The sequence below is a fragment of the Luedemannella helvata genome, from assembly GCF_039528415.1.
GTDB classification, from domain to species: Bacteria; Actinomycetota; Actinomycetes; order Mycobacteriales; family Micromonosporaceae; genus Luedemannella; species Luedemannella helvata.
On record NZ_BAAALS010000010.1, the window covers coordinates 1 to 191,086 of the forward strand.

Below are 191,086 nucleotides of genomic sequence, written 5' to 3' on the forward strand. Positions count from 1 at the left end.
GACGGCGGTGGCGGTCTCTCACCTCCACACGATCAATCAGCGCCTCACGGCGCACGCGCTCGACCACCCATCGACGTTTGACGACGCTGAATCCCTTGACCTGCGGGTCTTTGGTGACGACTTCGACGTCGACGCCGAGTGTGGCGCCGTGTTCGACGACGGTGTTCTTGAAGCCGGCATCGACCCAGGTCTTGGTGGCCGTGGGGTGGCTGGTGGTGGCCTGGTCGAGCAGGTGGGTGCCGACCTGGTTGTCGCTGGCGCTGGCCGCGGTGACGACGACCGCGAGGAGCAGGCCGAGGGTGTCGGTGATGATGCCACGCTTGCGGCCGATGATCTTCTTGCCGGCGTCGGTGCCCTGGGTGGTGAGTGGGACGTTGGTGGAGGTCTTAACGCTTTGGGTGTCCATGATGGACGCAGTGGGTTCGATCTGGCGGCCGTGGTGGTCGCGGACCAGGCCGGTGAGCTGGTAGTTGAGCTCAGTGAAGATTCCTTCTTTGGTCCAGGCGGCGAAGTAGCCGTAGACGGTGCGGTAGGGCGGGAAGTCGTGTGGCAGGTAGCGCCAGGCGATGCCGGTGCGGTTGACGTAGAGGATCGCGTTGAAGATCTCCCGCAGGTCGTGGGTCGGGGCGCGGCCGCTGACACCGGCGTCGGTGCGGGCCTGCCGCCAGGCGATCAGCCGGGCTGCGATCAGGGCCCAGCGCGCGTCGGACAGGTCGGACGGGTAGGGGCGACGATCGGTCATGACACCGGCTTACGGTGACAACCACCCGGTTCAACCGGAGGACCCCAGGAGACCACGCCCACCGTCGCGACAGACGGCCCACCACCACACTCACCCACCAGCCGCATCGACGAATCACGATGACGACTGCGGTGAAAAGCCGAGTTCAGCTCACGCGCGATGATCGAGGTTAGTGGGAGGTTTCAGCAGTTTGTCGGCTAAACGAGGGTGTCAACGTCGCCAGCGAGACAAGGAGGTTTACCGTAATGGGTGCGTGTTCTGGCACGCCCAGCGATCTGCAAGCCTACAAAGGAATTTCTACATCCCCTTCGCATCCAAGGATGATCGACACGATGAAGAAGCGATTGCAGTCAGACAAGAGGCAAACAGCCCTTGATGCTGGATTGATTATCGGGCTGTGCACGGCATTGCCAGTTCTCGCGCTTGCTTTGCTTGGCAATCGCTGGCCAGAGGCTCTATTTCAGGCAAGCCTCGGGGATAGCCAGATCCTTATTGGGTGCCTTGGAGCCATCATAGGAGCGTTGGTATACCGAGTCGCAAGAGGAATCCGTCCCGATAGACTTGCCGCCTCGCTGCAAATCGTCACGGCGCTCGTTCTGACTAGTGCTAGCTACGCGGTCGTGCAAGGCGTCGCCGTCTACCGGTCCACCGCTCCCGGCAGAGAAGCCCGTGAGACAGCATCTTCATGGCAGCCGTTACTATCGCTTGACTTCAACCATCCTGTGTCATTGCCGAGTAAGGAAATCAGCGACTTCGGCACTGGAGCTGCCACACAGTCGGAAGGCCATCTAGATCTCAGCCTGGCCACTAAACGCGACTATACCTACTGGTACCCCGAAAGTGGCACACCGGCTGTCCGCGATTTCCACCTGGAAGCGACCATCACCCACGCGCAGGGCTCAGAGGATAGCTACTGCGGATTGCTATTTGGATGGCGCGACAATGAACATTGGTACGCGGTCAAACTCGGCCGTACGAACTTCGAGGTTACTCGCAATCCGGGCAGCTTGCCTCATGAACCGTTGGATGGCATTCGCGAACTCAAAGAGTTGAGTGCTGATACGCCAAATAGAGTAGCGATACTGGCCCTCGCTGGCAGGGTGACAGTGTATATTAACGACCGTCAAGTTGCACTACTTGATGGTATAGACACTTTCGGCCAGATAAGGCTGGCAGGCCAAGCGGCGCATTTAGCACAGCCTTTGCGGTGTAGTTTTGATGACGTGCGGCTCCGCGGTGTGCCCGTTGCTTAGAGGAGTCTGATTCACGTAGTTTGTGAGTAATGACGATTTAGGTGTCTCGCCACGTTGGGGTGATTTCGTCGGTGAGGCGTTTGGCGAGGTTGTCGATCATCGCGATCGTGATCATGCTGGCGGAGTTGTCGGGTCGGGTCTCGTAGTCGCGCACGAGGCGGCGGTGGTGCATGAGCCAGCCCAGCGTCCTCTCCACAACCCAGCGGCGTTTGACGACAGAAAACCCTTTGATGGCAGGGTCTTTGGTGACGACTTCAACGTCGATGCCAAGTGTGGCACCGTGTTCGACGACAGTGTTCTTGAAGCCCGCGTCGACCCATGTCTTGGCGAGGGTGGGATGGTGCTTGGTGGCCTCATTGAGCAGTTCGGTGCCGATGACGTTGTCGCTGACGCTGGCGGCGGTGACGATGACGGCCAGCAACAGTCCCAAGGTGTCAGTGATGATCCCTCGCTTACGTCCCACCACTTTCTTGCCCGCATCAATACCCTGTGTCGAGAGTGGAGCGTTAGTGGAGGTCTTGATACTTTGTGTGTCCATAATGGATGCCGTAGGAGTGATTTGGCGACCATGGTGGTCACGGACCAGGCCGGTGAGCTGATAGTTCAGCTCGGCGAAGATGCCTTCCTTGGTCCAGGCGGCGAAGTTGCCGTAGACGGTGCGGTAAGGCGGGAAGTCGTGGGGCAGGTAGCGCCAGGCGATGCCGGTGCGGTTGACGTAGAGGATCGCGTTGAAGATCTCGCGTAGGTCATGGGTGGGAACGCGGCCGCCGACGCCGGCGTCCGTGCGGGCCTGGCGCCAGGCGGTCAGTCGAGGGCTGATGAGTGCCCAGCGGGCGTCGGACAGGTCGGAGGGGTACGCGCTGCGGTTCGACATGACACCTGCGTACGGTGTCGGCGGAGCGGTCCGTCGGACACTGAGTCCGTCGTTTCGTGATGAAAGTGAATCAGACACGATCGGCCGATGAGATGCCTCGTATCCGCCCAGATCCCAACCGGGGTAGGACTACCTATTGCCGGCATTCCAGGCGTTCACCACGATGATCGTCGATACATCAACCGGGCTTATGCCTCTTAACCAGAATCAAACGTCCAGTCAGGTACCAGTTCGACCCCTGATGGCGTCGACGCGGCGCGGCGCCGGCGAAACGTGGTAGCACGGGCCGTGTGGATGCGAACCATGAGCTGCGGAGCGGGGTGCCGGGCGTGGCCGACTACCGGCGGGCACCGGCCACGGCGTACCTCTCGCTCATCGCGGACGGCGAGGCGCACCGGCTCTACCGCCGGTACGGATTCACCGACACCGCACCCGCCTCCATCGGCATGTACCGGCCACGAGACTGGTTGCGATAACGGCTCAGAAACGGCTAGGAGCCGTTGACCATGCCGACGTAGGGTGTCCGGGCACCCTGTAAGCCCCTGGTACGGACCGTGGAGGCCCGTTTTGTCTGTCTCGCACGGCCATTGGCGTGCGCCTGTCGTCCTGGCGTACGTCGCTTTCGTTTTTGTCGGGATCAGCGCCGGCGTCGGCACCGTGCTGCTGCCCGCGCAGATCGCTGACTATCAGGTCGACATGGCCACGATCGGCCTCACCTTCTTCACGTTCGCGGCCGGGTTCTTCCTCGCCGGGGCGACCAGTGGCGCGTTGATGCACCGCCTCGGCACCCGGCTCGCGCTCGTCGTGGGCGGCGGCGCGTTCGTGGCGGCGGCGCTGCTGTCGGCGGCGCGGCCGGCGTTCTGGGTGTTCTTCGCCCTGCAGGTGCTCGCCGGGTACGGCACCGGCGTGCTGGAGACCGTGCTCAACGCCTATCTCGCGACCCTTCCCTCGGCGACCATGCTGATCAACCGGCTGCACGGCTTCTTCGGCGTCGGCGCGCTGGTCGGTCCGCCGCTGGCAGCGTGGATCCTGCACGGCCTGGGCCGGTCGTGGACGGCCGTGTGGCTGCTGCTCGGGGTCATCTGCCTCGCGCTCACGGTCGGGTTCCTGCTCGTCTATCCGCGGACGAACGGGGCGGCCAGCCCGACGACGAGCACGCAGAAGCAGCGGCTGCTCGGCCCGGTGCTCCGCTCGCCGGCGGTCCTGCTGGCCGGCGCGTTCCTCGGCGTGTACGTGGGCCTCGAACTCGGCGTGGGCAACTGGGGCTTCACGTACGCGGTCGGCGAGCACGGACTGGGCGACCTCGCCGCCGGCTGGATCATCAGCGGGTACTGGTTCGGCCTCACCCTCGGCCGCTTCGTGATCAGCCCGGTGGCCACCCGGCTCGGCTGGACGACCGCCCGGATGACGTTCGCCTGCCTGGGCGGCGTGATCGTCAGCTCCGCCCTCGTGTGGGTGGCGCCCCTGCCGGCGCTCGCGGGTGCCGGGTTCATCGCGCTCGGGTTCTTCCTCGGTCCGCTGTTCCCGACCGCCATCGCGGTGATGCCCGAGGTGACCGAGGAGCGTCTGGTGCCGACCGCGATCGGCATCCTCAACGGGGTCTCCCTGGTCGGCGGCGCCGCGCTGCCGTGGGTGGCGGGCGCGATCGCGCAGGGCATCGGCCTGTGGACCCTCATGCCGTACGCCCTGGCCCTCGGCCTGCTGCAGCTGGTGATCTGGTGGCTGCTCGCCGCCCGGATGCGCCGGCCCGCGGCTGTGACCGCGACCGCCGACTGACCTACCGGCCGAGGAGGAAGTCGACGACCGCGCCGGGGAAGGCGCCGGTGAGCGCCGGTACGTGCCGGCCACCCGCGATGGACCACAACTCCACGCGGGTGCCGGCGCGGCAGCCGGTCCGGTACGTCGTCACGGTGGTCTCGGCGCCGGGCAGCGACGAGTCGAGGTCCATCGGCGCGCCGGAGGCGGCCGCGTCGCCGCAGCCGTTGTACCCCCGCCAGGCGGCGAGCCCGGCCTCGGCCGACGGGTACGGCTGCGAGCCGTTCGCGCCGCCCGTGAAGGCGATCGTCTCGTCGGCGGTGCCGTGGATCTGCAGGACACTGACCGGCCGGCTCGGCGTGCACAGGGCCGGATCGTTGACCATCGCGCCGGCGAGCGACACGATCGCGGTGATCTCCGCCGCGTGGTCGCAGGCCATCCGGTAGGCCATGAAGCCGCCGTTGGAGTGGCCGACGAAGTACACCCGCTGCGGGTCGACCGCGTACGCGGCCTTGATGGCCTGCACCAGGCGGTACAGGTATCCGGAGTCGTCCACGTCACGGCCGTAGAACGCGCAGCACGCGTCCGTCGCGTTCCAGAACCGGTCGCCCCGCGAGTCCTTCGTACCGTCGGGCATCGCGTACAGGAAGCCCCGCCGGTCCGACTGCGCGGTCAGCTTGAAGTAGCTCTCCGCCTCGGCCGCGTTGGACGTGAACCCGTGCAGCAGCACCACGAGCGGCACCTTCGTGCCCGCCGCGTACGTGGTCGGGACGTGCAACTGGAACGGCCGGTCGGCAAGGCCGACGGTGATCGTCGAACCGGGTGCTCCGGTCGGCGTGGCCGGTGTGGGCGTCGCTGGTGTCGAGCCGCACGCGACCAGGCACAGCACCAGCAACGGGGCGAACAGCCGGCCCATTCTCATCACGACACCCATCGTGCCGGACGCGTCGCCCATGGCCAATGTCAGGGCCTTCCCGCGGATGCCTGCGCTACCAACATCCGGTCGAAGTGATCGAGAGTAAAAGATGGGTCGATCCGGTCCGGGGCGAGTCCGGGACTGTGTCCGTCTACGCTTTCGGGGTGCTGTCAGCGAAGCCGCTTCTGGCGCTGGTCGATCGTAGTGCTGTGCGAGCGCATTGCCAGCGTGAACAGTTTTGCCATCCTGGCAGCTCGGCCGGCAACGCCCGAAGAGATCAAACTATGGATGGAGGGCACGTCGTGACCGTTCATCGAGACCCAAGGAATATGAGCCGCGACGAGTTGGTGGCCTATTTCAACGCTGGCGGTGACATCTCCGAGCTCCTGCGGGATGCGACGCCCGGTCCGGACCTCGGTTCCGCGCCGTCGCCGGAGGCAATCCCGATGATTGTCACCGGCGTACGCCTGCCATCCGACGTTGTCCGGAAGTTGGACCACCTTGCCGGCAATGATCGGGGTGGGCGATCCGGCGTGATCCGCCAAGCGATCGACGAGTTCCTGGAAAGGCACGCGGGCGAAGCCGCGTAGATCAGGCGAGGCCGGCGTCGTGGGCCAGCAGCGCCACCTGGGTGCGGTTGTCGAGGTCCAGCTTGGTCAGGATGTGCGAGACGTGGGACTTCACCGTGGCCAGCGTCATGTTCAACGCCCCGGCTATCTCGGTGTTGCTGCGGCCCTGTGCGATGGCGACCGCGACGTCGCGTTCGCGAGGACTCAGCGCGGCGAGGGCTGCCCTGGCGCGCGCGTGGGCGCCGGCGTGAACGCGGGCCCGGTCCATCAGGCGACGGGTGACCCGGGGCGACAGGATCGGCTCGCCGGCCGCGACCTGGCGCACCGCCTCCGCGATCCGGGCCGGAGGGGTGTCCTTGAGCAGGAAGCCGCTCGCCCCGGCGCGGAGCGCGTACAGGATGTTCTCGTCCGTGTCGAACGTGGTGAGCACGATGACCTCGGGCGGGCGCTGACGCGCCCGCAGGCGGCGGGTCGCGGTGAGGCCGTCGACGCGCGGCATGCGCAGATCCATGAGTACGACGTCCGGCGCGTGCGCGTCGGCCATGGCGGGGACCTCGTCCCCGTCGGCCGCCTCGCCGACCACGGTGATGCCCGGGGCGCCGTCGAGCATCATGGTGAGCCCGGCGCGCACGAGCGCGTCGTCGTCGACGACGAGCACCCGTACCGGCGGGGTCATGCCGGCCATGGTAGCGACGCGTGCAGCCGGAACTCGCCGGCGACGGCCTGATGGTCGAGCCGCCCGCCGGCCAGGCGCACCCGTTCGGTGAGCCCGACCAGGCCGGCCCCGCCGGACCAGCCGCGCGGCTCCGCCCCCACCGGGTTGCGGATGTCTATCTCCAGGCCCGCGCCGGGCCGGCCGCGCAGCGTCACCCGGACCGGCTGGCCGGCGGCGTGTTTGCGGGCGTTCGTCAGGCCCTCCTGGACAACCCGGTAGGCCGTACGCGCCAGCGCGGGTGGCGCCTCGGCCGGCTCGTCCACCGCCTCGTGCAGCTGGACCCGGGTGCCGGCGTCGCGCGACTCCGCGACCAGCCGTGGGATATCGGCGAGTACCGGCGGCGGGTGGACGCCCTCGCCGTCGGCCGGATCGTCGTCGCGGAGCAGCGAGATCACGTCCCGCAGCTCCTCCAGCGCCTGGTGCACCCCGTCCCGGACGACGCCGGCGGCCCGTGACAGCTGCTCGGGCGCCGAATCCGGCCGGTACTCCATCGCGCCGGCGAACGTGGCCAGCAGCGACAGGCGGTGGGCGAGGACGTCGTGCATCTCCCGGGCGATCCTGCGCCGTTCCAGCATGCGCGCCTCGGCCACCCGGCGGCCCTGTTCGGCCTCGGCACGGCGGGCCCGCTCGCGCAACGAACAGATCAGGGCCGCCCGTGCCCGGGCCCACGCACCCCACCCGAGCAGCCCGCCGTACCCGATCGTGACCAGCGCCAGCCACCACACGTACGACATGCCGCCGCTGGGTCGCCAGGCGCCCTGCACCGCATGCGCGGCGACGCCGGCCGCCGCGACCGCGATGGCCACCGGAAAGCGCCGGCGCCGCGCCACCTGCAGCGCGCCGATCGTGGCCGGCGGGCTGGCCGCCGGTGACAGCGCGGCCAGCACGGACAGCACCGCTGTGGCGGCCACCGGCCGCCACAGCACCAGCGGCGCCAACAGCCAGCTCAGCGCGCCGGCCGCGAGGTCGAGGGCCAACAGCGGGCCGGCCGGGCGGCCGCGCCACCAGCCGAGCATCGTCGCCGCGATCAACATCCCCGCCACGCACAGGATGATCACGACGGCGGCACGGGGTGGGTGGTCGCCGTCGTCAGCCCACCTGTTCACCCGGCGAGGCTAGCCGGGCGGCGGCGGACGCCGACACCATCCAAAGTTGGTGGGCGGGCCCGCCAAGGAAGGCTCGGGCGACGCCTGCGGTCGGATGTGGTCACGCGGTCCTGACCGCGACGCTCGTCGGCATGACGAACGACATCGGACACACCCGTACCAGAACAGCGCGGCGCACCGGCCGCGCGATCACCGTCGCCGCCGCGGTGGCCGGTTCGCTCCTCCTGTGGGTCATTGAAGTCCCCTGGCTCGGCCTCGACCTCGCCGTCCGCCAGGGCGACACCGTCCAGCGCGTCGGCCCGGCCGCGGTGACGGCCGCCGCGCTGGTCGCCGGCCTGGCCGCCTGGGCGCTGCTCGCGGTGCTGGAGCGCACCGTGCGCCGCCCCGTCCTGACGTACCGGATCATCGCGTCGATCGTGCTGGTCCTGTCGCTGGCCGGACCGCTGGGCAGCGGCGTCGACACGCCGAGCCGGTTGGCCCTGGCCGGCATGCACCTGACGGTCGGCATCGCGGCCATCGTCGGCTTGCCCGCCCGGCGCGACTGCTGACGGGTAAGGAGGCGAGGACGCGCGACCCGCTCAGCGGGTACGCCCGAGGGCTGCGCTGAGCTGGTCGACGTGATGCGCGACCGGGCCGACCGTGAGCATGCCGCTGCCGGCCCCGGCCAGCTCGCCTGCGGCCGGCGCGAGTTCGGTGCGGGCACGCGTCATCGCCGTCCGGTCGCCCAGGGCGATCGCGGCCTGGGCGGTGAGGCACCACAGGGCCTCAAACAGCAGGTCACGCGGCGGTTCGGGGGTCCGGCGCAGCGCCGCGGCGGCGTCGGCCGGGCGGTCCTGGCCGAGCAGGACGAGCGGGCGTGCCCAGGGCGCGTAGGGGCCCCAGTCGATGTCGTCGCCGAAGCCGGCCGGGTCGCCGTGCCACACCCGCAGGCACAGCAGGGCCAGCGGTAGGAGGCCCCGTTCGACGCCGGGCATGCCGGCGCCGGCGAGCTGTGCCGCCGCGTCGCGGTAGGCGGCCTCCGCCGCCGGTCGCGACGACCCGGTCGCGGCGAGTCGCAGGGCGCGGTACCACCGGGTGAACACGCCGACCAGCGGGCGGTCGTGCCGCTCGGCGATCCGGTCGGCCTCCGCGGCGTGGTGGTCGGCCGTGACGAAGTCGGCGAGCGCGCCGCGGGCCTGCAACCGGATGAGATGACCGAGGATCTCGAAGGTCGCCAGGCCGTGCCGGGCGCAGAGGGCGACCAGCTCGGCGCCGATCCCGTCGCGCTCGGCGGCCAGGCCCGCGCGGTGGAAGGTCTGCATGAACACGCCGTTGAGGGCGAAGGCCAGCAGGGCCGGGTCGCCCAGGCGGCGCGCGATCCGCTCCGCCTCCCGCGCCGCCTCGGGCCCGCGCGCCCCGCGTGTGCCGCGCGCTTCCACCGCGATGGTGGCCAGCAGCCGGGCCCGGGTGGCCTCGGACGCGCCGGGGCGCAGGGCGGCCAGGGCCCGCTCGGCCGCCGCCACGATCCGCGCCGCCTGCGCCGGGTCGTCCGAGCGCGTCCAGATCGCGGGTACGTCGTAGCCGCCGATCACCCGGGCGGTGAGGTCGGGGTCGCCCAGCTGCTCGGCCGCGGCGATGGCCGCGATCCGCTGCTCGCGTGCCGCCTCGAGGCCACCCGCGCCGGTCACCGCGAGACCGCGCAGCAGGCCGACCGTCGACTCCAGCCGGGCCCCGGACCGCGCCGCCACCGTACGGTCGTACGCCGCCGCGGTCTCCGCCCAGACCCGTTGCGCTTCCGAACCGGGACCGTCCCCGGCCCGATCGGCCTGGCGGAGGATGTCGGTCTCCAGGCGACGCAGCGCCGGGCCCGGATCGACGCCGAGCTGTTCCAGCAGGAGGCTGCGGGCCCGGCGCAGTACCGCGAGCGCGTCGCCCTGGCGTCCGGCTTGGTACAGGGCAAGGGCCAGCAGCCGCCACGCCTCCTCCCGCCACGGATGCTCGGCCACGTGGGCGTCGAGATCCGGTACGGCGTCGGCGGCACGCCCGACCGCCAGGTGTGCCCCGGCCCGCTGCTCGATGGCGTTGAGCCGGAGCTGTTCGAGGCGGGAACGCTCGGCGCGCGCCCACGGCTCGTCGTCGAAGTCGGCGAACGCCGGCCCGCGCCACCAGTTCAGGGCACGATCGAGCTGGTCGAGTGCCTCGTGCGGCGGCGCGGTGGACGCGGCGGCGACCGCGTCCTCGAACCGCCAGGCGTCGACCGTGTCCGGCGCCGGCCGCAGCGCGTAGCCGGGCCCCTCGGTGACCAGCAACCGGGCCGGCGCACGCGGTGGACGCTGTGGCTCCAGCGCGCGCCGCAACGCCGCCACGAACGTACGGACGGCGCTCACCGCCCCCGCTGGGGGCTCCTGCCACAGGTCATCGACGAGGCGACCGACCGGTACGACCCGGCCGCGCGCCACGATGAGGCGAGCCAGCACGGCGCGGTGCTTCGGCCCTCTCAGGTCGACCGGCGCGCCGGCATCGTCCCAGGCGACCACCGACCCGAGCACACCGAACCTGACCCGCACCGATCGAACCGCCCTTCCGTACCGTGACTCACGGTAACGCGCTCATCGGTTGCTCATCCGCGCCCGCGAGGCTGGAGGCGTCCACCGACGAGAAGAGGACCACCATGACGCAGGCCATTCCCGGGTTCGACTACCAGCGCGTACCGGTCGCCGACGGCGTGACGCTGAACGTGGCGGTCGCAGGCGCCGGCAGCCCGATCGTGCTGTTGCACGGCTTCCCGCAGACCCACCTCATGTGGCGGCACGTCGCCGTCGACCTGGCCGCCGACCACACCGTGATCTGCCCCGACCTGCGCGGCTACGGCGCCAGCGACAAACCCGCCGCCCGCGACGCGGACACGTACTCCAAGCGGACCATGGCCGCCGACATCGTCACCCTGGCCGGCAGGCTCGGCCACGACCGCTTCGCGCTGGCCGGACACGACCGCGGCGCCCTCGTGGCCATCCGCGCCGGCCTCGACCATCCCGCCGCGGTCACCCACCTCGCCAGCCTCGACGTCCTGCCGACCCTGGACATGTGGGACGTCCTGCACGGGTCCTCCGCCGCGGTCGCCTTCCACCTGTACCTGATGGCCCAGCCGCCCGGCCTGCCCGAAAAGATGATCAGTGCCAGCGCGGACGCCTTCTTCGGCTACTTCCTCGACATGTGGGCGCAGGACCCACGGGTCATTCCCGCGGATGTGCGGGCGGAGTACCTGAGGGCCTCCCGCGAGGCGGTCCCGTCCATCGTCGCGGACTACCGCGCCTCGGCCGGGATCGACATCGAACACGACCGGGCCGACCGGGCCGCCGGGAACCGGCTGCCCATGCCGGTCACCGTCGTCCAGCAGGACTGGGGAGCCGCGCTCGGCTTCGACGCGGCCGCGCTGTGGCGCCCCTGGGCCGCGGACCTGGAGCACCGGACCACGTCGGCCGGGCACTTCATGGCCGAGGAATCACCCGACGAGATCATCAAGCTCCTGCGCTCCCTGCTCGCGCGTCCGCACCAGGGGTAGCGTCAGCCGAGGCGCTCGCCGTTGACGGTCACCCGGGTCAGGCGCAGGTCGGTGACGTCGCGGGCGACGGCGGGGGAGCGCGCCGCGTCGATCACGATGCCGGTGAGCGTGACCGTGCCGATCGGGCCGCGCGGGTAGCCGGCCAGCCGCCACGGCGCGTCCGTGCTCGCCACCCGCCAGTCGCGCAGGTGGATGCCGTCGACCCCGGGCGGGAACGACCCGGCGTCGCCCTCCTCGTACGCGAAGTCGATCTCCAGGACCTGGTCGCGGACCCGGCCCACGGTCACGTCCGTGACGTGAACGTCGCGGATGAACCCGCCCCGCACCGAGTTGGTCTTGAAGCGCGCGCACGTCCACAGGTTGGGGCTGTCCATCCGCAGGTTCGACGCGTACACGTGCTCGACGCCGCCGCTCATCTCGCTGCCGATGGTCACCCCGCCGTGCCCGTCGGCGAACGTACAGTCCGAGATGACGATGTTGCGGCACGGGACGGCCAGGCGGCGGCCGTCGGCGTTGCGGCCCGCCTTGATGGCGACGCAGTCGTCGCCCGTGTCGAAGTGGCAGTCCTCGATGACCACCCCGTCGCAGGACTCCGGGTTGCAGCCGTCGTTGTTGTGCCCGTGCGAGCGCGCGGTCACCCCGGTCACGGTGACGTTGCGGCACAACACCGGGTGGACCTGCCAGAACGGCGAGTTGATCAGCGTTACGCCGGAGATCAAAACATTCTCACACCGGTACGGCTGAACGAACGACGGCGGCAGGTGGTACCCGTCGCCGAACACCCGCCGCGCCGGCGGCACGCCCTCGTCGACCAGCCGCTCAAGCAGCGCGAAGTCGGCCGGCTCCAGCGGCTTCCAGGCCCACCAGTGCGCGTCGTCGGCCCGCCCGTCGAGCGTCCCGCCGCCGGTCAGCGCGATGTCGCGCTCGCCGTAGGCGTACACGAAGGGGGAGTATCCCATCAGTTCGACGCCCTGCCAGCGGGTCGGCACCTCCGGCAGGTACGCGGCCGGCTCGCGCCTGAAGCGCACTGTCGCGCCGGCCGACACGTGCAGGTCCACCCCGGAGCGCAGCCGGATCGGGCCGGTCAGGTAGTCGCCGGGCGGCACGACGACCCGCCCGCCGCCGGCGGCGTGGCAGGCGTCGATGGCCTCCCGGAACGCGTCCGTGTGGTCCCCGCCGCCGCCCGCCAGCCGGAACTCGCGGTCCGGGAAGGTCGGCGGGCGCACCATCGCCCGCACCGCCGCCGCGCCGTCGATCGCCGTAGCCGTCACGACACACCACCGTACGGGAATGCGCTTTCTCGCGGGTACCGGGCCGGCTCCGACCACGGGCTGTGACGGCGTACCGCGTGGTTTGTATTCTTGGCGCACGTCGAGAAGGAGGTATGTGGAGGATGGAAACGCTCGAATTCCAGGCGGAGGCCCGGCAGCTGCTGCAGCTGGTGATCCATTCCCTGTATTCGAACAAGGACATCTTCCTGCGGGAATTGATCTCCAACGCGGCCGACGCGTTGGACAAGCTGCGCCTGGCGGCCTACCAGGACAAGGACCTGGAGGCCGACCTGTCCGACCCGCGCATCGAGCTGGCCGTCGACAAGGACGCGCGCACGCTCACCGTGCGCGACAACGGCATCGGCATGACGCGCGACGAGGTCGTCGGGCTCATCGGCACGATCGCCCGCTCCGGCACGGCCGAGCTGCTGGCCAAGCTCCGCGAGACGAAGGACGCGGCCGCCTCCAAGGAACTGATCGGGCAGTTCGGCGTCGGCTTCTACTCCAGCTTCATGGTCGCCGACACGGTGACGCTGGTGACCCGGCGCGCCGGCACCGCCGAGGGCACCCGGTGGGAGTCCGACGGCGAGGGGACGTACACGATCGACGACGCCCCCGACGCGCCCGTGGGGACGGCCGTCACCCTGCACCTCAAGCCGGCCGACGCCGACGACAAGCTGTTCGACTACGCCGACGAGTGGAAGATCCGCGAGATCGTCAAGCGGTACTCGGACTTCATCCCCTGGCGCATCACCCTCGCCGGCGGCGACGGCGAGCCGCTCAACTCCATGAAGGCGCTCTGGGCCCGGTCCAAGAACGACATCAAGCCCGAGGAGTACGCCGAGTTCTACAAGCACCTCAGCCACGACTGGACCGACCCGCTCGAGGTCGTCCACATGCGCGGTGAGGGCACCTTCGAATACGACGCGCTGCTGTTCATCCCCGAGCGCGCGCCGTTCGACCTGTTCCGCGCCGACGGCAAGCGCGGCGTGCAGCTCTACGTCAAGCGCGTGTTCATCATGGACGACTGCGAGGCGCTCACCCCCGACTACCTGCGCTTCCTGCGCGGCGTCGTCGACGCGGCCGACCTGTCGCTCAACGTCTCGCGCGAGATCCTGCAACAGGACCGCCAGATCCAGGCGATCCGCAAGCGCCTGGTCCGCCAGGTGCTGCAGACCATCGGCGCCCTGGAACCTGACAAGTACCGCACGTTCTGGGACCAGTTCGGGCGCGTCATCAAGGAGGGGCTGCTCAGCGACGCCGACAACCGCGAGGCCATCCTCGGCATCGCGTCGTTCGCGACGACCCACGACCCGTCCGCGCTCACCAAGCTCAGCGACTACGTGTCGCGGATGAAGGACGGCCAGACCGACATCTACGTCATGACGGGCGAGTCCCGCACGACGATCGAGAACTCGCCGCACCTGGAGGCGTTCAAAGCCAAGGGGTACGAGGTCCTGCTGCTCACCGACCCGGTCGACGAGGTGTGGCTGGACATCGTGGGCACGTTCGACGGCCACAAGCTGCAGTCGATCGCCAAGGGCGCCGTCGACCTGTCCTCGGCCGAGGACGCCCCGGAACGCGAGGAGCAGGCCAAGGACTTCGCCCCGCTGCTGGCCTGGGTCCAGTCCTCGCTCGACGAGGAGGTCAAGGAGGTACGGCTGTCCACCCGGCTCACCACCTCCCCGGCCTGCCTCGTGACGGACGCCAACGACATCACGCCCGCGCTGGCGAAGATGTACGCGGCCATGGGCCAGGAACTGCCCCCCACCAAGCGGATCCTGGAGCTCAACGCCGACCACCCGCTGGTCGCCGGCCTGCGCGAGGCGCACGGGGCCCGACCCGACGACGCGTCGCTGGGGGAGACCGTCGAGCTGCTCTACGGGACCGCGGTGCTCGCCGAGGGCGGCGACCTGCGCGACCCGGCCCGCTTCGCCCGCCTCCTGGCCGACCGCCTCGAACGCACCCTCTGACCCGGGCGTCGCGCCCCCCGGCGGGCGGATACTGCCGCGTACGGCTGTCCGGCGCGTCCAGCGGGCTAGCCGGGGTGGACGCCCTCGGTGAGGTAGTCGTACATGCCGGAGATGCGCAGGACGTCGAGCACGGAGCCCTCGGGATTGGCCACCCGGAACCCGACGCCGGCCGCCTCGGCCTGGTGGTAGCCGCTGGCGAACTCGCGCAGCCCGGTGGAGTCCAGGAAGGTCACCTTCGTGAGGTCGAGGGTGATGTCGCGGGCGTGGGCCACCGCCTTCGTGATCGCCTCGCTCAGGACCTGGACGTTCGACAGGTCGATGTAGCCGGCCAGCGCGAGCACCACGCCGGAGCCCGGCGTTGGTTGGGCGTCGATCGTCAGGCCGGCGGGCGTGCTGTCGGGGTCCATGATGCCGTCCTTCCCATCGTCGAGCGCATCGGCTTGCCCGATTGTATGGCGTCCCCGAACCACCACCACACGACGTACCGGAGAGGGCGCTCAGCGGAAGTCATCCCGGCGACGTACATTAAGCACCGATGAACCCCGAGGCGACTGCGCGGCAACCGGTGATCCACCGGGAACTCGCGCTGGAAACACTCGCGACCCTGCGGACGCTCGCCACCGACGCCGCGAGGGCCGCCGGGGTCGGGTCCGAGCGGGCCGGGCACTTCGCCGTGGCGGTCGACGAGGCCATGACGAACGCGATCCGCTACGCCGGCGGCGGCCGGGTGTCGATCACCGTGGTGCCGGGCGAGTCCGTCGAGGTCGAGGTGAGCGACGACGGGCCGGGCATCCCGCCGGAGACCCCCAGGGACCTGCCCCCGCCGGACGCGGTGAGCGGCCGGGGACTGTGGCTCATGCGCAACCTCTGCGACCAGCTGGACATCGACACCGGCCCGAGTGGCACGATCGCCCGACTGGTCATCCTGGTCAGCCCGACTGAGGCCGGCTGAGCGCGAGCACGGCGACGTCGTCGACCGCCTGCTCGTCGCCGATCATGGCGGCCATGACCGCCGCGCACACCGCCTCTGCCGGCCCGGCGCTCACGGCCGTGCGCAACCGGCTCACGCTGTGGCTGAGCGGCTGGGTCCGGCGCTCGATCAGGCCGTCGGTGTAGAACAGCATGATCTCCCCGGGGACGAGCGGGACGTCGCTCGACCGACGCGGCGAGCCCATGCGTACGCCCAAGGGAAGGTCGGGCCGCACCTCCATCACCCGTGCCGGCTGGCCCGGCTCGGCCACGATGGGCGGCGGGTGGCCGGCGACCGACAGCCGCATGGTGGCGAGGCCGGGCTGGATCACGGCGTACACGGCCGTGGCCATGGCACCCGGCTCGAACACCCCGACCTTGCGGTCGAGGCGGGACAGGACGTCAGCCGGGTCGTCGGACTCCAGCGCGTACGCGCGCAGCGCGCTGCGGATGCGGCCCATCACGACGGCGGCGCGCAGGCCGTGCCCGGCCACGTCGCCGATGACCACCCCGACATGCCCGGAGGGCAGCGAGAACACGTCGTACCAGTCGCCACCCACGCCCTCCCGGGCGCCCGGGACATACCGCGTCGCGACCTCCAGGCCGGCCATGTCGATGTGCCGGGCCGGCAGCAGCGAACGCTGCAGTGCCACCGTGGTGGCCCGGTCGAGCTGCGCCAGCTGGGTCCGGATGGCCCGTGCCACGCCCTCGGCGGACGCCTGTAGGAGCCGGATCTCGCCCGCCGTGAACCGCCGCGGCCTGAGCGAGCCGACATGCAGCACGCCCAGCAGCTGGCCGGCATAGATCATCGGCACGCCCAGGATCGACCGGATGCCCCGATTGATCAGCAACGGGTTGAGCACGCTCTTCGCGTCGACCTTCGTCAACTGCACGGGCGCCCGGGTGCCCGCGACCCGGCCGGCGAAGCCCTTGCCCACCGGCAGTCGCACCCCCTGAGCGACCTCCTCCTCCAGCCCCAGCGACGCCGTGGCCACCAGCTCCCGCCCGTACGGGTCGAGGAGCAGCACCGTCACCGTGTCGACGCGCAGCGCATCCCGGATGTCGCCGAGCTGCGCCTGCACGAGCTCCTCCACGTCCAGGTGTGGTGGTGGCTCGACAGTTGCCGCTCGGTCGTGTGAGGTCACACCGGAATCCTAGACATCGCCACCAGCCCGCATGACCACCCGGCCGTTCGCGGGGACCACCTCACGCAGCGCGTCAGTCGGGCGCCCGGTCGCGGGCGCGGCGCAGCCGCCGGGTCGCGGTGGTCAGGGCCCGCTGGGCGGCCTGCCGCCGGGCCCGCAGCCGGTTCAGCTCCTCCTGCGCGGCGATCTTGCGTTCGCGCAGGTCGGCGAGGTCGCGCTCCAGCTCGTCCAGCCGCTGCCGCGCCCGGTCCTCCGCACCGGCCGCCGCGTCGTAGTCCGCACGGGCCCGCTCCTCCTCGTCGCCCGCCGCCCGCAGCTCCGCCGCCGCGGCCCTATGCCGCTCCCGTTCGGCCTTGTCCCGCGCCGCGCTGTCGGCCTTGTCCCGCGCCGCGCTGTCGGCCTTGTCCCGCGCCGCGCCTTCGGCCTTGACCCGCGCCGCGCCTTCGGCCTTGACCCGCGCGGGCGGCCGGGGTCGCTCGTCGCCTCGGCCCGCCCGCTGCGGCGCCGCCGCGGCCGCCTCGGCGGCGGAGAACACCCAGGCGTCGTCCGGCTCCCCGAAGCCCGCGTAGGACGTCGTACGGACCAGCCGCCCCGCGCGCACCAACTCGGCGGTCTCAACATCGGACAGTACGGCGTTGAGCGTGGCGGTCACCTCGTCCCAGGGCAGCGGCGCGTCGCCGCCCGGCCGGGCCTCCGCCACCAGCTGCCGCGACCGCGTCACCAGGTCCGCGACGACCGCCCGCCGCCGCGCCGACAACTGGCGAAGATCGTCGCCGCGCAGGTCGCGCTGGGCGGCCCGCAGCTCGTCGGCGACCGCGTACAGGGCCGCCAGCTCGTCGGGGGCGTGCCAGGCGAGCAGGTTGACCAGCCACGCCCCGACCGTGGGCTTGCGCAGCTTGCCGACCGCCGTGGCGAGGCCGCGGTCGCCGGCGGCGCGGGCGGCGGCGACGGCCGCGTCCCGGCCGGCCACGAACCGCTCCGGCGGGCCCGCGTACAGCTCGCGCAGGACATTTTCCGCGATGTCGGCCACCCCGCCATGATGCCCGCCCAGGGCCGGTCGTGGGGTGTGGGTCGTGACCGGCGCCCGTTAGGCTGCGCCTCCATGAGTGCCGTCCTGTGCTGCGCCGACCCGCTCGCCCCCGGGCGGGTGGACCCGCACTTCGCCGCGCAGGCGGCCGCCGTGCGCGAGGCCGGGGGCACGGTCGCGCTCATCGACCACGACGCGCTGCTGGCCGGCGACGCGGCCGGGGCGGTCCGCCGGGTGCCCCGCGACCTGGGGGGCGCCTGGTACCGGGGGTGGATGATCCCGACCGCGCGCTACGGCGAGCTGTGCGCGGCCCTGGCCGCCCGCGGCGTACCCATGAATGTCCCTGTCGACGACTACCGGGCGGCGCACGAGCTGCCGGGTTGGCACGGCGCGTTCGCGGGGCTCACGCCGGAGAGTGTGTGGACGCCGTGGCGGCCCCGCGAGGTGCCGGATCCGGGCACGGTCGCGCGGCTGGTCGCCCCGCTCGGCGGCGGGCCCGCGGTCGTCAAGGACTACGTCAAATCCCGCAAGTACGAGTGGGACGAGGCGTGTTACGTGCCGGACCTGTCCGACGTGGCAGCCGCCACGCGGGTCGTGGCACGGATGGTCGAGCTGCAGGGCGATGACCTGGCGGGCGGGATCGTGGTGCGCCGCTTCGAGCGGCTCGCCCGCGCCGAGGCGCGCGTGTGGTGGCTGGACGGGGCGGCCGTGCTCACCACCGCGCACCCGGACACGCCCGCCGTGGCCGTGGCGCCCGATCTGACCGGCGTCGCGGCGGCGGTCGCCCGGCTGGGCCGCCGGTTCGTGACCACCGACCTGGCGCTGCGCGACGACGGCGCCTGGCGGGTCGTCGAGGTCGGCGACGCCCAGGTCAGCGACCTGCCGTCCGGCGTCGACCCCGCCCCGCTGCTCGGCCGGTTGCCCTGATGGCCGTCGACGGTCGCGACGCGGCGCCCGAGGCGGCCGACATCGAGCTGAGCGCCGGCGGCGACGAGATGGACGCGGCGCCGTGGCGCCCGCGTCACCGGTGGACACTGTGGGTGGCCGGGGCCGCGCTGCTGCTCGCCGTCGTGGGACTTTCGGTGTACCGGCTGGTGCTGTGCCCGGCGGGGGACCGGTGCGGGCGCGCCGAGCTGTCGACGGCCGGCGCGCGGGTCGCCGCGGCCGCCGCGGTGACGATCGAGGCCGGCCAGGCCCGGTTGGTGCCCATCGCCTGCGCGGTGGGCCCACAGCCGCCCGCGCCGGCCACCCCGCCCCCGTACCAGGACGTGCGCCTGACCTTCTACAACGCCACGGCGGGGCCGGTCCACGTGCTCTACCTGTGGTACGACCCGATCGACGGGCTCTTCCGCGCCTTCGAGGCGGCCGAACTCGGTCCCGGCCAGCGCACCACGCAGCCGGTCGGCAGCCAGGCGTACTGGCTCGTCAACGACGCGGCGGGCGGCTGCCTCGCGTACTTCGCGGCGCCGCCGAGCGGCCACGGCGCCGCCGTCGTCGTTTCGTGATCGTGTCATTGCACACGCTGAGACAGCATGGGGTTGCGCGGCGTGGCCGGTGAGCGCGAGGATCGGGACCATGGCGAGTACGCCGCACGACCCGGGGCCTGACCCGTTGCAGGCGCTCGCCGCGTTCGCGCAGCTGGGCACGGAGCCCGCGCACACGGACGTCGACAAGGTCATGCGCGCCCTCGTCGAGCACGACGGCTGGTACGTGCCGGCCGCCCTGGCCACCCGGCTGTGGCCGCGCGCCGCGGACGCCCGCGTCGACCTGCGCGGCGACCCGGGCGCCGGGGGAGAACTGCACGTCTTCACCGACCGCGAGGCGGTCATGCGTGCCCAGCGCTCCACGCACGGCAGCTACGCCGGCGGGGTGCCCGGGGCGCGTCTGTTCGCCGCGTTGGGCGCCCCGCACACCGCGCTGTGGGTCAACCCGGCCTCGCCGCGCGAGCACCAGTGGTGGGTCTCCGCGGGGGCGTACGACGTGGCGCACAGCTGGGCCGGGGCGGTGCGCATCGAGCGCACCCTGGCCGCCCTGGCGCCCAGCGACCCGCCGCCGGTGCAGGCGCTGCGCGGCTACCCCGGCTACCAGGTCCTGCACTCGCACGAGACCGGCGAGCCGGTGCTCGTCGACCTGCCCGGCCTGGCCGGCCCGGCCGTGCTGGCGTTCATCGCGCCCGACCGGGTCACCGGGTTCCTCGATCGGCTCGGGCCGCCCCGTGAGGACGCCAAACTCGTCACCCTCGACGGCGCCACCGCGTTCGCGCTGGTGCGTGACACGTCCGCGGCCGCGTTCGTGCTCAACCCGGGTTCGTCGCAGCCGTTCGCGTTGGCGCGCGCCGACATCGAGGCGGTCGCCGCCCCGCCGACGGAGACCATCGCGCCGCGCTCACCCGTACTCGCTGAGGTTCTTCCCGACCGGCCGACCTGGGCCGCGCGACCGACGGGCGAGGTGACCCGCGTCGGCTGAGCCGACCGTTCAGGCCGGCGCCGACGGTTCAGGCCAGGCGGGTGATCTCCACGGTGACGCCCAGGTGCGTGGCCGGCGCGCCGTGGTAGACGCCTTTGAGGGGCGTCACGTCCGCGTAGTCGCGCCCCCGGGCCACGACCACGTGCCGGTGCCCGGCGGGTACGGCGTTGGTGGGGTCGTAGCCGTACCACTCGCCGCACCACCACTCGACCCACGCGTGCGACTGGCCCTCGATGGTCTCGCCGACCGACCCCTGGCGCTTGGGGTAGAGATACCCCGACACGTAGCGCGCCGGGATGCCGTGCGCGCGCAACAGGCCCACCGTCAGGTGGGCCAGGTCCTGGCAGACCCCCTTGCGCAGTGCCCACGCCTCCTGGGCGCCGGTCTGCACACCCGTGGAGCCGGGCACGTACGCGACCGTGTCGTGCACCCACTCGGCCGTACGCAGGGCCGCCCGGGTGGGCTCGGCCCGCATCAGGTCGTCGACCTGGCCGGCCAGTTCGTCGTCGACCTCGGTGAGCCGGGTGGGTGTGAGCAGCTCGGCGTACAGGTCACGGGCGTCCCCGCCGCGCAGCGCCGACCACGGCGCCTCCGGCGGCAGGGTCTCCGATACGGCCGTCTCCACGAGGCTCGTCGCGGTGACCTTGAGCTGCTGGTGGCCGCGTTGCAAGTCGAACGACGTGACCTGGGTGCCCCAGTAGTCGCGGTAGCGCCATGTCGTCGCCGCCGGGTGGGTCTCCACGTGGCTGTAGAGGGTGTTCTGTCCGGGCAGGCTCATGGGCGTCATCCGCGCCTCGTTGTAGGACGCGTGGGCCGTCCCGTCATAGGTGAAGCCCGTGACGTGCCTGATCCGCAGCCGCCAACTCACGCTTGTCACACCCCCTCGTGGGCCCACGTCACCGCGGTCGTCTGCTCGAAGTAGCGGGCCGTGACCGCGGCGCTGGCCGTCGCGCACGCGCGCTGCAGCGAGCGCAGGTGCGCCGGCAGCTCCTCCAGCAGCGTCGCGGTGTCCGCGTACTCCAGGCGGGTGCGCATCTGGCCGATGGGCCGGCGGGCCGCGTCGGCCATGCCGGCACGCTCCGTGGCCGGCGCCAGCGCCCGCAGGCATTCCTCGGCCGTGGTCAGCGCGTGCAGGGCCGAGCGCGGGAACAACCGGTCCAGCAGCAGGAACTCCGCGACCCGCTGCGGCACGACCTGGCCACCGTGGGTACGCAGGAAGCTCTCGTCCGCGCCGCAGGCGCGCAGCACCGTGCGCCACTCCGGCGCGTGCTCCGGCGTGAGCGCCTGGATCGACAGCAGCCGCGAGGTCATGTCGACCCGTTCGAGGCTGCGGCCGAGGATGAGGAACCGCCAGCCGTCGTCGCGGCTCATGGTCGATTCGGCCAGGCCGGCGAGCACGGCCGCGCGCTCGCGGACGAAGCCGAGGAACAGGTTGGGACCCAGCCGTTCGGCGGTCTTGCGGCGGGCCGGCAGCGCGTGCCAGGTGATGTTGAGGCACTCCCACATCTCGGCCGAGATGGTCTCGCGGGCGCCCCGCGCGTTGTCCCGTGCCTGGGCGAGCGCGCCCGTGATCGAGCTGGGGTTGGCCTGGTCGAAGCCGAGCAACTCCATCACGTCGCCGGCGGCCAGCCGGGAGCCGCTCGGTGCCCCGGTGCCGAGGATGGCCAGCAGCGCCCGGCAGGCGCCGTCCTCGTCGGCCCACGGGTCCTCCAACAGGCGGCCCAGGAACGCGTCGAGGATGCGGGCGGTGTCATCCGCGCGCTCGATGTAGCGGCCGATCCAGAACAGCGACTCGGCGATTCGGCTGAGCATGCCGGTCCTCATTGTTGCTGGCCCTCCATCTGGCTGGCCGGCCCCGCGTCGCGGAGGCTGACGTCGTGGGGGATCACGTCCACCGCGTACGCCGGGACGGGGCGTACCGTCAGCGGCGCCTGCTCGTCGGCGAGCACCCACGTGTCCTTCGACCCGCCGCCCTGGCTGGAGTTGACCACGAGCGCCCCCTCGGGCAGCGCCACCCGGGTCAGGCCGCCGGGCAGCAGCCACACGTCGTTGCCGTCGTTGATGGCGAACGGGCGCAGGTCGATGTGTCGGGGCGCGACGCCCTGGTCGACGAGCGTGGGGGACGTCGACAGGGCCACCGGGCGCTGCGCGATCCAGCCGCGCGGGTCCGCGACGATCGCCTCCCGCACCTGGGCCAGCTCGCGCTCGTCGGCCCTGGGCCCGATGACGATGCCCTTGCCGCCCGCCCCGTCGACGGGCTTGAGCACGTACGTGTCGAGCTTGTCGAGCACGTGCGCCACGATGTCGTCGCTGTCGAGCCGGTGCGTCTCGACGTTGGCCAGCAGCGGCTCCTCGTGCAGGTAGTACCGGATCAGGTCCGGCACGTACGTGTAGAGCAGCTTGTCGTCGGCGACACCGTTGCCGATCGCGTTGGCGAGGGTGACGTTGCCGGCCCGGGCCGCGTTCACGATGCCCGGGATGCCGATGACCGAGTCCGGCCGGAAGTGCAGCGGGTCGAGGAAGTCGTCGTCGACCCGGCGGTAGATGACGTGCACCGGGCGCTCGCCCTGGGTGGTGCGCATCCGCACGACGTTGTTGCTGCACACCAGGTCGCGACCCTCGACCAGCTCGACGCCCATGAGCCGGGCGAGCAGCGCGTGCTCGAAGTACGCGGCGTTGTATACGCCCGGGGTGAGCACGACGACGCACGGGTCGGTGACGCCCTCGGGAGCGGCGGCGCGCAGCGCGTGCAGCAGCCGGGCCGGGTAGTCGTCGACCGGCAGGACCCGCGCCTCGGCGAAGAGGCTGGGCAGGGTCTGGGTCATGGCCCGCCGGTTCTCGATGACGTAGGACACCCCGGACGGGATGCGCAGGTTGTCCTCGAGGACGCGGAAGTGGCCCTCCTCGTCGCGGATGAGGTCGACCCCGCTGATGTGCACCCGCACGCCGTTGGCCGGCTCGATGCCGACGGCTTCGCGGGCGAAATGGGCGCTCGTCGTGATGAGCCGGCGCGGCACCACGCCGTCCGTGAACACCTCGCCGGGCCCGTACACGTCGGCGAGGAAACGTTCGAGGGCGACGACCCGCTGCCGGACGGCGCGGGTGACCAGGTCCCACTCGGCGGCGCTGATGATGCGGGGAATGAGGTCGAGGGGGAACGGGCGCTCCTCGCCCGCGTACGCAAAGGTCACGCCCCGGTCGGTGAAGACCCGGGCGAGCTGGTCGGCGCGGACGCGAAGGTCCGTGCCGGACAGCGGCTGCAGCGTGGAGAACAGCGAGCGGTACGCCGGACGCGGGTCGCCGGGGGACGCGAACATCTCGTCCCAGGCCTCCGCCATCGAGTACGCATCGAAGACGTCTGCCATGCGCCGAGCGTAGGCGTGGATCGTTTCTGCCGCATTACGACTGTGAGGCGGCGGGGACCGCTCCGTCGCTGGTCAGCGTGCGGCCCCGGCGCCTCGGGCGCCGGGGCCGCATCGATGATCTATCGAGTGGATCAGATCTTGCCGATCACGAGCTTGGCAACCTCGGTGGAGGTCTTCTTCGGATCCTTCACGTTGGTCTTGTTGGCGTTCTGCAGCATGACCGAGATGCCGGTCTGACCCTTGCGGACCACGAGCGTGCTCATCGCGTCGGCCCAGGCCGCCGCGTCGCCGAGCCCGGTGACCTTCTGCGGGTTCTGCATGTTGGCCGTCTTCTCCATGTCGACGTAGGTGGTGTCGAAGCCGCCACCCTTGAAGACGCCGACGATGACGGTCAGGTTGTACGTCTCCGACCGGTACGGGCAGAACTGCTCGCCCTGCTTCTCCTGACCGCTGGCGGCCTGGAGGGCGATGTCCTTGAGCCCGGTCGCCTTCTGGACCTGCTTGTCGGTGAGCAGCGCGGAGCAGTCGGCGTCCTTCACCGGGGGCGCCGCGGCAGCGTCTCCGTTGCCGCTGCCGGCCGCGGCTCCGCCGCCCTGGCCACCGCCGTTGCCCGGGTCCGGCGCGGCGCCGCTGCAGCCCGCCAACAGGGCGGTGAGCGCCACCGGGATGAGCGCCACCGGCGTCCACCGGGTGATGTGCCGTCTCATAGGGAGAGACCTCTCTCGTTGGGTTGCGTGGGCCGCGAGCGCCGAGCGCGGCCGGGGGACGAACGTGGCCATCTTGGCCCACGGTGTGGGCCGGGCCATAACATCGGGGCAGCTAAGTCCCTCGATGGAGCTTGCCATACGCCGCGATGTGGCTGCGCTTCGAGGGGTCCGGTCCCGCCGGGCCACTCCCCGAGCGGCTGTGACGAGGTGAAACTTTCGGCTGACCGCCCTCACACGACCGGCGGATGCACGATGGACGTTTGGTGGTCCACCCCCTGCTCCCCGCCTCGCGCCGCTTGCGCGCCTCCGCGACGCCCGCCGGCCGCCTCGTTAACAATCTGTAGTGGCCGCCCACGCTCCGGCACACCACCCCCGTCCCTTTGCTCTGCTTACCTATACGCATCGGTTACCCACCGCGACCGCGCTGCTGCGACCGCGATTTCGTCACCCGCAGGTCGCGACCCGCTTCCTCTGAGTAAGCAGAGCAAAGGGCGGGGGAGGGTGGGGCGTCGGCGGGCGCCGCGACTACTCGCCGTGATCCCGGCCCACCATTCACGCTCCGTTACGGAGCCACGTGGATCATCTCCAGTAGGTAAACCCTCTCAGCTAAAGCGGCGAAACGGATCAAATCGCGCCGCCGAACGCTCGACCATGACCCTGTGGGTGGGTACGTTGCGGAGCAACATCACGATCGGGGAGGCCTGATGCGGCGCATGTTTCTCAACGGCACGGCGATGTCGGGGCAGAAGGATCATGGGGCCGTCGCGGGGGCCACGTTCCTGGGGCCGGCCCGCACCGCGCCGCACTACCGGTTCTTCGCCGTGCGCGACGAGTTTCCGGGGCTTTTCCCGGTCGCGAGCGGTGGGCTGAGTATCGTCGGCGAGCTTTACGAGCTGTCCGAGGAGATGCTCTACGAATCGCTGATGCCCCAGGAGCCGCGCGAGCTGGAGCTCGGCGCGATCGAGTTGGACAACGGCGACATCGTCAACGCCATGATCCTGCAGCCGGAGCGGCTGACCCCCGGGGACAAGGTCGTCGACATCGCCGACCTGGGCGGCTTCCGGGCCTACCAGGCGCATCTCGCCGCCAACGCGAGCCGCGACGAACGGCTGGGCCTCGCGTGACGATACCGGCCGTCGACGGGGCGCGGCTGCTCGCCCGCCTCGATGAGCTGGCCACATACAGCGCCACGCCGGCTCCCGGCGTGACCCGCCTCGCGTACTCCGCCGAGGACATCGCCGCGCGCGAGCTGGTGGCGGGCTGGATGCGTGAGGCCGGGCTGACGCCGCAGGTCGACGAGGCCGGCAACCTCCTCGGTCGCCGCCCGGGTGGCGGTGCGGCGACCGTCCTCGCTATCGGCAGCCACCTGGACACGGTCGTCGACGCCGGCCCGCTGGACGGCGCCTACGGCGTCGTGGCCGCCGTCGAGGTGGCCGCGGCGCTGCGCGCGGCCGGCGTTCAACTGCGCCACGACCTCGCGGTGATCGCGTTCAGCAACGAGGAGGGCGCCCGCGGCACGCCCGGCATGGTCGGCTCCCTCGCCCTCACCGGGCAGCTGCGCCCCGCCGACCTGGACATCCCCGACGACGAGGGGGTCGCGCTGCGCGACCGGATCGCCGGCGCCGGTGGCGACCCCGACCGCATCCGGGCCGCCGCCTGGCCCGCCGGCCGGCTCGCCGGCTTCATCGAGCTGCACGTCGAGCAGGGGCCGGTGCTCGACGACGCGGGCCTGCGGGCCGGCGTCGTCACGGCCGTCACCGGCCGGGCCACCGTTGACGTGACCATCGAGGGCGCGGCCAACCACGCCGGCACCACCCCCATGGGCCGCCGCGCGGACGCGGCCGTCGCCGCCGCCCGCATCGTGCTCGCCGTACGCGAGCTCGCAGGCGCGGACGGCGTGCGGGTGGCCACCGCGGGGCATGTCGAGCTGGCCCCCAACGTTCGCAACGTCGTGCCCGGCCGGGCGACCGTCGGCGTCGACCTGCGTGACACCGACGACGACCGGGTGGTCGCGGCGGTCGCCCGGCTGCGGGCCGCGGCGGCCAGGGTCGCGGGGCAGACGGGTACGCGCATCGACGTCGCCGTGCGCTCCCGCGTGGTCGCCGCGCCGGCCGCTCCCTGGCTGGCCGGCTGCGTGCGCACCGCCGTCGCCGAGCTGGGCCTGCCCTGCGTCGACCTGCCCAGCGGCGCCGGCCACGACGCGCAGATCATGGCGGCGCTCGGGCCGATCGCCATGGCGTTCGTTCCCAGCCTCGCCGGCGTCAGCCACGCGCCCGGCGAGGCGACCCGCCCGGAGGACCTCGTCGCCGGCGCGGACGTGCTGTGCCGCGCCCTGGTTCACGCCGACACTCGGGAGGCATCATGACCGCCGCACCGCCCACCGCGACAGTGCTCACGGACGCCGTCGACACCGACGGAGTCCTCACGGAGGAGGCCCTGTCGCTGGTCGCCACGCTGCAACGCACGTACGGGCACGCGCGCTCCGTGCTCCTGACCCGGCGCTCGGAACGCGCGGCGGCGTACGCCGCCGGTACCCGCCCCGGCCTCGACCCCGCCACCGCGCACATCCGCGACGGCGACTGGAGCGTCCCGCCGGCCCCGCGCGACCTCACCGACCGGCGTTGCGAGATCACCGGGCCCGCCGACCGGAAGATGATGATCTCGGCACTGAACTCGGGCGCGAGGGTATTCCTCTGCGACCTTGAGGACGCGCTGGCGCCGACCTGGGCCAACATCGTCGACGGGCACCGCAACCTTCGCGACTGGGCGGCCGGCACGCTGACGTTCACCCGCCCGGACGGCACGGTGGACACCGTCGGCGCGGACCCCGCCACGATCGTCGTACGCCCGCGCGGCCTGCACCTGAATGAGTCCCGCGTGGCCGTCGACGGTGCGCCCGTGGCGGCCGGGCTGTTCGACATCACGGTCGCCGCCGTGCTCGCCGGTCGGGAGCGCCAGGCGGCCGGGTCGGCCCTCTACCTGTACCTGCCGAAGATCGAGTCACATCACGAGGCCCAGTGGTGGGACGCGCTCATCGGCGACGTCGAGCGCCGGGTGGGGCTCGCGCCGCGCAGCGTCCGGGTCACCGTCCTCATCGAGACGATCACCGCGGCGTACGAGATGGAGGAGATCCTCTTCGCGCTGCGTGAGCGGATCACCGGCCTGAACGCGGGCCGCTGGGACTACATCTTCTCCGTCATCAAGAAGTTCGGCACCGATCCCGCGCACGTGCTGCCCGACCGGCAGAAGGTCACCATGACGGTGCCGTTCCTCGCCGCGTACGCCCAGCGCCTCGTCGCCGTCGCGCACCGGCGCGGCGCGCACGCGATCGGCGGGATGGCCGCGCTGATCCCCAGCCGGCGCGACGCGGAGGCCAACGCGCGCGCCTTCGCGGCCGTACGCGCCGACAAGGAGCGCGAGGCCGGCCTCGGCTACGACGGCACCTGGGTGGCCCACCCGGATCTGGTGCCGGTGGCGACGGAGGTGTTCGACGCGGCGCTGGGCGACGCGCCCAACCAGCTCGCTGCCAGGCCTGAGCCGGCCGCGCCCGTCGAGGCGCTGCTGGACACGACCGTCGAGGGCGCCACCGTCACGGCGGCCGGCGTGGCCGGGAATGTGAGCGTGGCGCTGCGCTACCTCGCCGCGTGGCTGGGCGGCCTGGGCGCGGTCGGCGTCGACGGGCTCATGGAGGACCTCGCGACCGCCGAGATCAGCCGCAGCCAACTCTGGCAGTGGATCCACCACGGCGTCGCGCTGCCCGACGGCACCGTGGTCACGGCCGACCTGGTCGAGGGCCTGATCGGCGCCGAGGTGGACCGGCTCGTGGCGGACGGCGGGGACGCCGACCTGCTGGACGCCGCGGCCGATGCGCTGCGGCGCGGCGCGCTGCGGCCCGTACTCCCGGATTTTGTCGTGGGGGACGTGGCGTGACCGGGTACCCGCGCGATCTCGTCGGCTACGGGGCGACGCCGCCCGACCCGGCCTGGCCCGGCGGGGCCCGCATCGCGGTGCAGTTCGTCCTCAACTACGAGGAGGGGGCGGAGAACAACGTCCTCGACGGCGACCCGGCGAGCGAGACGTTCCTGTCCGAGATCGTGGGCGCGCAGGCGTTCCCAGACCGGCACATGAGCATGGAAACCCTGTACGAGTACGGGTCGAGAGCGGGCGTGTGGCGGGTGCTGCGGGCGTTCGCGCGCCGCGACCTGCCGCTGACGGTGTTCGGGGTGGCCCGGGCGCTGCAACGCAACCCGGCCGTGGTGCGCGCGTTCCAGGCGGCCGGGCACGAGATCGCCTGCCACGGACTGCGCTGGATCTCCTACCAGCAGGTCGACGAGGCGACCGAGCGGGCCCACCTGGCCGAGGCGGTCGCGGTCATGCGGGAGGTGACGGGCGAGGCGCCGCTCGGCTGGTACACCGGGCGGGACTCCCCACGCACCCGCCAACTCGTCGTCGAGCACGGCGGGTTCCTCTACGACGCGGACTCCTACGCCGACGACCTGCCGTACTGGGTGCCGGTCGGCGGCACGTCGCACCTCGTCGTGCCGTACACCCTGGACACAAATGACATGCGGTTCGCCACCCCGCAGGGGTTCAATTCGGGGGACCAGTTCTTCGCGTACCTGCGCGACGCCTTCGACGTGCTGTACCGGGAGGGTGTCGACGGCGCGCCGAAGATGCTGTCGGTCGGGCTGCACTGCCGCATCGTCGGCCGGCCCGCCCGGGTGGCGGCGCTGGAGCGCTTCCTCGACCACGTCACCGCTCACGACGGCGTGTGGGTGGCGCGGCGGGTGGACATCGCGCGGCACTGGGCCGCCACGCACCCGCCCCGGTGACCCCCGACACATAATGAAACGAGACGGTTCCGTATCGCTAGTTCTTGGGCGTACGCTGACCCAGGAATACGGAGACGTACCGTTTCGAAACCCTGGGGGAAGTGGCATGCAGCCACACACCGACACGGGACACCCGCGCCGCTGGGCCATCTTGGGCGTCCTGGTCATCAGCTTGCTTGTCGTCGTGCTCGACAACACCGTGCTCAACGTGGCTCTCAAGGCCATCGCCGACCCGGCCCACGGCCTGGGCGCGACCCAGAGCCAGCTCGAATGGGCCATCAACTCCTACACGCTGGTCTTCGCCGGCCTGCTGTTCACCTGGGGCGTCCTCGGCGACCGCGCCGGGCGCAAGCGCATCCTGCTGCTCGGCATGGTGCTGTTCGGCCTGGCCTCGCTGATCTCCGCGTACGCCCAGACGCCGACCCAGCTCATCTGGGCGCGGGCGCTCATGGGCATCGGCGGCGCGGCCGTCATGCCGTCCACGCTGTCGATCATCTCCAACGTCTTCGACCCGCGCGAGCGCGCCAAGGCGATCGGCATGTGGGCCGGGGCCGTCGGCCTCGCCGTGGCGATCGGCCCGGTCGTCGGCGGCTTCCTGCTGGAGCACTTCTGGTGGGGCTCGGTCTTCCTCATCAACGTGCCGATCGTGCTGGCCGGCCTCGTACTGATCACCCTCCTGGTGCCCGAGTCGCGCGACCCGAAGCCCGGGCGCATCGACCTGGTCGGCGTCGTGCTGTCCATCGCCGGCCTCGTCGCCTTCGTCTACGGCATCATCGACGGCGGCGAGCACGGCTTCGGCCGGTTCCAGTCCTGGGGCCCGATCGTGGCCGGCGTGCTCATCCTCGCCGGGTTCGTCGCGTTCGAGCTGCGCAGCGACCACCCGTCGCTGGACGTGCGGCTGTTCCGTAACCCGCGCTTCTCCGCCGCCGTCGGTTCCGTGGGTCTGGTCTTCTTCGCGGCCATGGGCACCATGTTCTTCCTGGCCTTCTACCTGCAGCTGGTGCGCGGGTTCACGGCGCTGGAGGCCGGCCTCATGATGACCCCGTTCGCCGTCGCCCAGCTCGTGTTCGCCCCGCGCAGCGCCGCGATGGTGCGCAGGTTCGGGCCGAAGCTCGTCTGCGCCGTGGGCCTCGCACTCGTGACGCTGACCCTGACCGTGTACCTGTTCGTCACCGCGACCACGCCGGTCTGGGTGCTGCTCTTGCTCGCGTTCGTCCAGGGCGTGGGCATGGCGAACGTGATGCCCCCGGCCACCGAGTCCGTCATGTCGTCCCTGCCGCGCGAGAAGGCGGGCGTGGGTTCGGCCGTCAGCAACACGATCCGCCAGATCGGCGGCGCGCTCGGCGTGGCCGTGCTCGGCTCCCTGCTCGCCGCCGTGTACCGCGACGAGATCTCCGGCGCCGTCGACGCGCTGCCGGCCGGCGCCCGCGACGCGGCCGCGGAGTCCATCACCGGGGCGTACGGGGTGGCCGCGCAGGCCGGTCCCGCCGGGGCTCAGCTCATCGAGGCGGCGAACTCCTCGTTCGTCACCGCGATGCACTGGGCGGCGGGCGGCTCGGCGATCGTGGGCCTCATCGGCATCGGCGTCGTGCTCGCCTGGCTGCCGCGTCACTCGGCGCCGCACGCCCCGCGCACGGCCACGCCCGAGCCGAGGGAACTGGCCGAGGTCGGCTGACCTCTAGCACAATGGCGGAGATGAGTACCGTGACGAGCACTGCGCGGACCGACGGGGCCCAGCCGACCGATGACCGGAAGGCGCCCGGACGACCGCGCAGTGCTCGCGCGGACGAGGCCATCACCGAGGCGATGCTCGACCTGCTGGCCGAGGGCAGCTCGTTCGAGGCGCTGACCATCGAGGCGGTCGCGGCCCGGGCCGGGGTCGGCAAGGCGACGATCTACCGGCGCTGGCCCAACAAGGAGTCCATGCTGGTCGACGCGATCGCCCGGCTCAAGGGCGACCCGCCCGTACCGCCCGGCACGTCGCTGCGCGAGGACCTGGTCACGATGTTGCGCCCGGTGGGCGCCCTCCGATCGACCCGGGCGGGCCAGATCATGCCCTGCCTGATTCCGGAACTGCGGCGCAGCCCCGAGCTGCAGGCCGTGTTCCAGCGTGCGATGGAGCCCCGCCGCGAGGCGCTGCGCAAGGTGCTCCGTTACTGGATCGAGCGCGGCGAGTTGCGGTCCGACGTCGATATCGAGTTGATGCAGGCGATGCTCGCCGGCCCGTTGCTGGCCAAGAACGTGCTGTTCTGGAACCCCGACCTCCCGCGCGAGGGCCTGCCCGAGCGGCTCGTGGACGCCGTCCTCGCCGGCATCGGGGTCCGCTGACTCAGCCTGCCGTCCGGTGCGGTGGCGCGAAGACCACCAGCATCGACAGGTCGGCGCTGACGTCGACGAAGTGGTGGGTCTCCCCGGCGGGTACGTAGATGACGTCGCCGACGCCGACGCGCGCGGAACCGGTGTCAGCCCAGATGGTGGCGGCGCCGGCGGTCACCACGTAGATCTCATCCTCGTCATGGGTGCTCTGGTCGTCGTGACCGCGACGGGCAATGGAGTACGTCCCGACGGAGATGCCGGGCGCACGCAGCTGCTCGGTGTACCGGGTCGGCGCGGGCGCCGCCGGCGCCTCGTAGATGCCTGCGTGCTCGATGATCCTCATAGTCCAGGCTATCTCGGGCGTGTCGCCACGCGGCAGCCGCGACCTGTGCGGTAGCGTCTCGAACGCACGTTCGTGGACTGGTCCCGGGGAGGGTGTGCTCGTGCGGGTGCTCGGCGTCGATCCGGGTCTGACCAGATGCGGCGTGGGCGTCGTGGAGGGCGAGCCCGGCCGGGTCTGCCGCCTCGTGACGGTCGAGGTGGTGCGCACCGAGCCGGACGAGGACCTGTCCCTGCGCCTGCTCGCTCTCGACGAGCGGCTGACCGCCCTGATCGCCGAGCACCAGCCGCACAGCGTCGCCGTCGAGCGGGTCTTCGCGCAGCACAACGTGCGCACGGTCATGGGCACCGCCCAGGCCGGGGCGGTGGCCATCCTCGCGGCCGCCCGGGCCGGGCTGCCGGTGCAGACCTACACTCCCAGCGAGGTGAAGGCCGCCGTGACCGGTTCGGGGCAGGCCGACAAGGCACAGGTGACCACGATGGTGACCCGCCTGCTGCGGCTGCCCGCGCCGCCGCGGCCGGCCGACGCGGCGGACGCGTTGGCGCTGGCCATCTGCCACGTGTGGCGCGGCGGCACCCAGGCGAAGATCAGGGCGGCGAGGCTGCGGACCGTGGGAGGTTCTCGATGATCGCGAGCGTACGGGGCCGGGTGGCGTCCCTCGCGCCGGACGGCGCCGTGATCGAGGTCGGCGGCGTGGGCCTCGCGGTCGCGTGCACGCCGGCGACCCTGGCCGCCCTGCGCCTCGGCGAGGACGCCCGCCTGGCCACGAGCCTGGTCGTGCGCGAGGACTCGCTGACCCTCTACGGCTTCGCCGACGACGACGCCAAGCAGCTGTTCGAGCTGCTGCAGACCGCCAGCGGCGTGGGCCCCCGGCTCGCGCAGGCGGTGCTGGCCGTGCACGCTCCCGACGTCGTACGCCGGGCGATCGTGTCCGGCGACGTCACCACGCTCACCCGCGTGCCCGGCATCGGCAAGAAGGGCGCGGAGCGCCTCATCCTGGAGCTGCGTGACCGTGTCGGCCCGGTCGGCTCGGGCGACGCCACCGCCCCGGGCGTGGTGGCCGGCGTCGCGTGGAGCGACCAGGTGCGCCAGGCGCTGGTCGGGCTCGGCTGGACGGCCGGCCAGGCCGACCAGGCGGTCGGCGCGGTCGCCGCCGAGCTGGACGGCCAGCCCGCCCCGGCCGTGCCGGTGCTGCTCAAGCGCGCGATCCAGCTGCTCGGGCGGGTGCGGTGACGGCCCCGGAGGCGGACGGTCTCGTCTCGGCGTACGCGGCGCCCGAGGAGTCCGACGCCGAGGCCACCCTGCGCCCGAAGCGGCTGTCCGAGTTCATCGCCCAGCACCGGGTGCGCGAGCAGCTGGAGCTGCTCCTGCACGGTGCCATGCGGCGCGGCTCGCCGCCCGACCACATCCTGCTGTCCGGCTCGCCCGGTCTCGGCAAGACGACCCTCGCCATGATCGTGTCGGCCGAGCTGGGGGTGGGCCTGCGGCTGACCAGCGGTCCGGCCATCGAGCGCTCCGGCGACCTCGCCGCCATCCTGACCAGCCTCAGCCACGGCGACGTGCTGTTCATCGACGAGATCCACCGCATGGCCCGCCCGGCGGAGGAGCTGCTCTACAGCGCCATGGAGGACTTCCGGGTCGACGTGGTCGTCGGCAAGGGCCCGGGCGCGACCGCCATCCCGCTCGATGTCGAGCCGTTCACGCTGGTCGGCGCGACCACGCGGGCCGGCCTGCTCACCGGGCCGATGCGGGACCGGTTCGGCTTCGTCGGCCACCTCGACTTCTATGAGCCGGCCGAGCTGGAGGTGCTGCTGCACCGCTCGGCGCGCATCCTCGGCGTCCAGGTCACCCCTGAGGGTGCGACGGAGATCGCCGGTCGGTCGCGCGGTACGCCCCGGATCGCCAACCGGCTGCTGCGCCGGGTACGCGACTTCGCCGAGGTCCGGGCCGACGGGGTGGTGGACGCCACGGTGGCCAAGGCCGCCCTGCGCGTGTACGACGTCGACGATCTGGGTCTGGACCGTCTCGACCGTGCCGTGCTGGTCGCGCTCGTCGACTCGTTCGGCGGGGGTCCGGTGGGCCTGTCGACGCTGGCCGTCGCGGTGGGTGAGCAACCTGACACCGTGGAGGAGGTCTGCGAGCCGTTCCTCGTGCGGGCGGGCCTGCTGGCCCGCACACCGCGTGGCCGGGTCGCCACCGCGGGTGCCTGGCGGCACCTGGGTCGTAAACCACCGGCTACAGTTAGTAGCGGCCCTGCGGCGCCGGATCTGTTCTCGTCCGAGCCGTGACCACGGTGGCGGTTGTCGGGAAGCTGTGACGCGTGCCGCCTGTGGTGGCGCCGGCCACACCGACTACAGTACGTCGGTCTGGCATGACATAAGAAACCGACATGACGGCCGATCGGCCTATCGTGCCGGTATGTGACGGAAGGTCAACATGATTGAGGCAGCGAACGAGCAGGCCGGCAGCGGTCTGTTCCAGTTTCTCCCTCTTATCCTGATTATCGCGGCGGTCTACTTCCTGCTGATCCGCCCGCAGAGCAAGCGCAAGCGTGAGCAGCAGCAGATGCAGTCGTCGATCGGTCCCGGCGACGAGATCGTGACGATCGGCGGACTGTACGGTACGGTGACCGCGATCGATGACGAGACCGTCACTCTGGAAATTTCGCCCGGCGTGACGGCCCGGTACGCCCGCGGCGCGATCGCCCGCGTGGTGACCCCTCGACCCGCCGAAGAGACCCCTGCCGACGAGGCAAACGCCGACGCGGCCAAGGTCATCGACGAGGGCTGAGCCCACCGGCCCGCCCTCGGCGGCGGGTCGTTTTCGCCCCGGGTCCGGTGCGCCGGACCCACCGACCGCCACCGGGTGGCCTTGGCTTGCCGGGCCGCCCGGTGATACTGGATAACCGCGCGTCGGCCCAACCCCGGCCGGCGGCGGGAACTCCCCAGGCCGCGTCGTAGCGGCGGCGGGGAGACGTGGACACAGGGAGAACAGCAGGTGGCACCACCACAAGGGCAGCAGATGCGCCCCTCGCGGTATCTGGCCGTCCTCGCGGCCATCTTCGTCATCCTCGCCTCGCTGGTGTTCTTCACCGGCAAGGGGAGCATCTCGGAGAAGCTTGAGCCGCGGCTAGGTCTCGATCTTGTCGGGGGCACCACCGTCACCCTGACCGCCACGAACCTGGAGGGCGGCGGCGCGCCGAAGGCCGACCAGATGGAAGAGGCCCGCCGGATCATCGAGAGCCGCGTCAACGGCCTCGGCGTCGCGGAGGCCGAGGTGGTCGTCGAGGGCGACAACCACATCGTCATCAGCATCCCCGGCGAGAACCGCGACGACGTGAAGCAGGTGGGCACCCCAGCCCAGCTGCGCTTCCGCAAGGTCCTCAACGTGGCGGCCGACACGAGCGCCTCCCTGGACGCGACCGCGAGCGCCACCCCGAGCGCCTCGGCCACGCCGCAGGCCTCCGGCAGCGCCGCGCCGTCCGCCTCGCCGAGCGCGACGACGGCCCCGGCCACGAGCGCCGCCGCGTCGCCCGCCACGGCGACCCCCAGCCCGACGGAGACGCTCACCGGCACGCTGGCCGAGCGCCGCGCCGCCGTCGTGAAGAAGCTCGGCGCCGCCTACACGGCCGCGGAGAGCATCACCTCGGCGGACCAGGCCACGACCGACGAGATGAAGGCGACGCTGAAGCCGTTCACCACGCTCTCGGCGGACGAGGCCGGCGCACTGCCGGCCGAGATGCAGTTCAACCTGCCGCAGATCAGCTGCGAGCAGCTCAACAACCGCACCCCCGGCTCGATCGACACGGCTGACCAGACCGCGGTCGCCTGCGACGAGACCGGCGGCTACAAGTACTACCTGGACGTGGCGAAGGTGCTCGGCACCGACGTCTCGGACGCCTCGGCCAACATCAACCCGGAAACCGGGCAGTGGCAGGTCGACCTCAAGTTCAAGGGCGCCGGTCAGAACAACTGGACCAACCTGACGAAGGAAGCCTTCAACAACACGGACGCCAAGTGCGCCCAGGGCTCCCTGGACGAGAACGGCCGCTGCGCGGTGGCCGTGGTCCTGGACAACAAGGTCGTCTCCGCGCCGGCCATCCAGGCGGTCATCAGCGGCGACGCGACCATCAGCGGCGGCAGCATCAACCGCGAGGGCGCCCGGCTGCTGGCCAACCAGCTGCGCTACGGCGCCCTGCCGCTGACCTTCCAGTCCAGCGAGGCCAGCACGATCACGGCGACGCTCGGTGCCGAGTACCTGCGGGCCGGTCTGCTGGCCATGGGCGTCGGCATGGGCCTGGTCATCATCTACGCCTTCTTCTACTACCGCCTGCTCGGCTCGGTCATCTTCCTGAGCCTGGTGCTGTCCGGCGCGCTCACCTACGGCGCGCTGATCCTGCTGGGTCGCAGCATCGGCTTCACGGTGACCCTGGCCGGTATAGCGGGCTTCATCGTCTCGCTCGGTGTGGCGGCGGACTCGTTCGTCATCTACTTCGAACGACTGAAAGACGAGATCCGTGAGGGACGCAGCCCGCGCAGCGCGGTCGGCCGGGCCTGGATCCGGGCGCGGCGCACGATCATCACCGCGAACATGGTGACGATCCTGGCCGCGGTCACGCTGTACATCTTCGGCGTCGGCTCGGTGAAGGGCTTCGCCTTCGCGCTGGGCACGGCCACCGCGCTGGACCTGCTGATCGTGTTCCTCTTCCGGCACCCGATCATGACCATGCTCGCCCGCACCCCGGCGTTCCTGTCGCCGCGGGTCAGTGGCCTGGGCCGCGTGCTGCACCACGCGGACAAGCCGCCGGCGACCCCGACGACGCGCGTGAAGGAGGCGTGAGATGAGCAATCTCGCGACCCGCCTCTACAACGGTGAGGCCGGCATCGATGTCGTCGGCCGCCGCAAGATCTGGTACAGCATCGCCGCGGTCATCGTGGTGGTGGCCGCGCTGAGCTTCGCCTTCAAGGGCTTCAAGCTCGGCATCGACTTCGAGGGCGGCAACAGCTTCCAGGTGCCGGTCTCGGTCGGCAGCCTGGAGGAGGCCCGCGGCGCGGTCGCGGACGCCGGCGCGGAGGTCGTCACGGCGCAGCAGGTGGGCACCGGCGGCAACGCCACCTATCTGATCAAGACGGCGGACCTCGAGGCCGACAAGGCCCAGGAGGTCAAGGAGGCCATCGCCGCCGAGCTCGGCCTGACGCCCGAGCAGGTCAGCGACAACCGGGTCAGCGCCTCGTGGGGCGCGCAGATCCTCCAGCAGGCGCTCATCGGCGTCCTGATCTTCCTGGTGCTCGTGGTCGTGTACCTCATCGCGGTCTTCCGCGAGTGGCGCATGGCGTTCGCCGCCATCGCCGCGCTGGTGCAGAACCTGCTCCTGACGGCCGCGATCTACATCCTGATCGGGTTCGAGGTGAGCCCGTCGACCGTCATCGGCTTCCTGACGATCCTCGGTTTCGCGCTCTACGACGTCGTCGTCGTGTTCGACAAGGTCCGTGAGAACACCCGGGGCATCACCGGCAAGCCCGATCAGACGTACGGCGAGGCCGCCAACCTGGCCGTCAACCAGACGATCATGCGGTCGATCAACACCGCGGTCGTGGCCCTGCTGCCCGTGGGTGGCCTGCTCTTCATCGGCGCGGGCCTGCTCAAGGCCGGCACCCTGAAGGACCTCGGCCTGGTGCTCTTCGTCGGTATGCTCGCCGCCGTCTACTCGTCGATCTTCTTCGCGACGCCCGTGCTGGTCGACCTCAAGGAGCGCGAGCCGCGCTTCAAGGCGCACAAGCAGCGGGTACTGGCGCGGCGCGCGGCCGGCGCGTCGGCGGCCAAGGCGAAGGTGGCCCGCACCGCGGACACCGACGAGGAGGCCCCGGCCACGCCGACCGTGGCGGCCCCCGGCGTCCTCGCCAGTGCCAGCCCGCGGCCGGGTGCCCGTCCGGGGCAGCGCAAGCGGCCGGGCGGAGCCAAGCCGGGCTCCAAGGCGGGCGGCGCCAAGCGGCGCTGAGTTGGTGGTCGCGGCCATCCCGCGGAGAAAGCGCTCCTCCGGATGGCTCGCGACGGCCACCCCCCTGGCATTATCGAGGCGTCCACACCGCGTAGCCGCGCGGTGCGGGCGCCTCGATCGTTTTCTGGTGTGGTGGGAGGAATCGGCATGGCAGAGGTCGACGCCGGCGTGACGGCGCCCCCGGCCCGGGGGGACGGCGGGCCGGAGGTCGCCGCTCTGGTGGCGAGCCGGATCGTGGACGTGCCCGACTTCCCGCAGCCCGGCATCGTCTTCAAGGACCTCACCCCGCTGTTCGCCGACGGCGACGCGTTCCGCGAGATCATCGACGCGACCGTGGCGCACTACGGGGCCGGGTCGTTCGACGTGGTGGCCGGCATCGAGGCGCGCGGGTTCGTGATGGCCGCCGCCCTGGCGTACGCGGCCGGGGTGGGCGTCGTGCCCGTCCGCAAGGCCGGCAAGCTGCCCCGGGCCACCCACACGGCCCAGTACGCCCTGGAGTACGGCTCGGCGGCCCTGCAGGTGCACACGGACGCCTTCGTCCCCGGCCAGCGGGTCCTGGTCGTCGACGACGTGCTCGCCACGGGTGGCACCGCCGAGGCCACCCTGGGGCTCGTGGAGCGGGCCGGCGGGGTCGTCGCGGGCCTCACCGTGCTCCTGGAGCTGGAATTCCTCGGCGGGCGGGCCCGACTGGCGGCCCACGAGCCGCACGCGCTGCTGCGCGTGTGACCCCCGTTCTGGCCGTGATCCAGGCGACATTGACCGGTCCCGGAGGAAACTGGGGGTTGTGACCAGAGCCGACGCCGCCGATCACGGGTACGATGGCCTTTCCGACAGCGGTCCGACAGGTGAGGAGCGGCCGGTGCCCGGCGATATCGCCCCTCCGGTGGAGGGTCTGGTTCGAGCCGTCGACGAGACGCCGCAGACCCACGAGTCCGACGAGGGACCTTGGAGCCTCGTGCGTGACGACGAGCCCCACGAGGGCCAGGAACTGACACTGCGCGAGGACGAGAACAAGCTCGGTCCGGCCGAGGGCCCGCGCCCGGCCAACGGGTCCGACGGCGTCGACGGCGAGCCCACCTCGGGCGGGTTCGGCCTGGCCAGCGCCCCGACCGGCCGGCGCATGCGCGCCCGGCTGGCCCGGTTCAACGCACCGTGGCAGGGCCAGCAGGTCCCCGAGGTGCTTGAGCCGCTCATCGCGACCCACCGGGGCGCCCACCCGAAGGCGGACATCCGGCTGCTGCAGCGCGCCTACGACGCGGCGTTCGCCTGGCACGTGGGGCAGTTCCGCAAGTCCGGCGACCCGTACATCACGCACCCGCTCGCGGTCGCGACCATCCTGGCCAACCTGGGCATGGACACCACGACCCTGGTGGCCGCGCTGCTGCACGACACCATCGAGGACACCGACTACACCCTCGAGCAGATGCGCGCCGACTTCGGCGGCGAGGTCGCGCTGCTCGTGGACGGCGTGACCAAGCTCGACAAGGTCAAGCTGGGCGACGCGGCGAAGGCCGAGACGATCCGCAAGATGGTCGTGGCGATGGCGCGCGACCCGCGGGTGCTCGTGATCAAGCTGGCGGACCGCCTGCACAACATGCGTACCCTGGCATTCCTGCCGCAGCCCAAGCGCGAGCAGAAGGCCCGGGAGACCCTGGAGATCCTCGCTCCGCTGGCCCATCGGCTGGGCATGAACACCATCAAGTGGGAGCTGGAGGATCTCTCGTTCGCCGCCCTCTACCCCAAGCGGCACGAGGAGATCAACCGGCTGGTCAGCGAGCACGCGCCGCAGCGTGACGCGCTGCTCGGCACGGTCACCAACCGGGTCGCGATCGACCTCAAATCGGCCAAGATCAAGGCCGAGGTGACCGGCCGGCCCAAGCACCTCTACTCGATCTATCAGAAAATGATCGCGCGCGGGCGCGACTTCACGGAGATCTACGACCTCATCGGGGTGCGGATCCTCGTCGACACGGTGCGCGACTGCTACGCGGCGCTCGGTGTGATCCACGCGAACTGGCAGCCGGTGCCGGGTCGCTTCAAGGACTACATCGCGATGCCCAAGTTCAACATGTACCAGTCGCTGCACACGACGGTCATCGGCCCGACCGGCAAGCCGGTCGAGATGCAGATCCGCACCTACGCGATGCACCGCACGGCGGAGTACGGCATCGCGGCGCACTGGAAGTACAAGGAGAAGAAGGACGCCACGGTCGTCGGCCCGCCGGCGCACATCGACGAGATGACGTGGCTGCGCCAGCTGCTCGACTGGCAGCGCGAGGCCAGCGACCCGAGCGACTTCCTCGACTCGCTGCGCTTCGACCTGTCGGCGCAGGAGGTCTACGTCTTCACGCCGAAGGGCGGGGTCATCGCCCTGCCCAAGGACTCCACCCCGGTCGACTTCGCGTACGCGGTGCACACCGAGGTCGGCCACAAGTGCATCGGCGCGAAGGTCAACAACAAGCTGGTGCCGCTGGAGAGCCGCCTGTCCAACGGCGACGTGGTCGAGATCTTCACGTCCAAGTCGGAGACGGCCGGCCCGTCGCAGGACTGGCTCGGCTTCGTGCAGAGCCCGCGCGCCCGCACGAAGATCCGGCAGTACTTCAACAAGGAACGTCGCGACATCGCGATCGAGGCGGGCAAGGACTTCATCGTCAAGGCCATGCGCAAGCAGGGCCTGCCGCTCCAGCGCATGCTCACGTCCGACTCGCTCATGACGATCGCCCGCGAGCTGCATCTGGCCGACGTCGCGTCGCTCTACGCCGCGATCGGGGAGAACCAGGTCTCCGCCCAGGCGATCGTGAGCCGTCTCGTGGCGAGCTTCGGCGGCGTCGAGGGCGCCACCGAGGACATCGCGGAGACGGCCGTCCCGACCCGCCGCGCGCTCACCAAGCCGCGCACGGCCGCCCATGACCCGGGCGTCGTCGTGGAGGGCACCTCGGACGTCTGGATCAAGCTGGCCAAGTGCTGCACCCCGGTGCCGGGCGACGCCATCTTCGGCTTCATCACCCGCACCGGCGGGGTGAGCGTGCACCGGGAGGACTGCACCAACGCCGACGAGCTGCGCCGCCAGCCCGAGCGCCTGGTCGCGGTCAACTGGAAGCCCACGGCCGCGTCCATGTTCCTGGTGGCCATCCAGGTCGAGGCCCTCGACCGGCACAAGCTGCTCGCCGACGTCACCCGGGTGCTGTCGGACGAGCGGGTCAACATCCTGTCCGCGCACGTGGCGACCACGCGCGACCGGGTGGCGGTGAGCCGGTTCAGCTTCGAGATGGCCGACACCAAGCACCTGGGCCACCTGCTGGCCGCGGTCCGCAAGGTCGACGGCGTGTACGACGCGTACCGGGTCACCTCCGGCACCTGACCGGGGCGTGTCCTGTCCGATCGGTGGTGATCGGCTGCGAAAGCGTAAGGGCCGGCCCCGCCAACGGGGCCGGCCCTCTTCGCGTCGGCGTCAGGACGTCGGGGTCGCCGCCGTCGCGGGGGAGACCGTCACCGTCTTGAAGGTGATCTTCTTCTTGGGGTGGCCACCACCCGCCATCTGAGCGAAGGCGCCGTCGTCGCCGGCCGCGCCGACGCTCTTGATGATGTCCATGCCGGCGGTCACGCGGCCCACGACCGTGTAGTTGGCCGGCAGCTCGTTCTGGCCGTAGATGAAGAAGAACTGGCTGCCGTTGGTGTCCGTGATGCCCTGCTCGGCGTTGTCGGCGTTGGCCATGGCCACGTCGCCCTCCGTGTACGAGGGACGCTTCTCCGTGGGCAGGTTCTCGTTGGCGAACCGGTACGCCGGGCCGCCCGTGCCGTCGCCGGTCGGGTCGCCGCACTGCAGGGCGCTGATCTGGGTGACCAGGCGGTGGCAGCTCGTGCCGTCGTAGTACTTCTTGCTCGCCAGGTGGGCGATGCTGGCCGAGGTGCACGGCGTCTTCGACAGGTCCATCTCGAACGCGATCTTGCCCAGGTTGGTGTCGAGCGTGACCGTCTGCGTGCCGACCGCGGGGACGCTCGTCGCCGGGGTGCCGACGTCCTTGATGCCGGCGGGCATCGACGGCTTCGGGGTGGCCGCCGGGTCGACCAGCGGGTTCCACACGCAGTCGGCCGTGCTCGGCGCCGCGCTCGCCGTGGGGCTCGCCGCGGTCTTCGGGTCGTCACCGCCGGCGGTCGCCACGATGGTCCACACGAGCACCACGGTGAGCAGCACACCGCCGGCCACGAGGCCGATCTGGGTGCGTTGGCGGCGCTTGAGACGGGCCGCCTCGGCCCGCTCGACCATCTCCCGTTCCAGCTTCGCCCGCGCGGCGGCGCGCTGACGGTCGCGTACCGAACTCAACGTAAAGCTCCTAACGGTGTGGGCTACTGAGCGCTCGCTGTGGCGGTCGCGCTGGGTTCCGGGGAGGCACTGGCGCCGGGCAGGTCGCCGACGGTCAGCTTAGTGATCGTGACGTTGGTCTTGGGGGCGCCGTCGGTCGTGGCCTTGCCCTCGCCGTCGAGAGCGCCCTCCTTGGCCACCTTCTCGATCACGTCGAGGCCCTTGGTGACCTTGCCGAAGATCGAGTAGCTCGGCGGCAGCGGCGAGCCGTCCTTGTAGAAGATCAGGAACTGGCTGCCGTTGGTGCCGGGGTTGGCCAACGCGAGGGTGCCCGCCGGGTAGTAGTGCGTGGCGGCGGGGGAGGCCGACGGCGACGCCTCGGCCGAGGCCGGCACGTTCTCGTCGATGAACGTGTACGACGGGCCGCCCGTGCCCTTACCGATCGGGTCGCCGCACTGCAGCACGAAGTCCGTCGTGCTGAGCCGGTGACAGGTCGAGTTGTCGAAGAAGTTCTTGCCGGCGAGGAACGCGAAACTCTCGGCCGAGCACGGCGCCGCCGCGAGGTCCAGCGTCGCGTCGATCTGCCCCACATTGGTGTTGATCGTCATCGTCCGGGTGCCCTCCTTCGCCGAGGGCGAGAGGGGCGGATTGCCCGTGTCCCGGACGCCGATCGTGTCGTCGGGGGTGCGCAGGGTCCACGCGCAATCGCCGGCCACGACGGTCGGGAGGTTCTGGTCCGGGTCGGAGTCGAAGCCACCGGCCAGCCACACCGTGCCGAAGGTGACCAGGAGCAACGCGACGACGGCGCCCACGCCGGCCTGGACCTGCCGCTTGCGCCGCAGCTTGGTCGCCCGGCGCGCCATGCGGCGCTCGATCCTGGCGCGGGCCAGCTTGCGCTGGCGGTCTCTGCTGGAAGCCACGAGTGCTCCCTCCCGGAAGGTGCGTTGGGACGGTATCCGTCGGGTGACATACCACGTGCCGTACGCCACACCGCGCCAGAGTGTACGGGTATGGACCGCTGTCGCGGTGAGCGAGGCGGACGGTTCGTGACCGAACCCCCAGCTAGGCTTCACAGGGGGTGTCACCCGCCCCACCGATCCTGCCGCATCCACCTGAAAGGTAGCTGAGAACGTGTTCGTGGCCGTCGTGCCTGCCCAGGCCTTCGGGACCAACTGCTACGTGCTGGCGCCCGCCGCCGGTGAGCAGTGCGTGGTCGTGGACCCGGGCATCGGCATCACCCGCCAGCTCGACGACGTGCTCGCCGAGCACCGGTTGCAGCCGGTCGCGGTGCTGCTGACCCACGGGCACGTGGACCACACCTTCTCGGTGGCGCCCGTCTGCGGCGCCCGCGGCATCCCGGCGTATGTGCACCCCGACGACCGTGAACTGCTCGACGACCCGGCCAAGGGCTTCTCCGCCGACATGATCAACCTGTTCGGCGGCCGGCTGCCGTACACCGCGCCGGACGACGTCAAACCCCTCGGGGACGGCGAAACGATCACTCTCGCCGGCCTGGAAGTTACAGTCGACCACGCCCCGGGCCATACCGGCGGGTCGGTGATGTTCCGCCTCCCCGGCGCCGAGGGCGAGTCGCTCCTGTCGGGCGATGTCCTCTTCGCGGGGTCCATCGGACGCACCGACCTGCCGGGCGGGGACCTGACGGCGATGCTGCGCAGCCTGCGCGACAAGGTGCTGCCGCTGCCCGACGCCACGCGGGTCCTGCCCGGCCACGGACCGTCGACGACCATCGGGCGCGAGCGCCAGGCAAACCCGTACCTGCGGGAGGTCACGCGGCAGCTCGCCCCACCGACCAAGGGCCTTTGAAGAATGAACACCATGGAGTACGGGCGATGAGCGCCCGCCCCACGCCGCTGAGCGGTTTCCCCGAGTGGCTGCCCGCGCAGCGGATGATCGAACAGCGTTTCCTCGACCGCATCCGGACGGTCTTCGAGCTCTATGGGTACGCCCCGCTGGAGACCCGCGCGGTCGAACCGCTCGACCAGTTGCTCCGCAAGGGCGAGACGGACAAGGAGGTGTACGTGCTGCGCCGGCTGCAGGCCGACGCGGACGACGCCTCGGACGCCGCCCTGGGCCTGCACTTCGACCTCACGGTGCCGTTCGCCCGGTTCGTGCTGGAGAACGCCGGCAAGCTGCACTTCCCGTTCAAGCGGTACCAGATCCAGAAGGCGTGGCGCGGCGAGCGCCCGCAGGAGGGCCGCTACCGGGAGTTCACCCAGGCCGACATCGACGTCGTCGACCGTGACACGCTCGGCTTCCACCACGAGGTGGAGATGCCGCTCGTGGTGGCCGACGCGCTGAGCGGCCTGCCGATCCCGCCGGTGCGCATCCAGGTGAACAACCGCAAGGTGTGCGAGGGCTTCTACCGGGGCCTCGGCCTGTCGGACCCGGACGCGGCGCTGCGCGCGGTCGACAAGCTCGACAAGATCGGGCCGGCGAAGGTGGCCGCGTTGCTCGCCGAGACGACCGGCGCCACGGACGCCCAGGCCGAGGCGTGCCTGGCGCTGGCCGCGATCTCGGCTGAGGACGCGTCGTTCGCCGACGCGGTGCGCGCCCTGGGGGTGAGCGACCCGCTGCTCGACGAGGGCCTTGAGGAGCTTGTCCGGGTCGTGGAGGCCGCGCGTGAGCACGCGCCCGGCCTCCTGATCGCCGACCTGAAGATCGCCCGGGGCCTCGACTACTACACGGGCACGGTGTACGAGACCGTCCTGCGCGGCTACGAGGGCCTCTCGATCAGCTCGGGTGGCCGCTACGACAACCTCGCCTCGTCGGGCACGGACCGGTTCCCCGGCGTGGGCATCTCCATCGGCGTCACCCGCATCATGGGCCTGCTGCTCGGCAAGGGCGCGCTCGGCATCTCCCGTTCGGTGCCGACCTGCGTGCTCGTGGCGCTGCCGGCCGAACAGCGCCGCGCCGACTGCGACCGGGTCGCCGCCGCCCTGCGCAAGCGGGGCATCGCCACGGAGGTCTCGCCGACCGCCGCGAAGTACGGCAAGCAGATCCGCTACGCGGAGCGGCGGGGCATCCCGTTCGTGTGGTTCCCCGGCGAGGACGGTCACGAGGTGAAGGACATCCGGTCGGGGGAGCAGGGCGCGGCGAGCCCCGACACGTGGTCGCCGCCGGAGCCTGACCTGCGACCGGTCATCCACGAGGGCTGACAAGCCACGGACCGGTAACGGAAAGCCACGTTCAAACCCGGCGGCAGAACCACTGTCGCCGGGTTTTTCGCGTGCGCGTACTGGCGGGATTTTGTCTCCGGGTTACGAGGGTCCGAAGAGGACTGCGTGGTCCGGCGGTCGTCCGCGGCTGAATCGCATCGCGCCCTACCGATGTCAGAACTGTGCCATCTTCGTCGCGATCTCGTTCGTGATGACAGGACTTTGACATCGTCGTCCGGCGATGTTCCGCACGTTTACAGGGTGCGCGCAGCTCAACCGGGCCGCTGGTTACAGACTTGGAACGGTCGAGAAATGTCAGAGCAATGACGCACAGCCAATCTTCTCTCACCTGTAGCGGCCGGCTGTACCTCGCCGGCGACACGGGGCGGGGCCGCTCGGGATGCCAGCGGCCCTGGACACGCACATCCGCACGATCACCGTGCCGAGACACCGGCGTCACGGTCCTTATAGGAACGGAGTTCTACTTATGTCCAGCACCAGCAAGCGGCTGCGCGCGCTTGTGGCCGCGGGCGCCATCGGGACGACCGTGGCCCTCGTGCTCGCAGGCTGTGGCGCCCGCGCCGGCGACGACACGTCGAGCGCCAAGACGCCCGCAGCCAGCTGCGTCGACACCTCTGGCGACACCATCAAGCTCGGCTTCCTCAACTCCCTCACCGGCGGCATGGCGATCTCCGAGAAGACCGTCTCCAACGTGCTGCACATGGCCGCTGACGAGATCAACGCCGCCGGCGGCATCATGGGTAAGAAGATCCAGTACATCCAGGAGGACGGCGCGACCGACTGGCCGACCTTCGCGGAGAAGACCCGCAAGCTGCTCACCCAGGACTGCGCCGCCGCGATCTTCGGCGGCTGGACCTCGTCCTCCCGTAAGGCCGTCAAGCCGGTCGTCGAGGAGCTCAACGGGCTCTTCTTCTACCCGGTGCAGTACGAGGGCCTCGAGGCGTCGCCGAACATCTACTACACCGGCGCGACCACCAACCAGCAGATCATCCCGGCGATGGACTTCCTCGCCTCCAAGGGCGTGAAGAAGCTGTTCCTCGCCGGCAGCGACTACGTCTTCCCGCGCACCGCGAACGCGATCATCAAGCTCTACGCGGCCAAGCTCGGCATCCAGATCGTCGGTGAGGAGTACGTGCCTCTCGACAAGGACGACTGGACCACCCAGGTGGCGAAGATCGTGGCGGCCAAGCCCGACTTCATCTTCAACACCATCAACGGCTCGTCGAACGTCGGCTTCATCAAGGCGTACTACGACGCCGGCCTCAAGGCGGACACGACGCCGATCATCTCGGTGTCGATCGCCGAGGAGGAGGCGCCGGCCATGGGCCACGAGGTCACCGGCCACTACGCGTCCTGGAACTACTTCCAGTCGCTGAAGACGCCCACCAACCCGAAGTTCATCGAGAGCTGGAAGGCCTACCCCAACAACAGCGGTGTCACCTCCGACCCGATGGAGGCCGCGTACATCTCGCTGTACCTGTACAAGGCCCTCGTCGAGGCGGCCGGCTCGTTCGACGTCGACAAGGTGAACGCCGCGGCGAAGGCGAACACCATCACGTTCGACGCGCCGGAGGGCAAGGTCACGCTCAACGGCAACAACCACCACATCTCCAAGCCGGCCCACATCGGCCGGATCAACGCTCAGAACCAGTTCGACATCGTCTGGGCCTCCGACAAGTTCATCGAGCCGGACCCGTACCTCGAGGGCTACGACTGGTTCCCGGCCGACGTCCGCAAGCAGCTCGTGGACGCGGCGGGCTGATCGCCCCCTCGCATCACGCGGGGTTGCGTGTCGCCTGCGGCACGCAACCCCGCACAGCCGAACCCCCTTACCGTTCAACCCCCGCACAGAGAGCGAGAGCACGTGGACGCACTGATCCCACCGCTGCTGAACGGCAGCGCACAGGGTGCGCTGCTTCTGCTCGCCGCGCTCGGCCTCTCGCTCACGTTCGGCCAGATGGGCGTGATCAATATGGCCCACGGCGAGTTCCTCATGGTTGGCGCCTTCACCGCCTACCTCGTCCAGCAGGTCATCACATCGAGCGACCTGTCGATCCCGGTCGCGCTGCCGGTCGCGTTCGTCGTCGCCGGCCTCCTCGGTCTCCTGCTGGAGGTCGGCATCATCCAGTGGATGTACCGCCGGCCCCTCGACACCCTGCTCGTCACGGTCGGGGTCAGCCTGATCCTGCAGCAGGCGGCACTGCAGATCTTCCCGTCCCAGGGCGTCCCGGTGGAGAAGCCCCGCTGGCTCGACGGGCAGGTGAACATCCTCGGCTACAGCTGGCCGCTGCGGCAGGTGTTCACCATCCTGCTCGCGGCCGTCTGCGTGGCCGCGCTCGCGGCCTGGCTCAAGTACTCCTCGTTCGGCCGCCGCATCCGGGCGACCGTGCAGAACCGGGACCTCGCCGAGACCGCGGGCATCGCCACGCGCACCGTCGACCGGCTGACCTTCTTCGTCGGGTCCGGTCTGGCCGGGGTCGCCGGGGTGGCCGCGTCGCTCATCGGCGGCACGAACTCCCAGATGGGCGTCCAGTACATCATCCCGGCCTTCCTCGTCGTCGCCGCCGGCGGCATCGGCCAGCTCAAGGGCACGATCATCGCCGCGTGGGCGGTGGGCGTCGCGCTGTCGTACTTCGCCTACTGGACGACCGGCAGCTTCGCGCAGGTGCTCGCCTTCATCCTCGTGATCGTCTTCCTGCAGCTGCGCCCGCAGGGCCTGTTCACGGTGCGAACCAGGAGTCTGGTATGACCAAGTCGAAGCCATGGCTTTCCCTCGGTGGCATCGGGGTGTTCGCCGTCCTGCTGCTGGGGGTGGCTCCCCTCGTGCTCACCGATCACTGGCTCAACAACCTCGGCAAGTACTGCTGCTGGGCGATCGTCGCCGTCGGCATCGGCCTGGCCTGGGGCCGCGGCGGGATGCTCGTGATGGGGCAGGGGGTGTTCTTCGCCCTCGGCGCGTACGCCATGGCCATGCACCTCACGCTGGAGACCGCCGGTGACCGGACCCCGACGTTCATGGTGCTCTACGACCCGCTCGCGCCGCTGCCGGCGTTCTGGGAGCCGTTCCGCAGCCCGGTGGTGACCCTGCTGGCGATCGTGGTGCTCCCGGTGGTCCTGGCGGGCATCCTCGGTTTCGCGTTGTTCAAGCGCCGGGTGAAGGGCGCGTACTTCGCGATCCTGACGCAGGCGCTCGCCGTGGCGCTGGCCACCCTGGTCAGCTCCACGATCCGCGAGACCGGCGGTGACACCGGGCTCAGCTCCTTCAAGTACTTCTTCGGCTTCCTGCTGAACGACCCGGCGAACAAGGCGATGGTCTTCCTCATCACGGCCGCGCTGCTCATCGTGTGCCTGCTCGTGGTGTGGCAGCTCTACCGCAGCCGCTTCGGTGAGCTGCTGGTCGCCACCCGCGACGCCGAGGAGCGCGTGCGTTTCCTCGGCTACGACCCGGCCAACATCAAGCTGGTCGCCTTCGTCGTCTCCGCGCTGATGGCGAGCATCGGCGGAGCGATGTTCGTGCCCATCGTCGGCATCATCACCCCGGCCGAGATCGGCGCCGCCGCCTCGATCCTCATGATCGCGGGCGTCGCCCTCGGCGGCCGCGCCTCGCTCTTCGGCCCGGCGCTCGGTGCGATGGCGGTCGGCTGGGGGCAGTCGAGCCTCGGCTCGACCTGGCCCGAGGGCTGGACCTACATCCTCGGTCTGCTGTTCATCGTCGTCATCCTCGTCCTGCCGAAGGGCCTGTCGTCGCTGCCCGCGAGGTTCGCGGCAGCGCGCCGGCGCCCGGGCGAACAGCGCGCCGCCGCGCCGGCGGCCGCCCCGGAACTCGCGGAGGTGAAAGCATGACCGACGACTCGCTCATCGTCACGGACCTGCGGGTCGAGTTCTCGGGCTTCGTCGCGGTCGACGGCGTGTCCTTCGACGCGCACCCCGGCGAGGTCCGGTTCCTCATCGGCCCGAACGGCGCGGGCAAGACGACCTGCATCGACGCCATCACGGGGCTGTCGGCGGCCACCGGATCGGCGAGGCTCGGCGACCGGGAGTTGCTGGGCAGGCCGGTACACAGGATTGTCCGCCTCGGGGTGGGCCGCACGTTCCAGACCGCGAGCGTCTTCGAGGAGCTCTCGGTGCTGCAGAACCTCGACATCGCGGCCGGACTCCACCGCCGCTCGATCTCGCTGCTGCGGGCCCGGCGTGGCGTCGAGGCGTCGATCGAGCAGGCGTTGGAGGAGACCGGACTCGCCGACGAACTCACCACGCCGGCCGGCATCCTGTCGCACGGCCAGAAGCAGTGGCTGGAGATCGCGATGCTGCTCGTGCAGGACGCGCGGGTACTGCTGCTCGACGAGCCCGTCGCCGGCATGAGCCACGACGAGCGCACCGCGACCGGCGAGCTCTTGCAGCGCATCGCCGCGAAGCGCACCGTGCTCGTGGTCGAGCACGACATGGACTTCATGCGCCGCTTCGCCACCCGAGTGACGGTGCTGCACCAGGGCAAGGTGCTCTCGCAGGGCACGGTGGCCGAGGTGCAGGCCGACCCCCAGGTGCAGCAGGTCTACCTCGGCACCGCGGGAGCCGCGACCACGGCCGCCATGTCGGTCGTACCTGACGTTCCCATCGGGACGCAGGACAGGACGGAGGACTGACCATGCTCGAACTCACCGACATCGACGCCGGCTACGGGCGCACCCAGGTGCTGCACGGCGTGACGGTGCCGACCGGGAAGGTTGTGGCCGTGCTCGGCCACAACGGCGCTGGCAAGACGACCCTGCTGCGCCTGGCGATCGGCCTCATCAAGCCGACGCGGGGGCGCGTGGTGTTCGACGGCGAGGACATCACGTCGCTTGCCCCCAGCAAGCGCGTCGCTCGCGGCATGGCGTACGTGCCGCAGGGTCAGCAGGCGTTCGGCCAGCTGACGACGCTCGAGAATCTGCAGCTCGTCGCCGACGGGCGCCGGGGCGGCAAGGCGCTCATCGACGCGCAGCTGGCGCGCTTCCCCGCGCTGGAGAAGTTCGCCACCCGAAAGGCCGGCCTGCTCTCGGGCGGGCAGCGCCAGCAGCTCGCGATCGCCCGCGCCCTCATCACCGAACCGAAGCTGCTGATTCTCGACGAGCCGACGGAGGGCATCCAGCCCACCATCGTCGCCGAGATCGAGCACACCATCGTGCAGCTGGCCGAGGAGGGCATCAACGTGCTGCTGGTCGAGCAGCACATCGGCTTCGCCCTCCAGGCCGCCGAGCGCTACGTCGTGCTCGCCTCCGGCTTCGTCACACAGACCGGCGACGGGGGTTCCGCAGCCGCCTCCACCGTGCGGGCCGCCATGGCCATCTGAGTCGACATGACGCGCGCCCGCAGCCCGCAATGCCGTGGAAACAATCGACAGGGAGGATGCCCACGCCAGGTGCCTTAGGGGATGCCATTGTGTCGACAGACAACGCGCGCGCGGCCGCGGACGACAGCCTCGAGGACTATGCCTTCCGCTATGTTCCGCGCACCTTCCGGCGCTGGAGCGCGGCCTCCGTCGGCGCGACCGCACTGGGGTCCATCGCGTTCCTCGCGGATTTCTCGATCGGCGCGAGCGTCGGCATCGACCACGGCACCGCCAACGCCGTGCTCGGCATTGTGTTCGCGTCGGTCATCATCCTCATCGTGGGCGTGCCCGTCGCCTACTACGCGGCCCGCTACAACCTCGACCTCGACCTCATAGCCCGCGGTTCGGGATTCGGCTACTACGGCTCGATCATCACGACCGTGGTCTTCGCAGGATTCACCTGCATCTTCTTCGCCCTGGAGGGCGCCATCATGGCACAAGGGCTGCAGGTGGCGACGCAGATGCCGCTGTGGCTCGGTTATCTGATCTCGACCGTCGTCGTGATCCCGATCGTCATCTACGGCATGCGCGCGCTGGAGCGCCTACAGTTCTGGACCACGCCCCTGTGGCTCGCCCTCGCGCTCCTGCCGTTGCTGTGGATCCTCTTCTCCGATCCCGAGGCGGTGCAGGCCTTCACGTCGTTCACCGGCAACTCCGACGGCTCGGTCAGCTTCGGTGCCGTCGTGTCGAGTGCGGCCGTGTGCTTCGCGCTCACCCCGCAGCTGGCGGAGCAGATCGACTACATCCGCGCCATGCCGCCGCGCATGCCGGCGAATGCCCGTTCGTGGTGGACGTCGTTCGCGTTCGCCGGTCCGGGCTGGGTCGTCTTCAGCGGTACCAAGCAGGTGATCGGGGTGTTTCTCGCCGTCTACCTGCTGGTGAAGGTCGAACCCACCCTCGGGCATCAGGCGACCGAACCGGTGAAGCAGTTCGTCGGGATGTACCAGACCCTCATCCCCGACTGGCTCGCGATCATTCTCGCCCTCGTGCTCATCGTGGTCGCGCAGATCAAGATCAATGTGACCAACGCGTACTCGGGCTCGCTCGCGTGGTCGAACGTCTTCACCCGGGTGGCGAAGCACTATCCGGGCCGCACGATCTTCGTCCTGTTCAATCTCGTGATCGCGTACGTGCTCATGATGATGGACGTCTTCACCCTCATCTCCTTCGTGCTGAGCCTCTACGCGAACGTCGTCATGGCGTGGCTGGTGACGATCGCCACCGACATCGCGATCAACAAGTGGCTGCTGCGCATCTCGCCGCGCTACCCCGAGTTCCGACGCGGCATGCTGCACGACTGGAACCCGGTGGGGCTCGTGTCAGTCGGGCTCGCCACGGTGCTGTCCCTGCTCGCCTTCTCCGGGCTGTTCGGGGCCGCCGTCAAGCCGTTCTCGGTGCTCATCGCGATCGGCGTCGCGATCGTCGCCACGCCGGGCATGGCGGTGGCCACGCGGGGGCGCTACTACCTGCGCCGCCGCTCCGACGGCATCGATTCCCCCATGTTCGACGACGACGGCAATCCTTCGGGCGAGCGGCTCCGGTGCCACGTCACCGGGTATATGTTCGAGCGGCCGGATATGCTGGCCTCGGCCGAGCGGGGACCGCACGGCGAGATGCAGTACGTCTCGTCGCTGGCGCTCACGCTCGACGACTCCGATCGCTACGTGCTTCCGCCGGAGGTCACCGGGCCCCCGCGCTGGGTGACCGCCCGAGGGAGGGGGACCTGATGGAGGAGTCGGTCGACACCGCGACGGCGATTCTCGCGAGCGCTGCGGTGCTTCTGCGCGAGCACACGTTCGACGACATCTCCTACCGTGCCCTCGCCGACAAGGTCGGCATCTCGGAGCGCACGATCTACCGCCAGTACCCCACGCGCGCGCACCTGCTCGCGGCACTCTCGAACTGGATCGAGCAGGCCTACTTCCCGCTCCCACCGTTCGTGACCATGTCCGATTTCCGGGCCGCCGTGCACGAGCGGTTCCGCGCCTTCGACGCGGCGCCCGCGTACGCGTACGTCGGCGCCCGGGCGTCCGCGATCTCGCCGACGCTCGACACCGAGCCGGCCTACATCACGCGTGCGATCGAGGCGATGCTCGACGTGGCGGCGCCGACGCTCAACCGACGGGATCGGCGGCGGGTCGCGGCATCGCTGCGCTACTTCTCATCGGCGATGTTCTGGGCGCGCCTGCGCACGAGCTTCGACCTGGATGCGGTCGAGATCTGCGACGCGTTCGACCGCGCCGTGGACGCCGTGTTCGCCAAGCTGCCCGACGCGACGTGGGCGCAGCCGTGACCGGGTCGAAGCCCGTCCCGGCGTTGAGCGGCACGCAGGCGGCGATCCTCGCCGCCTACGCCGAACTGATCGAGGAGGTCGGCAGCGACGACGTATCGTACCGGCTCATCGCGCGCCGGGCCGGCATCGCCGAGCGCACGGTCTTCCGCAACTATCCCACCCGCGTCGACCTGCTGCTGGCGACCGCGGCGTGGATCGAGGCAACGGTGTTCGCCCGCGAGGAGTCGCACTCGATCTTCGACATCCCCCTCGCGATCCGCGACGCGATGCAGCGCTACGACCTGCGCCCGGAACTCGCGCACGTCGTCGCGGAGACGGCGATGCGCGGCGTGAGCGGCGCGGCGCCGTCTCCGGGCCGGGCCCAGCTCGAGCGGCTGCTCGATGCCGAGGTGCCCTCCCTCGACCCGGCGGAGCGCAGGGCGGTCATCGCGGCGTTGTCGCACCTCGACTCCGCCGGGACCTGGGTGACGTTCCGCCGCGAGTTCGGTATGGACCGGCGCGACATCGCCGACGCCGCCGCGTGGGCGGCGGAGGCGGTGCTCGACAGCATCCGCGACCGCGTCGTCGTTGGTTAAGCGACCGTCGTCAGCAGCCGGCCGGTGACCCGCTCCGCCGCGATGGGCCCGACACGCGCGGGTCCAGGGAGCTCCCGCGGTGGTCACCGAACCAGACAGCCTCAGTCCGGGCAGTCGGGGAGTACGTCCGCGATCCGTGCCGCGTCCGCGGCGTCGTACGGGACCGGCGGCGCCTGTCCCGCGGCGAGCAGTTCCCGATGACGGGACGCCAGCTGCTTGAGGTTGGTCGCCACAACGACTGCCGGGTCGATCGCTTCCGGCGGGCGCCGCCGACCACGCCCCCACCGCACCCGACCCAGGTAGCCGGGCTCCTCGGTGGTGGTGTCACGCCGGCCGGGCAGGTTGCCGGGGGGCATGGGGACGGCCCATTCGCCTGGGATCGAGCCCCGATACACCGGCGTTCCCCAGAAGTGGATGACGTAGCCGCGACCGGGCATGTCGTTGCTGTCCATGAGCCGCACCGGTGGGAGGTGTAGCCCGCCCTCCGCCTGCAACTCACCTCGGATCCGGGCGATTTCGCTGAGTGCGGTGCCGCCCAGGTCCGGGTCGAACGGGCCGAGCACGTCATCGCCGATGATGATCCGCACCGGGTCGCTGCGGTTGGCGGCGGCTTCCGCCTGTAGTTGCCACGTCGCGGCGATCTCGGTGTCTCCTGCCTCGGCGGCAAGGGCCGCCAGGTCGGCAAGGACCTGTTGCTCCACCCCTGTCGCGCGAGACTTGCGGGCCAGCGCCAGGGCGGTGAGCAGGATCGGCTCGGGGTCCGCGCCGCGTTTCGTCTGGATGGCCGCCAGCTCACGCAGAAGCAACGCGATGGATTCGTCGTCGTCGGCGTCCTGGTAGCGCAGGATGCCCGCGCGTAGCCGACAGGCGGCCTCGTGCAGGTTGTTGCCGGCTTCGGCGACTTTCGCCAGTAGGCGATATGTCAACCCTTGCCCGGATAGATCCTCCAGGTCGGTGTGCAGCGCGAGCGCTTCAACCAGGCTGGGCTCGGCTTCGGCGTGCTGGTCGGCCTCGATGAGGAGGGAACCCAGCCGCACCAGGGTGCTGGCCGCCCCCGCGCGGTCGTCGGTTTGTGGCGAGCGCTGCAGATCGAGCAACCGACCCAGGATCGCGGCGAAATCGTCGGGTGCGCTGTCGAGGTCGTACGCCGTCTCGACGAAGGCTTGCCAGGCTCGGATCTCAACCTCTGCCGCGTCGGCGGCACGGGCCAGCGCGGCCGCCTGCCGTGCCTTGCTCAGCGCGGCATGCGTCTCGCCGGCCGCCTGGTCGGTTTGCATGTCGGACAGCAGTGCCTCTATCTGGCCCAGGGGAGAGCTGCCCTGTGCGAGCAGCTCGTTCGCGGCGGCGACCGCGCGCCGAGCCTCGGCCTGGTTGCCCTGCTGGCGGAAGATGTTGCTCATCCGGGTGAGCAGCTCGGCAGCGCGGACCGTGTCGCCGATCTCCAGCACGGTGTCGACCGCCTGCTGGTACTGGTCTATCGCTTCGGGGAGCTGGTTTCGCAGGAAGGCGACCTCACCGTCGAGCATGCAGTTGATCGCTTCAACACGCTTGGACGGGAGCAACTGGTTGGCGCGGTGGGCCCGATCCAGGAACTCGGCGGCCCGGTCCGCGTCCTGCTGTAGCAGCCAGCCGGCCGCCATCTCCTGCAACGCCACTGCCTGGTGCAGGATCTGGCCGTTGCGCTCGTAAATGTCCAGTGCAACGGCCATCGCCTGCGCCGCCTCCTCCGGAGAGGCGAATCGGATCATGAGGTCCGTGGCGCGGTACAGGACGACGTTGGCGTACTCCTGGCCGTTGTCGGGGAGCTGTCGAGCGATCTCCGCAGCCTCGTCGAGCATCCGTTCCGCGTCGGCTCTGGCCTGGGGACCATGCTTACGGAGAAGCATGCGAGCGGTCTGGCGTAGGCACCGGGCCAATATGTCCGGTCGGCTCTCCTGCCTGGCGAGTTCCAACGCCTCCAGCGCGTCCGCGGTTGCCGCGGGCACGTTCCGGTTCTCCTGAAAGTAGGAGCGGTCGACCAGAATGGTCGCCCGGTCGATGTCGTTGTCCGTTGGACACAGCTGGATTGCCTGCTGGTAATAGAGCTCGCCCTTGTCGGCGTGGCCCAGCTCCGCCTCGGCGGAGGCCAGCACCAGGTACAGAAGGTGATGCGGATATGCGGTGACAACCGCCGAAGCGACTTCGATCGCCTCGGTGGTCTGGTACTGCGAGAGGGCGAGCATGCTGAGCGCCACGGCCGCCGGCACGATAAGGTCGGCTCGTTGGGACACGTTCGCCAGGCGGTATACCTCGGCCAGGATCGACCGGTTCGGTTTGGTGTGGTCGACGTGCCCGGCCAGCACTTCGGCGGCGGCGGCGTGCTTCGCCCGCTGCGAATCCGCATCGGTGTCGCGTAGCCGGGCCTGGAGGAGTGGCGGCACCAGATACCGCGGCTGGCCCTCGTGCTCGAGCAACTCCAGCAGGCTGAGACCCTCAAGGTCGGCGCACCGCCGCTCGGTCTCCGCGAGGGAGTCGCCGGCCAACGTGGCCAGCACTACTGCCGGCACGTGCAACTGGTACGGGGTGGCGACCTTCAGCAGCCGTTGGCTCGCTGGATCGCGGCTGTCGAGCAACAGGTCTGCGGCGATCTCCACATCCAGGAAGTCGTCGCGGCACGCGCGCAGCTTCTCGCGCACGGCGGCGTCGTCCAGCGCCAGGTTGCGCTGGGCGATCGCGAGGAGGAAGGTCAGCGCACGTGGATTTCTGCCGGCCAGCTCGCGCACGCGACGGAGGGTCCGGTCCGTGAGATCGCGACTCGCCGACTCCCTTGTGATCATCTTGTCGAGGTCGTACGGCTCGGGTGCCCGCAGTTGGAAGACATCGAGGAAGCGCAGGCAGTCCAGGTCTGGGCGGTACCGGCTGGTTATCAGGATACGGTGACCACGGTTGACCGCATGGATCGCGAGCACCAGCGCGGTCAGGGTATCGGCGGCGTCCGTGGCCAGCAGTGGCTCACCGTCGCGAAAGGCGATCTTGTGCCGGTTCTCCTTCGTCACGTGTTCTGGATGGGCCCGATAGTTGATTTCGAACTCGTCGATCACGAACAGAAATGCACCGGACACTCGCTCGAGCAGCAGCTGGAGCAGCCGTCGCGGTGGATGGCCCGCCCTGCGGATCTCGTCGAGTTGCACGGCCGGATGTGGGTGGTCGCCAATTGCGGCCAGAAGCGAAGCCATGGTGAGGTAGCGGCCGGCAAGACCGACCGTCCAGGCGAAGTCCCTGGGACGGTTGTCCCGGAGCAGGCCGAGCACCCGGCCGACGAGGGCGGTCTTGCCGATGCCACCGAACCCGTGGATGAGCATGCCGACTTTTTCGCCACCCGACGATTGATCGAGCGCTCGCAGCGCGCGCTGCGCCTCTCGGCGGCGTCCGATGAACTTGCTGGGGTCGGGCACCGGGATGCCCACCGCCCAGGTGCCGGCCCCGGGCAGCGAGGAGACGTCCGGCATCTCGTCGGGGGCGGCGCTGACCAACGGTCCGGTGAGCCGGCCGGCGGTGGTGAGCCGGGCGAACATACGCAACAGATGCCAGTGCGTCACGCCTCGGCCGATGAGCGCGCGGTACGTGTCGGCCAGCGCCTCGGCGGGAGAAAGACCGCGGTGCAGCGCGCCGTAGAGGGCCGCGGCCGCCGTGCTTGCCGCAGCGTCGGACACCGGCCGGCCCCAGCCGATGACAACAGGCGTGGTGATTCTCCTCGCCAGCTCTGCCGAAAGAGACGGCACGGCGCCGGCATCAGCGTCTTCTGCGGTGCGGCAACCGGAGAGGAACAGCACTGCGGGCGGCCGGAACTGCAGGGCGCCGGCCAGATCTTCCGCGCTTGCGTAGTACCGCTGACCCGCCACCGTTTCGGTGATGAAGCGTGGTCCACCTATGGTGTGGCTCGCATGCCCGGTCAGGTGCACGACGTCGAAGGTGCCCTCCGGGTACGACTCGACCATTCGGCGGAACTCGGCGAGGTTTCCACTCGACTCAGGCTGGATCCGTGCTGCCGGCCGGTCCCGTGTGGCAGCGCGGATGCTCGCTTCTTCAAGTTCGTAGTCCAGGGGGACCGGCACGTCGTCCGGAGCGCAGCCCATGAACAGCAGGCGCAAGGCCGAGTTCCGTGGGGTTCGGGCCCGGGCCTGGCCGCGTACCCACCGTACCGGTACTACTGGAAAGGGCGCCGCGACCAGGAAAGACCGCCCATCGTGCAGCAGTTCCCACGGCAGGTGGGTCAGGCGATGGCTCATCTTCAGCGCCAGGACCAGTACGGTCCATGAGCCTTCGGTGCGTTCGATGTAGCTGGATAGGAGCCGGCGTGGCCGGTCGAGAAAGGCGAAGAGCTTCTGGCCGAGACTTTCCAGCCAGGCCAGCCGTTCGTCTGGGTCCTCCGGCAACGGGGCGTAGTAGTCAACCTCGGCCCGGTTGAGCATCTCGCCGAGCTCGCTCAGCGGAATCTCGATCGGCTCGTGCAGCGGAATGTCCCGGTCGCGGATGGTCAGTCGTACGACGTCGACGTCGACCTGATCCAGGTCAATATGGAGTACCTGCTCCACCGTCAGGCCGGCCGGTCCGGACGGGATGGGTCAGCCAGCAGCTTGGCGATCTCCGCCGCAGACATGGGATCGAGGAGAATCCGCCGATTGTCGATATTGATAATGACTTTCTCGATCGCCTTCTCTTGGCCCGGACGACCGCGCGCCTTCCATCGCTCGCGCCATTTCACGATCTGGTCAGCGATGGTGACCGCGCTGCCGGCGACGCCGGCGATCGTCGCGATCACCGTCACCGTCTCCATGATTTTCTCCGGCTCGGCGGATTTCTGGATCCGCCAGTCCAGGACCAATCCATCGATGGTGGCAAGTTCCCGGGTGGCCTCCACGGCCTCAACGCCCTCGACCAGTAACTGCGTTGTCATAAGCCCCCTTCGGTCCCGAGCTCCTTTGTATCAGCCGCGCCGAACGGATCGACATCATGGAATCGGTTGAACGACCACGCGTTTTGGCGACAGCCAACCCGACGTTCGACGGCAAGGTCCGTGGCGGGCGAAGGGGAGTTGGCGCGTGAGGCGGCGCGTTCCGGCGAGCGGGCCGGCCAGCGCGTCGCTCAGTGGCATCGCCGCGAACGACGTGAGGCGATCCCAGGGAGGCCACACGGGCCGGGACCTACTTGTCCAGCTGCTGCGGCAGGCAAGGTGCTGGTCTACACGATCGTCGTCAGTACCCGCCCGGTGACCAGGTCCACGGCGATGGTGCCCTTGAGCCGGGAGTCCAGGGACACGTCGCGGTGGTCGCCGAGTACATACAGCCGGCCATCCGGCACCGTCACCGGAGCGCATCCGGTGTCGGGCCCGTCCGGCGTGCCGAAGGTTCGCGTGCCTGCCGGCAGGTACGGCTCGTCGACAGGCGTTCCGTTGCGGATCAGCTGACCGTCGGCGCAGGAGATCGTATCGCCCGGCAGGCCCACGACCCGGGTGATGGACTCCCGCTCCCGACCGGGGCGGTCCGGGTCGGTGACGGCGATGACGTCGCCGTGGTCCAGGCCGGTGAGCCGGAAACCGATCCGGTCGACCAGCACACGGTCGGCGATGCTGAGCGTCGGTTCCATGGAGCCGGACGGGACGTAGCCGACGGACAACGCACACTGGTCGATCATCACCATGACCCCGAGGGTGACCAACACCGTGCCCAGCACCTGGACAACCGGGCGAAGCGGGCGGGGGAGGGCCGCGATCAGGCGGGCGTCCGGCAGGTGGCGGGCGCGATCACGCCAGACCGTCCACGCGCCGCTGGCCGCCCAGCGCAACGCCTGCCGACCCCCGTCGACCTCGTCCAGCTCGCGCAGCATGCCCTCGCCCCAGTCGGTGCCACGGGCGGCGCGCCCGCGCGCCGCCCAGGTCAGGACCAGCCGGGCCAGCCGGTAGGCGGCGGTCTCATCGCGTGCCGCGGTCATGTCGCGGTCCTCGGGGTCGTGGCCGGCCGCACGCGCTTCGTCGGCGCGGGCGCGGCCCCGGCGACGCGGTCGCGGGCGAGCGCCGTGCCGTCGGGGGTGAGGCGGTAGGCGTGGCGGGGCGGGCGCCCGGGGACGGTGGGCTGCTCCCAACGCGTGGTGAGCAGCTCGCGCTCGGCCAGCCGCATGAGGATGGGGTAGAGGGTGCCCGACGGCAGGCCGGTGCGCTTGCTCAGCGCGTACCCGTAGTGCCAGCTCTCGGGGTCCTCCAGCAGTGCCGCGAAGACGCGCAGCGTCTGCGGCGAGGTGTCGGGACGTCTCGGCATGACCGAAACTCTACATATAAAGACTTAGAGTGGTCAATGGTCGGGGATAGACGGCGTTGGCTGTCACCGGTACCGTGAGAGCGCTCTCTTGGCGTTGATCAATTCGTACCCAAAGGAGATACGGATGCCGCCCACCCCTGACCGCGCTCCCATGCTGAGCCGTCGACGCCTGCTCGCGGCCGCGGCGTTGAGCGCGGTCGCACCGGCCGTGGCGGCGGCATCGCCCGCCACGGCGGCCCCGGCGCACGGAGCCGGCCGGCTTGTCGACAAGGGCCTGAGCCAGCCCGTCGACCGGGCCTTCGGCTACCTCGACACCGTCATGGACGCCTACGCCGGCGGCGCCACCCCGCGGCTGCTGCAGAGCTACAACAACGAGTCCGGCCTGATGACGACCGCGTTCGTGTACGACAACGCGCTGGCCGTCATCGCCTACCTGTCCCGGCCGACCGCCGCGAACGTCGCCCGGGCGAAGGTCATCGGCGACACGTTCCTGTGGATCCAGGGCAACGACGAGGCGTACACCGACGGGCGGATCCGGCAGGCGTACGCGGCCGGGCCGATGCTGTTCTACGGCTGGTGGCCGTACTTCCCGGGGCTGGTGCGCGAGGACGGCAGGGCCGCATTCCTGTGGCCGTACGGGTTCAGCGGCTCGGCCGTCGGCGACGTCGCGTGGGTCGCGCTGTCGCTGACCCACCTGTACGCGCACACCCGCGAGCGCAGGTACCTCGACGGGGCGGTCGCGATGGGGGAGTGGATCACCGCGACGAGCACCTCCCCGTACGCGTACGGCGGCTACCTCGGCGGGCTGCAGGCCGACGGGGTCACCCCGCAGCGGTGGTGCTCGACGGAGCACAACATCGACGTGTACGCCCTGTTCACCCTGCTGGCACGGTACACAAAGGACCGTCGCTGGACGGGTCGCGCCAAGGTCGCGGGCGACTTCGTCCGCGCGATGTACCACAAGCGCGGCGGCTACTACTGGACCGGCACCCTCGGCGCCAACCCGGCCGACGACCCGAACCTCATCAACACCGCGATCCTGCCGGAGGACGTCAACACCTGGGCCTACCTGAGCCTCAAGGAGAAGCCGGGCGCGATCGACTGGACGGCCCGCAACCTGGCGGTGACGGACACCCCGTCGGCGCCCAACTCGCAGCTGCCGCCCGGCGTGACGGTCTCCGGGGTGACGTTCAGCGACATGAGCAAGACGTTGACCGGCCCGGTGCCCAACGGCACCGGCGACAACAACCCGTCGGCGGTGTGGCTGGAGGGCAACGGTCACCTGGCCGCCGCGCTCGTGGCGCGGGACGGTCACGGCGACCGCAAGCGTGCCGTGGAGTACCTGCGCCAGGTCGTCGTGGCGCAACGCGCGCTGGGCGGCGGGCAGACGGTCGGCCTGACCTCGGATCCGGAGGGCGGGCGGCTGTCCGACCCGGGCGGGGGCGGCACCTGGACGGGCCAGCCGCTGCCGGCGGGTGGCGGCGTGGTGTCGGCGAGCAGCGCGTTCGACACGGGCTTCGGGTTCGGCTACTTCCAGCGCCAGCACGTCGGCGCGACGAGCTGGTTCCTCATCGCGGCGACCGGCACCAACCCGTACCGCATCTGATCCGCTTGTCGTGGAGCGTCCGCCGGCCGATGCTCCACGACACAACACTATCCTAGGATGGTTAGGGGGTGTGACCTGGACCCGGCCAGCCGGCCGCCATGAGCGCTGCCCGTACGGTGGCGGCAACCATCTCCGGCCGGTCACGGACGATGTGGGCGGGAAAGCGGTACGGGCGGTGAGGCGCCGCCGTCGTGCCCGTGGAGCGCGCTCCAGCGCGTCGAGCAGGTCGTCGAGGCGGATCAACTGCTGCTGGAAGCAGGCCGCGACGATGGCCATGGCCTCCCGGTCGGTGCGCGCCCACGATGCCGCGTCGACGATGGATCGTGGCGCTCTGGTGCGCGGCGGCCGGCCGCGATAGACATCACGCATGGTGAGGGCCGCCGTTCGGCGCACCAGCACACCCTTCGGTGGACGGGTGTCGCGCCGCTCGGCCGGTAGCAGAAGGAACAGGGCGGGTGCGGTGAACCCACGCAGGCCGTGCGCCTGCAACGCGGTCAGCCCGGCCAGTGGCGCGGGGGCTCCGTCGCCGACGGCCAGTGAGGCGACCCACAGGCGCTGTGTCTGCGTCAGCTCGCCGCTGTGCGTGACGAGGATGCCGCGGTATGCGCGTTGCCAACGACGCGAACGCAGCCTCGCGGCGATCGCGTGGCGGCTCATGAAGCGCAACGCCTGCCTGACGGCGAGCACCCCATCCTGCCGTTCACGTAGCTCTTCAAACTCGTCCACGCGGGCGATCCTGCGCCGTCGCTCCACGAAAGACGTGCCGTCTCACCACCTCTGTGGACAACACCCACCCCTGTGGATGACGCCACTGCGGTGGACGACACCCCCCAGTGGAGACGCCCACCTCTGTAGAGACGCGCAGACCCTTCGAGATCTTGGCATAGAAAGCCGCCTATAGTCGGCCTTTCATGCCAAGATCTCAAAAAGGAGTGGCGGGTTACAGCTCACAAAGAGGGGTTACCTCGTTGCCTGGGTGGCTAGGAGTTCGGCCAGCTCAGCGGGCTTGGTGATCATGGGCCAGTGGCCGGAGGCCAGGTCGACGAGTTCCAGGTGCTTGGCCCGGGACAACTCCGGGACGTCGCCGGCGTCGATCCAGGCGCGGGCCTGAGCGGGCGAGAATTCGGGGCAGATGACCACCGCCGGGACGTCGGAGCGGCGTTCGTCCGTCAGCCGGACGACGCCGTTGGCGACCCCCTCGGGTACGGGGATCGCGTGGGAGGCGATGGTGCGCCGGGCCTGTTCGTCGAGGTCGGCGGAGTCGGCGCCCTCGAACGGGCCCCAGCCCGGGAAGGGCATCGCGCCGTCTTTGATCTCGAAGAAGCTGGCGTAGGTCTCGCCGTCGTTGGCGGGGAAGCCGCCGATCAGTACGGTCTTCGCCACGCGGTCGGCGCGCGCGTCGGCGGCCACCCAGGCCAGGGTGGCGGCGGCGGAGTGGCCCACCACCATGGGCCTGCCCGCCGTCGAGTCCACGGCGGCGAGTACCGCCGCGACCTGGTCGTCGAGCGTGGTGGAGGTCGAGGCCGGCAGGGTGACCGGGATGGGGCGGTGGCCGAGCGTGTCCAGCGTGGAGGAGACGTCGTCCCAGACGGAGCCGTCGAGCCACAGGCCGGCGATGAGCACTATGTCCATGCGCCCCACGCTAGGGCTAATTCCGGACGATCTACTGCCGGTTCGTTAGCCTGTCGGCGTGCCCAGCGACATCAGCCCCACCGCCCGGGCCCTGCGTACCCTGGAGATCCTGCAGGCCCGCCCCGGCACCACGGCCGACCAGCTCGCCGAGCGGCTCGGCGTCACGGAGCGCGCGGCGCGCCGGTACGTCGGGATCCTGCGGGAGGCCGGCATCGCGGTCGATTCGGCGCGGGGCCCGCACGGCGGGTACCGGCTGCGCCGCGGTGCGAAGCTGCCGCCGATCGTCTTCACCCAGGGCGAGGCGCTCGGGCTGGTGATGGCGGTGCTGGACGGTCAGCCGGCCGCCGTGGACGGCGACGACGTGGTGGGTGCCGCGCTCGGCAAGGTGATCCAGGCGCTGCCCGAGGGGGTGGGGCGGCAGGCGGCCGCGCTGCGCGCGTACGCGGCCGCGGCGCCCGACCGGTACTCGGCGCGTCCGGACCCGGAGGTCACCAGCGCGCTGGTCGCCGCCGTCGCGGCCCGGCGCCGCGTCGCCCTCACGTACCGGAGCGTGGCCGGCAGCGAGTGGCAGGCGGAGGTGGACCCGTGGGCGGTCGTCGTCCGGTACGGGCGCTGGTATCTGCTGTGTCACTCCCACCGCGCGGACGCCATCCGGACGTACCGGGTCGATCGGGTCCGGGCGGTCGGGCAGACGGCGCACGGTTTCGAGCCGCCGGAGGGCCTCGATCCCGTGGCCGTGCTGGAGGAGAACCTGGGCACCGGGTGGGAGTTCACCACGCGGGTGGTGTTCGACGCACCGCTGGCGGACGTGGCGCCGTGGGTCCGGCCGCCGATGGGCCGCCTCACGGCGTGGGGCGACGGCTGCGTGCTCGTCGGCAGCACGGGCAACCCCCGCATGTACGCGCAGGAGTGGCTTCCCGCCGTGCCCTTCGCCTTCCGGGTGGAGGGCGGGCCGGAGTTGCGCGCGGCGGTCGCCGCCCTGGCCGCCCGCCTGACGGCCGCCGTCGCCGACACGTGACCGCCGGGCAGGGGCAGGGTGTTACCGGGCCGCGAGGTGCTTGCGGTGGTACGTGCGGACCAGGTCCTCGATCGTCGAGCGGAGCTCGATGAACCTGGGGGTCCGCTTCACGGTGAGGTCGCGGTCGTCCGGGAGGTCGACGGTGACGTCCGAGGCGATCCGGCCGGGGTCGCTGGCCAGGACGACGACGCGCTGGCCCAGGAAGACGGCCTCCTCGACGTCGTGCGTGACGATGATGATCGTCTTGCCGGTGTCGGCCCAGATGCGGCGCACCAGGACCTGCATGTCCTCCTTGGTCTGCACGTCCAGGGCGCCGAACGGCTCGTCGAGGAGCAGCACGTCCGGCTCGCAGGCCAGGGCCCGGGCGATCGCGACCCGCTGGCGCTGACCGCCGGACAGCTGCTTGGGCAGGGCGCGCGCGAGGTGCGACAGGCCGGTCTCGGCGAGCCAGTACGCGACCCGTTCGCGACGCTCGGCGCGCGGGAGGCGGCGCAGCAGTTCCAGGCCGAACCCGACGTTGCGTTCCACCGTGCGCCAGGGGTAGACGGCGCCGCTCTGCACGACGCAGCCACGGTCGGGGCCCGGGCCGGTGATCTCGGCGCCGTCCAGGGTCAGTGACCCGCTCGTCGGCCGCAACAGGCCCGCGATGAGCGACAGGAGCGTCGACTTGCCGGAGCCGCTCGCCCCCACGATGGCGAGCAGTTGCCCGCGCGGCACCGTCAGGTCGATCTGTTCGAGGGCGGTCACCGGGCCGAACGCCATGCCGACGCCGGCGAGCGTGAGGGAACCACGGGCGCTCACGTCCACCTCCCGACCACGTCGCGCGTGATCCGCAGCGTGATGTCGATGGTCACGCCGATGAGGGCGATGACCACGAGTACGGCGAAGATCTGGTCGACCTGGGCGAACCGCTGGAACCGGATGATCCGGTACCCGAGCCCGGTCTCGGCGGCGACCAGCTCGGCGACGACGACGTAGCTGACGGCCGCGGCCGCGTTGACCCGGATGGCGTCGATGATGCCGGGCAGCGAATGCGGGATGATCACCTTGCGGACGACCTCGCCGACGCGCGCGCCCAGGGTGTACGACACGTCGATGAGCGGGAGGGGCACCTGTCGCACGACGTCGGCGGTCATGAGCGTGTTGAAGAAGACCGTGGCGATGAAGATGAGCGTCATCTTCGGCTCCTCGCCCAGCCCGAGCCAGATGAGCAGCAGCGGGATGAAGGCGCTCGCCGGCAGGTACCGCAGCAGCCCGATGAGCGGCTCGAACAGCGATTGGGCGCTGCGGAACGTGCCCATGAGCATGCCCAACGGCACCGACACCGCGATGGCGGCACCGAACCCGGCGAGGACCCGCGACATGGTGGCCCACACGTCGGTGCCCAGCTGCCCCGAGCGTCCCATGGCCATGAGGGCGTCCCACGTGTCCAGCGGCGTGGGCAGGTACTGCGCGGGCTCGACGCCGCCGCTGGCCGCCACCGCCCACCAGGCGGCGACCGGCGCCACGATCGAGGCCGTCGCCAACAGCCACCGGGTACGCCGCGGCAGTGGGGTTCGCGGGCGCAGGAGGGCCGGCACCGGCCGGGCCGCACGGCGCCGTGGCAGCGCCGTCCAGCCCGGCCGGGCGGGTGCCTCGGAGGTCACCGTGCTCACCCCGTGGCCGCCTTGACGAAGGTGTCGTTGAACAGACCGTCCAGTGACGGCTTCGTCGGCGCGAGGCCGGTGTCGACGAGGAACTGCGCGATCTGCCCCGCCTGGTAGTCCAGGTTCGCCGGGGTGTTGCCGGGCGTGAACGCCGCCAGGTTCTGCTCCCGCGTGAAGATGGACGTGCCCGCGTCGTACTCCTTGTACTCGGCGTCGGTCACGCCGCCCTTCTTCGCCATGATGGCGATGGCCTCGTCCCTGTTCGCGGCGATCCACGCCACGGTGTCGAACCAGGTGTTGACGACCGCCTGCACGGCCGCCGGGTGCTCCTTGACGAAGTCGGCGGTGAACACGAGGTGGTCGGGGATGGCGCCGGGGAAGTCCTTCGAGGTGGCGATCGCCTTGCTGCCGGGCAGGGCCAGCGCGGTGGTCGTGAACGGCGCGAACGCGCCGACCGCGTCGACCTGACCGCTGGCGAACGCGGCCGCCGCGGCGTCGGTGAGCAGCGGCTTGAGCGTGATGTCCTTTTCGGTCAGGCCGGCGCTCTTGAGCGCGAGCAGCAGCAGGTAGTGGTCGACGGTGTACTGCTCGACCGCGACCGTCTTGCCCTTGAGGTCGGCGACCGTGTTGATGCCCGGCTTGGCGATGATCTGGTCGTTGCCGGACGAGTTGTCGTTGACCAGCACGATCGTCTGCTTGGCGCCGCCCGACAGCGAGCCGATGGTGTCGTTGAGCGTCTGGCTGTTCGCGTCGACCTTGCCCGTGGCCAGGGCGGAGAGGCTGTCGGTGTAGCTGTCGAAGTACTTCAGGTCGACCTTGACGTTGTGCTTGGCGAACAGGCCCTTCTCCTGCGCCACCTGCCACGGGAACCAGCCCGGCCAGGCGCTGAACGCCAGGGTCACGGTCACGTCGTCGCCGCCGCCCGCGGCGGGGGTGTCGACGACGGGGTCCTCGCCGCACGCGGCGAGCAGCAGCACCGCGCTCGCGGCGGCGATGGCACGGCCAAGAAAGGAACGCTTCATATCCGGTCTCCTATGCGTCATGCCCGGCGCTTCGGCAGGTGGCCGGCGCGCACCAGGCAGCCGAGGGTGTCGCAGATGACACGCGTGGCGATCAGGGACGTGATCTCAGCGTTGTCGTAGGGAGGGGAGCACTCGACGACCTCGATGCCGGCGAGTGGCTTGGCGTCCGCGATGATCTGGATGAACTTGAGGACCTCGCGGGGAAGGAACCCGCCGGGCTCCGGCCAGCCGGTGCCCGGGACGAAGGCGGCGTCGAGGCAGTCGACGTCGAAGGAGAGCCACACGGCGTCGGCGCCGTCCCAGGCGACCTCGAGGGCGCGCTCGGCGGCCGCCTCGATGCCCATCTCGACGCAGTCGGTGACCGTCATGATCGTGGTACCGCGTTCGCGGCCGACCTTCACGCCCGGCCGGGGGGCCTGCCAACCGCCGATGCCGATCTGCACCAGGTTCTTCGGCGGTACGTTCGGGATGTCCGTGGCGTGGAACCAGGGCGTGGTGTGCATCCGCTCGTCGAGGTCGGTCTCCTGGGTGTCGACGTGCCGGTCGAAGTGGATGATGCCCAGGTTGCCGGTCATGTGCTGGGCGACGCCGCGCACCGTGGGGTAGCCGATCGAGTGGTCGCCGCCCAGCACGACCGGGAACGCGCCCGACTCGTACACGTGGGCCACGGCCTTGGAGATCTGGTCGAACGTCTTCTCGATGTTCGCGGGGATGGTGAAGATGTCCCCGAGGTCCGCGATGGTGATCGACTCGCGCAGGTCAACACCCAGTTCGAAGGAGTACGGCCCGTAGAGCGCGGAAATCTTGCGGATGCCCTGCGGCCCGAACCGGGTGCCCGAGCGGTACGTCGTCCCGCCGTCGAACGGGGCGCCGAGCACGGCCACGTCGTATTCGCCGCAGCGGCGCACGTCCTCCAGGTAGGGGGCCTTGAGGAAGGTGTTGATGCCCGCGAAGTGCGGCAGCTCGCCGCGGGAGAACGTGGGGATGCGCTTGTCGACGATGGAATCGGCGCCGGGCAGCCCGTACTCGAGGCCGCGGGCGATCTCCTCGTCCCACTTCGTCGTGGGCAGTTCCGCCTCGCGCTCGACGGCGTAGCGGGCCTCCGGGCCGTACTTGTCGTGCAGCCCGTGCGGGTTGTCCTGGTGCGGGTGGTGGTGATGATGGAAGCCCATCGGGCCCTCCCGGGTGGACGGCCTGGCCGGAACAACAGCCAGGTCTGGCTGTCTCCCGGGTTTTTGTCCCGCCGTGGAGTGGCCGACCGTTCGGACACCTGCGCCTCTCGGACCAGACCCGCATGCCGCGACGGAACCCTAGGCGCGCCCCACCAGGTGGTGAGTCGTCCAGTAGTAGACCCCTGATCCGTTTCGACCCACGCCACTAATTGTTACGACCGTGTATCCGCAGCCTCACCGGCTCGACGTGCTCAGCGGCGAACGCCGTATATCAGGGCGGTGACGCAGCCGATGATGGCGACGGCCCCGCCCACGAGCCAGGCGATCCAGGTCGACGTGGCGACCCCGTTCTCGCCGTTGAGCCCGACCAGCGCCGCGATGATGCCGACGACGGCGGTGAGCGTGACGTACCAGCCGACCATTGCGAGCGACCCGATCAGCGCGGGGCGCGCCGCGTTGCGGCTGCCCGGGCGGAACAGGTACCGGTTCACCGTGGCGGACAGTCCGGTCACCAGCGCGATGACCAGCAGCATCTCGTTGTTCGCGGGGGCGCCTGCCCGACCGGCTGGCCAGGTTCGCGCCGGCCTGAGGTCGTCGGACCCGGTCCCTCGCTGGAACTTGCCGCACTGCCCGAGATGCTCGACTACCACCCGGGGCGGCGCGAGCTGTTCGGTCCCGGCCGCACCGTCGCGCTTCACGCCACCGACGCCCCGCATGTCGTTCGGCTGACCGGCGGCAGTTGCGTCCGGCCGGCGCCGCCGTCATCATGGTTCACATGATCGCTCACAACAGGAAGGGCGTGTTCGCCCTCGCGCGTTGATCGCGCCCGCGCGGCGTAGTACCGCCGCCGTCCGACCCCTCGTCGAGCACTGGTCGCGCGCCGTGGAGATCCGCCAGGAATGGCTGGCCCACGGGCTGTCCACCGAACCGGCCGACCGAACCGCCGCGCAGGGTTGCATCACCCGCCTCTACGCGCGAGTCTCGCGCCCCCGACCCCGCTTCGTCTGGGTCGACTCACCCCGTTCGGCGTTGCCCCTGGTGGCCGGCCTGCCCACGCACGAGGCGCTGCACTCGTGGGTACGCGACCGGCGCCCGCCCGGCAAGCCGCCCGTCATGAGTGACCTGCTCGCCGCGCTGTCGCGGCTGCGCGGCTCGCTCGAGGAAACCCTCGTCCATCCCGACCTGCTGCCGGCACCGCCGCCGGCCGCCAAGCCACAACCGAAGTCGGACAAGGCCAGGAAGCCCGACTGGGCGACCCTCACGCCGACCGACGCGCTGGTCGCGGGCGCCCCGCTGCGTGAGGTGCTGCGCATCAGCGTCTGGCACGCGTTACGGACCAGTCTCGCCGACGGCATCTATCTGCCGGTGCGCGCGGCCCTGCCGACGGACGGGCCCGTCCCGTCCGCGTTCTACGGCCAGCAGGACGCGTACTGGGTCGCCTTCTACGACGCGCTGCGTCGCCTGGGCCTCACCCGCTACGGCCGCGCCGACGACGCGCAGCTGGACGACTGGGCCATCCTGGCCCGAACCTGCGGCTGGTGGTGGCCCGGCGAGGACGTGTGCGTGATCGTCGAGCGGCCCGCCGCCTTCCGCGGCAATGCGTTCGTCGAGTACCGCGACGGCTGGCGTCCAGACCTCCGCGACCGCGGCCTGGTCCTGGCCGCCTGAGAAGGTGGTGCGGGAGGGCGTTCGCGCTCTCCCGCACCGCTGCGGCAGGGCAACAGGCGGGGCGCTCGCCTGATCAGTTGCCGGCGCTCTCGTAGCGGCGTAGGCCCCTCCGGAACACCCACCAGGCCGCCACCACGCAGTAGACGGCCACGATCGGGGTGAGTAGCCCGAGTTTGGCCTGATCACCCCGGTCCAGCAGGACCGCGACCGGGAAGAAGCTCACGAAGGCGAACGGCACGACCACGCCGATGAAGAGCCGGACGCCGAGGGCGTAGATGGTGATCGGGTAGCGGGCCAGGTCGCCGACCTGGTGCAGGGCGTAGCCGAACACGCTGACCGGGCCGGCGATCCAGAACGACCCGGAGTTTGTGCCCAGCGAGATCGCGGTCTTGATCACGATGGCGCTGATCAGCAGGAGGACGCCGAGCGCGACGGTGCCCAACGACCACTCGATACGGCTGTTCGCCACGCCCAGGCCCAGCAGGACGCCGCCCACCACGAGGTTGCCGGCCCCGTGCAGGCCGACGTCGCTGCCCATCACCTGCAACGCCACCGGATAGGGCCGCACCAGCAGGTAGTCGAGTTCGCCGAGGTTGATGCGCCGGGCCAGGCGCCAGGTGCCCTCGAAGAACAGCGACCCGACGCCCTCGCCGATGCTCACCATCGCGTAGACGGTGACGACCTCCCAGAATGCCCAACCGTGCAGCTCGGGGATCTTCGCGAAGATGGCGCCGAGGAACACCACACCGATGACCTGGGTCAGCGCCGCCGCCCCGATCATGATCCAGAAGTCGGCCTCGTACTGCAGGGCCGCCCGCAGGTGGGCGCCGAGCAACCGCCGGTAGAGCCGTACCGTCCGTCGCATCTCAACCCCCGTGGATCGTCACGCGCTTGATGGCGTGCCGGAAGATCAGCCGCGCGAGCAGCCACAGCACGACCACCCAGCCGAACTGGGTGGCGATCATGACGAGCGCCTCGGTGCCGCGCAGCTGTCCGATGTAGACCAGCGACGGTGTGGCGGCCATGCTGGCGAACGGCAGCACGGCGGCGGTGCTCTGCAACCACTGCGGAAAGAACACCAGCGGCACCAGCGCGCCCGAGAACAGGCTGACGATCACCAGTCGCGCCCAGTGCACGCCGAGATAGTTCTGGGTGTAGAAACACGCCAGGGCCGACAGGTACACGATGAGGAATCTCAACGGGAGCACGGCCAGCAGGCTGAGCACGAACAGCGACCCGCCCGACCAACCGGGACCGGGCACCGGCCCCGTGAACGCGATCACCCCGGCGCACACGACGAGCGCCATCGCGATCTCCGTCCAGGCGCCGCCGACCACCTCGGCGAACCGGGCTCCCTGATAGTCGACCGGCTTGGTCAGGTCGATGGCCACCATGCCGTCCTGGATCCGCCCGGCCATCCGCCAGTCCGCCGCCTGCGACACCAGCGCCCCGCACAAGAACCCGACCAGCAGGTACGCCTTCATGTGCGGCCAGTCGAACCCCTCCAGGGTGCGTCCGGACCCCAGCATCACGCCCCAGATCGCCAGCATCGCGAACAGCTGGAACATCAGCGCGAAAAGGCTGAGGACGAAATTCAACCGGTACGCCAGCACCGCGCGCGCCTGCATCTTCGCCAGCGTGACGTACTTCCTCACGGCCGCTCACCGGCCAGCCCCAGGTCACCGGCGTAGACGCGGCGGATCACGTCCTCGATGGCCGGCTCGTCGAGCCGGAAGTCCGCCACCTCGCCGGCCGCCAGCAGCGCCGACATCACCTGGGCGGCCGTGTGGGTGAACCGGTCGAAGCGAATCGTGAACGACTGCTGGCCGCCCTCGATCTCGGCGCCCGGCAGTAGTTCGGCGAGCCGCTCGGGCGCCACCGGGGCCGTGAAGTCGACATGCAGCCGGCGCTCGCGGGCGAAGCTGTCCTTCACGTGGGCGATGCTGCCGTCGAAGATGATCCGGCCCTCGTCGATGATGACGATGCGCTGGCACACGTCCTCGATGTCGCCAAGGTCGTGGGTGGTCAGCATGAGGGTGGTCCCGTCGGCGCACAACCCGCGCAGGAACGCCCGCACCCGGTCCTTCACCGCGATGTCCAACCCGATGGTCGGCTCGTCGAGGTAGACCACGCGCGGGCGGTGCAGCAGGGCGGCCGCCAGGTCGGCGCGCATGCGCTGGCCCAGCGACAGCTTGCGGGCCACCAGCGGCAGCAGTTCGCCGATGCCCAACACGTCGTCGAACTGCTCCAGGCGCTGGCGGTAGTCGGCCTCGCCGACGTCGTACAGGTCGCGCAGCAGGGCCAGCGACTCGCGTACGGGCAGGTCCCACCACAGCTGGGTGCGCTGGCCGAACAGCACCCCGATGTTGCGGGCGTTGGCCGTGCGGTCCCGGTGCGGCACCACCCCGGCGACCCGCACGTCCCCGGCGCTCGGCACGAGGATGCCGGTGAGCAGCTAGACGGTCGTGCTCTTGCCCGCTCCGTTTGGTCCCACGTAGGCGACCGCCTCACCTTCGGCGACCGTCAGGTCGACATGGTCGACGGCCACGTGGTCGGTGAAGCGGCGGGTGAACAGATGAGCGAGCGAGCCACCGAGGCCCTCCCGTTTGTCCGGGCGGCGGAACGTCTTCGTCAGGCCAGTCGCTTCGATGATCGGCACGAGTGGATCTTATGGTCCGACCGTGTGGCCTCGACGTGGTATCCCGCTGGTTGGTCGCGTCCGGCTCATTATCCCTTGTGGACATGTTGTTCTCGGGTGGTCGGGTCGGCCGTGGACACCGTGCCGTGCGAGACCGCGTCGGCTTAACTTGGAGCCATGTCGTTCTTCACTGACGCACGGCGGTTCGGGCGAGCGGTGCTGTGCCTGGCCGTCGTGGCCACGCTCGCCGCGTGCCGCCATGACCGACCCGCCGGGTCGTCACCCGACACGGAACCCGAGGACTCGGGGGCGCGGTACCGACTCGTCGACAACGTGTGTCGGCGCGCCGATCTCGGTCGGCTCACCGTCCGGTACCCCGTCGTGTCACACGATGAGCCCGTCACCGACGTGGACGTCAGCAACTGCCAGGTGACGCTGCGGACCACCAAGGAGTCGACCGACAGCGTGACCGTGACCATCTCCGCGCACGTGGCCCGCACCCCGTCGATCGCCGCGACGGCGTTCAGCCTCGCGTCCGGCCTCGACAGTACGGGCGACTGCGTGGCCGTCGACGCGCTCGGCACGGTCGCCCGCAGGTGCGATGTCCCCGATGCCCGCTCGAAGCTCCACGTGTACGACGGAGACCTCTACCTGCGGGTGGACTGGTTCCCGACACTCGAGCTCACCGCCGAGATGACCCTGCTCGCCCGCGACGCGCTGACCGTGCTGCGCGCGTCCTGACCGGTGCCGCTCGTCTTGCGGGTGCCTGCGAGGATGTGTCGCATGGCAGCGACCAAACTGATCGAACTCGATCCCGGCAAATACTCCCTGCTCCTCGATGCCGGGAGCACCCAGGTGGACGACATCGTCGCGGACCTGGGACACGAGCCCAACGGGTACTTCTGGGCGGGTGTCGCCCGACGGCTCGTGGCCACCGAGGTTCAGCACCTCGACGGGCGCTTCGGCTACGACCCGGAGGCGGGCATGTTCTGCGCGTACGGCACCGACCGCGAGGCGCTCGCCGAGTTGGGCGGGCTGCTCGACGCGGTCGCGTCCGACGGCGAGCGGATCCGTGCGATCGTCGCCGAGGCCGAAGCCGAGGGGTTCGACTTCGACGACTGAGCCAGCCGGCGGCCGGACGGCAATGGCGAGACCACCCGTCCGGCCGGCGCCGCGCTCAGGCCGGTCAGTGGTCGAGGTCGGCGGCGAGCGAGGCGGGGGCGCGCATCCGCCACGCGTCCGTGACGAGTTCCGCGAGGCGGTCGACGTCCACCTGCGCCAGTCGCACCATGACGAGGGGCATCCCGTCGTAGGCGGGCGTGGTGAAGAACAGGTCCGGCTCGCCGAGCAGCAGGGCCTGCTTCTCCGCCTCGTCGCCGACGTACAACACCGCGATGTCGGTGCGGATGACCCGCGGCTTGCCCGGCCGGCGCTCCGGGTACGACCAGACGAACCCGTGGTTGCCGACCCGGAAGTCGAAACCGTCGCTGTCGATCTCCGTCACGTGGGGCAGACCGAGCGCCAGCTTGCGTACGTCGTCCGCGTCAGCCACCGAGACCCCTCACAAACCCACCTCCCGCACCCACAGGCTAACCACCGACCCGGTGTAGATCTTCGGGGCGTTGGGTCGCCATAGCGACCGCGGGCCCCGAAGATTCATTCGCGGCCCCTCATCCGACGGGGCGAACCTCGATCACGCGGGTCGTGGGGGCGGCCTGGCCGGCCTGATCGCGGGCGGCGAGGCGGTCCGGGTCGGCCAGGAAGGAGTCAACGCCGGACCGGTCCGCGAACCGGATCACGTGCACCTCCGTGGCCCCGTCCGTGCCGCGCAGGCGCTGTTCGACGGCGCCGCCGTGGCGGCCCAGCAGCGCCAGCACCGCGTCCTCGTAGCGCTGCCCCGCCTCGGCGTGGCCGGGCACGAACTCCACCACCGCGACGAGGAGAAGCTCACCGGACGGCTCGTCATGGGTCACCGTGCGACCCTAGCCCAACCCTGCCGGGTGTCGGTCAGCCGAACAGGTCGTCAATCGACGTAGCGGTGACCGCCCGCCGGATCCAATCGTCGAGCTGCGCCAGATCTGTGGTGGTCACGATCCGTTCCCGGTCCGCGTCGGTGACCTCGATGCCCCGGGTGGCGAGGACCGCGAGCACAGCTTCCGCGCGTCCCTCCGCCTTGCCCTCCGCCTTGCCCTCCGCCTTGCCCTCCGCCTTGCCTTCCGCCTTGCCTTCGGCTTCGCCGGCGCTGAAGTACCGGCGCGCGAAATCGCTTTCGAACCGGTGCGGCGTGGTCGTCATGAGCGCCTCCAGATGGTCGCGTGCGGCCGCCGGCAGCACTGCGAGGACGATGTCAGCATACAAGTTGGCTCGGACGCTATCGACCGTTGCCAGCCCCGCCAACAGGGCTTCGAACAGGGGTTTCTGGTCCGGGCCGCCGTCGCCGTGGGCGATCGCCGACAGTACGGCGACCTCGGGGAAGCGCCGTGCGGCCGCCGGGTCGGTCACCACGGGCACCTGACGCGGCCCGAGCACCGTCGGGGTCAGCACGAAGCCCGGGTCGCTCACCACGATGGGCGTGGCGCACCATTCGGCCACGACCGGTGTGGGACAGACGACGAGCAGCACGACCTGGCAGCCCAGCCGGGCGTAGAGGGTCGCCACGTAGGCGGGCCAGCTGCGTCGCTTGCGTGGGTCAGGGCGGAGCTGAACCTCGACCACGACGGCCAGCACGATGGTGTCGTCCTCCGTCAGCGTGACGACGAGGTCGGCCCGGTACTCGGTGGGGACAACATCGGTGAGGTCGCTTGGCGAGACACGGGCCTGCTGGAAGGTGGGCACGTGGACGCGCAGCCCGGCGAGCAGCTCTGGCACGAGCGTGGGCTGCTCGCGGAACATCTCGACGAGGATCTCGTGTAGGCGCGAGGGCATGGCGGAGAAGGTATCGACGGATAGCGACGAGATCGAGGGGCCCGGGGAGCGTTCACCCGATGGGGTGATGTGCCGTGGCGAGAGCCACGTCCCGCGTGGCGCGCGGGTCCAGGGCCGTGAGGTCCGCGCGGACGGTGGCCGGCTGCGGGGCGACGCTCGTGACCAGTACGGCCGGCCCGGCGAGCGGGGCGCGTGCCGCCCGGTCGCCGCGCACGGCGGCGCGCGGACCGCCGCCGTCGGCCCAGGCCGGGTCGACCACGACCAGCGTGCCGGTCGCGCGCGCCCCGCTCAGCACGGCGGCACCCGCCCAGCCGGGGTACGACGGGCCGACGGCGACCTGGTGGTGCAGCAGGGGGCGGCCGGCGTAGCGGACCACCGTCGTCACGGACGCGTCGCCGGGCTCCTCGCCGTGCCGCCCGCACACCAGCTCGTCGCGCCAGCGCAGCGACGCGCCCGCCGCAAGAGAGATCCGGGTCAGCGTCTCGTGGTGACAGCGGGCCGCGGCGATCAGCGGCTCCGGCAGCCACTCCAGCCGGCCGCCGGACGCCACTGTCGCGCGTACCACGGTGTGTGAGGGTGAGCCGGCGCGGTCCGGCAGCGCGATGGAAGCGGCGACCGACCGGACACAGAGCGCCGCCCCCGGCCCGACGACGATGTCGACCGTGAGGTCGTCGCCGCCGAGGGGGCCGGCCGCGCCGCCGACCAGGTGTACGGTCGCCGGCTCCCCGGGTCCGGGCCGCGGCCCGGTGCGGCGCGGCAACAGCGGAACCTCACCGGACAGTACGGCCAGCCGCGTGCCGCCCGCGCCGTCGGCGACCGCCTCGATGCGGGCGGCGGCGCGCACCTAGCGGTCCTTGAGCAGGCCGCGGATCCAGTCGGCGACGTCCGTGGCGCCGGGGTCGCGGACCAGCGACGTGAAGATGGTCGGCGAGTCGCCCCGGCGGGCGGCCGCGTCGCGCTCCATGACGGCCAGGTCGGCGCCCACCAGCGGGGCCAGGTCGACCTTGTTGATGACCAGCAGGTCGGAGCTGGTCACGCCCGGGCCCCCCTTGCGGGGAACCTTGTCGCCGCCGGCCACGTCGATGACGAAGATCTGCTCGTCGATGAGGCCCTTGCTGAACGTGGCCGTGAGGTTGTCGCCGCCGCTCTCGACGAGCACGAGGTCGAGCGGCCCGAGCGCGGCCTCCAGTTCCTCGACGGCGTCGAGGTTGGCGGCGATGTCGTCGCGGATCGCGGTGTGCGGGCAGCAGCCGGTCTCCACGGCGCGTACCCGCTCGGCGGGCAGGACGCCGTTGCGCAGCAGGAAGTCGGCGTCCTCGGTGGTGTAGATGTCGTTGGTCACGACCGCGAGGTTCAGCTCCTGCGACAGGGTGCGGCACAGGGCGGCGACCAGTGCGGTCTTGCCGGAGCCGACCGGGCCACCGATGCCGATGCGCAGCGCGCGGGCTCCGGTGGGCAGCGCCGGGTGCGGGTCGACGCCCGGGTCGGGGTGGGTGTGGGGGACCTCGTCGGGGCCGTGCTCGTGGTCGTGCGGGTGATCAGGATGCAAAGAGACGCACCTCCCAGCTGGCGTGGACCTCGGCGCCGATATCCAGCAACGGTGCTGAGGCGGCGGGCAGGTTTTCCGGATCTTGTTTGGCGTAGGCGGCGGCCCGGTCGGCGACGCGGTCGCAGTCGACCGCCAGGGCGGCCAGCAGCGCGTGCACCCGGTAGGGGTCCAGGCCCAGCAGGCGCACGGCGGCGCTGGCGGGGCCGCTGATCGTGCCGTAGGCGGCGGTCGTCGCCGCGTGTGACGGGTCCAGGCCGGCGGCGGCCGTGATGACGCCGAGGGCGATCGGCTGGTGCGGGCCGGTGGCCGGCCAGGAGACCGCTGGCAGCGGCCACATCGCCCGGCCCGCCCGCAGTAGCGCCCGGCCCTGCTGGCGCGACGCCTTGCGCTGCGCGGGCGAGGGCGTGCGCGCGTCCAGTTCGGCGTCGAGCACGTCGAGGCGCGCGAGGGCGCCAGGGCCGGTCAGTAGCGCCGCGCTCGCGCAGGCCGCGGCCGCGAAGGCGGCCGTGACCAGGCCCGCCGTGGCCAGGCGGCCACGGAGGAAACCGTCCAGGTCGGCCAGGTCGGCGACCCGGGCCGCGGCCACCGCCGGCTCCAGCCCGCCGGAGTGCGCGTGCGCGCCGCTGGGCAGCCGTCCGTCGGCGAGCACGAGCAGGGTGGTGAGCATGGTCAGAAGAGGAAGTACCGCTGGGCCATCGGCAGCTCGGTGACCGGCGACGGCTCGATGACCTCGCCGTCGATGCGGACCGTGAACGTGTCAGGGTCCACCTCGATGGACGGCATGGCGTCGTTGCCCGGCATGTCCGCCTTCCCGCGCTGGCGCACGTCAGCCGTGGGAGACAGGCGCCGGCGGAGGTCGACCCGGGACGCGAGGCCGTCCTCGATCGCGGCCGGCGCGACGAAGGCGAGGCTGGTGACCGAGGGTGCCACGCCGTACGCGCCGAACATCGGGCGGGGCAGGATCGGCTGCGGCGTCGGGATGGACGCGTTCGCGTCGCCCATCTGCGCCCACGCGATCATGCCGCCCTTCACGACGACGGCCGGCCGTACGCCGAAGAACGCCGGGTCCCACAGCACCAGGTCGGCGAGCTTGCCCGCCTCGACGGAGCCCACCTCGCCCTCGATGCCGTGGGTAATGGCGGGACAGATCGTGTACTTCGCGACGTAGCGCTTCGCGCGCGTGTTGTCCGCCGCGCCGTCGCCCGGCAGCGCGCCGACCTTCGCCTTCATCACGTGGGCGGTCTGCCAGGTGCGGCTGACCACCTCGGACACCCGGCCCATGGCCTGCGAGTCCGACCCGATGATCGAGATGGCGCCCAGGTCGTGCAGGTAGTCCTCGGCGGCCATCGTGGACGGGCGGATGCGGCTCTCCGCGAACGCCAGGTCCTCGGCCACCGCCGGGTTCAGGTGGTGGCACACCATGAGCATGTCCAGGTGCTCGGCCAGGGTGTTGCCCGTGTACGGGCGGGTCGGGTTCGTCGAGGACGGCAGCACGTTCGGATGCGACGCGACCGTGATGATGTCGGGCGCGTGCCCGCCGCCGGCGCCCTCGGTGTGGTAGGCGTGGATGGCCCGGCCGGCGATCGCCTCCAGCGTGGACTGCACGTACCCGGCCTCGTTGAGCGTGTCCGTGTGGATGTTGACCTGCACGCCGGACGCGTCGGCCACCCGCAGGCACGCGTCGATCGCGGCCGGCGTCGTGCCCCAGTCCTCGTGCAGCTTGAACCCGCCCGCCCCGCCGCGCAGCTGCTCCCACATGGCCTCCTCGGAGACCGTGTTGCCCTTGCCGAGCAGCAGCACGTTCACCGGGAACGGGTCCATCGCCTCCAGCATCCGGGCCAGGTGCCAGGAGCCGGGCGTCACCGTGGTGGCCTTCGTGCCCTCGGCCGGGCCGGTGCCGCCGCCGATGAGCGTGGTGATGCCGCCGCCGAGCGCCTCGTCCACGATCTGCGGGCAGATCAGGTGCACGTGGCAGTCGATCGCGCCGGCCGTCAGGATCTTCCCGTTGCCCGAGATGATCTCGGTGTTGGGGCCGATGACCAGGTCGGGGTGCACGCCGTCCATCGTGTCGGGGTTGCCGGCCTTACCGATCGCGACGATGCGCCCGTCGCGGATGCCCACGTCGGCCTTCACGATGCCCCAGTAGTCCAGGATCACCGCGCCGGTGATGACCGTGTCCGGGGTGCCCTCCGCGCGGGTGGCCCGCGCCTGGCCCATCGACTCGCGGATCACCTTGCCGCCGCCGAACACCGCCTCGTCGCCGCCGGCGCAGTCGTCGCGCTCGACCTCGATCAGTAGGTTCGTGTCCGCGAGCCGGATCCGGTCACCGGTCGTCGGGCCGTACAGGGCGGCGTAGCGCGCGCGGTCCAACGTACTCACGACGTACTCCCGGAATCGAGCGGACCGGCAACCGCGCCGCGCAGGCCGGCCACGACGCGGGCCCCCGCCAGCGCGACCAGGGTGACCTCGCGGGGGATGCCCGGCTCGAACCGCACGGACGTGCCGGCCGGGATCGCGAGGCGGTGCCCGCGCGCGGCCGCGCGGTCGAACTCCAGCGCCGGGTTGGCCTCGGCGAAGTGGTAGTGCGAGCCGACCTGGACCGGCCGGTCGCCCGTGTTCGCCACGGTCATCGTGATGACGGCCCGACCGTCGTTAATGGTCACCGGGCCGTCGCCGAAGAGGATCTCGCCGGGGATCATGCGATCGGCCCGTGGACGGTGACCAGCTTCGTACCGTCGGGGAACGTGGCCTCCACCTGCACCTCCGGCAGCATCTCGGGAACCCCCTCGAGCACGTCGTCGCGGGTGAGCACGTGCCGGCCGGCCTCCATCAGCTCGACCACCGTGCGCCCGTCGCGCGCGCCCTCCAGCAGGAACGCCGTGATGATGGCGACGGCCTCCGGGTAGTTGAGCTTCAGGCCCCGGGCGCGCCGCTTCTCGGCGACGTCGGCCGCCACGTGGATGAGCAGGCGTTCCTGCTCGTGCTTGCTGAGAAACACGCGCAGATCGTGGCACGATGATGTTGCCGCGACGTTACCGATGTGAGGAAGCTACGACGCCTCGATGACGTGACCCGTGACGATGGCATGACCGGTGGGCAGGTCGCAGGTCACCTGCAGGCGCAGTTTCTCGGCTCCCTCAAGCGCGCCGGTGACCGTGGGCGTGGTCTCGCCCTTCGCGACGACCGCGCCCAGCGTCCGGTAGGTGGAGGTGCCGTCGCGCTCGCGCCACACCCCAACCGCCGTCAGCGAGGCACGCAGCTTCGGATCCTTGGGGAAGTACGCCCGCAGGGTGGCCGTCAGGTCCAGGTAACGGCCACTGAGCAGCAGGGTGACCGTGCGGACCTTGTCGTTGGACTGGTTACTCGGGCACGCGATGACCAGGGCGCCCTCAAGGCCCGGCTTCCCGGCGAGCGCACGGGGCAGCGTGGTGAGTTCGCCGGCCTCCCTCGGCAGCGTACTGAGGGCCGTGCCGGTGGGCGCGGCATCCGTCGCGGTCGCCGTGGCGGGCGCGGAGGCGGCCGCGTTCGAGGTCGCGGCAGAACCAGGGAGTACGGCGGGAGTGCCCGTGGCGGCCGCGTTGCCGGTGCCCGGGTTGTCGCCGCCGCCCTCGCGCGGGAGAAGCCACTGCCCCAGCGCGACGAGCAGGCCCAGGACGGGGATGACGATGCCGGCCACCGTCGCGATGGTGGCAAGCGACGGGCGGCGGCCGGGCGCGGGTGTGGCCGCCGGGTGGTCTGGATGGGACACGAGGGCTACCTGATTCAGTGCGGAGCGGTCAGCGGATGTCCCATCATGGGCGATGCTTGCCCGCTCGTCACGTCCCTGCCTGTGTGACGGATAGGTGATAGCTCGCCAGGCTCGCGCTTCGGGATACTCGCACGCCGTTTGGAGCGCGTGAACGGTCCGAAGCGGACTGTCGGCGTGCGACTGTCCGCTTCGGAGTATTTTGGAGGTGCGCGTTGACCGCGCCGAACCCGCACGACCCGCCCACGTCCGGCGTGCCCACCCCGGGCCGTGCGTCGGTGCCACCGACCGCCGCGTCCCCGTCGTACGGGCCGCCGCCGACCGTCACCGGGCCAGCCGCGCCCACGTCGCCGCCGGCGATGACGACATCGCCCACCCAGCCGTCCGCCCCGGTCGGTCCGACGCCGCCGGTCGGGCCGGGCCGTCCCGCCGCAGCGGCCGCGCTGCCGGGCCGGCGGGGCCCGGCGGCGACGATCGCGATCGTGATCTCCCTGCTCGCCCTCGTCGTCTCGGCGGCCACGGCGCTGCTGGCGTTGCGGGCGCTGGACCGGGCCAGTGACGCCCAACAGACCGCTACTGCCGCCGGCGGGCAGGAGGGCGCCGGCGGGCCGCAGCCCACGGCGGGCCCACCCGGTGACAGTGCCGGGACGCAGCCGTCTGCCGCGCCCACCTCCGCCGCCGACGGGCCGGCCTCGACCGTGCCTCCGACCCTCGGTCAGGGCACGGTGTACCAGCCCAAGTACACCAACGAGACACTGACCCTCAGCATGCCCACAAGCTGCCGGTCCATGTATGTGGACCTGCACGAGCCGCGGGCCAACGCCGCGGCGGACATCTCGGAGTTGTCGCTCTACAACTGTGGCGGCGCACCGAGTTTCCGGATCACGGACGGCGTGACGGCGAGCATGGCGGGTACCCCCGCCATGGAACCGGCGGAGTGCAGCGACAAGATCCGCACCGTGCCGCTCGGCAATGAGCAGAAGATCCCGGTCCGCCAGGCGATCGTGCTGTGCGTCATCACGTCGTTCGCGGACTCGAAGTCCCGTGGCGAGGACTGGCGACTGGTCCGCGTGGAGATCTCTGGCGTCGGGAATGACACCGTGACGCTGAAGGCCGACTCCTGGATCATCCCCGGCTGATCACGCCTGCGTTCAGGTTCGATCGTGGGACGGGAACGCCATCACGACGTTCCCGTCCCACGCTCCAGCGAAGGTCGGTCGTCAGCCCGGTGCGCCGGCGCGGGCCTGGATGGTCTCGATGGCCTGGGCCAGGTCCGCTTCCGAGGAGTCCGTCTCGTGCTCCTGGTGCAGGTGGATGGTGACCAGCGAGCCGCCGTCCACACCGTCGACCTGCATCCAGCCGTGGTACGGGCCGGTCTTCGAGCCCCATTCGATGCGCCGCTCGTCGCTGTCGACATGGAACCAGGCGTCGGCCTCCTTGTGGTCGCCGCCGACCTCGGCCTCCACGTGCACGTCGTCGCCGGCGGCGGGCTCGGCGGAGGTCATGTGCGGGAAGTACTCCGGCAGGTGGTGCACGTCGGCGAGGTAGGCGAAGAGCTGGTCGGGCGGCGCGGTCACCGTGCCGGACTGCTCGTACTCGGGCATGATCATCTCCTCACGTCAGCCTCAACCTTCAGTCCTACCCGGTTTGACCGGGTTTTACGCGGACATCCGGGCCGCCGACACCCGGATCGGGCGGCCCGCGTCCGGCGCCGAGGCGTCGGTGAAAGAATGCCGGGGCACGCCACGAACGAGGAGACGACCGTGATCCGTACCCACCACGCCGGCAGCCTGCGCGCCTCGGACGCCGGCCAGACGGTGACGCTCGCCGGCTGGGTGGCCCGCCGCCGCGACCACGGCGGGGTGACCTTCATCGATCTGCGGGACGCCTCCGGGATCGTCCAGATCGTGTTCCGGAACGAGGCGGACGCGCACGCGCTGCGCAACGAGTACTGCGTGAAGGTGACCGGCCAGGTGGACCGTCGCCCGGCGGGCAACGAGAACCCCGAGCTGCCGACCGGCGAGATCGAGGTGACGGTCACGGAGCTGGTCGTCCTGTCGGAGTCCGCGCCGCTGCCGCTGCCCGTCGACGATTACATCGAGGCCGGCGACGACCTGCGCCTGAAGTACCGCTACCTCGACCTGCGCCGCTCCGGCCCGGCGAAGGCGCTCAAGCTGCGCTCCCGGGCCAACCAGATCGCCCGCGAGGTGCTGCACGCCCGCGACTTCAACGAGATCGAGACCCCGACGTTGACCCGGTCGACCCCGGAGGGCGCGCGCGACTTCCTCGTGCCGGTGCGCCTGCAGCCGGGCACCTGGTACGCCCTGCCGCAGTCGCCGCAGCTGTTCAAGCAGCTGCTGATGGTCGCCGGCCTGGAGCGGTACTACCAGATCGCGCGCTGCTACCGCGACGAGGACTTCCGGGCCGACCGCCAGCCGGAGTTCACCCAGCTCGACATCGAGATGTCGTTCGTGACCCAGGACGACGTGATCGAGCTGGGCGAGGCGCTCGTGGCGGCCCTGTGGGGCGAGCTGGCCGGCCACGAGGTGCAGTTGCCGATCCCGCGCATCACCTGGCACGACGCGATGGCCCGGTACGGCTCGGACAAGCCCGACCTGCGCTACGGCGTGGAGCTGACGGAGCTGACCGACTACCTGCGCGGCACCGAGTTCCGGGTCTTCTCCGCCGCGATCATGGCGGGCGGCTACGTCGGCGCGGTCGTCATGCCGGGCGGCGCCGCGCAGACCCGCAAGGAACTCGACGGCTGGCAGGACTGGGCCAAGGCCCGGGGGGCGAAGGGCCTGGCCTATGTCGTGCTCGACGCCGAGACCGGCGAGGCGCGCGGCCCGGTCGCCAAGAACCTGTCCGAGGAGCATTTGGCCGGCCTCGCCGACGCGGTCGGCGCCAAGCCCGGCGACGCGGTGTTCTTCGCGGCGAGCACCGACCGGCGCGAGGCGCAGGAGCTGCTCGGCGCGGCCCGCATCGAGATCGCCAAGCGGGCGAACCTGATCGACGAGAGCGCCTGGGCGTTCTGCTGGGTCGTCGACGCGCCCATGTTCGAGCCCGACGACGCGGGCGGTTGGACGGCCGTGCACCACCCGTTCACCTCGCCCAACGACGAGTGGCTCGACCGGTTCGAGACCGCACCCGGCGACGCGCTGGCCTACGCGTACGACATCGTCTGCAACGGCAACGAGATCGGCGGCGGCAGCGTCCGTATCCACCGCGGCGACGTGCAGCGGCGCGTGTTCGACCTGCTCGGCATCTCGCCGGAGGAGGCCGCCGACAAGTTCGGCTTCCTGCTGGAGGCGTTCAAGTACGGCCCGCCGCCGCACGCCGGCATCGCCCTGGGCTGGGACCGCGTGTGCATGCTGCTCGCGGGCGCCGACTCGATCCGCGAGGTCATCTCGTTCCCGAAGACCCGAGGCGGGTTCGACCCGCTGACGAGCGCCCCCACGCCGATCACCGCCCAGCAGCGGCTGGAGGCGGGCGTGGACGCCAAGCCGAAGGCGCCGGCCCCGGCGGCCGGGACGGCGGGCGCGGCCGCGCCGGTCGAGCACAGCTCGTGACCGTCCTCGTCGTCGGCGCCTCCGGGCACCTCGGCGGCGAGGTCAGCCGCCGCTACGTCGCCGCGGGCGAGAGCGTCGTCGGCACGTACCACAGCGGTGTTCGAGACGTTGACGGCGTGGACTGGCAACGCCTCGACCTGCGCGACGGCGCCGCGGTGGCCGAGCTGATCGGGCGGGTGCGGCCCAAGGTCGTGATCTCCACCGCGTACGTGTACGGCGACTGGTGGGTCAGCGCCGACGGGGCCGCGCTCGTGGCGGTCGCGTCGGCGCGGGCCGGCGCCCGGCTGGTGCACCTGTCCAGCGACGTGGTGCACGGCGGGCGGCCCGAGCCGTACCTCGACCACGAGGCGCCGACACCGGTCGGCCTGTACGGCGCGTCAAAGGCGGCGGCCGAGACGGCGGTACGGGCGATCGACCCGTCGGCCGTGCTCGTACGCACCTCGCTGATCATCGGCGACGAGTCGTCGAAGCAGGTCAAGCTCTGCCTGGACATGATCAACCGGAGGGTGCCCGGCGCGCTGTTCCGCGACGAGATCCGCTGCCCGCTCGCCGTCGAGGACCTGGCCGGCGCGGTCGTGGAACTGGCCGCCTCGGACGTGGCCGGCACGCTCAACGTGTCCGGGCCCGACGCGGTGAGCCGGCCGGAGCTGGCCCAGTTGGTCGCGGACCACTACGGGCTCGACGCCTCGGACATGCCGATCGGCACGATCGCCGAGTCCGGCCTGCACCGGGCGGCCGAGATCCGCCTCGACAACGCTCGCGCGACGGCGCTGCTGTCCACCCGCCTGCGCGGCGTGCGGGAGCTGTTCGCTCGGCGCCTGCGCTAGGGCCGCCGCCCTCCGTACATTGTGGAGCCTGCGGGCCGCCCAACCGCCGCCTCGGATTGAAGTGGGTCCCTCATGGGTACGAGTGTGTCGTCCTTCACTTATCCCCCAGGAGGCTCACATGTTCGCCGTGATCGCCGCGGTGATCTTCGCCGTCGAGCTGATTCTCATGCTTGCCAAAGAGGACCTCGGTCCCGTTCTCACCATGAACTTCCTTACCACCCTGGCCTTCCTGTGCATCGCGCTGCACCTGGCGGGCGCGGGCACCTGGGGTTCCCGGTACCGCAGCTACCGGGGCCGCCGGCCCGGACCCGGCTGAGCCCTTCGCAACCAGGCCCCGCAATCGGCCCGGTCGGTCGCGTTCGTCGCGGACGGCCGGGCCGATCGCCGTGCTCCACGGCCGCGCGCCGCTGTCGGTCACAGCCGGTAGTCTTCGCGCAATGGACCCGGACGGCCTGTTCACGCTTGAGCCCCCGCCCGGCCCCGCGCCGGAGCGGGGCGCCGGCGCGGCCGCCATGACCGTGCCCGCGCCCGACGCCCCGCTCGCGGTCCGCATGCGCCCCCGCGACCTCGACGAGCTGGTCGGCCAGGGCCACCTGCTGGCGCCGGGCGCGCCGCTGCGACGACTGGTCGCCGGCGGCACGCTGACCTCGGTGATCCTCTGGGGGCCGCCCGGCACCGGCAAGACCACGATCGCGCACCTCGTCGCCAGCTCCAGCGACCGCCGCTTCGCCGCCCTGTCGGCGCTCTCGGCCGGCGTCAAGGACGTGCGCGCCGTGATCGACGAGGCGCGCCGGGTGCGCCGCACCGGCGGGCGGGCCACCATCCTGTTCATCGACGAGGTGCACCGCTTCAGCAAGACCCAGCAGGACTCGCTGCTCGCCGCCGTCGAGGACGGCACGGTCACCCTGCTCGCCGCGACCACGGAGAACCCGTACTTCTCGATCATCTCGCCGCTGCTGTCACGCTGCGTGCTGCTCACCATCAAGCCGCTCACCGACGACGACGTGCGCGCCCTGGTGCGCCGCGCGCTCGACGACCCCCGCGGCCTGGGTGGGGCGGTCACCCTCGCGCCCGAGGCAGAAGATCATCTGGTACGCCTGGCCGGCGGCGACGTCCGCAAGGCCCTCACCGCCCTGGAGGCGGCCGGGGCCGGGGCCCAGGCGGCCGGGCGGGCCGAGGTCGACCTGGCCATCGCCGAGGCGGCCGTGGACACCGCGGCGCTGCGCTACGACCGCGACGGCGACGCGCACTACGACATCGTGAGCGCGTTCATCAAGAGCATGCGCGGCTCCGACGTCGACGCGGCCGTGCACTACCTGGCCCGGATGATCGTCGCGGGAGAGGATCCGCGCTTCATCGCCCGCCGGATGGTGATCTTCGCGAGCGAGGACGTGGGCCTGGCCGACCCGACCGCGCTGCTGGCCGCGAACGCCGCCGCCCAGGCGGTGGAGTACGTGGGCCTGCCCGAGGCGCGCATCAACCTGGCGCAGGCCGTGATCCACCTGGCCACGGCCCCCAAGTCGAACGCCGTCATCCTGGCCGTCGACGAGGCCATGGCCGACGTGCGGGCCGGGCGGGCGGGGCCCGTGCCCACCCACCTGCGCGACGCCCACTATGCGGGCGCCCGCGGGCTGGGGCACGGGGCGGGATACCGCTATCCGCACGATGACCCGCGCGGCGTGCTGACCCAGCGGTACGCGCCGGATGACGTGGCGGGCCGGGAGTACTACCGTCCAACCGGGCACGGCGCCGAGCGCGCGCTGCGCGAGCGCGTGACCCGACTGCGTACGGTGGTGCGCGGCGAAGGAGACCAGGACGTCAGGGAGGAGCGGCGGTGACGCAGGAACCGGGCGGTCGGCGGGGCCGATGGGGTCGCGGCGGCGGTCGTCCCGAGGAGGGGCCCAGCCAGGAGGAACTCGGCTGGCTCGCGGACCTGCGCGACGCCAAGGAGCAGGGCGGCGACCTCGCCGGCGGCGAGGGACCGGGCGGCCCGACCAGCGCCGGAGGGTCGGGCGGCCCGACCAGATCCGGCGGGCGGCGGGCCCGGTCGACCGACGAGCGCCCGTCGACCGAGGACTCCGGCGCGACCAGCGACCATGTCGGCAAGCGCCGCCGCGTCACCGGCGCGCAACCGGCGCCGCGCGTGGCGCCCGAGCCGCCGGCCGCGCCCCCGTTCGGGTCGCCCGGCGCGTCGACATCCTTCGGGCCCACGGCGCCGTTCGGCAGCCCGGCCGCGCCCGCCACATCCGGCCCCCCGGCCACCGGGAGCGGGCGGTTCGGTCGGCGCCCGCGCGGCACGGACGAATCGACGTACGACTCGGGCGAGCGCCCGCGCGGCACCGGCGAGCGTGCCCGGCCGCCCGCGCGGGGCACCGGCGAGACGCCAGCCGTCGGGCAGCCGCCGCGCCCCGCCGGGTCCGGCCAGCCCGCCGCGCGGCCACCCATCAGCCGCGACTCGCCCGCATGGCACGAGTTCACCGGTGAGACTCCCCGGGTCGGCGGCGCCCCCGCGCACCGGCCGGGCGAGACGTGGGGCGGCAGCGAGCCGCGCACGGGGGACGCGTGGGGCGGCGGCGAGCCGCGTACGGGGGACCTGTGGGGCGGCCCGGATCCGCACGGCACCAGCGGTGCGCGCTCCGGCGCCCGCTCGCCCGCCGACGACGAGACGGCCATCCGCCCGCCGATCGTGAGCTCCGCCGACACGATGGAGGTGTCGCGCGTCCACGAGCCGCGCACCGGCGACGTGACCGGAGGCGGTCCTGGTCCGCTGACCGCGTCCCGCCCCGGCGGGCGCCCGCCGGTCATGCCCGGCCCGGTCACGCCGCCCACCGGCCGCCCACCCGCGCCGGGTCCGGGCGCGCCGGGTGGTCTGCCCGGCCCGGGCGGGCCTGGCGGCCTCGGCGGACCGGGCGCGCCCGGTGACGCCGGCGGTCTTCGCGGGCCGGGTGGAGGTGGACCTGGCGGCCCGGGTCCGGGGGGTCGAGGCTCCGGCGGTCCAGGCGTTGGCGGGCCTGCCGGTCCCGGTGTCGGCGGACCCGGCGGTCCGGGCGGCGGGCCCGGCGGTCCCGGCGGCCCCGGCGGGTCGGTGCGGCCGAGCGGCGGCCGGCCGGCTGGCGCGCCGGGCGAGGAGCGGGTCAACCGGGCGGTGGTGCGTCAGGTCGCGCGCAAGGCGCAGCGGGTCCGCGCCGCCGCGATCGCGGCGATGGCGCTGATCCTGCTGGGCGCGCCGGTGGTCTACCTGTGGGCCACCACGGTCAGCCGCGACCCGGTGATGACGTCGCTCGACGCGCTCGACCTCCCGGACTGGGCCGCGAGCAACCCCGCTGACTTCATGAGCGGCAGTCGCTGGTGCATCAAGGAGTGCCGCTTCCGCGACCGCACGTGGCAGTCGGCCCGTGGGCCGGACGACACGCAGCTGGCCTACGTGGCCGCGCTGACCGACCAGGGTTGGCGCCCCCGTACGGGCGACTGCCCCACCTACGACGACGGCATCGCCTCCTGCTGGCACCGCGACGAGTACGTGCTGGATCTGTGGATCCGGGCGCCCATCTGCGCGCCCACGCGCCCGGCGGCCGGCGAGCCGACCAAGGGTACGCAGACCAAGGCGCCCGCCACGGACAGCGCCGGGGAGGCCTGCCCGGGCTCGCTGGCTACCGTGAAGGTGTACAACGCGCTCAGCTACCGTCCCGGCGGCGAGGGCTGAGGCGAGGGCGACCCGCGACACCGGTCGGCGTTTGTGGCCGCCCGTCGCGGTCGTGGCGATGGCGGGCGGTAGTGTCGTGCGGTGCGCGAGTACGCGCATGTGTTTTGTTTGGTGCGCCGTCCACGGGTGTGACGGGGCCGTCTCACGGGAAAGGGGTTCGGCGTGTCCGGTGGAGAGATTGCGGCCCTTATCGCGGCCGGTGCCTTTGTCATGCTCGTCCTCTTGCTCGCCGTTCCGATCCTGCGGCTGCGCCGCACGATCGACGCCGCGACCCGAGCCCTCAACGATCTGGCTGACCAGACCGGCCCACTGCTGGGCAAGGTCAACACAACGGTCGACAACGTCAACACGGCCCTGACCCAGGTGCACACCTCGCTCGACGGGGTGAATGTGCAGCTCGGCCGCCTCGACGCGGTGGGCCGCAACGTGCAGCAGGTCAGCGCCAACGTGGCCAACCTCGCCACGGTGGTGACCGCCGCGGCGGCGAATCCCCTGGTCAAGGTGGCGTCGCTCGGCTACGGCCTGCGCCGCGCCTCGCAGCGACGTAAGGACGCCGAAGAGGAGGCCCAGGTGCGCGCCAGCCTCAAGGCTCAGCGCCGCGCCGCCCGCAAGGGCAAGGGGCTGTTCTCGTGAAGCGCCTGCTCTGGCTCGGCATCGGCGTGGCGGTGGGCGTCCTCGTCGTGCGGAAGGTGAGTCAGGTGGCCCAGCGCTACTCGCCGAGCGGCATCGCCGAGTCCGCGCGGGATTCCGCTACCGGTGTGCTCGACTCGGTGCGAGACTTCGTAGCCGACGTGCGCGACGGCATGGCCGAGCGTGAGGCCCAACTGCACGCCGCGTTCGACCAGGGGATCACGTTCGAGGACGTGCCCGGCTACGACGATGAGTACCACTACCGCGACGAGGAGCACGACCGACGATGAGGACCGCGGAGATCAAGCGCAGGTTCCTGGCCCATTTCGAGGCGGCGGACCACACCGTGGTGCCGAGCGCTCCGTTGCCGGCCATCGAGGATCCGAACCTGCTCTTCATCAACGCCGGCATGGTTCAGTTCGTGCCGTACTTCCTCGGTCAGCGCACCCCGCCGTTCCCGCGCGCGGTCAGTGTGCAGAAGTGCATCCGCACGCCGGACATCGACGAGGTCGGCAAGACCAGCCGGCACGGCACGTTCTTCCAGATGAACGGCAACTTCTCGTTCGGCGACTACTTCAAGGCGGGGGCGATCCCGCTGGCGTGGGAGCTGTCCACGAAGCCGGTGTCCGAGGGGGGTTTCGGCCTGGATCCGGAGCGGATCTGGGCGACCGTCTACCTCGACGACGACGAGGCGATCGAGATCTGGAAGAAGACCGGACTGCCGGCCGAGCGCATCGTGCGCCGGGGCAAGAAGGACAACTTCTGGTCGATGGGCATCCCCGGCCCGGCGGGCCCGTGCTCCGAGCTGTACTACGACCGGGGCCCCTCCTACGGCCCCGAGGGCGGCCCGGAGGTCGACGAGGACCGGTACCTGGAGTTCTGGAACCTGGTCTTCATGCAGTACGAGATCACCGACGTGACGTCGAAGGAAGACTTCACGATCGTCGGTGACCTGCCCAAGCAGAACATCGACACCGGCATGGGCCTGGAGCGCATCGCGTCGATCCTGCAGGGCGTGGACAACCTGTACGAGATCGACGAGGTCCGCCCGATCCTGACCCGCGCGGCGGAGATGACCGGCAAGCGCTACGGCGCGCACTCCGGTCAGGTGGCGTCGGAGTCGCACCCCGACGACGTGCGGCTGCGCGTCATCGCCGACCACGTGCGCACGGCGCTCATGCTCATCGGTGACGGCGTGACCCCGTCCAACGAGGGCCGCGGCTACGTGCTGCGCCGCATCGTGCGCCGGGCGATCCGGTCGATCCGGCTGCTCGGCTGGCAGGAGCCGGCCCTGCCGCACCTGCTGCCGATCGCCCGCGACTGCATGTCACCGTCGTACCCGGAGCTGGCCGACGACTTCGAGCGCATCTCCTCCTACGCGTACGCCGAGGAGGACGCCTTCCTGCAGACCCTGCGGGCGGGCACGACGATCCTCGACACCGCGATCGCCGAGACCCGCAGGTCCGGCGGCAAGGCGCTGGCCGGCGACAAGGCGTTCAAGCTGCACGACACGTACGGGTTCCCGATCGACCTCACGTTGGAGATCGCGGCCGAGCAGGGCCTCGACGTCGACACCGAGGGCTTCCGCCGGCTCATGGCCCAGCAGCGCCTGCAGGCCAAGGCGGACGCGCAGGCCCGCAAGACCGGCCACGCGGACCTGTCGGCGTACCGGACGGTGCTCGACGAGTACGGCCCGGTGACCTTCACGGGGTACCAGGAGATCTCGCGCGAGTCGACCGTGCGCGCGCTCGTCGGCGGCACCGGCGGGCTGCCGGCCGTGGGCGAGGGCGACGAGGTCGAGCTGATCCTGGACGCGACCCCGTTCTACGCGGAGGGCGGCGGCCAGCAGCCCGACTACGGTGTGATCACGGTCGGTGGGGGGCAGGTCGAGGTCTTCGACGTCCAGCAGCCCGTGCCGGGCCTCATCGTGCACCGGGGCCGCGTCCTGCGCGGCGAGGTCCGCGCGGGCGAGACCGGGTACGCCGAGATCGACGTGACCCGCCGCCGGGCGATCTCGCGGGCGCACACGGCGACCCACCTGGTCCACACGGCGATCCGCAACTTCCTGGGCGAGACGGCGACGCAGGCCGGTTCGCTGAACGCGCCGGGCCGGCTGCGGTTCGACTTCAACACCCCGGGCGCGGTCCCGGCGAGCGTGCTCGCCGAGGTCGAGGGCCAGGTCAACGAGGTCCTCATGACCGACCTCGAGGTGCGCGCGTTCATCACCTCCCAGGAGGAGGCGCGCCGCATCGGCGCGATGGCGCTCTTCGGCGAGAAGTACGGCGACGAGGTGCGCGTCGTGGAGGTCGGCGACTACGCCCGCGAGCTGTGCGGCGGCACCCACGCGCCGCGCTCGGGCCAGCTGGGCCTGGTGAAGATCCTGCACGAGGCGTCGATCGGCTCGGGCGTGCGCCGCGTCGAGGCGCTCGTCGGCATGGACGCGTTCCACCATCTGGCGAAGGAGCACCTGCTCGTCTCGCGCCTGGCGGAGCTGTACAAGGTGCCCAACGAGCAGGTCGCCGACCGGGTGGAGCAGACGGTCTCCGCGCTGCGCGACGCGGAGAAGGAGCTGGAGAAGCTGCGCGCCCAGCTGCTGCTGGGCAACGCGGGCGGGCTCGCGGCGGCGGCGCGCGACCTCAACGGCGTGGCGTACGTGGGAGCCGAGGCGCCGGAGGGCACCTCCGCCAACGACGTGCGCACGCTCGCCCAGGAGGTGCGCGGCAAGCTGGCCGGCCGCCCGGCCGTGGTGGCGGTGGCGAGCCGCGCCAACGGCAAGGCGTCGCTGGTCGTCGCGGTGAACCCGGCCGCCAAGGACCGCGGCCTCGGCGCGGGCGACCTGGTGAAGGGCGCGCTGCAGGGGCGCGGCGGCGGCAGCGCCGACCTGGCCCAGGGCGGCGGCGTGCCGGCCGATCAGGCCCCGGCGCTGCTGGCGGCTGTCGAGCGGCTCGTGACGGGCGCTTCCTGACCGCCGGGAAGGTGATCTCAGGCTCGGAGTGGGCGGCCGCTAGGCTGGGCCGGAGCGGTCGTCCCGCGCGGTGTCCCACCGCCCGGCCGCGGTCGAGGTGAGGATGTGGTGACCGCGCAGGCGGACGGCTGGCGACGGGGAGTTCGCATCGGCGTCGACGTCGGCGCCGCCCGGGTCGGCGTCGCTCGCTGCGATCCCGACGGCATCCTCGCCACCCCGGTGGCGACCCTCGCCCGCGACCCCGGTCCGGCGCCCGGCAGGCCGGGCAGTCCAGACGCGTATATCTTTCGCGATATGGCACAAATCGCAGAGTACGTGCGGGAGTACGAAGCGGTTGAGGTCGTCGTCGGACTGCCGGTCACCTTGGCCGGTGCCGAGGGAATCGCGGCCCAGCACGCCCGGACATATGCCCAGGTCTTGGGCAAGTTGATCGCCCCTGTCCCAGTTCACCTGGCCGACGAGCGGATGTCGACGGTTGCGGCGACCCGTAGGCTGTCCGAACGTGGGGTAAGGGGAAAGCGCCAACGCGCGGTCGTCGATCAGGTGGCCGCGGTGGAGATCCTGCAACAGTGGGTGGATAAGCGGAGGCGGACATGATTGACGATCTCGATCTGGCCTGGGAGGAGCAGTACGATCCCAGGCGCCAGAAGGGGCGTCAGCAAGGCCGGCCGACCGGGCCGCAGCGCCGGGGCGCCAGCGGCGGACGCGGCGGGCCGCCGCGCCGCAAGCGCCGCAAGGAGCGCGGCGGCAAGCGCCGCTCGTTCTTCGCCCTGCTCATGTCCGTGGTCCTGCTCGCCGCACTCGGCGGCGGGGTCTACTGGGGCGTGGGCAAGGTGCAGGAGTTCTTCGACGCGCCGGACTACTCGGCGACGGGCACCGAAGAGGTGACCGTCGAGATCAAGGCGGGCACGGTCACCGACACCGCCAACGCCCTGTACGCGGCCGGCGTCGTCAAGAGCGCCAAGGCGTACATCAAGGCGGTCGACGACGACCCGCGTGGCGTCAACGTCCAGCCCGGTTTCTACAAGCTGTACAAGCAGATGCCCGCCAAGGCGGCGCTGGCGCTGTTGCTCGACCCCGCGAAGAACCGTGTCGTCAACGGGGTCACGATCCCTGAGGGCATGATGACCCTCGACATCTACGCCAAGCTCGCCAAGGAACTCGACATTCCGGAGAAGGACTTCATCGCGGCCGGCAAGAAGCCCAAGGACCTCGGCGTGCCGGACTGGTGGTTCAAGCGCGCGGACGGCAAGAAGTCCGCCACGACCGTCGAGGGCTTCCTCTACCCGGCGACGTACGAGTTCCCGCCGAACGTCACCGCCAAGGAAGCCCTGAGCATGATGGTGGACCAGTTCCTGGACGTGACCGGCGACATGAACTTCGCCGACACGGTGCAGTCCAACCTCAGCATCTCGCCGTACGAGGCGCTCATCGCCGCGTCGATCGCCCAGGCGGAGGCCTCCCGCAAGGAGGACTTCGGCAAGGTCACCCGGGTCATCTACAACCGGGCGTACAAGGGCGACTTCGCGTGCTCCTGCCTGGGCATGGACACGACGGTCAACTACTACCTGCGCCTGCAGGGCAAGGCCGGCGCGAAGTCGGAGCACCTCACCAGGGACCAGATCAACGACCCGAAGAACCCGTACAACACGCACACCAAGCCGGGCCTGCCGCTCGGCCCGATCGGCAGCCCGGGCAAGGACACCCTGCGGGCCGCGATGGAGCCCACCAAGGGCCCGTGGACCTACTTCGTGACCGTCGACACGAAGACGGGTGAGACCCTGTTCGCCACGACCCTGGACGAGCACAACAGGAACATCCAGAAGGCCTGCGACAACGGGATTCCGCTCTGCTGAGGGGTGCCCACTAGGCTGGCGGCGTGACCGTGACCCATCGCGCCGGGGTGCTCGGCAAGCCGATCGCCCACTCGTTGTCGCCCGTGATCCACAACGCGGGCTACGCCGCCGCCGGCCTGACCGGCTGGCACTACGCGGCGCACGAGGTCGCCGAGGATGAGCTGGCGGCGTTCGTGGCCGCGGCGGGCCCCGAGTGGGCGGGCATGTCGCTGACCATGCCGCTCAAGGAAGTGGCGCTCGCGGTGGCCGACGAGGTCGGCCCGCTCGCCGCCGCGATCGGTGCCGCCAACACCCTGGTACGCCGGACCGCGGGCGGTTGGCGGGCGGAGAACACGGACGCGCCCGGCATGGTGGCCGCCCTGCGCGCGGCCGGCGCGCCGACCGCCGACCACGACGCGATCCCCGGCGCGGGCGGCACCGGCACCGCTGCTGGCCGGGAGGCGATCCTGAGCGCGGGCGGCACCGGCACCGCTGGTGGCCGGGTGGCGATTCTGGGCGCGGGCGGCACCGCTCGCGCCGCCGTGGCGGCGGCTCGCGAGCTGGGTGCCGCCGAGGTCACCGCGCACGCCCGCCGCCCGGAGGCGGTCGCCGACCTGGAGGCGCTCGGCAAGGAGCTGGGCGTCGCCGTGGTGGGCGCCCCGTGGCCCACGGCCGAGGACACTCTGGGCGTGGGCGAGGCCGACGCCGTGATCTCCACCGTGCCCAAGGGCGTGGCCGACCCGCTGGCGCCCGCCATCCGTTGGGGCGCGGGTACGGTGCTCTTCGACGCCATCTACGACCCGTGGCCCACCCCGCTCGCGGCCGCCGCCCAGGCCGCCGGCGTGCGGATCGTGTCCGGCCTGGACCTGCTGCTCGCGCAGGCGGTCGGCCAGTTCGAGCTGTTCACCGGCGTCACCGCCCCGGTAGCGGCGATGGGCGAGGCGCTTTTCGCGGCGGCCGCGCGCCGCTGACGGCCCGCTGCTCACGCGCGCGGGTTGTGGATCCTTTGACCGGTATAGCAACCTAATGAATCCAAGATCTCGCGATCCGAGCGGGTGGGTGTGGCGGGGCGTCGCGTCGGGCAGTATCGGCGGCATGGCACCGGAGTCTCTGCGCGACGCGGCCCGCCGGCAGGAACCCTTGCGTGACGCTGCCTCCGGGGCGCCGCCCGGTGAGCCGCTGGTCGGTGAGGTCGTCGGCCCGCCGGAGCCGCCGGGGCGGGTCACGCTGCCGCCGTGGCTGGCCCGGCTCTTTGAACGCGAGCGTCCGGTGCCGCCGACCCCGGCCAGCCGAGGGCTGCGCGCCCTGCTGCTCGTCACCGCCGCGACCGTCGTGATCGTCGAGGTGGTCAACCTCGCCTACGCCGCCGAGGCGGGCTGGACGCTGTTCGTCCGCAGCTTCTGGGCGTTGCTGCGGGTGATCGGCTTCCTGGCCCTCATGCGCGCCGTGCGGTACGGGCGCCTCGCGTCGCGTCCCTTCGGCCTCATCCTCGCGGTCACGACGGTCTTCGCGGTCGCCCGGCTCGCCGAACCCCGTACGGGCGACTTTCTGCCGCCCGTACCCGTGTTGGTGTCGTTCTTCGTGCTCCTGGCGGAGTGCGCGCTCATCGTGTGGCTGCTCTACAGGTCCGACGCCGTGCACCAGCACCTGACCGGGCGGCAGGTGCGCCGGCACATCCCCGCCTGGGTGCTCACCGTGCGGGTGGCGGCCGTGACGTATGCGGCCCTGCTGAGCGTGCCGCTGTTCGTGGCCGTGGGCGAGGCGTTCACCGACGAGCGCCGGCAGTCGGCCGCCGTGACGCTCGCGGTGCTCGTGGCCTGGTTCGTGCTCACGATCGTGAGCGGGTACATCGCGGCCGTCGCGTCGTATTTCGTGCTACGCGGACACACATGGGCGCGATGGGTCGTCGGGATCGTGAGCGTGGTCGTGCTCGCGACCCAGCCCTTGTTCTGCTTCGTCCTGTTGGGCGTCGACGGCCTGATCCGCGACGGCATCCCATTGATCGTGACGGCTGGCCTGGGGCTTGTCGCGCTCGCCCGGTCGAGGGGCCAGGCGACCTGGTACGACCCGAACGTGACAGACTGACCGCGGTAACTGTTGCGGAAGGTGGAGTCGTGCTGCGCTGGTTGACCGCGGGAGAGTCACACGGTCCTGCCCTGGTGGCCATGTTGGAGGGGGTGCCGGCCGGCGTCTCGGTCACGAGCGCCGAGATCGGGCACGAGTTGGCCCGCCGTCGCCTCGGCTACGGCCGGGGCGCTCGCATGGCGTTCGAGCAGGACGTCGTGGAGATCATCGGCGGCATCCGGCACGGGCTCACACTGGGCAGCCCGGTGGCGATCCGGGTGGGCAACTCCGAGTGGCCCAAGTGGGAGACCGTCATGGCGGCCGACCCGGTCGACCCCGAGCTGCTCGCCGCCCAGGCCCGCAACGCGCCGCTGACCCGCCCCCGGCCGGGCCACGCCGACCTCGCCGGCATGCAGAAGTACGGCCACACGGACGCCCGGCCGATCCTGGAGCGCGCCAGCGCCCGCGAGACGGCCGCCCGCGTCGCCGTCGGTACGGTCGCGAAGGCCCTGGTCAAGCAGGCCATCGGCATCGACATCGTGTCCCACGTGATCGAGCTGGGCTCGGTCGCGGCCAAGCCGGGCCTGCTGCCGCGGCCCGAGGACGCCGAGCGCATCGACGCCGACCCGCTGCGCTGCCTCGACCCCGAGGCCAGCGAGCGCATGGTCGCCGAGGTGGACGCCGCGAAGAAGGACGCCGACACCCTCGGCGGCATCGTCGAGGTGCTCGCCTACGGCGTGCCGCCGGGCCTGGGCAGCCACGTGCAGTGGGACCGCAAGCTCGACGCCCGGCTGGCAGCGGCGCTCTGCTCGATCCAGGCCATCAAGGGCGTGGAGATCGGCGACGCCTTCACGCAGGCCCGCTCGCGCGGCTCGCAGGCGCACGACGAGATCATCCCCACCGCGTCCGGCGTGCGCCGGGTGACCGACCGGGCCGGCGGCCTGGAGGGCGGCATCACCACGGGCGAGCCGCTGCGGGTGCGCGCGGCCATGAAGCCGATCTCCTCGCTCAACCGGGCGCTGTCCACCGTGGACGTCGTGACGGGCGAGGTGGCCACCGCCATCAACCAGCGCTCCGACGTGTGCGCCGTGCCGGCCGCGGCCATCGTCGCCGAGGCGATGGTGGCGCTCGTGCTCGCCGAGGCCGTGCTGGAGAAGTTCGGCGGCGACTCCGTCGCCGAGATCCGCCGCAACCTCGACGGGTACCTCGACAACCTGGTGATCCGATGACCAGGCCGGTGGCGGTCCTGGTCGGGCCGCCCGGGGCGGGCAAGACCACCGTGGGGGAACTGCTCGCCAAGCACTGGAACGTCGGCTTCCGCGACACGGACGCCGACATCGAGGCGAACGCGGGCAAGCCGATCCCGGACATCTTCGTCGACGAGGGCGAGGAGCATTTCCGGGCCCTGGAGCGCGCGGCCGTCGCCAGCGCCCTGACGGAGTTCGACGGCGTCCTGGCGCTGGGCGGCGGGGCGGTGCTCGCCGAGGAGACCCGCGCGCTGCTGCGCGGGCACCGGGTGGTCTACCTCAGCGTGGAGCTGTCCGACGCGGTCAGTCGGGTAGGGCTGGGCGCCGGCCGGCCGCTGCTCACGATCAACCCGCGCGCCACCCTCAAGTACCTGCTGGAACAGCGCCGGCCGCTCTATCAGGAGGTCGCGACGCTGACGGTGGTGACGGACGGCCGCACCCCCGAGGCGATCGCGGACGAGATCGTCGCGGCTCAGTGAATCTTGTCGCCGCTCGCTGAGCGAATCTTGGGGGCGTTCCCCACCTATGAGTGGCCTTTGCCCCCAAGATTGACGGCGCGCGCTCAGGGGCGGGCGAAGACCGACAGGCTGGACCACTGTTCGTACCCGCGGGGGCGCTCCTGGTCCGGCAACGCCCGGAGCTGGGCCAGGACGGGCTCGACGGTGGCCTGCCACTGCGCGTCGTCGAGGTGCCACAGGTAGGCCCACGTGCGCGTCTCGATTTCGGCCGTCGTCGCGCGGGGCGACTTCGCCGTCTGGTGCCGGCTCGTGTCGCCCTGGTGCAACGTGATCAGGCCGGCCTCGTGCGCGGCCGCCGCGACGGTCTCCTGTGAGTCGGGCCGCGCCTCGCGCAGCGGGGCGAACAGCGCATCGACCGGACCGTCGAGGTCGGTCGGCGTGCTCCGCGGGGCGTCGTGGACAGCGATGACCCGGCCACCCGGGCGCAGCACGCGGGCCGCCTCGGCGAACGCGGGTCCGACGCCGCCGACGAGGTGCAGCACCCACACGAACAGCACGGCGTCGGCGCACGCGTCCGCGAGCGGCAGGGCATGCGCGTCGCCGAGCGCCACGCGCGGCCCGATACGGTCGACCGCCCGCGCGGCCATGTGCGGCGACAGGTCAACGCCGAACACGTCGACGCCCCGGTGGCGCAGCGCCGCCGCGACCAGGCCGGTGCCGACGCCGACCTCCACGACCCGCCCCGCCGGCAGCCACGCCGCGACGTCGTTGGCGCGAACCGCGCCGCGGGCCTCGCCGCCCCGGGTCTCGTCGTAGCGCTCGGCGATGGGGTCGAACGACACTGCGCCGCGCGCGGCGGCGGTGCGGGCGTCAGCCATGCGGCCCAGACTAGCCACGTCCGCGCGCGCGAGGGGGCCGTGCGGTCCGGGTCAGGCGCCGCGCGGGGCGTACATGATCACGGCCACGCCGACGAGGCAGATGGCGGCGCCGATGACGTCGTAGCGGTCGGGCCGGAACTTGTCGACGACCATGCCCCAGGCCAGCGACCCGGCGACGAACACGCCGCCGTACGCGGCCAGGATCCGGCCGAAGTTCGGGTCGGGCTGGAAGGTGGCCACGAAGCCGTACGCGCCGAGCGCCACCACCCCCGCCGCGACGAACCACAGTCCGCGGTGCTCGCGCCAGCCCTGCCAGACCAGCCACGCCCCGCCGATCTCGAACAGGGCGGCCAACGCGAACAGTGCCACGGACCTCGTGATCGTCATGGCGGTGAGGCTACCGGCTGCGGCCGCTACGCTGGCCGGCATGGATCCGCTCGTGCTGACGCATTGGGAGAGCGGGCGTTTGGACGCGCGGCCCGTCGTGCTGCTGCACGGACTGACGAGCACGGGCGAGACGTGGGACGAGGTCGCTGCGGGCCTCTCCGACCGTGCCCAGGTCGTCGTCGTGGACCAGCGCGGCCACGGCGCGAGTCCCTGGCCCGGGGAGTACGGTTTCGCGCTCATGCGCGACGACCTGCTTCGTACGCTGGCGACGCTGGACCTCCTCGACCGGCGGCCCGTGCTGGTCGGCCACTCGATGGGCGGCGTTGTCGCCTACCTCGCGGCGCAGGCACGCCCGGACGCGTTCGCCGCCCTCGTGCTGGAGGACCCCGTGCCGCCCGTGCCGCTACCGCGCGACCCCGGCGAGCGCCCCGACGGGCCGCTGCCGTACGACTGGGACGTGGTCCCGGCGATCTTCGACGACATCATGGCGCCCGACCCGCGCTGGCTGGCCGACCTGGGCACCGTGCCGTGCCCGGTGCTCGTGGTCGGCGGCGACCACAGCCACATCCCGCAGCGCCTGCTCGTGGCCATGGCCGAGCGGTTCCCGCGCGGGCGCTACCTGGCCCTGGACACCGACCACAGCGTGCACGCCAACCGGCCGGGGGAGTTCGTGGCGGCGGTGCGCGCGGTGCTGGACGAGCACGACCTGTGACCGCGTAGGCTCATCGTCGATGAACGAGAAGACCACGATCGCGATCGGCGGCCCGCAGCCCTACGACGTCCTGGTGGGTCGCGACCTCCTGCCGGCCCTGCCCGGCCTGGTGAAGGGTGCCGCCCAGGTTGCCGTGCTGCACGCCGCGCCGCTGGCGCCGCTGGCCGCGAAGGTCGCCGACACGCTGCGCGCCGCGGGCATGTCCCCGCTGCCGGTCGAGGTGCCCGACGCGGAGGCCGGCAAAGGCCTCGACGTGGCCGGGCGCTGCTGGGACGCGCTCGGTGGGGCCAACTTCACCCGTACGGACGCGGTCGTGGGCGTCGGCGGCGGGGCCGTGACCGACCTGGCCGGGTTCGTGGCCGCCTGCTGGCTGCGCGGCGTGCGCTGGGTGCCCGTGTCCACCTCGCTGCTCGGTATGGTCGACGCGGCGGTCGGGGGCAAGACCGGCATCAACACGGCCGCTGGCAAGAACCTGGTGGGGGCGTTCCACCCGCCCTCGGGCGTACTCTGTGATTTGTCCACCCTGGACAGTTTGCCCCGCGCGGACCTGGTGGCCGGCCTCGGCGAGGTGGTCAAGTGCGGGTTCATCGCCGACCCGGCGATCCTCGACCTCATCGAGGGCGACCCGGCCGGCGCCGCCGACCCGGCCAGCCCGGTGCTGCGCGAGCTGGTCGAGCGGTCGGTCCGGGTCAAGGCCCGGGTGGTGGCGGAGGACCTCACCGAGGCCGGCCTGCGCGAGATCCTCAACTACGGCCACACGCTCGCCCACGCGATCGAGAAGGTCGAGTCGTACGGGTGGCGCCACGGCCACGCCGTCTCCGTCGGCCTGATCTTCGCGGGCGAGCTGTCGCGCCGGTCCGGGCTGATCGACGACGCGGTCGCCGACCGCCACCGCTCGGTGCTGGAGCTGCTCGACCTGCCGGTGAGCTACCGGGCCGACGCCTGGCCCGACCTGCTCGCCACGATGCGCGTCGACAAGAAGGCGCGCGGCGCCACGCTACGGTTCGTGGTGCTCGACGGCCTCGGGTCCACCCGGATCCTGGAGGGCCCGAGCGACGACCTGCTCGCCGAGGTCTACGCGTCGGCGGTGGCCCGATGAAGGTGTACGTGCTCAACGGCCCCAACCTGGGCCGCCTCGGCACCCGGCAGACGGACATCTACGGCCTGACCTCGTACGCGGACCTGGCCGAGATGTGCGTACGCGTCGGCAAGGAGAACGGCCTCGACGTCGAGGTGCGCCAGACCGACGCCGAGCACGAGATGATCGGCTGGCTGCACGCGGCGGCGGACGAGCGTGCGGCCGTGGTGCTCAACCCGGCCGCGTGGACGCACTACTCGATCGCCGTGCGCGACGCGTGCGCCATGCTCAACGGCCCGCTCATCGAGGTGCACCTGTCGAACATCCACACCCGTGAGGAGTTCCGCCACCACTCCGTGGTCTCGGCCGTCGCCACCGGGGTGATCGCGGGCCTCGGCGTCGACGGGTACCGGCTGGCGCTGCTGCACCTCGCCGCACGGTAGACTTTCCGGGTTGTGCCACGCGTCGTTCGCGGGGCAAACTCCCCAATCTGACAGGAAAGAGACACACACCGGCATGGCCACGACGAATGACCTCAAGAACGGCCTGGTTCTCAACCTCGACGGCGAGCTGTGGGCCGTGGTCGAGTTCCAGCACGTGAAGCCGGGCAAAGGTGGGGCCTTCGTGCGGACCACGCTGAAGAACGTCCTCTCCGGCAAGGTGGTCGACCGCACCTTCAACGCGGGCACCAAGGTCGACACGGCGACCGTGGACAAGCGGACGATGCAGTTCCTCTACGTGGACGGCGAGGACTACATCTTCATGGACCTGGACACCTACGACCAGATCCACGTGCCCGGCGCGACCGTCGGCGAGAACGCCAACTACCTGCTGCCCGAGGCGCAGGCCGTGGTCGCCACCCACGAGGGTGTTCCGCTGTACGTCGAGCTGCCCACCTCCGTCGTGCTGGAGATCACCTACACCGAGCCCGGCCTGCAGGGCGACCGGTCGACCGGCGGCAACAAGCCGGCCACCGTGGAGACGGGCGCCACCGTCATGGTGCCGCTGTTCATCTCCAACGGCGAGAAGATCAAGGTCGACACCCGTGACGGCCGCTACCTGGGTCGCGCCTGACCTGATGTCGCAGCCGACGACGTTCAATCCTTCCCGGCGCAAGTCCCGCCGGCGTGCCCTGGACGTGCTCTACCAGGCCGACCTGCGGGACATGTCGCCGCGACAGGTGCTCAACGACACCCTCGCCCGGATGGGCGCCGACCGTCCCGACCACATGGACTACGCGGTCACGATCGTCGACGGGGTCGCCGACCACGCCGTACGCATCGATGAGCTGATCTCCAGTTACGCCGAGGGCTGGACGCTGGAGCGCATGCCGGTCGTGGACCGCAACCTGTGCCGCATCGCGGTCTTCGAGCTCCTCTACAACGACGAGGTCGACGACGCGGTCGCGATCAGCGAGGCGGTGGAGCTGGCCCGTGAACTGTCGACGGACGATTCCCCCCGCTTCGTCAACGGCCTCCTGGGCCGCATAGCGGAGTTCGCCACCCCGTAACCCGCCCTCGCGCTCCCGCTCCCGCACAGATTGCCCTTACGTCCCGAACTCCGTCAGGAATTCCCTCGGTGTGACGCCCCCACATGCGGACGTTTGGGCGGTTCCGCGTGTTATTTGACCGGGTTATTCCACGCGGAATCGCCCAAACGTCGACGCGACCCCGACGACCGGGCGCGATGTGGGGCGGGCGGGAACGGCGGGACCCGGCGAGCGGCGCGGGGCAGGCCGCGGGTTACAGGTCGCGGGCGCGGGTGATGGCGCGGAGGGCCTTGTTGACCTCTACCTCGTTGTGGCGGTAGACCCGGAAACGGCGGCCTCCGGCGTCGATGATCCAGAGGTCGTGGTCGCGGTGCTCGAAGTGGTAGGTGAGCAGGTCGAGACCGATGCCCCAGACGAACAGTGCGACCAGGACCACTATGGCGATGATCACCGTGGTCCAGTGTTCGGTCAGCCAGTCGCGCCAGATGAACCATGAGGCGCCGGCGGCCAGGGCGACCAGTAGGGCGACGAACGCCGGCCAGCGGCGGGCGGGGGCCGGGGGGCGGGTCACCCACACGTCGCGGATGGCCGGGACGGGGATCCGGATGCGGCCGCAGCGCACCCACTCCTCGGTGACCTGTAGGCCGCCGGCGTCGAAGAAGGTGCGCATGCCGCGCGTCAGGAGTTGAACAGCGCCCGCGGGTCGGAAACGAGCACGCCGTGCTCGGTGAGGCGCTCGACCAGGCCGGAGGGCGACTGGTCGTAGACGATCGCGAGCGCCCGCAGGTCGTCGGCGCGGATCGACAGGACCCGGCCGTTGTAGTCGCCGCGCTGCTGCTGGATCGCGCGCGCGTACTTGGCGACGTAGGCCAGCTCCTCGTGCGTCTGGTCGTAGAGCTTCTCGAGGTCGAGCACGATCTTGCCGGCGGGCTCGAAGGGCGTACCGGCGCCCTCGGGCAGGAGCTCCGCCACTGGTACGCGGTAGAAGTCCGCCAGTTCGGCGAGGCGGGAGACGGTCACCGCCCGGTCGCCCCGCTCGTACGACCCGACGACGACGGCCTTCCAGCGGCCCGCGGACTTCTCCTCGACACCCTGCAGCGAAAGTCCCTGCTGCTGGCGGATCGAACGAAGTCGGGCACCGAGGGACTTTGCGTACTCAGAGGGCATCGGACACTCCCACGTCACAGTCCTGGGGGTTCTCCCCAGCGATCGCTACGGAGCGTGACGGTACGTGCGTTGGGCCGAGCGGTCAAGTACTCCTGCCCAGCGGCTTCGTTGATCAGGGGCGTTGCTAGGATCATTATCGGCCGCACGGCCCACGGTGGGCACCACGACCGTGAAACCCTGTTCGACGTCCTTTAACGACCCGTCCCGTGAGGCGGGAAAGGAGGTCCGTTTTGGCGCACCCTGAAACCGCCGGTAAGACGATCATTTCGAGTTCGGATTTCGCTCGGGTGGTCGACCGGCTGGCTCACCAGATTCTGGAAAAGACCGACGGCGCCCGCGACACCATCCTGCTGGGCGTCCCGACGCGCGGCGTCCCGCTCGCCCGCCGCCTCGCCGGCCGGGTACGCGCCTTTGAGGGCGTCGAGGTCCCGGTCGGCAGCCTTGATGTCACCCTCTACCGCGACGACCTACGCCTACGCGGCGCCCGCGCGGTCGGGCCGACCGAACTGCCGCCCGGCGGCATCGACGGCCACCGGGTCATCCTCGTCGACGACGTGCTCTTCTCCGGCCGTACGGTCCGCGCGGCGCTCGACGCCCTGTCGGACCTGGGCCGCCCACGTGTGGTGCAGCTCGCCGTGCTGGTCGACCGCGGCCACCGCGAGCTGCCGATCCGCGCCGACTACGTGGGCAAGAACCTGCCGACCTCGCTCGACGAGAAGGTGCGGGTGCGCCTCGCGGAGACCGACGGCGCTGACGAGATCACCATCGAGTCCGGGGAGGTCAGGGCGTGATCAGGCACCTGTTGTCGGTGAGTGACCTCGACCGGGACACCGCGACGGCGGTGCTCGACACCGCCACCCGGATGGCGGACACCGCCGGGCGCGAGGTGAAGAAGCTGCCGACGCTGCGCGGCCGTACGGTCGTCAACCTCTTCTACGAGGACTCGACCCGCACCCGGATCTCCTTCGAGGCGGCCGCCAAGCGCCTGTCCGCCGACGTCATCAACTTCTCCGCCAAGGGGTCCAGCGTCTCGAAGGGGGAGAGCCTCAAGGACACGGCGCTGACCCTGCAGGCGATGGGCGCCGACGCGGTCGTCATCCGCCACTCGGCCTCCGGCGCGCCGCACCGCCTCGCCGGCTGGATCGACGGCACGGTCATCAACGCGGGGGACGGTACCCACGAGCACCCCACGCAGGCGCTGCTCGACGCGTACTCGATGCGCGCGCGGCTGGGCCGCGTCGCGGGCCTCAAGGTCGCGATCGTGGGTGACGTGCTGCACAGTCGGGTCGCCCGCTCCAACGTGCACCTGCTGCACACGTTGGGCGCGCATGTCACCCTGGTCGCCCCGCCCACCCTGCTGCCGGTCGGCGTGGACGCCTGGCCGGCCGACGTGAGCTTCGACCTCGACGCGGTGCTGCCGTCCTCGGATGTCGTGATGATGCTGCGGGTGCAGCGCGAGCGGATGACGGACTCGTACTTCCCGTCCGAGCGCGAGTACGCCCGCCGCTACGGCCTCGACGCGGTGCGCGCCCGGGCCCTGCCCGACCACGCGATCGTCATGCATCCCGGCCCGATGAACCGGGGCATGGAGATCGCGCCCGAAGTGGCCGACTCGGCCCGCTCGACCATCGTTGAACAGGTCGCCAACGGCGTCTCCGTGCGCATGGCGGTGCTCTACCTCATGCTCGGAGGGCTGGCATGACGACGTACCTCATCAAGGGCGCCCGCCTCGCGGGCGGCAACCGGACCGACCTGCTGCTGCGCGACGGCGTCATCGTCGAGGCCGCCGAGAAGATCAGCGGGAGCGGTGCGGAGGTCATCGACGCCGACGGGCTGCTCGCCCTGCCCGGCCTGGTCGACCTGCACACCCACCTGCGCGAGCCCGGTCGCGAGGACGCGGAGACGGTCGAGACCGGCTCGCGGGCCGCCGCGCTGGGCGGGTACACGGCCGTGTGCGCCATGGCGAACACCTCGCCGGTCGCCGACACGGCGGGCGTGGTCGAGCAGGTGTGGCGGCTGGGCCGCGACGCGGGCCTGGTCGACGTGCAGCCGATCGGCGCGGTCACGGTCGGCCTGGCCGGCGAGCACCTGGCCGAGCTGGGCGCGATGGCCGAGTCGGCCGCCGCCGTGCGGATCTTCTCCGACGACGGGCACTGCGTGCACGACCCGCGCCTGATGCGCCGCGCGCTGGAGTACGTGCGGGCCTTCGACGGGGTGATCGCCCAGCACGCGGAGGAGCCCCGGCTCACCCAGGGCGCCCAGATGCACGAGGGGGTCGAGTCGGCCCGGCTCGGCATGACCGGCTGGCCGGCGGTCGCCGAGGAGGCGATCATCGCCCGGGACGTGCTGCTGGCCGAGCACGTCGGCGCCCGGCTGCACATCTGCCACGTGTCCACGGCCGGCAGCGTGGAGATCCTGCGCTGGGCCAAGAAGCGCGGCATCCGGGTAACGGCCGAGGTGACCCCGCACCACCTGCTGCTGACCGACGAGAAGGCCGGCGGCTACGACCCGGTGTTCAAGGTCAACCCCCCACTTCGTACGAACGCCGACGTCGCCGCCCTGCGCCAGGGCCTCGCCGACGGCACGATCGACATCGTCGCGACCGACCACGCCCCGCACGCCCTGCAGGACAAGGAGTGCGAGTGGGCGTACGCGCGCCCCGGCATGGTCGGGCTGGAGACCGCCCTGTCCGTGGTGGTCGCCACGATGCTGGAGACCGGCCTCATGGACTGGTCCGGCCTGGTCGACCGCATGTCGGTCGCCCCGGCCCGCATCGCCGGCCTGGCCGAGCACGGCCGCGACCTCGTCGCCGGCGCGCCGGCGAACCTCACGCTTGTCGACCCGGCCGCGCGATGGGGCGTGGACCCGGCGGCGCTCGCCAGCCGCAGCCGCAACACCCCCTACGCCGGGCTCACCCTGCCCAGCCGGGTGGTGTGGACGTTCCTGCGCGGCGTACCCACGGTGCACGAAGGAAAGGCGGTCCGGTGACACGCAGCGAGGCGATTGCAGTCCTGGAGGACGGCCGAACGTTTCACGGTGAGGCGTACGGCGCGGAGGGCGAGACGTTCGGCGAGGCGGTGTTCTCCACCGCGATGACCGGCTACCAGGAGACCCTCACCGACCCGTCGTACCACCGGCAGGTGGTGATCCAGACCGCGCCGCACATCGGCAACACCGGAGTGAACCGCGAGGACGACGAGTCCCGCCGCATCTGGGTGGCCGGTTACGTGGTGCGCGACCCGTCGCGGACCGCGTCGAACTGGCGCGCCACGGGCGGGTTGGAGGCCCGGCTCGCGGCCGAGGGTGTCGTCGGCATCAGCGGGGTGGACACCCGCGCGCTGACCCGGCACCTGCGCGAGCGCGGCGCCATGCGGATCGGCATCTCCACTGTGGAACGCGACCCGCAGGAGCTGCTGCTGCGGGTACGCAGCGCGCCGAAGATGCTGGGCGCGAACCTGTCGGCCGAGGTCACCACGCCCGAGAAGTACACGGTCGCGGCCGAGGGCGAGCACCGGTACACGGTCGCCGCGCTCGACCTCGGCATCAAGCACAACGTGCCGCGACGGCTCGCGGCCCGGGGCGTGACCACCCACGTGCTGCCGGCCACGTCGAGCCTCGACGACCTGCTGGGCACGGGCGCGGACGCGGTGTTCTTCTCGCCCGGCCCCGGCGACCCGGCCACGGCCGACCACGCCGTGGGGCTGGCCCGCGAGGTGATGCGCCGCCGCGTGCCGCTGTTCGGCATCTGCTTCGGCAGCCAGATCCTGGGCCGGGCGTTGGGTTTCGGGACCTACAAGCTCGGGTACGGCCACCGCGGCATCAACCAGCCCGTGATGGACAAGGCGACCGGCAAGGTGGAGGTCACCTCGCACAACCACGGCTTCGCGGTCGACGCACCGATCGGGCAGCGCATCGCCACGGAGGAGTTCGGCGAGGTCGAGGTCTCCCACGTGTGCCTCAACGACAACGTGGTGGAGGGACTGCGGGCGTTCGACGTCCCGGCCTTCACCGTGCAGTACCACCCGGAGGCGGCAGCGGGGCCGCACGACGCGGATTACCTGTTCGACCGCTTCGTGGAACTGATCGAAGGAGAGCCCGCGCATGCCTAAGCGGCCCGATCTCAAGCACGTGATGGTGATCGGTTCCGGCCCGATCGTCATCGGCCAGGCCTGCGAGTTCGACTATTCGGGCACGCAGGCGTGCCGGGTGCTGCGCGCCGAGGGTCTGCGCGTGTCGCTGGTGAACTCCAACCCGGCGACCATCATGACCGACCCGGAGTTCGCCGACGCCACCTACGTCGAGCCGATCACGCCCGAGTTCGTCGAGCTGGTCATCGCCCGGGAGCGCCCGGACGCGCTGCTGCCCACGCTGGGCGGCCAGACGGCCCTGAACACGGCCGTCGCCCTGCACGAGGCGGGGGTGCTCGACAAGTACGGGGTGGAGCTCATCGGCGCGAACATCGACGCCATCCGCCGGGGCGAGGACCGCCAGCTGTTCAAGGAAATCGTCGCCCGGGCCGGCGAGAAGCTCGGCATCGAGGGCGACCTGGTGCCCCGCTCGCGGGTGTGCCACTCGATGGACGAGGTCCGCGAGACGGTCGCCGAGCTGGGCCTGCCGGTCGTCATCCGGCCGTCGTTCACCATGGGCGGCCTCGGCTCCGGCATGGCGCACACCGACGAGCAGCTCGAACGGCTCGCGGGTGGCGGCCTGGCCGCGTCCCCCGTGCACGAGGTGCTCATCGAGGAGAGCGTGCTCGGCTGGAAGGAGTACGAGCTCGAACTGATGCGCGACCACCACGACAACGTGGTCGTGGTCTGCTCGATCGAGAACGTCGACCCGATGGGCGTGCACACCGGCGACTCGGTCACCGTGGCGCCGGCCATGACGCTCACCGACGTCGAGTACCAGCGCCTGCGCGACCTGGGCATCGCCGTGCTGCGCGAGGTGGGCGTGGACACGGGCGGCTGCAACATCCAGTTCGCGATCCATCCGGACAACGGCCGGCTGGTCGTCATCGAGATGAACCCCCGGGTGTCGCGGTCGTCCGCGCTGGCGTCCAAGGCCACCGGCTTCCCGATCGCGAAGATCGCGGCGAAGCTCGCCATCGGGTACACGCTCGACGAGATCCCGAACGACATCACGCTCAAGACGCCGGCCGCCTTCGAGCCGACGCTCGACTACGTCGTGGTGAAGATCCCGCGCTTCGCGTTCGAGAAGTTCCCGGGCGCCGACGCCGAGCTGACCACGACGATGAAGTCCGTCGGCGAGGCGATGAGCCTGGGCCGCAACTTCGCCGAGGCGCTCAACAAGGCGATGCGCTCGATGGAGACGAAGGCGGCCGGGTTCTGGACGACGCCGGACCCGGCCGACGCGACGGTCGAGAACACGCTGGAGGCGCTCCGGACGCCGCACGACGGGCGGCTCTACACCGCCGAGCGGGCCCTGCGCCTGGGCGCGAGCGTGGCCGACGTGTGCGCGGCGGGCGGGTACGACCCGTGGTTCATCGACCAGGTCGCCGGGCTCGTGGAGCTGCGCGCGGAGATCGTCGCGGCGCCCGTACTCGATGAGGTTCTGTTCCGGAAGGCGAAGCGGGCCGGGCTGTCGGACCGCCAGCTGGCCGCGCTGCGGCCCGAACTGGCCGGCGAGGACGGCGTGCGCGCGCTGCGCCACCGGCTGGGGCTGCGGCCGGTCTTCAAGACCGTGGACACCTGCGCGGCCGAGTTCGCGGCCTCGACGCCCTACCACTACTCGACCTACGACGAGGAGACCGAGGTCGCGCCGTCGGACCGGCCCAAGGTGCTGATCCTGGGCTCCGGGCCCAACCGCATCGGGCAGGGCATCGAGTTCGACTACTCGTGCGTGCACGCCGTGCAGGCTCTCAGGGCGGCCGAGTTCGAGACCGTCATGGTCAACTGCAATCCGGAGACCGTGTCGACCGACTATGACACGGCCGACCGGCTCTACTTCGAGCCGCTGACGTTCGAGGACGTGCTGGAGGTCTGGCACGCCGAGCACGACAGCGGCGTCGCGGCCGGGGGACCGGGCGTCGTCGGCGTGATCGTGCAGCTGGGCGGGCAGACCCCGCTGGGCCTCGCGCAGCGGCTCAAGGACGCCGGCGTGCCGATCGTGGGCACGTCGCCGGAGTCGATCCACCTGGCCGAGGACCGGGGGGCGTTCGGCGAGGTGCTCGCCGAGGCCGGGCTGCGCGCCCCCGCGCACGGCACGGCCACCAGCTTCGACGAGGCGAAGGCCATCGCCGACGAGATCGGCTACCCGGTGCTCGTGCGCCCGTCGTACGTACTGGGCGGGCGCGGCATGGAGATCGTCTACGACGACGCGACGCTGCGGGGCTACATCGAGCGGGCCACGGAGATCTCGCCGGAGCACCCGGTGCTGGTCGACCGGTTCCTCGACGACGCCATCGAGATCGACGTGGACGCGCTGGTCGACGCGACCGGCGAGGTGTACCTCGGCGGCATCATGGAGCACATCGAGGAGGCCGGCATCCACTCCGGCGACTCGGCGTGCGCCCTGCCGCCCATCACCCTGGCCTCGGCCGATGTCGAGAAGGTGCGCGTGTACACGGAGGCGATCGCCCGCGGGGTGGGCGTGCGCGGCCTGCTCAACGTCCAGTACGCCCTCAAGGACGAGCAGCTGTACGTCCTGGAGGCCAACCCGCGCGCGTCGCGCACGGTGCCGTTCGTGTCGAAGGCGACGGCCGTACCGCTGGCCAAGGCGGCGGCCCGGATCATGCTCGGCGCGACGATCGAGTCGCTGCGCGGGGAGGGCCTGCTGCCGCCGGCCGGCGACGGCGGGGAGCCACCGCCGGTCGCGCCGATCGCCGTCAAGGAGGCGGTGCTGCCGTTCAAGCGGTTCCGTACCCCCGGCGGCAAGGGCGTGGACTCCCTGCTCGGCCCGGAGATGAAGTCGACCGGGGAGGTCATGGGCATCGACACCGCGTTCGGGCGGGCGTTCGCCAAGTCCCAGGCCGCCGCGTACGGCTCGCTGCCGACGTCCGGCAAGGTCTTCGTCACGGTCGCCAACCGGGACAAGCGCGCCATGGTCTTCCCGATCAAGCGGCTGGCCGACCTCGGCTTCGAGATCGCCGCGACCGTCGGCACGGCCACGGTGCTGCGCCGCCACGGCGTCGACTGCGAGATCGTGCCCAAGCACTACGAGGGCCCGGAGAGCGGCCGCGACGCGGTCACGCTCATCAACGACGGCGACGTGGCGCTGGTCATCAACACGCCGCAGGGCAGCGGCGCCCGCCAGGACGGGTACGAGATCCGCAGCGCCGCCGTGGGCCGTGACATCCCGTGCGTGACCACCGTGCCGGGTGCCTCGGCGGCCGTGATGGGCATCGAGGCCCTGATCCGCGGCGAGATGCGGGTGGCACCGCTGCAGGAGCTGCACGCCGTTCTGCGCGCCGCGGGGCGCGGCGCCGACCAGTAGGGCGCGCGGGGTCGTGGGCTTCTACGAAAGGGCCGCCAGGCCGGTCCTGTTCCGTCTGGGCGGCGGGGATGCCGAGACGGCGCACGAGTGGACCCTGCGCCGTCTGGCGGCCCTGTCGGGCCGTCCGGCGGTGCTGGCGGCCCTGCGCCGCCGGTACGCCGTGGCCGCCCCGCGCACCGTGTTCGGGGTGCGGTTCCCCAACCCGGTCGGACTGGCCGCCGGCGTGGACAAGAACGGCGTGGCGCTGCCCGGCTGGCCCGCGCTCGGCTTCGGCTTCGTCGAGGTCGGCACGGTCACGCGGCACGCCCAGCCGGGCAACGACCGGCCCCGCCTGTTCCGCCTGCCGGCCAGCGAGGCGGTCATCAACCGGATGGGCTTCAACAACGAGGGCGCCGCCGCGCTCGCGGACCGGCTCGCCGGGTTGACCCTTCCGCTGCGCGGGGCGGGCGGCCGGCCCGTGCCGCTGGGGGTGAGCCTCGGCAAGTCGAAGGTCACCCCGCTGGACGAGGCGGCCGGCGACTACGTGGCGTCGCTGAAGGCCCTACGCGGCTTCGCCGACTACGTGGCCGTCAACGTCAGCTCGCCCAACACGCCTGGCCTGCGGTCGTTGCAGGACCGCTCGCAGCTCGCCGAGATCCTCGCCGAGCTGGCGGCCAACGCCCACGGGGTGCCGATCCTCGTGAAGATCGCCCCGGATCTCACCGAACCGGCCATCGCCGAGGTGCTCGAGGTCTGTGTGGAGCACGGGATCGCGGGCGTGATCGCCACGAACACGACCCTGGGCCGCGACGGGTTGGCGCCCTCCGACGCCGCCACGGCCGCCGAGGCGGGCGGGCTGTCCGGGCGCCCGCTGACCGCCCGGGCGCGCGAAGTGGTCTCTTTCGTGCGCCGGGAGAGCCAGCTGCCTGTCATCGGCGTGGGCGGCGTCCTCGACGCGGACGACGCGGCCCGGCTGTTCGACGCGGGCGCGAGCCTCGTGCAGCTCTACACCGGCTTCATCTATCGCGGGCCGGCACTGGTCCGTGCCATCGCCCGAGCGGCCCGTGACGCCGCCGTGGGCAACAAGACCCTGGAGGACGCGACATGACGCACCAGGCACCTGTGCCCCCTTCGGAGAAGGAAAGTTTCGGCGAACGGCTGCAAAAGGCGCTCTCGGCCCGCGGGCCGCTGTGTGTGGGCATCGATCCGCACGCGAGCCTGCTGCTGCGCTGGGGTCTGCCGGACTCCGTGGACGGGTTGCGCAGCTTCGCCGACACGGTGGTGTCGGCGCTGGCCGACCGGGTGGCGGTGATGAAGCCGCAATCGGCGTTTTTCGAGCGTTTCGGGGCGGCCGGCGTGTCCGTTCTGGAGTCAACTATCCGACAGGCCCGACAGGCGGGCACGATCGTGATTCTTGATGCCAAGCGGGGCGATATCGGCTCCACCGTCCAAGCCTATGCACAGGCCTATCTGAGCCCCACGAGCCCGATCGCGGCGGACGCCGTCACCGTCAGCCCGTACCTGGGATTCGGTTCGCTCGCGCCCGTCATCGACGAGGCGGAGGCGCACGGCGGCGGCGTGTTCGTGCTGGCCCTCACGAGCAACCCGGAGGGTCCGTCCGTCCAGCATGCGCGCACGTCAGACGGCCGGACGGTGGCTCAGACGATCATCGACGAGGCGGCGGCGTGCAACGCCAAGGCGCCCGTTCTGGGGTCCGTCGGGCTCGTCGTGGGGGCGACGGTGGGTGACACCGGGCACGACCTGAGCGCCCTCAACGGGCCGGTTCTCGTGCCCGGGCTGGGGGCCCAGGGCGGCGCCGCGGACGACATGCGCGGCCTCTTCAGGGACCTCCGCGGGGTCGTCGTCCCGTCGTACTCGAGGGAAGTTCTTTCCCACGGACCGGGCAAAAGTGGCCTGCGTGATGCGGCGGACAGGGCCCTTTCTGCGTGCCAAAAAGCACTATTTTGACCCGATTTGGAAGGTCGGGCAACGCGACACGCTGGGTGGATTACGCGTTGTGACATTGCCAAACGGTCCTTTGCGCACTAGTTTTTCGCAGCGCTGGAACCCCCAGTGCACAACAAGGGACCTGAGGAGACGCTGGTGCCGCTTCCCACCCTGAGCCCGGAGCAGCGCGCCGCCGCGCTGGAGAAGGCTGCGGAGATTCGCAAGGCCCGCGCTGAGCTCAAGGAGCAGCTCAAGCAGGGCAAGACCACGCTCACGGCCGTGCTCGACCGGGCGGAGTCCGATGATGTTGTCGGCAAGCTCAAGGTTTCGGCCGTGCTGCAGGCCATGCCGGGCATCGGCAAGGTTCGCGCAACGCAGATCATGGAGAAGCTGAAGATCGCGGAGAGCCGCCGCCTGCGCGGCCTCGGCGACCAGCAGCGCAAGGCCCTGCTTGCGGAGTTCGCCGGCGGCCGCTGACGTCGGACGGCGCGGCCCGGGTTAAATCTCCGTGGCCGCGCCACCGAAACGTCGGTCATCCGGTAGAAAGTAAGCAGTGGACACAGACGACGCGCGCCCCGGGCCGGCTCGGCTCACCGTGTTCTCCGGCCCCTCGGGGGTCGGCAAGGACAGTGTGATCGAGCTGGTTCGGGCGCGCGCGCCGTGGGTCTGGCTGTCGGTCTCGCTCACCACGCGGCGCATGCGCCCGGGCGAGATCGACGGGGTGCACTACCACTTCGTGACGCGGGCCGACTTCGAGCGCCACGTCCGCGAGGGCTCGCTTCTCGAATGGGCCGAGTTCGCCGGCAACCTCTACGGCACCCCCCGTGGTCCGGTGCTGGCCCGGCTGGAGAACGGCGAGCCCGTCCTCCTCAAGATCGATCTTCAGGGCGCGCGTCAGGTCAAGAACACCATGCCGTCCGCGCAGTTCGTGTTCCTCGCCCCGCCGAGCTTCGCCGAACTCAAGCGCCGCCTTATCGGGCGCGGCACGGACGACGCCGAGACGATCCGTCACCGGCTGCGCCACGCCGAGGAGGAGATGGCCGCCGAGCCCGAGTTCGACACGACGATCGTCAACGACTTCGTCGAGCGTGCGGCGGACGAGTTGCTAGGATTGCTCGGTTCGCGCGTCGTCGTGAGCTGAGCCGCGCCGCTTTCTCTCGATTCGAGGTTTTCTTACCGTGTCCGGAACCCTGCCCAATCCCGAGGGCATCACCAACCCGCCGATCGACGAGCTGCTGGACAAGACGTCCTCGAAGTACTCGCTGGTGATCTTCGCGGCCAAGCGGGCCCGCCAGATCAACGCCTACTACAGCCAACTCGGCGAGGGCCTGCTCGAGTACGTCGGGCCGCTCGTGGAGACCACCCCGCAGGAGAAGCCGCTCTCGATCGCCCTGCGCGAGATCAACGGCAACCTGCTCACGGCCGAGCCGACGAACGAGGCCTGACCGCACGGTGACCGCACGCGTCGTCCTGGGCGTCGGCGGCGGCATCGCCGCCTACAAGGCCTGCGAGCTCCTGCGACTGTTCACCGAGTCAGGTCACGCCGTGCGGGTCGTGCCGACCGCGGCCGCCCTGCGTTTCGTCGGTGAGCCGACCTGGGCGGCGCTGTCCGGCCAGCCGGTGGCCACGGAGGTCTGGCAGGACGTGCACGCGGTGCCGCACGTCGCGATCGGGCAGGGGGCCGACCTCGTGGTCGTCGCCCCCGCCACGGCCGACCTGCTCGCCAAGGCCGCCCACGGGCTGGCCGACGACCTGCTCACGAACACGCTGCTCACGGCGCGCTGCCCGGTGCTGCTGGCGCCCGCGATGCATACCGAAATGTGGGAACACCCCGCGACTGTGGCCAACGTCGCCACCCTGCGCTCGCGGGGCGTCATCGTGCTCGAGCCGGCGTCGGGCCGGCTCACCGGCACCGACACCGGCAAGGGCCGGCTGCCCGACCCCGAGGAGATCTTCGCGGCGGGCCGCCGGCTGCTCACCCGCGGCGCCGGCGGCGCGGACCTCGCCGGCCGGCACGTGGTCGTCACGGCCGGCGGCACCCGCGAGCCGCTCGACCCGGTGCGCTTTCTCGGCAACCGGTCCTCCGGAAAACAGGGGTACGCGTTCGCGCGTACGGCCGCCGCGCGCGGTGCCCGGGTCACCCTGGTGGCCGCCAACAGCGTCCTGCCCGACCCGGCCGGCGTCACCGTGGTCCGGGTGGGCACCACCGAGGAGCTGCGGGTGGCCACCCTGGCAGCCGCGGCCGACGCCGACGCCGTTGTCATGGCCGCCGCCCCCAGCGACTTCCGCCCCGCGGCGTACTCCGACCAGAAGATCAAGAAGGTCGCGGGCGGTGAGGCTCCCGTGATCGAACTGGTCACCAATCCCGACATCGCGGCTGAGATCGGCGCCGCGAAACGGTCCGGACAAGTTCTGGTCGCCTTCGCGGCCGAGACGCATGACGCGATGACACACGGAGCGCGTAAGTTGGCCGACAAGCGGGCCGACCTCATCGTGATCAATGAGGTGGGTCCGGGGCGCGCGTTCGGTACGGACAGCAACGCCGCTGTGGTGCTCGGCGCCGACGGTGCCCGCGTGGACCTGGCCGAGCAGCCCAAGGAGGACCTGGCCGACGCCGTCTGGGACCTGGTCAGCGCGCGTCTCAGCTCGCAGGACTGAGCGCGTCCAAACCCTCATCACGCAGCCCTGACCGTTACACTCAGCCAAACACTGACGACCCGAGGAGCACTGTGGCACGTCGCCTTTTCACGTCCGAGTCGGTCACGGAGGGCCACCCGGACAAGATTGCCGACCAGATCAGTGACGGTGTCCTGGACGCGTTGCTCGCGCAGGACCCGCGCAGCCGCGTCGCGTGCGAGACGCTCATCACGACCGGCCAGGTGCACGTCGCCGGTGAGGTCACCACGACCGCGTACGCGGACATCGCCGCCATCGTGCGCGACACCATCCTGCGTATCGGTTACGACTCCTCCAAGAAGGGCTTCGACGGCGCGTCCTGCGGCGTCAGCGTGTCCATCGGCGCCCAGTCGCCCGACATCGCCCAGGGCGTCGACTCCGCCATCGAGCTGCGCTCCGGCGAGTCGGGCAGCGCGCTCGACTCCCAGGGCGCCGGCGACCAGGGCATGATGTTCGGCTTCGCCTGCTCCGAGACGCCTGAGCTCATGCCGCTGCCGATCGCGCTCGCTCACCGCCTCGCGCGCCGGCTGTCGGCCGTGCGCAAGGACGGCACGATTCCTTACCTGCGCCCGGACGGCAAGACCCAGGTCACGGTGGAGTACGACGGGCTGCGCCCGGTCCGCCTGAACACGGTCGTGGTCTCGTCGCAGCACGCGGCTGACATCTCGCTCGACTCGCTGCTGACCCCGGACGTGCGCGAGCACGTCATCGAGCCGGAGCTGGAGAGCCTCGGTCTCGACACCGAGGGCTACCGGCTGCTGGTCAACCCGACCGGCCGGTTCGAGATCGGCGGCCCCATGGGCGACGCCGGCCTGACCGGACGCAAGATCATCGTTGACACCTACGGCGGCTACGCCCGTCACGGCGGCGGCGCGTTCTCCGGCAAGGATCCGTCCAAGGTGGACCGCTCGGCCGCCTACGCCATGCGCTGGGTCGCCAAGAACGTCGTGGCCGCGGGGCTCGCCGAGCGCTGCGAGGCCCAGGTGGCGTACGCGATCGGCAAGGCCCACCCGGTGAGCCTGTTCGTCGAGACGTTCGGCACGGAGTCCGTCCCGGTCGAGCGGATCGAGAAGGCCATCAAGGAGGTCTTCGACCTGCGCCCGGCCGCGATCATCCGCGACCTCGACCTGCTCCGCCCGATCTACCAGCCGACGGCGGCCTACGGTCACTTCGGCCGCGAGCTGCCGGACTTCACCTGGGAGCGCACGGACCGCGTCGCCGACCTCAAGTCGGCCGCGGCCGTCTGAGCACGCGTCCGTCCGTCGAGGGGCGCCGACCACCCGGTCGGCGGCCCTCGACGCGTTGCCGCCCACTGTCGCGGCCAGGTGATAGGACTGCGGCGTGACTCCTTCGACGACCGCGCTGCACGTGGACGACATTTCCGAAATGTCCCCCATGTCAGGTGCGCCGTCCGAGATCTTGGGACCAACGGGTCGCTATAGCGACGCCTTAGTCCCAAGATCTAGTTTGTCGCCCGCTGTTTCCGCGGGTGTTACGGGGTCGCCGGCCGCCGTTACTAGATCTTGGGGGCTAAGGGCACCTATAGGTGCTGTTTGCCCCCAAGATCCACCGACGCCGCCCGGCGGTGGTGCGTATGAGTAAGCAGAGCACGGAGGCCGCCGGAAAGCTGGCCGTGGCGCGGGTCGCCGTCGACGTGCCGCTCGCGCACCTCGACCGGGCGTTCGACTATCTCGTCCCGGCGACCGTCGACGATGCCGCGCAGCCCGGATGCCGGGTGCGGGTGCGCTTCGCGGGACAGTTGCGTGACGGGTTCCTGCTGGAGCGCGTCGAGAGCTCCGCGCACGGGGGACGGCTGACGTTCCTCGACAAGGTCATCTCGCCCGAGAGGGTCCTGAGTCAGGAGGTCGCCCGGCTCGCGCGCGCGGTCGCCGACCGCTACGCCGGCACGCTCGCCGACGTGTTGCGGTTGGCCGTACCCCCGAGGCATGCGCGCGTGGAGTCACAGCCGGCGGCCGCCGACGGCGAGCGCGCACCCACACGCGAGGCGACGCCGCCCATACGCGAGGCGCCGCCCACACGCGAGGCGACGACCGGCTGGGGTGCCTATCCGGCCGGGGCGGCGTTCCTGCGGGCGCTCACGCACGGGAAGGGGCCGCGGGCCGTGTGGGGGGCGCTGCCCGGGGAGGACTGGCCGCGCCGGCTGGCGGAAGCGGCCGCCGCGACCCTGGCCGGCGGCCGGGGCAGTGTCCTGGTCGTGCCGGACGCCCGCGACCTGACCCGGCTCGACGACGCGCTCGCCGATGTCCTGGGCCCGGACAACCACGTCACGCTCCAGGCGTCGCTCGGCCCCGCGGAGCGCTACCGCCGCTTCCTGCGGGCGAGCCGCGGACACGTCAGGGTCGTCGCCGGGACCAGGGCGGCCGCGTTCGCGCCCGTCCACGACCTGGGGCTCGTGGCGATCTGGGACGACGGCGACGACCTGCACGCGGAGCCACGCGCGCCCTACCCGCACGCCCGCGAGGTGCTGCTCACCCGGGCACAGCTGGGCGGGGCCGGCGCGCTGGTCGCCGCGACCGCCCGCAGCGCGGAGGCACAGCAGCTCATCGAGTCCGGGTGGGCGCGGGAGGTGGTCGCCGACCGGGCCACCGTGCGCGACCGCGCCCCGGCGGTCGCCCCGTGCGGTGACGACGTGGACCGCGAGCGCGACCCCGGCGCCGCGTCGGCCCGGCTGCCGAGCCTGGCCTGGCGCACGGCCCGCGACGCCCTCGCGGGCGGCGCGCCCGTCCTCATTCAGGTGCCCCGGCGCGGCTACGTGCCGTCCGTGGCCTGCGCGAACTGCCGCGCGCCCGCCCGCTGCCGGCATTGCGCCGGGCCGCTGGAGCTGCGCTCCTCGCATGCCGTCGCGGCGTGCCGCTGGTGTGGACGCCCGGCCGCGGACCACGCCTGCCCGCACTGCGGCGCCCGGGGGCTGCGGGCGGCCGTCGTGGGCGCCCGGCGTACCGCGGACGAGTTGGGCCGTGCCTTCCCCGATGTGCCCGTGCGCACGTCGGGCCGCGACGGCGTCCTCGATACGGTCGACGCGACGCCCGCCCTGGTGGTCGCCACCCCGGGCGCCGAGCCGGTCGCCGCGGGTGGGTACGGGGCCGTGCTGCTGCTCGACACCTGGGCCCTGCTGACCCGTGCCGACCTGCGGGCCGGTGAGGAGGCCCTGCGCCGCTGGCTGACCGCCGCGACCCTGGCCCGGCCGGCCCGCGCCGGCGGCCGGGTGGTCATCGTGGCCGACGGCGCCCTCGTGCCCGTACAGGCGCTGCTGCGGTGGGACCCGGCCACGTTCGCGGCCCGGGAACTGGCCGAGCGGCGCGAACTCGGTTTCCCGCCGGCCGCCCGGCTGGCCAGCCTCACCGGGTCGCCGGCGGCCGTGGCCGAGCTGGTGGGGCTGGCGCAGCTGCCCGCGGGAGCCGAGCTGCTGGGGCCGGTACCGATCCGTGACGCGGAGCGCCTGCTGGTACGGGTACCCAGCCGGGGCGCCGGCCGCGCCCTGGCGTCCGCACTGCACCAGGCGGCCGGGGTACGTTCGGCGCGCAAGGCGGCCGAGGCGGTCCGCATCCAGGTGGACCCGGCCGAACTCTGGTAGCCGGGAACATTCCGTAGACTTGTGGCGTCGATCGTGATTCGTACCGCGAGGGGGCCCCTTGACCATCCAGCCGATCCGCCTGTTCGGCGATCCCGTGCTGCGCACCCCGGCGGACCCGGTGACCACCTTCGACAAGGAGTTGCGCAAGCTCGTCCGTGACCTGACGGAGACGATGCTCGACGAGGCGGGCGCCGGTCTGGCCGCCCCTCAGCTGGGCGTCGGTCTGCGCGTGTTCGCCTTCGACGTGGACGACGTGGTCGGTCACCTGATCAACCCGGTGCTGAGCTTCCCCAACGAGGAGGAGCAGGACGGCCCCGAGGGCTGCCTGTCCATGCCGGGCATCTACATCGACACCGTGCGCCGCCAGAAAGTGATCGCCAAGGGGGTCAACGAGTACGGCGACCCCATCCAGATCGTGGGCACCGGCCTGATGTCGCGCTGCATCCAGCACGAGACCGACCACCTCGACGGCGTGCTGTTCCTCGACCGGCTCGACGCCAAGCGCCGCAAAGAGGCGATGAAGCAGATCCGCCAGGCCGACTGGTACAACCCGGACACCCCGCCCACCGTCAAACTCAGCCCGCATGCGGGCGGGATCTTCGGGCGCTGAGCGTGCGCCTTGTCTTCGCGGGCACCCCCGAGGTCGCCCTGCCCAGCCTGGACGCCATCGCCGCGTCCGACCACGAGATCGTCGCCGTGGTCACCCGCCCCGACGCCCCGGCCGGCCGCGGGCGGCGCCTCGTGCGCTCGCCCGCCGGGGCGTGGGCCGACGAGCGGGGCATCGAGGTGCTCACCCCGGCCCGCCCGCGCGAGGAGGACTTCCTGGCGCGCCTGGCCGAACTGGCCCCCGACTGCGTACCCGTTGTCGCCTACGGCGCGCTCGTTCCGCAGGTGGCGCTGGACATCCCCCGGCACGGCTGGATCAACCTGCACTTCTCGCTGCTGCCGGCGTGGCGCGGCGCGGCGCCCGTTCAGCACGCGGTGCTGCACGGCGACGAGCTGACGGGCGCGTCGGTGTTCCAGCTGGAGGCCGGCCTGGACACCGGCCCGGTCTTCGGCACGCTCACCGAGACCGTGCGCCCCAGGGACACGTCCGGCGACCTGCTGGGCCGGCTCGCGGTCGCGGGCGGCGGCCTGTTGGTCGCCGTCCTCGACGCGATCGCCGCCGGCACCGCCCGGGCGGTGCCCCAGCCGGCGGACGGCATCTCGCTCGCGCCGAAGGTGACCGTCGAGGACGCCCAGGTGCGCTGGGACGACCCGGCCTTCGCCGTGGACCGTCGCGTGCGCGCCTGCACCCCGGCACCCGGCGCGTGGACGACCTTCCGGGGCGAGCGGGTCAAGCTCGGTCCGGTCACCCCCGTCCCGGACGGCCCGGCCCTCAAGCCCGGCGACCTGCTCGCGGAGCGCAACCGGGTGCTGGCCGGCACGGCCACCCACCCGGTCGCCCTGGGCGAGGTGCGCGCGGCGGGCAAGAAGGCGATGTCCGCGTCGGACTGGACCCGTGGCGCCCGTCTCGGTGACGGGGAGCGTTTCGAGACTATGGGTACGCCGTGACGCGCGCGGTGCGCCGTCCCGCCCAGGACATCGCCCGGTGGGCCGCCTACGAGGCGGTCGCGGCCGTGCAGCGCGACGACGCGTACGCGAACCTGGTGTTGCCCAAGGTGCTGCGCGAGGAGCGCCTGTACGGCCGCGACGCCGCGTTCGCCACCGAGCTGACGTACGGCACCCTGCGCCAGCTCGGTCAGCTCGACGCCGTGATCGAGGCGGCGGCCGGCCGGGAGGTGGGGCGCATCGACCCGCCCGCCCGTGACGCGCTGCGCCTCGGGGCGTACCAGATCCTGCACACGCGGGTGCCGGCGCACGCCGCGGTGTCGGCCACCGTGGACCTCGTGCGACGCGTCACTCCCGGCGCGGCCGGCTTCGCCAACGCCGTGCTGCGCAAGATCACTACCAAGGAGCTGCCGGCCTGGCTCGACGAACTCGCGCCCGCGCGCGAGACCGACCCGGTCGCGCACCTGTCGGTCGTCGACGCGCATCCACAGTGGATAGTGCGGGCGTTCCGGGAGGCCCTCGGCGGTGACCTCCACGAGACCGAGGCGCTGCTCATCGCCGACAACGAGCGGCCGGAGGTGCACCTGTGCGCCCGTCCGGGCCGCGCCGACGCGGCCGACCTCGCCGACGAGGTGGGCGGGGCGCCGGGCGCCTTCTCCCCGTACGCGGTCTACCTGCCGGCCGGCTCGCCCGGCGAGCTGAGCGCCATCATCGACGGTCGCGCCCACGTGCAGGACGAGGGCTCGCAGCTGGTCGCCCTGGCCCTGGCCGACGTCCCCGTCGACGGCGGCGACGCCCGGTGGCTCGACCTGTGCGCGGGCCCCGGCGGCAAGGCCGCGCTGCTCGGCGGACTGGCCGAACAGCGCGACGCGCGGCTGACCGCCGTCGAGGTGGCACCCCACCGCGCCGACCTGGTACGCAACGCCGTGCGCGGCATGCCCGTACGGGTCCTGTGCGTCGACGGCCGCGAGGTGGGCGCCTCCGACGACCTGCCCGAGGCCGGCTTCGACCGCGTGCTCGTCGACGCGCCGTGCTCCGGGCTGGGCAGCCTGCGGCGGCGTCCCGAGTCCCGGTGGCGTCGCCAGCCCACCGACCTGCCGCCGCTGACCCGGCTGCAACGCGAACTGCTCGGAGCGGCGATACGCGCGGTGCGCCCGGGCGGTGTCGTGGCGTACGTGACCTGCTCGCCGCACCTGGTGGAAACTCAGGTCTCGGTGACCGAGGCGGTGCGCCGCTCGGGCATCGCCGTGGACCTGGTGGACGCCCGCCCGTTCCTGCCCGGCGTCCCCGGCCTGGGCACGGGTCCGACGGTCCAGCTGTGGCCACACCGCCACGGTACGGACGCCATGTTCCTGGCCCTCCTCCGCCGCACCGCCTGACCCCACTCTGCCCGTCCCCTCCCCGCCCCCGTCACGCGCCGACGTCACGCGCCGACGTCACGCGCCGGCGTCCCGCGCCGACGTTTGGGTGATTCCGCGTGTTATTCCGACCCGGTTTGGCACGCGAAACCACCCAAACGTCGGCCGGAGCCGGAGCCGGAGCCGGAGCCGGAGCCGGGGCCGGGGCGGGCGGGGCGGGGAGCGGGAGGGGTGGGGTTATGCGGGTGGGCTGATCGCGTGGAGCCATTCCTCGGCCAGGAGGGCGTCGCCGGCGGGGGTGAGGTGCACGCCGTCGGTGGTCCACGGGTACGGGCCCACGTCGGCGGCCGCGCGGGCGAACAGGCCGTCGGCCGGCACCAGTGCGGCGCCGAAGTCGGCCGCGAGCCGGCGGGTGACCGCGATGCGCGGGTCGAGGTCGGCACGCCAGGCGTGCTGGGCGTCCGTGACCGGCAGCAGGAACGGCTCGATCAGCACGAAGCTCGCCGTCCGCACCTCGCGCGCGGCGGTCAGGACGGCCCGGTAGTCGCGTTCGTAGTCCTCAATGGACGTTACCTCGCCAGAGTCGAAGCGCCGCCACGTGTCATTGATGCCGATCATCACGGACACGACGGCGGGGTTCACGTCGAGACAGTCCTCCGTCCAACGCTCACGGAGGTCGCGGACGCGGTCACCGCCGATGCCCCGGTTGACGAACCGGACGCCGAGTCGGGGGTGCCGGGCGCTGAACCGCGCCGCCGCGATGAGGGCGTACCCGTGCCCCAGGTCGTGGGGGTTGGCCCGGTCGCGGCCGGCGTCGGTGATGCTGTCGCCGATGAACAGGACGGTCGCGCCGGGTGGGATGGTGATCGTCACGTGGCTAGGGTAGGACACGGATTTCGACCACAGGGGGAGACGAATGACGATCAGGAGTGCGTACCTGCAGGCGGCCCGGTCGGCGGCGCAGTTGCTGGCCGACCCGGCGGTCGCCGCGGCGTGGGAGCAGCCCAGCGCGCTGGCGGAGTTCCGGGTCAGCGGCCTCGCCGGTCACCTCGGCCGGCAGGTGTCGCGGGTGGTGGAGCTGACGGCCGCCGGTCCGGCCACGCAGACGCCGATCGGCCTGTTGGACCACTTCGAACGGTCGGCCTGGGTCGGCGCCACGGTTGACTCGCCCACCAGTGTCGGCGTGCGCGAGTCCGGGGAGAAGGACGCCGCGGCCGGCCCGGCCGCGCTGGCGGACACCATCGCGGCGCACGTGACCGCCTTGGCGGACACGTTCGCCACCCTGCCGGACGATCTCGTCGTGAGCCTGCCGTGGGCCGGGTGGGCGCTCACGTTCGACGACTTCCTGGTCACCCGGCTGCTGGAGATCGCGGTGCACAACGACGACCTCGCCGTGAGCGTCGGCGTCGACGCGCCGGCCCAGCCCGAGGAGGTTCTCGAGCCTGTCTTCGCGTTGTTGACGCGGCTCGCGGTCCGCCAGCACGGCGCGACGGCCGTGTTGCGCGCACTCAGCCGTGCCGAGCGCGCGCCGGCCACGATCGCCGCCATCTGAACGCCGAACGGCCCCGGTGGACAGTCCACCGGGGCCGTTCGCGTGCGTCAGGCCTTGACGCAGGCAAGCGTCGGGACGCTGTTGGTGCCGTTCCAGCTACCGAGGAAACCGAAGGTCGTGCTCGTGCCGGCCGCGAGCGCGCCGTTCCACGACAGGTTCCTCACGCTCACGGACGAGCCGCTCGTGGTGAGCGTGCCGTTCCACAGCTGGCTGATTGTCTGGCCGTTGGCGTAGGACCAGTTGACCGTCCAGCCGGTGATCGCCGCGCTGCCCGCGGTGACGGTCACCTCGCCCTGGAAGCCGCCCTGCCAGGAGTTGGTCACCGTGTATGCGGCGGTGCAGCCGCCGACGGACGTCGTCACGACGGCCGACGTGGGCGGTCGGGTGGTCACGACGGCCGAGGTGGGCGGTCGGGTGGTCACGACGGCGGAGGTGGGCGGTCGGGTGGTCACGACGGCCGAGGTGGGCGGCCGGGTGGTCACCACGGCGCTGGTCGGCGGTCGGGTGGTCACGGCGGCCGAGGTCGGCGGTCGGGTCGTCACCGCCGGGGACGTCACCACGGCGCTGGTCGGCGCCGCCGTGGTCGGCCCGACCGTGGTACCGGTGCCGGACCTGGCCGCGAAGTTCGCCGCGTGCTGCTTGAACACGGTGTGCTCGGGGCAGCCGAAGCCGCTGTCGAAGCCGCCGCACGAGGCGGAGCCCGGGAACCACCAGAACGCGTCCGCGTCGCCGCCGCTCGCCTCCATTTCGGCGTAGATCTGCGCCCACCACTCGGTCTTGTTGTCGTGGACGTTCCACTCGCCGAGGAAGAACGGCTTGCCGACCACGTTGTGCGAGTCGTCGATCCAGCGCTTGACCAGCGCGCGTGCCTTGGCGTAGTCGAGGCCCGCCCAGCCCTCGGTGGGGTACATGTGGGCCGAGGTGAAGTCGATGTACGGGGACTGGTGGATGTACACGAACGGGTTGCCGGCGTCGCCGCCGTACCCGTACGACGTCTGCTGGCCCTCCATGCCCGTACCGAGAAGGTGGTTGGGGTCGAGGCTCTTGACGAGCGCGCCCATCTCGTCCACCCACGCGCGCAGGGTCGTGCCGGTGGTGTTCTCGTTCGGGGTGGCGTCCTGGTAGCGCGGCTCGTTCATGAGTTCCCACGCCATGACCGTCGGGTCATTGATCCACTTGACGCCGGTGAAGAAGTTGGTGCGGCCCAGGGCGTACCGCACGTAGTTCTTGTACTGGTCGAAGCAGCCGGGGCACTGGCTCTTGTTGAAGAAGCGCCAGCGGTTGGCCTGCCCGGTGCCCAGGCCCTCCCAGGACAGCCGCTTGTCGATGCCGCCGTAGGCCTCCCAGTAGTTCTCGAACACGGGGATGAGGCGGATGGAGTGGTCGCGGGCCGACTTCATGATGTAGTCGTAGAGGATGAACTGCTCCTCGGTGTAGACGCCCTCGGCGGCCTCGGAGCCCATCCAGTCCTCATGGCTGAACATCCACAGGCGCAGCACCTGTACGCCGTCGGTCCTGAGCTTGTCGAAGTGCCCGTCGATGCGGACCTTGTCGACGTACTGCTCGCCGGGCAGCCAGTCGTAGCCGTAGGTGAACAGATCGTACGTGTTGGCGCCGGCGAAGTAGGCCGGCTTGCCGTCGACGCAGAAGCGGATGCCGCACCGGGTGACAAAGCTGTCCCGGGGATCCGCGGCCTGTGCCGTGGTGGCGACGATGACGGCCGTTGCCGCCGCGACCAGCGCGGCTATGGCGGCGAACGCGGCGACCACGGGTCGCCGAGGGGACGGACGCACGGATGCTCCTCAACGAAGGACAAGCGCATTTATCAATGGAAGCGCTCCCAGAGCTTAAGCGGTAAAGTTCGCTCACGTAAAGGATCCGTTGCGGGCCTACGGAGTTGGTGCGTCCACCCCATATTCTGTGCGGCATGACGCGCGTGCTGGTGGTTCCCGGCTATCAGAATTCAGGTCCCGGCCATTGGCAGACCCTGTGGGAACAGGAGAATCCGGACTACATCCGCGTCGAGCAGGACGACTGGGAGCACCCGACCTGCGACGCGTGGGTCTCCCGCCTCGACGAGGCGGTCAACGCGAGCGAGGAGGAGGTCGTCCTCGTGGCGCACAGCCTCGGGGCGATCACGGTGGTGCGGTGGGCCGCCGCGCACGTCGGCCCGGTGCGCGCGGCGCTCCTCGTCGCCCCGGCCGACGTGGAGAACCTGCCGGACTACCCGTTCGAGTCGTTCACGCCCGTACCGCTGGCGCCGTTGCCGTTCGAGGCGTTCGTGGTCGGCAGCATCACCGACCCGTACGTGAGCATCGAGCGGGCGCGGGCGTTCGCCGGCGCGTGGCGGGCGGTGTTCATCGACGCGGGCGACGCCGGTCACATCAATGTGGACAGTGGTCACGGCCCGTGGGACCAGGGGGAGTTGCTGCTGGCCGGTCTGCTGCCGGGCACCCCCGGCTCCGACGACCCTACGGTGGTCATCGCCTGACATATAGGCAGGTCAATGTTGATCGGCAGACTGACCGAAGCGGCGTCGCAGTGACTACACTGTCGCGGTGACCGATCCATCGCACAGCGTCGCGCCGGACGACGTGATCCTCGCGCCCAGCCTCCTCGCAGCCGACTTCTCCCGCCTCGGTGAGCAGGCCAGGGGCGTGGAGGCGGACGCCGACTGGCTGCATGTCGACGTGATGGACTACCACTTCGTGCCGAACCTGACGATCGGCCTGCCCGTGGTGCGCAGCCTGCGGCCGGCGACGAGCCTGCCGCTCGACTGCCACCTGATGATCGCCGACCCCCGCCGCTGGGCGGTCGACTACGCCGAGGCCGGCGCGCGAAACGTGAGCTTCCACGTCGAGGCGTGCGACGACCCGGTGGCGCTGGCCAAGGACCTGCGGGCGGCCGGCGCGCTGGCCGGCCTGGCGATAGACCGGGACACGCCGGTGGAGCCCTACCTGCCGCTGCTGGAGAACTTCGACACCCTGCTGATCATGACGATCAAGGCCGGATTCGGTGGCCAGGAGTTCCTCCCGCACCTGCTGGACAAGGTGCGCACGGCCCGCCGTCACGCCAGCTCCGGGCACCTGAGCCTGCGCATCGAGGTGGACGGTGGCATCGCCGACGACACGATCGCGGCGGCGGCCGAGGCGGGGGCCGACGCCTTCGTGGCCGGCACGGCCGTCTTCGGCGCCGACGACCCGGCCGAGGCGGTCCGCCGCCTGCGCCGCCACGCCCGTGACGCACAGGGGAGCGCACCGGTTACGGACATTTCGTGAGCGAGCGTCGGCGAGCGAACCATCAGCTCAGGTCGAGGTCACGCCGGCGCCGGAGCGAAGCGGAGGTGCCGGCGTGACCCAGCCGCCCCCCAGGCAGCGGATCCTCGTCGTCGATGACGACGTGGACATCGCCCGGTTCGTCGAGATGAACCTCCGCATGGAGGGCTTCGACGTCGTGGTCGCCCATGACGGGATCGCCGCACTGGAGGAGGTCGCGGAGCGCCGGCCCGACCTCGTCCTGCTCGACGTCGCCATGCCGCGCCTGGACGGCGTCGAGGTCACCAAGCGGCTGCGTGCCGACGCGATGACCTCGGCCATCCCGGTGATCATGCTGACCGCCAAAGGCCTCACGGTCGACAAGGTGGTGGGCCTGACGGCCGGCGCCGACGACTACATCGTCAAGCCGTTCGACACGCTGGAGCTGGTCGCGCGCGTGCAGACCACCTTGCGGCGCAACCGGGAGTTCCGCGAGGTGTCGCCGCTGACCGGCCTGCCCGGCAACGCGCGCATCCAGCAGGAGATCGCCGACCGGCTGCGCAGCGGCGCCGACTTCGCGGTCTGCCACGTCGACATCGACGGATTCAAGGCCGTCAACGACGTGTACGGGTTCGGCCGCGGTGACGAGTTCATCGCCACCCTGGCCCGCAAGCTGCACCGGGCGGTGGTCGCGGCCGGCCTGCCGCCGGTGTTTCTCGGCCACATCGGCGGCGACGACTTCGTCGTCGTCTGCGCGCCGGAGCAGGTGCGCCCGCTGACGGAGCGGGCCGTGCGCGAGTTCGAGGACGAGGCGGACACCCTGTACGACGCGGAGGACCGCGCCCGGGGCTACCTGCGCGTGAAGAGCCGCCAGAACAACGAGCTGCATGACGTCGGGCTGGTCACGGTCTCGATCGGGGTCGCCCTGTCGGCGCAGCGCGACTACACCGACCCGCGCGAGGTGATCGCCGTGGCCAACGAGATGAAGACCGTGGCCAAGAACCAGCCGGGCTCGTTCGTCGCGTACGACCGGCGCAAGACCAAGCAGGAGCCCGGCACCGGATCGCCGCGCCGGTCAGGTCCCGTCTGAGCCGCTATGTGCCCTGGTAGGGCCGCCACGCCGGATGTGACCTGTATCGCGCAGCTATCCGACCGGCCGTTACTCGTGGCACACTCGGGTGATACCCACCAGCGCGCTGGCGGGACTCGGTGAGATTCCGAACCGGCGGTGATCCGGGGCTAGCGGCCCGGTAAGCCCGCGACCCGGTGGCAGCCAGCCGCCGGTGGATCCGGTGTGAACCCGGAGCCGACGGTTGGCCCGACGCGGTGACCCGCGCCTGGCCAGACAGTCCGGATGGGAGACAGCGCGCGGGACGAAACGCCTGCCGTGGCATCGGCGCCCGGCCTGGCGGCGGTGTGCCGTGCGCCGACCCGACGCCGCACCCGTGACCTCCCGCCCGATGTCCTCCAGCCCTGCCCGCGCGCCAGGACGCGCGTTGTGCGCAGAAGGGCGTGGACATGGCCAGCGACGCCGAAGACAGGGCGATGCGATGGGCGATCGCGCTCGCCTCCCGAAGCATCGGCGCCACCAGTCCCAACCCCATCGTCGGCTGCGTGATCCTCGACGCCGCCGGCCAGAGCGTCGGCGAGGGCTTCCACGCCTATGCCGGCGGGCCGCACGCCGAGATCCGCGCGCTCGCCGAGGCGGGCGTGCGCGCCAAGGGCGGCACCGCCGTTGTCACGCTGGAGCCCTGTAACCACACCGGCCGCACCGGCCCCTGTACCCAGGCCCTGATCGCGGCGGGGGTGACCCGGGTCGTCGTGGCGGTCCCCGACCCCAACCCGACCGCCGCCGGCGGCGCGGCGACCCTGCGGGCCGCGGGCGTCGACGTGGAGGTCGGCCTGCGCGGCGACGAGGCGGCCGCCGGCAACCGGGCCTGGCTCGTCTCGACCCGCCGCGCCGCGGCCGGTGACCCGCGCCCGTACGTGATCTGGAAGCTCGCCGCCTCGCTGGACGGCCGCTCGGCCGCGGCCGACGGCAGCAGCCAGTGGATCACCTCGCCGGCGGCCCGTTCGGACGTCCACATCCTGCGGAGCAGCTGCGATGCGATCATGGCCGGTGTGGGGACCGTGCTGGCCGACGACCCGCAGCTCACCGTCCGGGACCCGGCGACCGGCGCCCCGGCCACCCGCCAGCCGTTGCGCGTCGTCGTCGACTCCCAGGGGCGTACCCCCACGGACGCCCATGTGCGCGACAGCGCCGCGCGGACCTGGGTCGCGACGGCCGCCGAGGTCGGGACCGGTCCCGACGGACGCGTGGACCTCGCGGCCCTGTGCACGGAGCTGTTCAACCGGGGCCACCGGCGGGTGCTGCTGGAGGGCGGCCCCCGGCTGTCCGGCGCGTTCCTCGCGGCGGGCCTGGTCGACGAGGTCGTCGCCTACGTGGCGCCCAAGCTGCTCGGCGACGGGCCGACCGCCGTCCTGGACGCGGGCGTGACCACGATCGACGACGCGATCGGCCTGGAGATCACCGACGTGGCCCGCATCGGCCCGGACCTGCGCATCACCGCTGTCCCGACGACCGCACCCAAGGGGGAGTGACGTGTTCACCGGCATCATCGAGGAGCTCGGTACGGTCACGGCCATCGAGCCGGCCGGCGACTCCGCCCGGCTGGCCGTGCGCGGGCCGCTCGTCACCAGCGACGCCGCGCACGGCGACTCCATCAGCGTCAACGGCGTCTGCCTCACGGTCGTCGACGTGACCGACGGTACGTTCACGGCCGACGTCATGCGCGAGACCCTCGACCGGTCCTCGCTGGGCGCGCTGGCCCCCGGCGACCGGGTGAACCTGGAGCGGGCCGCGACGCTGTCCACCCGGCTGGGCGGTCATCTGGTGCAGGGGCATGTGGACGGGGTCGCCACGATCGCCGAGCGGGTGCCCGGCGACCAGTGGGAGGCCGTGCGGTTCGCGCTGCCACCGGGGCTGGCGCGGTACGTCGTGGAAAAGGGCTCGATCACGGTGGACGGGGTGTCGCTGACCGTGACCGATGTGGATGACGTCACGTTCGGCGTGGGACTGATTCCCACCACGCTGGCGCTGACGACGTTGGGTCACAAGCGGGTCGGCGACCCGGTCAACCTGGAGGTGGACGTCGTGGCGAAGTACGTGGAACGACTGCTGGGGGCGAGGGCATGAGGGACATCTCGCGAGGGCCCGCGCTGATCGAGCGGGCTATCAAGGACATCGCCGCCGGCCGGGCGGTCGTCGTCGTCGACGACGAGGACCGGGAGAACGAGGGCGACCTGATCTTCGCGGCCGAACTGGCCACGCCCCAGCTCGTGGCGTTCATGGTGCGTCACACGTCCGGGTTCATCTGCGCGCCGCTCACGGAGTCCGACGCGGACCGCCTGGAGCTGCCGCCGATGTACTACACCAACCAGGACCGGCGCGGCACGGCGTACACGGTGACGGTCGACGCCCGGGAGGGCATCTCCACGGGCATCTCGGCCGCCGAGCGGGCGCACACCATCCGCCTGCTCGCCGACCCCGCGACCCGCCCGACGGACCTGTCCCGGCCCGGTCACGTGGTGCCCCTGCGCGCCCGCGCGGGCGGGGTGCTGCGCCGCCCCGGGCACACCGAGGCCGCGATCGACCTCGCCGTGCTGGCCGGCCTGCGGCCCGCCGCCGTGTTGTGCGAACTGGTCAACGACGACGGCACCATGCAGCGCATGCCGGACCTGCGGCGCTTCGCGAGCGAGCACGACCTGACGCTCATCACGATCGCGGACCTGATCGCCTACCGCCGGCACACCGAGAAGCAGGTCGAGCGGGTCGCCGAGGCCCGCATGCCCACCCCGCACGGGGTCTTCCGGGCGTACGGCTACACGGCCACCCACGACAACGCCGAGCATGTCGCGCTCGTCTACGGCGACATCGGCGACGGGCTCGACGTGCTCGTCCGGGTGCACTCCGAGTGCCTCACCGGGGACGTGTTCGGCTCGCTGCGCTGCGACTGCGGCCCGCAGTTGCAGGCGGCGCTGGCCCGCGTCGCCGAGGAGGGCCGCGGCGTCGTGCTCTACGTGCGCGGGCACGAGGGCCGCGGCATCGGCCTCATGCACAAACTCCAGGCGTACCAGCTGCAGGACGAGGGACGCGACACCGTCGACGCCAACCTGGACCTGGGCCTGCCGGCCGACGCGCGCGACTACGGCACGGGCGCGCAGATCCTCGCCGACCTCGGCATCCAGACCATGCGGCTGCTCACCAACAACCCGGCCAAGCGCGCCGGCCTGGAGGGCTACGGCCTCACGGTCGCCGGCCGCGAGGCGCTGCCCGTGCGCCCGCACCCCGAGAACGTGCGGTACCTGCGCACCAAGCGCGACCGCATGGGCCATATCCTCGACGACCTCGACCAGCTCGCGGAAGGGCACGCCTGATATGGCCGGCTTCGGTGAAGCGGAACTGACCACGGTGGACGGGAGCGGCCTGCGGGTGGGCATCGCCGCCACCCGCTGGCACGCCGACCTCGTCGACCACATGGTGGACCGGGCCGTCGCGGCCGCGACGGCCAGCGGCGTCACGGACGTCGTCGTGGTGCGGGTGGCCGGGTCCGTGGAGCTTCCGGTGGTCGCCCAGGCGCTGGCCCGCCGGTGTGACGCGGTGGTCGCCCTCGGCGTGGTGGTGCGCGGTGAGACGGCCCATTTCGAGTACGTGTGCCAGTCGGTGACGGACGGCCTCACGCGGGTGGCGTTGGACGCCTCGACGCCCGTGGGGCACGGCGTGCTCACGGTCGACACGATCGGGCAGGCCCGCGCCCGGGCCGGGCTGCCGGACTCGGCGGAGGATAAGGGCTGGGCGGCCACCGTGGCCGCCCTGGACGCCGCCCTGACGATCCGCGAGCTGGGCGCCGGCGCCACGGTGTGACAACCTGACGGCGTGCGTCGGCGTCGTACCGTGCATGACATCCGAGTTGGTGTCCCGCTGGACGGAGTCGGCGCTGTCCTCCGACTGGTTCGCCCCGGCCGAACCCGCCTCCGCGGACGAGGCGGTCACGGCGCTCTTCGCGGCCGAATACCGGCCGCTCGTCCGCGTTGCCGCGCTGCTGCTGCACGACGAGGGCGCGGCCGAGGACATCACCCAGGACGCCTTCGTGGCCCTGCACGCCGCCTGGTGGCGGCTGCGCAGCCCGGAGCGCGCCCGGGCGTACCTGCGCCAGTCCGTCGTGAACCGCTGCCGCTCCGCGCTGCGCCACCGCGGGGTCATCGACCGGTACCTGCGCCGCCAGCCGCCGCCCGGGGTGGCGGCCAGCGCCGAGCACGCCGCGATGGCGTCCGCCGAGCATGACCGCATCCTCGCGGTCGTGGCCACCCTCCCGTCGCGCCAGCGGGAGGCGATCGTGCTGCGCTACTACGCCGACCTGTCCGAGGCGGAGACCGCTGAGCTGATGGGCATCAGCGTCGGCTCGGTGAAGAGCCACACCGCCCGGGCGGTCGCGGCGCTGCGCGCCCGCCTGGGCGACAAGCCGGGGAACGGGCGATGACGGGCGCCCCCATGGAGGACCGCCTCCGCGAGGCGCTGGCGGCCCGGGCGGGCCGGGTGCAGCCCGCGCCCGACGCCCTGCCCACCATCCGGGGCCGCATCCGGGCACGCCGGGGCCGGCGCCGCCGCGCGTTCCTGGCGAGCGCCGCGACCCTCGCGACCACCGTCGCAGCGACCGTGGGGGTGATGGCCGTCCGGGAGGCGGCCGCCCCGCCCGGCCCGCTCCCCGACGTGTCCGCCGCCACGCCGGCCACCGGGAACCCGAGCCCCCCGCCCGGGGAGACCGCCCGCCTGCCGGTGTACTGGATCGGCCCCGACCCGGCCGCCCACCCGCTCCGCGACGTGCTCTACCGGGAGTTCCAGACCCTGCCCGTGACCACGGACACGCTCGCCGAACGGGTTCGCGCGGCCGTGACGGCCGCGGTCTCCGGTGAGCCGCTCGATCCCGACTACCGGTCCGGCTGGCCGGCCGGCGTGACAGTGCGCGGCGTGCGGGTCGGCGAGAGCGCCGTCACGGTCGACCTGGCGGGCGTACGCGTGGACGCCGACAACCCGGCCGGCGCGGCGGCCGTGCGCCAGCTCGTGTGGACGGTGACGGCGGCCTCGAACCTGCCGGACGTGCAGCTGCGCGTCGACGGCCGGCAGGTCACCACGCTGTGGTCCGAGGTTCCCGTCGGGGGCACGCTGCGCCGTGCCGACGCAGACAAGGTCCTCGCCCCGGTGTGGCTCATCTCCCCGCAGCAGGGCGACACCGTGGACCGCGCCTTCGACGTGCAGCTCGCGGGGTTCCTCCCGGACGGGGCCGTGCGCGTGCAGTTGCGCGACGCGACCGGTGCCCTGGTGGCCTCCCGCGACGCCGTCCTCGACGACACCGATCCGCACCAGGGCGACGCCGTGGTGCGCATCAGCCTGCCGGACGGCTACCGGCCGGGCCCGGCGACGCTGTCGGTCGCCGCGGCCGGCGCCCCCGACACCCCGCTCGACGACCACGAGATCGTCCTGCCGGGCTGATCCCGCCGCGTCCGCACGTCACCGGTCGGATCAGTTCTGCCGGGTCCGCGCGGCGCCGTCCGGCCAGATCACCGTCACCGGCAGGCGCATGGCCCGGGCACGGGTCACCACGTCGGCCGTGCCGCCGCTGCGGCCGCCCGCGCGTCCGTCCCAGACCGCGAGCAGCCGGTCGCTGCGGCGCAGCATCTCCATGCTGGCCTCCAGGAACGCGTCGTCGCCGGAGTGTGGTTGGGCGGTGTAGGACACCTTCGCGGCACACCGTACGAGTTCGTCGAAGTCCGACAGCGCCTCGGGCCGGATCTCCTTGTCGCGGTAGTCGCGCGCCGGCAGGATCACCTCGTAGGTGCCCCGGGTCGCGAGCACCGCCCGGGCGAAGATCTGGTCGGCGCCGTCCGCCAGGCAGGTCACCCCGCGCACCCACCCGTCGGCGTACTCCCGCAGTTCCGCGACGATGGCGTCGTAGATGAGGGCGGACGACTCGGCGGTCAGGTGGATGTGCCCGGTGATGCCGATCCGAATCATGAAGCCTCCGCCGCCGTTGGACCGGGATGATTGTGCGGCACGGGCCCACCGGTGGGAGACGCTACCGGCAGGCATCAACCGGTTGGGCGTCCGGCTGGCGCTTGGTCAGCCGGACGATTTCGAACCCCCCGTCGGCCAGGATGTCGGGCAGGTCGCGGATGGCGTCGCGGTTCTTGCGGCGGTCCTCCTCCGGCATCTCCGCCCAGTCGAGCAGGTACGGCGAGCGCCGCAGCGCGTCGTCGCGGGTGGGGCCGTAGCGCCAGCCGTCGCGCTCCTTGGCCTGCTTCCAGCGCTGCTGCTCCAGTTCGGCGAGCCGGTCGATCTCGGCCTCGGTCATCTCGAACAGGGGGCCGCCATCGATGCGCGGCACGACGACGCAGCCGATGGCGCTGAGCTTCGAGCCGATGTCGTGGGCCTGGTCGCGGTTGGCGCGGCGGCGCTCGGCGTCGAGGTGCTCCCAGTCGACGAGTTCGCTGTCGGCCGGGCCGTCGCCGGCGCGGCGGCTGTTGAGCACGTAATGCTCGTGGATGAGGCGCGCGAGGCGCTCGACGAGGTCCTCGCCGATGAGCACGGGGTCGCACGCCGCCTGGATCATGGGGAACAGGCGCAGCCGGCCCTGCACCTGGTCGAGCAGGGGATAGGTGCCGCCGCCGTCGAACGCCACGCTGAGGTCCGTGAGCTGGTAGAGCGGCACGAACACCGACCCGGGCCGGCCGTGCCACAGCCGGTGCGTGGTCAGCGCCATCTTGAGCCCATGGTTCTCGTCGCGGTAGCACAGGAACGTGCGGTCGTGCGGGGTGCGCAGGGCCCCGCCGGCCAGCGCGATCGTCAGCTCCACCGGTACCGGTGTGATCTTGCAGGTTCTCCGGAGGAACGGGTACCGCGCCGTGAGCGCGCCCACGGCCGCGTCCGCCTGCGGGGCCACGAAGTCGACCGCCAGGATCGGGTGCGCCGCCCCTCCGCTCACCCGCCAGTGCCGGGCCGCCTGCACCAGCAGCGCCTCGGCCAGCCGCGATCCGCCCGCGATGAGGATCCGGGTGGGCCGCTCCCCGAACGTGGGCAGCGGCTGGCGCTCGAACAGCACCCGCGCGGCCAGATCGTCCACGTTGAAAAAATCCAGTCGTACGCCCGGCGGCTGCGGCAGTCCGAGCCGTCGCGCCTGCAGTGACACGCACAGCTCCGGGTCGCTGATGTGCGCGTACACGGCCAGGGGCACCTCGCGGCCCTCGGCGAGCTGGCTCGCGCGCACCGCGACGGAGAGGTTGACGGCACTGTCGCCCAGCGCGACGTACACGACCTCCGCGCTGGGCACCCCGGCCGCGCACAGCACGTCCGGGTCACCGGCGTCGCCGACCACCGTCATGAGCCCGCGCTGGCGCGACTCCGCCGTGCCCACCAGCCGCTCGGCGACCACCACGACCGTACGGTTGGCGGCCCGCAACTGCGCGACCAGCGTGCGGGCCACGGGCGAGTCGCCGCAGACGACCGCGTGCGCGCTCGCCCGCCGCGCCCGCCGCCGCTGGTACTCGGCGAAGATCAGCACGCGGCCCGTCTCGATCACCGCGAAGATGGCCACCGCGGGCGCGGCGAACCGGGCGATCTGCAGGCTGACCGGCAGCCCGTCCGTGTTGTCCTGCAAGGGGTCGGGCCCCAGCACGAACAGCTGAAGGTCGAAGTAGAACAGGTTCAGCAGGGACTCGCCGGGCAGGTGCCGGTGCAGGCCGATGAAGCCGAGCACGAACGACGCCGCGGCCAGGAAGGCGAAGGTGACGACCGACTTCGTGATGTTGGGTGGGCGTCGGCCGTCGTCCGGGGGAGCTGGCACGTGGGGAATCCCCTCCGTCGACTGCGTACCTGTCTTATTGTGACCGGTCAATTACGCAATGGACGGTCTTGAAAGGACTCCCATATCCGGACGGGTTGTCGGGTTCAGGACAACTGGTCCACGGCGACACCCAGCTCGCGGGCCGTGTGCTGGCGTATCCACTCGTTCAGCTGCTTGCGGGCGATCACCCGTTCGTGGACGGTGACCTGCACGGCGAGGCCGTCGATGAGCGCGGTGACGCGCCACGCCGCGCCGGACGGGTCCGCGCAGGTGAAGGTGCCGTCCGCGCAGCCGGCGGCGATCACCTCGGTCAGCGCGTCCTTCCAACGCAGGTCCAGCCGCCGGGAGACCTTCTCCAGCTCGGGGACGCGCAGCGACTCCGACCAGCAGTCGATCCACATCGCCCAGGACTTGGAGCTGCCGGTCGGGGCGTACAGCTTCAGAATCTTGCGTACCTTGTCGAGCGGGCTCGCGGACGAGGAGACGACCGCGTCGAGGCGGGCGAGGTCCTGTTCGGCGGCGTAGCTGAAGGCCTGCGCGAGGAGTCGTTCCTTCGTGTTGAAGTGGTAGAAGACCAGCGCCTGGCTCACGCCCGCGGCGTTGGCGACGTCCGAGGTACGCGTGTTGGCCAGCCCGCGATCGACGATCACATCGCAGGCGGTTCGCAGCAGGGAGTCCAACCGGACTTCGGGAGATCGACGAGCCACGCTGGCAAAATAGCGCATTCCCCGTTGACTGAGCCGGCGATCAATATGAGTAATCCTCATATTGGCTTTCTGTGCAGCGGTGTGCGGTGTGCCCGGCTGCGTTGGGTGCCGTCGGGCGGGGGCGGGCCCGGACCCCCTGTCGGGAGTGTTCCGGCAGGTCGGCGCTTTGATCGATGGTCGTGATGGTCTCGATTCGACCGACTGATTGCTCAGTCAATATATGCGCGGTGGAGAATCATGGGCTGAGCAGCGGCGATACGTCCGTGTCGGCGTTCCCACGAATGTGACGCATGCCACGACCGCGGGTACCGTGCCGGCCCCGCGTGCGCGCTCGCGCGCGCTCCCTGCCCGTACTCTGGCTCCGTGATTCTCCCCCCGAGCACCCGCCGGCGGACCACGGCCCTGCTGATCGCGGCCCTCATGGCCGCCCCCATGGCCGCGTGCGACAACCAGAGCGACCCACCCGCCGCCGCCCCCACGGCCGCGGCGACGCGGTCGTCCCCGACCGCGACCCCGTCGCCGACCGGCCCGGCCGAGTTCACCCTCGCCTTCGCCGGCGACATCCACTTCGTGGAACGCACCCGCGGGCTGCTCAAGAACCCGGCCACCGCGCTCGGCCCCATCGGTGACGTGCTCGCCGACGCCGACGTCACCATGGTCAACCTGGAGACGGCCATCACCGAGCGGGGCACTCCGGAACCCAAGCGGTTCCACTTCCGCGCGCCCGACTCCGCCTACCCGGCCCTCGCCGCCGCGGGCGTCGACGTCGTATCGCTCGCCAACAACCACGCCCTGGACTACGGCCGCGTCGGCCTCACCGACACGCTCGAATCCGCCGAGGAGGCCGGGATGCCGACGGTCGGCGCGGGCCGCACCGCCGCCGACGCGTACGCGCCGTGGATCGCCGAGGTCAAGGGCGTGAAGGTCGCGTTCCTCGGCCTGTCGCAGATCGCCGAACTGGCTGACCGCTGGGCCCCCGCCGCCAACCGCTCCGGCGTCGCCATGGCGTTCGACGAGAAGCGATCCGTCGCCGCGGTCAAGGCCGCGCGGAAGAAGGCCGACATCGTGGTCGTGTACCTCCATTGGGGGTACGAGGGCGTCGAGTGCCCCAACAGTCAGCAGAAGAGCTTCGCCGGCGTCCTGTCGCGCGCCGGCGCCGACCTCATCGTCGGGGTGCACTCCCACCTCCTGCAGGGCGGCGGCTGGCTCAACAAGAACACCTACGTGCAGTACGGCCTGGGCAACTTCGTCTGGTGGCGCGACGACGCGTGGAGCAACGACACCGGCGTCCTGAAGGTCACCTTCCGGGGTACCTCGATCAAGAAGGCCGAGCTGATCCCCGCCGTCATCTCCCGCAAAACCGGCCAACCCATCCCCGTGAAGGGCGCGGAAGCCAAGCGGGTCACCAAGAAGTACGACGGCCTACGCCGCTGCACCGGCCTCGTGTCCTCGCTGTCCTGATCTTCTGGTACGCAAGAGGCCAGAGGGACGAAACGCGGCGCGCCGGGCGACCCCCGGTTTGGCAGGAGGGGGAGGGCTCGGCTAGAGTTTCGTCCGTCACCGGGAAGCACTCCGGAAGACAAGCGGACGTAGCGCAGTTGGTAGCGCATCACCTTGCCAAGGTGAGGGTCGCGGGTTCGAGTCCCGTCGTCCGCTCGCGAGGCCGACGTACTCCTCGGACGCGTTGGTGGAGTGGCCGAGAGGCGAGGCAACGGCCTGCAAAGCCGTGTACACGGGTTCAAATCCCGTCTCCACCTCGGCTAGGCGAGCGCTAAGCTCGCCGTTGCTAGGGCGATTGGCGCAGTGGGAGCGCGCTTCCTTGACACGGAAGAGGTCACTGGTTCAAACCCAGTATCGCCCACCATCTATTTTTGCAGTTCATGTGGCCTGTTACTGGTGATCCGGTAGCAGGCCTTTCGCTGTCTGGGCCTTACCTGGGGAGCATGCGGGGAGCATGGCCGCTCCCCGGGGGTGACAGCTTCCGTTAGCGGATTGTCCTGCTCCCCTGTGAGCACTTCCTAGTCGGGAACGTTGTCAGTCGGGCGGGCCGCTGGCTGTGGGGGACTGTTCTGCTCCCATCGCCTTTGCAGTCCGTCGACGAGGCGCTTTTCGACGGCGGGGCTGACGTGGCTGTAGATGCCGCGGATGCCGGGCAGGCGGTGGCCGAGGCGTTTTGCTTGGGCGATCTCCGGTAAACGTGCCTCGTGGGGCAGGGGTGGCCGTGGCGTACGCCGATGGCAAACGCCATTCGATCAGGTCGATTCGCGGCCTGGTGGTTGGCGTCACGGGATAACAGCTAGTCTTCAGCTGTTTCACAGGATTGGCGACAGTTACCGTCCTTCTCGAGTGACTTTCCATTTTTTGCGAAGATCACAATGTGCGAGTGGAGTGGGCTATTTAGGCAGGTGGCCCGCTTTGTCGATCACGTTGAGTGATCTCCTTGACATTGACTATGATCACGGTCAATCTCGGCGGCACGCTTTCTTCGCTGAGGTCATGGGGGCTCGGTATGTCGCCTGTGGATAGTCGTCGTGGACGTTACGTTAGCGCCGACGTAGCGTTCGTCTTGCTGACAGCTCGTCGGCTGTCGTGGCGGTCGCGCCTCGCGGCCTGCATGAGCGTGGTTGTGTTCGCTTCGATTCTCTACGCGGTCGTGTGGCCAAAACGCGTTGTGGCAGCTCCTGCCTCGGCGCCAAAAGCGGAGTGTCCGGAGGAGCGACCGGATCGCATGGCGGCGTTGACGTCGGCTCGGTTGTGCGGTGGTCGGGTGCGTATCGGCGCGTTGACGTCGGAGACCAGTGAGTCTTACGCGACGGCGGATGGTCAGATCGAGGCGACCATGGCGGCGGGCCCGGTTCGGGTGCGTTCCGAGCAGGGTTGGCTGCCGGTCGACCTGACGCTGGTGCGTCAGGCGGATGGATCAGTGGCAGCCAAGGCACATCCGCGTGACTTGAAGCTGTCGGGTCCGCAGGCCGGATCGGGTGAACACGAGCTTGCGGCGGTCGGCAGTGGTGACGAGCGTGTGTCGATGTCGTGGACGGGCGAGCTGCCGCAGCCCGTCCTGGAGGGCAGCAAGGCGACGTATGCTGACGCGCTCCCCGGTGTGGATCTCGTTGTGCAGGCGACCCGGACAGGGTTTCAGCAGCTGCTGGTTGTGAAGGACCGTGCCGCGTTGGCCAAGGTCCGCACCGTGACGTTGCCCGTGACCGCCAAAGCCGCGGCGGACTACACGCGTGACGCCGGCGGTAATGTGGCTTTGAAAGACAAGTCGGGCAAGGTCTTCGCCCGGGTGCCGGCTCCGCAGATGTGGGACTCAAGCCTGGTCGGTGAAGACAAGTTGCGTGACCGGCGCGTGATCGCGACCACCGTGACCGAACGTGCGGCGAAGTCGAACGGCAAGCCTGGCTTTGAGCTGAAGCTCACCCCAGACGCGACCTGGCTGGATGACCCGGCGCGGGTGTTCCCGATCACGATCGATCCCACGATCAACCCCTTGTACACGACGTTCGACACGTACGTGAAGGAGGGCGAGAGCGTCGACCGCGGCGGGGAAAACGACCTTCAGTTGGGTGTGGTCGGCGGCGCGATCACCCGGGCCCTGGTGCGGTGGAACACCGAGGACCTGCGGCTGACGCGGATCACGTCGGCGACGTCGTACTTCTGGAACTGGTGGTCACCGTCCTGTACGGCGAAGTCGTGGGACATGTGGACCACGTCGCAGAACGTGGAGGGCATGGTCTGGAGTACCCAGCCGACCTGGCTGACGAAGGAGTCCTCGTCGACTGGCACGAAGGGGTACAGCTCATCGTGTAACGACGGATGGGTGTCGGTGCCGTCGACCTCGTTCTTCCAGAAGGCGGCCGACAACAACCAGACCCGCGGCTACATGGGGTTGCGCGCAACCAGTGAAACCGACAGCAACTCGTTCAAGCAGTTTCGATCCCGCAACGCAGCAGACCAGTCGCAGGTGCCGTACTCGGTCGTCACCTACAACAGCATCCCGTCTATCGGTTCGCGTTCGACGACCCCGTCGACGGCGTGTGTGACCGGCAGCGGTCGGCCGTACATCAATACCGGCACACCGAAGTTGTCCGCGGTCGCTACCGACCCTGAGGGGTCGTCGGTGATGGCGGAGTTCGAGTGGCAGACCACCGGTGGCACCGCGGTCGGGTCCTCCACAACCAGCGCTCAGGCGTCGGGTAAGAAGCACACGGTCACCATCGGTTCGGCGCTGACCAACGGGTCCAGTTATCGGTGGCGGGTGAGGGCCAAGGACACCACGACAACGGGCACGTGGTCGGCGTGGTGCGAGTTCACCGTCGACACCACCGCCCCGTCAGCGATGCCAGGGGTGTCATCGACGGACTACGCCGACGGTGTCTGGTCCGGCGCGCAACCGCTGTACACCTATACCACCGAGAGCAAGGCCTACATCCCAGGCACAACTACTACGGGGGTGACCGGCGACGAAGGACTCCAACAGATCAACCTCGGATTCACCATGCCGTACTACGGCCGCCCGGTCAGCAGCGTGTGGGTCGAGTCGAACGGGCAGGTCCACTTCTCCAGCATCAGTACGCCGAACTCAACCGTTTGCTACGACGTACCCGACACCACCGCACCTAATGACACCCTCAACGTGTTCTGCGATGACCTGGTTGTCGACGGCTCCGCCAGCGTGCGTACCGCCACGGGCGGCACGGCCCCGAACAGGTACATGGTCATCGACTGGCACAACGTCCTGCGCTTTGGCACAACCAGCGAACGACTTGACGCCGAAGCGATCCTCTACGAAAACGGTGACATCACCGTCAACTACGCCAACCTTTCGAACGCCAATGAACGAGGCGCCTACGCCATGGTCGGACTGGAGAACGCCACCGGCACACTGGGCACCCAGTACCTGCACCACGAGGCCAAGCTGCTCGACGGCACCGCGATCACATTCCGGCCCGAGACCGACATCTACAGCTACACCACACCGACCGCCACCCAGGCGTTCACCAGCGGCTCCACCGTGCTCAGCGGCCTGGCCGGCTCCGCCGGCGATGACAAGTACCAAGCCATCACCCTGCCGTTCCCCTTCTCCTTCTACAACCGCACCTACACCACCGCGCACGTCAACACCAACGGATTCGTCACCTTCACCGATCCTGGCGCCGGCGCCAACGCCCCGCTGTGCACCGACATCCCGTCCAGCACCGGACCCAACAACGCCATCAACGTGTTCTGCGACGACCTGATCACCGATGCGTCCTCATCGGTGCGGTGGGCCGTTCTCGGCAGCGCACCCGACCGGCAGGTCGTCATCGAGTGGAACAACGTCCTGCGCTACAACACCACCGACCGCATCAGCGCCGAGGTGTTCCTGTCCGAGGGCAGTAACGACATCACCTTCGCCTACAACGGCATCTCCACCACCTCGGACACAGAGAAGGGCTCCAACGCCACCGTCGGCATCGAGAACCCGTGGTCGAACCAGGCCAGCAAGTTCCTCTACCACCAGGCGCTGCTGACCAACAGCACCGTCATCCGCTACCACCCACAACCCCAAGTCCTGATCAGCCCTGGCGCCTTCACCTTCACCGCCGGCGGCATGACCGACGTCGCCTCCTATCAGTACGACCTCGACACCAACCCGCCAGCCACCACCGTCGCCGCAGACGGCCTCGGCGGCAGTGCGACCGTCACCATCAACCCGCCGTCCGACGGGGCACACACGCTCTACGTGCGCTCGGTCGACCGGGCAGGCAACGTCTCGGCCACCAGGTCCTACCAGGTCAACCTCGGCTACGGCGGCATTCTGTCACCCGAGGAAGGCGACATCTCCGCGGCGAAGGCCAGCCTGTCGGTCGCCGGTTCCACGGCGGCCACCGGGGTCACGTACCAATGGCGGCGTGCCGACACCGACGCGTGGGTCACCATTCCCGCTGCCGACGTCACCCTTGCCACTGGCGGCACGATCACCTGGCCGCTGGCTGCCACTACACCGGGTACGTTCCCCAAGCTCAACTGGAACATCGAAGCGACCCTGGCCGCTGTCGATACCCAATCTATCCCGCGCGACGGACCCCTTCAGTTGCGTGCCATCTTCAACACCGGCCCGACATCATCGGTGAAGATCAGGTTCGATCGGAATCAGGCCTCGGCGGCGTCCGCTGATATGGGTCTGGGCTCGGTGAATCTGTTGACCGGGAACCTGTCCGTGGGTGGCGCGGACGTTTCGGTACGTTCGTACGGTTCAGACTTGACCGTGTCACGTACGTATAACAGTCGGCAAGCAGGCGCGACGGATCCGGCGAACATGTTCGGTCCTGGCTGGGTATCCAGCGCGGTCGCGTCTGACAGCGGTGCCCCGTACACCGGCCTGCAGGTTTACGGGTCGCTCGTGCAGGTCGGCCTGCCGGACGGAGGCACAGTCGGGTTCACGCAGACCACAGGTGCGTCCGCAACAAACCGCACGTACACCGCGGAGACGGGGTCGGAGGGTCTGACACTCACGTACGCTGTTTCCGGTGACACATACACGTTGAGGGACATTGACGGAAACACCGTCACGTTCACGCACGTGGCCGGTGCGGCGGCGGAGTTGTACAACCCGACGACGGTAACGGAGCCTGGCTCTGGGCAAAGCACGGCCATCTCATGGGAGAAGGTCAGTGTCGGCGGCGTCGGAGTCGTGCGTCCTACTCGGTTGCTCGCGCCGGTCCCAGCTGGGGTCACCTGCACGACGCTGGTGCGTGGATGTCGCGCGTTGACCTTCACCTATGCCAGTACCACTACGGCGACGGGCACGACGCAAGCTGCCTGGGGTGACTACGCAGGGCGGGCCTCTCAGATCTCCTTTACCGCCTGGAACCCCGATACGTCGCCGCCGGCCATGGCTACGGTCGTGATGTCGCGTTACGCGTACGACACGAATGGCCGGCTTCGCCAGCAGTGGGATCCGCGGCTGGACTGGAGCGACAACTCGACCACGCCATCGACCGTGCGTCACCTGGACATGGTCTATGACTACGATGCCGATGGGGTGATGACCGCTGCCAGGCCATCTGGACAGCAGCCATGGCAGTTCAGCTACACGACGCTGCCCTCGGATCCCGGCAAGGGTCGCCTTGCGACAATTTCCCGGTCGGCGCTGACGGCGGGTACGGCGACGACTACCGTCGTCTATAAGGTTCCGACTTCGGGTGCGAATTCGCCGTGGAACATGTCGGCGTCGCAGACCACCCGTTGGGGTCAAAACGAACCGCCCACGGATGCCACCGCTGTCTTTCCGCCTACGCAGCTCCCCGGCGGCAGCCAAGCAGCCGGCACTCTGCCCACTGACTACGCCCGCGCAACCACCACCTATATGGATGCGAACGGCCGTCAGGTCAACACCGTGGATCCCGCGGGTGCCACCACCGCTACCTGGTTCGACCGCTTCGGCAACTCCACACGCAATATCACGCCAGGCAACATCCGTCGTGCCCTGGACGCGTCGGCGTCTGACACGGCAGCCCAAGAAGCTGCCACAGCGCTGCGCGAGTCGAGTGTCGATGTCTACGCCGCTGACGGCACTAGGCTACTCGAGAGCTTCGGGCCCGAGCGCGATGTAGTTCTGCCCGATGGCAGTCTTGTCCGGGGTCGCACTCACGGCGCCTTTACCTATGACCAGGGTGCCCCTGCCAGTGGTGGCCCTTTCCATCTCGTTACGAAGGAGACGGTGAGCGTTCAGTACCTCGGAGCCGGTGGCACACTAATCGACGCCGACACGCGAACGACGACAACTTCCTACGACTGGACCCTGCGGCAGCCGGTCATCAGCACCATCGACCCCTCCGGGTTGGCGCTCGCCACGCGAACCACCTTCGACGCTGTGACTGGTCTTCCGACCTCTGTCACGAGCCCTGCGGGTGGAACGTCCACCAACACCCCGGCCACTATGAGTACCGTCTACTACCGGACCGGATCGGGATCCGGCTATTCGGAGTGTGACAACCGGCCGGAGTGGGCCAACCTGGTCTGCCGGACACAATCTGGCGGGCAACCGGCAAGTGGGCCTGAACTGCAGGCTTCGCTGAGTACCTACGACATGTTCGACCAGATCCGTACAACGACGGAGAAGACGTCGGCGGGTACGTTGCGCACGACGACTATTACCTACGATGGAGCTGGTCGACCCACGACGTTCGACGTCGTCGGTGCGGCCGGTACGGGGACTCCGGTTCCCACGACCCGGATTGTTTACGATCCGTCAACGGGTATGGAGGTCGGTCAGCAGAGCGTCTCCGCCGGCACTGTCGTTGCGCAGCTGACTCGCACGTTCGATTCACTGGGCAGGCTTACGGCCTACGTTGACGCCGACAACAACACCACAACGCTGACATATGATCTTTTGTCTCGCGTGGGCGTCGCCAACGATGGCAAGTCGACGAGCACGTTCACCTATGACTCCGGATCCGACCGGCGTGGTCTACCGTCGTCCGTTGTTGACGGGCAGGCCGGGACTTTCAGCAATATCACGTACAATGTTGATGGCCAGTTGGTCGGACAGACGTGGCCGGATGGCATGACGTTGGGCGTCGAATACGACGAGGTGGGCGCCCGGAAGGCGATCACGTTCACCAAGCCCGGATGCGGCTCTGGAGACTGCGTTCTCTTCGCGGAGAACGTCTCATCCTCGGTGCATGACCAGAAGCGATTCCGAAGCTCCACCCTGTCTGCGCAGGGCTACGCCTACGACGCCTCTGGTCGGCTCGAGACAGTGCTGGATGCCGTTGCGGGACAATGTGTCACGCGGGTCTATGGCTTCAACGTCGCAAGCGATCGGACAGCCCTGACTCAGTACCCGCCGACCGGTCAGGGTGACTGCCAGTCCGCAACGTCGCCGACTGCCCGCACGTACACCTACGACTCGCGCGATGCGGTGACGACCGCTGGCACGGTGTATGACTCGCTAGGACGAACCGTAACCACGGCCGCCGCCGACACCATGCTCCAGGGGTCCGGCGACGCGACGATGACCTACTCTGTCAACGACATGATTCGGTCAATCTCGCAAGGAGATCGCACAACGACATACACGCTGGATGTTCGGACCAACCGATTCCGTTCCTGGGTGGAGGCGAGTAGTTCTGGCACCATCACCAAGACGAATCACTACGCCAGCAACGGTGACAGTCCCGCTTGGACCGATGAGGGTGACGGAACGTACAGTCGGCCGATCAATGCACCGGCCGGTATCGCTGGAAATAGGAGCGGTACCGGTGCGATAGAGTGGTATCTCACGAATAGCCATGGCGACATCGTGGGAACGGTGATTCCCGGGACCGCCGGCATCGCCGCGACATTTGAGACCGACGAGTTCGGTGTTGCGCGCTCGGCTACTGACGTTGGTGAGCAACGGTACGGTTGGTCTGGTGTAGCGCAACGTTCGGGCGATACCCCAGCGGGCTTCGTGCTGATGGGTGTGCGTGTTTACAACCCAGCGACGGGACGGTTCCTGCAAGTGGATCCTGTTTCCGGGGGAAGCTCCAACAGGTATGACTACGTCGGCCAGGATCCGGTAAATCAGACTGACATCGGCGGTATGTTCAAGTGCGCGTGTGGTGATTTTCCGGGCCACAAGGTGTACCGCGGCCTGAAGGTTTGGAGTAGCCCGTGGACGTACGGAGCGTGGGGATCATTCTCTGCTTGGTTTGAGCTGGAATACTCCAGGATGAGTGCGTCCGAGAAGGCCATGAACCGTTACGCGGTCATTCCCGGTGCGGACTTGGACGCCATCTACTCAAAGATCCGGAAGCGCTTTATCTACCGGAAGTCATGCGAGGTTCTCAGCCTGACATATGTAAATTATGCAAACAAGACCCAGGTCACGTGGCGTGTTTCCAAGGAAAGGAGTGAGGAGCGGGCCAGTCGGTACAAACTGCACTACTACTGGTTCACTCCCTGGACCCACGAGGACCATGATTTCTGGGTCTACCGCAACTTTGATCAGAGATCTCACGGACCTTGGTACTCGTACCACTTGTCCACGGTAATCACGTACGTGTAGGGGTTTGGTCTCAGTGTCGCTTGCCTAGATGGAGAAGCCCGTGGAGATAGTGAGGGGACGCAGCCCGATGGGGCACCGTTCGGTGGTCGTTCGCCTGTTGCTGGCCGCAGGCGTTGTGCTGATCGTCCTGGCGATTAACATGCTTAACGTGCTGTACAACCCGATGGTTGGCCAGTTCGGCATTCTGGACGTGGCGATCATCGCGCTGCCCGGTCTGGTCTGCATCGCCCTTCTCGCTCGCGGGACTGATCTCCATCCCGCCTGGGCGTTTGTGTGGCTCGTACCCTATTTGGGCGTACTTGTGTTGTGCTATGTCGCCTGGTGTTTCACCGGAAAGAGTAGGGGGCGGGCCGGACGTCACTAGCATCACAGCTTGATGCAGTGGAACCGCCGCGGTGGCCTGAACGGCTGCCGCGGCGGTCTCGTCTTTTCGATGACCTGCGCGGTGCCAGACTTTTGCGGAGGATGCTGTACCTTGCGGGTGCCGACAACTCCATCCGCGCTGGTCAGGCGGCCCGCTCGTATTCGTGGATGATGCCGCCCAGGCGGTCGCGTCGATGGACGGCGAGGCGTGCGATCGCGCCTGGATCGATGATCGGGTCGGGCAGTGGTCGCAGCGGCCGGACGTTCGCGATGCCCCGGTGGGGTCGGTGCGCGTTGTAGTGCTGCTCGAATTCCCTCAGGGCATGTAGGAGGTGCGCCTGGTTCCAGATCAGGGTGCGGTCGAGCAGTTCGTGACGGCAGGTTTGGATCCACCGCTCCATGATCGCGTTCATGCGGGGCATCCGGACGCCGCTGAGCACGACTTCTATCCCAGTGTCGGCGAGGATCGTGTCGAACATCGCCGGGTACTTGCCATCCCTGTCACGGATCAGGAACCGCGCCCGACCGCGAGCGTCCTGCAGATCCATGGCGAGGTTGCGTACGGCTTGGCCCACCCACGCCGTGGTCGGGTGGGCAGTGGCTCCCAGAATCCGAACCCGGCGGGTGGCGTGCTCGATGACCGCGAGGACGTACATCCGTTGGCCGGTCAGGGTCACGGTGTCGAAGAAGTCGGCGGCGAGGATAGCGTCGGCTTGGGACCGCAGGAACGTCGCCCAGGTCTGGCTGCTCCGTTCGGGTGCCGGGTCGATCCCTGCTTCTTTGAGGATCTCCCACACGGTGGAGGCGGCGACCTTGATGCCCAGGGTGAGCAGCTCGCCGTGGATACGTCGGTAGCCCCACGTCGTGTTCTCCCGCGCCAAGCGCAGCACCAGCATGCGGATCGACCGCACTGTCCGTGGCCGACCGGCGCGCTTCGGACGTGAGGCGTGGGCGTGGCGTGCGGCGATCAGGTCGCGGTGCCAGCGCAACACGGTCTCGGGGCGTACCAGCAGCCGAATCTGGTGCAGCACATCGCGAGGCAGTCGGTGCAGGAGCGCGGCGAGGAAGGCCCAATCGGCCGGAGTGAACCGAACCTTCGCACCGTTCAGGTGCCGTTCGAGGACCGTGATCTGGTGGCGCAGGACCAGGATCTCCACATCCTTGGCCCGGTCACTCATCGGCAGTAGTCGAAACATCGTCAACGTGTTGGCCACGGCGAGGTAGGCCAGTCGAAGCAGCACAGCAAGGCATCCTTCCCGGACACCCGGCAGGGACGCGACCAGCCGGCTCTGTCGCTTCAAGGACCGTGGCCAGTGCGGACGCCATTCTCGGCATGCACAGGGGTCATGTCGATGAAGAACGCGCTCGGTTTCTGCGGCAGGATCAAGATCGAGGCGTTCAGGCGCAATGACTCGCTGATTGGCTACGCGCAGTCCGTCCCGTTCTGCCCGAGCTCGAACTCCAGGGCGTTCGGCGAGGGGGATCCGATGCTGGCCGAGATACCGCAGGCCTCCCTGCACAAGGTGCGGGTCTCCGCGCTCATCCAGTTCTATCCCGGGGGCAGTTGGATCTCGCAGGCCTACGCGGACGTGTTCCCGTACGAGTAGGCAACCCGATCACGGTGACCGGACCGTACCGCCCCACAAGGCGGCTACGGTCCGGTCCGCCGCGGCGTGTACAGACCGGGGAAACGTAGCTCTCTGGCGTTACCCCACGAAGCGCCGGTTCGCACGCGAGGTCGCGGCTCACCCGTCGACGGAGGCCTCCAGCTCGCGCACGGCGGCGGCGAAAGCGGGCAGCGTGGGGTGGTCGAAGACCAGGGTTACCGGAACGTCGACATCGAGCTCAGTGGACAGCCGCCCGGCCAGTTCCACGGCCGCCAGTGAGTTGCCGCCGTCCACGAAGAAGTCCGAGTGCGGCCCGACGTCGGTGACGCCGAGGATCGACACCCACGCCGCGCGTACGGCCGCTGCCGTGCCGGCAGTGCCGTCGGTGCTCGCGCTGGCGTGCGGGCCTGCGGTCGGCGCCGGCAACGCCGCCCGGTTCACCTTGCCGTTCGGGGTGAGCGGCAGCGCGTCCAGCCACACCAGGTGCGCCGGCAACATGTACGCGGGCAGCAGGTCGGCGAGGAAACCGAGCACCTCGGCGTCCGGTGGCGGGGACGTTGTGCCGACCGGCACCAGGTACCCGGTCAGGCGCATGTCTCCCGCGCCGCCCGTGACGGCCCGGCACACCGCGTCCGCGACGGACGGGAGCCGGCGCAACGCTCGCTCGACCTCGCCCAGCTCGACCCGGTACCCACGAATCTTGACCATGTCGTCCGCGCGACCCACGAGCTCGAACCGCCCGTCGGGTCGCTGGCGGGCCAGGTCGCGGGTGCTGAACAGCGGTCCGGCCGGGCCGGCGCGGAAGCGTTCCCGGTTCAGCTCGGGCCGGCCGAGGTAGCCCGGTGTGAGGGGAACGCCGCCGATGTGCATCTCGCCGACCTCGCCCCTGGCCACCGGTGCACCGTCGTCGTCGAGCAGCTCGGCCTGCGCGCCCGGGACGATGACGCCGAGGCAGGACTCATCGGCGTCCGGCCGGTCGATCAGGGCGCACGTGATGAGGGTGCCTTCGGTCATCCCGTACGTGTGGTGCATGCGGGCGTTCGGGAAGGCGGCGCAGAACACCGAAGCCAGACCCATCGGGTACCGGTCGCCGCCGGTCACCGCGTTCCGCAGGGACGGGAACGGGCGCCGCGCGTGCCGGCAGAAGGCATCCAGCGCCGGTGTGATGTAGGTCGCGAACGTCACCGCGTACCGGTCGATCAGCTCGGCCTGGTGTTCGATGTCGTGTTCGCGGCCGGGCTCCACGATGACGACCGCGGCGCCGGTGGCCAGCGGCCAGATCACCTGGCGCAGCAGGCTGACGAAGCTGGTGGGCGCCTTGAGGAAGTGCACGTCGGCGGGGGAGAGGTCGAAGTTCGCGACGACCCAGTCGAGCTGGCTGGTGTAGTTGTGGTGCGTCACGACGACGGGCTTGGGTCGGCCGGTGGATCCGGAGGTGCAGAAGATGAACGCGGCCGCGGTGGCGTCGGCGCCCGAACCGGGGTCGTCCGTCGGCTCAGCCACGTCGTCCGTCATGGTCAGCACCGTGCGTTGCCCGGGCACCGTGCCGGCCCCGGCCTCATCGGTGATCACCAACGGCGGGTTCACCTCGTCGAGAACCTGCTCCATCCGCAGCGGCGGGTCCGCTGGCGCGATGGTCAGGCAGACACCGCCGGCCCGGAGGACGGCCAGGATCGCCACCAGCAGTTCGGGTGACCGCTCCAGCACGAGCGCCACCGGGGTCCCGGCGCCGCATCCCGCGGATCGCAGCCGGGCCGCCAGCGCGGCCGCCCGGCCGACCAGCTCTCCGTAGGTGAGGCTGGGCCCTGGGCCCAGCACCACCGGTGCCTGCGGGCCGCGGAGCGCGTGCGCCCACGCGAGGTCGTCGACGCGTGGACTTTCCGCGGGGGCGAGCGCCGGCACTGGCGCATAACCTGGCGACTGGACGGACGTCATGCCGCGCCTCCTTGCAGTGTTGCGGTTGATGCCGGCTCGGAACCGATGGCCACGGCGTCGCCCAGGGCCAAGTCTCTGCTTACCGGGATGGGCTCACTGGCGCCGGCCGCCGCCCGAGCGTGCGCCTGCGCCACCCCGAACCCCAACAGCGCCAGCGTACTGGCGCCGGTGCGCCGCACCACCTCGTGGGCGGCCCCAACCCACGCCCGCGCGGCCCTCTCGCGGGCGTGCCCGTCGGCGGTGCGTAGGAGCGCGAACAGATGCGTGGTGTTCACCGCGGCGATGTCGGCCAGGTCCTCCGCGCTGGGCCGGGGGTCCACCAGCCGGTGCGGAGCCGCCGCGGCGGGCCCGGTCGCGTCGGCGAGGGCCATGCCGGCCAGTGACCGGGCCAGCAGTTCGGCGTCGACGAGGCACTTGGCGAGCGCGAAGCCCGGATGCCGCTCGCGGTACCCCGTCCAGTAACCGATGCCGGACGCGTCGCCGACCGCGAAGGCGTTGGACAGCCCGGCGACCTGGACTCCGTCGTCGGTGAGCACCCCCAGGTGGTGGTAGTGCTGGGAGATCCTCGCGTGCGTGACGTGGCCGGCCGCGTCGACCAGTCTGAGCGGTTGCGGCTGCTCCGACAGCCGTCGGGCGAGTTCCGAGAGGTGGTCGTGCGCCAGGTGCCGCGCCAGCAACGCGGAGGCCCATTCGTCCGGGCCGGTGGCACCGTGCACGACATGCCCGGCGAGGAGGTCGGTTTCCAGGCAGCCGACCCGGGGACGTCCGTCCGCGCCGCTGTTGCCGAACGGGTGGAGCATGTGCAGTGTCGACCCGACCAGCGGCAGCCCACTGTGGAACGCTACCTCGTGGGCCGAGAAGTGAATGCGTTTGTTGGTGGAGGAGAAGAGCAGGCCGGTGGCGCTGCCGGAGGCCAGCACGTACGCCGCGGCGCGGAGCATCTCGGGGGCGCTGCGGTCCAGGACGGTGAGCGCGCCGGTGACGCGGTCGCCGTCGATGTCCAGGCGGCGCAGCTCCCCGCGGACGAACTCCGCACCGACGGCCGTCGCCGCGCCCCGCAGCCAGGCCAGCACCGACCGCCCACGCCCATGCCCGGCCCGGTTCGGCCGGCCCCACTGCGGTCCGAACCATTCGGCGCGGTCGACCTGGCCGATGAAGTCGCGCCGGCGTTGCCAATGGTCCAGCTGCCCCACCAACACGTCGGCGAACACGCGCATCTGCGGCGTGCACACGCCGTCGTTGCGGTCGGCCAGGACCCGACATACCTCCTCGGCGGCGGGCCGGTCGCGGCGGTGACCGACGCCGGCCCGGATCCGCATCCCGGAGATCTGTGTGTTGCTCTCCGGCGCCGGCTTTTCAATGATCACCACCCGCAGCCGGGGACAGGCCTCGCGGATCTTGATGGCGGCCATCAGGCCGCTGAGACCGGCGCCGAACACGCACACCGTCGCTCCAGCTGCGGACACGCACTTCCCCCGTGAGTTGTGCCGTATAGCCAGGATCTACGGGGTCCACTGTGCCTATGGAGACGCGGCGATGCGAGCGACCAACCACATATTGGGACTGATCAATGAGTTCTTTCCCGTATGGCCTGGGCGAGGTGGGCCACGGTCGGCTCGACGAAGAACTCGTCCAGTACGTCGACGCCGTACTGCGTCTGCAACCGGGTGATGACCTCGATCGTGAGCGCCGAGTCCAGGCCCGCGTCGACGAGGTCATCGGTCAGCCCGATGTCGTCGCGTTCCAACGCCTCGGCGCAGGCCTGGTGTACCGCCTGTTCGACCTCGTTCACGTGGTCACCACTTCCAGTCTCCGCTGTCTATAGGGCCGCATCGATGACGATCTCCCGCAACCGGCGGAGGATCGTCCCGGCCGTGGCCGGATCGATGACCGAGTCATCGCACATCAGGCGCAGCGAGCACTCCGTGCTGACCGGCAGGACGTGCAGGAACAGGGCGCAGTCCCGCACGGTGTGCCGACCGACCCTGGTCGGCTCCGCCATCTCGTCGCGCGCCAGCCCGGGCAGCTCGGCGTGACGCGCTTCCAGTCCCGACCAGTCCCTGCCGCGGCTGCGCAGGTCGTTGAAGAAGTAGGACAGATCCGGGACCAGACCACGCTCCTGGTCGCGCGACACGACCTCCAGGAGGCGTCCCGCGTCGTAACGGGCGTTCACGTACCCCCAGATCGCGGATCTGTGGCTGCGGCGGGCGAGCTCGTCGAAGTCCGGTGTGCCGGCGAGGTCCGGAACGACGAACAGCCCGTTCTGCAGCGTTATCCCGGCGAAGTCGGCCAGGTCCCGGTGTTGGCGGTTGCCCGCGATGATGCGCAGCGCGGCCGGGGCCTGCGGCAGGATCTCCTGCAGGGCCAGGCAGAGCGCCGTCATGATCACACTGCCACTTCCGGTACGGGTGCGGACCGCTATCGCCTGGGCGGCCACGGCCAGCGCCGTCGACCGCAAGCTGCTGACCGTGTACGCGCCGGGCGTCGGCGCCATGATGCCCCGCCCGCTCGGCAGCTTGGCCATCGCGGCGGACCACTTGTCGATCGTGGTCGTGCTCAGGTTCGCGAGCGCGTCACCGGCCTCCTGCGTCACGAGCCAGCTGGTCTGCTTGCCCAGGGCCGGCGCGGCGTGACGGTCCGCGACCAGCTCGGCGGCGAAGGCGTCGCGCAGCAGGTCGGCGCCGCTCATGTCGAAGGCGAGGTGGGACAGGGCCAGGCCGACCGACGTGACCCGGGTGCCGTCGCTGACGAGCCCGACCCGCACCGGCGGTTCTTCCTCGTGCGCGAACGGCGTCGCGCGCAGGTCGTCGAGCAGGCGGTCGGCGTCTGTCCGCGGGTCGTCGGAGGCCTCGCGCACGGCCACGGGAAGCTCGACGTCCGACGCCACCCGCTGGCGCAGGCGGTCCCGATCGAACGTCGTACGCGCGACCTCATGCCGCGCGGCGAACCGTGCCACCGCGTCGAGGGCGTCGGGCAACGTCAGCTCGTTGCCGCCGACGATGCTGCGCAGCAACGTCAGGTCGGAGACGTCGGTCCCGTAACCCCAGATGGCGTCCCACATGTTGCGCTGCGCCCAGGTCAGGGGAAGCGAGGAGCTGTCCACGGTGGTTTCCTCCTAGCTCCGGTAGGCGGCGGCCTGCAGGTTGTAGAGCTTCGCGTACAGGCCGTCGGCCGCCATCAGCGACGCATGGCTGCCCGCCTCCGCGATGCGACCGTCCGCGACGGCCAGGATCAGGTCGGCCATCCGCACGGTGGAGAAGCGGTGTGAGACGAGTACGGTGATGGCGCCGGTGGCGCGACCGACCCGGCGGGCATTCTCCGCGTACCGCTCGAACAGCAGGTGCTCGGCTTCGGCGTCGAGCGCGGCGGTCGGCTCGTCGAGGATCAGCAGCAACGGCGACTCGCGCATCATCGCGCGGCCGAGGGCCAGCTTCTGCCACTGCCCGCCGGACAGTTCGCTGCCCTGGCGCCAGGAGTTGCCGAGCGGCGTCGACAGGCCCTGCGGCAGCCGGTCGGTCAGGTCGCCCGCGTGCGCCCGGTCCAGCGCGGCGAGCACGGCCTCGCGGTCGTCGATCCGCTCGAGCTGGCCCACGCCGACGGTCTGCTGGGCCGACACCTCGAATCGTACGAAGTCCTGGAACGCCGCGGTGACGCGGCGGCGCCACTGGTCCACCGGAAAGCGACGGATGTCGACGCCGTCCACCTCGATGGTGCCCGCTGTGGCGTCGTAGAAGCGGCAGAGCAGCTTCACCAGGGTGGTCTTGCCCGCGCCGTTCTCGCCGACGACCGCCACCACCGAGCCGGCGGGCAGGGTGAGGTTGACGTCGGCAAGAGACAGCCGGTCGGCGCCGGGATAGGCGAAGCTGACGTCCCGCATGGTCACCCCGTGGCGGATGCGATCCGGCATCTCCGGGACCGCGATCGGCGCGTCCTGCACAGGGGCGGGCGCTCGCAGCCCGCGCAGTCGCGCCATGGACTGCGCCATCCGCTGGAGCCGGCGCAGCAGGTCCAGCGCGCTGTTGACCTGCTGGTTCACCTGCGCGCCCAGCACGATGACGAGGACGGCGTCCCCGACCTGGTTGCCGCCCGCGACCGTTGCGCGGAGGACGAACAACACGGCGGCGACGTAGCCCACGGCGAAGACCACCTGGCCCGCGGCCTCGGTCACGGCCGATCGCAGCTCGCCGGCGCGCAGTTCCCGGCCGATGTCCCCCCACAACCGCAGGTGCCGCCGCCGGACCTCGGTCTGTAGGCGGAAGACGCGCAGCTCCTTGGCCGGCACCGCGCTGGTGGCCAGCTCGAACAGGTGCCCGGCCTGGCGAACGCTGGTCGCGGACCGGTCGCGGGCGGCGGCCATCTGCCGCTGCGCCCGCTGGGTCGCGAACAGCGCGGGTACGGCGGCCAGCGGCAACAGCAGCAGCAGCGGATGCACGGACACCAGCAGCAGGCCGGTGGCAACCATGGAGACGGCCAGGGCGAGCGCCGCCATGAGCCCCACCATGCCGTCGGAGAACTGCGCGATCTCCTTGCGCAGCAACGCGACCCGGTCGGCGTACTCCGGGTTCTCCTGCTGTCCCAGTCGGCCGGAGCCGGCAACGAGCTCGATCAGCTCCGCGTTCATGGTGACCACCGCCAACTCGGCCGCCTCCGCGTACGGCACGTACGCGAAGTGCTGCAACAGCAGTGCGGCGATGACGAGCAGCGCGACGGACACGCCGGCCGTGAGGGCCTTTGCCGGGTCATGGGTGGTGACGGCGTTGATGCCCTCCCGGAGGGCGAAGGCGAGCATCGGCCAGGCCACGCCACCTAAGATCATGAGTACCGTGGACAGTGCTATCTTGCCGCGGCCGCTGCGCCAGGCGAGGGACATCATCTGACCGCACGCGGTCAACGTCTGCCTCACCGCGGCACCTCCGTCTCCGAGCTGTCGGCGAACAGGCTGGCCTGAAGGTGGTACAGCTCCGCATACCGACCGTCGCGGGCCAGCAGCGACTCGTGGGTGCCGTCCTCGATGACGCGCCCACCGCTGAGCACCACGATTCGGTCCGCGTGCCGGACGCTGGAGAAGCGGTGCGAGATCAGCAGGGTGGTCCGGCCCCGCGTGCGCTCGGCGAACTCGTCGAAGAAGGCGGCCTCGGCGCGGACGTCGAGGGCGGCCGTGGGCTCGTCGAGAACGAGGATCTGGGCCCCCGCGTCGACGGCCAGCAGCGCCCGCGCGATCGCGAGGCGCTGCCACTGCCCGCCGGACAGCTCGACGCCGCCGTCGTAGTGGGGCGACAACACCGTGTCCAGCCCGCGGGGGAGCGCGGCGACGATGTCGGCGAGGCCGGCTCTGCTCGCCATCTCCGCCAGTTGTCCGGGGTCGCTACGGCGCTCGATCGCGCCGAACGCGATGTTGTCGGACAGGGACAGCTCGTACCGGATGAAGTCCTGGAAGACGATCCCCACCTGCCGGCGCCACGCGTCGACCGGAAGCGTCGCGATGTCGCGCCCGTCGATCAGGATCGCGCCCTTCGTGGGCTCGTAGAGGCGGGCGAGCAGCTTCACCAGCGTCGTCTTGCCCGAGCCGTTGAGCCCCACCAGGGCGGTGCACTCGCCGGCGCGCAAGGTCAGGTCGAGTCCGTCCAGCACCAGCCGGTCGCTTCCGGCGTACGAGAAACTGACGTTGCTGAACCGGATCTCCGTAAATGATGGCGCCGCCTCCGCGGCCGGACCGCCGCCGCCCGGGACCTCCGGATCCGCCACCTGGCCCCGGAACCGCTCCAGCGCGCGGACGGCGATCAGGCCGAACTGGGTGCCGGTGTCGGCCTCGTGGTAGAACTCGCCGAGCAGCACGGCCGCGATGGTGGCCTGGATGCCGATGGTCAGTTCGGTCAGCGTGAGCGCTCCGGTGGCGCCCGCCCGGAGCATGAGCGCGACGACCAGGCAGACAACGGCCAGGCTGAACGCCGCGCGCCACAGGAAGGCGGTCACGTTCACCCGCCGTCGCTCCCGCCATAGTGGACGGATCGCGGCCAGCGCGCTCGACCGGTACCGCTCGGTGATCCAGGATGTCAGGCCGAACACGCGTAGTTCCTTCGCGGCGACCGGACCTACACCGAGCCCCAGGAAGTAGTCGGACTCGCGGCGCAACGGGCTCATCACCGGCACCAGCCGGGTGTAGGTGCGAACGACGTCCCGGTGACCGACCCGCAGCGTCATGGTGACCAGGCCAATGGCGGCGGCCGCCCACCAGGAGATCGCCACTCCGATGATCACCACGAACGCACACAGCCGGCTGTACCGGGTAACCAGCGCCAACGTTCCGGCCGCGGCATCTCCCGGCGTACGGCTGCCCTTCTCGAGGCCCTCGGCCGCCAGGCGGAGGTTCGCCAGCGACTCCTCGTCCTCCTGCGGCGCGACGCTCGCGCTGCGCAGCGAGGCCTCCAGCAGCCGGTCATGGAACAGGCCGTCGACACGATGCTTGACCAGTTGGCCGAGTGCCGCCGACAGCGGTGTCAGGATCTGCTGCGCGAACAGGATTCCGGAGGCGACGAGGAACGCCGTGACGAGCGAGCGCCATGGTGGCGACCCGATGCCCGCGCTCATCGCGGCAGGCACCCGACCCACCACGACACTCGACGCCACAACGAAGCCGCCGGCCAGCGCGCCGACCACAAGATTGAGCCCGGCCGTGCCGAGCGCGAGCGCATCGGTGGCCATCCTGAGCTGCGTCAGCAGGAACAAACGCGGCTCTACCCGCTCCTGCCAGAGCTTCTGCCGCCAGTTCCCCAACGTAGATCCTCTCCGTCCTGGCGACTGTATTCGCCGTCGTCGCTGGCTTGCAACCCCATGCCAGAAAGCCCCGGCCCACCCAGGTCGCGGGGTTGCCGGGCTTCCTGCCGACCCGCTCGTCCGTTAGCTCACGGACAACGTCACAATCCACAAGCGACAAACGCGCCGCCATCTCCGCTACTCGGGTTCGTCAGGTGACCCGGAAGGCGCGGTAGTGGACGCGGTCGGCGTCGCGAACGGCCGATGCGACGAAGATCGACTGCTGAAGGGCGTCGAGGGCCGGGGCGGCGGTCTCCAGGTGGACGCTCAGGCGGAAGTAGTAGGCCGTCACGTCGACCGCCGCGCCGGCGAGCAGGGCCTGCAAGACCTCCGGTGGGCCGCTGCGCACGCCGAAGGTGCGGATATTGACGTACTCGTCATCGGGGGTACGCGCGGTGTAGCGGGCGGAGATTTCGATGGCGCCGTCGGGGCGGACCAGCTGCCAATCGCCGCCCCCGGGCAGGATGTCCGCGGTGAACAGCCCGCGGACGCGCCCGCCGGTGATCGGAACGACGCGGCGGTGGCCCGCGCGGGTGGTGCCGTGGTCCTGCAGCGGCGCGAGCTCCACCTCGACGTCGAAGGCCGGCTCCAGGCCGGGCGTGGGCGCGGTCGTCATCGTGTTTCCTCCGGGTCGGGATCGGGATGCGGCGGGCCGGGCTGCCGGCCGGCGGTGATGGCGTCGCGCAGTCGTTCCAGCGCCCCGACGGCGCCGGCGAGCGCGTCGCGGTCGGCGGCCGAAAGGGTCGCTACCGCGTCCGCGACCAGTGCCGCACCGGCCCGGTCGAAGCGCGCGAACAGGTCGAGGGCCTTGGCGGAGACCGCGACCTGGACCTGGCGCCGATCGGCTGGGCGCGGACGGCGGGTCACCAGGCCCGCAGACTCCATGGCCCGCAACAGGTTGCTGACGGTGGGACGGCTCAATCCCAGTCGGTGCGCCAGTTCGCTCGGGGTAGCGGCCGTCCCGGACGGAAGCGCGCGGATGATCTCGATCTGCGCGTCCGGGATCTCGGGCAGGCGTTCGGCCGCGCGGGCGGCCGCCAGAAGCGTACGCCGCAGCGGGGAGATGACGGCGGCGAGCCGGGCCGCGTCCACCGTGCTCATCGCCGACCCGGAGGGCTCAGGGACGCCCGGCCGTTGAGCGCGTCGGGGTGGAACCCGGCGGCCCGCTTGTAGGAGGCGGCGATGTCGGCCAGTTCGCCGGGGGCGAAGACGTCATCGATGTCGACGAACCCGTCGGGTGCCCGTTCGTGGGCCATGACCATGACCTGCTCGGGGCCTTGGCGGCGGTTGCTCAGCACGAGGGCGGTGGTCGCCGGTCGCCGGTCGTCCTCGTACGCGGCCAGGGCCCGCGCGATGTCCGGGGCGGTGGCGAGGTGCCAGGCGAGGGTCCGGGCGTCGAGGATGGCCTGCGACGCGCCGTTTGACCCGTTGGGGTACATCGGGTGGGCGGCGTCTCCGAGCAGCGTCGAGTGGCCGTGGGTCCACCGGTCGATCGGGTCGCGGTCGACCATCGGATACTCGAGCAACTCCTCAGCGGCGGCGATGACGGCGGGCACGTCGAGCCAGTCGAAGCGCCAGTCCGCGAACAGGTCGATGATCGGTGCGTGATCGACGGCCCGGTTCCAGTCGGCGGCCTGCTGGGCGCCGTCGTAGCGCCGCTCGGCAATGAAGTTGACCCATGCGGTGCCGTCGACGTCGGGCGGGCTGAGGGGATAGGCGACGAACTTCTGTACGCCGTCACCAGCCATGATCATCGTTCGTCCGTCCAGGTAGGCCGGCACGCGGGCCGTGCCGCGCCACAGGATCAGACCGTTCCACCGGGGCTGCCCCTCGTCGGGGTGGTACTGGCGGCGCAGTGCCGAGTGGATGCCGTCGGCGCCGACGATCACGTTGGCCTCCACGCGGACGCTCCCGTCGGGGGTGGTGAAGGACGCGACGTCGGCATGGGCGCCGTGTTCGACAGTGGTGAGGGCATGACTGGTGCGTACGGCGTCGGCGCCGAGGCGCTCGCGTACGGCGTCGAGGAGCATCGCCTGCAGGCGGCCGCGGTTCACCGACACCTGCGGCCATCGGTACCCGGCGCCCAGGCCGCGGGGCTCGCTCCAGATCCGCTGACCGTGGCGGGTGAAGTAGGCCAGCGTGCTCGGGGCGACGCCGAGCGCGGCGACGCGTTCGGCGAGACCCAGTTCGGTCAGCTCCCGCACCGCGTGCGGCAGTAGATTGATGCCGAGGCCGAGCGGGCGCAGCTCGCTGACCCGTTCGTAGACGGTCACGTCGGTAAATCCCGCCGCGTGCAGGCTCAGGGCGGCGGTCAGGCCGCCGATGCCGGCACCGGCGATCACAATCGTCATCAGTCGTCCTCCGTCGCACACCAGGCCCATAGTTTTGAAACAAAACCACTGTCGGTCAAGGACCTGCGGTCGTCGGGTGGGTGGATGTCCAGGCTCTCCCGTACGCGGTTCGGGCTGCCGGCAGCGCGAGGTCGCGTCCGCCGGCATGCCGCCTCGTCGATGCCGAGGGGGACGAACAGCACGGACTGGCGCCGCGCGGACCAGTACCCTTTGACCCGGTTCCGCACCACCTTGTAGCATCAGCTGGCGTCAACATTTAGATCGATGTAGCGCGACGATGTGCGTGTGGGCGGTTCGGCCGATCGGCGCCAACGGCGGCAGTGGTGCTGATGGGAGGACCCATCATGCCGCGGGGTTGCGAGCTGTGCGAGCGGGCTTCGGGGAGAGTGGGTCTTGAGCGACGAAGGCCTGGGTCCGGGATGCTTCATCAACGGCCGTCGGACCTCGGGAAGTGGCGCGGTGCTCACGGTCCGGTCGCCCTGGAGCGGCGAACTGGTCGCCAGCATCTCCACCGCATCTGCCGCCGACGTTTCCCGCGCTGTCTCGGCTGCCGAGGACGCTTTCCTCGACTGGCGCGAGACGCCCAAGTCGCGACGGGTCGCCATTCTCACCGCCTTCGCGGCGTTGCTGGATGAGCACGCGCGGGAGCTCGCCGTTCTCCAGGTCCGGGAGAACGGCAAGGCGCTGAACGTGCGCAGCGCCGAGGGGTACGGAGAACACCTGCGGTACTACGCGCACCTGCTGCAGATGCCCAGCGGCTACGTCGTGGACCCGCCCACCGGGTCGGCGCGCGTTCACACCGAACGGGTCCCCGTCGGCGTGGTGGCGTGCCTGACGCCGTGGAACTCGCCGATCAACCTCCTGCTGTGGAAACTGGGTCCCGCGATCGCGGTGGGCAACACCGTCGTCGTCAAACCGTCGGAGATCACCCCGCTCTCGACGTTGCGGCTCGCGGAGTTGGCGACGGAGTCCGGCCTGCCGCCCGGGGTGCTCAACGTGGTGTCGGGGGACGGCGCGGTGGGCCGTGCGCTCATCGAACACCCTTCGGTCAGGCGCATCGCGTTCACCGGCTCCTCGGCCACCGGCGAGCGGGTCGCGGAAGCTGCCGCGCGCGGCCTTCGGCCGGTCTCGCTGGAGCTCGGCGGCAAGAGCGCCAACGTCGTGTTCGCGGACGCCGACCTCGATCAGGCGATACGCGGTGCGAGTGTCGGAGCGTTCGGTGCGGGCGGGCAGGCATGCATGGCGGGCTCGCGCGTCCTCGTGGAGAACTCCGCCTATGACAAGGTCCTCCAGGGCCTCGTAGCCGCTGCCGACGCGATCCGCCTCGGCAACCCGCTCGAACCGTCGACCGACATGGGACCGGTCGCCACGGCCGCACAACTCGAGAAGATCGAGACGATGGTGGACCGAGCTGTCGCCGACGGCGCCGTCGTCGCCGCTGGCGGAGTGCGGGAGCGTGTCGCCGGACTGCCGGACGGGTTGTTCTACCGCCCAACCGTGCTCACGAATGTGACCGCTGACTCCCAGATCTTCCAGGAGGAGGTCTTCGGGCCGGTGACCTGTGTGATCCCCTTCGCAGACGAGGACGAAGCGGTCCGGTTGGCCAACAGCACCAGGTACGGGTTGGCCGCGGGGGTCTGGACCACCGATCGCGGGCGCTCGGACCGGGTGGCGAGCCGTCTGATCGCTGGCACCGTATGGGTCAACACCTATCGCAAGCTCGCCTACAACGTGCCGTTCGGGGGCATGGGCATGAGCGGCCTCGGTCGTGAGAACGGGCCGGGGTGCCTGGATGAGTTCAGCGAGCAGAAAGCCGTGTGGGTCGATCTCGCACCCGACGTCAGGGACGCGCCGCGGCCGCGATAGACGGCCCGGCATCCGGTATGGAAAGATTCAAATAAAGCGGGTCGATCACTGGGGGAGTTGTGTCGCATCAAAGTCCCGATTTCGATGGGCCGCTCGCGCTGAGTGGTAAGACCTTTATCGTCACCGGCGGCGGATCCGGCATCGGCCTGTGCACTGTCAAGCAATTGCTCGCACTGGGTTCGTCGGTCGTCGCGGTCGACGTCAACACGGACGGTGTCGCGACCCTCGACGGTGACTTCTCGGTGGTGTGCGGTGACGTGACACTGCCGAGCGTCGCCGACGAGGCGCTCGAGCTGGCCCTGACCCGTGGGCGGCTTGACGGAGTGGTGTTCGCGGCCGGGACGTCGTCGGTCGGTTCGATGACCGAGATCGGCCTGAAGGCGTTCGACGAGGACCTGACCCGCAACCTGACCGTGCACGTGCCGCTGTCCCAGGCGGTCCTGCGGTACCGGAGCGCACACCAGGTCAGCGCCCAATGCTCGCTGGTGTACGTCGCATCGAAGCACGCAGTGGCTCCCAGCTCGGGCTTCGGTGGGTACCCGGTCGCGAAGGGCGCGGTGCTCCAGCTGGCTCGCCTTTTCGCCCTCGAAGGCGCCCCGCTCGGCGTGCGGGCGAACACCGTCAATCCCGGTGCGGTGTTCGACGGCTCGAAGTTCTGGGAGAAGGGCCTGTGGGAGGAAAAGGCCCAGTCGCACGGTGTCAGCGTCGATGAGCTTCCCGACTTCTACGCGAATCGCACACTCCTGGGCGTTCGGGTGTCCCCGACAGACGTCACCAACGCGATCTTGTTTCTGCTGTCGCCACTCAGCAGGGCGACCACCGGCGCGGTCATCAGCGTCGATGGCGGCCTGCCCGTCAGCTTCGCGAGGTAGCGGCCGCGCCGCCAACGGCTGGGCGGGCTCGTCCCTGTCGAGACGGTCAGGTCATCACCGAGTTCTTCCGCCGGGCCCTGGAATCCGCGGGCTGGGCCAGAGTGGGGTCGCACAGGAAGGCACGCGGTCTACCTATTCGGAAGGGGAACCATGTGCGGAATCGCGGGGGTCGTCAACTGGGGCCAAGGTGTCGCTGAGGTCCGAACGGTTGAGCGTCTGCTGTCCGCCCTCGAGCACCGGGGACCCGATTCCCGGGGAACCATTTCCCGCGGTGACGCTGCGATCGGTGCCGTTCGTTTGTCGATCGTCGACGTGGACGGATCGAATCAGCCGATCTCCTATAAAGACGATGACGTGCATTTGGTCTTCAACGGCGAAATCTACAATCACACGCAACTGCGGAGAGATCTTGTCGGTGCTGGCCACCGCTTCCTGACGGATGGGGACGGGGAGGTGGTGCTGGCGTCGTACCTCCATGATGCCGAACACTTCGCCGAGCAGTTGGACGGGATGTTCGCTTTCGCAATATGGGATGCACGCCGCGAAATCCTGGTCGTCGGCCGCGACCGCATGGGGATCAAGCCCCTGTATGTGTACGCCTCGCGTGATCGACTGGTCTTCTCCTCGGAGCTGCGGTCGTTGGTGGCAGACCGACACGTGCCGCTTGACCTGAACCGCGACGCCATCGCGGACTACTTCACCGTGAGGTTCTCTCCGACGACGTGCAGCCCGCTCAGCCAGGTGCGCAAGATCGAGCCGGGGACAACGGTAACGTTCGACCGGCGGAACACTTCCGGTGTTGTTCGTGCCTCGCACCGACTCGCGTTCCCCACCTTCTCCGGGGAGAACGAGGGCCCGGGATCCCTGGACCGGGTGTTGCGGGAAGCGGTGTCGACGACGCTCGCACCGGACGCGCCGCCCGCGGCCTTTCTCAGTGGTGGCCTCGACTCGGCGACCGTTTCGGCGCTCGCCGCGCAGCAGGCCGGTCGCATCGACGCGTTCAGCGTCGGGTACACCGATGGCACGTGGCAGGACGAAACCCGCTACGCCATCGAGGTCGCACAGCACATCAGCGCCCGGCACGGCATCACGCACCTCACAGAAGCGAACGTGCAGGAGGCCTTCCTGGCGACGCTCCGATCCCTGGACGAGCCGATCTACACCCCGGTGTGTCTCAGTACCTACGCCGTCAGCGGACTCGCGGCACGGGATCACAAGACCGTGCTGGCCGGGGATGGCTCCGACGAGCTCTTCCTGGGCTACGCCCACATGCACGAAGCGCATCAGGCATCGCTTCAAGGCCGGCCCTGGCGCGATGAGTACTGGCACGCACTGGGATGGTGGGCAGCCGACGATCGCCGGCGCGTGCTGGACGACGACATGCTCCGTCGCTGCGCTCCGGACATCTCCCAGGAGCGGTTCGGATTCACCGACCTCGCCGCCAACGGGGTCGATGCGGCCGAAGCGATCCGTTGGTTCGAGGTCACAGCGAAGCTGCCTGAGTACCACCTCCCGCGTGTCGATCGGCTCTCCATGGCCCACGGACTTGAAGTGCGGGTTCCATTCCTCCGTGACGGCGTGGTGGACTGGGCCCTGGCACAGCCTGCGCGAACGCTGATGGTGGGCCGCCCGAAGGAGGCGCTCCGCACCGCGGCGCGGGGCCTCGTTCCCTCGGGCATCGTGGATCGTCCCAAGCAGAAGTTCTCCGCCCCCGCGTCCCGATGGCTCGCCGGGCCGCTGCGCGACATGACTCTCGACCTGCTCGCAGACAAGGTCGGCGCCGAGGAACTCGGGTTGGACCCCGCTGGGCTCGCACAGGTGGCCGCCGAGTTTCACCGCGACCCCTCAGCGAACTCCAGGACCATGTGGGGAATCGTGACACTTCTCGCGTGGCACCTGTCCTTCACCGATCACGCCCGACTCGTCCGCAGCGCGGATACTTCGTGAAGACATTGAGATCATTTGACGCCGCCAACGGGCATTGGAAGACTGCACGGATCGGCGGCCGTGAGAACCCAGCAGGACCGACCACGAGATTCGGGGAGTAATACCAGTGCGACAGGCACCCGTCACGCTCGAGCACCTCGACCAACTCTTACGTGACCGGCTCGGCCGGAGCTTGGCGGAGGTGATCAAGGATATCGATCCGGGCCCGGACGAGGCATTGTTCTGGAGCGGGTCCTGGCTCGACGGCTTCGCCAACTCACGATCGGACATCGATCTGTATCTGGTGACCACCCGTTCCCGATTCACCGGCGGTGTACCAGAGGTCACCGGTCCGGGGATGCCTCCGATGGAGATGACTATCGTCCCGGGCACGACGCGTCTCGATCTCACCGTGGTGCCCCTGGAGCTGCTTCGGGAAGTCGGTCGCTTCCTGGATGCGCTGGACACCGACAACGACTACCCGACCGCGTGGAGCGACAACCTCCGCGAGTTCGTCCACCGGCTCATCATCGGCATTCCTCTGGTGCCGGACTCGCCGTTCGAGGAGTTCCGGTCGCTGGTCGACCCCGGCAAGTTCCGTGGCTATCTCAAGCGGTTCTACCAGAACCGCGCCGACAGCCTTTTCGAGGACGTACAAGGTCTTCTCGACGAGGGGGAGACGGTCGGGGCCGCTCTGGTCGCACGCAAACGCATGGAGGCCGCGTTCGACATGTACCTGGCGACGATCGGCGAAACGAACACCCGTGTCGACAAATGGCGATGGAAGAAGATCCAACGCTCGTTCGCCCCCGACGACGCCCTGGTGCGGAGGTTCCTCGCCTGCGTCGCTGTCGACCAGGAGGCCGGCATCGACAGCCTTACGCTCACGAAGGCGTGCGTAGCCCTGGGCGACGAGCTGATCCTGCGAGCGGTGTGACCATGTCAGTCGATCGCCGCGCGCGTGTCGTCGAGTTCCTCCGAAGCCGCGGAGCGGACACGATCCGTCTTCACCACCGCACCCTGCTCGCCCACTTGACCGGCACCGAGAAGATCCTCCGGGAGTGGGACGCTCCCGAGCCGCTGGTGACCGCGGGATTGGTCCACGCCGCTTACGGCACGGACGGGCTTGTCAGTCCGCTGGTCCCCATCGATGAGCGGCAGATGTTGCGTGACCTGGTCGGGGAAACGGCCGAGAAGATCGTTTACACCTACGGCTGCTGCGATCGTCAGTTCGTGTATCCGCAGTTGTCCGACGCCGAGAGCGTGCGGTGGCGGGACCGGTTCACCGGCGAGATGTGGACGGTGGAGGGCGGCGAGCTCCGTCAGTTCATGGAGCTGACATGGGCGAACGCGCTCGAGGCCGCAGCCGGGGAGACGGATGCGGACTGGGACTCCGTCCGGGTCCTGTTCGCTATGACCTCGCACCTGGTCAGCAGTTCCGCCGCGAACACCGCGGACACCACACTCGGCCGTCTGACGTAGTCCGTGAGCATCATCTGGCGCGTAGCGTCAGATGATCGTGCAGTGCTCCGAGTGGAGGAAATAGCCCTTGGTGCGACGCAGCGCTCGCGCGCCCTTCCCCAGCGCGGTGCGCGAGTGGAGCGCACGGCGGTTGTCGACCATCAGGCAGTCGTTCGGCTGGAGGCGAATGAGGATCTCGGCGTCGGCAGGGTTGTCGAGCACCGATCGAAACACCGCCAGCGCGCTCTCGTGCCGTTCGTCCATCGCGTACCGGGGCATCAACGCGTCCAGGACGTCGCCGCGATAGCGCACGTGCCATTCGTCCCCAACCCGCCAGAGCAGGGGAGCCAGCTGCACGCCGTGGCCAACGACCGGATCGCGGAGGAAGAACGGGAAGACTCGATCCTCAAGTGCAAGCAGGGCGTCTCGACCGGCCTTGGACTCGACCCGCGCCGCGATGTCAGCCGCGAGGAGCAAGCCGGAGTCGCCGCCTTCGGAGTCGTTCACGACGCACGCCAGGCCGAGCATCTCGTGCGGTCGCGCCATGTACGTGGAGTCGGAGTGGAACGGAAACGACGCCCCGGTCCTCGACACGTCCGTAGGCTCGTCCTCATCGACGGTCGGCGAGATGGTGAAGAACAACGCGCCGCCGTTGCCCTCGGTTGAGAGCGTGGACACCAGCCCCTGCAGCGCCGCCAACTCCTCGTCGGACTGGACCGGCGCCCCACGGACGAGGCAATACCCCTGATCGGTTAGTTCTCGTCGCAGGCGGACCGCGAGGTCGTGAAGGACCGCGGAGCGTCCGGCCGCTTGTCGAAGTGCCTCGAGCGTTGTCTGATCCAGCGCCCATCCAGCCGCGATCGACGCGACTCCGGACAGCTCACTTCGCTCATGCTCGCTGAGCGTCGTCACCATCTGGACACCTCCCACGACGGCTGGATGGGCGTTGGAAGATGAGCTTGATCCGGTTAGTCGATCAGCATCGCACCGAGAAGGTCGATGTTGCGGACAGCCGGCTTCACGTAGCGCTTCTTCATGCGGACGCACCCCCCTTCACTCCATCGACGCATGGAACACTGTGCTTAACATTTTAACACCATCTGGCTGGCCTTGTAGGGGTTTAAAGTGCGCTATACCGATTGATACACGTGCGTAACACGTTGGAATCACGCCACCGGCTGAATGGACTGCAACTGCCGCTCGGCCAGGCGGACGGCCCAGGGAACCAGAAGGCTGGCCACGCACGTCGCCAGGGCGAGGGCGACCCAGCCCGCGAGCCCGGCGCTCAGAACACTGACGGCCAGGAGGATGGGACCGGCAGAGGTGGCCAGGCCGAGACCGAGCGTGAAGACCCCGCTGTACTCGCCCTGCAGCGCCTTGGGGGCGAGCCCGAAGCTCAACTCGAACTCGGCGGCGGCGTAACGGATCTCGGCCACGGACATCAGCGCCACGCTGGCGATCAGTACGGTTACCGCGCCCACGGGACCGAAGAGGGAGCTCGCTCCGATCCCGAGGAAGGCCGCGGCCAGTCCGATCCCCGCCGTTCTCATCACTCTGCCGGCGACCGAAACACCATCGACGCCCCGCGAGGCGCGTATCTGGAACAGCGTGACGACGGCGGTGTTGAGCACCACCAACAACGCGTAGAGCGAAGCCGGAGCATCGGTCCTCGTCGCGATCCACAACGGAAGAGCGAAGGTGAATACCGGGGCCTGGAGAATCAACACCGCGTTGAGGACGGTCACCGCCAGGAAGGGGAGGTTCCGCAGTGCCGCGTCGGACTTCTTCCTCGCCTGCCGTGGTGTCGGCTCAACCTTCGGGAGCTTGAGGACAATGAGGACGTTGGCCGCGAACGTCAGGGCGTTCGCGACGATCAACGTGTAGTAGGCCGGCGCCACGTCCAAGGAGATCGCGATACCGGCCACGAGGGCACCGAAGCTGGCAGCGAGGTTCACGATCGTGCGGATCACCGAGCGCAGATGGGTGGCCGAGTCCCCGCCCACCATGCGGAAGACCGGTAGCCGTGCGGTCTGGCTGGCTGCGGCGGCGAACTGACTCACGCACGCCACGACGATGAACGCCCAGAATGAATCGACGATGAGGAAGGCGGCCATGGCCGCCGCCTCGACGGCCAACGAGGCGGCCCACACTCCCCGCGCACCCTTGCCGTCGGCCAGCCGGCCGACGGTGAGATTCGCGCTGAGCGCCACGAATCCGGCCACGGTAAGCCCCAGGCCGACCTCTGCGACGGACAGACCGACGACCCGGGTGAAGTAGAGCGCGCTGGCGGTCACGAACATGCCCGTGCCGACAGAGTTCACCAGGGTGGACCACGCCACCGTCCGCCGCGGACCGGGAGGAAGATTGAGAGAACCGGTGATCCTCGACCAGACCGGGAGGCGGGGCTGGCCAGGCGTCGTTGTCTGCGTCACCGATCGATCACTCCACGTTGGATGGTCATGCGGACCGCACCAGCGGCAGCTCCCGACGTGTGCGCGACGTCTGCGCCTTCGGGAGGTTGCGTCGACTGAGCAGCGGCAGGCCGAGGTAGGTGCCACTGCTCTCGATGACCAGACCGCGTTCGAGGAGTTCGTTCAGGATGGGGACGATGCGCTCGGTCGGGACAGGGATCGGGAGTTCGCGTTCGATCGCCGTCACCGAGTGCATCTGATCAACGGCGATCAGGACGCTGCTCGTTTCCCGATCGAGCATGCTCAGGCCCGACGAACCGCTCCACATCGGACGTTCGTCCCGCACCATCAGACCGTCGTCGGTCCAGCTTGCTTCGAGCCGAGCATCGCGATGGTCGACGAGCCAGCGCTCCACGGAGCTTCGAACTTCGTTGAGGACGACGTCGGAGGCCAAGGGCGCCCCATGATCCATCCGGAAGAAGTAGGCGATATCGCTGCGCCGCTCAGCCTGAACCCCAGGATAGACGTGGTCGTAGGCGCGTTCGTGGGTCAGCCGTCGGATGTCGAAGACCTCGGGTGTCTGCTGGAAAGGACTGAACCGGTCAGCCCGCGCCGGCCCGAGGTGCTCGGGGGGCGGAAGGTGCGAGATCAGCGAGAACAGCCTCGGCAACTCGCGGTAGTCGTCATCGACCTCACCGGGGAACCCGTGCAGGTAGTTCCATGACACATCGATCCCGAGTTCGGTACACCATTTCATCGTCTGGATGTTGCGAAGCCGGGTCGTTCCCTTCCTCATGGCCGCGAGGAGGTGATCACTCATGGACTCGATACCGGGCTGCAGATGGAATACCCCGGCCGAGCGGAGGAGCTCCAACTGGTCGTACCGGAGATTCGCCTTGACCTCGTAATGCAGGGTCACCTTCAGGTCTGATTCAGCGATCATCGGCAGCAGGTCGTTGAAGTACCGGTAGTCCAGGATGTTGTCCACGACCAGGACGTGCGTGCGCCTCTTGGGGCCCACGCCATGTCGTTCCACCAGGTCCGCCAGTTCGCGGAAGGCACGGTCGGCCGACTTGCTGCGGAACGACATGGTCAGCCCGTTCAGCCCGCAGAACGTGCAGTGCTGCTTCTCTCCCCACCAGCACCCACGGGACGTCTCGATCGGGATGGCCGTGTCCGTGGGCAGGTCACTGCCCTCGCGTCGCAACAGGAGACGGCCGTAGAAGTCGCCGTACGTCGGCTGCGGGATGTCGTCCATGCTGGCCATGGGCTCGCTGCGGATGACGGCCCGGCCGTCGGTGGTCACCTCCGCCCGATCGGACCAGTAGGGGTGTTCGCCGATCCACGACCGCCGGTCGGCCGCTGCCCGCAGGTCGCGGACGAAACGCGCGAACGACGACTCCGCATCGCCCTGGAACACGTAGTCGATCGCCGGGAAAGAGTCGAGCAACGCCCGGCCCATCGGCCCTTCGCAGTTGCCTCCACCCATGATCGTCGTGAGGTGCGGCCGGCGGCGCTTGAGCCGCTCGGCGAGCCCGACCACGGGAATGTTCTGCTGAAACGTCGAGGTCATGCCGACGATGTCGTAGTGGTCCCACACCTCGTGCGCGGCCAGGCCATCGAGGAACCTGGAGCTGATCGAGCGCACCTCACCCATCTCGAAGAGGGTCGCGAAGTCGAAGAAGTCGGCGTGCTCGGCGAGGAGTACCTCGTCCAGGTACCGCTCCGCCGCATCGAGGTCATCCGGCGTTTCGCCGAAGACCCACTCGCCGGCGAGGCTGGTCTTCGGCGTCGCCGCGCCGATACGGTTGTACACCCGCGACCCGGTCGCTTCGGCCAGGTCCAGATTGGGGTAGATCACATCGCTCGCGATTCCATCGGCTTCCAGCGCCGATTGCAGGATGGACACGCCGATCGACGCCCAGCGGATCTCGGCCCACGGCATGACCACCAGCGCGACCCGCGGGTCCCCGGACGACGCCCGTACCGTCTTCAGTGCGAGGTCCAGGCTGGTCGTCAACGGCGCGGTCAGCGGGGCGCGGGCTCGTTCCGACCCGAAGTACCCCTTGATCTCCTCAAGCAGCGCGACGCCGTCGCCAGCGATATCCATCCCGGCGTCGGAGAGGGCGCCGGCCGCGTCCCGACGCAGCGCGCTCCGGAATTCCGCGTCGGAGAGCACGCGTGCCATGACACGAGTTCGTAACAGATCACCGTAGTTCACAGAACTAGCCACTGCCCCGTCGCCCTCGCAATCCTGATGAATAGCAAGAACACCCCAGTTCGGACAAATTTTGGAGTACCACTAGTCGTTCGTCAAGCCGAGCTGAGGTGAGAAATCCTACATCAAATGATGGGAATGTACGGATTGACGCGGCGGTGTCGAAGGCCCTGCATCACCGGCGCCAGGTTGTAGGCAACGTGTCCGACGATCGCGGGCACCACGGAGCCGGAGGCGTAGGCGATGACTCCCAAGCCCAGGGCGAGCGCGCTGATGCGGACCAGATAGGGGGTGGTGAACATCGTGGCCGCCCACCGGTTGGACCAGTGCTCGCCGACGAACAGCGCCGCGGACACCGGCACGACACCCCAGCCCAACACCGGTGCGAGGAGAACGAAGAGCGCGCCGCGGTAGAAGAGTTCCTGCCCCACGGCGGCGGCCATCGTCTGATAGGACCGCAGGAGGAGGGTGGAACGCCGCAGCGGCGGCATCAGTTCCAGCAGTTCCCGGTCGAAGCCGAGCCGGAGCCGGGAGAGTTCGGTCAGGCGGAGAGCCACCGCGCCGGCGATGGCCACCACGATCCATACAGGCGCGGGCCTGAACGACGGCGGGAACATCACACACCACGCGACGTACGGCGCGAAGAACAGCAGGAACGGCGCTGCGAACCCGACTTCGGCCAGCCAGCCGTCGCCGCTCAGGCTGCGCTGCCGGATGGCGGGCGCGAGCAGTTGGACGAACGTCACCGCACTGACTCCCGCGAGCGCCCAGGCGGGTCCGCTCCACCCCAACACTGCGCAGAGCGACGCGCCGAGTGCCGACCCGACGGGCAGGCCGAGGGTTCTCAGAGTGAAGATCGGCGGAAGCTCCGTACCCGTGCGCGGCGCCGGGTACAGCTTCGACAGGCGGGGTGGCATCAGACTACTTCGTCGGCCGGCTGCGGCAGCTGCGGTCGCGCTCCCTCGGCTGCCTTGTCGATGGCCTCCCACGCCGCTACTGCCACCTCCCGCGCCGAGCGGGTGGCGTCGATCGATATCTGTGGGACATGCGCCGGCAGGAGGTACCGGAGTTCGTCGAGAACGCGCTGCTGGAAACGCTCGTAGGCCTCATAACTTGGAACCGCGCCGTCGAACTCGAAGGTCGTCGGGGTGCCGTTGCGGCGCCAGGACTCCGTCAGCGGCAGGTCCAGCCAGATCACGAGGTCCGGCTCCGGCAGTGTGGCCGCGAGTGTCTGAAACAGGAAGACGGCATCGGGGTTCTGGACCGACTCCTTCACTGCGGTTCGATACCAGTAGGAGTCGCTCACCACAACGCCACCAGCGTCCAGGTGCGGGCGCATGTGGTATTCCCAGGCCATCGAGAGTACGTGCGTGAAGAAAGAGATCCGCGTCAGCGGGCGCATGTGCGCGACGTACTTTCGCGGATGGGTGGACAACGCCCAGCTGTTGTACTCAGGGATCCCGTCCAGCGGATACAGAGACTCAGGATGCAGGGAGGCGAAATGCCAATCGTCAGCCAAAGCCTGCATCTCATACGTCATTGAGGTCTTTCCCGCGCCGTCTGGCCCTAGAATGACGGCGAGAAATCCTGAGCCTCGTGCACCCTGAGCCGGTCCGGTTTCGGTCGAGGCCACCTGACTACGATTTCGGCTCGAGTACCAGCGCGTTGACTGCCTCCAACTCCTGGACGAGGTCAACGACGTCCTCGGCGATCTGCTCGGGATCGGCGTCATATTCTTCCGCGATCGAGTCGACGATAGCCTGAATCGAAGCATCCCCCGAGCACAGGCGCCAGACGGCTTCGGCGGTATCGTTCAACTCCAGGCCCTGAGACTCGAGGATCAGCACGACCCGCGTTCCCACGCGCCGTACGCGGACACCATCCCGACGCCTCGGTTGAATACTCAGGTCAAGATCGGACATGCGCGGATCACGTCCCCCATCGCGTGTGCGGCAACCTTCCCGTGCTGGAATACTAAAGGATCTAAGTGCATGAGCCAAGTGCCTGCTGCCCGTGAGCCGATGCAGCCCACTGTGGAGGCGGGAAGGCCCGGCCGGCCCAGATCCGTACTCACGACTGGCCCGGCAGCCTTGTACCCGGCAGGCCTCGATGTGCTGACTGCGTCATGTCGAGCTGGGCAGTGACTGCCGTCATAGGGCTTGCATCTCACGCTGACGTCAGGTCATAGCGTCGGATCCGGGCGGACCAACACCGCCAGCACTCAATCCGCCTACGGTGGCCTGCTCCCGTTGCAGCATCCGAACAGCACCGGGCGATGTGCTGCGCGGCTCACGGCGGCGGCGTTCCGTCACCGCTGAGGCGCTCTGGGGGCCGGACCTGGCGCGGCGAGTACCCGGACGACGGGCGGCGATGCGGCGAACGGCCCGGGCACAACCTCACCTCGGGGGATCCCACAGAGGTCGGCGCTCAGGTCCAGGTCGGACCCGTCGGGGTTGGTGTAGCCCAGCTCGGCCTGGTAGCTGCTCCCGAGGCGCTTCGTGGTCACCGGGGCCACCACGTGGGTGTCGCCCGGGTAGGTCACCTCGACGCGAAGGGTGCCGGCTGCGGCGTCGAGTACCTCGACCCGCACGGGCGATGCGCCCGTGATGATGGCCGTGGGTTCCGCGCGGAACGGCTCGGCGCCCTCCGCGTAGAGGTTGCCCTCGATCCAGACCGGGAGGCGCGGCCCGGCCAGCGCGCTGCCGTGCTCGTTCGGGTACTCCTGCGCCGTGGGATAGGCGTCGTACTGCGAGGTGCCCACCGGGGTGGGCACGAAGGTGGCCTGCCCGGGCACGCCATCCATATCGATCGCGCCGGACCAGAAGCTCGCGAGCGTCGGCTCCGACCGCGGTCCGGTGTGCTCGGCGCGCGTGCGGTCGCCGACGAAGACGTTGTTGTAGAACCGGTTGTCTCCACCGAGGATGTTCGAGACCCCGTAGACGGCCGTGGAGTGCGGGAAATGGTACGGGGTGTACCGCTGGTGATCGGTGCAGTTCGCGATGCGACCGGCGATGTAGTTGTGCACGTAGGCACCGCCGGTGGACATGTCCTTGACCGCCCACGGGGACAGGAAGAGGTTCGAGTCCACGAGGTACGGGCCGTGGCAGACCTCGACCATGAAGTCCTCGGCGGTGGAGGCGTAGAAGACGTTACGCCGCACCAGGGTGCCCTGGGCCTGCCAGTCGAGCCACAGGGCTCGATGCGTGTGATGGATCATGTTTCCGCTGATCACGGTGTCGATCGCGGCATGCAGCTTGATGCCGGCCACCTCGGCGCCGTGCCACTGTCGCTTCACGTGGATGCGGGATATGTGGTTGTCGCTGATGGTCGAGAACGCCGCACCCAGGTGTCCGGCGATGCCGGCCTGCTCGCAGTCCCGGATCGTGTTGCGGCGCACCGTGTGGGAGCCGACGTGGTCGCGGTGCCACGGGTGCGGCTCGCCCGCGGCGGGCCCGCGCAGGGCGAGCGCCCGCTGGATCACCTCGCGCTCGCGCTGTGTGCCGCCTTTGGCGCCCTTCGGCCCCGCGGCCGCCTCGTTCTGCCCGGTGCTGGCCTCTTTGCCCAGCGAGATGCCGACGTTCTTCGAGTCGGTGATCGTGTTGTCCTCGATCACCCAGCCCTTCGACCAGTGCGGGCCGATCAGGCCCTCCTGCAGCGCCGTGGGCGGGGCCCACTGCGTGGCTGCCTTCGTCAGGGTGAAGCCGCGCACCGTAATGTGGTCGATGCCCGTGGCGGCGGGCCAGAAGACGAACGGGCGTGCGTTGATCTCGATCTGGTGCTCCGCCGGGTCGGCGCCCCCGAAGTTGGCCCAGATCGTGGTGACGTCGTCGCCCACCTCGCAGTACCAGGTCAGCAGCGAGCCGGCCTGGTCGAACGAGTCCACGGTGACCTCGGGCTGCTCGACGCCGGCCAAGGTCAGCGACTCGTACATCGACGTGCCGTCGAGATACACCTCGCCCGTGTGCCAGGTGTTGACCTGGTCGAAGAACCAGTCCCCACCGATGCGCTCGAGGTACGGGTTGCGCGACCCGAACAGGGAGTTCGGCACCGTTGCCACCCACACCCGGCCGGCCGAGCCCGCGTGCGGACGCCAGTCGGTGATCACCTCAGCGCCCGAGATCGTCACCGGCTCGAACAGGCCGTCCGCGCCCAGCGCAGCCTGGTAGGTGATCGGCGCGGCAGCCGTACCGCCGCGCGGTGGGTTCACCCACTCGCGGTACACGCCTTCGTGCACGACGACGGTGTCCCCCGGCTGGGCCAGTGCCGCGGCAGCACCGATCGTGAGCAGGGGGGCCTCCGCGGTTCCGGCGGCGGTGTCGGAACCAGACTTCGCGACGTGCAGCTCCACGCCGGAAACCTCAGCCTCGGGGGAGGGGGAGGCAGGAGCGCCGCTGACCACTGATGATCTCAATTTCCAGACTTTCTACCGATATCCAGATCTGCGTCTGACTCCGACGTTGCGCGGCCAACCGTACGGGAGCCGGCGCGTACCGGGATTCTTGGCATTTCTCACTCGATCCGCGTGAGCACGAGTGCCGCGGCAGAGAACGGCTCATCCAGTTCCACGGTTACTCGTTCCCCGGTCAGCCTGACCACGATCTCGCGGTGGGAGTAGTGGTCGCTGACCTCGTACGTCCCCCGTGGCAAAGGAACCTCGATCGGAGTTCGCACAGCGTCTCCGAACCGGTGGGCGACCACCAGGATCTGGGCGCCGTCGTGGGACAGCCGCCGGACTGCCTGCCACCCTTCGGGGTGCCGGTAGCTTCTCATCCTCGGTCCGAACCGGTGACTGACACCGTTCTTGATCACCGGGGCCGCCGACCCGTAGAAGGCGATCGCCCGGGAGACCACCGCCCACTGCTCGTCACTCAGTTCGTGGATCTCGCCCGACAGGCACATCCGGCCGAGCATGGTCGCGGTGAGCGAGTACGCGAGCCGCTGTGGGGAGTCCTGCGTGCGCAGCACTGCCCAAATCTGGCTCTGCCGCGGGAGCAGTGCGCGTTGCACGTTGGCGGCGATGATGGGGATCTCCACGCACTCGTGGGCGTCCGAGAAGGACGACATGCTCGTGAGGGCCAGCATCGAGGGCTCCAGCCGGTGGCCGCCGGACGCGCAGTTCTCGATCACGAGGTCCGGCATCTCCTCGCGGATCATGCGGAAGAAGCCCTGGACCGCGGCCATCTGCTGGCGCAACCCCTCACCGAGGGACTCCGCGCCGTCGCACCCGATTCCGATGCTGTTGTTGTAGTCGACTTTGAGATAGCCGAAACCGTTGGCCTTGAGGAAGTCGATCACCCGCTCTTTGAGGTACCCGATCACGAACGGGTCGCGGAAGTCCCAGAATCGCCGGTCGCCTACGGTGATGGGGACGCCGTCGCGCTCGAGCAGGTGGTCGGTCAGCGTGAATGACGTGGCCCGGGAGCCGACCGTCTCGAACTCGAACCAGATGCCGGGGATCATCCCGGCGGACCGCACGTGATCAAGCACCTCGGTCAGCCCGTCGGGGAACGTCCGGCGGTCCAGTTCCCAGTCGCCGTGACCGTTGAACCATTCACTGCCCTCGGCCTTGTACCAGCCGCTGTCGATGACGAGATACCGGATCCCTTTGCCCGCAATCCGGTCGACGATCGCCCGAAGGCTCTGCGGCGACGGCGAACCCCAGGTGGTGCAGTATTCGTTGAAGATGACGGGCAGTGCCTCTTCGACCGCGGGCACATCCAGGAAGAGCTGGTGGCGAGCCGTCAACCGGTGGGCGGCGTCGTCCACGCCACCCTGCGTGACCGTCAGGTACGCGACGGGAGTACGGAACTCCTCCCCGGGAGCCACGGTCTTCGTCCAATGGCCCAGCTCACGGTCCGCTAGCCCGCCCGACAGGTTGAGGGCGGCGTCCGTGCGGCCCAGCTCGATCTGCCACGAAGCCGGATGGGCGATCTGCACGCCCCAGCAGACGCCGGTGCGGCTGTCCTCGACGAACGCCGTCGGGAAGAACCCGTGCACCGGCCAGGATCCGACCTGACCGAAGCGCAGACTCCGACCCCAGCCGGCCCAGGCCTGCTCGAGGCCCAGGTCCTCGACGTGGTCGGACACCAGACGGCCCTCGGCCGACCAGGCGCTGCGCAGCCTGTGCAGGATCAGATCGCCGGTGGCGTCGCCCTCGGCGAAGGGTGTCAGACCAGTGAGCGAGAACGACGAGAGCAGCTCCAGCGTCACCGTGTCGGGTCCCTCGTTGCGGAGGACGACGAAGGAGTCCAGCGCGGCCTCGCCAGACTGCCACCGTAGATGGTGTTCGACGACGCACCCTTGGCTTGTGCGCAGGACGGTCACGACCGTGATACCGGCGTCGGTCGTGTCCTCGCGTTGCGACTCGAGGGTGAGCGTGGCGACGGTGCCTCCGTTGCGCAACGAACGACCGGCCGAACCGCCCGGGTATGTGTCACCGACGGTCTTGATCTGCACGAGCGAGTCGATGGCAGACGACTTCTCGGCGATCTGGCCTGCCATGAGGGCCGGGAAGAGCATCATTCCCACCGGCCCGCCCGGACCAGCCCGCAGGTAGCGGGCGATCGTGTCGCCGAGGACGTAGTCCTTCAGGATCTCCACAGCTTCTCCTCCGGGCAGGAATGCCGGGACCCGAACCCACTACCTCCCGATGGGTCCGGGTCCTGCGCGGCTGTCCGCGCCTACGGTCACCCCTTGACGGAGCCGAGCAGCACGCCCGACACGAAGTGCCGTTGCACGAACGGGTAGATGAACAGAATCGGGATGATCGCCAGGATCATCGCCACGGCCTGGATGTTGGGGGAGATGGCGGCAGAGGTCGTGCCGGCGGCAGCGGCGCTCTCGGCGGTGGTGGTCGACGCGCCCGCGATGAGGTTGCGCAGGAAGAGCGACAGCGGGAAGAGGTCGTTCTTGTCGAGGTAGAGGAATGCGGTGAACCAGTCATTCCAGTAGGCGACCGCGTAGAACAGGATCATTGTCGCCAGGATGGCCTTCGACAGCGGCAGCACGATCCGGATGAAGATGCCGAACGAACCGAGCCCGTCGATCTGGGCGGCTTCTTCAAGATCCTGGGGGAGGTTCTCGAAGAACGACTTCATGACCAGAAGGTTGAAGACGGACAGCGCTGGGGGCAGTACGACCGCCCAGAGCGTGTTCTTCAGCCCGAGCGAGGAGATCAGGACGTAGTTCGGGATGATGCCGCCGTTGAAGAACAAGGTGAACACGGCGAGGCCGATGAGGACGTTGCGCCCGCGCAGATGGCGTTTGGAGATCACGTAGGCGAAGGTGGTGGTGAGCACCATCGCGATAGCGGTCCCCACGACGGTGTAGAGCACGGTGTTGCCGTAACTGGTCCAGAAGCGACCGTCCTGCATCACCGCCTCGTACGTATGGATATTGAAGCCGACGGGGAGTGCGTTGACCAGGCCTGCCTTGATGGCACCGGCGCTGGAGAACGACTGCGCGAGCAGCGTGATGAACGGGTAGAGCGTCAGCGCGCAGATCACAATCAGGGCCGTCGTGTTCAGGACGGTGAACACCTTGTACCCACGCGTGTCATGCGGACCGACCGGCTTCCCGGAATCCGCCGGCTTTGTCGTCAGCATGGGGTTCGTCGTCATCACCACAGGCTTGTTCCCACCATACGGCGCGAAAGGAGGTTCGCGGAAAGAACCATGACGAGGCCGATGCAGGCCTGGAAGAGGCCGATCGCCGCCGCATAGCTGAGGTTGTTGGACAGGAGGCCGACCCGGTACAGGTAGGTCGAGATGACGTCGGCCGTCTCGTAGGTCAACGGCGTGTACAGCAGCAGCACCTTCTCGAAGCCGACGTTGAGGAACATCCCGATGTTGAGGATCAGCAGCGTGACCATGGTGGGGCGGATGCCGGGGAGGGTGACGTGCCACGTCTGCCGCCACAGGCCTGCGCCGTCGATGCGCGCAGCCTCGTACAGCGAGGAGTCCACGGTGGTCAGGGCGGCCAGGTAGAGGATCGTGCCCCAGCCCACCGTCTGCCAGACCTCGGACCCGACATAGATGGTGCGGAACCACTCCGCGCGGGCCAGGAAGGAGATCGGTTCCCCGCCCATCGCCTCGATGATCTGGTTGACGGTGCCCTGCAGCGACAACAACTGCATGAGCATGCCCGCCACGATCACGACCGACAGGAAGTGCGGCAGGTACGAGATCGACTGGACGAGCTTCTTGAACCGCCTGACCCGCACCTCGTTGAGCATGAGCGCCAGTATGATCGGCAGCGGGAACGTGACAACCAGTGTCAGGCCGCCGAGGATGACCGTGTTCCAGAAGACGTGCCAGAACGTCGGGTCGTTGATGAACAGCTTCACATAGCGCAGCCCGACCCAGTACTCGCCGAACATGCTCCCGCCGGGACGGAAGCGTCGGAACGCGATGATGTTGCCGAGCATCGGCGCGTACCGAAACACCAGCAGGAACACAACTGGCAGCACGGCCATCGCGTAAAGCACGCCGTCGCGTCGCAGTGCCACGCTCCACGGCACCTTTTTCGCGGGCGTGCCCCGACCGCGCCGGAAGCGTGCGACCAGTGCCGGCCGAGCTCGTGGAGGGCTCTCCACCTTGCCGGCGACCAACACGTCGCCGCCGGCGCGCTCGTCTGTGATTTCCATGTACAACCCCTCAAGAGGAGGGTCCGGCGGGGGCGCCGGGTGGCGCCCCCGCCGGACCGACGAGGTCGATGCCTCAGCCGTTGTTCTTCTTGAACCGCTCGTAGGCGCCGTTGATCAGGTCCAGGTAGCCCTGGAGGTTCTTCGCCTGGAGCTCGCTGACGTAGGCGTCCCACTCGCTCAGGGGGCGCTCGCCGAGGATGAACTTCAGCGTGTTGGTGTCGACCGTGTCCTTGAGGGGCGTCGCGAGCAGCGCGGCCTGTTCGAGCTCGTCAGCGTTGAGCGGAGCGGGCGGGAAGGGGGCACGCGGCTTGCGCGTCTCCAGGACGGAGTTGATGTAGTCGACGAAGGCGGGCGGGTTGTAGCTCACCTTGAGCGCCCGGGACTCGGTCGAGTCGGCCAGGACGTTGTTGGAGTAGCCGAGGTCCGTCCCGATGTCCGTCTTGGCGCCGAGGTTGATGTTGAAGGACTTCAGCGAGTACTCGGGCTTGAGCGTGTACTTGTCGCCCGACTTCGTGTAGGTCTGGCCCTCCACGCCCCAGCGCAGCATGTCACGGGACTCGGGGCTGTAGTACAGCCAGTCCAGGAACTGCAGCATCGAGAGGAAGTGCGGGTCGTCCTTGGCCTTGGTCGTGAGCATGAAGCCGTTCCAGAAGTTGCGCGGCTCGACGATCTGGCCAGCGGGTCCGCCCGGCGGGGCGATCTCGACGACCTCGTACTTGCCCTTCTGCCCGGCCGCGTCGAGCGCGGTGGAGAAGTCGTTGACGGTGCCGTTGGAGCCGGACGCGGCGAAGACCTTGTTCTGGGCGAACTTGTCGGTCACGGTGCCCGAACCGTCGTTCTTCTTCGTGAACGACTCGGTGTCGAGCAGACCGTCCTTGGCCAGGCCGTTGAAGTACTCGACCATGGTCTTGTAGCCGGGCGACGTGGCAGCGTAGATGAACTTGCCGCTCGCCTCGTCGAACTGGGTGCCGTTGCCGAAGCCCCAACCGGCGACGGTGCCGAACGCGTGGGCCGCGTAGTTGAGCATCGACGCACCCTCGAAGCCGTCGGCGAGCGGCTTGGAGTCGGGGTACTTCGCCTTGATCTTCACCAGGGCGGCGCGGAGCTCGTCCCAGGTCTGCGGCACGCCCGCGCCGGCCTGCTCGAAGACGTCCTTACGGATGACGAGCGTGAAGGTCGGGACCGAGACCTCCTGCAGGCCGGGAACCATGTAGTACTTCCCGTCCGCCTGGCGGAGGTTGTCGACCATCTTCTGGAGGTCCCACTCCTTCACGTACTTCTGGAAGTTGGGCATGTACTTCACGTAGTCGCTCATCGGCAGGACGGATTGGGTGGCCGCGAACTGCTGCTCGTCCCCGGTGTAGACCAGCGGGATGATCTGCGGCGCGTCGCCCGAGCTGATGAGCAGGCTCTGCTTCTGCTTCGCGTCGCTGAACGGGATGTTCGTCAGCTCCAGCGAGACGTTGGTGCGCTTCTTGATCTCTTCGAAGATCTGCCACGAGGGCTTGACCGGGTTCTCCGGCCAGTCGGTCCAGAGCATCGAGAACTTCACCGGCTCGGACGCCTTGAACGTCGTGTCTGCCGCGTAGTTCGTCATGGCCGCAGAGTCACTGAGGGCCGACTCGCCCTCTTCCGGGCTGTCCGACGAGCAGGCGGCCAGGGCGATGGCCACCGTGGCCGCGACGGCCATGGTGAGCGGCCGCCCGGTCCGGCGCAGGACGCCCCGTCTAAGGTCAAACTTCATGTCTCTCCTTTGAGAAAACTGTCCGGGCGATGTTGGCCGGAAGCTTTGCGCTGCGGACGTGAGATCGGGCCTCACGTCCCTCATCCCGTCGCGAGTCCGTCGCGATTTTAGCGATAAAGTAGAGACGGGATCGAGTGCCGTCAAGACCTGTGCACGGACCGAGACGTCGATGTTTCGATCCACGCTCGGTAACGGTGCCCCGGGCGCCGCCGTTCACGGCCGCCCGGGCGCCGAGCGTCTCGACCTCGACCTCGACCTGATCTGGTCCGGGGGCGCCCCTGCCGCCCCCGAGGTTCGGCGCGACCCGGGAGACGTGACGCCGCTGCGTGCGGCCGTGGCGCGGGCGATCATCGGCGAGCTCGTGCGTTACCGGCAGTTCGCCTCATCAGCTCGGTAGACGTACTTGCCAGGAAACATTTTATCGATAATATGACGGCGCCCCCGCAGTGTGGCCGGGCGGGCGAGCGTCTCGTCAGAGGATGCCGGGCTGGCAGAACGTCGCGAGAAGGAGGATGCATGGTGAGGATGGCGGACGTCGCCCGTGAGGCAGGCGTCTCGGTCATGACCGTGTCGAACGTTCTCAACGAGCGCCTCCCGGTGAACGAGCCGACGCGTGCCCGTGTCATGGCCGCCGTCGAGGCTCTGGGGTACGAGGTCAACCTGACCGCGCGACACCTGCGCGCGGGACGGACCGACACGGTCGCCTTCATCGTGCCCAGCTTTCACGACTACTTCGGTGAGGTCGCCGACAAGATCGCTCCGCTGGTCGAGGCCGATGGGCGGCACCTCGTCCTTGAGCGGACGAGCGGCAGCCCGGAGCATGAGATGGCGGCGCTGAGCGTCGCGCGACTCCAGCTCTACGACGGCGTCCTGCTGTCCGTCGCCGGCCTCGACCGCGACCAGCTCGACCGTGTGCGCACCTCCAAGCCCATCGTGCTGCTCGGCGAGCGTGACGTGCCCGACCGGTTCGACCACGTCCGGCTGGCGAACGCGGAGGGCGCCCGCCTCGCGACGGCGCACATGATCGAGCACGGCTCGCGGCGCATCCTTGCGCTGGGCTGCACGTTCGACACCGTGCACATGATGACGTCGGACCGCCGAATCGGCTGGGAGCGCGCACTTCGCGATGCCGGCCTCGACGTCGACGCACGCTATGTGGTTCCCATTTCCACCTACACGCCGGCCGCCGCACGTGATGCCCTGCTCGGCGTCATCGCGTCCGGTCTGCCTTTCGACGGCGTCTTCGCCGTCACCGACGTCATCGCGCTCGGGGCCGTCGCGGCGCTGGCGGAGAGCGGGCTTCGTGTGCCCGTTGACGTCCAGCTCGCCGGGTTCGACAACCTCGACATGGCGAGCTTCGTCCCGCCCGGCCTGACCTCCGTCGACGCGAACCATGAAGGTGTCGCCGAGACCGCGGTGGGTCTGCTGCGACGGCAGATGGCGGGCTGGACCGGCCCGGCCGAGCACGTCGTCTCGCCCGTCCGTCTCGTGGTGCGTGGCTCCACCCGCGGTGGCGCGTAGGGCCGTGCACTCGCGCGCGCAACGCCGCGCCCCTCCAGCCCCTTTCGGTCGAAGGAGACCATGCTGTGAGCGCCCCAGCGCGCGCCTCCGCCGTGCGCGCCGTACCCGCATCCCCGATCGCCGGGACGCGGCACCGGCCGCTGCCGATCCCGTCCGTGCGCCTTGTCGGTGGTCCGCTGGCAGTCTGGCAGCAGCGCAACGGCGAGGACACCATCCCGCACTGCATCGAGCAGCTGGAGGTCTATGGCGTCCTCGACAACTTCCGCCGGCTTCTCGGGGAGTCGGACGCGGAGTTCCGCGGCCTCGTGTTCGCCGACTCCGACCTCTACAAGGTGATCGAGGCCGTTGCGTGGGAGATCGCCCGTACCCGCACGCGCGCGTTCGACTCATGGCTCGACGACGTCATCGCCCTGGTGGCGCGCGTGCAGGAGCCCTCCGGGTACGTGGACACGTGGATCCAGGGCGTCGCACCCGAGAAGAAGTTCGCGGCGCTCGAGTGGACGCACGAGATGTACGTCGCCGGGCACCTCATCCAGGCGGCCGTCGCGCTGGTGCGCGCCGACGGGCGCACCGACCTGCTCGACGTCGCCCGCCGTCTCGCCGACCTGCTCGTCGAGCGGTTCGGTCCGGGCGGCCAGGACGGGATCTGCGGACACCCCGAGATCGAGACGGCCCTGGTCGAGCTGTACCGGCTGACGGGGGAGCGCGCGTACCTGGACCTTGCATCCAGGATGATCGACCTGCGCGGCCACGGCCTGCTGCCCGTCGGGTCGCTCGGCGCCCACTACTTCCAGGACCACCGCCCGGTGCGCGAGTCGACGGCCGCGGTCGGACACGCCGTCCGGCAGCTCTACCTGAACGCCGGCGTGACCGACGTGTTCCTCGAGACCGGCGACGACTCCCTGCTGCGGGCCATGGACGCCCAGTGGGGCAGCGCGCACGACCGCAAGATGTACCTCTCGGGCGCGTTCGGGTCCCGCCACCGCGACGAGGCCTTCGGCGACGACTACGAGCTGCCGTCCGAGCGCGCCTACGCCGAGACGTGCGCCACGGTCGCCGACCTGCTGTGGACCTGGCGGATGCTGCTGGCCGACGGCCGCGCCGGCGCCGCCCGCTACGCGGAGACCATCGAGCGGGAAGTGCACAACGCGCTCGCGGCCGCCGTGGACGCGACCGGCACCCGGTTCTTCTACGCCAACCCGCTGCAGCTGCGGCGCGACCACCACTCGGAGGAGAACGCGCCCCGCGAGCGGGCGTCCTGGTACGCATGCGCCTGCTGCCCACCGAACATCGCCCGCACCGTCGCTGCGCTGAGCGCCTACGTCGCCACCGTCGCCGATGGCGCGCTCTGGCTCCACCAGCTCGCCGACGCGGAGATCGACCTGCCCGCCGAGCTCGGGACGGGCACGGTGCGGGTGATCACGGACTACCCCGCCGACGGGCGGATCGAGATCCGCGTCGAGGGCGACGTCGTTCCCGGCGCCGAGCTGTCCGTGCGCATCCCCGGATGGTCGCCGCGCTCCACCGTGGTGGGCCCCCACGGCCCTCGCGGGCGCGACGGCGACGGGTACGCCCGGGTGCCGCTGGAGCCGGGCGCCCGCTACGTGCTCGACCTCGACCTGACGCCGCGGCTGACCACCGCCCATCACCGCGTCGACGCCCTGCGCGCAGCGGTGGCGGTCGAACGGGGACCGGTTGTCTACTGCGTCGAGCAGGCGGACCTGGACGCACCGTTGGACGTCGACGACCTCGCGGTCCTGCCCGCGCCGATCACCGTCGGCGAGCGCGACACGCTCGTCCTGACGTGCCGCGTGATCAACGCCGCGGGCGGCCTCTACGGCCCGGACACCGCCACCGACTTCGGGGACGAGCACACGGTGACAGCGATCCCGTTCTCGACCTGGGGCAACCGCGCCCCCGGCCCGATGCGCGTCTGGCTGCCGCGAGCTCCTCGCTGAGGCCTGCAATGACGGAAACGCAACTGATAGGAAGACGATGACGACGACCACGACCGCAGTGATCGACCTCGACCTGCCCGGCGCCACGATCAACCGGCACGTGTACGGGCACTTCGCCGAGCACCTGGGGCGGTGCATCTACGGCGGGTTCTGGGTGGGTGAGGACTCGCCGGTCGCGAACGTGCGGGGCATCCGCTCGGACGTGGTCGAGGCGCTGCGCGCGATCTCGATTCCGAACCTGCGCTGGCCGGGCGGCTGCTTCGCCGACGACTACCACTGGCGTGACGGCATCGGCCCGCGCGAGAGCCGCCCGCGGATGGTCAACTCGCACTGGGGCGACGTGGTGGAGGACAACGCGTTCGGCACGCACGAGTTCATGGACCTGTGCGAGCTGCTCGGCGCTGACCCGTACGTGTCGGGGAACGTGGGGTCCGGGTCGGTGGCGGAGATGTCGGAGTGGGTGGAATACCTGACCCGGGGGGACGACTCGCCGATGGCGGCGCTGCGGCGGGCGAACGGGCGCGAGCAGCCGTGGCGGGTGCCGTTCTGGGGCCTGGGCAACGAGGCGTGGGGCTGCGGCGGCAACCTGCGCGCCGAGCAGTTCGCCTCGCTGGCCCGGCAGTACGCGACCTACACCCGTAACCACGGCGGCAACCAGCTGTACCGGATCGCGGCGGGCGCGAACGAGGCCGACCTGCACTGGACCGAGACGCTCATGCGCTCGTTCGACGACCTGGCGGCGGACCCGGCCGGGTCGGCGGGCCCGTTCCAGGCCGTGTCGCTGCACTACTACACGATGGCCGGGTCGTGGTCGGACAAGGGCGACGCCACCGGGTTCAGCACCGACGAGTGGTACGTGACCATGGCCCGCGCCCGGCGCATGGAGGACCTGCTCACCCGGCACTCCACGGTCATGGACCGCTACGACCCGCACCGCAAGGTCGGCCTGGTCGTGGACGAGTGGGGCACGTGGTGGAACGTGGAGAAGGGCACCAACCCCGGGTTCCTGTACCAGCAGAACACGCTGCGCGACGCCCTGGTCGCCTCGGTGCACCTCGACGCGTTCCACCGTCACGCCGAGCGCGTGGTCATGGCGAACATCGCCCAGACCGTCAACGTGCTGCAGGCCATGATCCTTACCGACCCGGACACCGGGGCGCTCGTGCTCACCCCGACGTACCACGTCTTCGCCATGAACACCGGCCACCACGACGCCGCCGCCCTCGCGGTGCACCTGCGCGACGTCGAGACCCGCGCGGTCGACGCGACCGACCTGCCGCTGATCTCGGCGTCCGCGTCGGTCAAGGGCGACACCGCCCTGGTCTCCCTGTCCAACCTCGACGCCGAGACGGACCGCACCCTCGTCCTGGACCTGCGCGGCCGCGACGTCGTCGGGCACACCGCGCGGGTGCTGACCGCCACCGCGCTCGACGCGCACAACACCCCCGAGCGGCTCGACACCGTCGCCCCCACCGACCACGCCGGCGTGCGCCCCCACACCCGAGGGCTCGAGGTCGACCTGCCCGCCCACTCCTACGTCACCGTGGCGCTTGAGCTGCGCTGATGGACCCTGTCATCTTCGCGGACGTGCCCGACCCGGACGTCGTCTTCGACGGCCGGTACTACTACATGGTCAGCACGACCATGTACTTCGCGCCGAGCGTCCCGATCATGCGCTCGAGCGACCTGGTGCACTGGACCATCGTCGGGTACACCGCGCCGATCCTCGACGACACGGACGCGCTGGCGCTGCGCAACGGCCAGGACGCGTACGGCCAGGGCAGTTGGGCAGCGAGCATCAGGTTCCATGACGGGACCTACTACGTGTCCGTCGGCAGCCTCACCACGCAGCAGACGTACATCTACTCGACTCCCAACATCGAGCGCGGGCCGTGGACCAGGTCGGTGCTCGACGGGTACGCCCACGATCAGTCGCTGTTGTTCGACGGCGACGACGTCTGGCTCGTCTACGGTGGCGGGTCGATCGACCTGCGCAGGCTGCGCCGGCACGACGACGGGACCCTTGCGTGGGAGGGGCCGGCGACGCGGCTCGTCGAGGACGCCAACGTCGACCAGACCAGCGGTCTCAACGCCGAGGGCGCTCACGCGTACAGGATCGGGGACTACTACTACGTCTTCATGATCGAGTGGCCGTCGGGCGGCGTCCGGCAGGAGGTGCTGTGGCGGTCGGCGTCGCTGACGCCGCAGTCGGCGGGCGGCGTGTGGGAGGGCCGGGTCGTGCTCAGCCAGGGCGTGACGGTCGGGGGCCGGCCCGGAACCGGCGTGGCCCAGGGCGGGGTCGTCCAGGCGCCCGACGGGCGGTGGTACGCCATGCTGTTCCAGGACGAGGGCCCGCTGGGTCGTTCGCCTCAGCTCGTCGGCGTGACCTGGGACGACGACGGGTGGCCGGTGTTCGCTCTCCCTCCGCAAGCGCCCGCGGCGGCCGCGCGGCCGGCCGGTGACGGGGCCGCCGTCGTCGCCTCGGACGACTTCGACAACCTCCCTGAGCGCGCGGGCCACTGGAACACCGCCAACGCGGACCACCTGGCAGAGTCCGCCGAGAACGGCTGGAACGGGTCGAACCTCGGGCTGCAGTGGCAGTGGAACCACAACCCGGACAACCGGTTCTGGTCGCTCACCGAGCGGCCCGGACACCTGCGGCTGACCACGGGCAGCGTCGCGTCGGGCATCCTCGACGCGCGCAACACGCTCACCCAACGCACGCTCGGACCCACCAGCTCCGGCACCGTCTCGCTGGACGTCTCGCACATGAAGGACGGGGACGTCGCGGGCATCTGCGCCCTCCAGCGCACGTACGGATACCTCGCCGTGACGATGGAGCGCGGGACCAGGAGCCTGGTGATGCGCCGGGCAGGCGGCGACGGCATGATCGCCTTCACCAGCGCACCGGTGCCGCTGCGGGCGGACGTCGTCCACCTGCGCGCCGCCGTCGACTTCCGGGACGCCGTCGATACGGCGGCGTTCGCGTACTCGTACGACGGCAGCGACTGGACGTGGCTGGGCGACACCGTGCGGATGCGGTTCGACCTCGCGCACTTCACCGGGTACCGGTTCGCCATCTTCAACTACGCCACCGCCGAGCCCGGGGGATACGTCGACGTGGACTGGTTCCGGGTCAGCGACACCACCGGGCTCGCAAGCCAGAGCGAAGGAGCTCGCCATGACTGAGCAGGCGACGTCGGCCCTGCTGATCGACGGACAGGCGCCCGCCGAGGTGCCGCTGCATCACGTGTGGAACGAGTGCGTCGGTGCTGGCCGCGCCAACGAGGCGTTGCGGGCGGACTGGCAGGCGCACTTCCGCGAGGCGGTCGGGGTGCTGGGCGCACGTTACGTGCGCTTCCACGGGCTGTACCACGACGACATGTTCGTGTACCGGACGGACTACGGCGGCGGCTTCGGCCCGAACCAGCCGCTGCCTGAGCCGGTCTACACCTTCGCGTACGTCGACAAGGTGTTCGACGCCATCCTCGACGCCGGCGCCCGTCCGTTCGTCGAGCTCGGATTCATGCCCCGTGGGCTCGCCACCCAGACCGAGACCCTCTTCTGGTGGAAGGCCCACTGCAGCCCGCCGAAGGAGATGAGCCGCTGGGTCGAGCTGGTCGACACGACGGTGCGGCACTGGATCGACCGGTACGGCATCGATGAGGTGCGGCAGTGGCTCTTTGAGGTCTGGAACGAGCCGAACCTGGTGCCGAACTTCTGGACCGGAACGCGCACCCAGTACTTCGAGCTCTACGAGGCGACCGCGCAGGCGATCAAGGCGATCGACCCGCAGCTGCGGGTCGGTGGCCCGTCGACGAGCGTGTTCGTCCCGGACGCCCGCTACTCCGGAGAGACCCACGACCGGTCGCTCGAGGTCGAGACCGCGGTGGCCGACGACCCGGACAAGCTCGACTGGCAGCCGGTGTGGATCCACGAGTTCATCGAGTACTGCGCGCAACGGAAGGTGCCCATCGACTTCCTGTCGACGCACCTGTACCCGACCGACTACGCGGCGGACTCCCTGGGCAATCTCACAGCGATCACGCGTCACAGGGACGCCACCTATGACGACCTGCGACTGATGCGCACGATCATCGAGAACAGCCCGTACCCGGACGCCGAGCTGCACATCACCGAGTGGTCGACGTCGCCGTCGAGCCGCGACGCGATCCACGACACGCTCTTCGCCGCCGCGTACATCGTCCGGGCGTTCCTCAGGGGCGCGCCGCTGGCCGACTCGATCTCCTACTGGACCTTCACCGACGTGTTCGAGGAGGGCGGCGGCGGCATGGGCCCCTTCCACGGAGGCTTCGGGTTCGTTAACGAGAACGGCCTGCACAAGCCGACGTTCCACGCGATGGCCATGCTGCACCGCCTCGGGGACCGCCTCCTGGCCGAGCTGCCCGACGGTGCCATCACCCGCTCGTCCGCGACGGGTGACGTGTCGGCCATCTTCTACAACTACCCCGCCGAGATGGGCACAACGGGGCTCGCGTCCCGCAACGGCTACGCCGAGACGCGAGCCCTCGCGAAGATGGGCCCCGAGCGCCGCGTCCGGCACCGGATCGAAGGGCTGCGCCCGGGCACCGAGCTCACCGTGGAGATCCTCGACTGGGAGCACGGGAACGTTGCCGAGGCCTGGTACCAGATGGGCGCCCCGCTCAACATCACGCGGGAACAGACCGCCGAGCTGCGCAACGTCGCCGACGGCCTCCGCCGCAGCACGCTCACCGTCGGCGACGACGGCGTCCTCGACATCGACCTCACGCTGCCCGCCTGGGCGGTCGCCTCGGTCGCGCCAACGCCTCCCGGCGGCCAGCGCCCGGATCGGGAGGCGACGAGCTAGTCGCACGACGAGCGCATTACTCGTACCTGGCGGGAGCGTCGGCTCGGATCGTGTGACCACGATAGGGGGAAGATAACTTAAACTGCCGCGGTGACATCGGAAGGCCGGTCAATCGAACGTGGTCCGCTGACCATTGCGCAGATCGCCGAGCGTGCGGGGGTTTCGGTCGCGACGGTTTCCAAGGTCGTCAACGGTCGTGCGGTGGCCGGCGAGACCCGCGATCTCGTTGAAGATGTGATCAGAGAGTGGGGATACCGGCGCCAACGCAAGGTCACCGCCCCGGCACCCTTGGTGGAGCTTGTCTTCAACGTACTGGGCGGGGACTACGCGATGGAGATCATCGTGGGTGCCGAACGGGCCGCCCGGGAACACCACCTGGCCGTCATGGTGTCCGGACTCGAGGGCCGGCAGGCGCCCAGCCGCGGCTGGGTTGACGAACTGGTGTCGCGCCGGCCCACCGGCGTGCTGTGGGTGTTCTGTAGCCCCACGCCGACCCAGGTCAAGCTGTTCCGCAGTCGGCACATTCCGTTCGTGATGGTCGATCCGCTCGCCGAGCCTGGCCCGCAGTTCCCGTCCGTCAGCGTCAACAACTGGAGCGCCGGGCTGTCGGCGACCCGCCACCTGCTGGACCTCGGCCATCGGCGCATCGGGCTCATCGCCGGGCCCACGCACGCCCTGGCCAGCCGGGCCAGGCTCGACGGCTACCGGGCCGCGCTCGACGCAGCCGGGGTACCGATCGACCCGGACCTCATCCGGCAGGGCGACTTCCAGATTTCCGGCGGCGTCGAGAACGGCCGGTACCTGCTCGGGCTCCCCGATCCACCGACCGCCATCTTCGCCTCCAGCGACCGGGACGCCATCGGCGTCTACCAGGCGGCCTACGATCTGGGCGTTCGCATTCCCGATGACCTCAGCGTGGTGGGCTTCGACGACATCCCACCGGCGTCCTGGCTGGCGCCACCGCTGACGACGGTGCGTCAGCCGCTCGAGGAGATGGCCGCTGCGGCGGTGGACATGGTTGTGTCCCTGGCGGGAGGCGGGCAGCACAGCCGCCGGGAGGCCACCTTCTCCGCCGACCTGATCGTTCGCGGCAGCACCGGCGCGCCGAAGGCGTAGTGCCGGGGGCGGCCCTGGCGGGCCGCCCCCGGCATCCTCAGAAGTTCTTGCTGCGTACCGTCCAGTTCGGCCTGGCCGCGAGGCCGCCGCCGATGACGAACGACCTGGCGGACGCGGTGCCGTTGAGTGTGAAGTCCAGGAACTGGACCACCACCGTCATGCCCTCCGTCATCTGCGCCCCGGTGATGAACCCGCCATGGCCTGCCTGCGAATGCGAGGCCAGCACGGAGGGCACCGTGGCCAGGTCGTAGTTCGCCTGCGTGTTCGAGTACGCGATATCGGACGGTCCTCCGTCCATGAACAGCGCCGGAGTGTGCAGTTTGTAGAGTTCCGAGCGCTGGTAGCCGAACGACCCGTCGGCGAAGAAGCCGCTGTCCAGTGAGACGACGCTCTTGACCCGGCTGTCCTGGGCGGCGACGAGCGCCTCCAACCCGCCGCAGGAGTGACCGGCGGCGGCGACCTTGGACAGGTTCAACCGCTGGTACAACGCCGCACCGCTGCGGGAGTTCTCGCGTTCGGCCCAACTGATCGCATTCGTGAGCAGCGACGGAATGGGATATCCGCTGGCCACGCCGTTGTTGGTGTTGTTGACGGAGCCGGTGTCCACAACGACGAAACCCTTGGAGGCGATGAAGGTGAGGATCCCCGTCACCTCGCTGTTGTCGGTGTGTGCGCACGCACCGTTGCCGAACACGAGGACAGGCAGGGGGTATCCGACCGCAGCCGGGTTCGACGGCCTGAACACCGTGTAGACATTGGTGCCGTAGGCGCCTTCCCGGGTGACGGCGAAGTTGTTGTTGATGGCCGCCGGGGTCGATGACACGGGTGCTCCGCTGGTGGGTGTGGTGGCTGCGACGCGTACGAGTTGCCATTGTTGGTTGGCGC

General features: G+C 70.4%; 173 protein-coding genes, 3 tRNA genes, 1 pseudogene and 1 riboswitch. Of the genes and pseudogenes, 105 read left to right on the forward strand and 72 right to left on the reverse strand.

All coding sequences use genetic code 11. From position 1 onward, the window contains the following. A partial coding sequence (locus ABD191_RS11945; protein WP_344080205.1) for an IS5 family transposase occupies window positions 1-742 on the reverse strand: 742 nt, incomplete at its 3' end. A gap of 320 nt (window positions 743-1,062) precedes the next feature. On the opposite strand from ABD191_RS11945, the gene ABD191_RS11950 reads away from it, so the two are divergent. Next, complete coding sequence (locus ABD191_RS11950) at window positions 1,063-1,995, forward strand: hypothetical protein (protein WP_344080208.1); 933 nt, start codon at window positions 1,063-1,065, stop codon at window positions 1,993-1,995. A gap of 37 nt (window positions 1,996-2,032) precedes the next feature. Here ABD191_RS11950 and ABD191_RS11955 read toward each other — a convergent pair whose 3' ends face one another. Beyond that, window positions 2,033-2,869: an IS5 family transposase gene (locus tag ABD191_RS11955; RefSeq protein WP_344080212.1), complete on the reverse strand. Its 837-nt coding sequence runs from the start codon at window positions 2,867-2,869 to the stop codon at window positions 2,033-2,035. Between the two features lie 290 nt (window positions 2,870-3,159). On the opposite strand from ABD191_RS11955, the gene ABD191_RS11960 reads away from it, so the two are divergent. Both ABD191_RS11960 and ABD191_RS11965 read left to right on the forward strand, forming a co-directional pair. Beyond that, on the forward strand, window positions 3,160-3,345 hold the full coding sequence (locus tag ABD191_RS11960; protein WP_344080215.1) for a hypothetical protein: 186 nt from the start codon (window positions 3,160-3,162) through the stop codon (window positions 3,343-3,345). 91 nt (window positions 3,346-3,436) lie between these two features. Then, entirely contained in the window at window positions 3,437-4,645 is a 1,209-nt protein-coding gene (locus ABD191_RS11965; protein WP_344080218.1) for an MFS transporter, read from the forward strand. 1 nt (window position 4,646) lies between these two features. On the opposite strand, the gene ABD191_RS11970 is transcribed toward ABD191_RS11965, so the two are convergent. Next, window positions 4,647-5,546 (reverse strand): CE1 family esterase, encoded by a 900-nt coding sequence (locus ABD191_RS11970; protein WP_344080678.1) that lies wholly within the window; start codon window positions 5,544-5,546, stop codon window positions 4,647-4,649. A gap of 158 nt (window positions 5,547-5,704) precedes the next feature. Between ABD191_RS11970 and ABD191_RS11975 the strand changes: the two genes are divergently transcribed. Continuing rightward, window positions 5,705-6,130: a CopG family ribbon-helix-helix protein gene (locus ABD191_RS11975; RefSeq protein WP_344080220.1), complete on the forward strand. Its 426-nt coding sequence runs from the start codon at window positions 5,705-5,707 to the stop codon at window positions 6,128-6,130. Window position 6,131: 1 nt separating this feature from the next. On the opposite strand, the gene ABD191_RS11980 is transcribed toward ABD191_RS11975, so the two are convergent. Together ABD191_RS11980 and ABD191_RS11985 are read right to left on the reverse strand one after the other, a co-directional pair. Further along, a complete protein-coding gene (locus ABD191_RS11980; protein WP_344080222.1) occupies window positions 6,132-6,794 on the reverse strand; it encodes a response regulator in 663 nt (220 codons plus the stop codon). Then, the gene (locus ABD191_RS11985) at window positions 6,782-7,930 is read right to left on the reverse strand and encodes a sensor histidine kinase (protein ID WP_344080225.1); all 1,149 of its coding nucleotides are present in this window, start codon (window positions 7,928-7,930) and stop codon (window positions 6,782-6,784) included. Before ABD191_RS11985 ends, ABD191_RS11980 begins: the two co-directional genes overlap by 13 nt. A 131-nt stretch (window positions 7,931-8,061) precedes the next feature. Between ABD191_RS11985 and ABD191_RS11990 the strand changes: the two genes are divergently transcribed. Next, complete coding sequence (locus ABD191_RS11990; protein WP_344080228.1) at window positions 8,062-8,478, forward strand: DUF6069 family protein; 417 nt, start codon at window positions 8,062-8,064, stop codon at window positions 8,476-8,478. A 30-nt stretch (window positions 8,479-8,508) separates the two neighbouring features. Here ABD191_RS11990 and ABD191_RS11995 read toward each other — a convergent pair whose 3' ends face one another. Continuing rightward, window positions 8,509-10,476, reverse strand: coding sequence for an AfsR/SARP family transcriptional regulator (locus ABD191_RS11995; protein WP_344080231.1), 1,968 nt, complete (start codon window positions 10,474-10,476; stop codon window positions 8,509-8,511). A 104-nt stretch (window positions 10,477-10,580) separates the two neighbouring features. Here ABD191_RS11995 and ABD191_RS12000 point away from each other — a divergent pair, with 104 nt between their 5' ends. Next, window positions 10,581-11,471 carry an alpha/beta fold hydrolase gene (locus ABD191_RS12000; protein ID WP_344080234.1) on the forward strand — a complete coding sequence of 297 codons (891 nt, stop codon included), beginning with the start codon at window positions 10,581-10,583 and terminating at the stop codon, window positions 11,469-11,471. 2 nt (window positions 11,472-11,473) lie between these two features. Here ABD191_RS12000 and ABD191_RS12005 read toward each other — a convergent pair whose 3' ends face one another. Continuing rightward, complete coding sequence (locus ABD191_RS12005) at window positions 11,474-12,742, reverse strand: glycoside hydrolase family 28 protein (protein ID WP_344080237.1); 1,269 nt, start codon at window positions 12,740-12,742, stop codon at window positions 11,474-11,476. A gap of 122 nt (window positions 12,743-12,864) precedes the next feature. Here ABD191_RS12005 and htpG point away from each other — a divergent pair, with 122 nt between their 5' ends. Further along, window positions 12,865-14,715, forward strand: coding sequence for a molecular chaperone HtpG (htpG, locus tag ABD191_RS12010; RefSeq protein WP_344080240.1), 1,851 nt, complete (start codon window positions 12,865-12,867; stop codon window positions 14,713-14,715). 65 nt (window positions 14,716-14,780) lie between these two features. Here the strand turns inward: htpG and ABD191_RS12015 are convergent, their stop codons facing one another. Beyond that, on the reverse strand, window positions 14,781-15,122 hold the full coding sequence (locus ABD191_RS12015) for an STAS domain-containing protein (protein ID WP_344080243.1): 342 nt from the start codon (window positions 15,120-15,122) through the stop codon (window positions 14,781-14,783). Between the two features lie 128 nt (window positions 15,123-15,250). On the opposite strand from ABD191_RS12015, the gene ABD191_RS12020 reads away from it, so the two are divergent. Next, window positions 15,251-15,667, forward strand: a complete 417-nt coding sequence (locus ABD191_RS12020) for an ATP-binding protein (RefSeq protein WP_344080246.1) — start codon at window positions 15,251-15,253, stop codon at window positions 15,665-15,667. Here the strand turns inward: ABD191_RS12020 and ABD191_RS12025 are convergent. Next, window positions 15,645-16,829 (reverse strand): PP2C family protein-serine/threonine phosphatase, encoded by a 1,185-nt coding sequence (locus tag ABD191_RS12025; RefSeq protein WP_344080248.1) that lies wholly within the window; start codon window positions 16,827-16,829, stop codon window positions 15,645-15,647. The two genes, ABD191_RS12020 and ABD191_RS12025, sit on opposite strands and share 23 nt — an antisense overlap. A 73-nt stretch (window positions 16,830-16,902) precedes the next feature. Continuing rightward, window positions 16,903-17,859 (reverse strand): hypothetical protein, encoded by a 957-nt coding sequence (locus tag ABD191_RS12030; protein WP_344080250.1) that lies wholly within the window; start codon window positions 17,857-17,859, stop codon window positions 16,903-16,905. Window positions 17,860-17,931: 72 nt separating this feature from the next. Between ABD191_RS12030 and ABD191_RS12035 the strand changes: the two genes are divergently transcribed. The 3 genes from ABD191_RS12035 to ABD191_RS12045 all read left to right on the forward strand — a co-directional run bounded on the left by ABD191_RS12035 (window position 17,932) and on the right by ABD191_RS12045 (window position 20,322). Beyond that, window positions 17,932-18,783, forward strand: coding sequence for an ATP-grasp domain-containing protein (locus ABD191_RS12035; protein WP_344080253.1), 852 nt, complete (start codon window positions 17,932-17,934; stop codon window positions 18,781-18,783). Beyond that, complete coding sequence (locus ABD191_RS12040; RefSeq protein WP_344080256.1) at window positions 18,783-19,361, forward strand: hypothetical protein; 579 nt, start codon at window positions 18,783-18,785, stop codon at window positions 19,359-19,361. The genes ABD191_RS12035 and ABD191_RS12040 overlap by 1 nt, the downstream gene beginning before the upstream one ends. Before the next feature lie 70 nt (window positions 19,362-19,431). Beyond that, window positions 19,432-20,322 (forward strand): hypothetical protein, encoded by an 891-nt coding sequence (locus ABD191_RS12045; protein WP_344080259.1) that lies wholly within the window; start codon window positions 19,432-19,434, stop codon window positions 20,320-20,322. 28 nt (window positions 20,323-20,350) lie between these two features. Here the strand turns inward: ABD191_RS12045 and ABD191_RS12050 are convergent, their stop codons facing one another. From ABD191_RS12050 to ABD191_RS12065, 4 genes are all read right to left on the reverse strand, one after another. Continuing rightward, window positions 20,351-21,199 carry a transglutaminase family protein gene (locus tag ABD191_RS12050; protein WP_344080262.1) on the reverse strand — a complete coding sequence of 283 codons (849 nt, stop codon included), beginning with the start codon at window positions 21,197-21,199 and terminating at the stop codon, window positions 20,351-20,353. Then, on the reverse strand, window positions 21,196-22,134 hold the full coding sequence (locus tag ABD191_RS12055; RefSeq protein ID WP_344080265.1) for an alpha-E domain-containing protein: 939 nt from the start codon (window positions 22,132-22,134) through the stop codon (window positions 21,196-21,198). Before ABD191_RS12055 ends, ABD191_RS12050 begins: the two co-directional genes overlap by 4 nt. Before the next feature lie 8 nt (window positions 22,135-22,142). Then, entirely contained in the window at window positions 22,143-23,687 is a 1,545-nt protein-coding gene (locus ABD191_RS12060; RefSeq protein WP_344080268.1) for a circularly permuted type 2 ATP-grasp protein, read from the reverse strand. Between the two features lie 131 nt (window positions 23,688-23,818). Beyond that, entirely contained in the window at window positions 23,819-24,394 is a 576-nt protein-coding gene (locus ABD191_RS12065) for a hypothetical protein (protein WP_344080271.1), read from the reverse strand. Window positions 24,395-25,098: 704 nt separating this feature from the next. Between ABD191_RS12065 and ABD191_RS12070 the strand changes: the two genes are divergently transcribed. The 6 genes from ABD191_RS12070 (at window position 25,099) to ABD191_RS12095 (ending at window position 31,554) form a co-directional block, all read left to right on the forward strand. Further along, window positions 25,099-25,518 (forward strand): allophanate hydrolase-related protein, encoded by a 420-nt coding sequence (locus ABD191_RS12070; protein ID WP_344080274.1) that lies wholly within the window; start codon window positions 25,099-25,101, stop codon window positions 25,516-25,518. Continuing rightward, a complete protein-coding gene (locus ABD191_RS12075) occupies window positions 25,515-26,759 on the forward strand; it encodes a hydantoinase/carbamoylase family amidase (protein ID WP_344080277.1) in 1,245 nt (414 codons plus the stop codon). Before ABD191_RS12070 ends, ABD191_RS12075 begins: the two co-directional genes overlap by 4 nt. Then, on the forward strand, window positions 26,756-28,324 hold the full coding sequence (locus tag ABD191_RS12080; RefSeq protein WP_344080280.1) for a malate synthase: 1,569 nt from the start codon (window positions 26,756-26,758) through the stop codon (window positions 28,322-28,324). Before ABD191_RS12075 ends, ABD191_RS12080 begins: the two co-directional genes overlap by 4 nt. Next, window positions 28,321-29,226: an allantoinase PuuE gene (gene puuE, locus ABD191_RS12085; protein WP_344080283.1), complete on the forward strand. Its 906-nt coding sequence runs from the start codon at window positions 28,321-28,323 to the stop codon at window positions 29,224-29,226. Before ABD191_RS12080 ends, puuE begins: the two co-directional genes overlap by 4 nt. A gap of 106 nt (window positions 29,227-29,332) precedes the next feature. Then, window positions 29,333-30,901 (forward strand): MFS transporter, encoded by a 1,569-nt coding sequence (locus tag ABD191_RS12090; protein WP_344080285.1) that lies wholly within the window; start codon window positions 29,333-29,335, stop codon window positions 30,899-30,901. Window positions 30,902-30,921: 20 nt separating this feature from the next. After that, a complete protein-coding gene (locus ABD191_RS12095) occupies window positions 30,922-31,554 on the forward strand; it encodes a TetR/AcrR family transcriptional regulator (RefSeq protein WP_344080288.1) in 633 nt (210 codons plus the stop codon). 1 nt (window position 31,555) lies between these two features. On the opposite strand, the gene ABD191_RS12100 is transcribed toward ABD191_RS12095, so the two are convergent. After that, window positions 31,556-31,885 carry a cupin domain-containing protein gene (locus ABD191_RS12100; protein WP_344080291.1) on the reverse strand — a complete coding sequence of 110 codons (330 nt, stop codon included), beginning with the start codon at window positions 31,883-31,885 and terminating at the stop codon, window positions 31,556-31,558. A gap of 100 nt (window positions 31,886-31,985) precedes the next feature. Here ABD191_RS12100 and ruvC point away from each other — a divergent pair, with 100 nt between their 5' ends. The 8 genes from ruvC to ABD191_RS12140 all read left to right on the forward strand — a co-directional run bounded on the left by ruvC (window position 31,986) and on the right by ABD191_RS12140 (window position 41,241). After that, the gene (gene ruvC, locus ABD191_RS12105) at window positions 31,986-32,510 is read left to right on the forward strand and encodes a crossover junction endodeoxyribonuclease RuvC (protein ID WP_344080293.1); all 525 of its coding nucleotides are present in this window, start codon (window positions 31,986-31,988) and stop codon (window positions 32,508-32,510) included. Next, window positions 32,507-33,115: a Holliday junction branch migration protein RuvA gene (gene ruvA / locus ABD191_RS12110; RefSeq protein WP_344080296.1), complete on the forward strand. Its 609-nt coding sequence runs from the start codon at window positions 32,507-32,509 to the stop codon at window positions 33,113-33,115. Before ruvC ends, ruvA begins: the two co-directional genes overlap by 4 nt. After that, window positions 33,112-34,170 carry a Holliday junction branch migration DNA helicase RuvB gene (gene ruvB / locus ABD191_RS12115; RefSeq protein ID WP_344080298.1) on the forward strand — a complete coding sequence of 353 codons (1,059 nt, stop codon included), beginning with the start codon at window positions 33,112-33,114 and terminating at the stop codon, window positions 34,168-34,170. The genes ruvA and ruvB overlap by 4 nt, the downstream gene beginning before the upstream one ends. A 148-nt stretch (window positions 34,171-34,318) precedes the next feature. Then, entirely contained in the window at window positions 34,319-34,672 is a 354-nt protein-coding gene (gene yajC, locus ABD191_RS12120) for a preprotein translocase subunit YajC (protein WP_344080300.1), read from the forward strand. A gap of 207 nt (window positions 34,673-34,879) precedes the next feature. Beyond that, window positions 34,880-36,721, forward strand: coding sequence for a protein translocase subunit SecD (gene secD, locus ABD191_RS12125; RefSeq protein WP_344080303.1), 1,842 nt, complete (start codon window positions 34,880-34,882; stop codon window positions 36,719-36,721). Between the two features lies 1 nt (window position 36,722). After that, a complete protein-coding gene (gene secF / locus ABD191_RS12130; RefSeq protein ID WP_344080306.1) occupies window positions 36,723-37,880 on the forward strand; it encodes a protein translocase subunit SecF in 1,158 nt (385 codons plus the stop codon). Between the two features lie 147 nt (window positions 37,881-38,027). Beyond that, the gene (locus tag ABD191_RS12135; protein WP_344080308.1) at window positions 38,028-38,606 is read left to right on the forward strand and encodes an adenine phosphoribosyltransferase; all 579 of its coding nucleotides are present in this window, start codon (window positions 38,028-38,030) and stop codon (window positions 38,604-38,606) included. 133 nt (window positions 38,607-38,739) lie between these two features. Then, complete coding sequence (locus ABD191_RS12140; protein ID WP_344080311.1) at window positions 38,740-41,241, forward strand: RelA/SpoT family protein; 2,502 nt, start codon at window positions 38,740-38,742, stop codon at window positions 41,239-41,241. 90 nt (window positions 41,242-41,331) lie between these two features. On the opposite strand, the gene ABD191_RS12145 is transcribed toward ABD191_RS12140, so the two are convergent. Both ABD191_RS12145 and ABD191_RS12150 read right to left on the reverse strand, forming a co-directional pair. Then, window positions 41,332-42,204, reverse strand: a complete 873-nt coding sequence (locus ABD191_RS12145) for a peptidylprolyl isomerase (protein WP_344080314.1) — start codon at window positions 42,202-42,204, stop codon at window positions 41,332-41,334. Window positions 42,205-42,227: 23 nt separating this feature from the next. Next, window positions 42,228-43,103 (reverse strand): peptidylprolyl isomerase, encoded by an 876-nt coding sequence (locus ABD191_RS12150; RefSeq protein WP_344080317.1) that lies wholly within the window; start codon window positions 43,101-43,103, stop codon window positions 42,228-42,230. A 211-nt stretch (window positions 43,104-43,314) separates the two neighbouring features. Between ABD191_RS12150 and ABD191_RS12155 the strand changes: the two genes are divergently transcribed. From ABD191_RS12155 to ABD191_RS12200, 10 genes are all read left to right on the forward strand, one after another. Beyond that, window positions 43,315-44,007 carry an MBL fold metallo-hydrolase gene (locus ABD191_RS12155; protein ID WP_344080320.1) on the forward strand — a complete coding sequence of 231 codons (693 nt, stop codon included), beginning with the start codon at window positions 43,315-43,317 and terminating at the stop codon, window positions 44,005-44,007. Between the two features lie 26 nt (window positions 44,008-44,033). Beyond that, window positions 44,034-45,359, forward strand: coding sequence for a histidine--tRNA ligase (hisS, locus tag ABD191_RS12160; protein WP_344080323.1), 1,326 nt, complete (start codon window positions 44,034-44,036; stop codon window positions 45,357-45,359). 487 nt (window positions 45,360-45,846) lie between these two features. After that, window positions 45,847-47,142, forward strand: a complete 1,296-nt coding sequence (gene urtA / locus ABD191_RS12165; RefSeq protein ID WP_344080326.1) for an urea ABC transporter substrate-binding protein — start codon at window positions 45,847-45,849, stop codon at window positions 47,140-47,142. Between the two features lie 102 nt (window positions 47,143-47,244). Next, window positions 47,245-48,129 (forward strand): urea ABC transporter permease subunit UrtB, encoded by an 885-nt coding sequence (urtB, locus tag ABD191_RS12170; RefSeq protein WP_344080329.1) that lies wholly within the window; start codon window positions 47,245-47,247, stop codon window positions 48,127-48,129. Beyond that, a complete protein-coding gene (urtC, locus tag ABD191_RS12175) occupies window positions 48,126-49,223 on the forward strand; it encodes an urea ABC transporter permease subunit UrtC (protein ID WP_344080332.1) in 1,098 nt (365 codons plus the stop codon). Before urtB ends, urtC begins: the two co-directional genes overlap by 4 nt. Beyond that, window positions 49,220-50,023 (forward strand): urea ABC transporter ATP-binding protein UrtD, encoded by an 804-nt coding sequence (gene urtD / locus ABD191_RS12180; protein WP_344080335.1) that lies wholly within the window; start codon window positions 49,220-49,222, stop codon window positions 50,021-50,023. The genes urtC and urtD overlap by 4 nt, the downstream gene beginning before the upstream one ends. Window positions 50,024-50,025: 2 nt before the next feature. After that, on the forward strand, window positions 50,026-50,709 hold the full coding sequence (locus ABD191_RS12185; protein WP_344080338.1) for an ATP-binding cassette domain-containing protein: 684 nt from the start codon (window positions 50,026-50,028) through the stop codon (window positions 50,707-50,709). 89 nt (window positions 50,710-50,798) lie between these two features. Next, a complete protein-coding gene (locus ABD191_RS12190; RefSeq protein WP_344080341.1) occupies window positions 50,799-52,475 on the forward strand; it encodes a purine-cytosine permease family protein in 1,677 nt (558 codons plus the stop codon). After that, window positions 52,475-53,041, forward strand: a complete 567-nt coding sequence (locus ABD191_RS12195; RefSeq protein ID WP_344080344.1) for a TetR/AcrR family transcriptional regulator — start codon at window positions 52,475-52,477, stop codon at window positions 53,039-53,041. The genes ABD191_RS12190 and ABD191_RS12195 overlap by 1 nt, the downstream gene beginning before the upstream one ends. Then, window positions 53,038-53,616, forward strand: coding sequence for a TetR/AcrR family transcriptional regulator (locus ABD191_RS12200; RefSeq protein WP_344080347.1), 579 nt, complete (start codon window positions 53,038-53,040; stop codon window positions 53,614-53,616). Before ABD191_RS12195 ends, ABD191_RS12200 begins: the two co-directional genes overlap by 4 nt. 101 nt (window positions 53,617-53,717) lie before the next feature. Here ABD191_RS12200 and ABD191_RS12205 read toward each other — a convergent pair whose 3' ends face one another. The 4 genes from ABD191_RS12205 to ABD191_RS12220 all read right to left on the reverse strand — a co-directional run bounded on the left by ABD191_RS12205 (window position 53,718) and on the right by ABD191_RS12220 (window position 59,909). After that, window positions 53,718-58,190, reverse strand: coding sequence for an FHIPEP family type III secretion protein (locus ABD191_RS12205; RefSeq protein ID WP_344080350.1), 4,473 nt, complete (start codon window positions 58,188-58,190; stop codon window positions 53,718-53,720). 2 nt (window positions 58,191-58,192) lie between these two features. Next, a complete protein-coding gene (locus tag ABD191_RS12210; protein ID WP_344080353.1) occupies window positions 58,193-58,552 on the reverse strand; it encodes a hypothetical protein in 360 nt (119 codons plus the stop codon). A gap of 284 nt (window positions 58,553-58,836) precedes the next feature. Then, window positions 58,837-59,586 carry a signal peptidase I gene (gene lepB / locus ABD191_RS12215; protein ID WP_344080356.1) on the reverse strand — a complete coding sequence of 250 codons (750 nt, stop codon included), beginning with the start codon at window positions 59,584-59,586 and terminating at the stop codon, window positions 58,837-58,839. Beyond that, window positions 59,583-59,909 carry a PadR family transcriptional regulator gene (locus ABD191_RS12220; RefSeq protein WP_344080359.1) on the reverse strand — a complete coding sequence of 109 codons (327 nt, stop codon included), beginning with the start codon at window positions 59,907-59,909 and terminating at the stop codon, window positions 59,583-59,585. The genes lepB and ABD191_RS12220 overlap by 4 nt, the downstream gene beginning before the upstream one ends. A 124-nt stretch (window positions 59,910-60,033) precedes the next feature. Between ABD191_RS12220 and ABD191_RS12225 the strand changes: the two genes are divergently transcribed. Next, window positions 60,034-61,515: a hypothetical protein gene (locus tag ABD191_RS12225; RefSeq protein WP_344080362.1), complete on the forward strand. Its 1,482-nt coding sequence runs from the start codon at window positions 60,034-60,036 to the stop codon at window positions 61,513-61,515. Between the two features lie 960 nt (window positions 61,516-62,475). On the opposite strand, the gene ABD191_RS12230 is transcribed toward ABD191_RS12225, so the two are convergent. After that, a complete protein-coding gene (locus ABD191_RS12230) occupies window positions 62,476-63,147 on the reverse strand; it encodes an alpha/beta fold hydrolase (protein WP_344080365.1) in 672 nt (223 codons plus the stop codon). 58 nt (window positions 63,148-63,205) lie between these two features. On the opposite strand from ABD191_RS12230, the gene ABD191_RS12235 reads away from it, so the two are divergent. Beyond that, complete coding sequence (locus ABD191_RS12235) at window positions 63,206-64,165, forward strand: helix-turn-helix transcriptional regulator (protein WP_344080368.1); 960 nt, start codon at window positions 63,206-63,208, stop codon at window positions 64,163-64,165. Between the two features lie 21 nt (window positions 64,166-64,186). Here the strand turns inward: ABD191_RS12235 and ABD191_RS12240 are convergent, their stop codons facing one another. The 5 genes from ABD191_RS12240 to ABD191_RS12260 form a co-directional block, all read right to left on the reverse strand. Next, window positions 64,187-64,966 carry an ABC transporter ATP-binding protein gene (locus ABD191_RS12240; protein WP_344080371.1) on the reverse strand — a complete coding sequence of 260 codons (780 nt, stop codon included), beginning with the start codon at window positions 64,964-64,966 and terminating at the stop codon, window positions 64,187-64,189. After that, window positions 64,963-65,820: an ABC transporter permease gene (locus ABD191_RS12245; RefSeq protein WP_344080374.1), complete on the reverse strand. Its 858-nt coding sequence runs from the start codon at window positions 65,818-65,820 to the stop codon at window positions 64,963-64,965. The genes ABD191_RS12240 and ABD191_RS12245 overlap by 4 nt, the downstream gene beginning before the upstream one ends. Continuing rightward, entirely contained in the window at window positions 65,817-66,833 is a 1,017-nt protein-coding gene (locus ABD191_RS12250) for an ABC transporter substrate-binding protein (RefSeq protein WP_344080377.1), read from the reverse strand. The genes ABD191_RS12245 and ABD191_RS12250 overlap by 4 nt, the downstream gene beginning before the upstream one ends. A 17-nt stretch (window positions 66,834-66,850) precedes the next feature. Continuing rightward, window positions 66,851-68,005: an agmatinase family protein gene (locus tag ABD191_RS12255; protein WP_344080380.1), complete on the reverse strand. Its 1,155-nt coding sequence runs from the start codon at window positions 68,003-68,005 to the stop codon at window positions 66,851-66,853. Between the two features lie 50 nt (window positions 68,006-68,055). Next, a riboswitch (guanidine-I (ykkC/yxkD leader) is annotated at window positions 68,056-68,158 on the reverse strand. A 98-nt stretch (window positions 68,159-68,256) separates the two neighbouring features. Beyond that, entirely contained in the window at window positions 68,257-68,703 is a 447-nt protein-coding gene (locus ABD191_RS12260) for a hypothetical protein (protein WP_344080383.1), read from the reverse strand. A 184-nt stretch (window positions 68,704-68,887) separates the two neighbouring features. Here ABD191_RS12260 and ABD191_RS12265 point away from each other — a divergent pair, with 184 nt between their 5' ends. Further along, window positions 68,888-69,673: a DUF6745 domain-containing protein gene (locus tag ABD191_RS12265; RefSeq protein WP_344080386.1), complete on the forward strand. Its 786-nt coding sequence runs from the start codon at window positions 68,888-68,890 to the stop codon at window positions 69,671-69,673. Window positions 69,674-69,746: 73 nt separating this feature from the next. On the opposite strand, the gene ABD191_RS12270 is transcribed toward ABD191_RS12265, so the two are convergent. The 3 genes and pseudogenes from ABD191_RS12270 to ABD191_RS29395 form a co-directional block, all read right to left on the reverse strand. Next, window positions 69,747-70,538 (reverse strand): ABC transporter permease, encoded by a 792-nt coding sequence (locus ABD191_RS12270; RefSeq protein WP_344080389.1) that lies wholly within the window; start codon window positions 70,536-70,538, stop codon window positions 69,747-69,749. Window position 70,539: 1 nt separating this feature from the next. Further along, on the reverse strand, window positions 70,540-71,328 hold the full coding sequence (locus ABD191_RS12275; RefSeq protein WP_344080391.1) for an ABC transporter permease: 789 nt from the start codon (window positions 71,326-71,328) through the stop codon (window positions 70,540-70,542). Further along, window positions 71,325-72,332, reverse strand: a pseudogene (locus ABD191_RS29395) (ABC transporter ATP-binding protein). Before ABD191_RS29395 ends, ABD191_RS12275 begins: the two are co-directional and overlap by 4 nt. Window positions 72,333-72,488: 156 nt before the next feature. On the opposite strand from ABD191_RS29395, the gene ABD191_RS12285 reads away from it, so the two are divergent. Further along, window positions 72,489-73,052, forward strand: coding sequence for a hypothetical protein (locus ABD191_RS12285; RefSeq protein ID WP_344080394.1), 564 nt, complete (start codon window positions 72,489-72,491; stop codon window positions 73,050-73,052). A 42-nt stretch (window positions 73,053-73,094) separates the two neighbouring features. Next, window positions 73,095-73,433, forward strand: a complete 339-nt coding sequence (locus tag ABD191_RS12290; RefSeq protein WP_344080396.1) for an Imm51 family immunity protein — start codon at window positions 73,095-73,097, stop codon at window positions 73,431-73,433. A 64-nt stretch (window positions 73,434-73,497) separates the two neighbouring features. Here ABD191_RS12290 and ABD191_RS12295 read toward each other — a convergent pair whose 3' ends face one another. From ABD191_RS12295 to ABD191_RS12340, 10 genes are all read right to left on the reverse strand, one after another. Continuing rightward, the gene (locus ABD191_RS12295; RefSeq protein WP_344080399.1) at window positions 73,498-73,863 is read right to left on the reverse strand and encodes an MmcQ/YjbR family DNA-binding protein; all 366 of its coding nucleotides are present in this window, start codon (window positions 73,861-73,863) and stop codon (window positions 73,498-73,500) included. A 118-nt stretch (window positions 73,864-73,981) separates the two neighbouring features. After that, entirely contained in the window at window positions 73,982-74,284 is a 303-nt protein-coding gene (locus tag ABD191_RS12300) for a DUF1330 domain-containing protein (RefSeq protein WP_344080402.1), read from the reverse strand. Window positions 74,285-74,318: 34 nt separating this feature from the next. Continuing rightward, window positions 74,319-75,236 (reverse strand): RpnC/YadD family protein, encoded by a 918-nt coding sequence (locus ABD191_RS12305; RefSeq protein WP_344080405.1) that lies wholly within the window; start codon window positions 75,234-75,236, stop codon window positions 74,319-74,321. Window positions 75,237-75,288: 52 nt separating this feature from the next. Then, window positions 75,289-76,080 (reverse strand): urease accessory protein UreD, encoded by a 792-nt coding sequence (locus ABD191_RS12310; protein WP_344080408.1) that lies wholly within the window; start codon window positions 76,078-76,080, stop codon window positions 75,289-75,291. Further along, window positions 76,081-76,785 (reverse strand): urease accessory protein UreG, encoded by a 705-nt coding sequence (gene ureG, locus ABD191_RS12315; RefSeq protein ID WP_344080411.1) that lies wholly within the window; start codon window positions 76,783-76,785, stop codon window positions 76,081-76,083. Beyond that, a complete protein-coding gene (locus ABD191_RS12320; RefSeq protein ID WP_344080414.1) occupies window positions 76,775-77,452 on the reverse strand; it encodes an urease accessory protein UreF in 678 nt (225 codons plus the stop codon). Before ABD191_RS12320 ends, ureG begins: the two co-directional genes overlap by 11 nt. Before the next feature lie 2 nt (window positions 77,453-77,454). After that, window positions 77,455-79,164: an urease subunit alpha gene (locus ABD191_RS12325; RefSeq protein WP_344080417.1), complete on the reverse strand. Its 1,710-nt coding sequence runs from the start codon at window positions 79,162-79,164 to the stop codon at window positions 77,455-77,457. Beyond that, complete coding sequence (locus ABD191_RS12330) at window positions 79,161-79,484, reverse strand: urease subunit beta (protein ID WP_344080420.1); 324 nt, start codon at window positions 79,482-79,484, stop codon at window positions 79,161-79,163. Before ABD191_RS12330 ends, ABD191_RS12325 begins: the two co-directional genes overlap by 4 nt. Next, window positions 79,481-79,783 carry an urease subunit gamma gene (locus ABD191_RS12335; RefSeq protein WP_344080423.1) on the reverse strand — a complete coding sequence of 101 codons (303 nt, stop codon included), beginning with the start codon at window positions 79,781-79,783 and terminating at the stop codon, window positions 79,481-79,483. The genes ABD191_RS12330 and ABD191_RS12335 overlap by 4 nt, the downstream gene beginning before the upstream one ends. Before the next feature lie 51 nt (window positions 79,784-79,834). Next, window positions 79,835-80,533, reverse strand: coding sequence for a hypothetical protein (locus ABD191_RS12340; RefSeq protein ID WP_344080426.1), 699 nt, complete (start codon window positions 80,531-80,533; stop codon window positions 79,835-79,837). 212 nt (window positions 80,534-80,745) lie between these two features. Here ABD191_RS12340 and ABD191_RS12345 point away from each other — a divergent pair, with 212 nt between their 5' ends. Next, window positions 80,746-81,669: a hypothetical protein gene (locus ABD191_RS12345; RefSeq protein ID WP_344080429.1), complete on the forward strand. Its 924-nt coding sequence runs from the start codon at window positions 80,746-80,748 to the stop codon at window positions 81,667-81,669. An 81-nt stretch (window positions 81,670-81,750) separates the two neighbouring features. On the opposite strand, the gene ABD191_RS12350 is transcribed toward ABD191_RS12345, so the two are convergent. After that, window positions 81,751-82,134 (reverse strand): SRPBCC family protein, encoded by a 384-nt coding sequence (locus ABD191_RS12350; protein ID WP_344080432.1) that lies wholly within the window; start codon window positions 82,132-82,134, stop codon window positions 81,751-81,753. A gap of 159 nt (window positions 82,135-82,293) precedes the next feature. Between ABD191_RS12350 and aspS the strand changes: the two genes are divergently transcribed. The 14 genes from aspS (at window position 82,294) to ABD191_RS12420 (ending at window position 97,849) form a co-directional block, all read left to right on the forward strand. Continuing rightward, window positions 82,294-84,099 carry an aspartate--tRNA ligase gene (aspS, locus tag ABD191_RS12355; protein ID WP_344080681.1) on the forward strand — a complete coding sequence of 602 codons (1,806 nt, stop codon included), beginning with the start codon at window positions 82,294-82,296 and terminating at the stop codon, window positions 84,097-84,099. After that, a complete protein-coding gene (locus tag ABD191_RS12360) occupies window positions 84,096-84,926 on the forward strand; it encodes an SDR family oxidoreductase (protein ID WP_344080435.1) in 831 nt (276 codons plus the stop codon). The genes aspS and ABD191_RS12360 overlap by 4 nt, the downstream gene beginning before the upstream one ends. Window positions 84,927-85,044: 118 nt before the next feature. Beyond that, complete coding sequence (locus tag ABD191_RS12365; RefSeq protein WP_344080437.1) at window positions 85,045-85,242, forward strand: hypothetical protein; 198 nt, start codon at window positions 85,045-85,047, stop codon at window positions 85,240-85,242. A gap of 121 nt (window positions 85,243-85,363) precedes the next feature. Continuing rightward, a complete protein-coding gene (locus tag ABD191_RS12370; RefSeq protein ID WP_344080440.1) occupies window positions 85,364-86,764 on the forward strand; it encodes a replication-associated recombination protein A in 1,401 nt (466 codons plus the stop codon). Further along, window positions 86,761-88,629, forward strand: a complete 1,869-nt coding sequence (locus tag ABD191_RS12375) for a hypothetical protein (RefSeq protein WP_344080442.1) — start codon at window positions 86,761-86,763, stop codon at window positions 88,627-88,629. Before ABD191_RS12370 ends, ABD191_RS12375 begins: the two co-directional genes overlap by 4 nt. Before the next feature lie 162 nt (window positions 88,630-88,791). After that, window positions 88,792-89,262, forward strand: a complete 471-nt coding sequence (locus ABD191_RS12380; RefSeq protein WP_344080445.1) for a DUF948 domain-containing protein — start codon at window positions 88,792-88,794, stop codon at window positions 89,260-89,262. Then, window positions 89,259-89,549: a hypothetical protein gene (locus ABD191_RS12385; protein WP_344080448.1), complete on the forward strand. Its 291-nt coding sequence runs from the start codon at window positions 89,259-89,261 to the stop codon at window positions 89,547-89,549. The genes ABD191_RS12380 and ABD191_RS12385 overlap by 4 nt, the downstream gene beginning before the upstream one ends. Continuing rightward, window positions 89,546-92,224 carry an alanine--tRNA ligase gene (gene alaS / locus ABD191_RS12390; RefSeq protein ID WP_344080450.1) on the forward strand — a complete coding sequence of 893 codons (2,679 nt, stop codon included), beginning with the start codon at window positions 89,546-89,548 and terminating at the stop codon, window positions 92,222-92,224. Before ABD191_RS12385 ends, alaS begins: the two co-directional genes overlap by 4 nt. A 108-nt stretch (window positions 92,225-92,332) precedes the next feature. Next, on the forward strand, window positions 92,333-92,821 hold the full coding sequence (gene ruvX, locus ABD191_RS12395; protein ID WP_344080453.1) for a Holliday junction resolvase RuvX: 489 nt from the start codon (window positions 92,333-92,335) through the stop codon (window positions 92,819-92,821). Continuing rightward, the gene (mltG, locus tag ABD191_RS12400) at window positions 92,818-94,080 is read left to right on the forward strand and encodes an endolytic transglycosylase MltG (protein ID WP_344080456.1); all 1,263 of its coding nucleotides are present in this window, start codon (window positions 92,818-92,820) and stop codon (window positions 94,078-94,080) included. Before ruvX ends, mltG begins: the two co-directional genes overlap by 4 nt. 47 nt (window positions 94,081-94,127) lie before the next feature. Then, a complete protein-coding gene (locus tag ABD191_RS12405; RefSeq protein ID WP_344080684.1) occupies window positions 94,128-95,030 on the forward strand; it encodes a shikimate dehydrogenase family protein in 903 nt (300 codons plus the stop codon). 124 nt (window positions 95,031-95,154) lie between these two features. Next, the gene (locus ABD191_RS12410) at window positions 95,155-96,144 is read left to right on the forward strand and encodes a hypothetical protein (RefSeq protein WP_344080459.1); all 990 of its coding nucleotides are present in this window, start codon (window positions 95,155-95,157) and stop codon (window positions 96,142-96,144) included. 29 nt (window positions 96,145-96,173) lie between these two features. After that, complete coding sequence (gene aroC / locus ABD191_RS12415; protein ID WP_344080462.1) at window positions 96,174-97,352, forward strand: chorismate synthase; 1,179 nt, start codon at window positions 96,174-96,176, stop codon at window positions 97,350-97,352. Beyond that, complete coding sequence (locus tag ABD191_RS12420; RefSeq protein ID WP_344080465.1) at window positions 97,349-97,849, forward strand: shikimate kinase; 501 nt, start codon at window positions 97,349-97,351, stop codon at window positions 97,847-97,849. Before aroC ends, ABD191_RS12420 begins: the two co-directional genes overlap by 4 nt. A gap of 83 nt (window positions 97,850-97,932) precedes the next feature. Here the strand turns inward: ABD191_RS12420 and ABD191_RS12425 are convergent, their stop codons facing one another. Continuing rightward, on the reverse strand, window positions 97,933-98,706 hold the full coding sequence (locus tag ABD191_RS12425; RefSeq protein ID WP_344080468.1) for a class I SAM-dependent methyltransferase: 774 nt from the start codon (window positions 98,704-98,706) through the stop codon (window positions 97,933-97,935). A gap of 51 nt (window positions 98,707-98,757) precedes the next feature. Beyond that, window positions 98,758-99,093, reverse strand: a complete 336-nt coding sequence (locus ABD191_RS12430) for a YnfA family protein (protein ID WP_344080470.1) — start codon at window positions 99,091-99,093, stop codon at window positions 98,758-98,760. A 40-nt stretch (window positions 99,094-99,133) separates the two neighbouring features. On the opposite strand from ABD191_RS12430, the gene ABD191_RS12435 reads away from it, so the two are divergent. The 5 genes from ABD191_RS12435 to nusB all read left to right on the forward strand — a co-directional run bounded on the left by ABD191_RS12435 (window position 99,134) and on the right by nusB (window position 102,393). Next, window positions 99,134-99,805 (forward strand): alpha/beta fold hydrolase, encoded by a 672-nt coding sequence (locus ABD191_RS12435; RefSeq protein WP_344080473.1) that lies wholly within the window; start codon window positions 99,134-99,136, stop codon window positions 99,803-99,805. A gap of 19 nt (window positions 99,806-99,824) precedes the next feature. After that, window positions 99,825-100,904, forward strand: coding sequence for a 3-dehydroquinate synthase (gene aroB, locus ABD191_RS12440; RefSeq protein WP_344080476.1), 1,080 nt, complete (start codon window positions 99,825-99,827; stop codon window positions 100,902-100,904). Further along, window positions 100,901-101,326: a type II 3-dehydroquinate dehydratase gene (aroQ, locus tag ABD191_RS12445; protein ID WP_344080479.1), complete on the forward strand. Its 426-nt coding sequence runs from the start codon at window positions 100,901-100,903 to the stop codon at window positions 101,324-101,326. Before aroB ends, aroQ begins: the two co-directional genes overlap by 4 nt. Before the next feature lie 73 nt (window positions 101,327-101,399). Continuing rightward, the gene (gene efp, locus ABD191_RS12450; RefSeq protein ID WP_344080482.1) at window positions 101,400-101,957 is read left to right on the forward strand and encodes an elongation factor P; all 558 of its coding nucleotides are present in this window, start codon (window positions 101,400-101,402) and stop codon (window positions 101,955-101,957) included. A 4-nt stretch (window positions 101,958-101,961) separates the two neighbouring features. Beyond that, window positions 101,962-102,393: a transcription antitermination factor NusB gene (gene nusB / locus ABD191_RS12455; RefSeq protein ID WP_344080687.1), complete on the forward strand. Its 432-nt coding sequence runs from the start codon at window positions 101,962-101,964 to the stop codon at window positions 102,391-102,393. Window positions 102,394-102,625: 232 nt separating this feature from the next. On the opposite strand, the gene ABD191_RS12460 is transcribed toward nusB, so the two are convergent. Further along, window positions 102,626-103,042 (reverse strand): DUF6232 family protein, encoded by a 417-nt coding sequence (locus ABD191_RS12460; RefSeq protein ID WP_344080484.1) that lies wholly within the window; start codon window positions 103,040-103,042, stop codon window positions 102,626-102,628. An 8-nt stretch (window positions 103,043-103,050) separates the two neighbouring features. Beyond that, a complete protein-coding gene (gene bldD / locus ABD191_RS12465) occupies window positions 103,051-103,539 on the reverse strand; it encodes a transcriptional regulator BldD (RefSeq protein WP_344080487.1) in 489 nt (162 codons plus the stop codon). A 230-nt stretch (window positions 103,540-103,769) separates the two neighbouring features. On the opposite strand from bldD, the gene pyrR reads away from it, so the two are divergent. The 16 genes from pyrR to ABD191_RS12545 all read left to right on the forward strand — a co-directional run bounded on the left by pyrR (window position 103,770) and on the right by ABD191_RS12545 (window position 122,118). Then, a complete protein-coding gene (gene pyrR, locus ABD191_RS12470) occupies window positions 103,770-104,330 on the forward strand; it encodes a bifunctional pyr operon transcriptional regulator/uracil phosphoribosyltransferase PyrR (RefSeq protein ID WP_344080490.1) in 561 nt (186 codons plus the stop codon). Further along, window positions 104,327-105,241: an aspartate carbamoyltransferase catalytic subunit gene (locus ABD191_RS12475; protein ID WP_344080493.1), complete on the forward strand. Its 915-nt coding sequence runs from the start codon at window positions 104,327-104,329 to the stop codon at window positions 105,239-105,241. The genes pyrR and ABD191_RS12475 overlap by 4 nt, the downstream gene beginning before the upstream one ends. Next, a complete protein-coding gene (locus ABD191_RS12480) occupies window positions 105,238-106,527 on the forward strand; it encodes a dihydroorotase (RefSeq protein ID WP_344080496.1) in 1,290 nt (429 codons plus the stop codon). Before ABD191_RS12475 ends, ABD191_RS12480 begins: the two co-directional genes overlap by 4 nt. Beyond that, window positions 106,524-107,648: a glutamine-hydrolyzing carbamoyl-phosphate synthase small subunit gene (gene carA, locus ABD191_RS12485; protein ID WP_344080499.1), complete on the forward strand. Its 1,125-nt coding sequence runs from the start codon at window positions 106,524-106,526 to the stop codon at window positions 107,646-107,648. Before ABD191_RS12480 ends, carA begins: the two co-directional genes overlap by 4 nt. Then, window positions 107,641-110,991 carry a carbamoyl-phosphate synthase large subunit gene (gene carB, locus ABD191_RS12490; protein WP_344080502.1) on the forward strand — a complete coding sequence of 1,117 codons (3,351 nt, stop codon included), beginning with the start codon at window positions 107,641-107,643 and terminating at the stop codon, window positions 110,989-110,991. The genes carA and carB overlap by 8 nt, the downstream gene beginning before the upstream one ends. Window positions 110,992-111,004: 13 nt before the next feature. Continuing rightward, the gene (locus ABD191_RS12495) at window positions 111,005-112,078 is read left to right on the forward strand and encodes a quinone-dependent dihydroorotate dehydrogenase (RefSeq protein WP_344080505.1); all 1,074 of its coding nucleotides are present in this window, start codon (window positions 111,005-111,007) and stop codon (window positions 112,076-112,078) included. Then, a complete protein-coding gene (gene pyrF, locus ABD191_RS12500) occupies window positions 112,075-112,938 on the forward strand; it encodes an orotidine-5'-phosphate decarboxylase (RefSeq protein ID WP_344080508.1) in 864 nt (287 codons plus the stop codon). The genes ABD191_RS12495 and pyrF overlap by 4 nt, the downstream gene beginning before the upstream one ends. A 135-nt stretch (window positions 112,939-113,073) precedes the next feature. Beyond that, window positions 113,074-113,394, forward strand: coding sequence for an integration host factor, actinobacterial type (gene mihF, locus ABD191_RS12505; protein WP_344080511.1), 321 nt, complete (start codon window positions 113,074-113,076; stop codon window positions 113,392-113,394). A gap of 76 nt (window positions 113,395-113,470) precedes the next feature. Next, on the forward strand, window positions 113,471-114,058 hold the full coding sequence (gene gmk / locus ABD191_RS12510; RefSeq protein ID WP_344080514.1) for a guanylate kinase: 588 nt from the start codon (window positions 113,471-113,473) through the stop codon (window positions 114,056-114,058). Between the two features lie 37 nt (window positions 114,059-114,095). After that, window positions 114,096-114,362, forward strand: a complete 267-nt coding sequence (gene rpoZ / locus ABD191_RS12515; RefSeq protein WP_344080517.1) for a DNA-directed RNA polymerase subunit omega — start codon at window positions 114,096-114,098, stop codon at window positions 114,360-114,362. 7 nt (window positions 114,363-114,369) lie between these two features. Beyond that, a complete protein-coding gene (gene coaBC / locus ABD191_RS12520) occupies window positions 114,370-115,575 on the forward strand; it encodes a bifunctional phosphopantothenoylcysteine decarboxylase/phosphopantothenate--cysteine ligase CoaBC (protein WP_344080519.1) in 1,206 nt (401 codons plus the stop codon). A 71-nt stretch (window positions 115,576-115,646) separates the two neighbouring features. Then, entirely contained in the window at window positions 115,647-116,840 is a 1,194-nt protein-coding gene (gene metK, locus ABD191_RS12525; RefSeq protein ID WP_344080522.1) for a methionine adenosyltransferase, read from the forward strand. 347 nt (window positions 116,841-117,187) lie between these two features. Next, window positions 117,188-119,188: a primosomal protein N' gene (locus ABD191_RS12530; RefSeq protein ID WP_344080525.1), complete on the forward strand. Its 2,001-nt coding sequence runs from the start codon at window positions 117,188-117,190 to the stop codon at window positions 119,186-119,188. A 58-nt stretch (window positions 119,189-119,246) separates the two neighbouring features. Continuing rightward, window positions 119,247-119,798: a peptide deformylase gene (def, locus tag ABD191_RS12535; RefSeq protein ID WP_344080528.1), complete on the forward strand. Its 552-nt coding sequence runs from the start codon at window positions 119,247-119,249 to the stop codon at window positions 119,796-119,798. Window positions 119,799-119,800: 2 nt separating this feature from the next. Continuing rightward, complete coding sequence (gene fmt / locus ABD191_RS12540; protein ID WP_344080531.1) at window positions 119,801-120,742, forward strand: methionyl-tRNA formyltransferase; 942 nt, start codon at window positions 119,801-119,803, stop codon at window positions 120,740-120,742. After that, a complete protein-coding gene (locus ABD191_RS12545) occupies window positions 120,739-122,118 on the forward strand; it encodes an RsmB/NOP family class I SAM-dependent RNA methyltransferase (RefSeq protein ID WP_344080533.1) in 1,380 nt (459 codons plus the stop codon). The genes fmt and ABD191_RS12545 overlap by 4 nt, the downstream gene beginning before the upstream one ends. 216 nt (window positions 122,119-122,334) lie before the next feature. Here ABD191_RS12545 and ABD191_RS12550 read toward each other — a convergent pair whose 3' ends face one another. Beyond that, window positions 122,335-122,970, reverse strand: coding sequence for an SGNH/GDSL hydrolase family protein (locus ABD191_RS12550; protein WP_344080535.1), 636 nt, complete (start codon window positions 122,968-122,970; stop codon window positions 122,335-122,337). Between the two features lie 43 nt (window positions 122,971-123,013). Between ABD191_RS12550 and ABD191_RS12555 the strand changes: the two genes are divergently transcribed. Then, window positions 123,014-123,649 carry a maleylpyruvate isomerase N-terminal domain-containing protein gene (locus ABD191_RS12555; protein ID WP_344080537.1) on the forward strand — a complete coding sequence of 212 codons (636 nt, stop codon included), beginning with the start codon at window positions 123,014-123,016 and terminating at the stop codon, window positions 123,647-123,649. A 47-nt stretch (window positions 123,650-123,696) separates the two neighbouring features. Here the strand turns inward: ABD191_RS12555 and ABD191_RS12560 are convergent, their stop codons facing one another. Continuing rightward, window positions 123,697-125,442 (reverse strand): cellulose binding domain-containing protein, encoded by a 1,746-nt coding sequence (locus ABD191_RS12560; RefSeq protein ID WP_344080540.1) that lies wholly within the window; start codon window positions 125,440-125,442, stop codon window positions 123,697-123,699. Window positions 125,443-125,576: 134 nt separating this feature from the next. Between ABD191_RS12560 and ABD191_RS12565 the strand changes: the two genes are divergently transcribed. The 9 genes from ABD191_RS12565 (at window position 125,577) to ABD191_RS12605 (ending at window position 133,453) form a co-directional block, all read left to right on the forward strand. Then, on the forward strand, window positions 125,577-126,140 hold the full coding sequence (locus tag ABD191_RS12565) for an RBBP9/YdeN family alpha/beta hydrolase (RefSeq protein WP_344080543.1): 564 nt from the start codon (window positions 125,577-125,579) through the stop codon (window positions 126,138-126,140). A 103-nt stretch (window positions 126,141-126,243) separates the two neighbouring features. Next, window positions 126,244-126,927: a ribulose-phosphate 3-epimerase gene (gene rpe, locus ABD191_RS12570; protein ID WP_344080690.1), complete on the forward strand. Its 684-nt coding sequence runs from the start codon at window positions 126,244-126,246 to the stop codon at window positions 126,925-126,927. A 73-nt stretch (window positions 126,928-127,000) separates the two neighbouring features. Beyond that, window positions 127,001-127,993 carry a response regulator gene (locus ABD191_RS12575; protein ID WP_344080545.1) on the forward strand — a complete coding sequence of 331 codons (993 nt, stop codon included), beginning with the start codon at window positions 127,001-127,003 and terminating at the stop codon, window positions 127,991-127,993. Between the two features lie 428 nt (window positions 127,994-128,421). Next, entirely contained in the window at window positions 128,422-129,504 is a 1,083-nt protein-coding gene (gene ribD / locus ABD191_RS12580) for a bifunctional diaminohydroxyphosphoribosylaminopyrimidine deaminase/5-amino-6-(5-phosphoribosylamino)uracil reductase RibD (RefSeq protein WP_344080548.1), read from the forward strand. Window position 129,505: 1 nt separating this feature from the next. Next, window positions 129,506-130,099 (forward strand): riboflavin synthase, encoded by a 594-nt coding sequence (locus ABD191_RS12585; protein ID WP_344080551.1) that lies wholly within the window; start codon window positions 129,506-129,508, stop codon window positions 130,097-130,099. Next, on the forward strand, window positions 130,096-131,340 hold the full coding sequence (locus ABD191_RS12590; protein WP_344080554.1) for a bifunctional 3,4-dihydroxy-2-butanone-4-phosphate synthase/GTP cyclohydrolase II: 1,245 nt from the start codon (window positions 130,096-130,098) through the stop codon (window positions 131,338-131,340). The genes ABD191_RS12585 and ABD191_RS12590 overlap by 4 nt, the downstream gene beginning before the upstream one ends. A gap of 1 nt (window position 131,341) precedes the next feature. Next, complete coding sequence (ribH, locus tag ABD191_RS12595; RefSeq protein ID WP_344080557.1) at window positions 131,342-131,827, forward strand: 6,7-dimethyl-8-ribityllumazine synthase; 486 nt, start codon at window positions 131,342-131,344, stop codon at window positions 131,825-131,827. Window positions 131,828-131,861: 34 nt separating this feature from the next. Beyond that, a complete protein-coding gene (locus tag ABD191_RS12600; RefSeq protein WP_344080559.1) occupies window positions 131,862-132,443 on the forward strand; it encodes a SigE family RNA polymerase sigma factor in 582 nt (193 codons plus the stop codon). After that, a complete protein-coding gene (locus ABD191_RS12605) occupies window positions 132,440-133,453 on the forward strand; it encodes a GerMN domain-containing protein (RefSeq protein WP_344080560.1) in 1,014 nt (337 codons plus the stop codon). The genes ABD191_RS12600 and ABD191_RS12605 overlap by 4 nt, the downstream gene beginning before the upstream one ends. A gap of 30 nt (window positions 133,454-133,483) precedes the next feature. Here ABD191_RS12605 and ABD191_RS12610 read toward each other — a convergent pair whose 3' ends face one another. The 3 genes from ABD191_RS12610 to ABD191_RS12620 form a co-directional block, all read right to left on the reverse strand. Beyond that, window positions 133,484-133,975 carry a hypothetical protein gene (locus ABD191_RS12610; protein ID WP_344080563.1) on the reverse strand — a complete coding sequence of 164 codons (492 nt, stop codon included), beginning with the start codon at window positions 133,973-133,975 and terminating at the stop codon, window positions 133,484-133,486. A gap of 61 nt (window positions 133,976-134,036) precedes the next feature. Continuing rightward, a complete protein-coding gene (locus tag ABD191_RS12615) occupies window positions 134,037-135,800 on the reverse strand; it encodes an NAD-binding protein (RefSeq protein ID WP_344080566.1) in 1,764 nt (587 codons plus the stop codon). Between the two features lie 104 nt (window positions 135,801-135,904). Then, complete coding sequence (locus tag ABD191_RS12620) at window positions 135,905-136,507, reverse strand: TetR/AcrR family transcriptional regulator (protein WP_344080569.1); 603 nt, start codon at window positions 136,505-136,507, stop codon at window positions 135,905-135,907. A 363-nt stretch (window positions 136,508-136,870) separates the two neighbouring features. Between ABD191_RS12620 and ABD191_RS12625 the strand changes: the two genes are divergently transcribed. The 6 genes from ABD191_RS12625 to ABD191_RS12650 all read left to right on the forward strand — a co-directional run bounded on the left by ABD191_RS12625 (window position 136,871) and on the right by ABD191_RS12650 (window position 146,910). Next, entirely contained in the window at window positions 136,871-137,968 is a 1,098-nt protein-coding gene (locus tag ABD191_RS12625) for a CapA family protein (RefSeq protein WP_344080571.1), read from the forward strand. Between the two features lie 122 nt (window positions 137,969-138,090). Further along, window positions 138,091-138,163: transfer RNA gene (locus ABD191_RS12630), tRNA-Gly, on the forward strand. Between the two features lie 30 nt (window positions 138,164-138,193). Beyond that, window positions 138,194-138,264, forward strand: a tRNA-Cys gene (locus ABD191_RS12635). A gap of 32 nt (window positions 138,265-138,296) precedes the next feature. Next, window positions 138,297-138,371, forward strand: a tRNA-Val gene (locus ABD191_RS12640). A 588-nt stretch (window positions 138,372-138,959) separates the two neighbouring features. Next, window positions 138,960-146,546, forward strand: coding sequence for an RHS repeat-associated core domain-containing protein (locus ABD191_RS12645; protein WP_344080573.1), 7,587 nt, complete (start codon window positions 138,960-138,962; stop codon window positions 146,544-146,546). A gap of 40 nt (window positions 146,547-146,586) precedes the next feature. Continuing rightward, window positions 146,587-146,910, forward strand: a complete 324-nt coding sequence (locus tag ABD191_RS12650) for a hypothetical protein (RefSeq protein ID WP_344080576.1) — start codon at window positions 146,587-146,589, stop codon at window positions 146,908-146,910. 142 nt (window positions 146,911-147,052) lie between these two features. On the opposite strand, the gene ABD191_RS12655 is transcribed toward ABD191_RS12650, so the two are convergent. Continuing rightward, window positions 147,053-148,150: an integrase core domain-containing protein gene (locus tag ABD191_RS12655; RefSeq protein ID WP_344080579.1), complete on the reverse strand. Its 1,098-nt coding sequence runs from the start codon at window positions 148,148-148,150 to the stop codon at window positions 147,053-147,055. A 105-nt stretch (window positions 148,151-148,255) separates the two neighbouring features. Between ABD191_RS12655 and ABD191_RS12660 the strand changes: the two genes are divergently transcribed. Next, entirely contained in the window at window positions 148,256-148,516 is a 261-nt protein-coding gene (locus ABD191_RS12660) for a hypothetical protein (protein WP_344080582.1), read from the forward strand. Between the two features lie 138 nt (window positions 148,517-148,654). On the opposite strand, the gene ABD191_RS12665 is transcribed toward ABD191_RS12660, so the two are convergent. The 9 genes from ABD191_RS12665 to ABD191_RS12705 form a co-directional block, all read right to left on the reverse strand. Continuing rightward, window positions 148,655-150,451 carry a non-ribosomal peptide synthetase gene (locus ABD191_RS12665; RefSeq protein ID WP_344080585.1) on the reverse strand — a complete coding sequence of 599 codons (1,797 nt, stop codon included), beginning with the start codon at window positions 150,449-150,451 and terminating at the stop codon, window positions 148,655-148,657. Further along, window positions 150,448-151,917, reverse strand: coding sequence for an FAD-binding protein (locus ABD191_RS12670; protein WP_344080588.1), 1,470 nt, complete (start codon window positions 151,915-151,917; stop codon window positions 150,448-150,450). The genes ABD191_RS12665 and ABD191_RS12670 overlap by 4 nt, the downstream gene beginning before the upstream one ends. Window positions 151,918-152,018: 101 nt before the next feature. After that, window positions 152,019-152,243, reverse strand: a complete 225-nt coding sequence (locus ABD191_RS12675; RefSeq protein ID WP_344080591.1) for an acyl carrier protein — start codon at window positions 152,241-152,243, stop codon at window positions 152,019-152,021. Window positions 152,244-152,270: 27 nt separating this feature from the next. Further along, window positions 152,271-153,554 (reverse strand): condensation domain-containing protein, encoded by a 1,284-nt coding sequence (locus tag ABD191_RS12680; RefSeq protein ID WP_344080594.1) that lies wholly within the window; start codon window positions 153,552-153,554, stop codon window positions 152,271-152,273. 12 nt (window positions 153,555-153,566) lie between these two features. Next, the gene (locus tag ABD191_RS12685) at window positions 153,567-155,354 is read right to left on the reverse strand and encodes an ABC transporter ATP-binding protein (protein WP_344080597.1); all 1,788 of its coding nucleotides are present in this window, start codon (window positions 155,352-155,354) and stop codon (window positions 153,567-153,569) included. After that, window positions 155,351-157,225 carry an ABC transporter ATP-binding protein gene (locus tag ABD191_RS12690; RefSeq protein ID WP_344080600.1) on the reverse strand — a complete coding sequence of 625 codons (1,875 nt, stop codon included), beginning with the start codon at window positions 157,223-157,225 and terminating at the stop codon, window positions 155,351-155,353. The genes ABD191_RS12685 and ABD191_RS12690 overlap by 4 nt, the downstream gene beginning before the upstream one ends. 190 nt (window positions 157,226-157,415) lie before the next feature. Then, a complete protein-coding gene (locus ABD191_RS12695; RefSeq protein ID WP_344080603.1) occupies window positions 157,416-157,880 on the reverse strand; it encodes a DUF3237 domain-containing protein in 465 nt (154 codons plus the stop codon). Then, on the reverse strand, window positions 157,877-158,365 hold the full coding sequence (locus ABD191_RS12700) for a MarR family winged helix-turn-helix transcriptional regulator (protein ID WP_344080606.1): 489 nt from the start codon (window positions 158,363-158,365) through the stop codon (window positions 157,877-157,879). Before ABD191_RS12700 ends, ABD191_RS12695 begins: the two co-directional genes overlap by 4 nt. Next, the gene (locus ABD191_RS12705; protein ID WP_344080609.1) at window positions 158,362-159,615 is read right to left on the reverse strand and encodes a flavin-dependent oxidoreductase; all 1,254 of its coding nucleotides are present in this window, start codon (window positions 159,613-159,615) and stop codon (window positions 158,362-158,364) included. Before ABD191_RS12705 ends, ABD191_RS12700 begins: the two co-directional genes overlap by 4 nt. A 459-nt stretch (window positions 159,616-160,074) precedes the next feature. Between ABD191_RS12705 and ABD191_RS12710 the strand changes: the two genes are divergently transcribed. The 5 genes from ABD191_RS12710 (at window position 160,075) to ABD191_RS12730 (ending at window position 165,761) form a co-directional block, all read left to right on the forward strand. Next, a complete protein-coding gene (locus ABD191_RS12710; RefSeq protein ID WP_344080612.1) occupies window positions 160,075-161,481 on the forward strand; it encodes an aldehyde dehydrogenase family protein in 1,407 nt (468 codons plus the stop codon). Window positions 161,482-161,540: 59 nt separating this feature from the next. Continuing rightward, window positions 161,541-162,353, forward strand: coding sequence for an SDR family oxidoreductase (locus ABD191_RS12715; protein ID WP_344080615.1), 813 nt, complete (start codon window positions 161,541-161,543; stop codon window positions 162,351-162,353). A 150-nt stretch (window positions 162,354-162,503) separates the two neighbouring features. Next, the gene (gene asnB, locus ABD191_RS12720; protein WP_344080618.1) at window positions 162,504-164,300 is read left to right on the forward strand and encodes an asparagine synthase (glutamine-hydrolyzing); all 1,797 of its coding nucleotides are present in this window, start codon (window positions 162,504-162,506) and stop codon (window positions 164,298-164,300) included. Between the two features lie 106 nt (window positions 164,301-164,406). Continuing rightward, window positions 164,407-165,216 (forward strand): hypothetical protein, encoded by an 810-nt coding sequence (locus tag ABD191_RS12725; protein ID WP_344080621.1) that lies wholly within the window; start codon window positions 164,407-164,409, stop codon window positions 165,214-165,216. A gap of 2 nt (window positions 165,217-165,218) precedes the next feature. Continuing rightward, complete coding sequence (locus ABD191_RS12730; RefSeq protein ID WP_344080624.1) at window positions 165,219-165,761, forward strand: DUF6817 domain-containing protein; 543 nt, start codon at window positions 165,219-165,221, stop codon at window positions 165,759-165,761. Between the two features lie 27 nt (window positions 165,762-165,788). Here ABD191_RS12730 and ABD191_RS12735 read toward each other — a convergent pair whose 3' ends face one another. From ABD191_RS12735 to ABD191_RS12785, 11 genes are all read right to left on the reverse strand, one after another. Then, window positions 165,789-166,655, reverse strand: a complete 867-nt coding sequence (locus ABD191_RS12735; protein ID WP_344080626.1) for a TauD/TfdA family dioxygenase — start codon at window positions 166,653-166,655, stop codon at window positions 165,789-165,791. 251 nt (window positions 166,656-166,906) lie between these two features. Continuing rightward, window positions 166,907-168,172 (reverse strand): MFS transporter, encoded by a 1,266-nt coding sequence (locus ABD191_RS12740; RefSeq protein ID WP_344080629.1) that lies wholly within the window; start codon window positions 168,170-168,172, stop codon window positions 166,907-166,909. A 25-nt stretch (window positions 168,173-168,197) separates the two neighbouring features. Next, on the reverse strand, window positions 168,198-170,339 hold the full coding sequence (locus tag ABD191_RS12745) for a RiPP maturation radical SAM C-methyltransferase (protein ID WP_344080631.1): 2,142 nt from the start codon (window positions 170,337-170,339) through the stop codon (window positions 168,198-168,200). A gap of 155 nt (window positions 170,340-170,494) precedes the next feature. Next, window positions 170,495-171,286: a CPBP family intramembrane glutamic endopeptidase gene (locus ABD191_RS12750; RefSeq protein ID WP_344080633.1), complete on the reverse strand. Its 792-nt coding sequence runs from the start codon at window positions 171,284-171,286 to the stop codon at window positions 170,495-170,497. Continuing rightward, window positions 171,286-172,002: a dTMP kinase gene (locus ABD191_RS12755; RefSeq protein ID WP_344080636.1), complete on the reverse strand. Its 717-nt coding sequence runs from the start codon at window positions 172,000-172,002 to the stop codon at window positions 171,286-171,288. Before ABD191_RS12755 ends, ABD191_RS12750 begins: the two co-directional genes overlap by 1 nt. A gap of 4 nt (window positions 172,003-172,006) precedes the next feature. Beyond that, entirely contained in the window at window positions 172,007-172,216 is a 210-nt protein-coding gene (locus ABD191_RS12760; RefSeq protein ID WP_344080639.1) for a PqqD family protein, read from the reverse strand. 461 nt (window positions 172,217-172,677) lie between these two features. Then, window positions 172,678-174,717, reverse strand: a complete 2,040-nt coding sequence (locus tag ABD191_RS12765; protein ID WP_344080642.1) for a right-handed parallel beta-helix repeat-containing protein — start codon at window positions 174,715-174,717, stop codon at window positions 172,678-172,680. 161 nt (window positions 174,718-174,878) lie between these two features. Further along, on the reverse strand, window positions 174,879-176,969 hold the full coding sequence (locus ABD191_RS12770; protein WP_344080645.1) for a glycoside hydrolase family 36 protein: 2,091 nt from the start codon (window positions 176,967-176,969) through the stop codon (window positions 174,879-174,881). 86 nt (window positions 176,970-177,055) lie between these two features. Further along, the gene (locus ABD191_RS12775; protein ID WP_344080693.1) at window positions 177,056-177,988 is read right to left on the reverse strand and encodes a carbohydrate ABC transporter permease; all 933 of its coding nucleotides are present in this window, start codon (window positions 177,986-177,988) and stop codon (window positions 177,056-177,058) included. Further along, window positions 177,988-179,013 (reverse strand): ABC transporter permease, encoded by a 1,026-nt coding sequence (locus ABD191_RS12780; protein WP_344080649.1) that lies wholly within the window; start codon window positions 179,011-179,013, stop codon window positions 177,988-177,990. The genes ABD191_RS12775 and ABD191_RS12780 overlap by 1 nt, the downstream gene beginning before the upstream one ends. 73 nt (window positions 179,014-179,086) lie before the next feature. Next, window positions 179,087-180,757 carry an ABC transporter substrate-binding protein gene (locus ABD191_RS12785; RefSeq protein WP_344080652.1) on the reverse strand — a complete coding sequence of 557 codons (1,671 nt, stop codon included), beginning with the start codon at window positions 180,755-180,757 and terminating at the stop codon, window positions 179,087-179,089. A 169-nt stretch (window positions 180,758-180,926) separates the two neighbouring features. Here ABD191_RS12785 and ABD191_RS12790 point away from each other — a divergent pair, with 169 nt between their 5' ends. The 7 genes from ABD191_RS12790 to ABD191_RS12820 all read left to right on the forward strand — a co-directional run bounded on the left by ABD191_RS12790 (window position 180,927) and on the right by ABD191_RS12820 (window position 190,201). Further along, window positions 180,927-181,154: a glycoside hydrolase N-terminal domain-containing protein gene (locus ABD191_RS12790; protein ID WP_344080655.1), complete on the forward strand. Its 228-nt coding sequence runs from the start codon at window positions 180,927-180,929 to the stop codon at window positions 181,152-181,154. Between the two features lie 119 nt (window positions 181,155-181,273). Further along, window positions 181,274-182,278: a LacI family DNA-binding transcriptional regulator gene (locus ABD191_RS12795; RefSeq protein WP_344080658.1), complete on the forward strand. Its 1,005-nt coding sequence runs from the start codon at window positions 181,274-181,276 to the stop codon at window positions 182,276-182,278. A 65-nt stretch (window positions 182,279-182,343) separates the two neighbouring features. After that, window positions 182,344-184,236 (forward strand): glycoside hydrolase family 127 protein, encoded by a 1,893-nt coding sequence (locus ABD191_RS12800; RefSeq protein WP_344080661.1) that lies wholly within the window; start codon window positions 182,344-182,346, stop codon window positions 184,234-184,236. 37 nt (window positions 184,237-184,273) lie between these two features. Continuing rightward, window positions 184,274-185,800 carry an alpha-N-arabinofuranosidase gene (locus ABD191_RS12805; protein ID WP_344080664.1) on the forward strand — a complete coding sequence of 509 codons (1,527 nt, stop codon included), beginning with the start codon at window positions 184,274-184,276 and terminating at the stop codon, window positions 185,798-185,800. Further along, entirely contained in the window at window positions 185,800-187,425 is a 1,626-nt protein-coding gene (locus ABD191_RS12810) for a glycoside hydrolase family 43 protein (RefSeq protein ID WP_344080666.1), read from the forward strand. The genes ABD191_RS12805 and ABD191_RS12810 overlap by 1 nt, the downstream gene beginning before the upstream one ends. After that, window positions 187,418-189,085, forward strand: a complete 1,668-nt coding sequence (locus ABD191_RS12815; RefSeq protein WP_344080669.1) for a GH39 family glycosyl hydrolase — start codon at window positions 187,418-187,420, stop codon at window positions 189,083-189,085. Before ABD191_RS12810 ends, ABD191_RS12815 begins: the two co-directional genes overlap by 8 nt. 90 nt (window positions 189,086-189,175) lie before the next feature. After that, window positions 189,176-190,201 carry a LacI family DNA-binding transcriptional regulator gene (locus ABD191_RS12820; RefSeq protein ID WP_344080672.1) on the forward strand — a complete coding sequence of 342 codons (1,026 nt, stop codon included), beginning with the start codon at window positions 189,176-189,178 and terminating at the stop codon, window positions 190,199-190,201. A 37-nt stretch (window positions 190,202-190,238) separates the two neighbouring features. On the opposite strand, the gene ABD191_RS12825 is transcribed toward ABD191_RS12820, so the two are convergent. Further along, the coding region (locus ABD191_RS12825) for an alpha/beta hydrolase (protein WP_344080675.1) at window positions 190,239-191,086 on the reverse strand (848 nt) is incomplete at its 5' end.

Coding starts and splice junctions, on each gene's coding strand:
- ABD191_RS12815 (WP_344080669.1), top strand. CDS start 187,418: ATGACTGAGCAGGCGACGTCGGCCCTGCTGATCGACGGACAGGCGCCC.
- lepB (WP_344080356.1), bottom strand. CDS start 59,586: ATGACCGCGGCACGCGATGAGACCGCCGCCTACCGGCTGGCCCGGCTG.
- ABD191_RS12090 (WP_344080285.1), top strand. CDS start 29,333: ATGCAGCCACACACCGACACGGGACACCCGCGCCGCTGGGCCATCTTG.
- aroQ (WP_344080479.1), top strand. CDS start 100,901: ATGAAGGTGTACGTGCTCAACGGCCCCAACCTGGGCCGCCTCGGCACC.
- secF (WP_344080306.1), top strand. CDS start 36,723: ATGAGCAATCTCGCGACCCGCCTCTACAACGGTGAGGCCGGCATCGAT.
- ABD191_RS12320 (WP_344080414.1), bottom strand. CDS start 77,452: ATGCTCACCACCCTGCTCGTGCTCGCCGACGGACGGCTGCCCAGCGGC.
- efp (WP_344080482.1), top strand. CDS start 101,400: ATGGCCACGACGAATGACCTCAAGAACGGCCTGGTTCTCAACCTCGAC.
- ABD191_RS12735 (WP_344080626.1), bottom strand. CDS start 166,655: ATGGTGACGACGCTCAGCGAGCATGAGCGAAGTGAGCTGTCCGGAGTC.
- ABD191_RS12015 (WP_344080243.1), bottom strand. CDS start 15,122: ATGGACCCCGACAGCACGCCCGCCGGCCTGACGATCGACGCCCAACCA.
- ABD191_RS12055 (WP_344080265.1), bottom strand. CDS start 22,134: ATGCTCAGCCGAATCGCCGAGTCGCTGTTCTGGATCGGCCGCTACATC.
- bldD (WP_344080487.1), bottom strand. CDS start 103,539: ATGCCCTCTGAGTACGCAAAGTCCCTCGGTGCCCGACTTCGTTCGATC.
- htpG (WP_344080240.1), top strand. CDS start 12,865: ATGGAAACGCTCGAATTCCAGGCGGAGGCCCGGCAGCTGCTGCAGCTG.
- ABD191_RS12555 (WP_344080537.1), top strand. CDS start 123,014: ATGACGATCAGGAGTGCGTACCTGCAGGCGGCCCGGTCGGCGGCGCAG.
- ABD191_RS12795 (WP_344080658.1), top strand. CDS start 181,274: ATGGTGAGGATGGCGGACGTCGCCCGTGAGGCAGGCGTCTCGGTCATG.
- ABD191_RS12480 (WP_344080496.1), top strand. CDS start 105,238: ATGACGACGTACCTCATCAAGGGCGCCCGCCTCGCGGGCGGCAACCGG.
- ABD191_RS12730 (WP_344080624.1), top strand. CDS start 165,219: ATGTCAGTCGATCGCCGCGCGCGTGTCGTCGAGTTCCTCCGAAGCCGC.
- ABD191_RS12530 (WP_344080525.1), top strand. CDS start 117,188: ATGAGTAAGCAGAGCACGGAGGCCGCCGGAAAGCTGGCCGTGGCGCGG.
- asnB (WP_344080618.1), top strand. CDS start 162,504: ATGTGCGGAATCGCGGGGGTCGTCAACTGGGGCCAAGGTGTCGCTGAG.
- ABD191_RS12365 (WP_344080437.1), top strand. CDS start 85,045: ATGTTCGCCGTGATCGCCGCGGTGATCTTCGCCGTCGAGCTGATTCTC.
- ABD191_RS12065 (WP_344080271.1), bottom strand. CDS start 24,394: ATGAGACGGCACATCACCCGGTGGACGCCGGTGGCGCTCATCCCGGTG.
- urtA (WP_344080326.1), top strand. CDS start 45,847: ATGTCCAGCACCAGCAAGCGGCTGCGCGCGCTTGTGGCCGCGGGCGCC.
- ABD191_RS12780 (WP_344080649.1), bottom strand. CDS start 179,013: ATGGAAATCACAGACGAGCGCGCCGGCGGCGACGTGTTGGTCGCCGGC.
- ABD191_RS12255 (WP_344080380.1), bottom strand. CDS start 68,005: ATGGGCTTCCATCATCACCACCACCCGCACCAGGACAACCCGCACGGG.
- ABD191_RS12040 (WP_344080256.1), top strand. CDS start 18,783: ATGGCCGTCGACGGTCGCGACGCGGCGCCCGAGGCGGCCGACATCGAG.
- ABD191_RS12660 (WP_344080582.1), top strand. CDS start 148,256: ATGTCGATGAAGAACGCGCTCGGTTTCTGCGGCAGGATCAAGATCGAG.
- yajC (WP_344080300.1), top strand. CDS start 34,319: ATGATTGAGGCAGCGAACGAGCAGGCCGGCAGCGGTCTGTTCCAGTTT.
- ABD191_RS12370 (WP_344080440.1), top strand. CDS start 85,364: ATGGACCCGGACGGCCTGTTCACGCTTGAGCCCCCGCCCGGCCCCGCG.
- ruvA (WP_344080296.1), top strand. CDS start 32,507: ATGATCGCGAGCGTACGGGGCCGGGTGGCGTCCCTCGCGCCGGACGGC.
- ABD191_RS12095 (WP_344080288.1), top strand. CDS start 30,922: ATGAGTACCGTGACGAGCACTGCGCGGACCGACGGGGCCCAGCCGACC.
- ribH (WP_344080557.1), top strand. CDS start 131,342: ATGGCCGGCTTCGGTGAAGCGGAACTGACCACGGTGGACGGGAGCGGC.
- ABD191_RS12790 (WP_344080655.1), top strand. CDS start 180,927: ATGTTTCGATCCACGCTCGGTAACGGTGCCCCGGGCGCCGCCGTTCAC.
- urtD (WP_344080335.1), top strand. CDS start 49,220: ATGACCGACGACTCGCTCATCGTCACGGACCTGCGGGTCGAGTTCTCG.
- ABD191_RS12305 (WP_344080405.1), bottom strand. CDS start 75,236: ATGCCCTCGCGCCTACACGAGATCCTCGTCGAGATGTTCCGCGAGCAG.
- ABD191_RS11990 (WP_344080228.1), top strand. CDS start 8,062: ATGACGAACGACATCGGACACACCCGTACCAGAACAGCGCGGCGCACC.
- carB (WP_344080502.1), top strand. CDS start 107,641: ATGCCTAAGCGGCCCGATCTCAAGCACGTGATGGTGATCGGTTCCGGC.
- ABD191_RS11970 (WP_344080678.1), bottom strand. CDS start 5,546: ATGAGAATGGGCCGGCTGTTCGCCCCGTTGCTGGTGCTGTGCCTGGTC.
- ABD191_RS11980 (WP_344080222.1), bottom strand. CDS start 6,794: ATGGCCGGCATGACCCCGCCGGTACGGGTGCTCGTCGTCGACGACGAC.
- ABD191_RS12600 (WP_344080559.1), top strand. CDS start 131,862: ATGACATCCGAGTTGGTGTCCCGCTGGACGGAGTCGGCGCTGTCCTCC.
- ABD191_RS12775 (WP_344080693.1), bottom strand. CDS start 177,988: ATGACGACGAACCCCATGCTGACGACAAAGCCGGCGGATTCCGGGAAG.
- ABD191_RS12285 (WP_344080394.1), top strand. CDS start 72,489: ATGTCGTTCTTCACTGACGCACGGCGGTTCGGGCGAGCGGTGCTGTGC.
- ABD191_RS12220 (WP_344080359.1), bottom strand. CDS start 59,909: ATGCCGAGACGTCCCGACACCTCGCCGCAGACGCTGCGCGTCTTCGCG.
- ABD191_RS11950 (WP_344080208.1), top strand. CDS start 1,063: ATGATCGACACGATGAAGAAGCGATTGCAGTCAGACAAGAGGCAAACA.
- ABD191_RS12430 (WP_344080470.1), bottom strand. CDS start 99,093: ATGACGATCACGAGGTCCGTGGCACTGTTCGCGTTGGCCGCCCTGTTC.
- ABD191_RS12420 (WP_344080465.1), top strand. CDS start 97,349: ATGACCAGGCCGGTGGCGGTCCTGGTCGGGCCGCCCGGGGCGGGCAAG.
- ABD191_RS12195 (WP_344080344.1), top strand. CDS start 52,475: ATGGAGGAGTCGGTCGACACCGCGACGGCGATTCTCGCGAGCGCTGCG.
- mltG (WP_344080456.1), top strand. CDS start 92,818: ATGATTGACGATCTCGATCTGGCCTGGGAGGAGCAGTACGATCCCAGG.
- ABD191_RS12810 (WP_344080666.1), top strand. CDS start 185,800: ATGGACCCTGTCATCTTCGCGGACGTGCCCGACCCGGACGTCGTCTTC.
- ABD191_RS12435 (WP_344080473.1), top strand. CDS start 99,134: ATGGATCCGCTCGTGCTGACGCATTGGGAGAGCGGGCGTTTGGACGCG.
- ABD191_RS12805 (WP_344080664.1), top strand. CDS start 184,274: ATGACGACGACCACGACCGCAGTGATCGACCTCGACCTGCCCGGCGCC.
- ABD191_RS12185 (WP_344080338.1), top strand. CDS start 50,026: ATGCTCGAACTCACCGACATCGACGCCGGCTACGGGCGCACCCAGGTG.
- ABD191_RS12745 (WP_344080631.1), bottom strand. CDS start 170,339: ATGGCACGCGTGCTCTCCGACGCGGAATTCCGGAGCGCGCTGCGTCGG.
- ABD191_RS12700 (WP_344080606.1), bottom strand. CDS start 158,365: ATGAGCACGGTGGACGCGGCCCGGCTCGCCGCCGTCATCTCCCCGCTG.
- urtC (WP_344080332.1), top strand. CDS start 48,126: ATGACCAAGTCGAAGCCATGGCTTTCCCTCGGTGGCATCGGGGTGTTC.
- ABD191_RS12350 (WP_344080432.1), bottom strand. CDS start 82,134: ATGCCCGAGTACGAGCAGTCCGGCACGGTGACCGCGCCGCCCGACCAG.
- ABD191_RS12610 (WP_344080563.1), bottom strand. CDS start 133,975: ATGATTCGGATCGGCATCACCGGGCACATCCACCTGACCGCCGAGTCG.
- ABD191_RS12250 (WP_344080377.1), bottom strand. CDS start 66,833: ATGAAGCGTTCCTTTCTTGGCCGTGCCATCGCCGCCGCGAGCGCGGTG.
- ABD191_RS12060 (WP_344080268.1), bottom strand. CDS start 23,687: ATGGCAGACGTCTTCGATGCGTACTCGATGGCGGAGGCCTGGGACGAG.
- ABD191_RS12225 (WP_344080362.1), top strand. CDS start 60,034: ATGCCGCCCACCCCTGACCGCGCTCCCATGCTGAGCCGTCGACGCCTG.
- ABD191_RS12000 (WP_344080234.1), top strand. CDS start 10,581: ATGACGCAGGCCATTCCCGGGTTCGACTACCAGCGCGTACCGGTCGCC.
- ABD191_RS12460 (WP_344080484.1), bottom strand. CDS start 103,042: ATGCGCACCTTCTTCGACGCCGGCGGCCTACAGGTCACCGAGGAGTGG.
- ABD191_RS12270 (WP_344080389.1), bottom strand. CDS start 70,538: ATGCGACGGACGGTACGGCTCTACCGGCGGTTGCTCGGCGCCCACCTG.
- nusB (WP_344080687.1), top strand. CDS start 101,962: ATGTCGCAGCCGACGACGTTCAATCCTTCCCGGCGCAAGTCCCGCCGG.
- ABD191_RS12705 (WP_344080609.1), bottom strand. CDS start 159,615: ATGACGATTGTGATCGCCGGTGCCGGCATCGGCGGCCTGACCGCCGCC.
- ABD191_RS12230 (WP_344080365.1), bottom strand. CDS start 63,147: ATGGACATAGTGCTCATCGCCGGCCTGTGGCTCGACGGCTCCGTCTGG.
- ABD191_RS12785 (WP_344080652.1), bottom strand. CDS start 180,757: ATGAAGTTTGACCTTAGACGGGGCGTCCTGCGCCGGACCGGGCGGCCG.
- ABD191_RS12645 (WP_344080573.1), top strand. CDS start 138,960: ATGATCACGGTCAATCTCGGCGGCACGCTTTCTTCGCTGAGGTCATGG.
- ABD191_RS12410 (WP_344080459.1), top strand. CDS start 95,155: ATGGCACCGGAGTCTCTGCGCGACGCGGCCCGCCGGCAGGAACCCTTG.
- ABD191_RS12210 (WP_344080353.1), bottom strand. CDS start 58,552: ATGACAACGCAGTTACTGGTCGAGGGCGTTGAGGCCGTGGAGGCCACC.
- ABD191_RS12020 (WP_344080246.1), top strand. CDS start 15,251: ATGAACCCCGAGGCGACTGCGCGGCAACCGGTGATCCACCGGGAACTC.
- ribD (WP_344080548.1), top strand. CDS start 128,422: ATGGCCAGCGACGCCGAAGACAGGGCGATGCGATGGGCGATCGCGCTC.
- ABD191_RS12135 (WP_344080308.1), top strand. CDS start 38,028: ATGGCAGAGGTCGACGCCGGCGTGACGGCGCCCCCGGCCCGGGGGGAC.
- ABD191_RS12100 (WP_344080291.1), bottom strand. CDS start 31,885: ATGAGGATCATCGAGCACGCAGGCATCTACGAGGCGCCGGCGGCGCCC.
- ABD191_RS12330 (WP_344080420.1), bottom strand. CDS start 79,484: ATGATCCCCGGCGAGATCCTCTTCGGCGACGGCCCGGTGACCATTAAC.
- alaS (WP_344080450.1), top strand. CDS start 89,546: ATGAGGACCGCGGAGATCAAGCGCAGGTTCCTGGCCCATTTCGAGGCG.
- ABD191_RS12070 (WP_344080274.1), top strand. CDS start 25,099: ATGCGGCGCATGTTTCTCAACGGCACGGCGATGTCGGGGCAGAAGGAT.
- ABD191_RS12045 (WP_344080259.1), top strand. CDS start 19,432: ATGGCGAGTACGCCGCACGACCCGGGGCCTGACCCGTTGCAGGCGCTC.
- ABD191_RS12290 (WP_344080396.1), top strand. CDS start 73,095: ATGGCAGCGACCAAACTGATCGAACTCGATCCCGGCAAATACTCCCTG.
- ABD191_RS12080 (WP_344080280.1), top strand. CDS start 26,756: ATGACCGCCGCACCGCCCACCGCGACAGTGCTCACGGACGCCGTCGAC.
- ABD191_RS12565 (WP_344080543.1), top strand. CDS start 125,577: ATGACGCGCGTGCTGGTGGTTCCCGGCTATCAGAATTCAGGTCCCGGC.
- hisS (WP_344080323.1), top strand. CDS start 44,034: ATGAGCGCCCGCCCCACGCCGCTGAGCGGTTTCCCCGAGTGGCTGCCC.
- ABD191_RS12695 (WP_344080603.1), bottom strand. CDS start 157,880: ATGACGACCGCGCCCACGCCCGGCCTGGAGCCGGCCTTCGACGTCGAG.
- aroB (WP_344080476.1), top strand. CDS start 99,825: ATGAACGAGAAGACCACGATCGCGATCGGCGGCCCGCAGCCCTACGAC.
- ABD191_RS12605 (WP_344080560.1), top strand. CDS start 132,440: ATGACGGGCGCCCCCATGGAGGACCGCCTCCGCGAGGCGCTGGCGGCC.
- ABD191_RS11955 (WP_344080212.1), bottom strand. CDS start 2,869: ATGTCGAACCGCAGCGCGTACCCCTCCGACCTGTCCGACGCCCGCTGG.
- ABD191_RS12750 (WP_344080633.1), bottom strand. CDS start 171,286: ATGCCACCCCGCCTGTCGAAGCTGTACCCGGCGCCGCGCACGGGTACG.
- ABD191_RS12590 (WP_344080554.1), top strand. CDS start 130,096: ATGAGGGACATCTCGCGAGGGCCCGCGCTGATCGAGCGGGCTATCAAG.
- pyrF (WP_344080508.1), top strand. CDS start 112,075: ATGACGCACCAGGCACCTGTGCCCCCTTCGGAGAAGGAAAGTTTCGGC.
- ABD191_RS12035 (WP_344080253.1), top strand. CDS start 17,932: ATGAGTGCCGTCCTGTGCTGCGCCGACCCGCTCGCCCCCGGGCGGGTG.
- ABD191_RS12665 (WP_344080585.1), bottom strand. CDS start 150,451: ATGACGTCCGTCCAGTCGCCAGGTTATGCGCCAGTGCCGGCGCTCGCC.
- ABD191_RS12425 (WP_344080468.1), bottom strand. CDS start 98,706: ATGGCTGACGCCCGCACCGCCGCCGCGCGCGGCGCAGTGTCGTTCGAC.